Source organism: Staphylococcus sp. GDB9P120P (assembly GCF_017893435.1).
In the GTDB taxonomy this organism is placed as follows: domain Bacteria; phylum Bacillota; class Bacilli; order Staphylococcales; family Staphylococcaceae; genus Staphylococcus; species Staphylococcus cohnii.
On sequence record NZ_JAESNB010000002.1, the window covers coordinates 1 to 230,686 of the forward strand.

Genomic DNA, 230,686 nt, shown 5'->3' on the forward strand with positions numbered 1-230,686 from the left:
TATTCGCTTTATTGCACTAAAGTCTTTCTTATTTCTAGCATATTGTCTTACCAGTGAATCAATATACCTAACAGATACATTGTTCACATGGGTAGGTAAACGAGCTAGAATCTGATGTGCTATCCGTTTGTGATTCATGGAAACACTCCCTTAACTTATTTTCTGTGTATTACCTTTAATATGGTGAGTTGGCATAACATAGTGACTATTTCTATCAATTTCTAACATACGTTTACCATCTCTGTATTTCTGCCAATATTTAGCATCTGCAGTGAGTTTATTAATTTCATCTAGTAAATAATTAATCGCTAAATGATCACCGCGTAAATATATTGTCATATGCCCTACACTGTTATAGTTGAGTTTCAAATTGTACCCTCTTAACCACAAGAAAATTGATTCAGTATTTAACCTTGCTTGCAGCGTTGCCTGTCCTAAACGCGACAAACACCAATCACATGTTATAAAGTCTATTTCTAAATACTGATACTTGCCCTGTGTTTTATAGATGTGACAAATAGGTTTGTTAGCAATTTCTAAATTCTTAATATCGTTAATATTGAGTTTCTTATTATTTAATTTGAATGGATCAGTTGGTATTGAATGCATTAACACAGTTTATGAGTCCTCCTATTTTGAAATATGTTTAATAAGTTAATTCTATAATCACACGATTTACATTATTTTTAGTTACTACTGTTTTATATCTATTGCCACTGTTGTATAGGTATCTCATTTTCTTATTCTCCTTTTTGTCCGTTACTTAACTTAGTTCGTGCACAAAAACACCACTTCGTGCACAACATGCACAGTTCATGCTCACCTCTAAACCTTACTCTCACAAGGGGTAATGTACTTTACTGTGCACGAGTGCATCAAATTTCTGAAAAAACTTCTTATATATTAATGCCCTACTTCTTATAGTTATTTGTATATTAACTTCTTTAAAATTGAAAATTCATGCACAGTTAGGACTACAAACCCTGTATTACCAACGGTTTGAAGGTGAGCACGAGTTAAAATATTTCATGCACAGTAACTTTTGTAATTGTGATTAAATGTCTTATAAATGCTGTTATATCAATGAATTTCAGCTGTGCACGAATTTTTGTTTGTTTTTGCTATTTCATGCACAGTTTCATGCACACACCTCATTTACACTACTTTTAAATTTGTGTTCACATAGGAAATTTTTTGTTCTCCGTGTGGTAAAAGTGTAGGTTCGAAATGACCCACTTTTGCTTGTAAATCATTAACTGAATAATATCTAGGTCTTTCAACCTTCCAAGATTTATCAAGATAACGTTCAAAACTTTTACAGAATTTCCTTTCAGAAAGTGCTCTATAACCACTACGTTCACAGAAAACTTTATACTTATAATAGACAACTGTTTTAGGTACTTTATCAATTTTCCATTTATCAAACTCTGTGACTTTAAAATCATATACTGGATCATTGTCTTGAATATATTCTTCTAATAATTCAGCTGATGCTCTAGGAACAATAAACTTATTGAAATTTAAATTTATAGCTTTATGAAGTACATATTCTAGTACCTTTTTATCAGCAAGATATTTTTCTTTAATATTTGGATTTTCTTTTGTACCGTTAAAATCTGCGTTAAATGGTACTATTAAAAGTCGTCTGTTTGTACCACCAGTTTTATTTTTAAATCTCGGCATACCATTTGTAGATTGAATTACTGTAGTTCTAAAAACTGTACGATATGGTTGTTTATTTTTTATATTTACAAGTACTGGATCACCTGTAACTACACTGTTAAAGTTCGAACTATCCTCAATATTCACACCTACGGGAACATCATCACCAATCACAAGTGTTTTACCTTCTAGCACTCCTAATTTAAACTCTTGGTCAAATTCATTAACTTTAAGACTTGCCACATTATCAAAACCGATTAAGTTAGTAAGCAACGTTTGGAAAGTGCCTTTAGCATTGTTACCATCACCAACTAGGAATATCGCTTTTTTACGTGTATAATTTCCATTTAATGAATCATTAATAACTTGCCATAATAATGTGAATACTTCTCTATCACCACATGCGACTTCATCTAACCAGTTATCAAAAGTCCAACCATTAATTACTGGTGTTTTAGGATTGTCAATATAATTAGTTGAAATCTTAGTAGTAAACACATAGTTAGGTGTAAAAGATTCCAATTTCATAGTTTCTCTATTAAACACACCATTATTGACTGGTATTAAATGTGGTTCATTTGTTTTGTCTACCACGTCTACCATATTAGTTAAATGATAGATGACTTCTAATGCTTTTTTCTCATTGTGTCTAGGTTCTAACCAAGAAATAATACGTTTAATAATTGCAGTATTTTGTGTGTAGATACCTTTTTCACTTTGATACATTGCTAATTTTGTATTTTCTTCTAAATCGAATATCACAAATTTCATTACATCGTTAAGCAATACAGCACATCTATTTGTGCCAATTGTTTGTGGTGGTCTACCTGTTGCTTCACCATTTTCTTTCGCTTTCTCAAATTCAGCTTTCATAAATGCTAATTCTTCTTTACGAATCAGTGATATCGTATATCTAAGCGATTGCCCTGTTCCTCTCGAATTAGGCTCATAAATTGTTTCTTGATTAGCTATTGCTGTATCTAGTTCATTATTACCCCAAGTTGAATTTCCACGCTTTTCATCCCATTTATCAGTAAGATTATTGTATGTTAAAAAGATACTTTCCATTTGCGACTTATCTCTACCAGTATAAAATGCCAATACTCTTAACAAGCTTTGCACAGCTTCACTAGGGCTATCAAAAATACCTTCATACTCACCAGCAAGCAATTTTTTATATTTACTTTTTTTAGTCATCATTCTTACAATTTCATCATCTGTAAAAATACTGCTACCAGTTTTAGCAATTCTTATATTTTGCTTTTTAGGTTCTGCTTTAAAGAATCGTTCTACTAAATTATCAATCACGCCTTGATCGTCGCTAATTTCTGAACCTCCGATAGTGTAACCAGTAAATGTCATAAATCTACTAGTATGATACAGCTCTATATCTAAATCAGTACGCTTACTTTTCCTGTTTTCTGGTAATGTACCTTTGAAAAAGCAATGTAAACCTGTACCACTTGGACTTAATTCACAGTATGTGAGTTCTGTCATTTCAAGTCCTAATTTTGTTTGTAATTGATGTGTTTCAGCATCTACAGCGTTATCTATATCAAGACAAATATATTTACTTTCTTTGCTTAATATAAAACCTATACCATCGTAACCATTACTACTATCATAAAGTGAATAAACATCTTGAAAGTTACTCCAAGTATCTTTATTCGTTGAGCTAGCTTTTACGCCATTTACTTGATAAGGTACTTTTTTGTATTCTTGACGGCTTTCGTTCCATTCAGCACGCCACAGCACCCATTGATTCAATTGTTTAAGTTCATTCGGTATTTCCAATTCATTCACATCTATTATTGAATCTTTGGTTTTTATAGCCATCAAATCCCCCTCTAGTTGTTTTTGTAGATACATAACGTAATTTTTGCTATAATTGAAATACATAAAGTTTCTTTAACATTCATTTCTTACGTGTTATCTTCGCTTTGGTCGGCAGTAGATAATGCGTTTTTTTCTTGCTTAATATTAGCTTGAATATCATCGTGCATATGCTCAATATCTGTTCTGATAGCTTGCAAAGTGCTAGAAACAATATAATTTTGCTTAATGTTGTTATTAATAGCTTGGAGATATATATAGGCTGATTCTTCTTGATTGCATATTCTCTTTCATCTTCTAATTCTGATGATTCCATACCGAGATAATCTAATACTGATTGAACCTTATTTCTCAAATCTGCAAATTCCACGCTTTCTTGTACTTTTTTCTGTGTAATTCATTTTATTTACTCCCTTTTCTAATATTTGTCATTTGCATCTTTAAATCTGTTAAATCAATAGTTAATTTATTATTTAAATTAAAAAGTAATTCTCCTAAATCTTCACTGATTTCTTCGTCAAGTGGTTTCGAATTACAGTAATCAACTAACCATTTTTGTAATTCAAGCATATAATCGCTTTGGCCCATTAAATGATGCATTTTTTCTGTTTGCTCGATATATTCATCTTTTGTCATATTACTTCTCTCCTAATTTATATTTACGTCTGATTCTTCTATCTTCCAAACTATCTTTAACCACAATTGATATAAGTGATAGTGGTGTATATAATGCCAGAGCATTAAAGATATCCTCTGTGTAAATTCCTACTACTGATGATGCTGTGGCACTAAGTGTGATTAATCCTATAAAAATACGCATGTTATCTCTCCTTAAATTTTCATAATGTCCGTTATGATCCTACTGTTATTGAATTACTAAAAAGCTGCTCAATAGGCATTTCATATAATTCAGATAAAATTTTCGCTTCTGGTAATGTGAAATTCGCTTTGTTAAGTTCCTTCAAGCTATATCTTTCTTTAGAAATGTCTAATTTTTTAGCAACATATGCTTGATTATGTCCATGTTCTTTACGTGAAATGTAAAGATGAGGATATGCTAGTTTTTTTCATTGTGTCACCCCATATTTCTCATAAATACTTTTACTAACTTTTATATCTAAATTAAATTGTTGTTTTGCTTCTGTAAGTTTAACCACATCATCAAGAATAACTTGACGAACCTCTAACATTTCTGGTGTCATTTCATCTTTGCCTATCTTCTTGCTATATCCAAATCCAGTAGATACTGCTTTATTAGCAATAGAATTAGCTTTGATATAATTAATTGATTCATCTAATTTATAAGCATTTTGAATAATAGCCATAGCTTCTTTTTGCTTTTCTTTGTCTAGCATGCGAAAGGCTTCATATCCTTTTAGGCCTGTGGATTGTCGTAATTCAACAAGTACATCACAAATCCAGTCTTGAAAGTCTAACGCTTCAGTTTTATTAGATCTCATTACAAGTCGATAGATACCTTTTTCATTAATAACTGTATAATCTTGAAACTTTCTAGCTTTTTTCTTTTCTGATGTGGTACGCCCTTTAAGAGTACCTCTTGCGTGTGCTGGTAAATATCTAACGGCAGTATTTGCGTCTCTGAATCCTAATACCTTTGCAATGTCACTTGCGATTGCCCAATACTCACCGTCTTTTTCTATAAAACGGATTTCTTTATCATTGAAGATTTGCTTTATCATTTAAACCACTCCTTACATCCACTTTTTATTACGTTTTTTCAAAAACTCTTCAAAACGTTCAATGCTTACTACTGTCATAGTGCTTGATAAACTGTAGTAAAGATTATCTACTCCGTTGTGGTCCCGTTCCCACTCTTTGAGAATGCGGTTTACTGATGAATAACTGATCCCAAATATTTCAGCCAACATCTTAGGTTTAGCAAATAATGGTCTTGCTATCACATGCGCATTTTCAGTTACGGTATTTTCTTTAGTTGGTATATTCTGCAGTTTAATCATCGAATTTCCTCCTTAACATTAAATATTTCTGAAACATCAACATCTAAAGCATTAGCAATTTTAATAGCCATGAGTTCTGATGGTTTGGATTTGTCGTTTAAAATTTTAGTCAAATAAATATAATCTATTGGAACTTTTTGTGATAATTGTTTTGCATTTACACCTTTTTTTACCATAGCTATTCGGGCGTTCATTTTTTGAATTTCTACTGCCATAGTCAACCTCCTTTTTATTTTATCGTAGTTAACGTTATTAACGTTAAAAACTTAAACTAAGTATAAGCAATTTTTGTTAACGCGTCAAGAGAAACTTGTGTTAAAATATAATTAATCAATATTTATAAAAAAGAGGTGTGATGATGAAATTAAAAGAAATGCTCAAAAATTTAAGAGAATCAAAAGGGTTTAACAAGAAAGAACTTGCAGACCAAATAGGAATATCAAGAACCTATGTATCCAGAATAGAAAATGGCTCAGTTGAAAAACCAACCAAAAATATATTACTTAAGTTGTCTTATATATTTGATCCAACTGGCGAAAACAAATTATATTTTAAAATGTTAAAAAGTGTTGATCACTCCACAAATGGTTGGGAAGAAGAATTTGAACAATACGCAAAAAAAATTGAAGGTAACTATTTGTCTGATAATAGGTTTAACCCCAAAGAATTATCTTCAATGTTATACAGAGTAAATAAAAACGATAATTCTATCGTCTTTTTAGATTTTCCATATATGAACATTGAGTGGTTAGTTAATCAAAACGATTTTAAACTATTCTGTGGCCATATTCCGAATGAGTTCAACTTAAACGAGAATAGTGAAAAACATGGAGTGCCTTTAGAATTAACCGAAAGTGAACAATTAAAATTAAGAAATTATATAAAGGATTATAAAGAGGAAATAATTGCAGATAGGGAAGCTGAAGAAAACAAAGAATTTGGTCAAAAAATTGAAGTAGACTATCATGAATATCATTTAATATTTGATTTATTGAACGGAAAAATTAATGATAGTGCTCAATTTGTTAGTAGGCTAGCGTTTATCAATAAAGACAGAGAAATTTTCACAGCGAAAGAATATCATGAAGAAGTTGAAAAAGCCGTAAAAAATCAAGATGCGTTAAAATTACAACGTCTAGTAAGAATGACTACGCTAAAAGAACTAAAACAATATTTATCCGAACAAAATTGAGGTGTAACTTATGTGGGTACGTGAATTTAAAACAAAAGAGGGAAATACTGCTTATCGCTATTTAGAACGCTATACAGACCCTTTAACTAATAAATATAAGACAGTATCAGTAGTCAGAAATAAGCACAATACACGCTCACAGAAAGATGCACAGCTTGAATTAAACAGGATTATAGATCAACGTCTGAAGAACAATAGCACAAAACAACTTGAAAATTTAACATTCCACACTGCATGTGACGAATGGCTAGAACATTATAAGAGACATTCGGGATCAAAACCTACAACGATTAAAGAAAAGACAAGCAATGTAAACACTGTTAAAAATGCAATTGATAAAAATATACTTATTAGCAAAATTACACATACATACTTACAAGACATCATTAATGAGTGGGCTAAATTGCACAGTATCGGTCACGTACAATCATTAGTCATTGTGATACGTTCCGTATTCAAATATGCGTTTAAATATTATGATCTGCATGATATTAGTATATTAGATAAAATAGATATACCTAAGAAAGCTAAAACTAGAAGTGAACTTCAAGCTAAACGTCACAACTATTTAGAGGATAACGAAATAAAGGAGTTACTAGAGTGCTTCGACTATTTGATAAAGCAAAAAAGCCATGCTACACGTAAACGTAACTACAATATGGTTAAAGCCATAGTACAGTTTCAAATTGCCAATGGCATGCGTATCGGCGAACTACTTGCTATCAAGAAAGACAATATAAATTTTGAGCATAAAACACTAGAAATTGACGGTACAATTAATTGGGTAACTGATAAAGAAACGGGAGCATTTGGAGTTAAAGAAACTACTAAAACAAATAAAAGTTATAGAACGATTGGGCTTACTACCCAAAGTATCAACTTACTTAAATCACTTATTTTAGAGAATAAGAAAGAAAACCAGTGGAATGAAGATTTTATTGATAGAGGATATGTATTCACTAACACAGCCGGCAGCCCTATAGACTTAAACAAAGTGAATAGCATTATTAAAGAGGCTACTGAGATTAGTTCAATAAAAAAACGTGTTACAACGCACACATTACGTCACACGCATATATCTACACTTGCACAGTTAGGAATAAACCTAAAAGCTATACAAGATAGAGTTGGTCACAGTGACTACAAGACCACATTAGAGATATACACCCACGTTACAGATCAGATGGCTAAAGATATGATGAATAGGTTAGAGAATGAGAACATCTTGTTTAAATAATAAATATTGATACTTATATAAATTAGTGATATATTATTGATGCAGATAAAAAAACTTATGCTGTACACTTGCCTAACCGAATTAACGTTTAAGCGGCCTGTGTGGTCGTCGGTGGTAAGGAGATTGAGGACGGGTATCCGTCCTCTTCTTTTATATGTGAGGTAATAATGATGAATATAACCGTTTATAGTGATGAATCAGGCGTGTTTGATCAAAATAATGAGAAATATTTTGTGTTTGGTGGACTCATTTTTTTAGACAAAAACACAAAAGAAGTAGAGAACCGAAAATACATAAATGTAGAAAAAACTATTAGAGAGAACAATGCATATAAAAATTTAGAATTAAAAGCTACTACTTTATCAAACAAAGATAAAGGGAAAATTTTCAGATCATTAAATAAGTGCATAAAATTTGGTGTTGTTATTAATATTGATAATATTAACAATGATATCTTTTCTCACAAAAAGAATAAACAAAGATATTTAGATTATGCTTTTAAAATTGGTTTAAAAAGAGCCTTAGAAAAACTAATTTATAAAGGAGACATAATTCCTGAAGAAGTTAAAAATTTAAATGTATTTTGTGATGAGCATACAACTGCGACAAATGGCCTATATGAGTTGCGAGAAGGTTTAGAACAAGAGCTTAAATGTGGTGCTTTCAACTTTAATTTCAACAAATTTTTCCCACCATTATTTAAAAATATTGATAGTGTAGATTTGTGTTTTTGTGATTCTAACAAAAAACCTTTAATTCGAGCTGCAGATATAGTTGCTAACAGAATTTACTTCTTTTCAAAAATTAATAGAATTAATCAATTAAAAGAAAAAGTATTGATTACAAGCTTACCTTGACATTAAGTTTAAAGCCACTTTTAGAGTGGTTTTTTTATGCCTAAATTCCATAAAATCTCACACTCTGCGAAATTTTTGCGAAATTTAAACTTCAAACACACAAAAAATACCCCGTAAGCCTTAGCCTACGGGGTTTTCAGATACAATATCTATTATTGTTCTTCTTTAACATATGGTAATAATGCCATATGACGAGAACGTTTAATAGCTAATGTCAACATACGTTGATATTTAGCTGAAGTACCTGTTACACGACGTGGTAAAATTTTACCGCGTTCTGAGATAAAACGTTTTAATAATTCTGTATCTTTATAGTCGATGTGTGTAATTCCGTTTGCTGTGAAATAACAAACTTTTTTACGACGACGTCCGCCTCTTCTTGGTCCACCTGCCATGGTAACTGCCTCCTTTTAATAGTTTTTTAATTTTATGCGTTCATTATAATTAGAATGGTAAATCATCATCACTAATATCAATAGGGCCGTTTGCATTTGCAAATGGGTTATCTGATTGATTATTGTTTGATGAATTATTATTATTGTTATTGTTTTGATAAGATGACGTATTTTGTCCGGATTGTTGTCCACCAAAATTCTGGAAATTATTATTTCCTTCTTGAGCATGACGCTGATTTTGGTTTTTAGGTTCAAGGAATTGAACGCTATCGCAGACAACTTCAGTTACAAATATACGACGACCTTCTTGGTTTTCATAGCTACGTGATTGAATGCGACCGTCAACGCCAGCTAGACTACCTTTGAATAAGTAGTTATTTACATTTTCTGCTTGTTTTCTAAAAACAACGCAGTTAATGAAATCAGCTTCGCGTTCCCCTTGCGCATTTGTAAACGTACGATTTACTGCTAGAGTAAAAGTCGCAACACTCACGCCTGAGGGTGTTGTTCTATATTCTGGATCTTTCGTTAAACGACCGACTAAAACAACTCTATTTATCATTTAAACGACCCCCATTTATTATTTTCTTGTCTTATCTTCGTCTTCACGAATTACGATATAACGGATGATATCGTCTGTGATTTTAGCTAAACGTTGGAATTCGTCAGTCGCTTCATTGTCTTCAGTTTGGATACGTACGATGTTGTAGTAACCTTCACTGAAATCATTAATTTCATAAGCTAAACGACGTTTGCCCCAATCTTTAGTTTCTAAAACCTCTGATCCGTGAGAAGCTAAGATACAGTTGAAACGTTCAACGACAGCTTTTTTAGCATCTTCTTCAATGTTCGGACGAACGATGTACATAACTTCATATGTTCTCATTTTATAATTGCACCTCCTTGTGGTCTATGCGGCTCACCATCATTGTGGTAAGCAAGGAATAATTTTCATTACTCACAATCAAGAATTATAGCACAGAGCTTTACATTTTACAATGATTATCAGACGTTCAAAATGACATTTTTGCATCATGTTTCATATGAAACATTTTATCAACTCAGCATCCACAGCTCGCACATTAATACAAATATTTATATAAAAAATTACATATTATATTCACTTTAAAATGATTATAAATAAATTTAAAAGTCATTCCAGATAAACTTGATAAATCATTTTAATTCTAATAGCATATCATGTACGTTCTTGATTTGTATCATTACAATCATAGGGCGTGTTTACATAACTCAAAATTAATCAAAGGAGATTTATATGACTTCAGTTATTAAAAAAGGATTGCTGTCCATGAGTGTCCTGTTTGCCACTACAATAACATTTAATACTGTACACGCAGCTGAAAATACAGCAAATCAAAAAGGAACAATGGGATATGGCTATCAAAAATATATTGAAAAGCATCCGGAAGAAAAAAATAATGAAACTCAAGAAAGTGCCTTTCGTTCTAACGCCAGTACAACAGCTTCTGGTGAACGTGTCTTAGATATTTCTGAATGGCAAGGTAAGCTTTCAGCGCAACAAGTCAAAGATTTAAAAGCAAATTATGATTTCATTATTATTCGTGCACAATATGGTTCTGAAAAAGTCGATGCGGCATTAGAGCATAACTCAAATTTATTAGATAAATATAACTTAGATTTTGGTGTTTACTCTTATAGTATGTATGAAAACCCTGATGATGCCAGATATGAAGCACAAACCTTGTACAATCGTGCACCTAAAGCCAGTTTTTATATTAATGATTTTGAAGAAAATACTGTGACATCGGGTACCGCTGATGAAAGTACAACTGCATGGTATGACAAAATGCGTAGCCTTGCAGGAGACAAAAAAATCTTATTTTATTCATATGAAAACTTTATGAAAGAACATGCTACAGAATCAGTGGGACAATATGATGGCTATTGGCTCGCTAACTATAACCAAGAACAACCAACGCAAGAACATGTGTTATGGCAATATACAGATAGCTATGCCTCACCTGAATTAAACCAAAATGTCGACGCCAATTATACAGGGCCTGGTGTAGATACATCGTGGTTTACATCTTAAGTTTTTCATTGCAGCATTCGTAATATTATTTTGATAGGTAAAACTTAACACAACCAACGTCATGTCACTTTTATTTATAACCTATATTCGAATCACCGTATATTTTTATGTATTTCATTCATCAAGAATTAAGAAGTATATATAGTTTAAAATTTTAACCTTATGCCAGTTAAATTTAATGAAAACATTTCTATGAACCAAATGAATATTCTAGACTCCCGGCATACTCACTATCCAAATTTCTGAAAAAAGCTTACGCATTACAATATTAAGTAACGCGTAAGCTTTTATTTTATACATTAAATCTAAAGTGAACGATGTCTCCATCTTTCATGATATATTCTTTACCTTCTAATCTTTGTTTCCCAGCTTCTTTAGCACCATTTTCACCATTAAACTCTACATAATCATCATAGCTTGTCACTTCTGCACGTATGAAGCCACGTTCAAAGTCAGTATGAATAATCCCTGCACATTGTGGAGCTGTCATGCCTTTAATGAATGTCCATGCACGTACTTCTTGTACACCCGCTGTAAAGTAAGTTGCCAAACCTAATAAGTCATAAGTTGTGCGAATTAAACGATCTAAACCAGGCTCTTCAATGCCTAAATCTTCTAAGAACATTGCTCTATCATCATCATCCAATGTAGCAATTTCTTCTTCAATCTTAGCACTGATGACAATGACTTCTGAACTTTCTTTACCAGCATATTCACGAATAGCTTGAACTTTTTCATTATCTTCATCGCCAATTTCGTCTTCTCCGACATTAGCAATATATAACATTTCTTTAGATGTTAATAATTGTGCTTGGTTTACGTATTTTTGATCTTCTTCAGTAAATTCTAAACTTCTTACTGGATTACCTTCTTCTAAAGCTTCTTTAATTCTTGATAAAATGCGAACTTCATTAACCGCATCTTTATCTTTTTGTCTTGCCATTTTTTCTAATTTTGGTAGACGTTTTTCAACTGATTCCAAATCCGCCAATACAAGTTCCATATTGATTACTTCAATATCATCAATAGGATTAACACGACCAGAGACATGCGTCACATTATCATCATCGAATGCACGTACGACTTGGCAAATTGCATCAACTTCACGAATATGAGATAGGAATTTATTTCCTAATCCTTCACCTTTTGAAGCCCCTTTAACAATCCCTGCAATATCAGTGAATTCAAAAGTTGTGGGAATTGTTTTCTTTGGTTGTACCATATCTGTCAATACATCTAATCTACTATCTGGAACTTCAACAATCCCAACGTTAGGATCAATCGTTGCGAATGGGTAATTCGCTGCGAGCGCACCCGCTTTAGTAATTGCATTAAAAAGTGTTGACTTCCCTACGTTTGGAAGCCCAACGATACCTGCTGTTAGAGCCATTTATTCATTCTCCTTATTTTCAGTATCTTGATGAGATACTAATATTTTTTTCAGTTTTTTATTAAATGTTTGTCGCGGAATCATAATGCTTCTTTGACAATTTTCACATTTTATTCGGATATCTGCCCCTACACGAATGATTTTAAAACGATTCGTCCCACAGGCGTGTTGCTTTTTCATCTCTACAATGTCATTTAAACCGTAATTTGATGTCATTCTGTCACTCCTCCGAATATTTAAGCATTATTTTGTTGATTAGGATCATATTGTAACATCATCGGCTTAGGTGTTTTAATATCTTTTTGCTTAAACAATTTAAATATTTCTTTTCTTAAAATACGCGCTCCGGAAGCACCTTCGCCCGGAATTGTTTCAGCAGATACACTCAATACAATTTCATCTCGACTGATTGAATTGATACCAATAACTTGCGGTGTAGAGATAAACAAATAATAATTTGTTTGTATAGATTGAAAATGGTCTGTTAAGACATTTTCTACTTGATCAATATCTTCCTCTACTGAAACTGGGATTTCGACAATTGCTTCACCATTAGTCACTGAATAATTTGTAATCTCACCCATACTGCCATTTGGTAATGTCGTTAATTCACCTGTAATGGTATTTATTTTTGTTGATCTTAAACCGATGACTTTAACTGTACCTTCTGCAACAGTTGTACCACCATTATTTATTTTAACATAATCTCCTACATCAAATTGATTTTCGAATATAATGAAGAAACCAGTGATAATATCTTTAACAACTGTTTGTGCACCAAAACCAACAGCTAAACCAACAACCCCAGCACTTGCAATAATACCTTCAACACTAATACCAAACTTGCTTAAAATGGTTGTTAACACTACAAACCATACCACATACGCTACGATATTTTGAACTAATGATATTAATGTTGCTGAACGTTTTTTATTCGCTTTTTTACCTTTATTTTGTATTTTGAAAAATTGTTCTATTCCTTTATTAATAAAACGCAATACTATCCACGCTACTATGATATATATCACAATCATAATAAGATTGGAAATTAGCGTTTGATATGTTTCTGGTTTAGTTAAAGGTTCTATTAAGGAATACATGATACTTTTGATTTGATCCAATAATATTTCCTCCCTTAGTCAAAGACTCTTCTCATTCTATTATAATTATTTAAACTGTTAAACACATCCAACTTCCGACTAAATTTGTCTAACGAATAAACGTATCATTTTGGGTATATATCTACTTTCATTTACATAGAAAGCATGCTACAGCTTGTATGATTATAATCAGAAATTACCATATTATCATTACCCACTTTATACTATCAATTTTTAATTATAGTTTATATAATTTTTACGTTTAATTAAATTTAAATTATGTAATTTAAAAAAGACAAAAGAAAAAGAACCATAATTTAAAATTATGATTCTCTAATACTCAGTAAGTAATATTACTACAAACATCCCATGAAATAAAGCATTTCCTCAGTTTTTAGTTATCACTTTCATCAATAATTTCTTTATTCTGCTATTTTTTGCTCAAGATTATTGTAAAGTTTAAATATCATGACACGTTCACCTGTTTTAGAACTTAAATCCGTGTGAAATCCTTTGACTGCTTCACCAGTAACTGAAAAAACAATATCATCAAGTGCTTCTATACCGGATTCTACAAGTTTAGATCTAGTACGTTTAATTGTTAATAATCCTTCATGTGTCTCACAAACTTTATATTCAGCTTGTGTCAACACACCTTGTAAACTAACAATAATCATATCACGCAAAATATCAGTTTTTACAGACAGTGAGCCACGACCAAGAAAGTCTTTTTCCCATTGTGTAATTGCTTTACTGATTTCAGACTCATAGGTACCTTTAGTTGTTTTCATGTCGAATGCATCTCCCATAGAATCAAAATTAATTGTCGTATTATTTAATAATGCTAACATTATCATTTTTATATATTTTTCTCCATAGTTATGCGCAATTACCTAGAAAATAATTTGATAAATCATATAAAAATCATTTGCTTATTCTGTCCATTAACAAATCGGAACAGCGCTTTTTAAGTTAATCAACTGACCAGTGTTGCCAATTACCAAATTCATCAATACTTGCCAATTTAACCCATCCATTGTGTACCTTTTGATAAAAATCATGATGTTCATTTAATAGCTGTTTAATATAATCATTTGGCGCGTGCACGACAATGAGTAGTCTAATAGGAGAATGATACATTTTATTGTCTGCCGACATTACAGATTGCCAAGGTAGACCCGTCAACAAATCACTCGCATTACCTTGCATAACACCTATACCTGCCGTAATTGTCTGTGTTATTTTACTACCGCTACCATAATAATGCGGTGCGACAGTTGAGGCATAATACTGTAAATTAATCCATTGAGCCACGGTAGCTGGGCCACTAATGATATTCGCTAAGAGGCTGCCATCACTATCTTGTTCCCAATCATAATTGTGTAAAAATGCTCGCCCTTTTAAGTCGCTGTTTTTTGTTAAATCACGTGGCCCTATAATAAACGAAGCGTTTCTCGCTAAGCCCCATTCTGGTCTAATCTCACTCCAATCGTTTGATAAACGATGTACTTCTTTAATTGGGTCTTGTTTTAAGATGTGATTATCTGGTAATGCTTTCAATCGTTGTGCATTTGCTCGATAAGTAATATCAGACATTGCAGTTTGAATTTGATTCAAAGCATTTTGCGCAGATTTTGACATAGTTGGTAAGTATATCCAATTTAATTCATCGGTAGATGTTTGGTGCTCTGCTGCCGCAAAGACAGTGTCTTCTGGAATGACAATACCTCTCTCATTTAACGCTGTTCTAACTTCAGCTAAGTTACAAAGCTGTGCTAATACCTTCGCGTTAAATCCGCTCGCTGCGCCACCACACGCACCACAGTCAAGTGAAGAAGCATATGGATTGTTCGCACTTTGACTGCCATGCCCACACAATACGATTAATGGTGCAAAATCTAAAGTTAATCCCATTAAGCGCAATGATTGTTGCGCATAATCTACTTTTTCTTCATTTGTAAAACCCACTGGTATACCCTCTTCATGAATATTACGATGATCTAAGGATAACGCTGTGTCATTTGGTTTTTGTAACCAACTATCATAAAACTTTCGTATCAATTGTCCTATTGGTCTCGGTGCGAAACTTCGTGAAAACATTTGAAGCGTTAACCAAGGGCCACTTAATTCTGGCAATAGTAGACTCGGCAAAGCATTTTGTTTCATTTTTTTAAATGTATACGTAATCGATTTTAGTATATGTTGATGCTGACGAAAAGTTGTAGGTTCTTGCTCATGTGTGTATTCTTTAATTTTATGTTGCGGGAGGTTCATCACAGGTAAAGACGGATGACTATGTGATTGACCCAACGCTTCTTTGACAATTGGTAAACCAAAAAATCCTGCAATACCGATTGTTTCAAATGCACCAGCCGCTTCTATTTGACGTCGAAAAGGTTCCGAGCGTACGTCTATACAAAATGCCATTTGTACTTGTGGCTTTTGTCTTTCTTGCTCATTATCTTTATGTGTGTGTGTGGTTACAGTACCTTCCAATTGATGCTCGTATGTTGCTTCCCAAGCCGTTAATAAAATTTGTCTACGACCTTGTTTTTCAAATTGTAATGCAAAATTTATATAAGCGTTTTTTTCAAATTTAGATAGTTGTTGCCATTGTTCTGTCGTAAACATACCAATAGACATCCAATGCTCTGCAAATTCATCGCGTTCATATGCTATTGGATTCTCTGCTGAATTCACAGGTAAATATGGTTCAACAATGGCCCATTCTATACCCAGACGAATAGCTAAATAAGACAATAACATTTGGTCAGCATTAGACGCTTGTTCATCTTGCCATAGCATCATACCAGCCCATCCAGGTAATGATAGCAAATGATTTTCCAAATATGTTTGATACTGTGCCTCAGCAATACCCAGCTTTTGTAAAACCATATGAATGAGCGATTCAGCTTGATTTGGCAATGTTTTCAAGCGTGAACGTTGTTGCTTGGTCAATGCTGGATCATGTTGTACCAAACGTTGCCATGCAAAGAATAAGCCCTTTTCTCTATTAGGCATCGTCCATCCAGATTGCGCATCATCTAAATATAATTTGCACCATTTAATAACGTGGTAATCTACAACATCTATCAACCGTCTATCATTTTTATCCGTAATATATGTACTTACTAATGGCACAGTATTAGTTTCATCGTCTAAATTTATTTTTTCATTATGTTGATTGACTTGTCTTTTATTTTCAGAATGACGCGTTATAACTACTATATTAGACAAATCTAACATCGCTCTAGCATAACTTTCAGCAAACTGTCTATCTATCGAGATCACCGATTGATTTAACCATTTTTGTAATTTAAATTCAATCATATCTTTATCAATTTCGTCACGCTGATATGCTTGTTCAAACATATACATTGTAGGATAGATATCTACGTCACGGACATTTGCTAACCATTGTGCCACATCTTTAAATTCATATTGCTCCAAATTTGACCAAGGGTTTCTTGCGGCAAACACAGAAATAGGCGATAAAGGAACGATAACCCTACTCGCTTTAGAAATTATTTGATCGATATCATCTTTGTGCTGATTTTGGTTTGTCATTTCTTTATGCTTTCCCATTTAGTGCCCTCCTTTTGACAAATAAGATTTTAAATAATTAGGATGACGTTCAACCGTTTCAACCTTTGCATCTCCTAAACGAACAATCCACATATACAGAATTGAAAATACGACAGAAGACCGGTGACGTGCTACCCAGGTACTAATCAAACTACCCAACAATAAAATGATTGCTACGGCAATAACGATAAAAGTAGGTGGTTGTACGCTGTGAATTGTCAGAGTATGTAAAGCATCTGAAAAATAATGATGCACCACAAAATAAACTGCACCTACAACAATGAGTATCGTCATACCTATAACACGGCCAAAATTGCCTTCACCAAAAGCTACTAACTGTGTCCATGAGACAGATAAGGACCACGCTAAGATAAGACCGCTCACTAGACGATAACTTTCTTCTGGTGCACTCAACCAAAAGCCTAACCCAATCAGGAACGCTAAAATACGGCCACTGACTATCCATACATATGACATTCTTTCATTTGCACGACTCGGTACACTAAAATGACGCACTGCTGATCCAGAGCGTAAAAATAAAGTCGCTTTGAATAAACCATGTAAAATCAAGTGAATGATTGCAGGAATATATGCACCTAATGCACACTGAATTAACATAAAGCCCATTTGGCCTATCGTAGAACCCACCAATAATCTTTTATAATCCACATGGACTAAACTAATGCCTGCACCTAGTAATACTGAGACACTTGCAAAAATTAATAAAATTACAGATGCAATGTCGCCACTAAAAATGCCTGAAAACCTGGTTAACATAATACCACCAGCATTAACGATACCAGCATGCATAATCGCAGAAACTGGTGTAGGTGCTGCTACAGATTCGATTAACCAACGTTGAAAGGGCCATTGTGCCGCTGGAATCATAACAGCTAGTACAATGAGTAAATTAATACCAAATTGTGCCAAACCGTTAAGCATGGATAGATGTGCTTCATTTAAAGCTACAGAATAATGCCATTCACCGGTAGATAATCCAATCCACAAAACAGCACTTAATAACGCAACCCAACTTAACATGAATAACCTACCTGTTACCTTCGCTGCTTCACGTGTAACTTTCCAGGCGCTTGTTAAACTAATCAAAATCGTAAGTCCTAATAATGTACATCCCCAACTGATCACCATAATTCTCATATCCGCAGTTAACCAAGCAAATGATGCGAAGGTAGTCGTAAAAGTAAATAAAGTGAAGTATTTTTTATAGCTTTTATCACCAGCTAAATAACGAATACAGTAACGTTGGATGATCACACCAATAACGAGGACAAAACCAACCATGAGCCAAGATAATACGTCAGACCGCCATATACCTATCTCTATATTTTTCTGTGACAATATAAGACCTAAGTTAGCCACAATTGCCGGTAATGCTACAAAATAAATATGTATTCGTGCATATTTAGGCGATATTTTTTTTATTAAGAAAAAGAGACTACTTAAAATTGAAATAATTAGAGTTAGAAATAATAATGTTATAAAAATATGCGCGTCAATCACGATTATCACCTTACCTTCTGTACTACGACATTTAAATTTATAATAGTAATAAAACACTTAATTTAAAATTATATTTTCCACGAAAAAAGCCGACAATTAATAATAAATCGATACTGACTTATTATCATTGTCGGCTTCATTACAACGCACATATGATGAGTGTTTTGCTTTGCTACCTATTATATATTCATTTATTTTAAAATATGCTAATTTTATATTTTTTTACGTTAAGACGTACAATTTCTTATTTCCACTACTATTTATTCACTTTTTCAATTTGCCAATACACACTGATTAACAACTTGCTAAAGCTTTAATTATATAGAAAAACATAGAAAAGTATGCCTAAATTTTAAACTTTTAATATTAATAAGATATAACGATTATTCGTGTTTGTCAAGATAGACAGTAGTTAAGCTTTGTTCATTATAACTCTTTATACTTAAATGCTTGTTTAGAAGCAATAAATGAAAGCACTATAACGATTAAGCCAATCAATGCAAAAATACCACCATACCACAGGTTTTCACTAATTTCTTCTATAAGATTACCTGTTCCTGATAATATGGCCATACCTACAAAATAATAAACAAAGAATAAAATGACTACGATAATAGATACAATCATAAATATGACATTTGATTTTTCCGCACCCATTTTAAAAGTAAATGGGAAAATAAGCGAATACAACGCGATAAATCCTGTACCAAGCAACGCTGAATTCACTCCACTAACAATACTACCTGCAACAATTGCATTAATCACAAGTGACACCACCATCCCTGTTAGTGCCAATAAGCTATAAAATGCAAAATGACTACTCACATAAGTGTTTCTGCTATAGGGTAATGTAGAAACAAAATACATCCACTTTGAGTCTTTTTCATTTTTTAAATTATCTGTAGCTGGTGAAACTAAAAATATCATAGGCATGAAACTAGCCATTATTGGATTTGTAAAGGAGAAAAACAAACAAATTGGAATACTTAACAATAAATATATATAAATTGATTTTTGATTTGTAAAATAATAACTCAGTAAGTAACCCTTCATGCTAATTCTCCTCTCATTAATATTTTTGTGGCATCATCAATATTTTTTAATGGCTGTGCTAACTCTATATCTTTATTTTGGTTTACAAGTGCTTTCCCTGTTCCTTTATGTATGCGATAAGCAACAACATTACTGTGATTAACATCAAATTCCCCTTCTTCAAACGAAACAATGCCATAATCATTTAGTAATGTATCTTTCTGCTCTTGTAATAAAATACGCCCATTTTTCATAAATACTAATTTATCTGCAAGCGTCTCAATATCCTCCGAAATATGTGATGAAATTAAAATACCGTTACCTTCATCAACAAAATCTTCAAGTATTTCTAATACTTCTTCACGTCCCGAAACATCCATCCCTGCCGTAGCTTCGTCTAGGATTAAAAGTTTACTATCATGAGACAGAGCAATAGATATTGAAATTTTCATACTCATACCACGGGAAAAAGTTTTAATTTGACGTTCTTTCGGTAATTCAAAATTCTCCAACATTTCAAAAAATTGTTGTTCATCCCATGTGCGATAAATATTAGAAAACACTTTACTAATTTGTTTTGCGTTAAGTTTATTAGGCAGTCGAAGATCATCAAATACAACGCCTAGGTGTTCTTTATACGCATAGTCATCGCGAGAAATCTGTGTATCAAAAAACTGAATGTCCCCAGCATCTGCAAAGCGATTTCCCACTAATGTATTAATCAACGTAGATTTACCAGAACCGTTTTTTCCAATAAGTCCTACCACTGTATTGGGTTCAATTGTTAGATTAATTTGATTTAAATTAAAATCTGAATCAACGTAAGTTTTGTTTAAATTTTGTACATTGAGCAAATACTCCATGATAACCCCCTATATTTCATTTTTTGATAAAATCTTAACCTTTTACATTAAATCACTTTCTAAATTAACATAATACACCTCGTTATAATACACAATACATTTTTCAAAAATATTTATTTTTATTATTTTTAATTAAATGTATATCTAAATACGTAATAACTAAAAGCCATTAACTGTTAATTGTATTTAAAATGACTACATCATTCCACCCAACAAAGATAATTAGAGTTCAATGGGATAAAAGGCTGAGACAATTCTTTTGTCCCAGCCTGTTGCATGTCATATTTATACATGAGCTATAATGTTTACGCTTTTCTAGCCAACTTGAATAGCATGAAATGACGAAACTATTTTATATAAGATAATGTCTCTTTTTACATCTTTTTAAAATATTACTTAATAATATCAATGAGTTCTTTCTTAGCTGCTGAACGCGCTGGAATCCAACCAAATACGATACCAATTAATGTAGAAACACCTACAGCAATGAGTACTGAACTTAGACTAACCGCACTCTTAATATAGTCTGGCGTTACTGCATCTACCAGGCTTGCGACAAGTATACCTATGATTAGACCAATGATACCGCCAATCACACATAGTACAACACTTTCTACCAAGAACTGGATTTCAATATCGCGCGCTTTTGCACCAAATGCACGTCGAATTGCAATTTCTTCTGTACGCTCTGTTACTGAAATATACATCACATTCATAACACCGATTCCGGCGATAAATAATGAAATACCTGCAACAGCAGCCACAAAGTAAGTAATGCCATCAAATACTTTATTAATATTTTTCATAAATTCTTCCATATCTGTGTAACTATAGTTACCATCGCCTGCGCCTGAACCTTTTTTATTCAATTCTTTAGCGACTTTGTCTGCGACTTCTTTCTTGTCAGCACCATCTGCTAATGATAATTGGAGTGATGGAAAATCTTGCGTTAATTGTCCCATATATCTATCAAATGTATTTGCAGGCATATTAACAGCTGATGGGTTCATAGCGTCGTTTGCTATGCCTACAACTTCAAATCCTTGATCATCAATATATAATGTTTTACCTATCGCATCATTATTGAATACATCTTTGGCAATTTTGTCATCGACTGTAACGACTTTTTTGTTCAGTTCATTATCGTCTTCATTAAAGCCTTTGCCTGTTTCTGGGCTAGTCATTTCTTTTTTCTTTAAAATGCTGACGTCGCCTTTTTTCTGGGCATTCGTCATTTTTGCAGAATAACCTTGATCGTCACTTTCTTTGATTTTTGCATCTGTAACACCATTTACTTGTTTAGCAATATCCAAATCTTGCTGGCTAAAAGGATTATCTTTCGCACCTTCACCACTACTCGTCATATAATTAACCGTAGCAGAATCTTTGCCTGCACCTGTATCTTCAAATTGTTCTGATGCCGTTTGTTTAAACCCATTACCTAGAGACATAATCGTAATGACTGCAGCAATACCAATGATGATACCAATCATAGTAAAAATATTACGACGCTTATTCTTTAAAATGGATTTGAATGAAATGGCGATGATATTTGATAAATTCTTCATTCAACCACCTCTTCTCTTTGGACACGACCATCTAGTATATGAATAATGCGATCTGCTTTATCTGCTACTTTGCGATCATGTGTTACGAGAATCATCGTTGTGCGATGTTCTTTATTTAATTTCATAAATAAATTAATAATATCTTCAGACGTTTTAGAATCAAGTGCCCCTGTAGGTTCGTCAGCAATGATAAATTTCGGGTTATTGATGATAGCACGTGCAATGGCTACACGCTGTTGTTGCCCTCCTGATAATTTATTAGGTACTAAATTTTCTTTATCATATAGTCCAACATCATGTAATGTATTGATTACTTTTTCTTTACGTGCTTGTGACCCTAATCCTGCATAAACTAACGGAATGCTCACATTTTCCAATATCGTATTGTTTTGAATTAATTTGAAGTTCTGGAAAACGAATCCTACTGTTTTATTTCTAATTTCTGCCAATTCATTATCCGAACTTTTTTTATAATTCTCTTTATTAAACAAATAAGCACCTTCATAGCCTCTGTCAATAAACCCTAATATGTTAATGAGTGTACTTTTACCAGAACCCGAAGGCCCCATAATTGCTATGAATTCTCCTTCTTTAATGTTGATATTGATGTCTTTTAAAATGTGATTTTCTTCATCGCCGTTTTTGAAATGTCTATTGATATCTACAAGTTCTATCATGATGACACCTCAACTTTGTCTCCATCATTCATAGATTTTTTAGGGTTTTTAATTAATTTGTCACCTTTTTTCAGACCCTCTTTTACAAAAATTTCACCGTTTACTTTATCAATTTTAATATCACGTTTTTCAACTTTATTGTCTTTACCTAATACAAAAACATTATTATCTTTAGTTAATACTGATTTTGGTAATTTAATGGCATCTAATGGCACTTCAACTTCCATGGAATAACCTGCACGTACAGGGATATCAATATCACTAATGACGATTGTATATTTCGATGAATCTGAGTCACTACCACTGCTTGGGTCAGAAACTGGATTAGAAGCTTGAGCACCGCCGTCTTCCTCACTACCTGAACCAGCTGCTGCTCCGCCTCCAGATTTACTTAAACTCTCTTCGTAACTTTTTGGCAACTCTGAAATTTTCTTGATTTCGCCTTTACCTTTTTTACCAGTACTTGTTACTTTAACGTCTACTTTGTCGCCTTCTTTAATCTTCCCTAAATCAAATTCAGTTACAGTTGCTTTAATTTGTGGTTCATCTGCAACAAGTTGTAAAATAGGCTCTCCGTCAGAAACGTTTTCTTTATTTTGAATATCAATTTTACCGTCAAAAGCAGCGTAAATACTATCGTTCACTTGACGATCATATTGGTTAAGTTGTTGTTGTGCTTCCGCTCTCTCATTTTCATCTTTTGCATTGTCCACTTTATCAACTAATTGTTGGCGTTTATTATTATTAATTTCGTAATTGATGAGTGGGTCACCTTGTTTAACTGATTGACCATCATCAACTTGTGTACTTACATACGTTCCCAATTGACTGTTGTTATTATATGTTTTAACTGATTTAGGTGAAGCTTTACCTTCTAAATTGAGTGGACTTTCTTTCTCCACTTTATATGTATCATAACCATCCTTTTTGTCTGAGCTACTATTTGCTTGCTTTAAAATTAATGCAATTGCAATTAATACGATAATGACAATAACACCGATAATCCACATCCACTTTTTCTTCAATGCTAAAACACTCCTTTAAATTATTATTCATTTTAGATACTATCATAATCACACAACAAAAAATATAATGCATAACATTATTTTATATACAATATTTTTCAGTGAATATATACCTAACAATATTGTAATATTGGCAATAGTAATCAAAAAGATTTTATTTTTTTAATTTTATTTAAAGTTTTTCTTAAAAGTGTTTTAAAATATTGTAGGTAATGTTATGCTTTGGAAAATAATATATATAGGGGGCAAGGGATTCATGGAAAATTCTAACTTACCATTCGCACAACATTTTTCAAAATTACGTGAACAACCTAAATGGGGACTCAAACTAATCATTGCAATCGTAGTCATTGCACTCTCAACTGCAGTAGGTGCTATGTCAATTGATTACAATGAAATTTATCAAGATGCAGGTGCAAGTGCTCAAGATATGGGCAATATGCAAATGATTGGTTTAATTGGTGGCATCGTCGCTGGTTTAATTGGTGGTATATTTGGTATTGGTATTACATTTTTAATCTTTTTAGTTATTTCTAAGATAATGAAATCTGATGCAACTGCAAAACCTATCTTTTCTGCAACATTAAGTTTTACTATAATTACTGGCATCGTAGGTTTAATTATTTTATTAATTCAATGGATTGCTGGTTTATCGCCTACAGATTATAATATTGCAAGCTTAAATGTCTTTGATAAAGGCAACCAAATGTTAGGCACACTTAACTTACAAACACTCATCAGCGCATATGTATTTGGCATCATGCTCTTTGCAACGAATCGCTTGTCTAAAAAAGCTTCAATTATTTGGGCAATTGTATACATCGTTGTATCAATTGGATTTGCCTTAATCGGAGCAAGTTTCCAATAATAAATATATTTACTAAAAACATGGAACGGTAGCGTTCCATGTTTTTATTTTGATATAACATTACTCACACACAAAACAAGCGCCCATCATACTGACAATAATAATGATGGGCGCTTTCTTTCTAATGAATCAACATTGATTTATAAATATTTTTCTTTTTCCGCTTCTCTTAATTCAATGCGTCTAATCTTACCTGAATTTGTTTTAGGTAAATCTTCTACAAATTCAATCGCTCTTGGATATTTATAAGGTGCTACGTCTTGTTTAACAAAATTTTGTAATTCTTTAACAATAGTTTCATCACCTGTAACATCATCTTGCAAGATGACAAACGCTTTGACGATATTCCCTCTAATTTCATGTGGACTCGCTACGACTGCACATTCTTTTACATATGGGTGTTTCGTCAGTGAATCTTCTACTTCAAATGGTCCTATGGTATAGCCAGAACTTATGATGATATCATCTCTTCTACCTTCAAACCAAAAGTAACCATCTTCATCCATTTTTGCTAAATCTCCAGTAATAAAGTATTCTCCAACTTGTGGGTCCGCAGTACGTGCTTCATCTTTATAATAGCCTTTAAATAATGCAGGTAAGTCTAACGGCACTGCAATATTCCCTACTTCATTGGGTTGTGCAGGATTACCATCTTCATCGATTACTGTAACATAACTACCTGGAATAGCTTTACCCATTGACCCAGGACGTCCTTTTGTATCCTTTAAGAAACCGATTAACAACGTACTCTCTGTCTGACCATAGCCATCTCTAACAGTTAAGTTAAAGTTTTGTTGGAATTTATTAACAACTTCTTTATTTAATGGTTCTCCAGCAGATACAGCACTATGTAAATGTGACAAATTATATTTTGTTAAATCAGGAGATTTTGCCATTAAACGATATTCTGTTGGTGTACAGCAAAGCACATTGATTTGATACGTTTCTAATAATTCAAGATATTTCTCAGCATTAAATTTACCATTATAAACAAATGCCGTTGCGCCTGAACCCATAATTGATAAAAATGGACTCCATACCCATTTTTGCCAGCCCGGTGCTGCTGTTGCCCATACGATATCATCTTCAGTTATACTTAACCAATGCTTGGGAGCCATCTGTAAATGCGCATATCCCCAACCATGAGAGTGGACAACTGCTTTTGGATTGCCTGTTGTGCCTGAAGTATACGATAATAAAGCGATATCTTCTCTTGAAGTTGCTTCTGTATCAAGCTCATCTGAGGCATCAGTTTGCGCGTCTTCAACGTTAATCCAATTATCTTCCTTGCTGCCAACTATAAATTTAAGTAATGAGTCATATTCTTTAACACCTTTGAACTCTTCGATGCTATCACCTGTGGCTACAACTGCCTTAATTTCACCATGTGTTATACGATATTGTAAGTCTTTAGTACGCAACATTTCAGAACTAGGCACAATAATAATACCTAATTTCCATGCGGCTAAATATATTTCATATGTCTCAATCGCACGTGGCATCATGATTAATAACTTATCACCTTTTTTTAGGCCATATTTTAAAAACATATGACCAACTTTGTTTGCATTTTTTATCAATTGGTTATACGTTATATCCCGTTTTTCACCAGTTTGATCATTAAAAATAATCGCTTTTTTTGACGGATTATTTGCATATTTTTCAATTTCGCTAACGATGTTATATGTTTCTGGAGCAATTAAATCTGCTTTATTCATTGGTTACTCTCCTTATTTCGGTGATTAATTTTACAATATACAGAACAATATCAAGTTGTATTTTGATTATTCAGAAAATAGCACTGCGTTCACATTCGTTTTTGTTATGAACTACATATTAACACATACTTGATTAGTTCATATATTCATATCATTTTTTCATTATAACAAATGATACTTTAATATACTTGGTACAAGCATTTTTATATTGTGTTTTATCTTTAGTATCCGTGGAATAAAATTTATAGTAAATAATATATGAGGTGGTATTCATAATATGAATTTCAAGGATTGGGAAAATGAAAAAGATACGCTACATTTATTATCACAGATTCTAGGTAAATATAAATTAGAAGCAAGTCATCAAGAACCTCAATGGTCACACGTGACGCTAAATATAGATGTCCAAGGCTTTTCAACTGGTATGTTAAGCTATGGAACACATACATTTGCATTAAGCGTTAACCTGATGCAACACCATATTGAAATCGTCATTGACCAACATGTACATGATATTGCCTTAAAAAATGGAAGAACTATACAATATTATTATAATGAAATTGAAAAACTGTTAAATCAATCAGATATTCATTTAAAAGTTAACACTTTGCCACAAGAAGTACCAAATCCGATACCGTTTGAAAATGACGTAGAACATCATCATTACGATGATAAAATTGCATCAGAGGCATTAGCATTGATGAAATTTGCTTACCATGCTGAGGCAAATTTCATTAATGGCTTAAGAGTAAGAAAATCTAAACCTGGCCTATTTTGGGGAACATTTGATATTTCTTGTATTATCGTCAAAGATAAATCAGCACCATTTGAAAATGATAGCATGGTCATTGAACGTGCGGCTTTTGATGAAGAAATGATTGAATTTGGCTTTTGGTTTGGTGATGACCAGTTTGAAGGTCCGACATTCTTTGTTTTACCGTATCCTTTTGCAGATCAACCTTTTGATACTGACCATCAATTTCCTAAAGATTGCTATTTTGATCAACAATTAATGGAATATCTAATCGAATATAAACAACATCATGATATCGATACAATAACTCAATTTTTCAAAGCGTCTTATTTAAAATTCGCGGATTTTCTAAATTGGGATAACGTCGATTATGCTTTTTCTCCTCTAAAAATGAGACCAAACCATTTAAATAATACACCTTAATTTAAAATCTATGAATTCAGCTACTTTTAATTAAATCGAGGGTATGAGACACCTATCATGTCTCACCCTCATTTATATTTTCATACAACTTTTTGATGCATAACAAAACTAAATTGCTATATACCCAACATAAGAAATCCCTTTCATGACAATATTCCAAACTTCTCACAGATAAATTTTAAAAAATAAGTTCAACTTTTAGATTTACAACGTTTCAAGTGCTATAATATTTAGATGTGTAATTTGTTAAGAAAGAAGTGAGTACATTGACAGAAACTGGAAATTTCCATGTTGAAAAGAGAATACCTCTGTTTATCGTTCTATTATCAGGGGCTTTTATAACTATTTTAAACCAAACTTTACTTGGAACAGCATTACCACCAATAATGAAAGATCTCCAAGTGTCAGAAAGTACAGTACAATGGTTACAATCTATATTTATGTTAGTAAACGGGATTATGATTCCTGTAACTGCATTTTTAATTGAACGCTTTACATCGAGGCAGTTATTCTTAACTGCAATGAGTATTTTTGCAGTAGGTACGTTGCTTTGTGCAGTCGGTATTGATTTTTCAATGCTATTAATCGGACGTGTCTTACAAGCAGCAGGCGCAGGTATAATGATGCCGTTAATGCAAACAATACTATTTTTAACTTTCCCTAAAGAAAAACGCGGTACTGCAATGGGTCTGTTTGGACTTGTTATCGCATTTGCTCCAGCTATCGGACCTACTTTATCAGGTATATTAGTCGAACACCTATCATGGAGAAGTGTCTTCTATGTTGTATTCCCTATCGCGATTATTATCATTATTGCTTCTATATTCCTATTGAAGAACGTTACAGAAACAACACATCCAAAATTAGATATTGCTTCAGTTATCTTATCTACATTAGGATTTGGTGGCTTACTATATAGTTTCAGTTCTGTTGGTGAAGCAGGTTGGACTAGCGTACAATTTATTGCACCGCTTGTTGTTGGTATCGTTTCACTCGTTATATTTATCCGTCGTCAATTAAACTTAAAAGAACCTATGCTTGAGTTTAGAGTATTTAGTTACGGTATTTATACGTTAGGTACGGTACTAAGTATGTTTGTATTTGGTGTACTTATTGCAACAAATATTATCTTGCCACTTTATATGCAAAACATGCTACAATACTCAGCCTTAAAATCTGGTTTAGTCTTATTACCAGGTGCAATTATTATGGGTATGATGAACCCAATAACTGGTTATTTATTCGATAAATTCGGTGGTAAATGGCTCGCTCGAATTGGCTTATTCGTACTAGTCGTTTCGACATTACCATTTACAATGTTAACAGAGCATACAACATTTACGTATCTCGCTACTTCTAATGCATTGAGAATGGTTTCAATCGCCATGGTTATGATGCCTATGACGACATTAGCAATTAACCAACTGCCAAATGATTTAATCGCACATGGTACTGCCATGAACAATACATTTAGACAAATGGCAGGTGCTATTGGTACTGCAGTCTTTATTACTATAATGTCAGTTTCAGCAATACCTCAAGACGGTATTACTGGTATAATTCATGGTGTTAACGTAACGTTTATCATTGCTACAGTTATCTCAGCAATTGGATTACTATTATCATTTAGACTTTCAGACGACAGTAAACCAAAACGTCGCACCTTATAAACACGTATAAATAACAATACAATGTCTAGAACATCAATATTGTTGATTAAAAAACGTCAATTTCTATATAATATAGAAATTGACGTTTTTTGTTTACGCTTAAGCGCATCATTGTTCAAAGCATTTATATCAACTTTATCTTCATTCAACTCAATGTTCAGAGCATTCAAAACATGAACTACATAGGCATTTTGTTTACTTAAAATCCTGAAGCGATATAGTTCATCTAAATATTTTACAATAACCCTCTAACTCTTACATCAGTGACGATTAAATAAACTTTGCCGTCATCCATATCACTTTTAAAAGTAGCGATTTCACTTTCATCTACACCTAAATCAATCAACTTTCTTTTCAAAGCTTCTCTCTCAGAATCATTTTCTTTTTTAATATCTATACCTAAAATATTCGTATCTTCTACAATTTTTTCTGTTCGAGATTTATCTAAGGATAATACGTAAATGTCCTGATTACCTATACCTTTATCTTGTAATGCAGTAACATCCACTTCTAACTCACTATCATTCTTATAAGCTTTAACTACTGGTTTCATAAGAAAGTCCTCCTCTTAAAATATCCGTCATCATTTTTCATGGATACACATTAACCATTACGCTTTAGACTGAATCATTAAATGATCGAAGCGTTCCTTTGTCATATAAAAATACGTATTTTCTAAAATTTTATCAAATAAGTCTTCTCTTTCATCGTCTTCAGCTAAGCTAAAGTTAGTTTCAACAACTTCCTGATCTGCTTCGTCGACAAAAATAACCTGTTCACTTTTTACATCTAACGTCTTACGATTATAAATAAGCTCTAAATGATTATGTTTACGGTGAATTGCTTCAATGTTGTCAATTTTATATGCGCTCTGAATAAAATCTATCACTCGCTTCTCTCTATAACGTTTATGCTTTTGAGCTTTAAAATCTTTAGCAAAACTTTGTTTCACTAGTAAATAAATAATAATGATTACAGCTAGAATTAAAAGAAAAATTAACGTACTCATCTAATTGTCCCCCTTATCAAAAACACCTTAGTTGTGTTATTACGATATTATGCATAATTTTCCCATTCTGTATATTCTTAAACATGACAAATGCTTTTATCACAACCATCAAAGCTTTTCAATTTATAAGCATTTAAAGACAAAAAATGCTAAAAAACATAAAACCCCTCAGCAGTTTGGCTACTGGAGGGGTTTCATACTTCTACTTATTGTTGATGATAACGAATTTGCAATTTTTTAATTTTAGATGACACTGCTTCAAAAGGTCCTTCAACATGAGCATCTCTAATTACACTTTCAATAGGTAAATTTTTAAAAGGGGCAGGCGCAACATTGATGGCTTCCAACCATTGACTCAATTGTTTTGAGGAACTCGCATATACAATTTTATCTAAACCAACGAGTGCGTGTGCAGTTGCGCACATTGGACAATGTTCTCCGGAAGTAAAAACAATAGTATGCTTTCTTTCGTCAGGAGTAAGATGGGTTGCTGCCCATTTTGCGATAGCAATTTCTGGGTGTTCAGTCGCATCACCACTACTGATTCTATTATAATCTTCAAATAAAACATTACCCTCAATATCCACTAAAAGTGAGCCAAAAGGTTCATTCCCATAATTTAATGCTTCCTCAGCAAGTTCGACTGTCCTGTTTAAATATTTTTCATAATTCAATCAAATGACTCCCTTCATCATTCCATGTATGAATCAATAAATAATTTATAGATTAGCATTTAGCTTAACAAATCATTCGATTTTATCTAGTTTTTCGCTTGCATGATTATTGTAATTAAGTGATTGAATCATAACTGAAATCACTAATAAACTTCCCATAGTATCAGTAAAATAATGCGCGCCCACATAAATACGGGATACTATAATTGAAGCCACTAAAATAATGGCTATACAATATAATGTTTTATTCCTTTTTATTAATAAAATTAGGCTCACTAATATACATACACTTAAAACATGCATGCTGGGAAAACTATATCCGTCAAAATGTTCGGATGGTCTCGACCGTTGAATGACATATTTCATAAAAGTACCTATTAAAAATACTGAAAAGCACCAAAAGCCATACCACAAAAATTTAAATTTATGATAGAAAAACAAAACAGCCAAAACACATAATGTTAAAATCAAACAAATTTTAGGGTCAAAAATAGTTGAAACAAAATATAGATATTGTTTTATAACATCTATAGTTAAATATGTATGTAACATGTTATAGATCCCTTGATCTATAGGTTTTGCTATACCTATTGCAATACCAATCAAAATAGCAATAAGCAAAATAACTGGTAGTGTAATTTTTAAAATACGGGTCATTTTAAAGTTTCCTTTCTGTCGTTGTTAATTCTTCTAGCCACTGCTAAAAGTGCGCCAAAAGCTATACTGATACTCAACATAGAAGAACCACCATAACTCAACAAGGGCAAAGTCACACCAGTTAATGGAACAATACTAGATATACCAGCTAAATTAATGAAAACTTGCATAAATATGTAACTGACTACACCAACACAAATCAATTTATAAAATTGATTGTTCGTTTTATTCGCATAAATAAGTCCTTTTATTAAGATATAACCATAAATTATGAGCGTAAATAGCACACCTAGTAGCCCCAATTCTTCTGAAATAACGGTAAATATAAAATCAGTGTGCGGTTCTGGTAAATAACCTAACTTTGCTAGACCATTTCCTAAACATTTACCAGTCAGGCTGCCATTACCAATCGAGGTTAACGCGCTCGTTAACTGATAGCCATCAATTTTTGTACATGCGTGTTTTTAAAAAGTTTATATTTATGCATAATGCAATAAATATAATCACTAAAATACCCACAATCAAAAAGATAAATTGTTTTTTCATAAAATAATTACTTTCAATTGGAACGCCACCAGTTAATGCACCCTTAGATGCTGATACCATACTCGCACTATATATCATGATGACACCTAATATAATAAAACTAATTAGCATCCCGTAATCTAGACCTTTTAACCGCCGCCTAATTACTCTCATATTTTTCTTCATCTCTGCACCTCGTTATAAACGTCCACCACCTAGTAAACCAAATATAACAGCCATACTCAATCAGACTTTAGGCTTACCTAATTTAATATACTATTAGTATATTATGTAATTTTATTTAAATATTTTATCCATACATAAATTGAACAAATATACTTTTTTAAAATAACCATTGATTATCTATAATTTTAAATATTACAAGACAACTTGACGTCATTTAATTGAAAAAAATTTGCCTACTATGCTAAAATCAATTAAAGACTTTACAAATCTATAATAACTCTAAAAATACAAAAAGAAAATCTATTCTAAAGGATGATGAGCTTGAATCAATCTCAATTTAATCAAATAGCACAAAATTATGATAATGACGAAAGAATTAAGTTAGCTAAAACAATCTCTTCCGAATTAAATTTACTGTTTAAAAAAACTACGTATGATTCGTTATTAGATTACGGTGGTGGCACTGGGCTTGTCGCATTCGATATCGCACATCATTTCAATCACATTACTATTTTAGATGCATCACCTAAAATGGCTGAAATATGTAATGCCAAAATTAAATCATTAAATAAAACAAACATTAAAGCCATTGAAGGCGATTTACTAGATCCAAACAAAACAAAACTTCACCAATCATATGATGTGATATTACTCTCACTTGTACTACTTCATAGCGGAAATTACATGGCGTTACTGCAACAATTAGCTACTCAATTAAATCGTAATGGCATACTAATCATAGTAGACTTCGATAAAAATGAAAATGTTAATCACCCGAATATATATAATGGATTCGAACAAAAAGATATCCACAAAGCATTACGTAAAATAGGACTTTCAAATATAAATAGCCATACTTTTTATCAAGGCAAAAATATATTTATGAACAAAGATGCCAGTCTATTTTTAGCATCTGGGCAGTTAACCTAATCTCTCTGAAATGTATAATTATACAAAATATAATGTATATTATTTGTATAGTTATTCAAAAACAAAAGTTACTTTTTTAAATAACTTAACAACAAAAAAACTACTGTTTTCTAACACTTTACGTGTGAAACAGTAGCTTTTTTGTTAAGTATATGTTTATTTAAAAATATGTTTATTAACCAAAGAATCCAGCGATGAAGTCTGCACCTTTAGCTACTACATCCGCAATGCTAGTTCCCATATTTACCCAGTCGTGATCTAAACCTGATTTTACTGCATTTGAAATTGCTTCTACGATACCTGACATAATGTAAGCACTCCTTTAAATTGATTTAATTAGTTATTTAAAAATTACGCGAAAGTGTCAACTAAAGTTTTGATTAATTTAATGATACCACCGATAATATCTGCAATCATCATGTCAATACACCCCTTTACTTGTTTGTGTAATTACATTGTATGCTAATTAATAATTTAAATGTTAAATTTTTCTCAATTCGTATAGTTAAGTTCCTAACTGTCTTAAATTAATAAAAAAAGTACAGTTAGGCAAAATACATACGTATATCGATATCACTTTTAGAGATATCAACCATCTCATTTTGTAATTTTACACTAAGACTAGTTGCTATTAGACTTGAAATAAATACTTGGCAAATATTAAATTTGTTTCAACTAAGGAGAGATGGAAATGAGAAAACATTACGATGTCATCGTTGTCGGTGCCGGTTCTATGGGTATGTCAGCTGGATACTATTTGGCAAAAAGTGGATGGGATACTTTAATGATAGATGCTTTTGACCCACCACATGAAAATGGTAGTCATAGTGGTGACACAAGATTAATAAGGCATGCTTGTGGAGAAGGTTTAGCGTATGTACCTATTGCTTTGAGAGCACAAGAACTTTGGAATGAACTTCAAAAACAAACAAATGAACGGATATTTTTAAATACTGGTGTCATTACTTTTGGCCCAAGCGATTCATTGTTTGTACAAACCGCAATCAATGGTGCTCAACAATATAATCTAAATACTGAAACTTTATCAGCTAAACAAATTAACGACACTTGGCCAGGTATTACAATACCTGATGACCAAATTGGTTGTTATGAACCTGAGGCCGGAGTGCTATTTTCTCAAAACTGTATCCGCGCATTTAAACGACTTGCTTTAAATCATGGTGCTGAATTAAAAACCAATGCGCCAGTCATGAATATTGATATTTTTAATGACTCAGTCGAAGTTCAAACCAATTCCGAAACATTCACCGCAAATAAATTAATTATCACTGGTGGTGCTTGGAATAAAAAAATTTTAGATGATTTAGATTTAAAACTTCAACTCCAACCTTCTAGACAAACGATTGCGTGGTTTGATTCCAACGATATTTTGTATAAGTCAGATGGGTTTCCGGGCTTTTTTGCCGACGTCCCAAGTGGTGTATATTATGGATTCCCTTCTATTGATGGCACTGGTTTAAAAATTGGACGTTACGATAATGGAGACCCTATCGACCCAACTTATTACAATAAATCATTTGGGTCTTATGAAAAAGACGAAAACGATATTAGTGGTTTTTTGAACCAATACATGCAACAAGCGAACGGAAATATTAATGTTGGTAAAACGTGTATGTTTACAAATACATTAGACGAACACTTTGTGATAGATAAACATCCCGAACATGAACATATTGTCGTTGCTGCTGGTTTTTCAGGACATGGCTATAAATTTTCAAGTGCAGTCGGAGAAATATTATATGAATTAACCACTAAAGGTAAATCCAAACAGGATATATCACTGTTTAAAATAACACGTCCAAGTTTACAACCTGAAAATAAAGACAAAGTTTTTAATAAAGCTAGGGGGGTTTGAACATGACACAATCAAATTTAGAATTCTTACAATCTCTCATCAATGTTGATAGCACCAACCCACCTGCTAATGAAAATAACGTTGTAAAACTTTTTAAACAACGGTGTGCGTCTCGAAACATTCCTTTTAACATTACAAATTTAAGTGATAATAGAAGCAATTTTTCAGTAACTTTAAAATCCAAGCAGCCAAACGCTAGCAAACTCATATTATCCGGCCATACCGACACTGTAAAGATAGGTGCACAAAAATGGGATTATGACCCATTTAAAGGTGATATTGATCATGGAAAATTATATGGAAGAGGAACAACAGATATGAAAAGTGGCTTAGCCGCTTTATATCTCGCATTAGAATCTTTAATTGAGGAAAACTGTGAATTAAAGAAAGATATCGAATTTTTAGCCACTGCAGGAGAGGAAGTAGATTCAATAGGTGCGGAACATTACGTCAAAAACACAAATATGGATAATGTCGCTGCTATCATTATAGCTGAACCCACGACTGAGAAAGTTGCAATTGGACATAAGGGCGCATTATGGATAGAAGTCACTTTGACTGGAAAAACTGCACACGGCGCGATGCCAGAACAAGGTATTAATGCAGTTGAAGGCATAAACAAAGTCATTCAATTGATAAATGATTTAAAAGAAGAATGGTCAGAAGAAACTGCAGCATTAGGTAAAAGTAGTATCTCTGCAAATATGGTCAATGGTGGTATTCAAACGAACGTGATACCTGATGAATGTGTATTAAATGTTGATATACGAACAGTTACACCGAATATTCATGACAAACTGTATAAGCAATTTAATCAACGTTTAAACCAGATATTTTCTGATAGGAACGCTCCAAAAGTAAGCACAAAAGTATTGCTTGATCGCGCTACGATTCTAACTGATGAGGACACTGAAATTATTCAAAAAGCCTTAGATACTTCTAAAGAAAATAATATTACTGGAATGGCTTATTACACCGATGGCTCTGTGCTAAACCCTAATAGCAACATTCCTACATTAATTTATGGACCTGGAATAGAAACATTAGCACATCAACCCAACGAATATGTAGAAATAGAAGCATTTGAACGATCTATAGACTTCTTCAAAACTTTAATTAAAAAATATGCAACATAATAAGACTGCCGTCATAGTGACGGCAGTGCTTTTTTTCAGCATAAAAGAAATGGTTTCATGTATAATAGCCTCAAACGAAAAGTCGGGTGATATTATGGAAATCAAAGATTTTAAAATTTTTCAAAGTGTTAGTCAACATCAAAGTATTAGTAAGGCTGCTAAATCACTTAATTATGTGCAATCACATGTTACATTTCGCATAAAACAGTTAGAGCAAGAACTCAACACACAACTTTTTTTACGTCATAATAAAGGTACGACCTTGACGACAGATGGTGAAAAATTCCAAACGTATGTTGAAAAAATTTTAGCTACATTAAATGAAATAGAACGTGATTTTGACAAACAAGCATCATCTAACGGTAAAATTGATATCGGGATTGTCGAAACGATTACTAAATTACCTATGCTATTATCAATGTTTCGGAAAAAATCGCCACAAATTTCTCTATCATTACATACTGATGTTACTGCCAATATTTCTAAAAAAATAGTCAATCAAAACTTGGATTGTGGATTTGTCACAGGCTTCAAACATCATCACAATATAAATAAAGTAGAGTTATTTAAAGAAAAACTTGTGTTAATATCCAGTACAGAAATGACACAATTAGAAGATATAACATCCGCTGTATTTTTGGTGTTTAAAAATGGATGTAATTATAGAAGAAATCTTGAAGCCTGGTTAAAATCCGAAAATATTAAAAAGCCATTACTTGTAGAATTTGGTACGATGGAAACAATTATTGGTAGTGTTAAATCTGGTATCGGTATCAGTTTAGTTCCAAAATCATCCGTACAAAATGACTTAGAAAACGGGTCATTGTATAGTTATCAATTGCCTGATAACTATAGTAATATCTCAACGGATTTTATTTGGAATAAAAATTATCATTTAAGCCCTGCTATGACTCATTTTATTCAAACTATCAAATCTGTTGCGCTTGAATACTAAAAATAAACAGTAGTGTATATTTTTAGTATTATAAAATGTTAATGATTAACGCTTCATATTGTGTAAAGTGTATACGCGTTATGACATTGATTGAAGCACTTGACTTTTTTCTTCTTCGGTTAAAAAGGCATATTGAACTGCACGCTTATTAATGTATTTAATCTGGTTTATATTTATTAACTGATGTTTTAATAACAACGTATATTCTTCATTTAATGAAGTTTGTGTCACCATACGATTATCTGTATTGATAATAAAAGGTATATCGTTTTTTAATAAGTAAGGGATGTTTATTTGTGACAATGTCTCTATAGCTTTGGTTTGCAAATTACTTTTAGGACATATTTCTAACAATACATCCTTCGCTTTAACTTCCTTTAATACAGCTTCATCTAAGTTAGCAGCAACACCATGACCAATACGCTTAGCCCCTATTTTGATCGTTTCTAAAACGTTATGTATACAACCACACTCACCTGCATGGAGTGTTAAATTCATACCTTTTTCTAATCCGTATTGAATAGTATCTTGAATTTCATATGGAGGAAATCCTACTTCAGGCCCCGCAAAATCTATACCACATATTTTTTCGCTATTATATATAGACACATCATCAAATAATTGTTTATTCACAGACGATGCATGCTGCCTCATTGCGCAAATGAGTAAATTCACTTTCATATGCAATGTGTCTTGTATGATATTAACCCCCGCTTCTACAGCTTTTAATACATCTAAAAGCGTCATACCTTGTTCCATATGTAGCAACGGTGCAAAGCGAATCTCTATATATTTAACATTATCCTCATAAGCTTGTTGCGCAACATCTACAATTGCACGCTTTAGGCTATCTGCGGTTTGTAATACTTTTAATACTTCATCAAAACACTTCAAATACGCTTCTAAACTTTCACAATCTTCATGCACCGTAAGACAATCCTCGTTTAAAGGTATGCGTTGTTCTTGTGCCAATTGTCGAATTAAATGTTTACTGACTGAACCATCTAAATGACAATGTAATTCTATTTTAGGAATATCCTTTATACTTTGATCCATTTTGATAAATGTCCCTACCTTTATATTGTATTCATTACGTTTAAAACGCCAATCAGATAAATTTGATTTACTTAATATAACACTTTAATTTTCACTTTACTATAAAACATATAAGTATCATTGATACTGTTTGCTTATCTACAAAACAATATATAATAACGATTGTTAAATAGAAATACACTTATTTAAATATAAAAACAGGGTGAAATCAAACTTGTCATTTGATTTCGTAGCCCTGTTTATCAATGCATATATAATTTATAATTGATGATAATAACCTAGTATTATTAGTGATACACCTATGCCAATAAAACATATTACCATAATTGTGACCATCACTTTCAATTCTACAAAAAAATGTTTTCTACTTTGACCTAAACGCACAAGTAACAATCCGCACGATACTACTAAAATAAATATAATAAATAATATTATGGCAATGATATTTAATATCTCCATTCGATTGCCCCTTCAATTTTTTATTATTAAACTTAAATGTCATCGATATACTGATGTTTTTGTAAATAATCCATAATTTTGGATACTGATGCTTCCACAGAAAGTGTTTCTGTATCTAATGTAATCTCTGGTTGTGTAGGGGCTTCATATGGCGCATTTACGCCAGTAAATTCTGCGATTTCACCACTTCTTACTTTTTTATATAAACCTTTCGGGTCTCTATTTTCACATTCTGATAGACTACATTGCGTATAAACTTCTATAAAATCATCTGTATCTAATAAATGGCGTACTGCTTCTCTATCTGATTTATAAGGAGAGATGAAAGCTGTGACTGTTATCAAACCTGCATCTACCATCAATTTACTAACTTCACCTATACGTCTTATATTTTCTTTACGATCTTCAGGTGAAAATCCTAGATTTCGATTCAATCCATGTCTAACATTATCTCCATCTAAACGATATGTATGGATTTGGTGATTAAACAATGCTTTTTCAAGTTCTACAGATATCGTTGATTTTCCTGAGCCAGAAAGTCCTGTAAACCAAATAACTGCACTCTTATGTTGATTACGCTGTAATCTTTCATCCTTGGTAACCTCTGAAGCATGCCATGTTATATTTTTAGATTCTCCCATTACTACATCTACACTCCTTTATTTCTGTTCTTTCAATCCATTTATAAGGACTTGAGCTACTTCTGGTCTCGAAAATTCTTTCGGTAGCGATTCTCCCTTTTTCAATTTTTCACGAACTTTCGTACCACTTAAATGCAAATGTTCTGAAGCATCATGTGGGCACGTTTTTGCTGTAGCCATATTTTCACACGTTTTACAATAAAAGGCGTGTTCGAATTTTAATATTTGTATACCTAATTCTGCTTCGTATTTAGAAATCAGTTCTTGCGCTTCATAGGTGCCGTAATAATCACCTACGCCTGCATGATCACGTCCAACAATAAAGTGTGTACATCCATAGTTTTTACGTACTGTAGCATGTAATATCGCTTCTCTAGGTCCTGCATATCTCATTGCAGCAGGGTAAATAACTAAACGCGTTTTATTTTCCGGGTAATAATTTTCTAATATAACTTTGTAACTTTCCATACGCACTGATGCTGGAATGTCATCAGATTTTGTTTCACCTACTAAAGGATTCAACAACAAGCCATCCACTGCTTCTAAGGCTGCTTTTTGAATATATTCATGTGCGCGATGTACTGGGTTTCTAGTTTGAAAACCTACCACAGTTTGCCATCCTAAGTCTGTAAAGAGTTGTCTTGTTTCTTTGGGGTCTAGATGATAATCCACAAATTCGTCGTGTTTAGGTCTGTTTAATAAATAAATTGGGCCTGCGAGATACACACCTCCTTTTTCATAGACCTTTTTGACACCAGGATGATCAACATCCGTAGTTCCGTATACAAGTTGCGCTTCTTTTTGTTTGTCATACGTATACTTTTCTTCTAAGTCAATCACACCATATAAAACACCATCTTCACCATACAAGGCAACACGAGAGCCAATATTCAAATTTTGAGATTGTTCTGTTGTCACAGGTAATGTGATTGGGATACTCCAAACCAAACCATTTTCTAAGTGTATGTCTTCTACAACTTTAGAATAATCAGCTTCTTTCATAAATCCTGTCAATGGACTAAATCCACCGATTGCAATTAATTCCAAATCTGATAAACTCCAAGGATTTAATGTGATAGATGCGAGTGTTTCAGCTTCTTTAAGCAATTGTTCTCGCGCTGCACCGTGGACCTCTCTATTGATAAGTGAACCACCATGAGGTTGGATGGTAGATTGTTCTTTTTCGTTTATTAATGACATGTCGTCACACTCCTTAATGAATTAATCTAATTTATTTACATTTGTTTCATCTTTAAAAGTAGCAAACGGTAATTTATTATTTTGGTATAAAGCATACAGAATTAATCCGAACCAAATCACAATCAATGCAATTTTTATTGTGATTGATAAAGCATGATTGATTTCAACGACACTAATCAGTGAATTTGTATTTGTGAAAATAATCAATCCACTCACACAAACAGCTAAAATATTCATCGGTAACAGTCTAACTAACCACGCTGCAAATGGTGCTGCAATCATACCACCGACACTTAATGATACGACAAGCCACCAATTAATTTGGCTCCAGCCAAGAAAAATAATAAAGCTTAGAGACGCAGACACCGTTACGAAAAACTCACTTGCGGATACCGTACCAATCGCATACCTAGGTTCTAATTTCTTTTGAGCAAGTATCAATGGCGTATTGACTGGTCCCCAGCCTCCACCGCCAATTGAATCTAAAAATCCTGCCACTGCACCTTGTGGTATTAACACAAGTCGAGATGTCTTTTCATTCGCTTTCGATAATGGTTTTTCTTTGGTAAATAAAAATTGGTATAAAATATAGAGCCCCATTGATAACAAGAAAATAGCGATAAATGGTTTAATAAAATCACTGTGTATATGACTCAATATAGCAGCACCAATAAATGCTGTTATCGCTCCAGGAATCGCTAATTTGATCATCGTAGGTTTATGTACGTTTTCAAATTTCCAGTGCGACGTTCCTGAGGCAGCTGTAGTAGCAATTTCTGAAAAATGAATTGTTGCTGATACGATTGCTGGCGCCACACCAAATGTCAATAATATCGAAGAAGACGATGCGCCAAACCCCATGCCTAATGAACCATCAATTAACTGAGCGAGAAAACCAGCCAGTGCAAAAACAAATAATTTATACATATGATGTCCCCCTTTCCTTTCAATTTATTCCAGCGCTGATAACCACTTTCTAACTTCATTTTGCTTACTTATTTTTAAATATTTTTCATTTAAGATTTGCTTCAAAAACCGTTCTTTTTCCTCAGGTGAAAGTGAGCTACGTTTAACTTGTTGCCTACATTCATATAGGAAATCAACATAATCACCATATGCACTATTAAAATGTTGTTGTAACTCAGCTAAAATTTGGCTTGTCAGTTTAGGACTGGCGCCTTGTGTTGAAACACTGATCATTAACTTTCCACGTCGTAATATACTTGGAATGAATACATCGCCAGCTAACGCTTGACCCGCCATATTAATTAATGCCTTGTCTGGCTTGGCTTGTAATATGGATTGATTTACGTCTGTATCGTTCGTCGCAGCAATAATTAAATCCGCGTCTTGCACATCACTACTTTCAAATGTTTTATTCCGCCATTGAATGACTTGTTTATCAATAAGATGTTCTAAGCTATTTGTTAGCGTGGGGCTAATAATTTGAATTTGTTTTGTATATGTTTTTAAAACATTGACACGTCTTTCAGCTATTTTTCCGCCACCTATAACAACGATTTGTTTTTGTGAAATATCAACCACTAAAGGGATGTAAGACATGATGTCACTCCTCAGATAAGTACTTTCAACTTTGATAAAAATGACTAAACTGTATCAAACGTCTCTTCAACACGTTCTTTTAATGCAATTTGTAATTGCTCGTGATGGCTTAGATGAGCTGCTAAAATAATGTCACTTTTTAATTGGTATGCACTCACAACATCAGCGATATGTTGGTCTAAAATACCTGTAAACCAGATATACGGTAAAATAAATATTTGCGAATGACCTGCGTTTACTAAACGGTCCAACGCATCTTCAAATAGCGGTTCACAAGCTGCCAAATAACACACTTCTATGCTTTTAGAAGGAAACATTTCTGATAATTGTGACTTTATTATCGAAAAATCTTGCTTCGTTTGTGGATTATAACTACCTCTACCAATAACTAATAATTTAGCGTCAGCATTAGGCGTGATTTCACGCTCTTCTAAACGTTGTTTAAGAATTTCAGTTAATCGTTTTTGTACACCCAAAGGCTTACCGTAATTGATTTTTATGTTGGGAAATTGAGTTTTAATACGTTCAATCTCTACAGGTATATCTTTGTAGTAATGACCTGCGCTAAGCAGTAATACAGGGATCACGGAAATTTCAGTTGCACCTTGATGCACTAATTTCCTAAAACCTTCAGATATATCTGGGTCTGCAAGTTCTAAAAAACATGTTTCTTGTAAAGGAATATTAACTTTTGCTTGAACACGCTCAATCAATGACGTTGCTTCTTCAACTGCTTCTGCTACACGGCTACCATGACTAACATATAAGACGCCTTGCATATAATTATCCCTCCAGCCACTGTTATGTGAGTTGTGTTAATAATTCATTTTTATATGTTTCCTCAAACCAACTAATGCGGTTACGCAATTTCACGACTTCACCCACAATAATCATCGCTGGGTTTTCAACATCTTTTGCACCGTGGACAATGGTTTCTAATGTGCCAACAACGGTTTTTTGTAATTTAGAAGTACCCATATGTACAAGCGCTACTGGCGTATTTTTATTACGCCCATTTTTAGTTAGCAACTCAACAATCTCTGGCAGCTTTTTAACGCCCATATAGATACATAACGTTTCCGGCCCTAAAGCTAGATGTCTCCAGTATTCATCCTTGTCAATTTCCTTGTTGATAACACCCGTAACAAATGCAACAGAAGAGCTGTAATCTCGATGTGTTACAGGGATACCTGCGTATGCAGGTGCTGCAATACCTGCAGTTATACCTGGTACGATTTCAAATGAAATATTATTGGCGGCTAATACTTCTGCTTCCTCGCCGCCTCTGCCATAAACGAAAGGATCTCCACCTTTCAAGCGTGTAATCGTGTGACCTTCTTGAGCCAAATCAACGAGTAGTTGGTTAGTATCTACTTGCGAAACAGATTTATGGTTAGGATTTTTACCACAATATATTAACTGCGCAGTTATAGATGCGTACTCCAATAACTCAGGATTAACTAAACGGTCGTATAAAATAATGTCAGCTGTTTCAATCGATTTTTTACCTTTAACTGTAATTAAATCAGGATCACCAGGTCCTGCGCCTACTAAAAAAACTTTTCCCATCCTAACACCACCTTTTTAATTGATTAACTATGGAATAATTGACCGTCTGTGACTGCTTCAACAATCCCTGCTCTGACTACAAAATTACCAAAGCGCTCACCATCTGTTCTTTCTTGTGCATATTGCAATAAAATGGGTCTCAAACTTTCTAATATTTCTGCTTCATCAATATTTTCTTTATACAATTTATTTAAACGATCACCAGCGAAACCGCCACCTAGGTACATATTGTACTTACCTGGTGCTTTACCAATAAATGCAATTTCAGCTAATGCCGGACGCGCACAACCGTTAGGGCATCCCGTCATTCTAATAGTTATTTCTTCTTCATTTAAGCCCGCTTCATCTAACAAGCTTTCTATTTTGGTAATTAATGAAGGTAAATACCGTTCAGATTCTGCCATTGCTAAACCACAAGTAGGAAAAGCGACACAAGCCATGGAATTTTTCCGCAACCCAGTATAATGTTCACCATCTGTTAAACCATATTGCTTTATGAGTGCTTCAATTTCTGGCTTTTTCTCTGTTTCAACATTCGCAATTACTAAATTTTGGTTAGGTGAAAGTCTAAAATCTCCAGTATGTACTTCAGCAATCGCTCTTAACGCTGTTTTCAATTTATATTCTTCCGTATCTTTAACACGTCCATTTTGAATAAATAAAGTGAAATGATGCTTACCACTGCCTTCAGTCCAACCATATCGATCACCATTATCTTCAAAGTGAAATGCACGCTTGGACTCTAATTCCCAACCTAAACGACGATTCAGTTCATCCGTGATCCATGCTACCCCTTTGCGATCCACAGTATATTTAAAACGTGCATTCGTTCTATCTTCACGATTTCCATAATCTCTCTGAATCGTAAGGATTTTTTCACAAACATCAATGACCTGTGATTTTGGGAAATAGCCAATCAATCGTCCAACTTGTGGGTACGTCGCAGTATTTCCATGTTTCATACCCATGCCGCCACCAACTGTGAGATTAAATCCAACTAATTCACCGTCTTCAATGATTGAAATTAACCCGATATCTTGTGAAAATACGTCGATATCATTAGAGGGTGGGACTGCAATACCAATTTTAAATTTACGTGGCAAATAGGTTTTGCCATACATTGGTTCTGGTTCTTGATCACTCGTATCTAACACTTTCTCTCCGTCTAACCAAATTTCATGGTAAGCCTGTGTTTTAGGTGAAAGGTGACGGCTAATATCACTCGCAATCTGATTAATTTCCGCATGCACATCAGATTGATAAGGGTTAGGGTTACACATCACATTACGATTAACATCTCCACATGCTGCAAGCGTGTCTAATAAAGATTGGTTTATATCAAACATCGTTTGTTTTAAATTTCTTTTTAAAATCCCATGGAATTGAAACGCTTGTCTCGTCGTTAATTTAATCGTTTGATTTGCATATTGATTCGCGATATCATCCATCGCAATCCATTGTTCTGGAGTCGAAGCACCGCCCGGAGCACGCACTCTTATCATGAAACTGTATGCAGGCTCTAACTTCTGTCTACGGCGTTCATCGCGAAGATCTCTGTCATCTTGCATATAACTCCCATGAAACTTTAATAATTTAGTATCTTCTTCTGAAATAGCACCTGTAATTCTATCTGCTAACCCTTCAACAATTGTGCCACGAAGGTAGTTACTATCAGCTTTGATACGTTCCATCTCATCAAGTTTTTGAGAAAAATTTAAATTTGACTCTGTCACGTGATCAGCTCCTTTTCTAATAAACGTCTCTTTGATATCGTTTGTCTTTTTTCATTTGTGTCAAATAAGTCTCAGCTTCTTCCTCTGACATATTACCTTCTTTAACTAAGACCTGATGTATCGCTTTATGTACATCTTTAGCCATATTTTGTTCATCGCCACATACATATAAAGATGCACCGTTTTTTAACCACTCATAAAAAGTTTCACTTTGTTCCACAATCTTATGTTGAACATAAACTTTTTCATCCGTATCTCTTGAAAATGCTAAGTCCAACTTACTCAACACACCTTCTTTAAGCCAATCTTGCCATTCTGTTTGATATAAAAAGTCTGTTGTAAAATGCTGTTCTCCAAAGAACAACCATGTTTGGCCTGATAAATCTAACTCTTCACGTGCTTGTAAATAAGATCTAAAAGGTGCGACACCTGTTCCAGGGCCAATCATAATGACGGGTGTAGCTTCATCGAATGGAAATTTAAAATTCGGGTTTTTCTTTAGATATACAGATATAGATGTTCCAGGTTCCATGCGTTCAGCTAATTGAACTGAACAAACACCTTGGCGCTCACGTTGGTGTGCTTGATATCTTACAGCGCCTACAGTGATATGAACTTCATCAGGATTTGCTTCATAACTGCTCGCTATAGAATATTCTCTAGGTGGTAATTTTCTTAAAAATTGATATAGCACCTCAGGCGCCAGGTTTTCTGGTTTAAAGTCTTGAATTAAATCAATTAAATCTCGACCATAAACATAAGATTTAACCCACGCTTGATCTAAGACGTTTTCTGCCAACGCTTCATTTCCAAACAACTCAGCTGCTTTTTGTAGTAGTGGTTTAGTTAATTTAGTAATTTCAAAATGATGTTGTAGTGCATCCTTTAATGAAAGCACATCGCCTTTGTCGTTGATTGGTATTTCTGTTTGAGCATCCCAATCTAATTTATCCAGTAAGACTACTACTAGTTTTTCATCATTTTCTGGAATCACAACCAAGCAATCACCTGGCTCATAGTCTTCACCATAATCTTCAAATTGTAATTCAATATGTCTAACTTCTTTATTAGAGCCTCTACCATTCAAGTTAATATTTTCTAATATTTCAGCTTCATAAGGTTGTGTTTTTGAATATCGTTTTTCATTTGTCAATTGTACCGCGTTCGTTGTTGTCACCTTTTCTTCACTCAATGAGGCTTCGCTTAACTGCTCAATAATTTGATCCATCCAAGATTCAGCCATATCATCAAAATCCAAGTCACAATCTCGTCTATCTACTAAGCGGGAAGCTCCTAAATCTTCTAGACGTGCATCAAAATCCTTACCTGTTTGACAGAAGAATTCATATGATGCGTCCCCGAGTGATAAAACTGAAAAACGTACACCTTCTAACTTAGGTGCTTTTCTACCATGTAAAAATTCATGAAAGCTAATGGCATTATCGGGCGGATTTCCTTCACCATGAGTAGAAGAAATAATAAATAAATCTTCTACTTTTTTTAGATCTTTTGTTTTATAATCACCCATTGCACTCAATTTCACATTGAAATTGAGTTCGACAAGGCGATCAGCTAACTTTTCAGCCAAACCTTGTGCATTACCAGTTTCTGAACCATACAATACAGTGATATGTCTCTCACTATTTGAAGTGTTTTCTTTATTTAATACAAACTGAGCTACTTCCGATGGTGTTTCTTGTTTTGTAGTAACACTTTGTAAATTTGCAGTTAAATAACCGCTTAACCAAACTTGCTGCTCAATCGTAAGATTTTGAATAATTTGGTTTAGTTGTGTGGCTTGATTTTCATCAAACGGACTATTTATTACGGATAAGTTCACAACCATTTCACCTCATTTTAATTTTTTATTTAACAATCATTTTGTTTAAACTTACTCAACAATTGACGCCATACTCTTTTCAGAAAAATTTTTAACCATCACCTAAGATTATTTTGTTTAATCACCCTTTAGATATATCTATCCGATGGGAATACTAGGATTTAATGTCAAAAAAATTTATTATTATAAAGATGTATGGTCTGTGGTATGAAGGCCGCATTCTGTTTTGTTTGAATTGGTCCATCTTCCCGCTCTTGAATCTCCTGATCCTTCAACAGCTGTCGTACACGGTATACATCCTATACTTGGATAGTTAAAATCATGTAATTCATTATAATGCAATTTATATTTTTTAATATATTGCCATACATCATCCCATGTCCAATGTATCAATGGACAAATTTTAACTGATTGGAAACGTTCGTCTTTATTTATAAACTGCGTATTTTGACGGCTTGGCGATTGCGCTCTACGTAACCCAGAAATCCAAGCAGTAGCACTAGACAAGACATCTTCCAATGGTTTGATTTTTCTAATATAACAACATTGGTTTGGATTGTTTTTCCAAAGTGCGGGGTTATATTGTGATGATTGCTCTTCCAAAGTTAATTCCGGTTTTTTTAGTTTAATACGTAGTTCCGGGTAGCGTTTTTGAACACGATCAATTAAATCATATGTTTCTTGAAAATGAAGGCCTGTATCTAAAAATACAATTTGTGCATCCTTCTTAACACTATAAATCAAATCTATTAAAATCATGCCTTCCGCGCCAAAACTACAGGCATAAATAACCGAATCTCCATAGGTTTGATAAGCCCATGAGACGATTTCGCGTGCACCTTTTGTTTCATCATCAATATCTATTGACTCAAAGACATTTGCATTAAAATGTTCATAAGTAACTTTTGGTTCAAACATTAATCTATTCGCCCCCTCATAACGTACATGAATACATTATAATTAGATTTATTATAAATTTAGAATTATTTGAAAATAATTATGATTTACACTTTACTCATTGTAAATTTTTATGTCAAGTGTATATTTGAACGCGCGCATTAGTTACATTTTTTATTAAATTTGTATAGAAAGTGCATAGTCATAGTATTTTAGGCACTTTTAATTTCTAAGTTAATTCATTTTTATAACAACCTTGTTATATTGAATTTTCGCCTTTTCTAACATCTTTTCACATTTTTCTGAAATTTTTTAGATTTTTCATTTTTGACTGTATTTTAAAAGCCATCATTTTATAAAAGGTGATTCAGAACGTAGACAAACCCTTCGCATTAATTTGCGAAGGGTTTGTCTACTTATATAGTTTTTTCAAAATAGTAGTGGTATTTCAAACCATTATTGGCCATTTTACTAACCATATTGCCAATTTTTAAAGATTCATGGCAACACAAATTAACATGGTCTCCATAGAAACTTTGTCATGGTGTCTATATTTCGTTCATCGCATACCATGCTGTTCTTTTATATCGCCTAAATCTTCTCTCAATTGTTTGACTTCGCAAATTATATTGTTTCTTTACAGTATCAACAGTGCTTTTCAATGATATAACCATCTTTATCTACACATGCATGTAGACTATAAGCAAATTGTTTTTATCGTTCTCTTTTAACATATTATCCCACTTCTAAATCAGTAATACTTTTAGTGTGATATTGGCAGTGATTTGGGCCGACTCCTGCGGGAAGCGCACTAGCCGAAGACTACAGGCTAAGGCAGTGCCCGCGGAAAGCATGCACAAAAAACTGCCGACAAAGTCGGAGACTTTGTCGACAGTCTGAGCCACCTTTTATAAAAAGGTGGCTAGCTCATTTCAATTTTTAGAAATTCAAATCAATGGTTAATTAAAATATAATAATATGCAATGTTAAAGTGGGTGGTTGTCCTTCGTATCAGTTAATAAAACTAAAGCGTTAAGTAAATCAATCCTATTTTATTAATGCATATATTTTATAAAGTAAAGGTCTTATTGGTTTAATAAAATCTCCAATATACTCTTCTATATGCGCGTTGAAGCCTGCTTTGAATTTTTGTACACCAGCATCTTCAGCATTTTCACTGAAATCTCCTGTTATACCGTAAAAATTATAACGATGGATATTGTGCGCTTTCGCAAATTTTATCATTTCCCATTGCAATCTATAGGCACCCATATATGTATTGTATCTAGGGTTGGAGCCGCTTGAAAGATAATAAACTTCATGATCGTTGTAAATATAAAGTGCAGCTGCTAAATCCAATATGGTTCCATCTGTTTTGATTAATGCTTCTGTTTCGGTTACTTTTCTTTGTTGTGCTTTTATTTGTTGTAAACCCTGCTCATACTTATTTTTATTTTTTTTCGAGTTAGGATTATTTTCTAAGCGCGCTTTAATATTTTCTAAGTCTTCATTTAATTTTTCTAATTGTTTATTTTGTTTGACTAACAATGCTGACAAATCGATATATGCTAATTTTAACATGCTATTATCATGATAAATATTTTGCATTTCTTTAAAGTAATGCTGATCTCTAAACTTAAAACCATGTTTTTCTTCAGCCATTTTAAATAATTTAAAAAATCTACTAGTCTCCTCAATAGGGAGTGTACGTATTTGTACATCCATCTCGTATGTTTTCTTAATATTTCTACGTGTTTGATAATCCATTTCTTTAAGTAGGTCATCTTCAGTTTTGTTCTTCAAATCCAGAACAGATAACCAACGAATTTGACTTATTTGAGAATACCCTACTGTATACCCTTGATGTTTATAACCGATATCTTCCATAGTCTTAATAAGTGGTTTATTGTTATAACTTTCTAATATTTCACCTTGAGTATTTCTTATATTTTCTAACGTGTATGGATCTGTTAAAACATATAAACCACGATGCTTTTTTAAATATTTAGTTAAATTTTTGTAGAAAAACCTTACTAACTGATAATCCGAAAAATCCAAAACAGGTCCTCGATGCGTATAAAAATATTTAAAAAATTTAAAGGAACGTGCTTCAGTTAAAAGGCATGCTGCTATAACATTATCTTCGTTATCTTTAACACCTACAATATGCACATCGTTTTTATGTTGGTTTCTGTAATGAAAATGGTTGGCACTTTGTGTGTAATGTGAGGCATGATTATGAGTAAAATTTTCAAATTCATCAACTTTCAAGTGAGTGAAATACATTGTAAACCTACTTTCTCTTAATTTATAATGCATTGAACAATATTTATATATCATTAAAAAAACCAAGCACTAGGAAGGCTTGGCTAAATGATTTTCAACGGAGGGAGAAGGATTCGAACCAACGCAAGCAAGATGCTTCTAATTAATATTAACTATTAATTTCCCTTAAGCCAGACTTGGGTATCCCTCCAAAATTTTAATTATTTGATTATATTGTACTACTCATTTACAGAAAATGAAAGTATTGTTTAAAATATATTAAAACCTTTTTTCATTGCAAATCCATATCTATAAGGCACCATCTTTTCACAACAACAAAGAAGGAACAAGTAACCGTTCTTACGTTACTCGTTCCTTCTTTAATATCATACATTTTCATTTTCAATAAGTGTTATTAGTTTTTCTAAAAAATGAATTGTATTACTTGTTTTAGTGGTAAAGTGATCCGACATAAAATTTAAAAGCCCTTCATTTTCAGGCGTTACTTGAATTTTGTGCTTTATCTCTTGTGCTTCTATTAACATTTGTTTATTATCTTGAATCTTGCTTTCCAAGATATTGATTACTTTTTGATTATCTACAAATTTAAGGTAAGCAACACCAACATACATTTCACTAATTTCTTTAGTGTTCTCGAACAACTTATATATCAATTTAGGCAAAGTTTGTTTACCTTTTTCAGTAATTTGAAATACTTGCTTATCCGGACGATTTTCTTCTTTAATTGTCTCCACTATTTCTACAAGGCCTTTTTTGGATAATGCTTCAAAATTATAATAAAGTTTACTTTCTGTTAGTCCGCTCATTTTATCAAAAGGTATTGGTTCTGATAGCTGTTTTTTTAATAAATAAGGATAACTGTTTTTTTCCATTAATTTCCCTAATATAAATATTTGGATAGACATTATTAAAGTCTCCTTTTCTCATAATACCTTTATTTTAACAGAATCAAAGAAGATATTAATAGTTTGCAAGTGTTTCGTTAGTATTTTTGTAATGCTCAAAAACAACATCGGGTTCTTTTTTATAAACAAAAGTTACGATAACAATATTAACCAACATGGCAACGACACCTACAGTTACCATAGATAAAATATATGGTGTTTGTGACACACTTCCAAAAATGTTTGCAAAATGACCCTGCACTGAATAATACATTGGTGAAATATGACTCATCCAGTTATAAACTGTAGGCATCATATCACGACTCATTGTTGCCCCATTAGCAATTGTTTGTATGAGTAAAATAGGAATATTTAAAATCATACCTGCCTGACCTATTAGGAAAACGACGATTGCAGTAAGTTAAAGGAAACCCAATAATTCAATACTAATTGGCCAAAAATACTTAAGAATTTATCAGCTTCTAAATCATTTACTAAATAAGCAATACCTAACGAAATTACAGAAGAAGCTAGTCCAATGATTAAGGCTGTTAGTTGAACATAGATGAACAATTTAGTTTTACTAGCCTTGTTTCTGTTTTCTTTAAATGCACTAACTAATTGCATCGCTCCAATCATTGCTCCTACATATCCAGCTAAAGTTAAAAACATAGGTAACATTTTAAAATTCATGCTTGATGGCATTTTATTCATATGAGTAATGTCACCAGAATATGAGGCATTTATTTGCTTAATTAAGCCGTCCATTTGTTCATCAGGTATTTTTGCTTGTTGTAAAACACCTTCTGTAGTTTGGTTAGAAAATTGTTTACTAAGCTGACTATTAATTTCACTTCCGATTGAATCCATAGATTGACTAATCATCGTTGGAGAAGCGTCATTCACTTTAAAATCTAGTCCTGGTGTAGCTTTTTCAGATTTTAAATCACTTGAAAAATCTTGAGGTATATGAATAACAAGATTTAATTTATTATGTTCCAACTGATTATTTGCTTTCGCATTAGAAATATCTTTTTTAATATGATCGAACGGTAAACTTTTGTTCAATTGTTTTGATATTTGGTTACCGTAATCCCCTTTATCGTCGTTAACAATCGCAATCGGTAATTTATCAATATTACCTGGCATCGCTTTGTAACCAGGTAAAAAGATGGCCAACATCACTAATCCATAAAAAATCCCCATGAATATTGCGCCAACTGCCCCTTTTGTTTTTAAAAAAGCACTAAATTTCATCTTAATTATCCTCTCTAATACACATATATAGTTTTATAAAAGTACTTTTAACAAAGTACTTTGTTTATACTACTCTTTTGGATTTAATAGGTCAATTATATAAACCTAGAATTTTCATTATTTTACGAAACGTTATACGACAACTGAATGTCTATTTTTATGTGTATAGAGGGTAAAAATGCTTTGTATACATACAATTTATGCTCAAATTGTTTTGCTAATTACAAAGTATACTTAACTGGCACTATATCTTTATATTTTTGATTTATTTGAAAAATATTTGCGCAGTGTAAAATAAAAAAACCCCCGACTAAGCTATTAAGTCGAGGGCTTTATTTAATAAAAATGAAAGGTCTTCAGATAAATAAAATACCATGTTTATTTTATAATATTTTTTGAATCTATATAAAATGTGTAAACCGAGTTAAATTACACTGAAAAGCTCAATCTTGGGATAAATGTTTCAAAATGAATATGCTCCATTGGTACTTCTAATTTTTGTAATTCTTGAATCATAGCTTTTAAGAATGAATTACCACCACATACATAAACTTCTGTTTCACCATCAAGGTATTGTTTTAATTGTTCAGCGTCTATAAATCCGTCTTGATCACGGAAATGTTTATCAAATTGTGCTACTGAAGATTGTGCTGTGATTGCTTCTAAATTTTCTTCAAATGCTACATTTTGAGCATCGGATGTTGATTGAAGGAATGTTGAAGTTAAACCAGCATCAACTGCTTCTTTATACATTGAAACGAGAGGTGTAACACCTACGCCAGAGCCTAAGAATAATTGTTTGTTATCTTTGTTTGCCAATCCAAATCCACCAACTGGTGCAGATAGCAATAGAGTGTCTCCAACGTTCACTTCATCGTGTAGCACTGTAGATACTTCACCTTCATGTTCTTCCGTAACGTCTCTACGTACACCGAATGTTAAGAAATCCTTGTCACCATCTACAATAGAATAATGTCTTTTAGCTCTGTATGGCAACTTCTCACTAGATATGTCTACTGTAATATATTGTCCAGGTACAAATTGACTTAAATCAATGTCGTCAGATGTTACTGTGAATGATTTAATTATTTCAGTTTCATCAGTGATATTTGTTACAGTAAATGGTTTAAAACCATCCCAAGCCATTTTACTGTATACTTCTTTTTCTAAACCGATAAATGCATCAGCAATTTCTCCATATGCTTTAATCCAAGCTTGGATAATAGGATCGTCTTCTTTTAAACCAGTCTCTTGTTGAATTGCCCAAATTAAATTTTCACCAACGATTGGATAATGCTCAGCTTTTACTTGTAAAGCACAATGTTTGTAAACCACAGGCATAATTGCGGGAACAATCGGTGATAAGTCTTCGATATTTTCTGCCGCTGCTAACACTGCCATCGCCAATGCAGAAGATTGTAACCCTCTTTTTTGGTTAGTCTGATTAAATATATTTTTCAATTCAGGATGTTGTTCAAATAATCTTTTATAGAAAGTTGATGTTATTGTCTGCCCTTTATCTTTTAATAATGGTATCGTTTCTCTTATAGTCTGTATTTCTTCTTGATTTAACATAAAACCCCTCCTAGTTATTCCTTCACCTCCATTATTGTACGCCATTCGTTTACTTACAAGAGAATGTGTTTTATTTCACATAATTTTCACATTCAATATTCATTAATTTGTAACTATTTTATGATTAACAATTTTTTAAAAGACAACATATAGGAAATCATTGCTTACTTTCATTCATAATATAATTTAAAATAAAATATATTTTTTTAGAAATTAGTTTTAACAAAAATTAAAAACCACATGCACCGGACGATAAATGAGTTGGCTTGTGGTTTTAACTTTTTTATTTACTCTTATTAATATGTTTTAAAAATGCTTTACACTTATTAATTAACAGATAAAAATTCTATTTTAATTATATTTCTCATTCAATTGGTGTATCAACCTTCTGAACTCCGTTTCGGATTTAAATTCAAAGGTGATATAACCTTTTTTATTTTTGTTAGAAATCGTCACAGCTGAACCATATTGTTCTTTTAGTTGTCGCTCTTGCTGTTGAATAAACTTTGGTTTTTTAGTTGCTTGTTGTTTTTCTATAATCTTTTTTTTATCTTCATTGTTTTCATTTACATACTGTTCTAATGTACGTACACTCCAAGACTCCTGGAAGGCTTGCTTAGCAATGCTTTTCATCTTTTGTTTATCTTTTATCCCTAATAATGTACGTCCATGTGCACCTGATAATTTATTATCTTTAACCATTTGAGTAATTTCCTTAGGCAATTGTAGTAAACGCAACATGTTGGCAATATAAGGTCTAGATTTACTTAATCGCTGTGCAACTTCTTGTTGAGTCAGCTCTAAATCATCCATTAGCTTACGATAACTTTCTGCTTCTTCAATCGCATTTAAATCTTCGCGCTGCAAATTTTCAATCACAGCGAGTTCCATCATGTCTTCATCAGATAGCACTTTTACAATAGCTGGTATTGTCGTTGATCCTGCTAGTTTTGAAGCTCGATAACGTCGCTCTCCAACTACAATGTTATAACCAGATATTGTTTTTCGTAACACGATAGGCTGTAAAATACCATGAAGTTTTATCGACTCAGCTAAATCTTCTAAACGTTCTTGATCAAATGTTTTTCTAGGTTGATAAGGATTAGGTTTAATGCTGTTAATAGCAATTTCTTTTACGTGCGCATTGTTATCTACTTTGAGTCGTTCATCTATAGAATCATTCATTTTTTACACCTACTTTCTTAAATAAAATAATTTTTTTAGTTAAACATAGTATATCATCACAGTAACAATGAAAAATATTATTTTAAATTATCGGTTAAATCAAAATTTTCAGATAAGTTATTGACAAAAGTTATTTTAATGTGTAATCTAAGTGATAACAAATTCGAAATAGCAACACACAGTAATAAGGAAAGTAGAACTTACACTGCTGACACAGAGAGTCTTCACCTGCTGAAAGAAGACACAGAAAGAAAGTTTGAAAATGGCCTTTGAGTGTTGATGCCAATATGAGGTGTCAACGGGATCGCCCGTTATAGCGATACAGTATTAACATTTTGTTTAATGGCGTACTGGATTATTCCAAGCGTTGCATATGTCGTTAATACTCATTTCACTTTCAGTGGCAGTGAGTTTTTTATTTGGACATATTACGGTAGCGCAAGTTCAGTACAAGTAATTAATGCAATTTGGCGTACTGGATAAGGTTACTTTAGTGATAAAGTAATGAACAAAGGTGGTACCGCGAGCTAAGCTTTCGTCCTTTACATCCGATTGAGTCGGGTTTAAAGGACGGAAGCTTTTTTTATTTTTTAAAGGAGGTTATCTGTATTATGAAAAATACTGAGTTATCACAAATTGCACTGACACAAGATGCAACAGGAGCGATTGCAAATCCAATCTATTTATCAACAGCATATCAGCATCCTCATTTAGGAACATCAACTGGTTTTGATTATACAAGAACTAAAAATCCTACCCGTTCAGCTTTTGAAGAATCATTTGCTAAGTTAGAACGTGGTACTGCTTCATTTGCAACTGCAAGTGGCATGGCAGCCATACAATTAATATGTAATTTATTTAAAGCTGGCGATGAAATACTCGTTTCATTCGACCTTTATGGTGGCACATTTAGACTATTTGATTTTTATGAGCAACAATACGGTGTACATTTCAAATATGTAGATTTCTTAAACTATGAAACAGTCAAAGAAAACATTACAGAAAATACCAAAGCACTATTTATAGAAACGATTTCAAACCCACAAATGCAAGAAGTAGATGTTGATCCATATTATATTTTAAGTAAAAAACATCACTTATTGACGATTATAGACAACACTTTTTTAACACCATATCTCTCAACACCACTTGAAGATGGTGCAGATATTGTACTACATTCTGCTACGAAATACATAGGTGGTCATAATGATGTACTTGCTGGTGTAGTGACAGTTAAAGACGAAAATTTGGCTGAAAAATTAGGTGAATTTCATAACATGATTGGTGCAACTTTATCACCTTTTGACAGCTACTTACTACAACGTGGTTTAAAGACATTGCACTTAAGAATGGATCGTTCAGAATATAATGCTCAATTATTAGCCAAACGATGTTATAACTTAAAAGGCATTGACCAAGTCTTATATTGTGGTCGAACAGGAATGATGAGTCTACGTTTAAATAAAAATTATAAAGCCGATAAATTTTTAGAAAACTTAAAAGTATGTATTTTTGCAGAAAGTTTAGGCGGAACAGAAACATTTATAACATTTCCATATACACAAACACACGTTGATATGCCAGATGAAGAAAAAGAAAAACGAGGCATTGATGAACATTTACTAAGATTATCCATCGGTGTTGAAGATTACGAAGATATTGAACAAGACATTATACAAGCATTAGAAAAATCTAAAGAAAGCGTGATTATATGAGTTTATCAAAAGAAACAGAAGTGATATTTGACGCACAAAGAGGTGTTGAATACGATTCAGCTAACCCACCATTATATGCTTCTTCGACATTTCATCAAAAAGGTTTAGGTGGCGATGCTAAATATGATTATGCGCGAAGTGGCAACCCTAATCGTGCTTTGTTAGAAGAAAAATTAGCAGCACTTGAAGGCGGCGATTACGCATTTGCTTACGCATCAGGTATTGCAGCTATTTCAGCTGTACTGCTTACATTAAATGCAGGTGATCATGTCATTCTACCCGATGATGTCTATGGTGGTACTTTCAGATTAACAGAACAAATCTTAACACGTTTTAATATTCAGTTTACGACGGTAGACACAACGCAATTACAAGAAATCGAGGAAGCCATTCAATCAAATACAAAACTAGTTTATATTGAAACACCATCTAATCCATTATTTAAAATCACTGATATTAAAGGCGTCTCTCGTATTACACAACAACACGAACTATTACTCGCTGTTGATAATACATTTATGACGCCACTTGGTCAGTCACCTTTAGCTTTAGGTGCAGATATCGTCGTACATAGCGCTACAAAATTCTTGGGTGGCCATAGTGATATTATTGCTGGCGCTGCTATCACAAACAATAAAGCAGTAGCAGACGCACTTTATCTATTACAAAACGGTACTGGAACTGCACTATCTGCACATGATTGCTGGACATTAGCACAACACTTAAAAACATTGTCTGTACGTTTCAATCAATCTGTGGAAAATGCACAGAAAGTTTATGATTTCTTATCGCAGCGTGAAGAAATTGCAGAAGTTTATTACCCGGGAAATGACAAGTTACACTTGTCTCAAGCAAAACATGGTGGTGCTGTTTTAGGTTTAAGACTTAAAGATGAATCGAAGGCACAAGCCTTTGTAGATGCACTCACACTGCCACTTGTTTCTGTAAGTTTGGGTGGTGTCGAGACTATTTTATCTCACCCTGCTACTATGTCTCATGCTGCTGTACCAAAAGAAGTTCGTGAAGCACGCAATATAACGTTTGGATTATTCAGATTAAGTGTGGGCTTAGAAAATGCTGACGAATTAATTGCTGATTTAAACTACGCACTGAAGGAGGCTTTCAATGAGTCAACTCATCAACAAACTGAAACAGAACATTTTAGTCGCTGATGGTGCAATGGGAACCATTCTATATTCTGATGGTTTAGATACTTGTCCAGAAGCATATAATTTAACCCATCCTGACAAAATAGAACGGATACACCGCTCCTACATTGAATCTGGTGCTGATATTATTCAGACCAATACTTATGGTGCAAACTTTGAAAAATTAAAAGTATTTGGTTTAGAACACAAAGTTAAAGAAATACACAAAGCCGCAGTACAAATTGCCAAAAAAGCAGCTAATGACGAAACATTTATATTAGGTACTGTGGGTGGATTTAGAGGTGTGAAACAGGAAGATTTAGGTTTAGAAGCCATTCAATATCATACCGAAATCCAAGTAGATACTTTAGTTGAAGAAGGTGTCGATGGTTTACTTTTTGAAACCTATTATGATTTAGAAGAGCTTACTAATATTATTAAAGCTACAAAACGAAAACATCATATTCCTATCATTGCTCAATTAACTGCTTTAAACACAAATTATTTAAGAGATGGTACAGAAATTAATACAGCTTTACAACGGGTTGTTGACAGTGGCGCTGATATCGTTGGACTCAATTGTCACCATGGTCCTCATCACATGCAGCAATCTTTTTCACATATTGAATTACCTGACAATGCGTATTTATCTTGCTATCCCAATGCAAGTTTATTAGATATTGAAAATAGTCGATTTAAATATAGTGACAATGCCGAATACTTTGGTAAAGTGGCGGAACAATTAATTAAAGAAGGCGTTAGGATTATCGGGGGATGTTGCGGGACTACACCAGAACATATTCAATACATTAAGTCCTCAGTAGCCAATCTCAAACCGGTATCCAGTAAAAATGTAATTCCTATAAAAAAATACAATAGCCCTTCATATGCCAAGACACAGCAACAAAATTTAACAACTAAAGTTAAAGCACAACCTACAATTATAGTAGAATTAGACACGCCAAAGCACTTAGATACAGAAACATTTTTCAGAAATATCAAAAAACTCGACGATGCTCAAATTGATGCGGTGACCTTAGCAGATAACTCCTTAGCCACTGTGCGTATCAGTAATGTTGCAGCAGCGAGTATTATCAAACAACAATATAATATTGAACCGCTCGTTCACATTACTTGCCGCGACCGTAATCTCATTGGATTGCAATCACATTTATTAGGCTTATCCTTACTAAATGTGAATGAAATATTAGCCATTACAGGAGATCCATCAAAAATTGGTCACTTGCCAGGAGCAACGAATGTTTACGATGTGAATTCCAAAGGTTTAACAGAAATTGCATTACGCTTTAACGAAGGTATTAACACTGATGGTGATGCGCTGAAGACGAAAACAAATTTCAACATCGCAGGTGCTTTTGATCCGAATGTTCGTAAACTCGAAGGTTCAGTCAAACGTGCTGAGAAAAAAATAGAAAGTGGCACGCACTACTTTATAACACAGCCAGTTTATAGCACCGAAAAAATCGAAGAAATATATGAAGCAACCAAACATTTGGACGTACCATTCTTTATTGGCATTATGCCAGTCACTAGCTATAATAATGCACTATTTTTACACAACGAAGTGCCTGGTATTAAACTGTCCGAAGACATTTTAGAACAATTTGAAGCTGTTAAAGATGATAAAGAAAAAACGAAAGCATTAAGCCTTAAACTTTCTAAGGAACTTATAGATACCGTCCATAAATATTTTAACGGTTTATATTTAATTACACCGTTCCAGAAAGTAGATTACACTTTAGCACTTGCATCATATTCACAATCAATTACTTCAAGTAAACAGGAGGCAATATTATGACAATTCAAACATCAAATTTAGGTTTCCCAAGATTAGGTAGAAAAAGAGAGTGGAAAAAAGCAATAGAAAGTTACTGGGCTAATAAAATAGACGCCCCTACATTAAATCAACAATTAACAGACTTGCATAAAGAGAATTTATTGCTACAAAAGAATTATAATTTAACAAGTGTCCCTGTCGGAGATTTCTCTCTTTATGATCATATTCTTGATACATCTTTATTATTCAACATTATTCCAGAACGTTTCCAAGGCAGAGCATTAGACAATGATTTATTATTCGACATTGCCAGAGGTAATAAAGAACATGTTGCAAGTGCATTGATCAAATGGTTCAACACAAATTATCATTATATTGTACCTGAATGGGACAACGTAGAGCCAAAATTGAATGACAACGTATTATTAGAGCGTTTCAAATATGCACAATCTATTAACGTGAATGCACACCCAGTGATCGTGGGCCCAATAACATTCGTAAAACTTTCTAAGGGAGGTTCACAATCATTTGAAGAAAAAGTAAATACATTACTGCCTTTATATAAAGAAGTTTTACAGTCTTTAGTAGATGCAGGAGCGGAATACATTCAAATCGATGAACCTGTACTTGTGGAAGATGATAGTGCATCATTTGAAGATATTACACGTACTGCTTATAACTATTTTGACGAAGCAGGCGTAAGTAATCACCTTGTGATTCAAACTTATTTTGAACGTGTAAATTTAAAATTCCTAAACAGCTTACCTGTAAAAGGATTAGGTTTAGATTTTGTACATGATAATGGCTATAACTTAAAACAAATTAAAGATGGAGACTTAGACAAAAACAAATCACTTTATGCAGGTATTATAGATGGTCGTAATGTGTGGGCAGCAGATATTGAAGCTAAAAAATCATTAATCGACACATTACAAAATGCTACAAATAACCTTGTCATTCAACCATCTTCTTCTCTATTACATGTGCCAGTATCATTAGACGATGAAACATTAGATGAATCTATCGCAGAGGGCTTGAGTTTTGCCACTGAAAAATTAGATGAATTAGATGCATTAAGACGATTATTTAATGACAATGACAGCCAAAAATTTGATGAATTAAAAGCACGTTATGAACGCTTCCAAAATCAATCATTCAAAAATCTAGAGTATGATTTCGACAGTGTACGCACTACACGTCAGTCACCATTTAAAGTGCGTAAAAAAGCACAAGATGCACGTCTTAACTTACCTGATTTACCAACGACAACGATTGGATCGTTCCCGCAATCGCAAGAAGTAAGAAAATTCCGTGCAGATTTGAAAAATAATCGAATTACAGATGAAGATTATAAAACATTCTTAAAAAATGAAATTGCGCGCTGGATTAAAATCCAAGAAGATATCGGCTTAGATGTCTTAGTACACGGTGAATTTGAGCGAAATGACATGGTAGAATTCTTCGGCGAAAAATTACAAGGCTTCTTAGTGACGAAGTATGGATGGGTGCAATCATACGGTTCGCGTGCGGTAAAACCACCAATCATTTATGGTGATGTAAAATGGACAGAGCCTTTAACAGTAAAAGAGACACTTTATGCACAAAGTTTAACGGATAGACCAGTAAAAGGTATGCTTACAGGACCAGTGACTATCTTGAATTGGTCATTTGAACGTGTAGACTTACCGCGTGAAACTGTACAGGATCAAATTGCATTAGCGATTAATGAAGAAGTTTTAGCTTTAGAAAAAGCTGGTATCCAAATTATTCAAGTTGATGAACCTGCATTGAGAGAAGGTTTACCATTACGTTCAGAATATCATGAAGATTATCTTAATAAAGCTGTGCGTTCATTTAAATTAGCTACGTCATCTGTTGCCGATGAAACGCAAATTCATACACATATGTGCTATTCTCAATTTGGACAAATCATTCATGCTATCTATGATTTAGATGCAGATGTTATTTCAATAGAGACATCTCGTAGCCATGGAGACTTAATTAAAGATTTTGAAGATATTACTTATGACTTAGGTATCGGATTAGGGGTATATGATATCCATAGTCCACGTATCCCTACTGAATCTGAAATTACAGAAGCGATTAACCGCGCTTTACAAGAAATTGACCGTTCTTTATTCTGGGTTAATCCAGACTGTGGTTTGAAAACACGTAAAGAGGACGAAGTAAGAGAAGCATTGACTGTGCTTGTGAATTCAGTAGACAAATTACGTAAATCAACAAATCCAGCAACAGTTTAATCATTAATGACGAAGGTGATATCAATGAATTATCCACTATGGGAGCAGTTAGAACAATTAAAAACTTCAACATGGGTAGATTTAACCCATACATTTGATGAAACCATTCCATGTTTTAGTGAATTTGAACGCGCAAAAGTCTCTACACTATTTAATGTTGCTGACGATGGCTTCTATGTCCAAAATTGGAATATTGTGACTCAGTATGGGACACACATAGATGCGCCGATACATTTTGTCGAAAAAACACGCTATCTTCATGAGATTGATTTAAAAGAACTCGTATTACCACTAGTTGTTTTAGATTTTTCACAAGAAGTAGCAGCTGATGCTGACTTTATTTTAACGCGTGAGCATATTAAGCAATGGGAAGCTGAACATGGTTCAATCGAACCTGGCACTTTTGTTGCCTTTCGTAGCGATTGGTCCAAACGATGGCCAGATATTGAACGCTTTGAAAATAAAGATGCAGAAGGACAACTTCACTTACCTGGTTGGGGCTTGGATGCCTTACAATATTTACTAGAAGATAGACAAGTCAAATCTATCGGCCATGAAACATTCGATACAGATGCTTCCATAGATGTTGCCAAAAATGGTGATATTGTCGGTGAGCGTTACGTATTAGGTCAAGATACTTTCCAACTTGAGTTACTAACGAATTTGGATCAACTGCCTACACGAGGTGCCATTATTTATGCTATTAGTCCAAAACCAAACAAAGCACCTGGATTTCCAATACGTGCCTTTGCTATCAAACCATAAACATGATGCGAAACCGTCCATTTCGCCTCTATAATATGAAACTTATAAAACCTAGCCATTATAATATATAAGAAATTGAGCACTTCTTATATTGATATTTCTCTTTTATAAATAATAAATACATTCTAAAGTATGATCATGTTGATACGTAACTATTTGAAATGATACTACACAGATCATTATCATTTGCTGTTTATAGAAGCCAACATATTAAATCATATTACCAACTTAATTGGGGCGGGAATTTGATATCAAATACCATATTTGATTTCTATCCCGTCCCACTTTTATTGAATAAATACATAGGTCATAAGTTGGATTTTTGACAGATGATAATCTCTATCATTTAAAAAATTAAAATCAATGTTATACTTCAATTAAATTCTATTATATAAATAGCGTGTTATTGTTCATGCTTTACTATAAATTTTTAATACAATACGAGGTGACCTTTTTGGAATTAAATAGAACAAATTCCCCTTTTGATGAAAATCAATTGGAACTTATACAACAACTCATGCCAACACTGTCATCAAATCAACAGTCTTGGTTAAGCGGCTATTTGCTTAATGCTTCTACAGATGAAGGTGACCCATTACAATATACTGATCATCCTGAACCATCAGAGCACTCAAACGCAACAGCTGAATCAACATCATCCATTCACACAACTACTGCTGAAGCACCAACAGAAGATACGTCACATTCGACAATATCTACAGATGAACCCATCGAAGTTAACATTTTATTTGGTACAGAAACAGGCAATGCTGAAGAAATTGCTGATGAATTTGAAACGAAATTAAAAGAACACGATTTTACAGTTCACACGTGGGAAATGGATGACTTTCCTCAAGAGGACTTATCGAAAGTTAACCATGTGTTTATCATTACCTCAACGCATGGCGTGGGTGAACCTCCGATTAATGCGTTAGATTTTTATGACTACCTGCATAGCGATGAGGCACCAGATTTAAGTCATTTAAACTTCTCAGTACTCGCGTTAGGTGATCAAGATTACCCTGATTTCTGCCAAGCAGGTAAAGATTTCGACAAAATCTTAGGTGATTTAGGCGGTCATCGTTTAGCTGATCGTGTTGAATGTGACTTTGATTTTGAAGAAGTGTCTGAGCAATGGATTATTGACATGCTTGAACTTTTGTCTCAAATGTCTCCCGGTAGTCAAAACAATGAACCCAAAGATGAAGATGTTGTTGTCGAAGAACCACAAGCAGCTTATTCAAAAACACATCCATTTTATGCTGAAATCATCAAAAATAGTGTGTTAACTGAACCAACTGCTACCCGTGAAGTCAGACATCTTGAATTATCTTTAGAGGGATATGGCGAAGCCTATGAACCTGGAGACAGTTTAGTAATTATCCCTAAAAACAATCCAGAACTTGTAGCAGAAGTGATCAATACATTGGGTTGGGATAGCACAACAACCATAGATATAGACAATAACGGCAATAGTGCTACTATACAAGATGCACTTACGAATGAGTTTGAAATTGCTAAATTAACACCATCTATATTAAATAATGCAGCTGCATTATTTGGAAATCCTATGCTAAATGCAAATGTACAAAACAAGGAATGGGTGCAAGATTATATTTATGGCAGAGATTTCATAGATTTAATTAAAGATTTTACACCTGTCGCGCTGTCACCTGATATGCTAAAAGACTTATTAAGAAAACTGCCACCTAGAGAATACTCTATTGCCAGCAGCAATCAAGTAAACCCACATACCGTCCATATAACTGTACGCGTGGTTAAATATGAAGCACATCATCGTGAACGCCATGGCGTATGCTCTGTACAACTTGCAGATCGTACACAATTAGGCGATAAATTACCTGTTTATCTTAAAAAGAATCCAAATTTTAAATTCCCTTATGATGAGCAAACACCAGTCATTATGATTGGAGCAGGTACTGGCATTGCGCCTTACAGAGCATATCTCCAACAAAGAGAACATTTAGGACTTAAAGGAAACCAATGGCTCATATTTGGAAACCAAAATGTTGATGCAGATTTCTTATATCGTAATGATTTAGAATTATGGCTAGATCAAGGCGTGCTTAGCAAACTAGATTTAGCATTTTCAAGAGATACAGAAAATAAAATCTATGTTCAACACCGAATTGAAGAAAATGGGGCAGATTTTTATCAATGGCTAACAAATGGTGCAACCATTTATCTTTGTGGTGACAAAGAAGAGATGGCAAAAGGTGTACACCAATCCTTTGTCAATGTACTCATTCAGCACGGTAACTTTAATCAAGCACAAGCAGAAGACTATTTAACAGAACTAATTAAAAATCAAAGATATCAACGTGATGTTTATTGATACTTGCGCCAGACACTACGCTATCATCCCATCGCTTTTAATCCTACAACCACCTCAGCGATTACTTTAAAGTCAATCGTACAGAAAATAGACAAACCCTTCGCATTAATTTGCGAAGGGTTTGTTTATTTTCTATTTATATCGTTTTTCAAATAGGACTTTTCCCCTTGAACTAATCTTTATTCGTTAATTTCATTATTTAATGCTTCTTGAAAATGGAGTGTGTCCTTCTCAGCTAATTCAGTAGTATACTTATTCTTATTTGCATTTGCTTTAATATGCATAGAATCAATAAATAAAGATGAGTGATCTATTAAATTGTTTTGATAGCTATTTCTTATATTTTCTCAAATATTTGTCTTCGACAAGTTCATATACAAAATTTAAATCTAATATCTCATCGACTTTACGTAATAAATGACTATTAGCGACTAAGTTAAAGATAGAAATCATTTCATATTGATCTCTTTTATCAATTGATTTATTTAACATAATAAACACCATCACTGCTTAATTTACATATATTATCATATTGGCAGTCATTTATGCCGACTCCTGCGGGAATAGCACTAGCCGAAGACTACAGGCTAAGGCAGTGCCCGCGGAAAGCGTGTATAAAAAACTGCCAACAAATTCGGAGACTTTGTCGACAGTCTTAGCAATTACTTTACAGTTAATCGTATTGAGGTGGTTTTTTAATGCTAAATGTACCGTTAATTATGCCATTTAGCATATGATTACGACCACTTATCCATTTAGTATGGTAACCCAGACATATATTTGTTTTACTTATCATAAGAAGGAGGCGAACTGAGCATGGATGTGAAAGTAATATATAATCAAAATTTAGACAACAATCAAATCATCATTGAAGTAAATGAGCACACTGAACACGTGAATGACATCGTTAACTATATTAACAAATTATCTAAAACCAAATTATTTCCCGGAAAATATAAAGGAGAAACACACTTTATAAAACAAGAAGACATTATTTCATTTCGCATAGAAAATAAAATCTTAACTATGATTACTACAGATAAACAATTCACCATGAATCAACGACTATACGAAATCAAATCTCAACTCAACACCTATTTTTTACAAATTTCTAAATCTGAAATAATCAATATTAATTATATTGATTATTTGAAACTCAATAAAAATGGCACAATTGAAGTTCGTTTTACTAATAATGATTTCACTTATTCATCAAGAAGGTACTTACCATTAATCAAGGAGGCATTAAAATTATGAAACGTTTATTACACGGCGCAATCACAGGTATTACTATTGGAGTTATAATTTCGTTATTGTTTTCAACTATTTTTTCACATAGCTCATTTCATCCAGTTTCTCCTGTCTCAACAATGGGTCATTTATACTTTCAATATTTAAGTGAATTACAAACGATGTTTATCGCAGTTACCATCTGGGCATTAATTGGTATTACATTCAGTTTTGGGGAACTCATATTTTCAAATTCTAGAAAATCTTTATTATTTAAAACTTCACTTCATTTCACCTTAATGTTCGTCATCATGCTACCTTTAGCAATACTAGCGGGCTGGTTTCCACTTAAAGTTTCAGCTTTATTATCTTTTGTCGTCATCTATACCATTGTCTATTTTATCATTTGGTCAATAGAAACGAAGCGTAACCAACAAGATATCAATGAGATTAACGCTATGCTTTCAAAAAGGAAGGATGAAAAACATGAATAAAGGTAGATACACTGTAATACCCAATTCATCGGTCACAGTTTTTCTAATAGGGCTTCGTATAAACAAATGGCATAAAATTCATAAATGGTTACCTGTACTCTTATCTATGCCACCTATGCTCAGAGAATTATCAAAAGACCAAACGCTGGGTTGTTTATCTTTTGAAATGCTATTTAAATATCGTGGTGTGATGATTGTTCAATATTGGGAATCTAATGAAAAATTACTTTCTTATTCAAAAATGCCTGTACATTTAAAAGCGTGGCGGCGATTTATGAAAGAACTTAAGCATAATGATGCTGTAGGTTTTTATCATGAGACTTATAATGTCGATGCGAACCAATATGAAAATATTTATATAAATATGCCAGATTTTGGTTTAGGAAAAGCGCGTAAAAATGAAAAAGTAACCAAAGCTACACACACTGCTAAACAACGCTTACGTACACAAACCTAACCTACCAATACTTATCATGTCTTATCGCTATAGATATGATAAGAATATGCTAAAATAATTTTTGGGCATAGAAATGCTCCCTCCAAGTTTCATTTTTTAAATGTCACTTTGAAGGGAGCATATTAATTGTCCTAGACGCATTCCTAACAAAATATTAATATTTCAGAGTTTTATTACTACTTAATCTTTAAATTATTACCTTACATATTCAAAGATACCTGCAGCACCCATACCAACACCGATACACATTGTAACCATACCATATTGTGTATCTGGGCGTTTTTTCATTTCTGAAAGTAATCTGCCGACTAACATCGCACCCGTAGCACCCAATGGATGACCTAAGGCAATTGCACCGCCATTAACATTTGTCTTTTGAGTATCTAAACCTGTCTCTCTCATTGAAGCGATTGTTTGAGATGCAAAAGCTTCATTCAACTCTACTAAATCAATATCATCTACATTCAAGTTTGCTTGTTTTAACACTTCAGGAATTGCATAGGCAGGCCCAATACCCATCAATTTAGGATCTACCCCAACTGCTTTAAAGCCTACGAATCTTGCAATCGGTTCTACGCCTAATTCCTTCACCTTTTCTCCTGACATAACGACTACAAAGCCTGAGCCGTCAGTCAAGGGTGCCGAGGAGCCTGCAGTCACTGTGCCATCTGCCTTAAAAACAGTGGGTAATTTAGATAATGCTTCTTGATTCGTATCTGGTCTAATCAATTCATCATCTTTAAATACTTCCTGCGATACGACTGGGCCATTTTCATTATAATCTACTTTATTTACTTCAATCGGAATAATTTCATCTTCAAATTTACCTTCTGCTTGTGCTTTAGCAGCACGAGCATGACTTTGTACTGCATAGGCATCTTGATCTTCTCTAGAAACCTTATAAGTTTCAGCAACCATTTCAGCAGTTAAACCCATCGGATAAGAAACACCAGAATCTTCGTCTTGCAGAATTGGGTTATTGGTCGGTTCATTGCCTCCCATCGGTACTGCACTCATTAGTTCAATACCTCCGGCAACAAGAATGTCCGCTTGGTCCGCTTTAATTTGATTTGCTGCATGTGCAATCGTTTGTAAGCCTGAAGAACAATAACGATTGACTGTTTGACCTGGTACTTCATTAGGCATTCCTGCTAATAAAGCAATCGTTCTAGCAATATTTTGCCCTTGCAAGCCTTCTGGAAATGAATTCCCAACAATGACATCTTCAACCATATTAGGTTCAAACGAACCTCCAACTCTTTCTAAAACACCTTTCAATACTTTTGCAGCAACTTCATCAGGTCTTTCATGAGTCATTGCACCATTTTTTGCCTTACCAGCTGCTGAACGTCCATAAGCTACTATATATGCATCTCGCATTTAGTTTCACCCTTTCTTCTATAATGTTCGATTATTAGTTGCGTAGTGGTTTTCCTTTTTCTAACATATGAGAAATTCTATCGTATGTTTTTTTATTTTGAAGTAATTCTAAGAATCTTTCTTTTTCAAGTTTTTGTAAATATCTTTGATTTACATAGGTGTTACGTGGAACATCTCCACCACTCAGTACTTCTGCAACCTTCAATGTTATTTCATAATCGTAATCACTAATAAAGTGACCTACACGCTGTGCATCTAATTGACCTTCTGCTAAGGCTTTAAAGTCTCGGCCTAAAGCGATGTATTGAGATTTTGGAAGTGGTACATAATTTGCTTCGGATTCATAGCGCGCACGTTTCAATGCAATTTCAATACGTCTTTCGGTATTTAAAATAACCGTATCTGTTTCTTTTAAATAGCCATATCTCTTAGCTTCATAAGCATTTGTAGACACTTTAGCAAAACCAATCTGCATTAAAATTTTAGTAATAGACGCTTGTTTATCATCATTTTTATGATTTGTACGCATAATGCGATCCGTGAGTTCTGCGAGTCCGCCACCTGCTGGCAATAAACCTACACCTGTTTCTACAAGACCAATGTAAGACTCACTTGACGCTACAACAATTGGTGAATGTAGTACGAGTTCGCAACCACCGCCTAATGCACGTCCTTGAACAGCTGTTACAACAGGTTTCAATGCATGTTTCAGTCTCGCAAATACATGATGTAATTGTTCGACCGCTTCACCTACTTCAGAAACTACTTTTCCGTCTTCATGTGCTTTCTTCATTTGATATAAATTAGCACCTACACTAAAGTTGTTACCGCCTGCGTAAATCACCATGCTCGTAAAGTCTTCATTTTCAAGCTTATCAATAGCTTCTAATAAGTCAGATAAAAAGCTATTTGAAATGACATTATTTTTACTTTGTAATTTTAATAATAGTTGATCTTTATTCGCTATAGATAAATTAGAATCCGATCTATCCCACAACTCTGAATCGATATAAGCTGTTACTGGTGTTACGCGTTCAATAGATTCACCTTCAGCATAAAATGCTTCGTTGCGTTGCTCAATCCAATCTGGTAATTGACCTAATTCTTCTTTCATACGAGATTTAACACGTTCATATCCCATTAAATCCCATAATTGGAATGGTCCTAATTTCCAGTTAAAGCCCCAAACTAATGCGCGATCAATATCTTTAAAATCTTCCGCAGCTTTTGGTACATTCACTGCTGAATAGTAGAAATTATTTCGCAATGTTTCCCATAAGAATACGCCCGCATCATCTTGCGCATTAAAGATAACATCTAAATTTGAGGCAAGATCTTTACTAAAGCGACCTAAAATTTCTAATTGTGGGTGTTTAGGTTCAACATAGTCATTTTGCTTATCATCATATACATAACGCTGTTTATTTACTTTTTTATAAAAACCTTGTTTTGTTTTATTACCTAATGCACCATTTTTTGCTAATTTTTCAGAAAGTGCTACATCCTTGAAGAATGGTTGCTCTTCTGGAATTTTTTGTAATCCTTTGATCACAGCCATAGCAATATCTAATCCTACTAAATCAGATAACCCATATGTTCCCATTTTAGGTCGACCAATACTGCGACCTGTTAATGCGTCAACTTCAGTAATAGAGAAACCTTGTTGTTCTGCTCGATACATAATATCATTCATTGTTTGTGTGCCGACTCTATTGGCAACAAATCCAGGTACATCGTTTGCTACAATTACACCTTTACCTAATACATCTTCTGCAAAAGCTTGTACCCGTTCGACAACCTCTGAATGCGTTTGTTTATTTGGGATAACTTCCACTAATTTCATTATTCTTGGTGGATTGAAGAAGTGCATACCGAAAAATCTTTCTTTATCACTATCGTCAAATACCTCTGCAATTGCTTCAATTGGAATACCTGAAGTATTTGTTGCAAACACTGCATCGTCATTTGCTACTTTTTTAACTTGATCCCAAATTTGATGCTTTATGTCCACTTCTTCTTTCACTGCCTCAATATATATATCTGCATCATCATCTTGTAAATCTTCATTGAAATTACCATATGATAAGTTTGAGGCAAATGATAAATCAAACAGTTGTGGACGTTTAGGATTTGTTATTACTTCATAAGCCTTTTTCGAGATTTTGTTTGGATCATTTTCATCAATGACAATATCCAATAATTTAACTTTTAAGCCTGCATTTACAAGTAGTGCAGCAATTTGACTACCCATTGTTCCTGCACCTAGCACTGTTGCTTTTCTTATCGTCATACTAAACCCTCCAATTTTTTCATTAACCATTTAAGCATAAATTTTTATATAAATGCGGAATCTCCTGTAATTGCTCTGCCGATAACCAGTGCGTTGACTTCGTGCGTACCTTCATATGTGTATATCGCTTCTGCATCCGCAAAGAAACGAGCAATATCATACTCTCCAGCTAAGATACCGTTACCACCATGAACACCACGACCCATAGCTACAGTCTCTCTTAATCTTAATGAATTCATCATTTTAGCTGTTGAAGTCGCTACTTCATCGTATTCACCGTTAGCCTGCATACGTGCGAGCTGTGCGCATGTAGCCATGGCTTGTGCTAAGTTTCCTTGCATCATTGCCAATTTTTCTTGAATGAGTTGGAATTTACTAATTTCTTTACCAAATTGTTTACGTTTTGTTACGTAATCTGTCGTTGCTTTCAATGCACCGGCCATTGCACCTGTTGCCATATATGCAACACCTGCACGTGTTGAATATAAAACTTTCGCTATATCTTTAAAACTATTGATATTTTGTAAGCGTTGTTCCTCTTTGACAACGACATTCTTCAAACGAATTTTTGCATTAGGTACGATTCTTAGTGCAATTTTATGTTCTAACAGTTCAATTTCTACACCTTCTTGGCTTGGTTCAATAATGAAGCCTTTAGGTTTTCCTGTTTCAACATCTACGGCATAAACTGGCATAACATCTGATACATTTGCTCCACCAATCCATTTCTTTTCACCATTAATAATCCATTCATCGCCTTGACGTTTTGCAGTTGTTTCTAATCCACCTGCGACATCAGAGCCATGTTCTGGTTCCGTTAGTGCAAAGCAAGTACGTAATTCATGCGATTGTAACTTTGGTAGGTAATATGCCTGTTGCTCTTTACTACCGCCAAACCAGAATGAATTATGCCCTAATCCTTGATGCACACCTAGCAACGTTGCTAAAGATACATCAAATCTTGCAATCGTATATGACATGAAAAATTGGAACATTTGACTCGGTGTACGAGCGCCTTCACGTCCTTCAAAAAGCAATGGATTATTAAAATAGTTAAGTTTACCTAACTCGTTAAAATAATCTTCTGGCTCAGTGGCATTTAACCAATGTTCATTGACAGAATCACGATACTTTTCTTCTAACATGTCATTCAATTGTTTTAATAATTTAACTTCACCTTCTGTTAAATCTTTTCCAATACTTAAAATATCTTCTGGGTACAATGCTTTTAATGTTTCTTCTTTTGTTGGCATAATAAAAACCTCCATTTTTTGATAGCGCTTACATTTATAGTAAAAAAATTTTGTGCTTTTCAGCATTTTATTTTAATTCAAATCGTCAACATCTTTTGCTTCTTGTTGGGCTTTCTCATTCATGTATTTCTGAAGTTCTAATTTGTCTGCTTTTGACGTTGAATTCAATGGCATGTGTGTCAATTTCAGATATAATCTCGGTATTTTATAACCAGCTATATTTTCACGCATATGCGCATCTAATTTTGCTTCAAAATCCGGGTCATCTTCGGTAAGTACAACTGCTGCAGCAACTGATTCACCATATTTAGGACTGTCATATCCAACGACAACACCTTGAGCTACGAGTGGGTGTTCTGCTAATACCGTTTCTACTTCGGAAGGTAAGACATTTTCACCACCAGTAATAATCATTTCTTTACGACGATCAACAATATAGACATCACCATCTTCGTCTACTTTTGCTAAATCACCTGTTAAGAAATATTCGCCATGAAATGTTTTTGCAGTTTCTTCCGGTTTGTTCCAATAACCAGGTGTTATATTATTACCGCGAACGCCAAGTTCGCCAATTTCACCAACTTCTACTTCTTCAAAATTATCATCAAATATACATATATCCATAAACATGACCGGCTTACCAATACTGCCTGGTTTCTGTGCACCATTCTCAGGTGTATTCACCATGACAAGCGGTGCTTCAGTTAAACCATAACCGTTAATAATTGAATAGCCTAAGCTATTAAATTTCTTTTGTACCATTGGTAAAGGTGATGAACCACCTTGAATTAAGAAATCGATACTTTCAAAGTTTTTTAGATCGAAATTTTCAGCTACTAACATGGCATAATACATCGTTGGAATCTGAATTAAATAATTAGGTTGGTACTGAGCCATTAAATCATTTAACGCTTCGCCATTAAAGTAACGCTGTAATATCAGTGTGCCGCCAGCCATTAATAAAGGCAGTGTCAAATCGTTAAATCCTAAGACATGAAACATTGGTGTGGAAACAATTGTTGTATATGTCGAGTTAATTTTATAAGTCAGTGCTATATTAATTGGGTTATTTACAAAAGAATCGTATGAAAACATAACGCCTTTAGGTAGCCCTGTCGTACCACTTGTATACATTAATGACGCTAAATCGCTTCCTTCCACACTAACAGTATTGAATGGGCGGTGTTGCGAAGGATCTACTATTTCATCGTATGCTTTTGAGTCAATATCCATGTGTAGCAAATCATCTGCAATACCTTCTAAACTTGAAACATGCTTCTCAGCATAAAAAATGAGTTTGACATTGGAATCTTCAATCACACTTTTTATTTCCTGTGTTTTCAAACGCCAGTTAATTGGCAAGTATACAGCACCCAATTTAAATGAAGCGAACATCAAATCTAATAATGCTACATCATTAGGAGTGAATATACCGACGACATCACCACGTTTTACACCTTGATCTTGTAAATAATTAGCTAAATTTTCTGCACGAATATTCAAATCTTGATAGGTCCATTCTGTGCCTTTGAATGGGTCAATCACTGCGGCTTTTTCATCGTCAAATGTCGCTCTCGTTTTAATCCAGTCGTAGTTCATATTTTTCTCCCCCTTAGTTTAAATACGATAATCCGACTTTATTGCATCAGACAATCCTCCCCACTTATCTTGATAGATATCGCTATTCATTTCATTCAAATGTGTTGCAATGAGCGGCTTGAATTCCATATTTGCTAGAACATCCCGCTCTAAATCAAGACCTGGAGCTATTTCAATGAGTTTTAATCCTTGTTGTGTAAGTTCAAATACAGCCCTTTCGGTGACAAAGTACACCTCTTGATCAAGCAAAAACGCATTTTCAACATTGAAATCGATATTATCAATTTCATTGATAAATTTTGGTATATGACCTTCTTGTTCTACATTTACCTTGCGCTGTTCATAACTTAGTTGACCCCCGACAACTAACGAACCGGAAAAGACAATTGTTTTTACCGTTTGACTTATGTCGATAAATCCACCACAGCCATTCATTTTATTGCCAAATTTTGAGACATTTACATTACCTTTGGAATCTACTTGAGCAAAACTTAGAAATGCTATATCAACACCTCCGTTATAAATGAAATCCCAAGTCATATCGTGTCTCATACGTGCACTTAAGTTATAGTTCATACCAAAATATTTTCCGCTGCTAATCAAACCACCAAACACGCCTGTATCTATATTGGGCTGTACTAAATTATTAACGCCTTCTTCAGTTAAAAGATTGGATAACTCATTATTTATGCCAAAACCAATACTGATGACATCACCTTGAAGTAAAAATTGAGCAGCACGTCTCAAAATTACTTTTCGAGTGTTCAATGCTATATATGGTTCTCGCATCTCTGTAATTTGATAATGTCCTGAAAGTGCCGGATCATAATACGTTTGAATCACTTGTCTATGATATTTTGGATCACGGTTCACCACAATATAATCTACTAATTTACCAGGTATAAACACTTCATTTGGATTGAAACGACCACTTTGAATCACTTCTTTAACTTGAACAATGACTTTACCCTTATTTTTATGCGTAGCTGCTGCTAAACTAAAACCTTCTCCTAAATGTGTCTCATGCTGCATGTAAATATTGCCCTCTTCATCAGCATATGTACCTCTTAGTAAAGCTATATCAATATCTGGAAAACGGTAGTTCAAATAAGTGTCATCATTTATATTTATTAAAGAAACTAAATCATCAGTCGTACATGAATTGACTTTGCCACCTGAATAACGTGGATCCACGTTTGTATTTAATCCAATTTTAGTAATCGGACCTGGAAAAGCTTCCGTACTTCCACGATAATGTGTGGTTATTACACCTTGAGGCAGGAAGTAAGCCTCTATTTCATTGTTTTGCATTGCTTGAATCGTTACTGGTGAACCAGTAATAATACTCGTGATTAATCGTTTGACCATACCCCTTGAAACAAATGAATCTAAATCATAACTGTCTCCTCTATAATCACTAATATCATTTGCAAGCATGAACGTTAAATTATTAAGTGATTGATCTTCATCATATTGTTCGACTAACGTTTTAAGTATCTCAGCTGGTAAATTTGCTGTAGATAAGGCTGCCAGAGCTATAACATCACCTTCATTTACGATGTCTTTCAAATCTGAAAATGGAATAATTTTCATACAGTTTCTCCTATCTATGTTTAATCCAACTATTAAAGTTTTGAGTTATAAATATCTCCTTTCTTTATGTATGTAAGCCCTTACATGTAATATACCATTATTTTTGAAATTTATGCAAAAATTTTAAATTTTACGTTTATAGTGAATTGTGAAAATACGCACAACATCTGCTGTGACAGTTTTAGAAGTGGGTTAAGAAAAATATGAAAATAGTTGAACGAGGGGTATATAAATCAAATAGTTTATCAAAAAAGTAAATATGTCTTAAGATGATAAAAAAGAATCTGGGACAACATTGATTCGTCCCAGATTCTTTTTTATCGTATAGATTTTCTCTCTTGTACTGTACTTTTATCTATTCATTCTCCAACAATTTAAATTTTTTTTCTAGAGTTTGAAGTCCTTGATCTATAATCTTTTTTTGTTCAATTAAATTTTTTTGATGTTCCAAAAATATATTTTTTCGCTTCGTTTTTGTGTCACTTCCTTGATGATATAACTCCGCAATTTCTTTTAACGTTGATATGGGCATATGTGTCTGACGCATACATTTTATAAATTCAATCCAATATAAGTCTTCTTCTGAAAAATCTCTATAACCATTCTTATTTCTCTGAACAAATGGAAAAAGTCCTGCTTTATCATAATATCGAATGGTATGTTCACTGATGCCTAAGTTATCGGCAACTTGTTTTACTTGCATAATTTACCTCCTAAAAAAAGGTGACTTTATAAAGTCACCTTTTTGTCTATTTCATAAGTTGAACCAGTAAATCTTCATAGTCATTATCAATGATAGCTTCAAATCCAAATGTCGATGTCATATCGTTCTTTAATGACTCCACACTGTTATAACCAATGTGTTCAGGATCATCTATATTTAAACCAATGCCTTTAATATCATTATGGAATAAATTATTTTGATGCGATAGCTCAATAATCTCTTCAGCTAATGATTTAACGTAATTATGACTTGGCACAGATACACTTTTTTCATCTATTACCTTTGTTTCTGTAATAATTTTGATATCTGTTTCTTTCCCTTTAAATATTGCTAAAAAGTAATTCATATCAAAATGACCTCCTCATGATTAATAAGTAAACTAGCGTGTCGTATAACCGCCGTTAGCAAATAATGTTTGTCCGTTGATCCACCATCCATCTAAAGTTAAGAAAATAATAATTGGCGCGATGTCTTCTATTTTTGTAAGTTGGTTATGAAGCGCTTGAGATTTATGGAATGCTACAGCATCTTCGCTTTCTTGTGGATAGAAGAATGGCGTATCCATTGGTCCAGGAGCGACCGCGTTTACTGAAATGCCTCTATCCATAAACTCTGATGATGCTGCACGTGTATAATGCTCAACAGGCGATTTGCCTCCAGCATAAGTTGAATAAAAGCCTGTGTATGCAGCAAGCAATGCAGTGGCTAAAGTGATGATTTTACCATTATCATTCATAGATTTTTCAGCATATTTAATAAAGAAATAAGCTGATTTCGCGTTGATGTCTGCCATACTATCAAATTCTTCTTCAGTCGTTTCTGAAATAGGTTTTTTAAGCACTTTACCAACAGTATTTATTGCAATATCAACTTTTCCAAATGTCTCTTCAGCATGTTGAAATAAAGCTTGGACATTATTAACGTTTGTCAAATCACCAGAAAATAATGTACCTTCTCCGCCTAAGTTTTCAACTTTTGTAAGTGTCGCTTTTGCATCATCTAAAGATTTTTCATCATGGTGATGGATTACTAATTTGGCTCCTTCTTTAGCGTAAGTAGTACTTAATAAACCACCAAGGTTCTTAGCACCACCAGCAATAACTACAACTTTGTCCTGTAGACTATTAAATTTACCCATATTATATAACCTCCTTTGAATATATTCCAACCATAAACCTTAGAGTGCGATATCAAGCAAGAGATTATTGAAAAATACTAATTATTTTTTGTGGTATCTTTGTATCATTAGGATGTGCTGTAACTATCCAATTATAAATATTTATGTTATTTATACAATGGTTTTTACATACTGTTGGCATATTCTTATATAAATCGGTATATTTTTGTTAATTCGACAACTCAACTTACTGATTTTAGTAAATAAGATTCACAGATGATTAAGTAAATTAAAATCGAAAACCACGAAATTGTGATTAGAGAAAAATAGAAATACAATTATTCAAAAGGTAAAAGAGTTGTATAAATGTGCAAAATAGGAATAAATTAATTTTCCAAGTTCTTTTGTTATTTTTAAAAAGTAAAAATAATCTGATAAAATATTTTACTTTTTACAATTATAACCAGTAAAACATTGCTAAGCAAACTCATGTAAATTGTTCTACAATTTATAGAGAATTAAAAATCAGGAGGAATAAGATGGTCAAATCCGTGCAGGTTTATCATTACGATTCATTCAGTACAGAAGCCAATAAAGGGAACCCTGCTGGCGTTGTATTAGACACAGAAAATTTAACAGATTGGGAAATGCAAGAAATTGCATCGAGAGTTGGGTTTAATGAAACTGCGTTTCCTGTTAAATCTGATAAGGCAGACCTTAGAATACGTTTTTTCACGCCAGGTCATGAAATGAACCTTTGTGGTCATGCAACAATTGCCACGATCTATGCTTTAAAAGAAAAACAATTACTAAAAAATAAAAACGAACTTACAATTGAAACTAAGGCAGGCATTTTAACTATTAGAATGAATGTATCTCATAATGACCAAATATATATCACTATGCAACATGCCACACCACAATTTGAAACATTCCATGGTTCTAAGAAAGCATTAGCTTATGCGCTAGATATCGAGGAAGAAGATATCGACGAAAATTTACCAGTTTTATATGGAAGTACAGGTGTTTGGACACTACTTGTTCCAGTGAAAAGTCTAGCTGTTTGTCAGAAAATGAAACCCAACAATGCCCTATTCCCTTCTATATTAAACGAAAAGCCTAAAGTGTCTATTCATCCATTTTGTTTTGAAACATATCATCCAGATTCTAATATGCATGCGCGTCATTTCTCTTCACCTTTCTCTGGAACAATAGAGGATCCAGTTACTGGAACAGCTTCTGGAGTTATGGGGGCTTACTTTGTTAAATACATATATAACATTTCAGACAATCCACTCAATCTTATCGTTGAACAAGGCCAAGAAATTGGTAAAAACGGTAAGGTGAAGGTTAGCGTTACTTTTAATGATAATGAATGGGATATAAAAATAACTGGAACAGCCGTTAGCGTTAAAACATTTATTGTTCATTTAACTGATGCGTGATTGAAATCAACATAATAAATATAAATCATATAAGTTATAGAATTAGTGATAACTATAGATTCCACATTATAAATAATATAGGATAAGCATCAATAGCCGTAACTGATTGTTTAAGTAATTTAAAAGTTTAAATCATGCGCTTACCAAACATATATATTCAAATTCATTATAACTGCAATATAAAAGGACCAATCCATAAGATAATGGATTAGTCCTTTTTTTTAAATATGAAATTTATAGCGCAGTATCATTTATAAATAAATGCTTAAGCTTTTATATTTTTAGGTATAATGATTTGAGTCAGAATCACACCAACAATCATAATTGATAAACCTGTTAAAAATGAAGTAGTCGCAGCTACACTAGCACTATGGTTGACTTGTACTGCTGCAAAAATAGTTGTGTTAAGCGCAATTCCTAGCGCGCCACCTAGTGTTGCACACATTTTGTAGATACCTGAAGCTAAACCAACTTTTTCATCAGGTATGGTTAAAATTGCAACTGTAATTCCTGGTGTAGCACATAAACCATTTCCTATAGCACAAATGACAAAGCCAAACACGACAATGCCTACGTACCAATCTGTTGGTAATACAGTTAAACTAATAAACATAATTCCTATTGCTGGAAATAATGGTCCTACTAATAACAGTGGCTTACCACCAAAGCGTAAGGATAATTTTTCTCCTAAACGGATCATCACAACTGCCATAATGACATAAGGTACAGTCACAAGACCTGCTTGAAAGGCATTTAACCCTAACTCTGTCTGCGCATACATATTAAATACTGTTGTTGTACCTACGCCAGAATTGAGTACAACATTGATCATTGAAGAACCCACAAATCCACGGTTTCGAAATAGTGAAAAATCAATGAATGGTGCATGTTTTTGTCTTTCAAAGAATATAAAGACAACTGTAGAAAGTACAAAAATTACAAGACACATAATTGAAAAGGTGCTGAACCATCCTTGTTCAAATCCTTGTGTAGCAAATAAAGTAATACTTCCTATTAAAACTGCAAATAAAAACATCCCAATATAATCAAATGGTCTTGTGTCAATTTTTTCTTTTTCTACTTCTTCTGTTCCCCACAATAACCAAAATGCGATAATTGAAATAATAATAGAGATGATAAAGTTAGATTGCCAATTGACATATGTAGCTATCAATCCACCAACCATCGATGCTAAACCGATACCACCAACACTACCAATCATCAAGTAGCTAAATGCTCTACGCATTTCCTTACCTTTAAATTGCTCATTTATCACGCCTACAGTAGAAGGAAGTAAAATAGCCGCAGAAAGTCCTTGCAGCATACGTCCTACCAATAAGAACGCTGTCACACTAGATACAATAATGAGTAATGAGCCTAAAATACTAAAAATGATACCAATATAAGTCATTTTTAGTTTTCCTATTTTATCAGAAACATCACCTGCACCTACCATAAAAATACCAGTAGCAAATGATGCTAAACTGACAGATAAGTTAACAACACCTGGTGTTGTTTGGTAGGTATTTTGAACCTGTGTAGATATATTAATAAACGATTGGGCAAAAAGCCAATACGTTAACACACTTAACACAATAGCTAAAATCAATTTGTTGTTTGATTGTTGCTTTGTACTCACGATGCATGAGCCTCCTCATCTAAATATTGCATATAAAAATACGCACTAGATAGATATTATCATACAAAGTACAATTTATTTTATGATTTTTTACTATTTTTCTAATTCAATTAAAAATTTACTTTTATTTGAATCCTAAAAGTAAATTTAAAGTTTGTACAACACCATCTTCATTATTATTAATTGCAATTAAATTAGCCTCTTTTTTTAATTCGGGATAGGCATTATCCATTGCGACTTTATATTTGGCAGCTTTAAATAAATCTAAATCATTATATCCGTCACCAAATGCAATAGTTTCTGCAGGCGTAATTTGAAGTAAATTCTGAATTCGATTAATTGTGGTTCCTTTATTCACGCCCAAGTCTGCAATATCAATCCATGCCTCATCTGAAGCTACGATATAAACGTCTTTTTCAAAATGTTTTAGACGGTCGGCAGTCTCTTTACAATGACCACTTGCATCATGAACTGTAATTTTTAATAAATCTTCTTCAATATCGTTATAATCTTTAATATAGTTCACATGTTGATAAGAACCATGCACGTGCCTTTTCTCTGACTCCGAAATATTGTCTAACACATAAGCGCCAGTTTTTGAACAAGCCAGAATAGTTTGTGTATCATCAATTTCCCTTATCGTATCAATAATTTCTTTTGCTTTTTCATTTTCTATCTCTGCATTGTAAATAAAATCTCCATTATATTTAATTCGTGTTGCACTATCACCTACAATAAATGTATTTGTTGCGAGGTCTCCTACGATATTTTCCACACGTTCACATTGTTTACCAGTACAAAAAACAAAGCGGATATCTTGATCTGCACAATTTTCCTTTAACAGTTGAAAAGTCTCACTATTAAATTGGCTGTCATCATTTAAAAATGTGCCATCCATATCTACGACAATCAGTTTAATATTCATAAAAAATCCCCCTTTATTTAGCATTAAACTCATTTTATCTACTTATCATTATAATTAACAATTTTTCTAATAAACATTGAATCATTACTTAGTGGCAATTTGCTTTTTCTGAAACTGTTTTGGTGTTAACTTGTATTTTTCTTTAAAAACTTTTATAAAATAACTCGTTGTTGAAAAACCACATGCCATTGCAATATCTGTAATTGTGTAGGGATATTTACTACGCAACATTCTTACGCTGTGCTCTAATCGTAAATTCACTAAGTATTGCATAGGGGTTTGGTTTACATAGTATTTGAAGCATCTAACCGTTTCAGATTTACTCATATGAATCTCTTCACTTAACATTTGTAATGAAATTTTCTTGTGAAAATGACTTTGTAAAAACGTCATCAGTCTTTTAATACGGTAGTCAAAATAGTATCGTTTTTGTTCATTTACTACTGCTGAATGTAACAATAACCATTTTATTGCTTTATAATATTTAGCAGTAATCTCTAGTTCAAAATATAAATTTTGATTTTCATATATTTGCCCAGCTGAGTTAATAATCTCTATAAGTTCTTGTTGCTGTTTGTCATCTTGAGATAAGTATATATACGGCACATGATGTGCTTTATTCATAATTTCTGACACATAATTAAATTCTACATAATTGGTAGTTTCTGGTATCTCAATATTCCAACAAAAATACTCTGTATGCGACACTTCACTTGTTAACTCATGCACAACATTTGAATTGATAAAAAGCCCGTCACCTTTTTTAACATTAAATGTGTCGTCACCAATTGAAACATTGAGTGCTCCATTAATCACATACATGAATTGCAATGCGTGGTGCCAATGTATAGGAATGTAGCCAAATATCGTGCGATTTAAATACGTATGTAAAATAATATGTTTCCATTGTTTATCAGGAAATTGTATTAACTCTTCTCTTGTATTTTCTACGATAATTTCTTGATACATAAATTAGACACCTCAATATTTTGCTATTTTAAGCTTATTTTTATATATTATATCGCTTATTTTCACGCTATAGTATGAATATATTAATATTTAACAGGTGAGTATATGGTAAATGAAACAAAATTTCGAATCGTAGGTATTTTATTAGCTATTGTAGGAGCATCTTTTTGGGGACTCGGTGGCACAGTATCAGATTTTCTTTTTCAACAAAGGGACATTGATATCAATTGGTATGTAACTGCGAGGTTATTAATCAGTGGCTTCTTCTTATTAATGATTTACAAAATAATTAATAGAAAATCTTCATTATTCGATATATTTAAAAATAAACATAGCCTATTCCAACTTTTTATTTTTTCAATTTTTGGTATGTTGCTCGTTCAATACGCTTATATGGCGTCTATCAATTTCGGTAATGCGGCAATCGCTACTTTACTCCAATATATAGCGCCAGTATATATCATTATTTGGTATGTTATCAGACGTAAAGAGCGCTTTAAACTTTTTGATTTGATCGGGATTGTCCTTACATTATCAGGTACCTTTTTGCTACTAACCAACGGATCTTTTAGTAAACTTGTGGTATCTACACCGAGTGTAATTTGGGGGATTATATCTGGTTTAGCACTTGCATTCTATACACTTTACGCAACACAATTATTAACTCGGTTTCCGTCTATTTTAGTTGTCGGTTGGGCAATGTTAATTTCAGGCATTGTCATGAATTTCAAAGCACCTATATGGCAGTTTGATTGGTCCAATTTAACAGGATCGACTGCACTTTATTTAACTTTTGGTATTATTGCCGGAACTGCTATAGCATTCTTTTTCTTTATTGAAAGTTTAAATTACTTATCAGCAAAAGAAACCACACTTTTCGGCACAATCGAACCTGTTATGGCCATATTAGCAAGCGCGCTTTGGCTTAATGTTACATTTCGTAGTTTTCAACTTATTGGTATTCTACTGATTATCGTACTCATTTTAGCTTTATCCTTAAAAAAACAACATAACATAGAATAAACAATTCAACTTAAACTCAAAACATGATATATAAACTTATAAGATGCTGTGATAGCCAGCATTATACTTTTTATCCTACTACCAATTAATAATATCTATAATACTTTACACACATTAAAAAAACGCTCTCTAAAATAGACACTAAAAAGTGAAAATTTTAAAGAGCGTTTTATTATCTTTAACATATTAATTTTTGATGTTTTTAAGATTTTTTAAAATATACAGTACATAATAAATGATGCCGATACAAAACCAAATCAATGTATAGATCTTAGCCTGACCACTTAATCCCCAGAACACAATAAATACACAAATAAATATAATCACTGGCATCACTGGGTAAAATGGCAATTTAAATGCTGGTTCTGGTAGGTCATGGCCTTCTCTTTTACGCAATGAAAAAATACCTACTGTAACAAACATAAACGCTACAAGCGCACCTGCTGAAATTAATTGTGCTAAAAAGCCAAATGGAAAAACAGAGCCAATAATAATTGCAACAATCGATAGTATGATTAATGCACGATTTGGTAAATTTTTATTATCTAATTTTCCTAACCAAGACGGTAAGATACCATCTCTACCAAACGAATAAAGCAAGCGAGAACCTGCCATCATCATACCAATTAAAGCAGTAAACATACCAATTACTGAGACTGCCTGCACTATGACCGCAACAGTACTATGTCCACTCATACGTAAAGCCCAACCTACTGGCTCAGCATTATTTTTATATTGCGCATAATCAAACATCCCCACTAATACAAGTGAAACGACGATAAACAATGTAACTGCAATCAGTAAAGAGCCCAAGATTCCTCGTGGCATTGTTTTTTGCGGATTAATCGCTTCACCAGAGTTTGAAGCAATAGAATCAAACCCAATATAAGCAACAAAAATGACAGAGCTACCTGCATATATACCCTGCCAGCCACCAAACGCGCCTGCTGCAGTTTCACGGTACTCTGGAATAAAAGGTATGTAATGACCAATATCAATGACTGATAAACCTACGATTATAAATAAGAGAATAGCCAATACTTTAAGTATCACGAGTGCATTTTGAACACGTGCCGCTTCTGACGTTCCTCTGTATAGTAATATCGCCGTTATAATCACCACGACAGCTGCTAATAAATCAATGATACCTCCGTCTGTACCGAGAGAGTTAGATAATGAATTAGGTAATGATATATGAAAAGGTTCTAGTAAACCTCTCAAATTAGCTGAAAATCCTGATGCTACAAAAGCCACAGCAATTAAATATTCAGCAATTAAAGCCCAACCTACAATCCATCCGAAAAATTCTCCAAACAATATGCTAATCCATGTATATGCTGATCCAGCAAAAGGCATAACAGATGCCATTTCTGCGTAAACAAATGCCACCAAAGCTGCTACAATAGCTGCTACTAAAAAGGACAAACTGACTGATGGACCTGTGTGATCAGCAGCTACAACACCAGGCAATGTAAAAATAGCAGTAGAAACAATTGTACCTACACCTAAAGCTAAAAAGTCTCTTATTCTTAACGTGCGCTCTAAATGAGCATCTTTGTTTTGAAATTTAGAAATATCTTCTTTTTTGAAGATTTGTTTTAAAAGATTCATTAATTTTCTCCTTGCTAATTATGTACAAACACGTATTACAGTATAGTGATTTTTAACTATAATGTACATATCCTTTTAAAAAAGAATCTTTAATAAATTTATGATTATTTAGCTTATAACTATATTCGTTTAATGTTTGTTACTTCTAATGTTTTATACCTTAATATAGCGCACCCTAAGTCTTACCTATATTTAAATACAAAAAAGACTATCGATACAGCAGTTAAATAGCTTTATCAATAGTCTAAATGGTTAACCTTCAATCTTTATTGTCTTTGGTTACAAATACATTATTTATGATTTCATTCGGTTTAACACTTCTTGCTGAATTGTCTTTAATGCTTCATTATAGGCTTTATTCGTACTCTCCTGTGCATTTATAATTAGGAGATCAATCAATTCAGCATTATTTTTTTCACTCACTTCATGTTCAAATTGATGTAAATGTTCTTCAGATGTTTTCGCATTTTGCTTTTCAATTTGATAATATTGGTCAGCTCCCAAACCACCTTCTTCAATCATGACAGAAATCCCACTTGAGCGCGTTTCATTTAAACGTTTTACTTTTATGCGTTTATTATCACGGATAACCATTTGAATCCCTCCTATCTCAATATGTAAATCAATTTTAAAAACACATATTTTATATAACGATTCATGATTCATATCCGAAGCTCAAAAATTTTGAACAACAGTCAATCATCAAACCATCTTTTGGACTAAGGTCATGTCATCTCATATTCAGGAAATTATTGTTTAACCTAAGTGTAATATTACATTGTATTTATATCAATTTCTTTGCTCATTTATTGGTCATTTATTTTTCAAAAGCAAAAAATTAACCCAATATATGTTACGTACAATAATGCTTAACAAAACATTCACAAAATTATATTAAATTTACTTCTATTATTTTTGATAAAATTGTATAATTGATAATGATTATTATTATCTCATTATAAGAAAGAGTGAGTTTTATGTTAAGCATAAAAAGTGGAGACTTAAAAAAGAATTACAAAATCAAAGAAATGAACATTAAAAATCAACACATGCGCCATCGATTAAATGCACTTGGTTTAGTGAATGGTACTAAATTAAAAATTAAGCAAAAGTGCCTGTTCAAGGGTCCTTGTATATTAGAAGTGAATGGTCAATGTTTAAGTATTCGTGGTTGTGATGCATGTCAGATTGAATTAGAGGAAGCCAATGACTAATAGTTATTGTATTTTAGGAAACCCTAACGTCGGTAAAACATCTTTATTTAATGCATTGACTGGCACATACGAATATGTAGGAAACTGGAGTGGCGTAACTGTAGAGAAAAAAGTAGGGCGCCTCAAACAACATGTTGGAAACCTAGTTGATTTACCAGGCATTTATGAATTGTCACCTATTTCTAAAGACGAAATGGTTGTGACGGATTATTTATTGAATAATTCATTTTCTGGAATGATTAATATTGTAGATGCAAGCCAATTAAAACGTAACTTACAACTAACCGTTCAACTCATGGAATTAGGTGCACCTTTAATTATTGGATTAAATATGGTTGATGTTGCTACAAAACGTGGTATTCGTATCAACCAACAAACACTTATGAAAAAATTAAAATTGCCATTACTACCTATCATAGCAAGAAATGGTAAAGGGACGCATCAATTATTAGAATCTTTGAAAGACAATGGCTTATCAAAAAACAGACCATTGAAATTAAATTATGGTAAGAACATTGAAGATACGATATCACAAATTGAAGCACATTTAACATCAAGCACCTCTATTGATAAACATTTAAGACGCTTTATATCAATACAATTTTTATTAGAGAACCCAAAAATTTATGAATTTCTAGATGATACTGTTTTGAAAGAAATAACATTATTACGTCAAAATTTATCAGAAGAATTAGATAATTCTATACGTGATGAGATACAAGCAATACGCAATACATATATAGACAATATTTTAAAAGATACAGTTGAATATCCTGATGAGGAACGACAATATTTCACGCATCAGATAGATCGCATTTTAACAAATAAATATTTAGGCATCCCAATCTTTTTAATCATTATGTAGTTGATTTTCCACGTTACTTTCACTTGGATCGGTACACCTATATCCGACGCATTAGATGAATTTTTAGGTGGCACCTTTACGGATACGGTATCAAACTTGATGGATAAATTAGGTCTCGTTCCATTTTTACAAGATTTAATCAATGACGGTATTATTGCTGGTGTAGGTGCAGTACTTGTATTTGTGCCACAAATACTGGTGCTTTTCTTCTTTATTTCTCTTTTAGAAGACTCTGGTTATATGTCTCGTATTGCCATATTAATGGATCGAATTATGGAATACTTTGGTCTTAGTGGTAAATCTTTTATACCAATGATTATAGGATTTGGATGTAACGTGCCAAGTATTATGGCAGCACGTAGTATTGAAAGTGAGAAGGAAAGACTTACAACGATTTTGATTGCACCATTTATGTCTTGCTCTGCGAGATTACCCGTTTACGCATTGTTTGTAGGTGTGTTTTTTGAATCTCATCAGGCACTCATCGTCCTAAGCTTATATGTACTTGGTATTGTTGTGGCTTTATTAACAAGTGTACTATTAACGAAAACGGTATTAAAAAATGATGACTCTGTATTTATCGTCGAATTGCCTACTTATCGATTACCATCAGTCAAAACACTATGGAGAAGTACATGGGAAAAGGCTAAAGGTTTTGTTAAAAAAGCAGGAACATTTATCTTTGCTGGTTCGGTAATTATTTGGTTATTGAATTATACAGGTCCTGGCGGTTTCAATGTAGACGTTAATGATAGCTTTTTACACTCAATTGGAAGTTTCTTTGCTGTATTAGTTGCACCATTAGGTTTTGGTTCATGGCAAGCGGGTGCTACATTAATACCTGGATTCTTAGCAAAAGAAGTTATCGTTAGCTCGATGGCAATTATCTAGGCATCAGACGAAGCTGGTCTTGTAAACATTATACAAAGTCATTTCACACCATTATCGGCATATTCGTTTATGATTTTCATCTTGTTATATATACCATGTTTATCTACAGTCGCAACCATTCGCAAAGAAACATATTCTCTTAAATGGACTGTACTGGCTGTAGCATATCCATTAATCACTGCATATTTACTTTCGTTTGTCTTTTATCAAATCGGATTATTATTTTATTAAGGATGTGATTTAATGACGATTATTATCAATGTAGTTATCTTTTTAGCTATTATTAGTTATGTTGTTTTTACATTATTCAACTTTTTCAAGAAAGCTAAAGCTGGTAAATGTAACTCTTGTGGCTCTAAAAATGGGTGTCATACAGGAAAGAAAACATTATAACTACCTGTCACGTTAGATAAGTTCATCAATTTTTGTAAAAGTGACAGCATACTCAAATCTTTTCATAATGTTTGATTCACATCAAAAAGATAAAATAAGAAAGCGCTAAGTTTTGAAGTATTTGTAAAAACTTATGCTACTTTACAACTAAATACGCAGTTCTTTATTTATTATAATTTTAACTATAAAAAAGAAATAGGGAGATTACTATCCCTGATTCAAACATAAACGTCAATTTCTATTACAATGATAGGCATTGACGTTTGTTTTGTTGCTATAGAACATCGGTACTCATTGCGTGACTATATATCATTGTAGCAATTTTGCATTGTACTGTTACTTGTGGAAATGACATGAGTGAGAAAGGATATTCGCGAACTATGCTACAACTTACTCGAATAAGCATGCACGATCAAAACCGTAAGTTTTTATATAAAATGAACTCATCCATCATGTGTAATAATACGAAGCTTTTTTCTATTATATTAAAACACATCACTTATAAAGATTTTGCATCGTGCGGACGCCCGGGGAAATGATATGAGCGAGAGACTACAGGCTCGAGCCATATCCCCAGGCAAGCATGCACGATCAAAATCGTAATATTTTCATATAAAAAGGACTAATCCGTTTGAAAACGAATTAGTCCTTTATTTTGAGATTGAGGTTTGTGTCTCAGATATTTCTTATATTTAATAATTATTCTGATTTGTTGGCGCCTCTATTTTCTGCAATTCTCGTATATTCTTCTAATCTATGTTTGTTTGGTGATAGTGTTAAACCTAAGAACTTACGCTCTTTATTGGCATCTTTATAGAAACTGACCATCATACAAAGAATGATGATAGAGAATGGTAAGGCGGTCATGATTGCCATGTTTTGAAGGGCATTTAATCCATTATCTCCACCTGAGAATAATAAGATAAATGCGATCAATGCTTGTGCAACACCCCAAACCACTTTAATCATTGCTGATGGGTTTAATGAACCAAATGTTGTTTGCATTCCTAATACGAATGTCGCTGAATCGGCTGACGTAATAAAGAACGTTGCTATTAAGAGCAATGTCACAATGGACAGCGCAAAGCCTAATGGTACTTCATTAAACACACCAAATAATGCAGTTTCTGGTGGCATATCAAATATTTTTGGATTGTCTTTTGCAGTTTCGATACCTAGAACACCGAATGCTGCAAACCAAACTAAACTTACAAGTACCGGTGCTAACATAACTCCAGATACGAACTCTCTAATTGAACGTCCTTTAGATACACGTGCAATAAATATACCAACAAATGGACTCCAACTAATCCACCAAGCTAATTGGAAGAAAGTCCATGATTTCATCCATTCATTTTTTTGTGGATCTAATGGTGCAGTATCAAACATGTTAAATAATAACGTATTCAAATATTCACCTGTTGAACTTGTTAACATGTTTAAGATTAAAACGGTTGGTCCTACAATAAAAATAAATAATAAGATTATGCCTGCTAAACCAATATTAGCATTACTTAAATATTGGATACCACGGCTTAATCCTGACCATGCACTAGCTAAGAATAAGATTGTAACAATTACAATAATAATACCTTGAGTCACAATATTATTCGGGATATCAAATAGGTAGTTTAGACCACCTGCAATTTGCATAGCGCCTAGACCTAAAGATACCGCTACACCACCGATAGTAGCGAAAACAGACACTACGTCAATAACTGTACCAAGCGGACCGTCTACTTTATTTCCGAAAATTGGACGTAATGTTTTTGAAATTAATGCAGGTTCATTTTTTCTAAATTGGAAGTAAGCTAACGCTAACGCAACAACACCATACACTGCCCATGCGTGGAAGCCCCATTGCATAAATGCACCTCTTAAAGCTTCTTTATAAGCATGTGCTGATTGTGGTTCTCCAGATGGTGGTGATACAAAGTGACTGATTGGTTCAGCTGCTCCCCAAAATACTAAACCAATTCCCATACCAGCACTAAATAGCATCGCAAACCATGAAATTGTGTTAAATTCTGGTTTATCTTCAGGTTTACCCAATTTCAATTTTCCGATTGGGCTAAATATCAAGAAGACACAGAAGAATATCATTAGAGCTACAATAACCATATAATACCAACCAAAGTATTCAGTAATCCAACCAGTAATATTTGTCCCTATTGAATTAAACTGATTTGGAAATATTGCACCTAACAATACAACTATTGCGGTAATAATAATACTATAAGTAAAAACAGAAGACAGTTTCTTCCCACTAGCATTATGTTGTTTATTTTCCAAAATTAGTAACCTCCCTTATAATTGAACATTAGGCAGAATAACAGACTTTATATATGAAAACAACAGCACTAACATTTGCTTTCATATATATCGTGTGGCTAAAGCCGTCATAAAAGGATTACAAAACTAAACATAAAAATTCAATATTTCTATAAATATATTTATTAAAGTTGAATTCATTAACTTTAAAATAAACTTGTTCATGTTTTAATTTAAAAAATAAAAGACTAGAAAGTAATTTTAACCATTACATTCTAGTCTAAAATATGATGTTTTTATGCGGAAACATAACGCTCATCGCTATAATAAAAGCATTTCAATACTTTGACTTCAATATTATTTCACTATAAGTACTGGTATAGGACTTCTTTTAGCAACTTTATGTGTTACATCTCCAAGTACATGTTTGATATCTATACTTACTCGATGGTTACTCATTACAACTAAATCAAAATCGCCTACATCCATATCTCCAAAACTGATTCTCTCAAGTATGGTATCTTTTACAGGCCCAAATTCGATGGCTACTTTATAATTAATACCTTGCTCTTTTAATTTTTCAAGAAATGGAGTAAGTTCTTCTTCCTTTTCTTTAATGATATCTTCTTTATGTTTATTTTCATAACGTACACTTGCCAATAAATCATTTTCAGTCATGACATTATGAACAACTACAGTGGAATCTTCTCCAACTAATTTCGCTAAGTTCTCAGGAATGTTATCGAAATCATTTTCAAAAGAGTATGGTAGTAAAATATTTTTATACATAATAAATCACCTTTCTTAATTAAACTATTGCAAAACAGTCTCATGTAGTTTTGCTCGTTTAAATATATTTTTGGTGCCTTAATGCGTATTTTACTAGTGAAACAACTGAAGTATTGAGCAACTTTTTGCATTAAATCAATGATGTACCCATACCATAAAAAATTTTTAGTGTACTTACTTATTATTTAATTACCACAATTTTATATAAATTATTCATTAAATAACCATTAATAATGAAATATTTCATATTCAGCGTTTCAAAATACTTATAGCTTGTTGATTACATACACAAATAACACTCACAATAATGATTTCAAAAATAGATTTCGTTTATAAAAAATAGACATGACTATGAAATCAAAATCATTTCATTGATCTCATAGTCACGCCTTATAATGCTTGTTTTATTAATGTAATTGTTCTTGGCCTCGTTTATTCCAAGTTAAAATAAAGCTTAACATCGCTAAAATACTAATAACTGTTAATAAGACAAAACCAAAATCCCATCCAAAATGTTGTACGACAAAACCTAAAACAATATTTGCCATCACAGCACCAAATAAGTAACCAAATAAACCCGTTAGACCTGCAGCTGTTCCGGCTGCTTTTTTAGGTACATAATCTAATGCTTGTAAACCAATCAACATCACTGGCCCATAGATTAAAAATCCAATTGCAATTAATGATAAATTGTCCAACCATGCATGACCTGGTGGGTTTAACCAATAAATTAATACAAAAATTGTAACGCCAAGCATAAAGAAGAAACCTGCAGGACCACGGCGCCCTTTAAATACTTTATCGGAAATATAACCACAAAGTAGTGTACCTGGAATGCCTGCCCACTCATAAAGGAAATAAGCCCAACCTGATTCACTTAAATTGAATTGCTTTTCTTCACTTAAATAAGTAGGTGCCCAATCTAACACACCATAACGTACAAAATAGACAAAAATATTAGCAAAAGCAATGGCCCATACCCATTTGTTATTTAATACATATTTAAACAATATTTCTTTTGTTGTTAACTCTGTTTCAAGTGTTTCATGTGACGTCGTTGAGTAATCTTTGTTAAAGCGTTCAATAGGAGGTAAACCTTGTGACTGAGGTGTATCTCTAATTAAACAATATGCAATAATTGCGATAACAATTGCCAGTAATCCTGGATATATAAATACGCCTTCAAATCCTCTTAAATAACCAAAATTATAAAGGGCAGTCATAGATATTCCCCAAGTTGCGATCGGTGCCATTAGTCCTCCACCAACATTATGAGCCACGTTCCAAATAGACGTTTTACTACCACGTTCACTAACACTAAACCAGTGCACAAGTACACGTCCTGATGGCGGCCATCCCATACCTTGAAACCATCCATTTAGAAATAACATAATAAACATGATTGTTATACTAGAAGTAAAAAATGGTACAAATCCTAATAGTAAATTAACAATTGCCGTAAGCATCAAACCTAAAGTTAAAAATACACGCGCATTACTGCGATCACTTACGGTTCCCATTACAAATTTACTAAATCCATAAGCGATTGAAATGGCTGATAGCGCAATACCAAGCTCTCCTTTACTGAAACCATCTTCAATTAATGAAGGCATTGCTAATGAAAAGTTTTTTCTCAGCAAATAGTAACCCGCATAACCGATAAAAATACCTAAAAAAACCTGTAACCGTAACTTTTTATATGTATCATCTACCTTTTCAGATGGTAAAGGATCCACATGTTTTGCTGGCTTTAAAAAACGAAACATACAATCACCCCTAAATTAGCAATTATTTTTTCTTAACATTTTATTTACAAATTATTTACTTAATATTAATATTTCCCAGTTAGTAAAGCAATACTATTATTAAGATTTGAATATTATTATTGTAAGAAATAATATTTACTAATGCGTGGGGTATACGATCGCAATAATCAAAGATTTCATAAATCAAACACCTCATAGTTATGATAAATCTTTAACTACAAGGTGTTATGAAAAGTAACTATTACAATACATCAAAAAAATGCATGCTTAATAGCACAATTATAATAAATAATCCGACACAAACTATAAAACTGTACATAAAAGTTACAGTATTACGCAATTTACTACTATAAACATCATTAGGGTCTTTCCCATGCATAAAAGCAACTATCCTGTCATACGTTTGTATTCTATACGATTTTTTTAAGGCTTCTACTTTAAATGATGCAATAATCATAGTTATTAAGAGTATAAGTTCAGCTGAAATCCATAATGTCGTCCAATAGTAGAGTGTTGGACCTGCTAAAATTGCGGATAATAACATAGGCCAAATCATTAAATGACTCCATAAATTAAATTTGCTCTGTTTTAACTTTTGTTCCATAATCTCTATGTCTCCTTTAACTAAATTATCTAAAGAAACTTGAAACAAAGAACTAAGCATTAACAAATTATGTATATCTGGATAACTTTTATCATTTTCCCAATTTGAAATTGTTTGTCGTGAAACATACAATTTTGCAGCTAATTCTTCTTGTGATAAATGGTCACGCTGTCTAAAAAATTTAATTTGATTACCTATGTTCATTTGCCAAGCTCCTTTAACTTGAGACTATAGTGTGATTCTATTTTAGACTACCAAATTGTATTGACATGCGCACATTTAATTATGCAAAAAGTTTTTGTCATATAGCTATAGCGTCTTTTTTAGACCTCCCTTAGACTTACAAGAAATAAGAGTAAGACCGCAACTAAATCATGTTTTTAATCACGTATCTTACTCCTATCATTATTATTATTTAATTAACCTGTATCATAGCGTTAAGAAATCAGTATCCCATCATAATTTTATATTTATGTCGCAGTTTGTTGTTGTTGATATGGTATAGGATGATCTAATTCAAATGAAGCACCTGCAGTAATTTTTTTATATTGATAAGTAAAGTAGCCAATCCATAAAATTGTAAATACAAATGCGAGGCCATAACTTAAATTAAGATCCAGACCTAAACCTATCTTCTGACTTAAAATATAAGTGAAAATATTCCAAGTCATAAAGACTGCTGGAATTGCTGCCACCCAAAAATTCTTTTTCGCGATAAGTAAGTACATTGCACCTACCCATAAAGCGACAACAGCTGTAGTTTGGTTTGCCCAAGAAAAATAGCGCCATAAAATGGTAAAGTCTACCTGAGTCAAACCAAAGCTTACGACAAATAATGGTGCAGCTACAATCACTCGTTTTAACATACTGCGCTGACCATAATTTAAATAATCAGCTATAATCATACGTGCACTACGGAAAGATGTATCACCACTTGTAATTGGTAAGACAATAACACCCAGTACTGCAATCGTACCAAACACAGAACCCAATAATAGATGTGATGCTTCACTTACAACAAGAGCCGCTTCCCCACGTGCTAAAACATCACTTAATCCACTATATCCATTAAATAAACTCATGCCTGCAGCTGCCCAAATCATTGCTATAATACCCTCTGCAATCATCATTCCATAGAATATGAAACGACCATTTTTCTCTTTGTTTGTCGTTCTCGAAATAATAGGCGTTTGTGTAGCATGAAAACCAGATAAAGCACCACAAGTAATTGTAAAAAATAGTAGTGGAAATATAGGAGCGCCATCTGGATGCATATTTTTCAAATTAATTTCAGGTATCGGTGCACCTGTTTGAATAAGACGGAAACCTATACCTACTGCACTAATTAATAGCAATGCACCGAAAATTGGATAAATGCGTCCAATGATTTTGTCTATAGGTAAAATTGTAGACAAAATATAATAAACAAAAATGACAAAGATAATGATACCTAATGCGATTCGACCATCTAATAAATTATGTAGTAACAATGCCGGGCTTGTTACAAAAACTGTTCCAGTTAGCAATAATAATAAGATTGAAAAGATATTTACAAAGTGTTTCATGACCTGACCTAAAAATTTACCAGCAAGCTCCGGTAAATGTGCCCCTTTATTTCTAATTGAAATCATTCCAGTCAGATAATCATGTACTGCACCTGCAAAAATACATCCCACAACAATCCATATAAATGCTACAGGTCCATATAATGCCCCCATAATCGGTCCGAAAATCGGTCCTACACCTGCAATGTTCAATAGTTGAATGAGTGAATTTGATGATGTCTTCATAGGTAAATAATCGACATTATCACGTTGATTATATGCTGGTGTTGGTCTATCTTGTTTCGTGCCAAACATTTTGTCGATATACTTCCCATAAGTGAAATAACCTATAACTAATAAAATAATAGATACAATAAACGTTACCATTTTAACATCCCCCTTTAATAATATGTAAGCGTTTTCTTAATTTAATCACATATTTTATTATTCGACAATCCTGTAAATGTTTTTTATTTATTTATTTTTAATTTTTGGGGAATATAAAATAAAATATACTTTTAAAATAATCTTTACATTTAAATGATATCTGACTCATTAACACTTATAATAAATAAAAAAAGTACAACCTCATTTAAATTAAAACGAAGTTGTACTTTTTGAATAAGCGATATGTTCAATTAAACTCAACTGTTATTTTTTATAAAGCTTAATTTTTATTTCATAATAATCATCATGGTCTTTAGCTTGATGTTCAAACTTGATGCCACTTTTTTCAATTTCTTCTAAACTTTTGCCTACCGCTTCACGTGCATCTGTTAAGTCTTTTTCAAATGCAAAACTTTGCGCTTTCACTTTTTCAGGGCCGACTTTTTGTTTTACTCTAGCTTCAGTTTGTTTCACGTTTAACTTTTGGCTTATAATCGTTTCCACTAATGTTTCTTGATCTTCATCTGATAAACTTAGCATCGCACGTGCATGACGTTCTGTAACTTTGCCTTCACGTAAACGTTCTATCACTTTTGGCGCTAATTTTAATAATCTCAATTTATTTGCTATAAAACTTTGACTTTTACCTACACTTTTAGCTAATTCACTTTGTGTAGTATCGCCTAGTTCTAAAAGTTTTTTATAGGCTTCTGCCTCTTCTACAACAGATAAATTTTCACGTTGGATATTTTCTATTAAAGCAACCACTGCAGTTTCTTCATCACCTAAATCTCTGATAATGACATCTGCGTATGTCTTATTCAACGATTGTAAGGCTCTAAATCTACGCTCTCCAGCAATAATTTCAAACATATCCTCTTCTATAGGACGTACTACAATCGGTTGTAACAATCCATGCTCATCTATTGATTCTGCGAGTTCTTTAATCTTATTTGGCTCAAATACTTGTCTTGGTTGATAACGATTTGGCACAATACGTTCAGTATGAATAGATTCAACACTATTATGATCCTCTTCTATATAACCAACAATGTCATCTTTATTTTTCAAACCAAATAATTTAGAAAAAGGTTTCTTCATATTTTATGCGCTCCCTCTAAATTAGTTGTATTAAATCACTTTTCTTTTTCAAGTAATGGAGACTTATTGGGCATTCCTGGTTTTCTTGGATATTTCTTTGGTGTCTCACTTCTCTTATCAATCTTTATCATTTGCCTTTCACCAGCATCTTCTGGTAATTCATATGAAATGACATCCTGAAGTTTACCACCGAGGATTCCTATACCAAAACGCGCTTCTTCCAATTCTTCTTCGCCTTTAGCTGATTTTAAAGCAATGAATTGTCCACCCTTTTTAACTAACGGTAAACACAATTCGCTTAATACGGAAAGTCTAGCAACTGCACGTGCAGTTACAATATCATAAGACGCCCTGTAGTCTCCCTTTCCGTAAATTTCTGCGCGATCATGTACAAAATTCACATTTTCTAAATCTAATGCTTCTGCTAATTGATTTAAAAAATGGATGCGTTTATTTAATGAATCTACAATTGTAATTTTTAAATTAGGATAAATAATTTTTAATGGAATACTTGGAAAACCAGCACCAGCACCAATATCACAAATTGTTAGCTCTTGTGTCAAATCCGTATAAAAACTTAGTGCAATTGAATCATAAAAATGTTTCAAATACACTTCATGTTCTTCAGTAATACTTGTTAAATTCATTTTTTCATTCCATTCAACGAGCATTTGAAAATACGTTTGAAATTGATGTTGTTGTTTTTCTGTAAGTTCGATATCTTGTGTGCTGAGTTGCTCAGTTAACCATTTTACACTCATCTTAATTTTCCACCCTTTGTATTTTACCTTGTTCTAGGAACACTAATAAGATCGAAATATCTGCAGGATTTACACCTGAAATCCGAGATGCTTGCGCAATATTTAACGGTTTAACTTCCGCTAATTTTTCGCGTGCTTCAGTCGCTAAACTATCAACTTTACTATAATCTAAGTCTTCTGGAATTTTCTTTTCTTCCATACGTTTTACTTTTTCAACTTGCTGTAACGACTTATTGATATAGCCTTCATATTTTGTCTGAATTTCAACTTGCTCTTCAACATCACTAGGTAATTGATTTTCTTCTTCTAAAATTTCTAGAATCAAGTTATACGTCATTTCAGGTCTACGCAATAACTCCAAGGCTAATATACCGTCTTTCAAGCGTGAACCGCCTTGCGCTTCAATAATTTCTTGTACACGTTCGTGCGGTTTTATTCTAATTTCATTTAAGCGTGCTTGCTCATCTTTTATCATTTGACGTTTTTCATTGAAACGCGCATAACGTTCTTCAGAAATCATACCTAATTTATAACCTAAATCTGTTAATCGTAAATCTGCATTGTCATGTCTTAATAATAAACGATATTCTGCACGAGATGTTAATAAACGATATGGTTCATTGGTACCTTTTGTTATAAGATCATCTATTAAAACACCAATATAGGCGTCTGAACGGCTTAAGATGACTTCTTCCTCATCTAGTACTCTTGATGCTGCGTTAATTCCAGCCATGATACCTTGTCCTGCCGCTTCTTCATAACCAGAAGTTCCGTTGATTTGTCCTGCAGTATATAAGTTTTTAATTTTTTTAGTTTCTAGTGTTGGCCACAGTTGTGTCGGTACAAGTGCATCATATTCAATTGCATATCCTGCACGCATCATATCCGCTTTTTCTAAGCCTGGAATTGTTTCCAACATCTGACGTTGAACATGTTCAGGTAAGCTTGTTGATAAACCTTGGACATAAACTTCATTGGTATTTCTACCTTCTGGTTCTAAGAAAAGTTGATGTCTAGGCTTATCATTGAATCTTACAAATTTATCTTCAATTGATGGACAATATCTAGGTCCTGTACCTTTAATCATGCCTGAATACATCGCAGATAAATGTAAATTATCATCTATAACTTGATGTGTTTCTCCATTGGTATATGTTAACCAACAAGGTAATTGATCTAAAATATATTCCGTTGTTTCAAAACTAAATGCTCTACCAACGTCGTCACCTGGTTGTATTTCTGTTTTAGAATAATCAATCGTTTTGGCATTAACACGCGGTGGCGTACCAGTTTTGAATCTCACTACTTCAAATCCGAGATTTCTAAGATTGTCAGCTAGTGAAATAGATGGTAATTGATGGTTTGGACCACTTGAATATTTCATGTTACCTAAAATGATTTCACCACGTAGAAATGTACCAGTTGTAATAATGACTGCATCTGCCCAGTATTCTGTGCCGATATTCGTACGTACGCCTTTGATGACTTCATCTTCAATAATTAAGTCATCCACCATACCTTGCATAATATCAAGGTTTGCTTCATCTTCAATTACCTTTTTCATTTCTTGTTGATAAAGTACTTTGTCAGCTTGTGCGCGAAGTGCTCTTACTGCCGGGCCTTTGCCAGTGTTTAACATACGCATTTGGATATGCGTTTTATCGATTGTTTTCGCCATTTGGCCACCTAATGCGTCTATTTCACGAACTACTATTCCTTTAGCCGGGCCACCAACTGACGGGTTACATGGCATGAATGCAATATTATCTAAATTTATTGTTAACATTAACGTTTTGGCACCACGTCTTGCTGAAGCAAGTCCAGCTTCAATACCAGCATGTCCGGCTCCAATTACTATTACATCATATTCTTGAGCCATACTTTTTTCCTCCCTTTTATTTTCCTAGACAGAATTGACTAAATAATTGATTTATCAATTCTTCACTTGCGGATTCTCCGATAATTTCACCTAAAATTTCCCAAGTTCTCGTTAAATCTATCTGAACCATATCCATTGGCACACCAGCTTCTGCAGCATCTATAGCATCTTGAATTGAGTTTCTCGCTTGTTTTAACAATGAAATATGTCTTGAATTCGATACATATGTCATATCCTGATTTTGGACATCTCCTGCAAAGAATAAATCTCTAATTTGTATCTCTAACTGATCAATACCTTCTTGTTTTAACATTGATGTTTGAATGATTGGCATATCTCCAACCATTTCTTTTACTTCTGAAATATCTAATTGTTTGTCTAAATCCATCTTGTTAATTATGACAATGGCATCTTCATTTTTAATAACTTCATATAACTTGCGATCTTCTTCTGTTAATGATTCGTTATAATTTAGCACAAACAAGATTAAATCCGCTTCACCTAAAGCTTTGCGTGAACGTTCTACACCAATACGTTCAACGATATCTTCCGTTTCACGTATCCCAGCAGTATCTACTAACCTTAAAGGTACACCGCGAACGTTTACGTACTCTTCTAAAGTATCTCTAGTCGTACCAGGCACCTCTGTAACAATCGCCTTATTGTCTTGGATCAGGTTATTTAACATGGATGACTTACCAACATTCGGCTTACCAACTATGACCGTTGCTAAACCTTCTCTCATTATTTTCCCTTGTGTGCCTGTATCTAATAACTTATTAATCTCTGTCTTAATTTGATTTGATTTTTCTAATAAAACTTCTGTTGTGGCATCTTCCACATCATCATATTCTGGATAATCTATATTAACTTCTACTTGTGCAAGGATTTCGAGAATGGATTGTCGCTGTCGCTTAATCATATCACTTAAACGACCTTCAATTTGATTCATTGCAACTTTAGATGCACGATCGGTTTTAGAACGAATAAAATCCATCACCGCTTCGGCTTGAGATAAATCAATACGACCATTTAAAAACGCACGTTTTGTGTATTCACCTGGATCAGCCATTCTTGCACCGTGTGTCATCGTTAACTCTAACACTCTATTGATGGTTAAAATACCACCGTGACAATTAATTTCAACGATATCTTCTCTAGTAAATGTTTTCGGTGCACGTAAGACAGACACCATCACTTCTTCGACCACTTCATTTGTCTCAGGATCAACAATATGCCCATAATTTATTGTATGAGAAGGTACATGTTCTAATGGTTCTTTCCCTTTATATAATTTATCTGCAATATTTACCGCGTCAACACCTGACAAACGTACAATACCAATAGCACCTTCACCCATAGGTGTGGATATACTCGTTATCGTATCTAAATCCATCATCCATCTCGCCTCCTTTATTCTAAAATTTATCATTATAATATTGTAAATAGTTTTGGATCAAAAAGCTAACATCTTGTTCAAAATTTCTAATAAGTTAGTCTTAGGGTTGTGTGACGTTAGACTGACGTCAGTCTAAATTATCCCCCTACCCTACTTAATTCGTTTATTAAAAACCTTAGCTATTTTTAAAACATGTTCTAAACTTGCTTGGATTTGTAGTGTATCCATATCTTTAGCTGGCTGCCTGGCTATCACAATAATTTCCATTGGTAATATATTTTGTTTATGTACCTTGAAACTTTCACGAATAGCACGCTTAATTTTATTTCTAACAACAGCATTACCTAATTTTTTAGAAACACTAATACCTAGTCTGAAGTGTTCTAATTCTTTATTAGACTTCGTATAGACTACAAATTGACGATTTGCTACTGATTTTCCTTTTTTATATATAAATTGGAAATCACTGTTCTTTTTAATTCGGTATGCCTTCTCCACGAAACATCACTCGCTTATCTTTTCATTACATTTATTATTATATACCTAACATGTGTTGTATTTTTTAATAATAACAATAATTTTGCTACTTATTTTCGTTATTTTAAACCAAAAAAAAGACCACTGATGAGTCAGTGATCTTATGCTGATAATACCTTACGGCCTTTACGACGACGACGCGCTAAAACTTTACGACCGTTTTTTGTGCTCATGCGTTTTCTGAAACCATGAACTTTACTATGTTTACGTTTATTTGGTTGATAAGTACGTTTTACCATGCAAAAACACCTCCATCTGTATTCGGTTATCTAAATATTATAATAGATAAATTAATATAAGCTTTTTGCTTCAAGTCTTGATTTAATATTATTAATTTCTAGTCATAATTCAAGCAACTACTACAATATAACAAAATCTTTTTTATAAAGCAAGTATCAATTTCAAGCATGTTTTCATCTCATTATAATATGAATGAGTACTAGATATTTTTAAACTGTATTGATAAATACGTCTATTAATATAGAAGATTCACCTTATCATATAAATATTTTTCATTTCAAATCTAGAGAATTTTTAATTATACAAATTCCATACACTTTTTATAAATTATTTCCCAAGCCCACAAATCGTTTAATTTTTGATATACTATTCATTCTTGTAAGTTATCCACTTATTCACAGATACGCATGCTTATTTTGTGGATAATATTTCATCTATGCACAGGGTTATTTACGATTTAACAACATATTCACAGCCATTTGACAGAGGTGTTTGTTAAAAAGTATAATTGTGTGGATAAGTTATGTAAATATTGATAAATAAGGGATTATATTATGGAGATATATCCTAAATGGTTGTGTATAACTTATAATCCATAATGAGTTATCCACTGATTGTGTGTAACTTGTGGATAATTATTAACAGCTTGTGATTATGTTTATTCACACATGTTATTTCTGTGTATAACTTTTAAAATATAGAAAGTTGGAGTTTGCTATTATGTCAGAACAAGAAATTTGGGAAAAAGTTTTAACCTTAGCTCAAGAAAAAGTCAGCTATCCTAGCTATCAAACTTTTTTGAAAGATACAAAACTTTATTCGTTACAAAATGATGAAGCTATTGTAGTCATTGATGATCCTTTTGTAGCTAATTGGTTAAAAACACATTATGTTGAAATCGTACAATCTGCATTATATGAAGCTATTGGTCACGAAATCATGCCAGTATTTTACTCTGAAGATGAATTAGAAAGTTTAAAATCTGAAAAAAAACAAGATGTTAAACAAAGTGCTAATGAAAAAGAAGTAGACCTTGATACTGTTGATGTAGCAAAAGTTGGTGATGAACAATTCAATATCAACAATACATTTGAAACATTCGTCATCGGTCCCGGAAACAGATTCCCACACGCTGCGAGTTTAGCTGTAGCCGAAGCACCGGCCCAAGCATATAATCCATTATTTATATATGGTGGTGTAGGATTAGGTAAAACCCATCTAATGCATGCTATTGGCCATTATGTCTTAGATAATAATCCAGATGCCAAAGTCATCTATACATCTAGTGAAAAATTTACCAATGAATTCATTAAATCTATCCGAGACAATAAAACAGAACGTTTTAGAGAAAAATATCGTAATATCGATGTGCTCTTAATAGATGATATACAATTCATTCAAAACAAAGAACAAACTCAAGAAGAATTCTTCCACACATTTAATGATTTACATCAAGCGAATAAGCAAATTGTTATTTCTAGTGATAGACCTCCTAAAGAAATTGCTAAATTAGAAGATCGACTACGTTCTCGCTTTGAGTGGGGATTGATAGTAGATATTACACCGCCAGACTACGAAACCAGAATGGCTATTTTGCAGAAAAAAATTGGTGAAGAAAATATAAATATTCCTACTGAAGCCTTAACGTATATCGCTAATCAAATACAATCAAATATACGTGAACTTGAAGGCGCACTTAATCGTGTATTGGCCTTTTCAAAGTTACAAGGGCAACCTATCACAACTGAATTAACAGCAGCTGCACTGAAAGATATCATCCAAGCACCTAAATCTAAAAAAATTACTATACAAGATATCCAAAAAGTTGTTGGAGAATACTATAGTGTAAGAATAGAAGACTTTAGTGCCAAGAAACGTACAAAATCGATTGCTTATCCACGTCAAATTGCTATGTATTTATCACGTGAATTAACTGACTTTTCGCTGCCTAAAATCGGAGAAGAGTTTGGTGGACGTGATCATACTACTGTTATTCACGCACATGAAAAAATAGTAAAAGATATCAATAATGATCCGACATTTAAGCAAGAAGTTGAAAATCTTGAAAAAGAAATTAGAAACCAATAAAACAATCTGTACTATAACAGATTAATAAATCAATTTAGAGGTATAACAAAATAACTTATTTTTTAACTTTGTGGACAATGTGCAAAAGTAATACACACTGTGCACAAGTTATCCACAGTCGTCAAACAATGACATGATTGTATTAATTTGAGTTATCCCCTAATCCACAAGCCCTACTACTATTACTACGGGTTTAAAACCTATATAATTATTATATAAACGACTGGAAGGAGTTTAAAAATGGAATTTACAATTAGAAGAGATTATTTTATAAATCAATTAAATGACACATTAAAAGCAATCTCACCAAGAACTACATTACCTATACTAACGGGTATAAAAATTGAAGTTAAAAACAATGAAGTCATACTTACTGGTTCAGATTCAGAAATCTCAATAGAAATTACAATTCCTAAACAAGTAGATGGAGAAGACATTATTGAAATTACAGAAACTGGTTCAGTTGTACTCCCTGGTCGTTTCTTTGTAGATATTATTAAAAAACTACCAGGAAAAGAAGTTAAATTATCAACAAATGAACAATTCCAAACTTTAATAACTTCTGGACATTCAGAATTTAATTTAAGTGGTTTAGATCCAGATCAATATCCTTTATTACCACAAGTTTCTCGTGATGATGCCATTCAATTATCTGTAAAAGTGCTTAAAAACGTGATAGCACAAACGAATTTCGCAGTGTCCACCTCAGAAACACGCCCAGTACTCACTGGTGTTAACTGGCTTATACAAGATAATGAATTAATATGCACAGCGACTGACTCACACCGCTTGGCTGTGCGAAAAGTAGCTTTAGAAGATGAATCTGAAAATAAAAATGTCATTATTCCAGGTAAAGCTTTAGCAGAATTAAATAAAATTATGTCTGATAGTGAAGAAGATATCGATATTTTCTTTGCATCAAACCAAGTATTATTTAAAGTCGGAAATGTAAACTTTATTTCACGTCTCTTAGAAGGTCACTATCCAGATACTTCACGTTTATTCCCAGAAAACTATGAAATTAAAATAGGCATAGATAACGGAGAATTCTATCATGCTATTGATCGTGCATCTCTATTAGCACGTGAAGGTGGAAACAATGTTATTAAATTAAGTACAGGTAATGAATTAGTCGAGTTATCTTCTACATCACCAGAAATTGGTACTGTGAAAGAAGAAGTAAAAGCGGATAACGTTGATGGCGGCAATTTAAAAATTTCATTTAACTCTAAATATATGATGGATGCACTTAAAGCAATCGATAACGATGAAGTTGAAGTTGAATTCTTTGGTACGATGAAACCATTTATTTTAAAACCAAAAGATGACGATTCAGTTACACAATTAATTTTACCAATTAGAACATATTAAGCTTTTGTTCAAGAGATAGAGCCTGAGACAGATTTATGTCTCGGGTTTTTTATATTGTGGATATTTAAATCATAGTAAGCATAACTTAGAGGTGTGGACAGAAGCTTGATTTAAAACCCATTTTCAATTCAGTCATCTACTGCCAATATGAAATGCGTTTGAGGCGAATCTATTATGTCTCAACCTCTGTCACATATAAACCATTGCTTCACTCTTTTTTATTTCGAAGTAATTTCATAAAATAAAACGTGTATATTGATAGAGATATATTAATCATAAACATTTAACGCTACTTACATGCTATTTAGAGCTTAAATATAAGCAATTTAAACTTTTTTAGACTTATGATACCTAAAACTAATAATTAAGCTGAGAAAGTCATTAAAATTCAAAATCATAACATTGTCGTTGAACGCATATTAAAATTTTTTATGAAATATTGCGTAGTTAAAAACATTAATAATTTTTAAGTAGAATCTTTTTTTAAGAAGATAGAATATTAGGAAGAAAAGTTTGTTATAATATATGAGTGTTACCTTGTTAAAAGTACTTTTGTAAATAAATTTCAATAATAGTAAAAATTATACATAAGAAAACGCTTTCTATCTGCATTTTGCATGAAATTTTTCTCGAAAAAAGGTATAATATATAGATGAGTTTAAAAGGAATGGAGTGATTGATTTGGTTGAAGAAGTAATTGTTGATGGAGACATTACTTTAGGGCAATTTCTAAAGACAGAAGGTATTATTGAATCTGGTGGTCAAGCGAAATGGTTCCTGCAAGATTTTGAAGTAATGATCAATGGTGGGCGCGAAATGCGTCGTGGTAAAAAATTAAACCATCAAGATAACATCGTTATACCAGAAGTCGGTTCATTTTTGATTATACATCAAGGTGAAGAATGAAACTAAAGACACTCCAGCTAGACAATTATCGTAACTATGAGTCAATTACTCTAAATTGTCACCCTGAAGTCAATATATTGATTGGCGAGAATGCGCAAGGGAAGACTAATTTATTGGAATCTATTTATACACTAGCATTAGCCAAAAGTCACAGAACATCAAATGATAAAGAACTCATACGTTTTGATCGAGACTATGCTAAAATAGAGGGTGAACTCAGTTATAGATATGGAGAAATGCCTTTAACGATGTTTATAACTAAAAAGGGTAAGCAGGTTAAAATCAATCACTTAGAACAAAGTAGACTGACACAATATATCGGTCACTTAAACGTTGTCTTGTTTGCACCTGAAGATTTGAATATTGTCAAAGGCGCACCTCAAATAAGACGTAGATTTATAGATATGGAACTTGGACAAATTTCAGCTGTATATTTAAATGATTTGTCTCAATATCAAAGAATTTTAAAACAAAAGAATAATTATTTGAAGCAATTGCAATATGGTCAAAAGACTGACAGCACTATGCTTGATGTCTTAAACCAACAATTTGCAACATATGCACTCAAAGTTACATTAAGACGTGAACATTTTATTAAAGAACTTGAATCATTAGCCAAACCTATTCATTCTGGTATTACAGACGAGAATGAAACACTATCATTAAGGTACCTTCCTAGTATCAAATTAGATGCGGAAGAAAAAAGTGAGACGGAACGCTTAGAGGAAGTCTTAACTTTACTAGATGATAATAAAGATCGTGAAAAAGATAGAGGTGTCTGTTTGTTTGGCCCTCACAGAGATGATTTAGGTTTCAACGTAAATGGTATGGATGCTCAAACTTACGGTTCGCAAGGACAGCAAAGAACGACGGCTTTATCAATCAAACTTGCAGAAATCGAACTGATGAATATTGAGGTAGGTGAGTATCCCATCCTATTACTAGATGATGTGTTAAGTGAATTAGATGATTCACGTCAGTCTCATTTATTGAGCACAATTCAACACAAGGTGCAGACATTTGTGACGACAACATCAGTTGATGGCATTGATCATGAAATTATGAAAAACGCTAAACTTTATCGCATTAATAATGGCGAAATTATAAAGTAACGGAAAGTGAAGGTGGAAGCATTGTCAGATGTGAACAACACGGAAGATTATGGTGCTGGTCAGATTCAGGTATTAGAAGGTCTAGAAGCGGTTCGTAAGAGACCAGGTATGTATATAGGCTCAACTTCAGAAAGAGGACTACATCACTTAGTTTGGGAAATTGTTGATAACAGTATTGACGAAGCACTTGCAGGTTATGCTGACCAAATCGACGTTATTATTGAAGAAGATAATTGGATAAAAGTAACAGACAATGGTCGTGGTATTCCTGTTGGTATACAAGAAAAAATGGGACGACCTGCCGTTGAGGTTATTCTAACTGTACTACACGCTGGTGGTAAATTCGGCGGTGGCGGTTATAAAGTTTCCGGTGGTCTACATGGTGTAGGTTCTTCTGTTGTAAATGCTTTATCAGAAGATTTGGAAGTGTATGTATACAAGGATGAAAATATATATCATCAAGCATATAAAAAAGGCATACCTCAGTTTGATTTAAAAATCATTGGTGAAACTGATGAAAGTACTGGTTCTACAGGTACTGCGATTCGTTTTAAAGCTGATCCTGAGATATTCACTGAAACAACAACATATAATTATGAAGTATTGCAACAACGTATCAGAGAACTGGCGTTTTTAAATAAAGGTATCTCAATTACATTAAGAGATGAAAGAGAAGAAGAGGTTCGTGAAGATACTTATCACTACGAAGGTGGTATAAAATCTTACGTTGAAATGTTAAATGAAAATAAAGAACCTATTCATGAAGAACCGATTTATGTACATCAATCAAAAGATGATATTGAAGTTGAAATCGCGCTTCAATACAATAAAGGCTATGCTACAAATCTTTTAACATACGCGAATAATATTCACACTTATGAAGGTGGTACTCATGAAGAAGGCTTTAAACGAGCGCTCTCTCGTGTGTTAAATAGCTACGGTCTTAACAGTAAAATCATGAAAGAAGATAAAGAAAGACTTTCAGGTGAAGATACACGTGAAGGCTTAACGGCTGTTGTTTCAATCAAACATGGTGACCCACAATTTGAAGGACAAACTAAAACTAAACTAGGTAACTCCGAAGTACGTCAAGTTGTTGATCGTACATTCTCCGAGTTGTTTGAACGCTTTTTATACGAAAATCCACAAGTAGGCCGAACAATCGTAGAAAAAGGGATTATGGCATCACAAGCACGTCTTGCAGCTAAAAAAGCGCGTGAAGTGACACGTCGTAAGTCTGCGTTAGAAATTTCAAGTTTACCAGGGAAACTTGCAGATTGTTCTAGTAAAGACCCTTCTCGAAGTGAAATTTTCATCGTCGAAGGTGACTCTGCCGGAGGGTCTACAAAATCTGGTCGTGACTCAGAAACGCAAGCCATTTTACCATTACGTGGTAAGATATTGAACGTTGAAAAAGCACGTTTAGATAGAATTTTAAATAATAATGAAATACGTTCTATGATTACTGCTTTTGGTACTGGTATTGGTGGAGAGTTTGATTTAAGTAAGGCACGCTATCACAAGATTATCCTTATGACAGATGCCGATGTTGATGGTGCACATATTAGAACTTTATTATTAACATTCTTTTATCGCTTTATGAGACCGTTAATTGAAGCTGGATATGTTTATATTGCACAACCACCATTATTCAAATTGACACAAGGTAAACAGAAATACTATGTGTTTAACGAACGTGAATTAGAAAAACTTAAAGCTCAATTGGATCCAAGTCCAAAATGGTCTATTGCACGTTACAAAGGTCTTGGTGAAATGAATGCTGATCAATTATGGGAAACAACTATGAATCCAGAAAACAGAGCTATGTTACAAGTATCATTAGATGATGCGATTGAAGCTGACCAAGTTTTTGAAATGTTAATGGGCGATGTTGTTGAGAACCGTAGACAGTTTATTGAAGATAATGCAGTTTATGCAAACTTAGATTTCTAAGACAATGAACTGAATTTTTGAAGGAGGATATCTTGATGGCTGAATTACCTGAATCAAGAATAAATGAACGAAATATAACGAATGAGATGCGTGAATCGTTCCTAGATTATGCGATGAGCGTTATCGTTTCACGTGCGCTACCAGATGTTAGAGATGGTTTAAAACCAGTACATCGACGTATACTTTACGGCTTACACGAACAAGGTATGACACCTGATAAATCATATAAGAAATCTGCGCGTATTGTTGGGGACGTTATGGGTAAATATCACCCTCACGGAGACTCCTCAATTTACGAAGCTATGGTTAGAATGGCCCAGGACTTCAGCTATCGATATCCTTTAATTGATGGCCAAGGTAACTTTGGTTCTATGGATGGTGATGGTGCAGCGGCGATGCGTTATACAGAAGCGCGTATGTCTAAAATCACACTCGAAATGTTGAGAGATATTAACAAAGATACGATTGATTTTGTTGATAACTATGACGGTAACGAAAGAGAGCCGGCAGTCTTACCTTCAAGATTTCCAAATTTACTTGTAAACGGTGCATCAGGTATCGCAGTAGGTATGGCAACTAATATACCTCCACATAACTTGACTGAAGTAATCAATGGCGTATTAAGTTTAAGCTATAATCCAGATATTACGATTGCAGAATTAATGGAAGATGTTCAAGGGCCAGACTTCCCTACAGCAGGTATTATTCTTGGTAAAAGTGGTATACGCCGTGCATTTGAAACTGGACGTGGTTCAGTTCAAATGAGAGCAAGAGCTGAAATTGAAGAACGTGGTGGCGGTCGTCAACGTATCGTTGTAACAGAGGTTCCATATCAAGTAAATAAGGCCCGCATGATTGAAAAAATTGCTGAATTAGCACGTGATAAAAAAATCGATGGCATTACAGATTTACGTGACGAAACAAGTTTACGTACTGGCGTGCGTGTTGTGGTTGACATACGTAAAGATGCCAATGCCAGTGTTGTATTAAATAACTTGTATAAACAGACACCATTACAAACGTCATTTGGTGTTAACATGATTGCTTTAGTTGATGGCAGACCGAAATTGATTAACCTTAAAGAAGCATTGGTTGAATATCTTGAACATCAAAAGATAGTTGTAAGAAGAAGAACAGAATACAACTTGAAGAAGGCACAAGACCGTGCACATATTTTAGAAGGCTTAAGAATTGCTTTAGATCACATTGATGAAATTATTCGTGTGATCCGTGAATCTGATACAGATAAAGTTGCAATGGTAAGCTTGCAAGAACAATTTAAACTTACTGAACGACAAGCGCAAGCCATCCTTGATATGCGATTAAGACGTCTAACAGGTTTAGAAAGAGATAAAATTGAATCTGAGTATAATGAATTAATTGCATATATAGAAGAATTAAAAGCGATTCTTGCAGACGAAGAAAAACTATTACAACTTGTTCGTGATGAGTTAATTGATGTTCGTGAACGCTATGGTGACGAACGTAAAACAGAAATTCAAATGGGTGGTCTCGACAATATTGAAGACGAAGACCTAATCCCAGAAGAACAAATCGTCATCACATTAAGTCACAATAACTATATTAAACGTCTACCCGTTTCAACATATAGAGCTCAACATCGCGGTGGTCGTGGTGTACAAGGTATGCAAACATTAGAAGAAGATTTTGTAAGTCAACTTGTTACATTGAGTACACACGATCATGTCTTATTCTTCACGAATAAAGGTAGAGTGTATAAACTTAAAGGTTATGAAGTGCCAGAACTCTCCCGTCAGTCTAAAGGTATCCCAGTAGTCAATGCGATTGAACTGGATAATGATGAAACGATTAGTACAATGATTGCCGTCAAAGATTTAGAAAGTGAAGAAGACTACTTAGTATTTGCAACGTTAAATGGTATCGTTAAACGTTCAGCATTACGTAATTTCTCACACATTAATAAAAACGGTAAGATTGCGATTGGTTTCAAAGAAGATGATGAATTGATTGCAGTGAGATTAACAGATGGTGAAGATGATGTATTAATCGGTACTGCTCATGGTTCTTTAATTCGCTTTAACGAAACTGCATTACGTCCTTTAGGTCGTACAGCTGCTGGTGTTAAAGGTATTACATTAAGAGAAGGCGACAGCGTCATTGGATTAGATGTTACTAAAGCAGAAACAGATGATGAAATTCTAGTCGTGACTGAAAATGGCTACGGTAAACGTACACCAGTTAGTGAATATCGTTTATCTAATCGTGGCGGTAAAGGTATTAAGACTGCTACGATTACAGAACGTAACGGTCAAGTTGTATGTATCACATCCGTCGAAGGTAAAGAAGACTTGATGATTGTTACAAATGCTGGTGTAATTATCCGTATCGGCGTTGAAGATATTTCACAAAATGGACGTGCAGCTCAAGGTGTAAGATTGATTAAATTAAACGACGATCAATTTGTTTCTACAGTTGCTAAAGTAGATGAAGAAGAAAAAGAAGCTGAAGAAATTGAACTTCAAGAAACAGAGAATGAACAAATTGAAGGCTCTTCAAGTGACGGTCAACAATCAGAATCTGTAGTAACTGATGATTTATCAGAAGGTATCGTTCATACCGAAGTTGAAGAAGATACAGATGAAGATGGTCGTCAAGAAGTGAGAAAAGACTTTATGGATCGTATCAATGAAGACATCGATAATAGTGATAATGAAGACACTGAAAACGAAGATGACGAATAATCTCAATTTCTATAAGTAAACCAACAGCTACATTTAAAATTGAAAAATTTAAATATACAAATGAATCTGGGACATAAATCCCTATTCTCAAATTAAGAGGGCCAATCCTTAATATGGATTGGTCCTCTTTATATTTAAAATATTACGATTTTGATCGTGCATGCTTGCCTGGGTATATGGCTCGAGCCTGTAGTCTCTCGCTCATATCATTTCCCCGGGCGTCAGCACGATGCAAAATCTCTATAAGTGATGTTTTTTAATACAATAGAAAAAAGCTTCATATTATTTAACTTATACAACTAATAGAAAGTCATATTTTTAATTAACCAAAAGATATAACTTAATATGAATACACACGATGGATGAGTCCATTTTATATAAAAATCTTACGATTTTGACTGTGCATGCTTGCCTGGGTATATGGCTCGAGCCTGTAGTCTCTCACTCATACTATTCCCCCGGGCGTCCGCACATTACAAAATCTCTAGTCATAAAATAGAAAAACTACTTAATGATTGTATCCGAATGATGTGGCTATCACAAAATCAAACGCCTTCTTCTAATACAATTAATCGTTTTAGAGTAAATACTAAAGTAGATGCCCTATTAACATCTTTAACTTTTTGTATTGACGGCACTTAATATTAGAAAAGTAGTAGTTCAAAGAAATAAATATAACCAAAACAATAATAAAAAAGGCAATTTCCATATTATTTCAATAGAAATTGCCTTTTCACTTGTCCAAGAACTTTATGTTCCAGACTCATTTTATTTTGGTTTAATATATTTATATCACAGGTGCTTATTTAACTTTCCAATGCTTTCATAGCATATGGAATTTCGCTAATTAAATGAGAAGGTGGTACGACATACATTTTCTTTGATAACTCTTCACCAATATAACTGTGTGTATAAGTAGCACTCGTAACCGCTTCTTTCGTGTCATTGAATTGACCTACAAAACTTGTAATCATACCGGCAAGTGTATCACCCATACCGCCTGTAGCCATCGCAGGTGTACCAATTGGTAGTTTGTAATCTCCGTTTTTGAAATAGATTTCAGTGCCGTGCATTTTTAATACAATCGTTGCTCCAATTCTATCAGCAGCTTCGCGATTACGTTCATAGGTTTGTTCTTCTATTGCGATACCACTTAAACGTTCCCACTCTTTTTGATGTGGTGTGAAAATAACATTGCAAGTTGGAATATCTGGCTTTAATTTACTAAATATAGTAATAGCATCTCCATCCACTATAAGTGTTTGGTGCGGTTGAATGTTTTGTAATAAGAACGTGATAGCATTATTTCCTTTGAAATCACACCCCAATCCAGGACCAATTAAGATACAATCTGTATTTTCAATCATTTTAGTGAGCATTTTAGTATCATTGATATCAATTACCATTGCTTCAGGACAACGTGAATGTAGCGCAGCATGGTTTGTTGGATGTGTAGCTACCGTAATTAAACCACTGCCACTATAGACACAAGCGCGTGCAGCAAGCATGATTGCCCCACCTAGATTCGCATTACCTCCAATTAAAAGAATTTTGCCATAATCACCTTTATGCGTTTCATCTTTACGTTTTGGAATGCTTACTGATGAAATTGTTTCCAACATTGAAACCCCCTTTAATCATATTAGTTATTTCAACTTTTAATTTGTATATTTGATCATTATTTTGTTGATTCGTAAGTTTGTACTTTTTGATAAGAATTATATATTTATAAGCTTTATGAAAGGTTTTCTCTGTAGCTTTTTTATTAATCTACTTTTTAAATACAATAGAAAATATTATACCTGCTTTGCATTTTAGTCAATAGGTAAAAGCATTAAGAATTTGTTTATTTTTAGAAATAATAAATTTGCCTTCTTTATCTTATTAAAATACTAATTTAATACCATGTTACGGATATGGACGAACCTATTGTTCTTAAAAATATGGAAGCGTATACTTTAATTAATTGAAAATCATCAGAAGTAAGGAGATGGGGAAATGACATTACAGCTTAATGGTGAAAATTTAACAATTAATGCAATTAAAGAATTTTTATATCAAAGTGATGATGTGAAAGTAACAGAGGATGCATATGAACGTGTAAAACAGAGCAGGGTAACAGTAGAAAAGATTATAGATGATAAAGAAACAATTTATGGTATAACGACTGGATTTGGTTTATTCAGTGATGTGCGTATTGATGAGGGAGAATATAACCAATTACAAGTAAATTTAATTCGTTCACATGCATGTGGTATCGGAAAACCTTTTTCACAGGATGTCGCGTTAGTGATGATGATTTTACGTCTAAACACATTGCTAAAAGGTCATTCTGGTGTGACAATCGATTTAGTGAATCAAATCATATATTTTATTAACAATAGAATTATTCCAGTCATTCCACAACAGGGGTCTCTTGGTGCTTCAGGTGATTTAGCACCACTTTCACATTTAGCTTTGGCATTGATTGGAGAAGGTAGCGTCTATTATAAAGGTGAAGAAGTAGACAGTCGGTATGTCTTAAATTTATTAAATCGTGAACCTTTGAGCTTACAGGCTAAAGAAGGTCTTGCTTTAATTAATGGTACGCAAGCTATGACTGCACAAGGTGTAATTAATTATATAGAAGCGGAAGATATTGGTTACCAAGCGGAGTGGATTGCTGCTCTTACGCATCAAGCATTAAATGGTATTACTGATGCATATCATGAAAAAGTGCATCGCGTCCGAAATTTTCCAGAACAGATAGATGTTGCTTCGCGCATGTTAGACTGGCTTGAAGGTTCTAAATTAACAACGACACAGGGAGAAATTCGGGTACAAGATGCTTATACATTACGCTGTATTCCACAAATACATGGCGCAAGCTTCCAAATTTTTAATTATGTAAAAGAAAAGCTTGAATTTGAAATGAATGCGGCGAACGATAATCCATTAATATTTGATGAAGATGATGAGACATTAGTTATTTCTGGAGGTAATTTCCATGGTCAACCGATTGCATTCGCGTTAGACTTCTTAAAGTTAGGCGTAAGTGAATTAGCCAATGTTTCAGAAAGACGTTTAGAGAGATTAGTAAACCCACAATTGAACAATGGTTTACCGGCGTTTTTAAGCCCTCAACCGGGTTTACAGAGTGGTGCAATGATCATGCAATATGCAGCTGCAAGTCTTGTTTCGGAAAATAAGACACTCGCACACCCAGCTAGTGTAGATTCTATTCCATCATCAGCTAATCAAGAAGACCACGTTTCTATGGGGACGATTGCTTCACGCCATGGTTACCAAATGATTGAAAATGCACGACGTGTTTTAGCAATAGAAACAATCATCGCACTTCAAGCAGTAGAATATAAAGATATTGAAAAATTATCACCTAAAACCTATGAAAAATATCAAGCTTTACGAAAAGTGGTACCATCTATCACTGAAGACCGCCAATTTCATAAAGACATAGAAGCTGTTTCACAGTATTTATTAGATCACGCTTATGCTAATTAAGGTTGAGTGAATTTTTAATGAACATTCAGCGATTGCATATCCTTGGCCTTGAAAAGTGATAGGTTATTTGCTATATTAAAATCAAGTTAATAAAGCTATTGTTCGTAGGCTAAGTAGTATTGTACTTCTGGTTTCAGAGAGCTTGTGGTTAGTGAGAACAAGTAATCAGGGTCAATGTGAATCTACCTACTATATGAGAACAATCGGGTTTAACCGTTATTTTGGTGAAAGTGCAGTCTCTTTTGGCTGTTAAATAGGGTGGCAACGCGTAAAGACCACGTCCCTTGTGCAGGGATGTGGTCTTTTTTGTGTTCTATTCTTAAAAAATAGAAATTGAAAGGATGGAAAATGACATGTTAGACATTAAACTATTTCGTAATGACCCAGAGTTTTTAAAAGACAAAGTTGCAAAACGTGGTATGGATACAAAAGTAGTAGATGATGTATTATCACTTGATGACAAGCGCCGTGAATTAATTCGTAAAGCTGAGGAAATGAAAGCTGAACGTAACAAAGTGAGCGGTGAAATTGCGGAAAAAAAACGCAATAAAGAAAATGCAGATGATGTTATTGCGGAAATGAGAAAATTAGGTGACGACATCAAACTGTTAGATAATGATTTAAATAATGTGGATAAAGAGCTAGAAGACTTATTATCTCGTATTCCAAATACAATTCATGATGATGTGCCTGTGGGTGATTCTGATGAAGAGAATGTAGAATTAAAGCGTTGGGGTACACCAAGAAAATTTGATTTTGATGAAAAAGCACACTGGGATTTAGTAGAGTCATTACAAATGGCTAATTTTGAACGCGGTGCAAAAGTTTCTGGTGCAAGATTTGTGTTCTTAACTGGCGAAGGTGCACAGTTAGAAAGAGCATTAATGAACTATATGGTCACGAAACATACGACGCAACATGGTTACACAGAAATGATGGTACCACAATTAGTAAATGCTGATTCAATGTACGGTACTGGACAATTACCAAAATTTGAAGAAGATTTATTCAAAATTGAAAAAGAAGGATTATATACAATACCAACGGCAGAAGTACCATTAACGAATTATTATCGTAATGAAATTATTGGTCCGGATGTCTTTCCTGCTAAATTCACAGCGCAATCAGCGTGTTATCGTAGTGAAGCGGGTTCAGCTGGTAGAGATACAAGAGGGTTAATCCGTTTACACCAATTCGATAAAGTAGAGATGGTACGTTTTGAAAAACCAGAAGACTCTTGGCAAGCATTAGAAGAAATGACAGAACATGCAGAAGCAATTTTAGAAGAGTTAGGCTTACCGTATCGTAGAGTTATTTTATGTACAGGTGACATAGGCTTTGGCTCAAGTAAAACTTATGACTTAGAAGTTTGGTTACCAAGCTATAATGAGTACAAAGAAATTAGCTCTTGCTCAAATATTACTGATTTCCAAGCACGTCGTTCTAACATTCGTTTTAAACGTGATAAAACAGCAAAACCAGAATTAGTGCACACATTGAATGGTAGTGGTTTAGCAGTAGGACGTACGTTTGCTGCAATCGTAGAAAACTATCAAAATGAAGATGGTTCAGTTACTATTCCAGATGCATTAGTACCATATATGGGTGGTAAAACAGTGATTCACCCAGTTAAAGAAAAATAAGATTAGTTGTAATGAATATCATCAGCGGTATTTGAGTTAGCTCAAGTGTTGAACTTTCAAAATAGATGCTACAAAATGATGAAATGCAAATAGAGGTTGAGACAAATGGATGTCTCAACCTCTCATTTTATATGAACAATGATCCTTCTGATCTTCTAAATACCTTAAATACTTTTAAAGTAAAGAAAGGGTAGGGGAGGTGTTAAATATCTCGTTTTGTAGGTTATCTCATTTATTGAAGGCCTTATTTTATTCAAAAAATGAGAGGTAAGTCTAAAATAATAACACAATATTCTAGAATTTAAAATACTATAATAACAGTATTTTTAGACAAACGTAAGCCTTAGGTTATACATACGTCGGTCTAAAAACATTGAATGTATATTTCAGTTTGTATTAAACTAATTCTATTATTTTTATAAAATGTGTGGGAGGTGGCATGATGGCAACACATTTAACTTTTAAGCAAGGTGTAAAAGAATGTGTACCGACTTTGTTAGGTTATGCTGGTGTTGGTCTTTCATTTGGTATTGTTGCAGTTGCTTCAGGTTTCAATTTGATTGAAATCATTTTATTATGCTTACTTGTCTATGCTGGCGCGGCACAATTCATTATTTGTGCGTTAGTCATTGCTGGAACTCCAATTTCTGCAATTGTATTAACGACATTTATTGTAAATTCTAGGATGTTTTTATTAAGTATGACCTTAGCGCCAAGTTATAAAGGATATGGGTTTTGGAACCGTATAGGTATGTCTTCTTTGATTACAGATGAAACATTTGGTGTCGCTATTACACCACATCTAAAAGGTGAAAAAATCAATGATCGATGGCTGCATGGATTAAATATCACAGCTTATTTATTTTGGACATTTGCAAGTGTTGTTGGTGCTGTTTTTGGTAAATACATAACAAACCCAGATGCATTTGGGTTAGATTTTGCTATTACTGCAATGTTTATATTCTTAGCTGTTTCCCAATTTGATGCTATTAAGCAATCACAATTTAAAACATATTTAGTATTAATTGTTTGTGTGATCATATTAATGCTCATTTTAAGTTTCTTTATGCCTTCATATGTAGCAATTATCTTAGCTTCGACAATTACTGCGGGGTTAGGGGTGGTGATCGATAAATGACAACGACCTTACATATGCTATTAATCATTGTTTTATGTGGTGTGGTCACTTGGTTAACACGAATTATACCGTTTATATTAATTACAAAAATTAAACTATCTGAGACAGTTGTAAAGTGGCTTTCCTTCATTCCTATTACATTATTTACGGCATTGATTGTAGACGGCGTCCTAGAACAACATGAAGGTTCAATGGTGTATAGTATTAATTTACCGTTTTTAGTGACGATGCTTCTAACAATAATCATTGCCATTATTACACGGAGTTTAACGATTACGATTGTCAGTGGTATTTTAATAATGGCAGTTTTAAGATGGATATTTTAAATATATTATTGAAGTGGTTCACATTATCCGTTAGAATAGCAATAATTAGAAAATTTTGATAATTTTAAAGGAATACTTGTTAAAATAGATGTTTGATTTATACACAGCTTTTTACAATTAAAATTAAATCTTATTTCGAGAAGCAGAGGGACTTGGCCCAATGAAGCTTCAGCAACCGACTTTAGAAGCACGGTGCTAATACCAACGATTCGCTCGAATAATAAGTATTGTAACTTCTTACTTATTATAAATAGGTAGGAAGTTTTTTTACTAAGTAGGAGGTAAATGATGACAAATTATACGGTTGATACATTAGAATTGGGACCATTTACAACTGAATCAGGTGAAACGATCTTAAATTTAAAATTACGTTATGAACATGTTGGATATGAAGGGCAGCCACTTGTACTTGTATGCCATGCGCTGACAGGTAATCATTTGACATACGGGACGGATGACAATCCTGGTTGGTGGCGAGAGATTATAGATGGAGGGTACATGCCAATACATGATTATCAATTTTTAACATTCAACGTGATAGGTAGTCCATATGGCTCGAGTTCGCCACTTACAGATGCTGACTTCCCCACGCATTTAACATTGCGTGATATTGTCAATGCAATAGAATTAGGTATTCAAACATTAGGGTTTGATCGAATTAGTATTTTAATCGGTGGGTCTTTAGGAGGTATGCAAGCGCTGGAATTATTGTATAATCATAAATTTGAAGTAGATAAAGCAGTCATTTTAGCTGCAACAGACAAGACTTCCTCATATAGTCGCGCATTTAATGAAATTGCGAGACAGGCGATTCGATTAGATCATGGTGAAGGTATGAGTATTGCAAGACAACTTGGTTTCTTAACGTATCGTTCTTCTAAAAGTTACGATAGACGATTTACACCAGACCAAGTTGTAAACTACCAGAAGCATCAGGGAAATAAGTTCAAAAAGCACTTTGATCCATTGAGTTATTTAACCCTGCTAGACGTCTTAGATAGCCATGATATAGATAGAGATCGTACTGATGTAGATGAAGTGTTTGGACGTCTAGATACTAAAGTTATGACTATGGGTTTTACGGATGATTTATTATATCCAGACGATTTAGTATATGCTACAGGTGCACGATTTAAATATCATAAGCATTGCTTTGTGCCAGATAATGTAGGACATGATGGTTTCTTACTGAACTTTAATGATTGGGCACCCAATTTGTATCACTTTTTAAAAGTTTCTAAGTTCAAAAGAAAATGACGATATGCTACATTTTAGTTCATTTTGTATTATAAGACGTCTGGGATAGTTATTTTATACTTAAATGAAAGTGGAAATAACTGTGTTCCTATGATGTCTTATTTTTATGGTGAGTAAAATGTGAAATTTGAAGTTGGCGTTAACGAGGAGATGTAATTTAAAAAGGTGCTCATTTTCAGATTTTGTCGCTGATATTGAACTTCTGACAAAAAGAATTGTCAATAATTGTATAAAAGTTTTAAAGAGGTTAAAATAATAAACATAGACAAAAATTGTATAGGAGTGGCGAATTTGTTTTCTAAAATACATACTAAAGCCACTATACTTAGTGTAATCACGTTAATTATAGTAGCTTTAGCTTTACATATATTACCGCTACTTGGACTCGTGTTGAGTTTATTTGCAACAATTCCAGGTATTATTTTATGGCATAAATCTGTAGAATCTTTTGGCTTAACAGCAGTCATTACAGTTGTGCTAACTACGTTATTAGGTAATATATTCGTGTTAAGTATCATGATCCTCTTGTTCGTAGTGAGTGTTGTAGTGGGTCAATTATTAAAAGAACGTACATCAAAAGAACGTATACTTTATATAACAACAACGTTTATTAGTATCATTGCATTAATTGCATTTATGGTGTTACAAGCATTTAAAAAAATACCAAGTGCTGCATCATTAATCAAACCGATTAAAGAACAGATGTATAACATAATTTCTAGCGCTTCAGTCAACGCGGATTATAAACAAATGTTTGAAGAGGCTTTCCGCCAATCAGCAGTGCAACTACCAAGTTATATGATTGTTGGCGTATTTCTACTTATATTAATCAATTTAATTATCACTTTTCCAATCTTGCGTAAATTCAAAATCGCTACACCCATATTTAAACCATTATATGCTTGGCAAATGAAGCGTTCTATCTTATGGATGTATGTTATTGTATTAATTTGTGTTATGTTTTCAACGCAACCAAGTGCGTTTCAAACGATCGTCTTAAACTTTGAAATTGTGTTATCATTATGTATGTACATTCAGGGGTTAAGTGTGATTCACTTTTTCGGAAAAGCGAAATCAATGCCGCCAGCACTTACTGTGATATTAATGGTGATAGGGACAATTTTAATGCCATTAACACATATTGTGAGTCTCCTGGGATTTGTAGATTTATGTATCAATTTAAAACGTATCATTAAAAAATGATTTGAGGTGGAAAAATGAACCGTCAATCCACTAAAAAAGCGTTGATTTTACCATTTATTATTATGGTGCTTACAGCGATAGCGCTTGTCGTCGTTTGGTTTATTTTTAACCAATTGATTGCAGGTATAGCTACTGTTGTATTACTTATCATAATTGTAGGGACAGTATTGATGGTAAGACAAGCTTTACAAAAATTGGATAACTATGTAGATAATCTGAGTGGAAAAATCTCAGCAAGCAGTAATACTGCTATTAAAAGGTTACCTATTGGGATGATTATCTTAGATGAAAATGAAAACATAGAGTGGATGAACCAATTTATGTCGGATCGTCTAGATCGAAATGTCATTTCTGATCCAGTCAATGAAGTATATCCTAATATATTAAAACAGTTAGAAAAAACACAAGAAGTGGAAATTCAAGAAAATGAATATCACTATCGTGTAAGATATTCAGAAAAAGAACATGTATTGTATTTCTTCGACATTACTGAAGAAATACATACACAAGAGTTATATGAAGCATCTAAACCAATTATTGCAACACTGTTTTTAGATAACTATGATGAAATTACGCAAAATATGAATGATACACAACGTTCAGAAATTAACTCTATGGTTACCCGCGTCATAAGTAGATGGGCAACTGAATATGACATTTATTTCAAACGTTATAGTTCAGATCAATTTGTTGCTTATTTAAACCAACGCATTCTAAATGAAATCGAAGCATCTAATTTTAGTATACTGAGTCAATTACGTGAAAAAAGTGTGGGTTACCGTGCGCAATTGACATTAAGTATTGGTGTAGGTGAAGGTTCAGAGAACTTAATCGATTTAGGTGAATTATCTCAATCTGGACTTGATTTAGCACTAGGTCGTGGTGGTGACCAAGTTGCAATTAAGCATATGAACGGAAATGTGCGTTTCTATGGCGGTAAGACTGACCCTATGGAAAAACGTACACGTGTAAGAGCGCGTGTTATCTCTCATGCCTTAAAAGATATTTTAATGGAAGGCGACAAAGTCATCATTATGGGACATACGCGTCCAGACTTAGATGCTATAGGCGCAGCCATTGGTGTCTCAAGGTTCGCCATGATGAACAATTTAGATGCTTATATTGTGTTAAATGATTCAGATATTGATCCGACGCTGCGTCGTGTGATGAATGCAGTCGATGAAAAGCCTGAACTAAAAGAGCGTTTTATCACATCTGATGAAGCATGGGATGTCATGACGTCTAAGACAACTTTAGTAATTGTAGATACACATAAACCTGAAATGGTTATCGACGAAAATATATTAAACAAGGCAAATCGTAAAGTTGTGATCGATCATCATAGACGTGGTGAAAGCTTTATCTCTAGTCCATTACTTGTTTATATGGAACCATATGCAAGTTCAACTGCAGAGCTAGTGACTGAATTGCTAGAATACCAACCAACAGAACAACGATTAACACGTTTAGAGTCGACAATTATGTTTGCAGGTATTATTGTAGATACACGTAATTTCACATTACGTACAGGTTCAAGAACATTTGATGCGGCAAGTTATTTACGTGCACATGGTGCAGATACAATATTAACGCAGCATTTCTTGAAAGATGATTTAGATACGTACATTAATCGTACTGAATTAATCCAAACAGTGAAACTACAAGAGAACGGTGTCGCAATTGCACATGGTTCGAACGAAAAAATCTATCATCCTGTAACAGTTGCACAAGCAGCTGATGAACTGTTAAGTTTAGATGGTGTAGAAGCTTCGTATGTAGTTGCTAGAAGAGAAGATAATCTAGTCGGTATGTCTGCCCGATCACTCGGTGCAGTTAACGTTCAATTGACAATGGAAGCACTTGGTGGCGGTGGTCATTTAACTAATGCAGCTACACAATTAAAAGATGTCACTGTTGATGAAGCAATAGAACAATTACAACAAGCTATAACAGAACAAATGAGTAGGAGTGAAAATTCATGAAAGTAATATTCACACAAGATGTTAAAGGTAAAGGTAAAAAAGGCGAAGTTAAAGATGTACCTGTAGGCTATGCAAACAATTTCTTATTGAAGAAAAATTATGCAGTAGAAGCTACACCAGGTAATTTAAAACAGCTTGAAAAGAAAAATGAAGCTGCAGAAGCGGAACGCCAACAAGAAATTGAAGATGCTAAAAAATTAAAAGAAACATTAAGTCATATTGAAGTTGAAGTATCTGCTAAAACAGGTGATGCTGGAAAATTATTCGGTTCAGTTAGTACAAAACAAATCGCGCAAGCATTACAACAACAACATGATATTAAAATAGACAAGCGTAAAATGGATTTACCAAACGGTATACATGCATTGGGTTACACAAATGTACCAGTTAAATTAGATAAAGAAGTAGAAGGTACAATTCGTGTACACACAGTTGAACAATAAAAACGGATTGAGATATGAGGTGTAATCATAATGGATGGAATGTATGAACAAAATCAAATGCCCCACAGTAATGAGGCTGAACAATCTGTCTTAGGTGCCATTATCATAGATCCGGAATTGATAAATAGAACTCAGGAAGTCTTACTTCCTGAGTCCTTTTATAGAGGCGCGCATCAACACATCTTTAGAGCCATGATGAACCTCAACGAAGATAATAAAGATATTGACGTGGTTACAATTATGGATCAACTGTCGTATGAAGGACGACTGAATGAAGCGGGTGGCCCACAATATCTAGCAGAATTATCTAGTAATGTACCGACAACTCGAAATATTCAATATTATACAGATATCGTATTTAAGCATGCGACAAAACGTAAGTTGATACAAACTGCCGATAGCATTGCTAACGATGGTTATAATGATGAATTAGAATTAGATACAATATTGAACGATGCAGAACGTCGAATATTAGAATTGTCATCTACACGTGAAAGCGATGGATTTAAAGATATTAGAGATGTGCTTGGAGAAGTGTATGAGAATGCAGAATTACTTGATCAAAATAGTGGTCAAACACCTGGTATCCCAACTGGTTATCGAGATCTAGATCAGATGACCGCGGGTTTTAACCGTAATGATCTAATCATTCTGGCTGCCAGACCATCAGTAGGTAAGACTGCCTTCGCACTTAATATTGCACAAAAAGTTGCTACACATGAAGACCATTTCTCAGTCGGTATATTCTCGCTAGAAATGGGTGCTGATCAACTAGCAACACGTATGATTTGTAGTTCTGGTAACGTAGATTCGAACCGTTTAAGAACGGGTATGATGACAGAAGAAGACTGGAATCGCTTTACAATTGCAGTAGGTAAATTATCTAGAACAAAGATATTTATTGATGATACACCAGGTATTCGAATTACAGATATTCGCTCAAAATGCCGTCGTTTAAAACAAGAACACGGTTTAGACATGGTAGTGATTGATTATCTGCAATTAATCTCAGGTAGTGGTTCAAGATTCTCAGATAACCGACAACAAGAAGTATCAGAGATTTCTCGTACATTAAAAGCGATTGCTAGAGAAATGGAATGTCCAGTCATTGCACTAAGTCAGTTGTCACGTGGTGTAGAGCAACGTCAAGACAAACGACCAATGATGAGTGATATTCGTGAATCAGGATCAATCGAGCAAGATGCTGATATCGTCGCATTCTTATATCGTGATGATTACTATAATCGTGGCGAAGATGAAGACGATGATGATGGAGATACGAACTTTGAACCACAAACAAATGATGATAATGGTGAGATTGAAATTATAATAGCGAAGCAACGTAATGGTCCAACAGGGACTGTTAAATTACACTTTATGAAGCAGTATAATAAATTTACTGATATCGATTATGCACATGCAGACATGGGTTAAGAAAAAAGAATAAAATTTATTTTTTTCCGTATGATTTATAAATTTATTTATTTATCGTACGGTTTTTGTTTGCATTTGGTTCTTTCTTTTTTAATGAAGTATGTGTTGTAATTAAATGGATATCGCTTTGAAAACCTTGATGACACTATGTTTAAGATGTGTGATTGCATTTTTAAACATTTAATGAAATTCGAGAAAATGTAAAAAACCAATGTTCGATTTTTGTTTGCATTATTAGTGTGGTATTGGTAGAATACTTAATGGTTAATTGAGAAAAACTTGGAGGTGCTCATATGTCATCAATCGTAGTTGTTGGGACACAATGGGGAGACGAAGGTAAAGGTAAAATCACAGACTTTTTAGCAGAACAAGCAGATGTTATTGCACGTTTTTCAGGCGGTAATAATGCAGGCCACACAATTAAATTTGGTGGCGAAACATATAAATTGCACTTAGTACCATCTGGTATTTTCTATAAAGAAAAATTAGCAGTCATTGGTAACGGTGTCGTTGTCGATCCAGTAGCACTATTAAAAGAATTAGACGCTTTAAATGAAAGAGGTATTTCAACAGATAATTTACGTATTTCAAACCGTGCGCAAGTTATTTTACCTTATCATATTAAACAAGATGAATATGAAGAAGAACGTCGTGGAGATAATAAAATCGGTACTACGAAAAAAGGTATCGGTCCAGCTTATGTAGATAAAGCACAACGTATTGGTATTCGTGTTGCAGATTTATTAGATAAAGAAACGTTTGAAAAATTATTAAAAGAAAATATTGAATACAAATCAGCATATTTCAAAGGTATGTTTGATAAAGCATGTCCTTCATTTGAAGAAATCTTTGAAACTTATTACGCAGCAGGCCAACGTTTAGCAGAGTTCGTTACGGATACTGCAAAAGTATTGGACGATGCATTTGTAGCAGAAGAAAAAGTATTATTTGAAGGTGCTCAAGGCGTTATGTTAGATATCGACCACGGTACATACCCATTCGTTACGTCAAGTAACCCAGTTGCAGGTAATGTCACTGTCGGTGGTGGTGTTGGTCCAACATACGTATCTAAAGTCATTGGCGTATGTAAAGCTTATACATCACGTGTCGGTGATGGCCCATTCCCAACAGAACTATTTGATGATGATGGACACCACATCCGTGAAGTTGGCCGTGAGTACGGTACAACTACTGGACGTCCACGTCGTGTAGGTTGGTTCGATTCAGTTGTATTACGTCACTCTCGTCGTGCGAGTGGTATTACTGATTTATCAATCAACTCTATCGATGTCTTAACAGGCCTTAAAGAAGTGAAGATCTGTACGGCATATGAATTGGACGGTAAAGAAATCACTGAATATCCAGCGAATTTAAAAGACTTACAACGTTGTAAGCCAATCTTTGAAACATTACCTGGTTGGACAGAAGATGTTACAGGTTGTCGCTCATTAGATGAGTTACCAGACAATGCACGTAGATATTTAGAACGTATCTCTGAATTGTGTGACGTTCAAATTTCAATCTTCTCTGTAGGACCAGATCGTAACCAAACAAACTTATTAAAATCATTATGGTAAGCCATTTACCTATAAAAACTGATTTATAAATTTAAAAAGTAAAATGTTGAAATGAAAGAAACACCTTGTTGATGTAGCCTGATATGGCCATCTTACAAGGTGTTTTTTATTTATATATTTGAATGTGTTATATATTGATCATGAAAATTTAGAATGTGATCGACTGCTAACTGATAACCTGTTTTATTACTAGATTGTATAGATTTAACTTTTCTAATATTACGCTGATAGTTCGGTATATCATCTAACATGTCTAAGACAATTTGTTTTAACTCTTGAGACGTTATATTTTCTAGTTGTAACTGACGACCAACAAGTAGTTTTTCGATTTGGCGAGCTACAACGGGTTGATCTGCACTTTGAGGAAAAGCTAACATAGGTACTTCCATCAACATCGCTTCATTCGTACTATTCATACCCGCGTGTGTTAAAAAGAGTGACGTATGTTGCAATAACTCTGTTTGTGGAACAACATGTGCAACCGTAAAATTAGATGGTATCGCATTAAAATCTTCAAGTTGATTATCATGACCAATGGATACAACAAATGAAGCGTCGATATTTGCAAATGCTTCAAAACAGAGATTGAAAAATTCAATATTTTGATTAAATACCGTTCCAAGAGAAATATAGACGACTGGTCGTGTGGTATCAATGTTGTCCATAAAGCCAGAATCTTTAGGTTCCAGTATGGAAGGACCAACAAACTTGTAATATTCAGGATCAAAGGCGTCATAACCAATTTGGAAACCTTTCATTACATAAGTGATATTAATATTTCCCGGGTTATTCATAACTTCAAAACGAGAAGGAATGGTTACATCATATGTTGATTCAACATGGGCTTTTAAATGATTAAAGGTTTCATCAGCGTGTTGAATTTCTTGATTGCTCACAGTAGAAGTTAAATGATTAATAAATGTTTCAAAAGATGTCTTTGTATGAGCAAATGAAGATACAGATGAAATCGATGGTAAATTTAATTTTTGGGCTAATATATAGCCACAACTAAACATAGAATCATGAATCATATAATCAAAATGCTCATTTTCAGTTTCTCTTAAAATTTGTGGCACAATGATATCTACAGTTTTTAATAAGCCATTGATAACATTGAATAAATGATGATTTTCATGATCAGTGAATGCTGTCATAATCGCTTCTGTAGGTAGCGTTCTAATTTCAGCGCCAGTATCTTTCAATTTATCTTTATACATATCGCTAGCGTAATAAACAACTTCTTCGCCACGATCAACTAATGCTTTAACAACTGCAATTGTTGGGTTTACATGTCCAGCAGAACCTGGATTAACAAATAATATTTTTGCCAATATTGCGCCTCCTTATTTATACTAATTATAATTTTAGCAAAATGAATTTAAAACAAAAAAGATTTTGTATTTATTATTTACATTTTGAAATAAAAATGAAAAAGAACATAATTATAGTAGTGATTGTACATCAATGTCTCTCAAAAGTGAGTTAATAAGCAAATAAAATACTGTTTTGACAGCTTCGAGTATTATTTTCTTACTTTATACATTAATGATAGAAAATTATACTAAATTAATTTAAAAAATAGCTTGTCAACCATAATGAGAGTTGATATAATTTATCTTGTGCTTAAGAGAGGCTCCTTGGTCAAGCGGTTAAGACACCGCCCTTTCACGGCGGTAACACGGGTTCGAGTCCCGTAGGAGTCACCATTTTTAGGTCTCGTAGTGTAGCGGTTAACACGCCTGCCTGTCACGCAGGAGATCGCGGGTTCGATTCCCGTCGAGACCGTATTGCCCATCCAATAGGATGGGCATTTTTTTGTACAATTTTCTACGATATATATTTTAAACTTCATTCTATTGAAGATAGTAGTTATTTATGTATAAACATTAAAGCGTGCACATTCGTTTGTGAAACAAGCGGATGATATGTGAATGCTTAATTTAAATGCTTCATGTTAGTGCAGATTAGCACAGTTCATAAAAGTATCATTGTAAATGCGATGCTGCTTTGCAATAACACTTTTTTATACAATTAAAATAAAAAAGGTTAAACTAAATGTATTGAGTGAGACAAGAGGTGAAACAATGATGACTGTAGATCCAGAATTGAAAAATTTAGATATGCTAGATGTCCTTAGCGAACGACACGGTGCATTGAGGAATATTGTTGAAAACAAAGCAAATGACAAGAACGGGATCCACAACTCCAGTTCAGAATGGTATATCATGGCAAAATTATACGTAAGTAAACTGACGTTTGTTGAAGTAACACAATCGGTTAATTTAACAAGGCAAGCCATTCATAAAGCGATTAAACAATTAGAAGAAAAAGAATTAGTTAAAGTTGAAAACTTAGTTCATAATAAAAAAGAGAAATGTGTGTCATTAACAGATAGCGGCATCGAATGCATTGAACAGTATATGACTTATAAACAATCCATTGAAAAACACATTGCACAAGTCATTGGAACTGAGCAATTACAGCTATTTAAAACGATTTTACATCAAGACTGGCAACTAGAAGACTTACAATAAAATATCCAAGCATGAAGTATTGTGCCATTTTAAAAGCAGTGGTTACAATACTTTTAATTTTGCACTAAATATTGTCAACCTAGTTGACAATAAAAGAGAAATTTTGATACAGTAATGAAGTTGATCGTTCGAGGACATTACTTTGAAGTAACAAATAACGTATACATATCAATGAAAAGATGTGTTTATCATTTAAAATTCATATTGTAAATGCTCAATGATATAAAACAAATTTGAATGGTATATCGAGATAAGTTATGGATCGAAGAGATTAATTTTAAAGGTAAATGCGTACGAAGTTTATCACGTGCGACAGCATTACATATCAATGTTAGGTCTCTTAATAATACTTATACTTCATGGAACCATTAAAAAGGAGTATTTAAAATGACAACGCAAGTAAAAGTAAAGAACCCAAGCATGTACGCACTTGTACTTATGATTGGTGGATTTATGGGATTATTTAGTGAAACAGCGTTAAACATGGCGCTCACAGACATTATGGCTGATTTTCAAGTTTCAGCTGCAGTGGTGCAATGGCTGACGACGGGATATTTACTCGTTATGGCTTGTTTAGTACCTGCTTCTTCTTATTTAATCAAGTGGTTTAATACGAAACCACTTATTATTACAGGAATTGTATTATCACTATTAGGCGTTATTATTGGTGCGCTCGCGCCAAATTTTAGTTTCTTATTATTAGGACGTATTGTACAAGCACTTGGCACAGGTATTTTACTACCAATCATGGTGACAGTATTGATGCTTATATTCCCAATAGAAAAACGCGGTGCCGTGATGGGCATTATGGGTCTAGTGATTACCGCTGGACCTGCGCTTGGACCAACGCTGTCAGGTATCATTATCTCAGCTTCCAGCTGGCATTATATTTTTTGGATTAGTGCGGTTTTATACCTTATCGTTTTATTTATGGCAATTTCAAAAGTAGAAAATGTTGGAGAAATTACCAAACCTAAAATTGATATGATTTCTATTGCATTATCTACAATAGGATTTGCGGGATTAATCTTTGCATTAAGCACATTAGCTGAAGCACCATTTACAAGTACTATTGTATGGTTGCCGTTATTGATCGGCATTGTTGCACTGGCTATCTTTATCGTACGACAATTCAAGATTGATTCGCCGATGCTTAATTTAAACGTATTTAAATATCCAATGTTTGTCATAGGGGCTGCAATGGTTTTCGTTACGATATTATGCATCCTATCTATGGGTATATTGTTGCCGCTATATTTAAAAGGTGCTTTATTATTTAATTCGATTATTGCTGGTTTAATTTTATTACCAGGTAATGCAATCAATTTAATCTTATCCCCGATTGTTGGTTCCTTATTTGATCGTTTTGGTGCTAGATACTTTGGCATTTTCGGATTTTTACTGATGTTTATTGCAGCGTTAACGTTTGCATTAATGATTTCAGTTTCTACACCTGTTTGGGCTATTATTTTGGCATTCATGGTACTTTTCTTTGGCATATCGATGGTCATGATGCCAGCACAGACAAACGCTTTAAATCAATTGCCGCACCACCTTTATGCTGATGGTTCAGCAACGATTACAACGTTAATCCAAGTAGCAGGTTCAGCTGGTACTGCGATTGCCATTACGATTTATAGCACAGCAATGCGTAACTTTGGCGCAAGTCATCCAAATGCAGAACAAGAAGTTGTACTGTCTTATGGTATCCAATATGCCTGTTTCTTTATTGTAATATTGACAGTTATCGGATTTATATTATCGCTCTTCGTTAAAAAATCTAAAAATATTTAATATTATCAGTGATGCATATCCAGTATAAGCGACATCATGTTCAAATTTTGAGTAAGGTATCTCAAAATACCTTAGTCAAAATAACATGACCCTTGCTGAGATATGTATCACTTTTTTATAGACTATGGGCAATATAGTCGCACAGTGATATCATGTTGTGTAGGCTTAATATACCTATAATTAACCTATTAATAGTAAAAAATGTTATAATTTTACAATATACCAATTTATTTTTTTGTTTAGAAAAATAGAATTAGCACGCTATAAATGGTAAATTATATTATAGAGAAATGTGTAGAAAAATATGTAAACGTACTACAATTTAGAAATGAGGTTTATAAATATGGCTAGAAAAGTTGTGGTAGTAGATGACGAAAAACCAATTGCTGATATTTTAGAGTTCAACTTGAAAAAAGAAGGTTATGAAGTATTCTGTGCATATGATGGCAATGATGCAGTAGATTTAATATATGATGAAGAACCAGACATTGTCTTATTAGACATTATGTTACCTGGTCGCGATGGCATGGAAGTATGCCGTGAAGTACGCAAAAAATATGAAATGCCAATAATTATGTTAACTGCAAAAGACTCAGAAATCGATAAAGTATTGGGTCTTGAACTGGGCGCCGATGACTACGTGACGAAACCATTTAGCACGCGTGAATTAATTGCGCGTGTCAAAGCAAACTTACGTCGTCATTATTCACAACCAGCACAAGAAGTGAACGATGCATCTAATGAAATTACAATTAAAGATATTGTTATCTATCCAGATGCATATTCTATTAAAAAACGTGGTACAGATATTGAATTAACACACCGTGAATTCGAACTGTTCCATTATTTATCTAAACACATGGGTCAAGTTATGACACGTGAACATTTATTACAAACTGTTTGGGGCTATGACTATTTTGGTGATGTACGTACAGTAGATGTAACGATTCGTCGCTTACGTGAAAAAATTGAAGACGATCCATCACACCCAGAATATATAGTGACACGCCGTGGTGTTGGATACTTCCTCCAACAACACGATTAGGGGACAATATTAAATGAAGTGGCTTAAACATTTTCAATCTCTACACACGAAACTTGTTATTGTCTATGTATTGTTAATCGTAATCGGTATGCAGATTATCGGTTTATACTTTACCAATAGTCTAGAAAAAGAATTAACACAAACATTTAAAAATAATATCTCGCAATACGCGAAACAAATAGAAATTAATATAGAAAAAGTCTATGACGAAGACAACTCAGTCAATGCACAAAAAGAAGTTCAAAATTTATTGAATGAGTATGCCAATAGACAAGAAATAGAAGAAATTCGTTTTATTGATAAAGATCAAATTATCATGGCTACCTCAAAGCAGTCTACGCGTAGTCTAATAAATCAAAAAGCTAATGACAGCTCCATACAAAAAGCGCTATCTCTAGGAGAAATTAATAGCCATACAGTATTAAAAGACTATGGTAATGGAAAACAACGTGTGTGGGTCTACAATTTACCAGTAAAGACATCAGATGATGGCACAATTGGTGATGTTTATATAGAAGCAGATATCAACGATGTATATAACCAATTAAGTAACATCAACCAGATCTTTATTGTTGGGACAGGCATCTCGCTATTAATTACAGTGATACTAGGTTTCTTTATTGCGCGCACAATCACAAAGCCAATTACCGATATGCGTAACCAAACCGTTGAGATGTCTAAAGGTAACTATACGCAACGTGTTAAAATTTACGGTAATGATGAAATTGGTGAACTTGCACTAGCCTTTAATAATTTATCCAAACGTGTACAAGAAGCACAAGCAAATACTGAAAGTGAAAAACGACGTCTAGACTCTGTCATTACGCATATGAGTGATGGTATTATCGCAACCGATCGTCGTGGCCGTGTGCGTATTGTCAACGATATGGCATTAACGATGCTAGGCATGTTGAAAGAAGAAATTATCGGTCATTACATGTTAAATATGCTTAAATTAGAAGAAGATTTTTCATTAGATGAAATTCAAGAAAATAATGATAGTTTCTTATTAGATATCAATGAAAGTGAAGGTATAATCGCTCGTGTAAACTTTAGTACAATCGTACAAGAGACTGGCTTCGTTACAGGTTATATTGCCGTACTTCATGACGTAACAGAACAACAACAAGTTGAACAAGAACGTCGCGAATTCGTGGCGAATGTTTCACATGAATTACGTACGCCGTTAACATCCATGAATAGTTATATCGAGGCATTAGAAAGCGGTGCATGGAAAGATGATGCGTTAGCGCCACAATTCTTATCAGTAACACGTGAAGAAACAGAACGTATGATTCGACTCGTAAACGATTTACTACAATTATCAAAAATGGATAACGAATCAGATCAGATTACCAAAGAAATTGTCGACTTTAATATGTTTATCAATAAAATTATTAATCGCCATGAAATGTCAGCGAAGGATACAACATTTGTACGTGAGATTCCAAAACAAACAATCTTTACAGAAATTGATCCAGATAAGATGACACAAGTGTTTGACAATGTCATTACCAACGCAATGAAGTATTCACGTGGTGATAAACGTGTTGAGTTTCACGTGAAACAAAACTCACTGTATAATCGTATGACCATCCGCGTCAAAGATAACGGCATTGGTATCCCTATCAATAAAGTAGATAAAATCTTTGATCGTTTCTACCGTGTAGATAAAGCACGGACGCGAAAAATGGGTGGTACAGGATTAGGACTAGCCATTTCTAAAGAAATTGTCGAAGCACATAACGGTCGCATCTGGGCAAATAGTGTAGAAGGACAAGGTACGTCAATCTTTATTACACTTCCATGTGAAGTACTAGAAGATGGTGATTGGGATGCAGAGTAAAGAACTAATTAAATCTATTATCCTATTTCTTTTAGTACTCATGAGTGCGATTTTGACGTATATGACATGGAACTTTTCACCTGATTTGGCTAATGTAGATAAACAAGACAATAGTAAAAAAGAAGCGAAATCAAATACAATCGGTAAACCTTTGAAACAAGGAATGCCTCAAGTGATCACACCATACCAAGTTATTCACTCTAAAGGTGAAAGCACAGAAGGTATGGAAGCAACACGCAGCAATGTCGAAGAAATAATTAAACCTTTAAAAAATCATCGTGTATTACACGCTGAACAAATGCACAGCAATCATAATTTAATTATTCCAGACTTGAGCGATGAATTTTTAGTATTGGACTTTACCTATGATATGCCACTTGCTACATATTTAGGACAAGTATTAAATATCAATGCCAAAGTACCCAACAACTTTAAATTTGATCGCCTGTTAATAGATAACAATCAAGACGGCAAAATTAAACTTTATGCGATTAGTAAAGATAGACATAATGTTGTACGCATGACCACAACGGTGAAGACAGATAAATTCACACAAGCATTGGAAAACCAGCATAAGCATATGCAACCATACACAGAAATTATTACCAATAAAGATACGATAGATAAAGCGACACATATCTTTGCGCCGAAGTCACCAAAAGGACAAAAATCCTACCATACAATCTATAATCACATTAGTGTAGATACCATGAATTCAATACTATTTAACGATTCAGTAGTAGTGCGTAGTTCAAGAAGCGGTGCAGTCACTTACAACAATAATACAGGAGTGGCCAACTACAACGATGAAACCGAAAAATATCGCTACACAAATCTATTAGAAGATGAAAACCGTTCAACGAACATGCAAGAAAGCATTCCAAGCACCTATGCATACATCAATAATCACGGTGGTTTTACAGATGATTTCAGATTATTCCATACGGACGATAAACGTGGCGATCTGACTTATCAATTGTTCTTGAATGGACGACCAACGTTTAACGACGACGATTTAAATACATTGAAAGTCTCTTGGGGCAATAAAGGTATTTATAGCTATGCGCGTACGTTATTAAAAGCGAATGTAACTATTGATAGTGGCGAAAAAGAAGTCAACCTGCCAGGCGCTGAAACTGTCCGTTCGGAACTAGCCAATAATCCTGAAGTAGATTTCGAAAAGGTAACAAACATGACCATTGGTTACCGCATGGAAGATAAACAGGACAACGGAGATATAGAAATCCAGCGCAATAGTGAGTTTAAGCCATGTTGGTATGTAGAGTACGATAATAAGTGGCGTGCATACAAAGATGGGGGGCTAGAATAAATGAACTGGAAACACACGAAAACATTATTTATTTTTGTATTTATTCTAGTGAACATCAGCCTTATCATCATCTATATTGATAAAGTCAACAAATCTCATATTAACGATAGCGCCGACGAAAATGCAGTGAATTTTAAACAAGAAAAGATAGAAATTCCTGAAAATTTGCCAAGCGTTAAAAATATAGAAATGCAACTACTCACTGCAAGATCTAATGATTTTTCATCTTATGCAAAAGCACGTTCAAGTATTACAAGCGAAGAAGCCGGTCAAAAAATCAAAGGTGAAATCAATGATCCAATTGATGTAGGTAACGATCAATACACAGATTTAAAATCGTATGTTAAAGATAAAATCTTTAAAGGTCAAAATTACGAAATGAGTAAAATTGACGATAAAAATGTTACTTTTGAACAGACTTATAACGACTTTCCAATCATGAATAATAGTAAAGCACAACTCAAATTTAATATCAATGACGATGGTAAAGCATCAAGCTACAGACAAACAGCTATGAAATCCATAGAGCCATCAGAAGGTGCTAACAACGATAAGAAACAAGTAAACACTGCGAAAAGCGCGATAGAAGCACTTTATTATAATCGTTACCTTAAACGAAACGATGAAGTGACCAACGTCCGACTCGGCTATTATACCGTTGTTAAAGAACCTAACGTGCAAGTACTAGAAGCCAATTGGGAAATCAAAGTAAAACATAAAGACGAATCCAAGACATATTACGTCGAAGCTATTTCAGACAGTCCCAAAATTGTTGAAGAATAGTGCGGACATAGCATTTATGACTTCACACAAGCATACCGTTTAGTGAGTGTTGAAGATTTATCATAAAAATAAGAGAGCGGATATACGAAATCAAAAGTATTAACATTGATTTTGATACCGCTCTTTTATTATGTACATAGGCCACAGTATTTTAAAAATCAAGATACCACATTAAACAATAAATTCAATTTAAGCTTCAAAGTATGTTAAAATAGATTATTGTTAAATAAAGGTTATAAACCAACTGCGTTGATTTAAGATGAACGCATGTAAACATAAATATGTACCACATGGGATAGTTCAAAAGTACATAATTTAAAAAACAGTTTCAACAGATAACAGATATAAAAACTTTAATAATTAGACAGAGGGCATGTTGAGGTCACATAAACCGTAGACTGCCTATACAAATTATAAGCAACGAGTGTTTATCGATTAGAAAGGGTGAATCGCTTGATACGAATGAGTGTATTAGCGAGTGGTAGTACAGGTAACGCCACTTATGTAGAAAGTGATAAAGGTAGTATTCTCGTCGATGCAGGCCTGACAGGTAAGAAAATGGAAGAACTGTTTGGTCAGATCGACAAACAAATTAAGCATTTAAACGGCATTTTAGTAACACATGAACATTCCGACCATATTAAAGGCCTTGGTGTCTTAGCACGTAAATACGGATTGCCAATATACGCAAACGAAAAAACATGGTCGGCAATCGAAAAGAAAGATAGTAAAATCCCAATGGATCAGAAATTCATTTTTAATCCATACGAGACTAAGTCTATTGCAGGCTTTGATATTGAATCATTCAACGTGTCTCACGATGCCATAGATCCACAGTTTTATATCTTCCATAATAATTATAAAAAATTCACGATACTTACAGACACAGGCTACGTTTCAGATCGCATGAAAGGCATGATTCAAGGCAGCGATGCTTTCGTATTCGAAAGTAATCACGACGTTGACATGCTTCGCATGTGTGGCTATCCATGGAAGACAAAACAACGTATCCTCAGTGATATGGGACACGTATCTAATGAAGATGCAGGGCTCGCCATGACAGACGTCATTACAGGCAGTACGAAACGCATCTACTTATCCCACTTATCACAAGATAACAACATGAAAGACCTTGCTCGTATGAGTGTTGGCCAAGTCCTAAACGAACACGACATCGATACAGAAAAAGAAGTACTCCTCTGCGACACAGACAAAGCTCAAGCTACACCAATATATACACTATAATAAGCAGCCCTTGCCCTTCATTGAAGCGGTTAGGGCTTTTTTATGCACTACCTAAGACTACTGTAAACTATTGTTGAAACGGCTTGTTTGAAAAGTTAGAGGATCTTGATGGATTTGCTGAAGATGATTCGAAGCGTAGTTGGAATATGAAGTGAAATTGAGTAATTTTTAACACGATGGCTAAACGTAAATCTAGTTAAAGCAGCAGTTTTCATATTATTGAGTTATCGAAGAGTTATGCATGAACCATAGTTCAGTATCATTTTAACCCTAGTCATCTTGCTGTGATGACACGACGAAAACATTTTAACTAAATTAGAGGTTTGTTTAACTATCAATTTTATAAAATGACGAGCTAATTAAAGTAGTTACATATATGCATTTATCTGATAATTTATAAACAGTGGATAACTTACCTTATAGCATGAATTAATATGAGATTTTGTAAAATAAACGTAAATTTTGTGAATAAGTATGTAAGACAATCGGCAACTTATCCACGTATTTATCCAAAGTTATCCAGAGATGTGCACAATTAACAGAGAAACACCCACATTATACACAGAGTTATCCACAAATAAACAGGTTATCCACTCTTTCTTGTGAAAAAAACGTAAAATATTTTAAAATATCGTATACATTCCTGTTATAATAAGAGAGAATTGTGTGAATAAGTGCATAACTTGTGGATAAGTCTAATAACTATTGATTTTTAAGCTTTTACAGGAGGCATATTATGAAAATTACTATACTTGCAGTTGGCAAATTAAAAGAAAAATACTGGAAACAAGCCATAGCTGAATACGAAAAACGTTTAGGTGCGTATTCCAAAATTGAAATTATTGAAGTACCAGATGAAAAAGCACCCGAAAATATGAGTGACAAAGAAGTTGAACAAGTGAAAGAAAAAGAAGGCCAACGCTTACTAGCAAAAGTAAAACCACAATCCACAGTCGTTACTTTAGAAATAAAAGGCAATATGCTGACTTCTGAAGGACTTTCTAAAGAATTAGAAAGCCGCATGACACGTGGCCAAAGCGACTTCACATTTATTATAGGTGGTTCCAATGGCTTGCATCAAGACGTCTTAAACAGAAGCGACTACGCCTTATCATTCAGTAAAATGACATTTCCACACCAGATGATGCGCGTCGTCTTAATCGAGCAAGTCTACCGTGCGTTTAAAATCATGCGCGGTGAAGCGTATCATAAGTGATGCGGTTTTTAGAAATAATAGAAATTCAAATGAAAGTTTGAGTAGATAGTACTATAATATGAATAGAGATATAATTATTTAGAATGTTTAATGGAGGGTAATAATTATGAATTACAGTGACTTTAAGCAAGTATTAGATGATACGTTGTTTACTGATGCAAAAGTAACATTGTTAAAAAATTTAAAAAAAAATCCATCAAGATTTGTTGGGATTTTTAGAGCTTCAACACCAAAAGGTAAACTTATTCAAAACTTTACTCAATCTTTGGAAATCAAGTATGGTGATGCCTTAGAGAGTGTATTCAGGGAGATGTTTAGTGATTATGGATTGGAAAAGTTGCCACAAGATTATAAAAATCCAAAAAATGGTAAAGACTTAAATGTGGATCAAGTTTTTAAATATGGTAATAAAGTTATTTTTATAGAACAGAAAATAAGGGATGATCATGATAGTACTAAGAAAAGCGGTCAATTTACCAATTTTAAAGATAAATATAACGTATTAAAAGATTACTATAGAGGCTATAAAATAATCGGCAGTATGTGGTTTATTGATGATAGTTTAGTGAAAAATAAAAAGTACTATATTACAGAATTGGAAAAATTAGAGAAATCAGATGATGAGTTTTGTTTGGCATATGGTGGAGAAATATTTAAATTCTTAGCTAATGAATTAGACATTAATGAGTTACCTGATATGTGGTATGAAATTTGTAAATATCTAGAATTATGGAAAAAGGATATTCCTGATTTGCCAGAATTAAATTTTGATAAAGATCCAGAAGAAACAATGCGCGCTTTTAAAACAATTATTGAAGAAGAAAGTATATCGTTTTTGAGTAAATTATTTGAAAATGATAAAGTAGTTGATTATATTTTTCCAATCATATTTCCTGAAAAGAAATCACTTTTACTTTTAAAACAATTTATTAATGCACAAATTGAAGAATATGATTTTACTAGTAGAAAAATGAAAAATTATGAAAAAATTAATGAAAATCTAGGAAAAATAATAAAATAGCCTATATAGGCTATTTTATTATGAGTATTTTTCACGATATAATTTACGATAATGGTCGATTGAAATATATTTATTATTACGTTTAACATACCAATAATCCCAACCGTTAGCTCTTTCCAAGCCTTTTAAAATGCCAGCTAATGAGTGAATAGAATAATGTTTTCCATTGTATAACAATTCTTTGACATCTGAGATAACTGCATACTCCTCAGTTTTATTAAAGTAAATGTATTCATTCTTGTCTATAAAACCTTCTTCTATCAGTTTTTTAAAGGGAACACGTACTAATTTTTTATCAAGTACTGCATTTACATAATCATCATCAATAACTACTTGATTTTTAATTCTTTGTTCAGCGTAGTGTATATATTTTTTATCTTGTTCAATACCAATATAATTTCTACCAAGTTTTTTTGAAATTGTGGCTGTTGTTCCGGTTCCTAAAAAAGGATCTAATATAGTATCGCCCTTTTTAGTACTAGAAATAATTATATTGTAAAGCAATTTTTCGGGCTTTTGTGTTTGATGTAATTTATTCCCATCAATATCTTTTAATCTTTCTGAACCACTTGCAACTGGTAATTCCCATATGCTTGTCATTTGTTTGCCATTATTTATATTTTTCATTGTTTTATAGTTAAAAGTATATTTTGTTTTTTTATTAGGCGTTGCCCAAAGTAATGTTTCTTGAGCATTAGTAAACTTAGTACCTCTAAAATTTGGTGTTGGATTACTTTTTTTCCAAATGATATCATTAATTAGCCAAAATCCTAATTCTTGTAACAAATCACCTATTATATAAATGTTTTGATATGAACCTATTATCCAGATTGAAGAATTTTTATTTTTTAGTATTCTTTGACATTCTATTAACCACTTTCGACAAAAATCTTTATATGCTTTTATACTGTCAAATTTATCCCAACTTTCATTAGAGACACCATTAAAATTACTTCCGTTTACTCGAGTTAGTTCTCCTTGTATTTGCATATTATAAGGAGGGTCTGCAAAAATTAAGTCTATTGAATTTGACTCAATTAATTTTAATTTTTCTATACAATCACCTTGTAATATAGAATTAATATAATTGTTTTTCATTGTTTTATTTACCTTTCTATTTAAAATTAATATAAATATGAAACTCTTAATATCCTAATACTTAGAGTATTAGCTTGTAAATGAGAATTTTTTAGGATAATTATAAGGATATCATATTTTTATAATAGGGTAGCTTATAATGATGATAAAATGTATTATCTTAGTAACAGTTTACTTGCTTAAACGTATTGTGTAACAATTAGTGGATAAATCTTAAAAAATTTTAATATCGAGTTGATACTGTATTTTGAGTAGAGTAATTCACCTATTAAAAAATGATATTACATAGACGTTATTTTACACTTTGAATTCAGGCATGTGTTTATAATACGTTCTCGTAGACTTTAGTAATTTTAAATTGTGAATATAGCGAAGCAAATATTCATTTTTGTTATCAATAATTATGTTTCGTGTTTCCATCCAAATATTGTTTATTTTTTCTAAAAATGTTATGAATTTTTCATCGTTATTTTTAATTGCTTTATAATAAAGCATAAGTTCTTTTGAGCTATCGTTAATGAATGATTTGTTCTTCGGAAGTGTGTCGAAGAAAACAGCTCCTCCCCCAACAAATGGTTCAATGTAATTGTCAATAATTTTTGGTTGATATTTTTTAATTATTTTTAACTCTGCGCTTTTACCACCAGGGTATTTTATTATTGGTTTAATAGGTCTCACCTCAGTTTAATATGTTATTAACTCGATTTTATATTATATCATAAAGTAACTTTGCTAGAACATATTCTTACTTTATAAAAAGGAAAAGTTAGCATTTTTCAATTACTAACCTTTTAGAATCCATTTTTGTCTTGCTTGAGGATTTAATGGATGCATAATATCGTTAGTTTTTGGATTGATGAGCTTCTTAATTTTCTTCTTATGTTCTTTAAGTAATTCATATACTTGTCCAACCCTAGCCTGGACGTTCGGCTTTTTGGCATATGATCCCCAAGCTAGTATCACTGCATCACTATCTGAAGCAGCCTTCATAATATGAATGTCACTGTGTTTATCGTAAGCATCCTTCGAATGCTTTAAGTTTTTAGGTGTAGTGATATTTGAATAAAGATTAACGAAGTGCACTGTACCAATATCTTGTTGTGATAGTTGATTGATAATGAGTTGTGTAGTGAGATCGATATTTATAATGCCATCGTAGTTTGGATACATTGTGATGACTGTAGCAGTCTTCTTGCTATCGTCCCATGTCTTTGTTAGTAAGTAGCGGTGAGTTCTCTTTTCGTCAAATATTGCAGTAGTGACAAGTGTATTTGTGATATTTTCCATTGATTTTATCTCCTTAATATTCATTTGGTAATAACATAATGTAATAAGAAAGGTCTACGTCATCTTCTTTTATAATGTAGACCTTATTGATATCGATAGACTGTTTGACATTTGCCTTATGCGTTTTTACGTACGCTGGTCGTTCTTGTTGGTGTTTGATATATAATTGGTTATTGTGCATGTTGAACTGGAAGATATGAAAGTAATCTATTGCTTCTAGTTCCTTGGACTGTCCGTTTTCACGTTCAGAGATGAGTTGCCATAATTGTTTTTGTAAGGAGATAGGTAAGTTTTGGGCAATACCACGAGTAATATATCTATTCATAAGCGTTTTCCTTTCGTTCTGATTCTTTCATCCATGTAATGATTTCGCTTAGGATAGTGATTGCTAATTGTGTTAGTTTGATATATTTATGCATATTATTGTCCTCCTGTTAGTAAGTATCGTTGATCCAAAAGGGGCACGATGGTGTTGTGTAGATATAAGAAATCCATATCATGGTTTTCGTCTATATAGCCGATGGCTACGAGCTGTTTCTGATAATAGAGAATGAACGGATAGAGACTGCTTTTGTGAAGTGAGTCAGAGTAGTAGGTATAGGTTTGAAGTATTTTATTACTAAGTGGGCCAAGTCTTACATATTGGTCAGGAAGGATATTGTCAGCGACTTCCTCGATGGATTCACATTCCCATTTTTCTTCCTTTGGCAGATTGAATAAGTTGGTTATATAATGCTTGAGTTGTTGTTCTAGTGTCATGGTTATGACCTCCTAATGTATTTTGATTGATGTATGTACGTGATACATCTTATTGATAATATAAGTTTGAAATACCATTTGTTTCGCTTAGAAATCCCACTGAAATACAGAAAAGATCCCAATCGAAAGTCGTGATAATTGTTGATATGACAAGGAAATCCCGTTATCCCGATCATTTCTTAGGAAATATAGCTATATATTTATATATCATTTGGATTTGTAGGTGTGGTTATGATTTACTTTTTTCTTTTTATATTATTTATTTATAAATAATAACGGGATTTTGGGATTACGCTTGCGTAATCCTTCTCCTACATGAAGTTAGCCAATCCCGTTACTATCCCACTTGTATTTTGTTTTGGGATGTTCTTTCGTCATATCAATATAAGCTTCACATTGAGTTATGACTGCTTAGGATGCTGAAGATGTTTATTAGATAGGTGTTATTGAATGACGAAAGGACAGTACATAGATATTAGATTTGAAGAAAGAGCGTTTGAGGTAAAAATAAAGACGAAGTGCTGAGGAGCACTTCGTCGAGAGAGGTATTATTGAAAAGTTGTTTAATAATCTCATTATTGAGCTTGAGTGTGACATAGAATTGCTTTTTATGATTCCCATCTTTACGAATATCGATACGATCAATGACCGTAAGGTATAATGCTTTGAGTTGTGATTTATCCATGGATTCTATGTTTTGAAATATTCGTTGTAATAGGAGAGCGATTTGTTTCGTATCATAAGATGGTTTCTCTTGATTTTGTTGCTGCTTTAGTTGATTAATTTGGTTTGTAATATCATTCAGTTGTGTTTCATATTGATGAATGGTTGGTTTGAGTGCAGATGTTAAGTCTGGATTGTCTTCGATGGTTTGAATTAGATTTTTAAGTTTAGTGTTAATTTCATCAAATTGTTGTTGTTTATAAGCAATATCATGGTTGAGTGCTGCTACATCTACATGATTCTCTTGATTGACGCGTTCGACAACTTGTTTGAGAACTTTATCACTTTTGACAATTTCAAGTATTTGGTCCATAACATATTTTTCAATGACATCGGCTCTAACACTATTGGCCGAACATACCTTTGATCCTTTGTTGCGAAAGTTACTACAAGAATAATAGCGAATGCGTTTCTTAGTTCCATCTTTAAGTGTATTAACTGTTGTGCTCGCAGACATTGAAGCAGAACATTGTGGACACGAAATTAATCCAGTTAAAATATTGGTTCCTTTACCATGGACTTGTGGTTTTTCACTTACTTGTTTTTTACGTGCTTGGACTTTATCCCATAATGATTGGCTAATAATAGGGGTGTGTTTGCCTTCGGCGATTACTGGCTTATCATTCAAGCCTTTACGACGTTTATCATTCCAATCTTTGTATTTCGCGAATTGAATTTTACCAATATAGAATGGGTTTGAGAGAATATAAGTAACAGCTGAAATACTAAATGGATTGCCTTTCTTAGTGACATAACCTTTATGATTGAGTGCATTGGCTATTTTACGATAACCATGACCTTTGGCATAAGATTCAAAGATATATTTAACGATGTTAGCTTCATGTTGATTAATAATTAATTCTTTTTTATTATCAGGTATGTTATTATATCCTAATGGAAGATTGCCTTGATAATAGCCCTCTAAAGCTCTTTGATGTTGTCCGGTGTAAATGTTCTCTAAAATTGTATTTCTTTCAAATTCGGAAAAACTTGCAAGTATCTGGAGCATTAACTTGCCTGTTGAATTTTTGACTTCCATGCGTTCAGACAAGCTAAAAAATTCAACATTTTGGCGATGAAGTTCTTCGACGATTGTAAGTAAATCGGAAGTATTACGTGCCAAACGATTTGTTTTATAAACCATAACACAGTCTAATTTTCCATTTTTAGCATCATTTAACATGCGCTGTAATTCAGGACGGTTCATAGATTTTCCTGATATACCCCGATCTGCATATATATCAACGAGTTCATAGCCGTTAAATTGGCAATATTGCTCTATTTGTGTAATTTGCCCCTCGATGCTATAACCCTCTACTTGTCTCTCTGTGGACACGCGAATGTAGCCTCCTACAAGCTTTTTCTTCATTTTATCCATTATAATCTATCCTTTCTTTAATTATACAATTGATAATTTCATAGTCTGCTTTACAATATTCAGTGGTTCGTTTTTGAAATAGATGCCAGCGAGGCCTTTATTTTTAGAAATATTAATTTCATCAATATAGGGGTACAACATGTTTAGCGTGAAACGTTCTTGAATGATGTTTTGGAAAGCTTTTCGAATTTGATACGCACTGATTGATGATATAGGTTTTGATTGTTGATGTAATGATTGCGTTTGTTCTCTGAACGTTTCTGCATCAATTTTGCCTTGGGCTAATTTTTCTATCAGCTGCTCGTGATTGAGTGTAGTTTTAGTTTCTATATCTCTTTGTCTTTTGAGTCGTTGTTGAATAGTATGGTTTATTTTTGAATAGAGCTGTTGATTTTGAAAGAAGTCCTGACAAGTCGCTAAAACACTTGTTTCTAATTCCTGTGCGTTGATTCCTTTAAATTTACAAACAAAGCGAGCGTTATTCATATTTTGCGGACAGACATAGTAACGCAATGAATGATCTGGTTTTCGGACAGTCATGTTTGTGAGTGTCGAATGACAATAGGGACATTTGATTTTTTGTTTGAGTTGATTTTCTGACGGCTTACGTTCTACTTGTTTCTGAGTTCGGGTAACTTGAGCTTCTTCGTATATCGTTGTACTGACAATAGCTGGGAACATGTTTTCATATTGTCCGTATTGATTGATAACGCGGCCACAGTAATTAGGGTTAAGGATAATATTACGTACTTGATATGGTTTTCGGTTGATTAACTTATTATCTTCTTCCAAATATTGTGCAATTTTTTTATAACCATAGCCTTGAAGGTAATAATTGAACACAGCTTTTATTGTTGGTGCTTTTACTGTGTCTATTGTGAAAGTACCATTATGATAGTGATACCCAAAGGGTGCATGTGTTGTAATCATTTTACCTTGTTTAGCTTTTTCTTTGATTCCATTTTTGACTTGTTCGCCTATATTATCAGATTCTAGTTCGGCCAAGCTGATGAAAATATTGAGTTTGAGCCGATCGAATGCTTTATCCATATCAAAATAGCCATCATGAACGCTTAAGATATGGACATGGTATTTTTGACACAATTTCATGAGTTTTAATGCATTTTTAAGATTGCGATGAAGTCGGTTTAATCTATAACAACATAATACGTCACATTGTCCCTGTTGAATTAGTTCAGTAATTTGTTGATAACCATTCCGCTTATCAGTACGTCCTGATTGTTTATCGCTATAAAAGGTAATGTGTTGAATATTATGTTTTTCGGCTAATACCTTGATGGTTTGTTTTTGTGCTGCTAAAGATTGTTGCTTTGTAGTGCTCTGTCGTAAGTAACCAATTGCTTGTTTCATCCTGTTTCCTCCTTCCACAGTGATAATATATATTTATGAACGAATTTATAGATGAGCCCAACACCAGTGAGGTGTTGGGCGTTATTATTAGTCATCAAAGTGATTGATTTCTTCAATCACTAAATCAGCGAGTAATGTGATTAATTCGTCCATATGGTTCAACCTCCAAATATCAAATTATATTGAATTGATAACATGTTGCATTGTTATTCGTTCACTCTGTGTACTTGGAACAATATGTTCAGTTATCTCTTTTTCATTTATGAATTCAGGGTACAAGTGATAAAATTTTAGTAGCTTCTGTTCCGTTTCAGTTAATACATATTGTTGCATATGGTAGTATCTGTCGATATAATTAACGACAATAGGTTTTTGATGATCATCGACTTCTACTGAATCAATTGTGTAATTTAATAAGTTGACGTTTGTTTTCATTTTTATGCCTCCGATTAATTTAATGAGCTACAACGCATAGCGCGTTGTAGCGATATTTATATTTAGAGTTCTAAATCGCCCTTTTCTTCCCATTCTCTACCATCTTTAACAAATTTGTTGAGTAATTCCTTATTTGTTGTATTATTATCAAATTGCGGTGGTGTGTATGGTTCAGAATTTGAGCTTAAACCGAGAACAGGTGCAAACTCACTAGGCAATACAAGATGGTAGAACAAGATCGTTTTTGTTTTGCCTTGAGTATCTTTGACATTACGTTTGATAGCTATCCGATCGGAATCCATCTGGATATATCCTTCTGCTCTTAAACTATCTATTACATTTTTTACATCTTGGTATTGGTTTTCTTCTAACATATGTTTAAAAACATCTTTAAGCATCTTGACTTGAATGTGATCGTCTTTCAGCTCAATAAGGCCATAATTTTCAGTCATTATGGAGAGTTTTTTACTTTCTGCAAACTTACTACGATTGCGTGCCACGAATTGAACCACACTATCAATCGCTTTGGCCGCCAAACTGCGTTCACTTACGGAATCTACATGATAACTAACTAGGTACTCTCTAACTGCGACCAAATCGATAGGGGTTGCAATTACACGTTCTAATATTCTTGCTGATGTCGTTATTGTTGCATAGCGTTTGAACATTCGAATACCTACATTGTTTGTTTCACTGTTAAGCTGAGTTTTGAACCAATCGTGTTCTCTATGAAACCACTTGATTACTTCAGATTCACGATTTAGAAGATATTCAGCTACTAACGGCATTACGTGTCCATAGTTTTTTGATGTTCCTTTTTTAATGGCGTCCGCATTGTCAGCGCTTGTCGTAAAGGCTTCAGATATTTCGATGCATCTTGCTCTCAAACCATCATTTGCACTAGCATCTTTGAATATTGTGTGTTCTGCTGTACTAATCACACTAGATCCAAAGTGGTGAGGATTTTTTACATTTCCTTCTCGATTAGCACGTAGACGACCTTGCCCCTCTGCTAGGGAATAAAGTAAACCATTTGTATCTTTAAAGGTAGCTGCTGATAATTCATCTAAGGCAATAGGAACACCAAAGTTGTTACTTAAGTATCCTTCAATTGCATTACGGGTGCCGTTCCAACCTCTGAATAATGTTTGGTCACCTTTAGATGGATTACCTGCTATTGAAACTGCTAATGCCGCTGCAGTCGATTTACCCGTACTAGAGTTCCCCATAAATGAAAATATCGTGCCAAAATATTCGACTTCATGCTTTGTTTTTAAGAACGCAGTCACTAATGAAGAAACACCAAATATCACAGCAAGCTCCAGTAACAAGTTTCCTTTTACTTCATCAAGATACATTTGCCACCAGCCTTCAAATGTACCTTTAGGTTGTAAGTCATACTTTGTTTCACAAATGATTTCATCAGCCTGAGACTGCTCGATGTCTTTTGAAAGATATGGTTCATCTAATGAAATGACAGTACCTTCATCAGTACTTAAGACACCTACACCTGTATACAATGTAGAAACGGGCAGTGATTGACGCATTAATTGTAGTGCATTACCTAGCGATTTAATGTACTTTTCATTGATGCTGAACCCAAACATAACCAGTCTAGGTAACTTTTGTGTCGTTAGAATATCTGACGTTTCAATACGTTCAATATTTTTGCCATCCGTGATAGTCAATTTCTCAACCCCTGTAGTAGGGTCGAGAAATTTGTTTTCTATGATGATTGGACTAGATAAACGAATTATCTTATCTTCGTCATTTTTGTTTTTTGCTCGAATAAGTTCATACCATGCAGTTGAATCTAACCAGTATGGATATTGCTCGAAGATGTTGTTAGCCATTAGCGTTTACCTCCTGTATTAAAAAGTCGAATTTTTTGATACAGGATAGGAGATTTGTTAGAAATTCTTTTGATAGGAGCGTCGCATCCTTTTCTTTCCCACGCCCCAAACATGCGACCTACTTCTCTAATTTCATTAGTAGTACAGTTGAAAGTGCCAACCTGATTTACTAAGTCATTAAAGATGAACGTCTCTCCGCTGTATTTTTGTTTCGCAGCTTTCTTTGATGCTCCATACAATTGTATTACTCGAATAGGTTTATACTTCATAAGTAATTACCGCCTTTATAATTTTTTCTGAATCATAAAGATTCATTACGTGTATTACATCACACAAAAATAAACCTAACTGTCTAACCAAGAATGATTGGTTAGACAGTTAGGTTGAATAAAGATTGGTACTAAAGAGATTGAGTTGTAGTAATTATTTTTTAAAATATTTTTGTCTCAAGTTTAGATTATCAATTACATTCATAGAATTAATTAGAGATAGATGAGTTTCACTAGAAATTTTAAAGTCATAAATGAATAAGTTTAGGTCGTACTTATTTGATTTACTATGAGTTAAGTCATTTTTAGCATGGAGAGGTGTTATTGTATTACTCCATTTTTTTGTCGTTTTTATAATTTGATTACTCAAATTAAGAACTTCTATAGGCGCATTTGTATGAAAGAAATTCATGTTCTCGCAAATATGAGTGTAAACACCTGATAAAGTACTAAGCAAAGTTTCCATAAATGGTAGCTGATCCATATAAAATAATTTATGTATAAACAAATTTGATGCATTTATAAGTTCATTATCGATGATATGAAAAGATGAAAAATCACCTTCATCATCTTCATTTCCTAATTTGTCATCTGTGAAGACAATGTGTAAGTGATTTTCAGTTAATTCATCTATGTCGTTATGTAGTTGTTGAAAATCAGCGTTGAATTTTAATTTTTGTTCCTCAAAATCTTGGAGTTCTGAATAATTAACTTTTTGCTTTTTTAATATATTTAATTCTTGCTTGTTAAATAGTAAAGCAAAATAGCTATTGTTGCCAGATGCATTTTTGTGTTTAGCATGTGTATTACTGTCTATGTACAAATATCTAAAATAAAAAACAGACAAAATTGTTAGTACATCACTAAAAGGGAACCTTCCACGAATGTTGTCTTTTGATAATTTACCAATTAATGAATTTAGATTTGCAGTTATCTGTTTTTCTTCATCTGTGTTGATATCAGGGAACCTATTTAATAGTGTCTGTATTATAGATGAAATAAGTTGTTCTTTTGTGAAATATCTTTGAAATATCTCATTATTTTTGTCATTTAAATCTATATTGACTTGTGTACTTATATCAGCAATCATATTTAAGTTTTCCCATTCTTCATGTGAATATGATGAGGAATAGTTATTTGAATAATTATAGTTTTTACGTTCGAGACCATTTTTAATTGTAAAAGCAGTGTTTAGCATATTATCCAGTGATGTGATATTCGGATTATTTTCATCGTAAAATCTAAAAGGTATATTATTTTTATAACCAAAAGTAGTATTTACAGTAGCTCTTTTAAAAGTAGTGTCGTCAAGAGCTATAGATCCATCATTATGTAATTTTAATAGTACATGTTCCTTTAGTTTACCTTTAGGTGTGAACAAATAAGTGAAAATTGCATTTTTATACTCTTCAAATTGATCATCTAAGTTTGAGGCATATATAAACCTTGTTAAGACTTCATAAAATCCTTCGTTGAATCCACGCATAAAAGTATCTACACCATCATCAATACCTAACAAATAAATTAAATTTGGTAAAATATTTTTTATATAAAGTTTATTATTTTGAAATTGATAACGTGTATAATTGCCTTCATTATCGAATTCGACTTCAATTGTTGATGAACCTTCAATATCTTCTAACGATATGTTTATTTGATTGATTATATCCTGCATGAATTCAGAGTTATACTTTGAAATTAGTTTTAGTGTCATGTATATAGTCATTCCTTTATTATCATTTACTTCTATTTAAATATAAGCTAAGATAGTTATATAAATAAAGGGAACGTACGTTCTGTTTTTGGGGGTATTTATGAAAGGAAAAATTAAATCATTTAAAGAATTACACGAAGTTCTCGATGGTTACAGAGGCAACAGTTTATGGTTATTTAGAGGGCATAGTAATGAAAAATGGGATTTGGTGCCAAAAGCAGGGCGTTCGCCGTATGACAAATACAATGATGAAGAAACTTTTTATGCATGGCAACGTCAGGCTATGATTTTCCTTAAGGAGTCTTATAATGATTGGGATATGTTAACCATTGCCCAGCATCACGGGTTAGCGACTAGACTATTAGATTGGAGCTTTAATCCTTTAGTAGCAGCATATTTTGCTGTGAAAGACTTTGAGGATTGCGATGTTGTTATTTATCCTTATTTAAAAAAATCAGATATTAATGTAAAGGAAGTACATCCATTTGAGAGCAAGGGGATAAAGAAAGTAAAACCAAATGGGTTAGCAACAAGAGTAGTAAGGCAAAGTGGTATTTTTACAATTCATGATCAACCAACTGCTTCAATTGAAGATAACATATCGAAAAATGAAGAGTTAACTAAAATTATAATTGATAAAAAGTATAGAACAAGGTTAAGAGAAGAATTATCATATTATGGAATAAATGAATTATCATTATTTCCTGATTTGGATGGTTTAGCAAACCATGTAAATTGGATTATGGAAGCGAAACCATACGGGTCAAGCAATATAACCGATGAGTTGGAATCAATTAATGAATAAATAGTATGGGGGAGAATAGTATGAAAGAATTAGCAAAAATGCTTAAAGATCCAAATGTACCAGAATCTGTAAAAACAACTGTGCAATCAATGAATAATGATGGTATGCAATTATTAAATGATTACTATGATAAAAATTCTAATTTTTATCAACATGCTCAACCAGAGATTATTGCAAATGAATTCTATGCAGACCCAAATAAATTAAAAAAATTATATCATTACACTTCCTATGAAGCATTTGAAAGAATTCTTTCATCATCTACTTTTTTAATAGGATCAATACATTATATGAACGATAATAAAGAAATTAAATATGTATATGAGTTAATGAAAAAAGAATTAAAATTACTTGGGGCACCTAATGATATAATCCTCAAATTAGAAGAATTAAATACTATTTTGCCAGATGATGTATACGTATGGTCCTTTAGTGAAAATGATTATTCGCAAGCATTATCAAATTATGGTGATGTAGCGTTAGGTTTTGATAGTCAGGAAATAATGGAGCATCTTGCAAGCTATTACTCAAAAGGTAAAAAAACACTCGATGAGTATACAGTTGGTAATGCGTATGTATTTCCTTTAAAAGTGGAATATGATTATGAAGTACAGTCTAAATATATTACTACATTAGCTCATGCTTGGTATGTTGCACATGATAATTTTGAAAAAGATCCTTATGATATGGATGAAATAATAAAGAGTATAGTACAAGCGCTTCATTTCTTTTCATTATTTTTTAAAAATCCTCATTTAAGACAAGAAGAAGAAATTAGATATATTATTTTTAATATCAATGAGGATAATTTATTAAAACCTGAATTGTATATGAATGTAAACCATTCACAACTTGTAAATTCACATATGAAATACTAAAGGAAATAATTATTGGTTCTGTTGCAAAGTTAAAATTATATGCACATCTATACAAAACTATAAAAGCAAATATTGTTTTAACAGTAAAGAGTTTTGTTAGTATTAATTATTTTTCGTTTTTCAGTATAAATATTACATGATTTTTAACTTTGCAACAGAACCTAAAAATTTAATTTTACAATTACTTGAAAATTCAAAATCAAGAGTATAGAATGTAATTAAAGAAATGAGAAAACGCTTACATTGAGAATATGGCATATCTCATTTCTATGTTTTTACAGAATATTTTGGGATGCACAACGATATGATCTTACGGAAGTGAGTGATAGTGATGATGGACTCATATGATTTGATTGTGGTTGGTGCAGGACCTGGTGGATATGTTGCCGCTATTCGCGCTGCACAATTAGGTCAAAAGGTTGCAATTGTAGAGAAAACAAACGCAGGGGGGACTTGTTTAAACGTAGGTTGCATACCTTCTAAAACACTACTCGAACATGGAACGAAAGCACATGATATACGTAAGGCCAATGATTGGGGAATTGAGACACAAGGGATGAAAGTAAACTTCTCTAAATTAGTGCAACGGAAACAACACATTGTTAGCACGCTCACAGGTGGTGTGAAGCAATTATTAAAGAAAAACAAAGTTACTTTCATTAAGGGTGAAGCTACTGTAACGAAAGATTTAGAAGTTAAAGTTAGTAATCAATCATATCAAGCGAAAGATATTATTCTAGCAACTGGTAGTAAACCTTTTATTCCACCTATTGAAGGATTAAATGACATAAAGTATGAAACGACAGACACATTTTTTGATATAGAAACGTTGCCTAAACAACTCGCAATTATTGGTGGTGGTGTTATAGCTACTGAGTTAGCATCTTCAATGGCTGATTTAGGAGTCGAGGTTACCATGATTGAAGTTAATGAAGATATTCTTCTCACCGAGATTGAAGAAGTACGTGAACTGTTAAAGGACCATTTGAAGAATCAAAGTATAAGAATTTTAACAGGCGCAAAGATATCTAAAGTAACAACCTCTAAAGTGATTTTGGATAATCATGAAGATGTTTCATTTGATACTTTATTAGTGGCAACTGGTCGACAACCGAACATCAAGGTAGTTGAAGATCTAGATATCGATATGGATGGTAAATTTGTACAAGTCGATGAACATTATCAAACAACAATTAATCATGTATATGCTATTGGAGACCTTGTTAAGGGTTATCAACTTGCACATTCAGCGAGTTCACATGGATTACATGTTGTTGAAACTTTGGCTGGATTAAAACCAACGCCAGTATCTCCAAACAATATTACACGTTGTATTTATACTCGTCTTGAAGCCGCATCAGTTGGTTTATCTGAGTCTCAAGCTAAAGAAGCGGGTTATGACGTATCTGTTACACAATCTTCTTTTCAAGGAAATGCAAAGGCGCTCGTAAAAGGAGAAGTACAAGGCTTTATCAAAATTGTAACTGATAAAGCATATGGAGAGGTCTTAGGTGCTTTTATTGTTGGTCCACATGCTACAGATTTAATCAGTGAAGTATTAGGTGTCAAAGCTTCAGAAGGTACAATGAATGAGTTATCTAACATCATTCAACCACATCCTTCTCTATCCGAAGCAATTGGCGAGAGCGCGGATGCATACTTTGGAAAAGCCATTCATATGTGATAACAGAACAAATCAATGAATGATAGGAGGAACTAACGATGGAAAAAGAACAAGCACGTTGGATTTATAAAACGATGAATGAAATTCGATATTTTGAAGAAAAGGTGCATAAAATCTTTAGTGACGGTAAGATTCCTGGTTTTGTTCACTTATACGTAGGCGAAGAAGCTGTAGCAACTGGTGTAATGTCACAACTTGAAGACGACGACTATATTACAAGTACACACCGCGGACACGGACATGCAATTGCCAAAGGATGTGACCTTAATGGCATGATGGCGGAGATAATGGGTAAACGTGATGGACTTGGTCATGGTAAAGGTGGTTCCATGCACGTTGCAGAAATAGATAAAGGAATGCTCGGTGCCAATGGTATCGTAAGTGGTGGCTTCGGACTTGCTACTGGTGCAGGTATTTCTATTCGAAATCAAGGTAAAAAGAATGTTGCTGTATGTTTCTTTGGTGATGGTGCAGCCAATGAAGGTAATTTCCATGAGGGGCTTAACTTTGCCTCAATCTTAAACCTTCCAGTTATCTTTGTTTGTGAAAACAACCAATTCGGTGAAGGTACAACACATGATTATGCCAGTGCTTCAGAAACAATTGCAGAGCGTGCTTCAGCTTATAACATGCCAGGTGTCAGAGTGGATGGCATGGATGTCGTTGAAGTTTATAAAGCAGCGCAAGAAGCTGTAGAACGAGCAAAAAATGGTGAAGGCCCTACGCTAATTGAGTGTGACACGTATCGTAAATATGGTCATTTTGAAGGGGACGAACAAAAAGTTAAATCACCAAATGATCGTAATGCGGACAAAAACGCAACAGAAGACTTTAAACGTCAAGCACTTGAAGAAGGTTGGTTAACAGAAGAAGAATTAAATGAAATTGAACGAGCAGCTGAACAAGCAGTAGAAGATGCAGTGAAATATGCAGATGAAAGTGAATTACCAGATGTAGATTCATTACACGAAGATGTATTTGCCTAAAAGGAGGTCATAACTATGAGTGAAGAACGCAAGTTAACATTTATGGGTGCAATTAACGAAGCAATCGATCAATCAATGGAACAAGATGATAATGTTATTCTCATTGGTACGGACGTTTCAGGTGGTGCAGGTGTAGAACATATTAAAGATGACGATACATTTGGTGGCGTTTTTGGTGTAACTAAAGGACTTGCGAAAAAATATAGTCGAGATCGTGTTATTGACACACCAATCGCAGAGCATATTACACTCAGCTCTGCTGTAGGTGCAGCAGCTACCGGTATGCGTCCTATTGCAGAATTAATGTTCAATGACTTTATTGGATTCGGTTTAGATCCTATTTTGAACCAAGGTGCAAAAATGCGTTACATGTTTGGTGGTAAAGCTAAAATTCCATTAGTTGTACGTACAGTTCATGGCGCTGGTGTAGGCGCAGCGGCACAACATTCTCAATCATTGTATAACATGTTTGCAACAATACCTGGTGTAAAAGTAGTCGTTCCTTCTAATCCTTATGATGCTAAAGGTTTATTAATGGCAGCAGTACAAGATGATAACTTAGTAGTCTTTTCAGAAGATAAAACATTATTAGGACAAAAAGGTGATGTGCCTGAAGAACCTTATACAATAGAAATTGGAAAAGCGAAAGTGACGCGTGAAGGTGATGATTTAACAATTGTTGCAATCGGTAAAATGGTGGCAGTAGCTGAACAAACAGCAGACAAATTAAAAGAAGATAACGTTTCAGTTGAAGTTATTGATTTACGTTCTGTGTCACCATGGGATAAAGAAACAGTTCTAGAATCAGTGAAGAAAACAGGTCGTTTAATTGTGATTGATGAATCAAATCCACAATGTAATGTAGCGGGAGATGTTGCATCTGTTATTGGTGATATTGGTTTTGATTATTTAGACGGACCAATCAAGAAAGTCACTGCACCGGATACACCAGTTCCATTCGCAGCAAACCTTGAACAAGCCTATATACCAAACGTAGATAAAGTATTAGATGTCGCATCTGAACTAATTGAAGACTTGAAAAAAGTTAATTCATAGGCAAGGAGGTGTTGAACGATGAGCGAAAATATTATTATGCCAAAACTCGGTATGACAATGAAAGAAGGAACAGTCGAAGAGTGGTTTAAAGCAGAGGGAGATGTGGTTGAACAAGGTGAAAGTGTATGTACGATTAGTTCTGAGAAATTGACTCAAGACGTTGAAGCGCCAGCTAGTGGTATATTACTCGAAATTAAAGTTCAAGCCGGAGAAGAAACTGAAGTTAAATCTGTACTTGGTATTATAGGTGATGAAGGAGAAAGTACTGAATCAAGTAGTACGACTGAATCTGATAATGAAGAATCCAATAACTCACAATCAGACGATGAAGAGCAACAAACCAACGATACAACTTCTGTAAATGAAGATGATAGTAATCATGATGAAGATACAAATAAGTCTAATAATGTTGAACCTCAAAATGGTAAACGTATCTTTATATCACCACTTGCACGCAAGATGGCAGAGGATAAAAACTTTGATATCACTAGAATTCAAGGTACAGGCGGTAATAATCGTATAACAAAATTAGATATTCAACGTGTAGAAGAGCAAGGATATGATATTGAAGAAAAAAATGAGGATATGCAATCTAAAGAGGATAAGAACACTAAATTTAACAGTGCTAATGTCGGTGAAGGACTAAATCCAATGCGTAAGCGTATAGCACAGAATATGCGTCAAAGCTTGGCCGAAACAGCACAACTTACGTTACATCGTAAAGTGGATGCTGACCGTTTGTTAGATTTCAAAAACAAACTATCAGCTGAACTTGAAAATGCAAATCAAGATACTAAATTGACTGTCACAGCATTGTTAGCTAAAGCCATCGTCTTAGCACTTAAAGATTATGGTGCAATGAATGCTCGATATGAAAATGGTCAACTTACAGAATATGATGATGTTCATTTAGGTGTAGCAACGTCACTCGACGAAGGGTTAATGGTACCAGTTATAAATAATGCAGACACTAAAAGTATTGGTGCTTTAGCTAAAGAGATTAAATCTTCAGCAGAAGCGGTACGTGATGGTAATACAAATGATGTTAAACTGGCAGGTGCTACTTTTACAATTACTAACATGGGTACTAGTGGCATCGAATATTTCACACCAATTCTTAACCTGGGTGAAACAGGAATCCTAGGTGTAGGTGCACTTTCTAAAGAAGTTGTACTTGAAGGAGATAGTGTTAAACAAGTATCACGTATTCCATTAAGTTTAACGTTTGATCATCAAATTCTTGATGGTGCGAGCGCTGCCGATTTCTTAAAAGTATTAGCTAAATATATTGAAAATCCATATCTCTTAATTCTTTAATAACAAATATATTTAATTTGATTAAGATCCTCAGTACACAAACAATGCTGGGGGTCTTTTCATGTCTCGAACCACACTTCCAATCCTTTCGCACAACACAAAGCCCTTTATTGAAAAAGTAAAAATTCTGTCACTTACGTTTATTTGAAATTATAAAAATATAACTCTAATATATAATTGAAAGGGTATAAAAGCGTTTACACATTAAACAAGTGATTATGTTCATAACTAAGTGTATTAAGGGATGAAAACAACTTCAAAGGTAAAAGGGGTACAAACATGCCCCCTGAACCACAACATGGATCGTAAATGCGTCCTTTATTAGGTTCAATCATCTCAACTAATAACTTTACAATTGATGATGGTGTATAGAATTCGCCAGCATTTTTACCTTCGGCACTTGCAAACTTAGCAATAAAGTATTCATACACTCGGCCCAATACATCTTGCTTACGACTTTCAGTATCGCCAACCTTAAATGTAAATAAATCAATAATGTCACCTAATTTTTCTTTATCTAACGCAGGTCGTGCATATTCTTTTGGTAACACACCTTTTAATGACTCATTTTCATTTTCAATTGCAATCATGGCTTTATCAATTATTTGTCCAATTTCTGGTTTTTTCGCATTATCATTGATATATTGCCATCTTGCTTCTTTTGGCACCCAGAAAATATTTTCCGCTAAGTATTCATCTTGATCTTCTTCGTCAGCATAAGGATCTTGCTTCAATTCTTCATACTTTTCTTCAAATGAATCCGATACATATTTTAAAAATTTCGTTTGTCAAAATAAGCTAGACAATTTCTGGTTCTGTTGCAAAGTTGAATTTATAGTATAATTTTAATGAAAAGGAGTCTTCTGTATGAACTATTTCAGATATAAACAATTCAGTAAAGATGTTATCACTGTAGCCGTTGGCTACTATCTAAGATATGCATTGAGTTATCGTGATATATCTGAAATATTAAGGGAACGTGGTGTAAACGTTCATCATTCAACGGTCTACCGTTGGGTTCAAGAATATGCCCCAATTTTGTATCAGATTTGGAAGAAAAAGCATAAAAAAGCCTATTATAAGTGGCGTATTGATGAGACATACATCAAAATAAAAGGAAAATGGAGCTATTTATATCGTGCCATTGATGCAGAGGGACATACGTTAGATATTTGGTTGCGTAAGCAACGAGATAATCATGCAGCATATGCGTTTATCAAACGTCTCATTAAACAATTTGGTAAACCTCAAAAGGTGATTACAGATCAGGCACCTTCAACGAAGGTAGCAATGGCTAAAGTAATTAAAGCGTTTAAACTGAATCCCGACTGTCATTGTACATCGAAATATCTCAATAACCTCATTGAGCAAGATCACCGTCATATTAAAGTAAGAAAGACAAGATATCAAAGTATTAATACGGCAAAGAATACTTTAAAAGGTATTGAATGTATATACGGTCTATATAAAAAGAACCGCAGGACTCTTCAGATCTACGGATTTTCGCCATGCCATGAAATTAGCATCATGCTAACAAGTTAACACAAAGTATTATTTTAAAATTGAGATTAGACATTTATTTTTCAACTTTGCAACAGAACCGTATCTTTAATAAAATGCAGCTATTGTGGCGTAGAATTTGAGAATCAAAAAAGGATTAATATAGTTTGAAGAGACTGAGCATAAATACTAGAAAAATGGCCAGTAAATGAGTTTATTATAAATTCATTTACTGGCTTCTTTAAATAATTATCTAGACAATTTGCTTTTCTAGACATACTCTGAAATGCGTTATTTTCTTTAAGAATATTAATATATGACTTGTTTTGGTAATGATAACCTTGGTCAGAGTGTATTGTCATGCGATAGTTAAGATTAGATCTTTTAATTAAAACATTGTTTTAAATATCGATGACAAGGTCTAATGTAGGACGTGTAGACATAAGTTTCGGAATTATATAAATCCATAAAAGTAGATAAATCGAAAACATTTATACCCCTAAGGGGTATGTGTTATAGTATAAGTATAGCTAATATAATATTTTCATAAATAGGAGGAGTTAATTTGAAGAATAATGGTGAAGAGCTTAAGCATCAAAATCACATGAATCATTCCAATCAAATGCATCATGATAACCATGAATCACATAATCATCATAGTGGCCATGCACATCATCATGGGAATTTTAAAGCTAAGTTTTTTGTTTCATTAATTTTTGCAATACCTATCATTTTTTTATCGCCAATGATGGGCGTTAAATTACCTTTTCAATTCACATTTCCAGGTTCTGAATGGGTAGTGTTAATATTAGGTACAATTTTATTCTTTTATGGTGGTAAACCGTTCTTGTCTGGTGGTAAAGATGAAATTGCTGCAAAAAAACCAGGCATGATGACCTTAGTTACCCTAGGTATCTCAGTAGCTTATATTTATAGCTTGTATGCTTTTTATATGAATAACTTTAGTAGTGCAACTGGTCATACAATGGACTTTTTTTGGGAATTAGCAACCTTAATTTTAATTATGCTATTAGGACATTGGATAGAAATGAATGCTATCGGAAATGCTGGAGATGCCTTAAAGAAAATGGCAGAACTTTTACCTAATAGTGCTATTAAAGTTATGGACAATGGTCAACGCGAAGAAGTTAAAATATCAGAGATCATGACTGATGATGTCGTCGAAGTAAAAGCCGGAGAAAGCATTCCAACAGATGGTATTATTGTTCAAGGACAAACATCCATAGATGAATCCCTAGTCACTGGAGAATCAAAAAAAGTACAAAAAAATCAAAATGACAACGTCATCGGGGGTTCTATTAATGGATCTGGAACAATACAAGTCAAGGTTACAGCTGTTGGAGAAGATGGATATCTTTCTCAAGTTATGAGACTTGTTAATCAAGCACAAAATGATAAATCTAGTGCTGAATTGTTATCTGATAAAGTAGCGGGTTATTTATTCTACTTTGCTGTAAGTGTTGGCGTGATTTCTTTTATTGTCTGGATGCTCATTCAAAATGATGTTGATTTTGCATTAGAACGTCTTGTAACTGTGTTAGTCATTGCTTGTCCACATGCTTTAGGCTTGGCAATACCTTTAGTCACTGCACGTTCTACTTCAATTGGTGCACATAATGGTTTAATTATTAAAAATAGAGAGTCTGTAGAAATAGCTCAACATATCGATTATGTAATGATGGATAAAACTGGTACTTTAACTGAGGGTAACTTTTCTGTGAATCATTATGAGAGCTTTAAAAATGATTTGAGTAATGATACAATATTAAGCCTTTTCGCCTCATTAGAAAGTCAATCTAATCACCCATTAGCTATAAGTATTGTTGATTTTGCGAAAAGTAAAAATGTTTCATTTACTAATCCACAAGACGTTAATAATATTCCAGGTGTCGGATTAGAAGGTCTAATTGATAATAAAACATATAAAATAACAAATGTCTCTTATCTTGATAAACATAAACTTAATTATGACGATGACTTGTTTACTAAATTAGCTCAACAAGGTAATTCAATCAGCTATTTAATTGAGGATCAACAAGTCATTGGCATGATTGCTCAAGGAGATCAAATTAAAGAAAGCTCAAAACAAATGGTAGCTGATTTACTATCAAGAAATATTACACCAGTCATGCTTACAGGTGACAATAATGAAGTGGCACACGCTGTCGCAAAAGAATTAGGTATTAGTGATGTCCACGCACAACTCATGCCAGAAGATAAGGAAAGTATTATAAAAGATTATCAAAGTGACGGTAATAAAGTCATGATGGTCGGAGACGGTATCAACGATGCGCCGAGTCTTATAAGAGCCGATATTGGTATAGCAATTGGTGCAGGCACAGATGTTGCAGTGGATTCAGGTGATATCATACTTGTTAAAAGTAATCCATCAGATATTATTCATTTCTTGACCCTTTCAAATAATACTATGAGAAAAATGGCGCAAAACTTATGGTGGGGTGCAGGTTATAATATTGTTGCTGTACCTTTAGCAGCCGGTGTTTTAGCATTTATTGGTTTGATTTTATCACCTGCAATAGGTGCTATTTTAATGTCATTAAGTACGATTATCGTTGCAATTAATGCTTTTACATTAAAATTAAAATAAAAGGTAGGCGTTTTATTATGATTAAAAAATTATTTTTTATGATATTAGGGTCATTACTAATATTATCAGCTTGCTCCAATAATGATGAAAAAGATAAAGACACTAATGACCAAAAAAGTGAGAGCCATATGAAGCATAATGATGAAAGTAAAGTTCCAGAAGATATGAAATCGACTAATGAGGGTGAATTTAAAGTGGGAGATAAAGTAACGATTACAGCAGGGCATATGCCAGGTATGAAAGGTGCAGAAGCTACTGTAAAAGGTGCGTATAAAACATATGCCTATGTTGTAAGTTATAAACCCACAAATGGAAATGAAAAAGTAAACAATCATAAATGGGTCGTAAACGAAGAGATTAAAGATGCACCTAAAGATGGATTTAGTAAGGGCGATACTGTTAAATTAGAAGCAAGTCATATGTCTGGTATGAAAGGTGCTACAGCCAATATAGATAACGTGAAAAAGACTACTGTTTACGTAGTTGATTACAAATCCAAAGATAATGGTAAAATCATTAAAAATCATAAATGGATGACAGGAAATGAGCTGAAAGCACGATAAAAATCTAGTTCTAAATTGAGAAATAAATAGATATAAAAATATCCTCCTTAATCAATAATTTAAATAACTTATTATTGTTAAGGAGGATATTTTTTAGTGTGTAAATTAAAAAGAATTTTAGAAGAATAACATTTATCAAAAAACTGTTCATTACCTTATTAATTGAAATTATATAATTAAAAACCGCATCATTAACCGATACGCAGAAGCGTATCACAAATAAAACTAAAAAATAGATTGTGTATAATAAAAGCTATTTCAAATACCGCATTACTACCCGATAAGCAGAGAGTTATCATAAGTGATGCGAAGTTTAATTAAAATTAAAAGGAAGCCAGAAATGGCTTCCTTTATTTTATGCCTCATTTAATTTCCTTAGTATGCAGTCCCTCCGCCGTCTACTGCAAGACCTGTCCATTAACGAAACTCGATTCGTCTGAGCCTAGGAAAACTGATTCTTCTGCTGCTCTCAGGCTATTTTCCGAACCGTCTGCAGCGAGCAATATTGATTTATACAAGGTGTATTCCTCTTTACAGTAGATAAATATACTATTATTTTGCTCTTAACAGTCTTAATCCGTTTAAGATAACGAGTATCGTTGATCCTTCGTGGAAGAGCACTGCTGTTGGTAGATTTAGGAGTCCGAATATATTTAATAATACAAGTATAACAATCACACTAATAGAGAAGATAATATTTGCTAAAATAATGCGATTGAGTCGATTACTTAACATGAAACTATAGAATAGTTTTTGTAAGTTGTTTTTAACGATTACGACGTCTGATGATTCCATCGCAACGGATGATCCGCTTCCCATTGCAATACCGATATCAGCGTTTGCCAGTGCGGGTGCGTCGTTGATTCCATCTCCAATCATCCCGACAATCTTACTCTTCTTCTGACTTTCATTTACAAAGCGTACTTTGTCCTCAGGGAGACATGATGCGGTGTAGTCTGTGATGCCCACTTCTCCAGCAACTTTTTCTGCAACAGTTTCATTATCTCCTGTTAAGAGTACGACTTCAATGTCAGAGTTCTGGAAGTTTTCAACGGCATGTACTGCTTCATCACGGACTTGGTCTGCCAGCGAGAAGTATCCAGTAATTTGTCCACTCTCTCCGACAAAGATATTCGTATTTCCAGCAATGATTTGATCTCTGTAGTTCGATGGGTCTGTGTAGTCTTTAAATGCATCGGGTTTACCGACGATGATATCGCCTTTCTTCATTCCGCTGCCGACGATTTCTTCTACCGGTTCACTGTCATCGACACTATCTAAATCTAAAGTTTTAAACTTCTTCACAATCGCTTCTGCGATCGGGTGACTCGAGTGTTGTTCAATCGTTACCACTTCTTTTAATGTATCTTCACCTGCTGCGTATTCTTCAACGACGAAGTCACCGTATGTGAGTGTTCCTGTCTTATCACTATATAGAATGTCCATCGTGCTCAGTGCCTCCATCGCGGCACCGCCTTTAAACAGAATACCGTTTTTCGCACCGTTACTAATCGCACTCAGTGTCGCTGGTGTTGCCGATGCAACGAGCGCACACGGGCTTGCTACTGTCAGCATGACCATTCCACGGTAGAATGATTCTTCAAATCCTAAATTATTAAAGAAGTAAAGGATAGCGATAAACACCGGTACCCCGATTAAAACAGAGATTACATATTTCGATTCAATTCGATCGATGGTTTTCGATAGTTTCGATGGTCTTTGTTGTGCTTCTTCAACCATACGCACGATATTCGAGAAGATCGTATCATCACTCGTTTTCGTTACAGTTAATCTAAACGAGTTGCCATCGTTTACCGTACCGGCAAATACTTCTTCATCCTTTTCTTTTACAACCGGAACAGATTCCCCTGTCAGCGCTGCTTCGTTAACCGATACTTGACGGTCTGCCTGTCCATCGATTGGGATTTGTTCCCCTTTAGCAACAAGGACGATATCGCCTTGGATCAGTTCTTCTGTAGGAATTTCCGTAATTTCTCCATCAGCCCCGATTCTACTTGCTGTTGAAGGAATGAGGGACATCAGTTCAGAAATGGCTTTTGTGGATTTACTAGTCGCGTAGTTCTCAAGCACTTCAGCACCCGCAAAGATTAGAAGTAACAGTGCACCCTCTGACTCATAATTGATGATGACCGCACCAATAGCAGCAAGAATCATCAGTAAGTCAACGTTTGGTGAACGTTCTCTAATCGTCTCGATGACCGCATTCTTGGATGCATAGAAACCGAGAAAGAAAATTGCGATGTAAAACGCAATGGAACTGTAGATACCCTCTACCGGCATCAATGCAAATCCGAGGATTATAAAGATAATCCCTGCAACGAGAAACTGCCCCTGCCTGTTTGTAAATAAGTAGTTGAACAAGATAAAAATCCTTCCGTTTTGATTTTCTTAAGGCTGTCTGAAAAATAAAAATATTCTTACATATTATATCATATATAGCGTTTTATTCAATGAATATACCCCGTATATGTAAATAGATTTACAAAGAAAAATTCTGCTGCATTTTGTCTGTAGCAGAGTTAATATTTTAATAATCTATCACTTGTTCAAGCTTACCGTCGTTCATTTGGAACACGCGGTCACAGTATTCAAGCATACGTTCATCGTGTGTCACCATGATTGCTGCTTTATTGTGTTTTTTCACACCGTTAGAAATCAGTTGAACGATTTCAGGTTTCTTAGAGTTTTCATTGATATATGTCCAGTGTGCTTCTTTTGGCACCCAGAAAATCTTTTCTGCCATATATTCATCTTTATCTTCTTCATCTACGTATTAAACTTGAATCAGTTCAGCATTTTTCTCTTCAAATGCATCTGAGACGTACTTTAAGAAGATTAATCCAAGAACCACACTTTTATATTCTGAGGCATCCATGCTTCCTCTGAGTTTATCAGCGGCTTGCCATAATTTCTCTTCAAATCTGATACTTGCCATAATAATCTCTCCTACTATATCTATTAACTACAATTCTATAATACTTAAAGTGAATATGTAACTAGGAGACAGTGAGATAAAGCATGCAAAAAATTAGGGGATGGGACAAAAGTCTTGAAGATATAGAAAAATAATAGATAGCCGGACGTTAGACTTCTAGGAAATAGCATCTGCGTGAGACTATAGGCACACAGATGCCCGAGAAAAGCTAACGTCCGGCTTATTTTTGAAGGGAATGGTTTTGTCCCAGCCCCTAAAATTATTTAAGAAAATATATCTTATTCTGATATTTGATCTAATAAATTATAGAATGAGTGCTGTTTATCACGTATAGTACCGAGGGACCGTCTTATTCCATGTTTTATAAAAGCATTGCTCATTATTACTATAACCCGTCATTTCATTGTACAGGTAATAGTTATCAGCATCACAACTCATGACACTTTTCGTTACTACATTTGTATCGATATCACTATCTTTCACTTGTACAGTCCAGTCACATTCTACTTTGGCGGATAGAGGGTCACCTTCTTTTATTGTATATACATTATGGTTAGTAGATCCATAAGTGATATTTGTTTCGGTCAAAGTTCGTAGCCCTTCATCAGAAAAGTCATCTAACACCCACTCATCTGTTGTAAGTTTCTTGATGACATTCCGAGTCCTATAACCATCCCTGATAATTTCCTTTTCAAGGGGTGCTGCAGTTTCGGACTGCTCATATTTCAATCTTACCTCATTGAAATCATTGATAACAGGAAGTAATAGTTCTGAATGAGAAAAATCAACAATTAGATTCACAATCTCCTTGTCTGGCCATATTTGAGGCCAATAAGTCGGTGAAATTGTTACTTCGATGCTATGCCCTGCTTCAATTTGATAGCCAATAACATCCAATGGAATTTCTACATCGATGTATTCACCAACAGTTAGATCCTCTGGGAATTCATGACTTTTATAATGGTTGAGATTGAGTTGACCTTTTGTTACGAGTGTCTTTTCACCTGTAGGGTGTACATCCGTCACTCTAACATGGAGATTCGCTTCTTCCTTGTCGGGTTTAACTCGTATTTTAGCAACTGGCTGACCGATGATATTTAATGTTGTGTCCTGTTTTGGCAACATAAATGATGTGGCCAATGCATTATCAATTATTGGTGCTTTCACAGCACTGTCTGGAAGTATGGAAAACGGAGAAGGAAGCGTCAGGGAGAACGAATTGGAGATGAATTGGTTTCAACTGCTGTTTTGTGGTTATCTCACAAAGATAATCAATATAATGGTAAAATTTTCGAAGTGGCAGCAGGAAGAGTCGCTGAGAACTTCTTTGGTTCTAACTAAGGCTACTGGAATAAATATCTTACAGTAGAAAAATTATTTGAAAATGAAGAAGCTATTCTAAATCAAGATGGATATAAGAGTATAGAAAATACTGTTGATTTATCTAAATGAAGGACTGAATATAACACGTGCTGGTAGCATATATACGAAGATACCAGGGTTTGAAAATTACATTTAAAGTCGTTAGAGTACATTAATTTAGAAGGATTATTCTGAAAAACTCAAAGTGACATTCAATAAAATTGTTAAACGGCCGCATCGAAAAATGATAAGCCGAACCCTATAATAAATAAAGCTAAAAGTTGAGTTGTACAATATTTATTACTTTAAATGAGATAGTATTTCAATATTGCTATTTGAATAAATTTATATAACCTATATAATGAGGATGAATAATTAGAAGAAAGGTGAATTTAATGAAAAAGTTAAGGTATAATAATTTAAATAATAAAACTAGATTAAATCATCAATTTAAATTTTCTAGTGTGGCCCTCATTATTAGCACTTCTTTAATGGGATATAGTGTGACTTCAACACCATCAGTAGAAGCAAAAGATAAGGCTGATTTAAATATTGAGACACATTCGAATAGTGAAAATACGCTAGAAAAACGCATTCAAGAAGGTAAAGAGAAAATTGATAAACTAAAAAACATTAAAGATAGTCAGAAAGATGCTTCTATTAATGAAATTATAAAAGCTAAAAGTACAGAAGAAGTTGAAGCAATATTGAAGAAAGCAAAAAAGGTTGATAATAAAATCATTGAACAGAATAAAGTGCAGAGTCATTTAATTGAAAATGACAAAAAGGAAGTATCTGAAGATAAGGAAAGTGTAAAAAGTGAGTTAGATGGTCAAAAAAATATAGCCTCTTCTGTCAAAGAAAAGTCTAACCATATTGAAGAACAAGATAGTAATGAATTGTTCGATCAAGAAGGTCTGCAAGATAATACGTTTGATGCTAATTTAAATCAAAGAGATACAAAGCAAGATACAGCTCATTTGTTTGATGATAGTGTTAATTTTTCTAATTTAGTTGATATGGGTAAACTAAATGAAGAAAGTAAAGATATAGCAGATATGAATGATAGTGAAGAAAATAAAAATACGGCTTCAGAAAAAGACGAAGGCGCTGTTAAAGAAAACAACCAAGACGGTTTAGCATTTAAAGATACATCTAATACTAAGAGTAATCAAATGCAACAATCAGACGAAATTAAAAAAGACATCGATAAAGTTACGACAAACCATTCAAAAGTAAAAGATAATTTAGATTATTATGTCGAAAATAAAGAAAATAATTTAAAGATATTGGATTCAAAGCTTTCTGAACGAGACTCAATATCTGCTAAAAACAAAGAAAAATTGAAAAAGGAAATAGAAAAAACGCAACAAAGTCTAAAAAAACAAAATGACGTTGTATTAAATCATTTACAATCTGTAAATAATAAAGAACAAGCTGTAAAAGATATTGTTAGTGGTACTTTTGATGAAAAGAGTGCACAATCTATTTTAGAACGTATAGATACAAAAGGTAAAACAGATCAACAAATCGCGAGTCAAGTTGTTAGTGAGTTAGATAACTTATCTACTACTACGAGTGATGATATTTTAAAATCTATGTTTGATAAAACAACTGATAAGCAAGAACTTATTAAAACAATTCTATTAACTAAATTTGATCATATAGATACATCAAAAATCGTTGATGAAATAATGCATAAAAATCCTAGTAACGAACAAATTGTAGCTTTAATCAAACATCATTTTGGGCACAATGTTACAAGTGATGATATTTTAGAAAATATATTGGACCAATCTCATGATAAACGTAAAGCTTTAGAAACAATGCTAGCTACGAAATTAAATGATGCTAAAGCTAAAGCGCTTGCTGACGTTATTGCCAAAAAAGAAGATTCTAAGCATAACTTATTAAATCTAATGAAATCGGGAATTAATAATGAGTTGAATGATCTATTAAAGGCTGATAAAGACATAAGTAAATTTAAAGATGATATGCATGGTTTGTTTGAACCATTAAAATATACGCCAAGTTTATCTAATAAATTTGATGGGAGTTTGTTAGACAGAGCTGAACAGATGCGAAAATTAAGTGGAAATTCAAAATTACTTGGTACACCAAGTCTATTTGACGATTTATTCAATAGAAACAGTATATTAGATGGAATTAAGGATATATCTAATCCTTCGCCTGGTCGTGCTTTATCTCTAGGTGATTCCTCGGGTAGCTTTTTAAGTGGTTTATTTGACAATAATGGTGATTTTTCTTTACCTGATACAGGAACAGTAGTAAAAAAATCAACGATTCCATTAGGGATTCTACTTTTCATTATAGGTGGTGGATTAATATGGTTCACCAAACGAAATAAATAGAAAAATTGTAAATATTAACTCATACTGTATTTTAGTATGAGTTAATTCATATAGTATATTTAAAATGCTCCATTCAAAGTGAACACTAGTAAGTGGGACTTTGAATGGAGCATTTGTATTTTGAATGAATAAAAGCTAAATTAAACACTTTAATAAATAAAATAAAGGGAATATTTAAACATACTAGTTATTACCTGTAATGTAACTCAATTCAGTTGCAGCATCTGCATCAATTGTTCTATAAGAGACGATACCAAGTCCTTTAATGTTTGATTCTGATATAACGATAGAACCATCATCGTTAACTTTTTCTACAAAAGCTACATGACCGTAGATCTGGTCTGATCCTTGTTGACCTGCCTCAAATACAACGGCAGTGTGAGATTTTGGTATTGAAGAAACAGCATAATCTTTTCTTTCTGCTCGATTATTCCAGTTTCGTGCGTCGCCTAAATCACCACTCACATATTTGTCGAACTGTGCCATGCGATTATAAACATACCATGTACATTGCCCATGAGGATAAGGAGAGTCATTTGTTGTTTCTGAAAATGGTTTGAAAGCTGAATCATAATCATCGTTGTTCGCTTTGTAGTTATCTAAATCAGGCATTTTTTTATTATCAAACTGTGTTAAGTCATAGTGGTTGATAATACTATTTAATTTGTCCGCGTATTGTGAATCAGTCGCGTATGTGGTAGCCAAATGCATTGTTGCTGAACGGTAACTATAAGCTTCACTTTTCCATGTTGGTTTATAAATGTCCTGATTACCATCGATGCCGTGTTTGATTAAATTGGCATAATCTTCCAATGATTCTTTTTTGCTTGGATAGCTACGGAAGTTTGCTGAAATTTGAAACGTATGGCTGCCATTATCTTCAAGTGTATTAAATGTAGCCGACTGACCTTCATAAGCTCCTTTTATTCCAAATAAATTGAAATGTGGTGAACTAGCAAGATTGCTAGTTCCTGAGTCAGATTCTAATATGGCTTGTGCAATCATAACAGATGCATAAATATCTTCATCTTGACCTATGTCGTGAGCGTCTTGTGCAATTGATTTAATAAAACCTCGTGTGTTTTTATTTTCAGTAATTGTTATATCGTTAGAATTTTTACTATCATCCGATAAATTTGGCAATTGTTGGAAAATTGCAGTAGATCTGATGTTTGATTGGTTTATGTCGTTTTCAAATGATTGAGCTGGCTTTTCTTTTTTAGCTAATTGTGATTCAGAAGGTAATTGAGGGTTAGCATTTGTATTAGATGCCTGTTTCTCAGAATTATTTTCCTTACTTTTACTATTTCCATTTGATAAATCATCTTTTTTAGCATCATATTGTTTTTTATTATTTTTAGCATTTTCACTATACTCGTCTAAAATTGCATCTAATACTTTATCGTCAGATTTTGTATCTGATTTATCAGCATTTTCGTTATCACTGTTGGCATTATCGTTTTCAGTAGCAGGTGTGTCATTATCTTTGTTGTCTAGATCATCAGCATCATTATTTGCTTCTTCATAAGATCGATCTTGTTGGGAAGATCGTTTTGACTCACCATCATCTTTTTTTTGATTTTTATCAATTGGAAGTTTGTTTGATTCAGACTTATTATCTATATCATCATTCTTTGACTTCTCAGATGACTGTACATCATCAATGTCACCTTGTAGTGAACCCTTATCACTATTTTTTTCTAAATTGTTAGTATTTGATTCGTCACTATCATCCGAATTTGTCGTATTTGGATTTATTTGATCTATAGATGTATCATCATTTTTACTCTCATTCTTCTCGTTTTGTACATTGTTATTCTCTATAGTAGAAGTTTGTTTCATTTTATTATTAGAGAACAGTTGATTTAATAATTCAGATAGCCCATCATTGTCACTCTTAAAAGGTTCTGGCTTGAAAACATTCAAACTATCATAAGACGATGAATCATTAAATGAATTTTCAAATGAACTCGGTATTTTTTCGTTGGATGATTCATTATCAGAAGTTTTATGTCTTTTATTATTAATATCTTCTGTAGTCCTTTCATCTTTTGTACTATTTTCCTTTTCATCACTAGACTTATTCTTTTCATCATTTCCATTTTTTGATAAATGCGATTGCTTAGCTTGCTCCTCATCTTTTTCCTTATACACGTCATTTGATTCAGAAGTTGTGGCACTTTTTTCTAAAGATTCGGCACTAACATCGTTGATAGAAAATGATGGAATAAGTAAAGAAGTTGAAAGCAAACAGACTAATAATTTTTGTTGCTTCATGAAAATACCTCTTTTCTAAAATATATTACTTTACTATGTACAAACTATGGTTTGTCTTGGTACACTGTAAACAGACTTAGATATAGTTGATGTGTATCAACTAAAAAATGGAAAAATTCGTTAATGCATTCATTATATCAACTTATATGAAATTAACAAATAGTAATTTTAAATTTATGTAAGAAAAATCAATAGATACAGTTTTAGAGGTGTATAAATGAAGAACGCAATAAAATTATTTATAATGGATTTGAAAAAGATTGCTAAGACGCCTGCTGTTTTAGTGATTTTAGGAGGTTTAGCACTTCTTCCTTCTTTTTATGCTTGGTTTAACTTAGAAGCGACATGGGATCCATATGGTAATACTAAAAATATTAAAGTAGCTGTTGTAAATGAGGATAAGGGAGATACAGTTAAAGATAAAAGTGTGAACGTGGGCAATAAAATTACCAATAAACTAAAGAAAGACGATAACTTTGATTGGCAATTTGTAAGTCGAAAAAAAGCCGATCATGATTTGAAGATGGGCGATTATTACGCGGCCATTTACATACCAGAGAAGTTTACGCACCAAATTACCGGCACACTTCGAAAAAACCCACAGCAAGCAGACGTAGAATACAAAGTGAATCAAAAACTTAATGCGATTGCGCCTAAAATGACAAATGCAGGGACGAGTGCCATTGTTCAAAAAGCAAATGAACAATTTAATGAGACAGTAACAAAAGCATTATTAGATGAAGCAAATCGACTTGGCGTGAAACTTGAGGAAGAAATTCCAACCATAAATAAAATTGAAGATGCAGTATCTAAAGCTAATGATTCTATACCGAAAATTAATGATTTTGCTGATAAAATAATATATTTAGATGAAAATCAGGATGAGATTGACAATTATGCTGATGAATTTAGAGCGTTAGGAAATCATAAAGGTGAAGTTATAGATGCTGCAGATAAATTAAACCAAGTTAATGCGGCCATTCCGACATTAAATGAGCGAGCTAAATTGATATTGGCATTAAATGACTACATGCCAAATATTGAAAATGCCTTGAATGTTGCATCTAATGATGTACCAGAAGCTTTTCCAAAAATTAATCGTGGTGTAGACCTTGCAAGCGCAGGGGTTGACGCAGGGTTACAAGGCCTGAATGAAGCGCAAGGATATTTACCTGCAGTGCAACAGCGTGTCGAAGGCTATCAAGAAGTCGTTGATAATGCACAAGAAGCAAATCAAAATGCTAATAATCGATTACAAAAAAATGTTGAAACTGAGCAGCAAAGTTCTAAAGGGTCAGATAGTTATTCAAATATTAAAACTTCGCAAATAAGTAATGGTAATAGCGACAATGCTGGGAATAATCAAAATGGAACAGCAATAAGTAGTGAAGATGTAAGCGCAATGGAATCTTCACTATCAAAATCATTATTATCTTTATCCAATTATACCGACAAACAAGCGGAAAGTAGTCAAGAAGATATTAATGCGCTAAAAAATGTCACTTACGGTATTATATCTACAGATAAGCCAAAAGATTTCAAAGAAACTTTAGATAATATTAAATCTAGACTTGAAGTAACAAGTAAGTCCAATCAAAAGTTTATAGATATATTATCAGAGCTTGAAGATAGAGAAAAGGTAGATCTTTCTGATGAGATTAAGGAATTAGAATCAGCAAATAATAGAATTAATAATTTAATTAAGACACAAAATCAACTTAGTGAAGCACTTTCGAATGGAAGTTCTGGTAAAGAAGAAGCAGTAGAATTACTTAAAGAAATTCCACGCGTGAATAGTAGCTTAGATGATTTAAGAAACTATATTAAGTCAGAACTAAACCAAAAATTATTAGATGTATCTAATGATGTGATGTCATTATTAGATGACGGCGATATAAAACTATCAACTGTTCAATCGAAATTAAACACAATTGATCAAGTTATAAATTCAGGAGAAAGTATTTTAACTACTGGTAAGGATAGAATTGAGACGATTCAAAGTGCACTACCAGTCATTGAGCAAAGATATATGGATGCAATGTCTATTGCTCAAAATTATTATCCACAATTTAAACAAAGTGTTTCTAACGCAGCATCATTTATTGAAAATGACTTGCCAGGTTTAGAACAACAGTTATCTGATACAACAGCAACTGTGAACAATACAATACCAACACTGTTTAATCGCTATGATAATTTGGTAGATATTTTAGATACAAATCAACCACGTGCAAAAGAAAGCTTGCACAATTTGGCAGATTTTGCCCGTAATCAATTACCAGATGTTGAAAAAGATCTGGCTAAAGCGAACAAACTATTTGATGAGATTGAAGACGACGATGCAGTGGATAAAATGGTAGACCTATTGAAAAATGATTTGAAAAAACAAGCTAATGTAATCGCAAATCCAATTAATATAGATCAAAAAGATATATTTCCTGTGAAAGACTACGGTTCAGCAAGCACACCATTTTACACAGCATTAGCAATATGGGTAGGAGCTTTATTACTAGTAAGTTTATTAACGACAGATAATAAACATAAAACATTAGAGCCACATCTAACGACAAGAGAAATTTATCTAGGAAAGAGTGGGTTGTTCTACACGTTGGGTATTATCCAAGCACTCATCGTATCAATTGGAGATATAGTGATACTGAAAGCGCAAGTTGAATCTGTTGTATGGTTTATTGCTATATCAGTATTCTCATCACTTGTATTTATTTCAATTGTATATACTTTAGTGTCATTGTTAGGAAATCCAGGGAAAGCAATTGCAATCATCTTCCTTGTACTACAAATAGCAGGTGGTGGTGGAACCTTCCCAATCCAAGTTACACCAGAGTTCTTCCAAGTCATTCACCCTTATTTACCTTTCTCCTATTCAATAGATGCTTTAAGAGAAGCAGTTGGAGGACCTGTACCTGAAATTTTAACTAAAAAATTAGTGGTACTTTCATTATTTGGTATAGGATTTTTATTAATTGGTGTTATCTTTAAACCAATTACTGATCCACTGATGAGAAAAGCAACTGAAAAAGCTGAAGAAAGTGATGTAATGGAATAAAGTTATTATGCTTATAATAAGTAATATTTAATTTTTAAAAAATAAATGATGGTTGAAAAATGATAGTTTAGTAAGGAAGGTTAATATGGAGGATAAAGAGGGAAACTTAGAAATATTAATTAACCAATTCTATGATGCTACAGCGAATATTAATAAAGCAATTACTAACATGGTTAAAGAATTGGAACCAGGTCGTTACTTATCTTATGAACAAATAGAAACAATGTATTTTATTCAGCATAATGAAAAAGTATCGATTAACGACTTAGCAAATAAGCAACGTACTTATAAGACAGCTGCATCAAAACGTGTTAAGAAGTTAGAATACAAAGGTTATGTGCAACGAGTTTATTCTAATGATAAACGTACTAAATTAGTGAGTTTGACGCATAATGGAGAACGCTTATTAAAAGAAATAAAAAACAACTTAACAAAAGAAATAAAATTACTTTTATTAAGCTGTTTTGTTAGAGAAGATTTTGAAAAATTTATGTATCAGCTCATGAATTTTGAAAAGACATTTTTAAAAAAGTACTACTAGAGTAAGTTAATTTCACTAAATTAAAGTATCCGCTGTAACTTAGATATTTAAAAAAATAAAAATTTAACGTTTATTAATCGTAATCATATTAGTAAGAACATTGAGTCATTTATTATAAGAAACCAACCGCTACATATTTGTATTATACATGTAGATTGCTATCAGTTAATTCATTCATCCTAAAATTACTGTTCATATTGCTAAAAGATTATTGTAGTTACTATCCCAATATATAAAAATCATAAAATTTGTTTAGCCGGTTTCATATTGAAACCGGCTATTTATTAACCAAAAACCGCATAATAAATCGATAAGCAGAAGCGTATCATAAATAAAACTAAAAAATACATTTTACACAATTTATTTTTAAAGACAAGGCTACAGCAATAAAAGCGATTAATTCATATATAGAATTTTTTAATCAAGAGAGAATAACATTAAAAATGGCTATCCTTATATCGTAAATATAAGGTAGCCATATACATTCTGTTTTTTCACTGTATACTTGACAGGGTGCAGATCACAATTTAGGCTTAGCTCTTTTATTGAGGAGAATTGTGAAAGTAGAATAATTATTTAGTATACTACTGTATAGCATTACTTATATCAGTTACAAAATCATCAAAACTAAATTTGTTATATTGGTTTTCTTCTAAAAGCATATTCATACGCTTTTTATATCGGCAATTATTATCATCAATCAAAATTAATTTATTTTTTGCACGAGTAATCGCTACATATTTGTTTTCTACATTAAATGACTCATAATGAAAGAAATAACTAGTAAAAAGTATTACTGTACTAGCTTCTAAGCCTTTAGAGGCGTGTGTAGTTAACAATAATTTCGAATTTGTTTGCATGTTATAAAGGGTTTTATTAATATCATTTTTCAAAATAGTTTGTAGAAGCTCTGACTCTAGTTTACCTTCAAATTCACGTACAGGAATTTTTAGTTTATCAAACAATTCTTCTATATTTTCGATACTCGGTTCATTTTTGATTTTAAGTAAAATATTTTTAATATCAGCAATCAATATATTATCATATTCTAAATATAAATTTTCAATAAAATTATACTCAGAAAATTCGGAATCAAAATAATACTTTGCAATAGATTCAAGTATAGTTTTATTAATACAATTAGTTATATTAGTTTTATTAACAATTTCAAATTCTCTAGGATAAATAGTATTTAACTCTTTATGTAATTTATAAATATCGTTATTATTACCTAAAATAAGGAATGTTTTAGATGAAAGATCTATTATAGATTCTTCGATTAGAAATTTTATAATATTTGCTTTTGACTCTGACGGATTGCTAGCATAATAAAATATACTCTGAGAATTGACCATATTCTCCACTTCTATTTCAGGGCTAATTGCTTGTGAAAAGTCAATTATATCTTGTTTACTACGGAAATTATTGTTGAGTTGTAATTTTAAATAATCATCTTTCTTAATTAAATCTTCTAAATATCGAGGGTTCGCACCTCTAAATTGATAGATTGCTTGTTTAGGGTCCCCAACGATGAACATTTTAATTGCCAGTTGAGTATTTAAATATTGAAACAAGGAATGCATTGTAAAATCACAATCTTGGTATTCATCGATAAAGATCTTCTTATATTTAAATTTTAGATATTCGCGTGAGTATATGACCTCTTTTAAAATTTTTAATGACAATTCACACTTGAAGTTCTTTGATGATTCTTTATAGGTTCCAATAATATTTTTATCAATAATTTGTTTTATACCATCACTATAAGAAGTGAATTTATTATCATTCGTATAACTGTAAAATAATTTACTTTCAGTTTTTAAGTATAGGGAAATAAATGGCTCAATAATTTCTTTCTCTAAAAATCCATCTATTGTTCCTATAAAAAGATGTCTATTATTAAATTTAACTCTCTCTTTTATTTCTTTCGCAGCTTTATTAGTAAAAGTTAGGGCTGCAAAAGTTTGATATGAATCATTGTGATCTTTTTCGTAAATTAATTTATCAACAAGTAATTTAGTTTTTCCTGTTCCAGCACTTGCAAGAATAAGAGTATTTTCATTACTGTGAATTGCTTTGTTTCGATTTTCTAAGTCATGTGTATTGTAAGAATTATATTTCATAATCAATAAATCCTTTCAGAACACTAAAACCTTCACATATTTTTTTGGCTTGGCATTCATTTAAATGATTAACAAATTCTACCATGTTAAAAAGTTTTCTTTCTTGAAGTTTTGCAACAGGAGTATCTGTATTTAATATCTCGCTCATATCTTCTCCCATAACTTTATATAAATCATTTTCAAGGTCAATTTCAGAGAGATAAATATTTGATTCTTTTAATTGCAATATATAGGTTTTGTTAGTATCAAAGATCTCCTTTTTCTTTTCTTTTAATTTTATGTCATTATTTATGTCGTTTAAGTCTAATGTTACTTTTTGTAAAGGGCTGGGTTTATTTATGATTTCAAAACCTCTTTTAAATCCAGTAGTCATATATTCATTTTGAGAACTTTTCATTCGTTGAAGGTCATTATCAGTTTGTACAAAATAAACTATATCCAAAGCATCAAATAATTCTGTGTATTTTTTAAATCCGACACCAGCAACTTGAAGTGTATATTTTCCGTCAATTTCTTTTTCTGGGTATATAAAATTCAAAACAGTTTCAAACAAAGTGTATTCAGATCCACCTTCAACTAAGAGAACGGTATTATAAAATATAGCTTGTGATAATCCTTTATTTAACATTTTTTTTATGTTTTTATATTTTTCTGGTAGATAATGATGATAAGAATTCCCAATACTTTTATTGGGGTTTGAAATCCTAATTAATTGTGTATCATCCATTTCATATAAAACTTCAGAAGAATGTGTAGTTAAAAAGAAGTAACTATAAATCTTGTCATTAAACAATTGTTGTGAAAAAGCTACCTGCATGGACCTGTGCAAATTATTTTCGGGTTCTTCAATTAAATATATAATTATCTTACTATTAGCAAACTTTTCAGTAATCATTTTAGTTAATGCATAGGTTAGTAATTTTTTTCGACCATCGCCTCCAGTTGGGTAATAGCCCTCCTCATTAGTCCATTTAATGTAAGGAGTAAGATTATTTAAATAACCATTTATTGCAATTTCAGAACGGAGTTCTATATTCATTGATTCATTTCTAAATTTTTTGTAAGAGGAGGTTAAACTTTCTTGAGCTACTTTAACTACATCAAGTTTACTAATATTATTATTTAAGTCATTTATGTTTTGAGTGATGTCATTTTCTATAGTGATATCATCTTCAGTTTTAAAACTATTATTAAAAAGAGTTTTTTTATATTTTTTAAAAGTATGCTCTAAAGACGAAGTGGGGTTAACATACTCAACGTGGAAAATATCATCTATAGCAGAAGTTTGTCCTCTAACTGGTACCAATTCTAAGTCACTTAATGTTGAGCCCCAGTATAAAACTGGGTTACCAAAGATTTCTTTTTCATCAAATACTCCTTTTAACATAATAAAGAAAGAATCGGGATAATTGAGATTGTTTCTAGCTTCTTTGATTTTAGAAATTAATAGTTTAGAATCATTAGATTTTGGTGTTTCATTATTTCTATCACTTATATCAATTTCAACTACTATTTCAATCGGCAAGGTAGTATCATTTTTGTGGTAATCTGACGCTCTAAACCCATTAATTCTAATTTGTCTATCAAACATAAATCTAATTGCTTGTAATAAATTTGTTTTTCCAATGTCATTCATTCCAAATATGATATTTCTATTATTTAATGCTAAATTTATATCGCTAAAATTTCTGAAATTTTTGACTTTAAGATTTTTAATTTCACATCTTCACCTCATTGTTTCTCTATACTAAATTACGAATATAAAATATCTAGGTTTCAAACCACAAAACCACTTAAGTTATTAATTATAAGTTAATAGTATTCATACGTTAGAAGGCATTTCATTCTATAAGTTTTATTTTGTAATTTTTAAGAGGTTTCGTGGTTTGTATAAAATTTTTGCACTTTTTTAATTGTTTTTGCAACTAAAGTACAAACTAGCTTTTCATCTACTTTATTAGTAAGATTATTTAAAAATAACTTGAAAGAAGTCATTGAATTAAGTAGTCCCTCATCATCATTAAAATCATTGTCTAGCTTTTTGGCTTCTAATATGTCTAAGTAATAATTATCTGATACAAAGTTTAATGATGCTATATCACTTTCCATTTGTTGGGTAAAATGATTGTTTTGTTCTATCCAATCATTAATTAAGTCAATTACATTGTTAATTAAATTTTCGTAGTTAATAAAATTATTAAAATTAGAAGTATCATTGATAATAGATATTAATGCTTGTGTAACATCATATGTGCTTTGAACTGCATTATAATGTTTTTTTGTATTTAAAGGTGTAAAGCTCAAGCTAAAAATTTTCTCAATTAAGAATGCTACATCTTGTTGTTTTCTTTCATTAATTTTGTTTTTAAGTTTTACCCATATAAAATCAATTAAGTCATCAGCAAAAGTGCTGCTTTTATCTATAATGAAGTCACTCATATACAAAGGTATATGGGGAAAATCTTTTGTAAATATATCAAAAGTATCAGCCTTCTGTGATGAGAACTTTTCAATGTTCATCATTTTTATATATGGATTTTTGTAAAAATTAGCTATGGCAGAAACAATAACAAATTCATGAAATGTAAAATTTTGAGTATTAAATTTATTGTAAATAGTTCCTTTTCCGATAGCCTCTTGACTAGATGAATAACTGTCATGCGCTGCAAAATTTTTAACATCAGATAAGTTGAAGGTCAAACTCTCATTCACAATACTATAGAACTCTTTGTCAAAATACTCCATGATATTGTGTACAGCAAAAATAGATTCAGGTTTGTATTTCCATAAACAATTAACTTCTTCATTAGTGTTTATTAAATTAATTGATTCAGGTAATTGAGGCTTAGTTATCTTTTGTATACCTCCATTAATAAAATATTGTAAAAATTCTTGAATATCATCTTCATCTGATTCGTGATCTTTAATTGTTTGAGTTGAAAAATCATAAAATGATGGATTAAAAGAGTCACCAAAAGTTCTATTGATTTCAGTATTTCTTTGCATACGTGCTTTCTTCTTCTCAATATCTTCTAATAAATGTTTATTCATATAATCATATTCAAACATCATCTTAGGTAGCGTTACTATATCTTTGTCAATAAACTTAGATTTGAAAAAATTGAGTGTTGATCGCTCAAAATCATTCCAAAGATTCAACGCAGTCTCCTTACTTAAATCGTCTTTTAAAGCGTCATAAAGTGAATCTAAAACACGTCGAATTAACAATTTATAAGCTACTTTTTGATTACTATGTTTAATAATTGATTTTATATCTTCATCATAAATATATATTACAATTCCATTGCATATATACTCATTAAAATTATCCCCTTTCATTAATTGCTTTATAGAAATATTTAAGACTTTATTAATATCTAATGTCTTAAGTGATTCTATACAGTAATCAAATATGTATCCTAAAAAGATATATTTATTATTTTCGGTTTGATCAAATTTTAATTCCAAACTAAACACCTCAAATTTTATATTTGTCAAATTTTTTGCTCTTTAAGATTCCATTTTCCCTTTATAAGATTGGACAGGCACGTTTCTTATAAGGAGTATATTTTAATTAGCTTAAGTTTTTACTTGAGTAATAATTCATGGAGGTTTTCGTATTATGAAAAAATATTTAAAAAAAGAGCAATATGTACAGGATGACGATGTTCATCACTTCGAAATCGAAACTACCAAAGGCGGCCAATTTAAGTATACTACACAATTCACAATAACAAGTGATTGTAAAAATTTAATTACTCTTTTGATTGGACAAGCTTTGATGTTGCCAAGTGAAACTGAATTCTCAATATACGACTTATTGGATATGGTTGGTGACGATGTTTATGGAGATATTTACGATGATGAAGTATATGCTATAAACATTTTACTTGAAATGTATCTTGAAGAACATTTCACGCTATACCAGTTACAAGAAGGAGAAGCAGAAAATATAATAGTTAAGGTTTTTAAAAGATAAATAATTAATTTAGGAGGCAGCCAAAATGGAAATAAAAACAGATAATTTTTTAATATCAATGGATAATAATAATAATTACGCATCAATTCAAGCTGAATTAAGTCAACATGCTATTGATGTGTTGTATCAATTAATCTCGATAGGAGTAGACTCACAAGATGAAGACACTTTTTCATTGAAGGGCTGTGAAATCGAGTTGGGTTTCAGTTTAATCAACGAATTTAACAATCCAGTTGAGTATAAATTAGTCAGTACGTTGTTTCACCTCTTCTTTTACGATTATAAAGGGTGCATTTATATGGATACAGATGATGAAGTTTTTATTCGAGTTAGAAGAGGTTAGGTAACATGAGTAGAGAATTGTTTTTGAAATGTAAAACAGAGGCTTTGATTAAAAGAGCAAATGAAAAATTCACTGTAAAGAATTTACTAATGGATATAGGTGTAAAGGATCCAACGTCAAATTTAATAGAAGATATCGAACATCGATTTCGAAATTATGTAATGTTGCATGGATCTTCACACTTTGAAATGTTTTGCGATAAAAATCAACGCATTTTCGTGAGACTAACAGATTTTTACAGTATCGATGATATTTAGCTAGTATTTGTCAATAAGATTTTGTATGGAGGTAAAAATGAAATGAAGTTTGAAAATGATAAATATTTAATTGATTCAAATGGTTGTTTTAAGAAAATAAAAGGTAGCAATGATGGAGAAGGTGAGAAGCTAGTTAAACTAGCTTCTCCAATTTTTATAGTCGCTAAGTATAAAGATCGATTATATAAAAAAGAACAGATTATCATACAAGATATAGATGGTGATGAATACATTTTAGATTCAAGTATATTAAGCTCACGTAACTTGTTTAAATTGATAGAAATGGGATTCACTATTAATGAAAATAGGATTAAAGAATTGAGTAATGCTTTACAAGAGTATAGAGATAGTACAGTGAAAAGTAGTTTTTATAAAGGTGTTGGTGTTATACCTACAAATAAAGGGACAGTTATTGCTTTAGATGATCTCTATTTTAGTCCTTCAATGAGTGAAGAAGATATGAATCAAGTGGTTTGTGATAATAAATATGATTTAGCGCCTAAGGGTGAATTAGATGAATGGTTAACAATGTTTCAGGAACAAGTGAATGGCAATGTTGTGTTGGAACTAGTTACTATCTTTGGAGTGAGTGCTTTAGTTACTAGATATTTATTCTTTCTAAATGAAATTGAGTATACAGGAATAGTATATTCTTTGACCGGGCAATCCTCAAGTGGTAAAACGACAGCAGCTATGTTAGCTGGTTCAATAGCGGGAAATGTTAACAAAGGAGATAATACTTTATTTTGTAGTTGGAATGCGACTAAGGTTGGGGTTGAAAATATCATGAGTTCAAATTTTGGTATCCCAGTAATATTTGATGAATTATCGACTTCTACAATTAGTAATCTAACCAACTTGTTATATTCTATAAGCGAAGGGCAAGGAAGTGAACGAGCAGATAAAAATGGTAATACAAGGGAGAAATTTAATTCAGGTACTTCTATTATTTCAACAGGCGAATATAGCATTTTTAGTAACTCTGCCAAAAATGATGGATTAAGAGTACGTATCATTGAAATTAATGAAGCAATTACGTCATCATCTTCGAATTCGGAGGCTATCAAAAAAGTTGTAAGAAAAAATTATGGTCATGTATTGCCAATAATATCTGAGTATTTATTAAATAATGAAGAGCAATTGGTGACTATTTACGAAGAACATAGACAGTGGTTTGAATTAGCATTAGCAAATGAAGAAAGCAAAACAGGCATACGAATGATAAGTAGGTATGCTGTTATATTGACTTCGGCAACAGTTTTTGAATTAGCATTAGATGTAAAGCTAGGCATAGAGGAAATGAGAAACTATCTATTAAATTATCATAAAGGCACAATATCAGAACGTTCTTTAACAGAGAAAGCAATGGAAGTTCTTATTCAGTATATAGCTGTAAATTCAGGCAAATTTAGCCATGGTGGTCCATTGTCTAATATGATAGAAAATAATGGAATGATAATAGAGCAAAATGATTATATAGAAGTGAGGATTATTCGTTCCGTTTTCGAACGCATATTAAAGGACAATGGGTTCGAGGATACAAAAAATGTAATTAAATCATTAGCTAACGACAATAAATTAGTTACAGATAAAGATAGAAAAACAAATCAAAGAAAAGTAAAGAATAATAATGGCGAAATGGAATCAATTGTCTATTATCACATAAAAATTGATAAAAAAATTGCTGAAACATTGAATTTAAAGTTCGAATGATGATTTATTACAAAAAGACTGTGAAATCAGATGTTGAAAGGTGAGAAGTAATTTGAATAATGAACAAATTGAAGCATTTGTAGAAGTGCTTGTACCTATCATAGAAGAACGTATCAATAAAGGTAAGTAAGGCTAATTACGTACTACAGGCACTTGCCTGTAGTACTCATATTATTAAGTGGTAAAAGTGATAAAAATGAAACGAAGTTATAAATATATATTATCCATATGATGTTATAAGACCGATGGTCTGTAGCAATTATTCATTAAAAGGAGAGATAAGTTATGAAGAAGAAAATTGCACTATATTCACGTGTAAGTACGTCTGAGCAGTCAGAACATGGTTATTCTGTAAAGGAGCAGGAACAAGTACTCATCAAAGAAGTTGTGAAAAATTTCTCGGGTTATGACTATGAGACATATACTGACTCAGGCATTTCAGGTAAAAATATTGAAGGTCGTCCGGCAATGAAACGTCTATTACAAGATGTTAAGGATAATAAAATCGAAATGGTATTAAGTTGGAAATTGAATCGTATTTCTCGCTCAATGAGAGACGTGTTTAATATTATTCATGAATTCAAAGAGCATGGCGTAGGTTATAAATCGATTTCTGAGAATATTGATACATCCAATGCTTCTGGAGAAGTACTCGTTACAATGTTTGGGTTGATAGGATCAATTGAGCGTTCAACATTGATCAGTAATGTCAAGATGTCGATGAATGCCAAAGCGCGTAGTGGAGAAGCTATTACAGGTAGAGTGCTCGGCTACAAATTGAAACTCAACCCACTTACACAGAAAAATGATTTGGTTATCGATGAAAATGAAGCTAATATTGTACGTGAAATTTTCGATTTATATTTGAATCATAATAAAGGGCTCAAAGCCATTACAACCGTACTAAATCAAAAGGGATATCGTACCATTAATCAAAAGCCATTTTCAGTGTATGGTGTTAAGTATATTTTGAATAATCCAGTCTATAAAGGCTATGTCAGATTCAATAACCATCAAAATTGGGCAGTTCAACGAAGAAGTGGTAAAAGTGATAAAAATGATGTGATATTGGTCAAAGGTAAGCATGAAGCCATTATAAGTGAAGATGCATTTGATCAAGTTCATGAGAAATTAGTTTCAAAAAGTTTTAAACCTGGCAGACCTATTGGCGGAGATTTTTACCTTCGTAGCCTTATCAAATGCCCAGAGTGTGGTAATAATATGGTATGTCGACGGACTTATTATAAAACCAAAAAGTCAAAAGAACGGACAGTGAAACGTTATTATATTTGTTCATTATTCAACCGCTCGGGAAGCTCTGCATGTCATAGTAATGCGATTAATGCAGAAGTAGTCGAACGTGTAATCAATGTTCATCTAAATCGTATTTTGTCTCAACCGGATGTGATTAAAAAGATTGCGTCAAATGTGATAGTAGAACTGAAACAAAAGCATAGTAAACAAACAGAAATAAAATATGATATTGATAGCCTAGAAAAACAAAAAGCAAAAGTTAAAACACAACAAGAACGATTGTTGGAATTGTTCTTAGATGATGAAATGGACAGCGAAATGTTAAAAGCTAAACAAAGTCAAATGAATCAACAGTTAGAAGTATTAGACCAACAAATTAAAGAAGCAAAACAAGCAAATCAATCACAGGCTGAAATACCCAATTTTGATAAGTTAAAAGGACGACTCATTTTGATGATAACACGGTTCAGTGTGTATCTTAGAAAAGCCACACCCGAAGCTAAAAATCAACTTATGAAAATGTTAATTGACTCGATTGAAATTACGAAAGATAAACAAGTGAAACTGGTAAGGTATAAAATTGATGAAAGTCTTATCCCTCAATCTTTGAAAAAAGATTGGGGGTCTTTTTTTATGCCCAAATTCCAATTCGAAATAGATTGTCGAAACGATTATTTCATCGACCAAATTACCACTTTTACCACTTAATTCTCAGTGACAAAAGTGAGAGAAATGAAATAAAAATCAAATATATATTATCAAAATGATGTATCACATGCATACATCTATCAAATACATTAGGAGGTCATAATTATGACATTAGAACAACAACTCAAGCACTATGTAACCAACTTATTCAATCTGCCAAAGGAAGAAAAATGGGAATGTGAATCCATCGAAGAAGTAGCTGATGATATCTTACCTGACCAATATGTAAGGCTTGGGCCACTCAGTAATAAAACACTTCAAACCTACACCTACTACTCTGATACACTTCACGAAAGTAATATCTACCCTTTCATTCTCTACTATCAGAAACAGCTCATAGCCATTGGTTATATTGATGAAAACCACGATATGGATTTCTTATATCTACACAACTCGGTCATGCCCCTTTTAGATCAACGATACTTACTAACAGGAGGACAATAATATGCATAAATATATCAAACTAACACAATTAGCAATCACTATCCTAAGTGAAATCATTACTTGGATGAAAGAATCAGAACGAAAGGGAAATGCTTATGAGTAGATATATCACTCGTGGTATTGCCCAAAACTTACCTACCACATTACAACATCAATTATGGCAAGTTGTAGCGCAACGTGAAAATGAACAGTCTAAGGAACTAGAAGAAATAGATTATTTTCATGTCTTCCAGTTCAACATGCACAATAATCAATTATATATCAAACACAAACAAGAACGTCCTGAGTATGTCAAAATTCATAAAGCTAATTACTCAAAAGCTATCAATATTAATAAGGTCTACATTATCCGAGAAGATGATGTAGACCTTTCTTATTACGTCATGTTATTACCGGAAGAATACTAGAGGAGTGAATATTACATGGAAACAATCAAAAGCACATTAGAAACAGAAGCCATATTCAGTGATGACCAACAACACCGCTATCTACTTAAGAAAACATGGGACAGTGAAAAACAAACGATTACGATAATCACGATGTATCCGCATTATGATGGCATTCTCAACATCGACCTAACAACTCAGCTCATTATGAACAAAGTTTCAGAAATGGATGCATTTGGTTCAATCAATTTTGTGAATCTATATTCTAATATTACGACACCTATCAATCTCAAACATTTAGAAAATGCCTATGATAAGCATACAGATATTCAAATTATGAAGGCAGTGAAAGAATCAGATGAAGTGATATTAGCTTGGGGCGCTTACGCTAAAAAACCCGTCGTAGAAGCACGTGTTAATGAAGTATTAGAAATGTTGAAACCACATAAGAAGAAAGTGAAACAACTCATGAACCCAGCAACCAATGAAATCATGCACCCCCTTAATCCGAAAGCAAGACAGAAATGGACTTTGAAAGCGTAACCTATATATGGAGGATGGAGGTAAATTATGAAAGAAATCAATATCGTTTCACTACAAATGATAAAAACAAATACATTAAATTATCTAAAAAATCGTATTTCAAACCCTGAGGATGCGGCAGAAATCATGCGATCATTCATTGGCAATAGTGACCGAGAACATCTTATTCTTATATGTATGAACAGTAAAAATGAACCTACACATATTCAAACACTATCGATTGGTTCTATTAACCAAACAGTGATTCACCCTAGAGAAATATTCAAAACAGCGATACTCAGTAACGCCAATAGTATTATGCTCGGTCATAATCATCCAAGTGGAGATGTAACACCCTCTCCTGAAGATATTAATGTAACCAAACGATTAATGCTCATCAGTGAAATGATGGGCATTTTATTTTATGACCATATTATTTTCTCAGATAGTCATACCTATACCATTAGACAACGTGATTTAAAGGTAGAGATATAGCCGTATTTTGTCACTACCATTACTTTGTCACTTTCCAACATTTATAAAATCCCTTTATATCAATGTTTTTATCTGAAAAATATTTTTCACAACTTTTAATAAATATACGGAGGTTGACTTATTGTGACAAACCTATTTTGTAATATATAACTTAAAGGAGGTGATATATTGGATCGTGCGTTTCGAATATTAACGATATACAATCGTTTACTACAAAATAAATCCGTCAACAAGCAATCACTTACATTAGAACTTGATACAAGTCCTCGAACGATACAAAGAGATATCGATGATATCAGAAACTTCTTATATGAAAGCAAATCATGGATAAGTGCACCTAAAGAAATTACGTACGATTATAAATCAGAAAGTTATAAGCTCGCACAAAATAAAAGTGAAAATATGTATTTTATGTATGATATTTTGACTGCTTTATACCTAACCACACCAAAATTAAGCCATTACTTTTATCAATATCTTAAATTATTAATCATCAGACATCATTCAGATAATCGAACTAAATTATTAAAATATCTTGAGATCTTTGAAATTGATAAAAATCAAATAGGTATTTCGACATCATCATTAGCTATTCAAGCAATGAACGAAAATAAATATCTTCAATACAATCAAAAACTATTATTACCTTTATCGATATACTATCAAATGTATGCTTTTCACTTAGTATATCGAATGGACGATGAAATTTATATCGATGATATTAGTCAAATGAATCTGAGTTTGTCTGAAAAACCTGTGGACATACAAGAAAAAACAAAAGGTACAAACCTATATTACTTTTGAAATTTCTAAAGATGTCTGGTTAAAAATGCATCGATATCATCAAATTCATGTAATAGAAAAATATGATGTACATTATCTTATCGTCACTTTCAAAATGACAAGGCTCGAAGCGATTCAACTCTGTTTTATGTATCGATCCAATATACGTATTATTTCACCCCCTGATTTGAGAGAACAAGTGATTGATGAATTACTTTTATTGCAGTCAACATATTTAAAACAACAGGTTCAAGAATAAACATAATTTACAATATTTTATAAATTATTAAATACGAAAGGAATGGGAATCATGGGCAACATAATAAAAACGATAGGTAAAGGTATTGGGAAAGGTGTCGGTGCAGCAGCATATTATTCAGTTGCGACTGTTGGCGCTGCCATCGGTGCGATTTGGGAAACAACAGGCGATAGAGGTTTGATGAGAGACGCTTTAAGTGATAGCTCTAACCAAGACTTAATGGAAATATATGAGATACAGAAGAAAGATGATGGGGATTATGATACTTATATTGCGGCTAAATCCTTATTACAAGAGAGAGGATTCACTTATAATCACGAAACGAACAAATGGGAAAAATAACAGGGAGTGAAATAAATGGAATTTGCATATTATGAAGCGAAATCTTTAAATGATTTTGAAAATGAACTAAAAACACTTGCTTTAAATAAAAAATATACATTTAGTAAAGAAACCGAAGTCCTTAAAGAAGAAGAAATTCTTGAAAAATCGAATAGCCATGAGCGCGAACTATTAAAAGTATTTAAAGATAATGCACAAATAATAACATATCATTTTAAGAGTCATAAAAGTAATTATTTAATTATTATTGGAGAGACAAAGACACCTAATGTTATTGGAATAACAGTTATATTTAACAAAAAACCTTTTAAACAATTGGGGAAAATTGCATTAGGATCAGTAATTGCTTTGACTTCTGGTGGAAGTATACTAGCCATCGGAGCCGTATTTGGAATACTTACCTCAGTTGCAAGACGTACACTTGTAATCAAAGGGCCATTAGGAAAAGAAATTTCACAAATTATAGAAAGTAAATTGGGTCAGCCGATAGAAATTAAAGAACAATAAGGAAGTAATATTTTTCAAAGACATATTGACCTAAAAAGTATGTCTTTTTTAATTATTCTAATAATAAATATATAAAAGCGTAGAAAAATAGATTAATATAATAATATAAAGCGATTTTAGAAAGAATGGGGATATTAAGTTGAAAAAATTTTTAGCAAGTTTAGGAGTTATTTTATTAGTTGCAATATTGGGAGTTGCAGTTGTATTTGCATATGGAAGTTACAAAGATTTAGAACTTAAAAAAGAACAAACTAAAGTAACTGAAAACAAACAAAAAGATAGTAAAAACAAAACTTCCAAAAAAGAACAACAAAATCAAACTACAAACCAAACAGAAATTCAAGAACCAACAAACACAAATAATAATTCTAATGAAGAACTCAATACTAATGAAGTGCGAACAACAGAAGATGGTGAAGAAATTAAAAAAACTAAGAATGGCATAGACTATACTGGTGAATTTGATTCTCCTGAAGAAGAGGAAGAGTTTGAAAAAGGTGTTATGGCCCAATCTGGTGGTGGAGCTACAAATGGAGAAAATACAGAAGAAAGTTCACCTAAATATACAGCTGAAGATGCTAAAAACATGTCTGATGATGATTTTTTAGATGCATATAAAGAAGGCATGTCAAGCGAAGATGCTGATGCAGTAGATGAATTATCTAAAAATCCAGCATATAAAGAATATTTAAGAGGTCAGGTTGAAGCACGCGCCAATGGTCAAGGAGGCAATTATTAAACTTAAAGATGAATATATTATGAGAAAATTACTAAGTATAATCACGGTAATTGCTATTTTAGGTATTTTAGCAACGGTGGCAGTCTTCGAATACAACAAGTATCAAGAAGTAGAATTAGAAAAAAGAATTGCAGAAATAGGATGATAATAATAATGAATTAGATACAAAAGGAAACAACGAAATAGATGATGCAAATCGTGAAAATGAAGCTAGTAATGATGATATTAACACACAAGAACAAGAGGCACAGGAAGAATGTATTAAGCCTTATAGCTTTAGCATTTAGTTTCGTTAAAAAGAAAATATATTTTCTGCGGCATCTAATTAATTATGCTGTTGTATTCACTTAACCTATAATAATAATAATTTAATTAGCAAGTTAATTTAAAAAATGTGTAATATAGTAGATAGAAATACACTTTGTTGTCGACAATTATACATGTTAATAGTGAAATATAAGTGGAAAATTAATACTTCAGGAAGGAACTATCGACTTAAATTATAATACGATAGTTATTACTTAATAGAAAGTAGGAAAGCAAATGATAGAAATAATTATTCAACTTATTCTCTGAACTGGATTTACAGGGTTATCAGTTACAAACATTATTAGTAGTAAAAATGCAAAGGTTAAATTTAAAAATCTAAATATACTAATATAGTTTATGCATTTAACAGGTGTCATACAAATAATAGGTAGTTTTAGTTTGTTAATCGGCATAGTTTACACAAACTTTGCAATCTTTGGCGGGTTTTGGATGGCGATGTTTATGGCAGGAGGATTTACAGTTAGAATGAAATCGATAGAAAGTCTTAATGATTTTAGATTATCACTTTTAATAGGTGTCTTATCGCTATTCGTATTAATTTTATCTAGTCAGTTAATGAACTATTTAAATATCCTTGAACCACCTCTAATTTATATTTATTTCTTAATTAAGGAATAGGGGGTACTTGTGTTAATTAGTCAAATTGCGTTGGATCTAATTTAAATCTTGAATCATATACTATGAAATATTATATTAAATTGTTAAAATTGATGTTAAGGCATTTACTGCACATAAATAGAAAATCAATTAATCATATTATTGTACTAAATAAAAGGAGGGCATCTATGTTTTTAGCATGGAATGAAATTAAACGTAATAAATTGAAGTTTAGTTTAATCGTTGGCGTTCTGATAATGATAAGTTATTTACTGTTCTTATTATCTGGTTTAGCCAGTGGATTAATGAATATGAACAGAGAGGGTATTGATAAATGGGGCGCTGATGCAATTGTGTTAAATAAAGATGCAAATCAAACGGTTGAACAATCAGTTTTTAACTTAGATAAAGTAGAAAACACATATAAGCAACAAGCAAGTTTAAAGCAGACGGGTGTTATTGTTTCTAACGGAGATACCGAAGAGAATGCATTGCTATTTGGTGTTAAAGATAATTCTTTTTTAGTACCCAATATGATTGAAGGAAAGAAATTTAATTCTGATAATGAAGTTATTGCTGATGAAACGCTTAAAGAAAATGGTTTCAAAGTTGGTGATAAACTGTCATTATCACAGTCTGATGAAGAATTGAAAATAGTAGGATTTAGTGAGAGTGCAAAATATAACGCTTCGCCTGTGATTTTCTCAAGTAATAGTACAATAGAAAAAATTAATCCATCCTTAAAAGAAGGCATGACGAACGCTGTAGTTGTTAAAGATAAAGAATGGAATAAAAAGAATTTAGATAGCAATTTAGAAGCTATTGAAATTGAAAATTTTGTTGAGAATTTACCTGGCTATAAAGCACAAAACTTAACCCTCAATTTTATGATTTCATTTCTATTTGTTATTTCAGCAACAGTTATAGGTATATTTTTATACGTGATTACACTGCAAAAGACAAATTTATTTGGTGTATTAAAAGCTCAAGGCTTTACAAATGGTTATTTAGCAAAGGTAGTAATATCACAAACGTTTATTATTGCTTTGATAGGAACAATTGTTGGATTAATACTGACATTAATAACAGGGTTATTTTTACCAAGTGCAGTGCCTATTAAATTTAGTATAGCAACTCTAACGATATACGGTATTGTACTGATTGTTGTTTCACTATTAGGTAGTCTGTTCTCTATATTAACGATAAGAAAAGTGGATCCACTTAAAGCGATAGGGTAAATAAGGAGTGTAATTAAATGTTAGAATTTAAAAATGTTACTAAATATTTCCAAGACGGAAATCAAAAAATAGAAGCCGTAAAACCTACCTCACTAAAATTTAATCAAAAAGAACTCATTGCTATTATTGGTCCTTCTGGTTCTGGAAAAAGCACGTTTTTAACTATGGCGGGGGCGCTCCAAACGCCCAGTTCGGGTGATATTATAATTAATGGGAGCGAAGTGTCCGGTATGTCTCAGAAAGCACTAGCACACACAAGAATGCAAGAAATTGGATTCATACTGCAAGCCACTAATCTCGTGTCTTTTTTAACTGTAAAACAACAATTTAAATTACTAAAGAAACAAAAGAAAAATGTGCTAAGTGAAGATGAGTATAATCAACTTATGTCACAGCTTAATCTGGAAACAATTGAAAATAAGCTTCCAAGTGAGATATCTGGAGGACAAAAGCAGCGTGTGGCAATTGCCAAAGCTTTATATACGCAACCTTCAATCATTTTAGCAGATGAACCGACGGCCTCTTTAGACACCCAGAATGCTATGGAAGTTATGAAGATTTTAAAGGAACAGACATTAAGAAAAAACAAAACCTGTATAGTAGTTACACATGATGAAAGACTTACGTCATATTGTGATAAGGTTTATCATATGGAAGACGGAGTATTAGAGCAAGCTCAAGTCTAATGTTTTAACGCTAATAATTAATTCAAGGTACTACTAATTAATAAATATTAGATTCGAAATTAATATAAATTTAGCCTACTTAACTTATAAAATTAAGTAGGCATTTTTATTAGTAAATAATGGGGTTTATAAAGAAATAATTATGATTTGTTATCAAAATTTCTTCCTTCTAAACCAGCTAACTCTTCTTTTGATGCAGATGGTGCTTTCATTTCAAAAATTTGATTGACAACTGTATAGTCATAATAACCTAAGCGCGCAATAGGTCTAATAGATTGTATATCAAGTTTCCCATTATCTAGAATAACTTCGTCATCAATATGAACTTGTGCTACACGGCCTATTACCATATCTACAGTTGATACTGGATCGCCAATAGGGATACGCACTGTTTGGACATATTCACACTCAAAATGTACAGGAGATGCTTTGACTCTGTGACCAGGCGCTTCAATGCATTTCTCTTTTTCTACACCTGCAAATTCAAATTCATCTTCTTCTGGTGGCAATGCCTTAGCAGATAAGTTTACTGCTTCTCTTAAATCATAAGTTGCCATGTTCCAAACAAACCATCCTGTTTCTTCTGCATTTTTAACTGTATCTTTACGCTCGTGTTCTCCTAAAACAGATTGATTAGCTGCAAACATTACCATAGGCGGATCCCATGTTAAATTTTGGTATTGGCTATAAGGTGCTAAATTATCTTTACCATCCTTTGATATTGTTGAAATCCATCCAATTGGTCTAGGAACAGTACTGCTTTTAAAAGTATCGTGTGGTAAACCATGGCTACGTGTGCCTTGTTTTGGTGAATAATTCATAACATGATCACTCCTCAAAAATTTTGAAACTACTGCAAGAATAATTGTAATTAATGTAAACGTCTAATACTAAATTTGAATTGATTTATTAGTTCAAACTATAGAACAATGAAAAGTGCATCAATAAGTTGTTTGTTCATCGCTTGGCAAGAATAATGAAGCAAGGAATGCTAAGAATGCAATAGATGATATGATTACAAACATACTTGTAAAATTATTTAGAGAAGTAAGGTAAATTGATAGGATCGGAGCAACTGCTGTACCTAAAAATAGAATAAATGTGTTAACAGACAAGAAGAAACCTCTATTTCCATACACTACCATATTTACTTTTGCGATAACTAAAGGGACTGCAAACGCAATTCCAGCAACAAAACATATACTTAAAAATGTTATTAGCAGAATATTATGTGCAAAAGGCATTAATATTAATGTCACACCACAAACGCCTAAAGCAATATTTAAAACAAATTTGACACCATACCTACTACTAATACGTCCCGACATTAATGAACTTAGCATACCAAAAACACCGAATAATTTTACTAGAAATGCTGTGTGATTATCTCCGTGTATAGAATCCGATAGTATGAATTCATTTATTACTGCATACATAGAAATGAATGTTGTAAGTAATGTTAGAGAAATAAAGTAGCAGATTAATACTTTTCGATTTTTAGCAAAGCCTTTAAAATTGCTAAAGTATTTAAGGATTTGAACATCTGAATTTTTTACAGGGCTTTCTGGGACATTTCTAAAGATGATAATAGCTAAGCAGATGTATAGTGAAGAAAGTATAAAGAAAATAATGTGCCAATCGAATTGGCTGATTAATATTTCTGAAAAATTTTGACCTAAAATACCAGATAGCATAAAACTTGTACTAATAAAACTTACTGCTGTTAACCTCTTTTTAAGTGGATAAGTTTCGGTAGTGTAAGTAATAGCTATGGGAGAAAATGCAGCTGCAAATATCCCTTGGAGGCCTCGTAAAATCAATAACGTATTAAAAGAAGTTATAAATCCAATCAAAAAGCAAACTATAATTAGACCAATCAGTGAAAGTAAAATGACACGTATTCTGCCAAATTTTTCTGAAATAGTACCATAAAATAAACAGCTAATGGAATAAGTGACTGAAAAAACCACACAATTCATTGCTGCAACTGACTGAGATATACCAAAATCATTAGCTAAATGCTCTGTTATAGGTATTGCGGTATATAGATTAAACATAATTAAGATACCAGAAATAAACAAAACAAATGTTATTATATTATAATTTTTTGACGCTTCCATACGTATTACTCCTTGAAAATGAATTGTCTCCATTATTACATTTATTTAGGTTTTGGAAAACCTTTTTTGAAAAAATGTTCATTTCTGTTTTGAATTTTTTATGAAGTGGAAATAGGTAAGTGAGTGTAGAAATTGATGACAATCGAATGGGAGCTTTTTCAGGAGGTAAATTAATGAAAATAAACTTAAATTGGGAAAATACTTTTCAAGAATATCAAGATATATTGAATTCTGGTTTAAATCTAGAATGGTTATATAGCGCTAAAGCAAATATGATACTAATTCCAGCTTATACAGGAAAAGGGAAAGAGTTTTTTTTACTAGTGACATCATTAAAGCAAGTAAGACTATCCCCTTTTTTTAGACAATTTTGATGATTCGTAGAGTTATTTCATAATTCTTGCTAATAAAGATTGAAAAGCTTTAAGAAGGGTACAATATTAAGTAAGAGACTTGGAGCTCTTGTCAATTAAGATAATGAGCAAGTGAGCTCGTTAAGTTAAAGATGAGCTGAGGTAAAGTTTACCTGCCCATCTTTTTCTATTTGGAGGCTAAATATATGAAAAAAATATTATTAACAGGCGCTTCGGGATATATCGGTAGTCACTTAATGAATAAATTAAAAGATAACTATGAAATTATAGCTATTTCTAGAAATATAGAAAATAAATCAAATGAACACAATGTTACTTGGAAGGCAGCTGACTTGTTTGATTTAAATGAAATCACTGAGGTAATGGAGGATATTGATATCGCTATATATCTTGTCCATTCTATGATGCCTTCAGCTAAGTTGACGCAGGCGAGCTTTGAAGATATGGATGCATTATTAGCTGATAATTTTGCTAAAGCCGCAAGTTATAACAAAGTTCAGCATATTGTATTTATGAGTGGTTTGATACCTAATACAAATGAATTATCACCACATTTAAGAAGCCGTTTAGAGTGCGAACAGATTTTAGGATCATATGGTGTACCAGTAAGTACTTTAAGAGCTGGTTTGATTATAGGCTCTAAAGGAAGTTCTTACCCTATATTAAAAAATTAGTAGAAAGATTACCTGGCCTGTTACTACCAAAATGGGCTTATAATACAACATTGCCAGTTGCAATAGACGACGTGATTGACGGTTTATATAAAATTGTAGAGCGTAATCCAAATGAGAACGAATCGATAGATATTGGTGGACCTAGTCATATGACTTATAAAGATCTATTCAAGCAAACTGCAGAGGTACTAGGTAAACGATTACCTACGATAGATTTGCCTATTATTCCCATTTGGCTAAGTAAATATTGGGTGAAACTTATTTCAGGTGTCCCAAAAGAAATGGTCTATCCGTTAATGGATAGCTTAATTCATGATATGATTAGAAATGATGAAAATATTGTGAAAGACATTTCTATAGGCAAGATTGATTATAAGGAAAGTGTGCGTAATGCCTTGGAAGAAGAAACTAAGACACAAAAGAAAGGGAAGTCATCACGTAAGGGCGATATTAAAGATGTTAGAGCAATATCAAGGGTAGTCTTACCTAAAGATGTAAATATGATTCAATTGGCAGAATCATATGCAAATTTTTTAAATAGAATTACATTAAATGTCGTTAATAGTGATTTTAACGAAGATAACTTTACGATTAGTGTGCCGTGTTTAAATAAGGACTTACTATTATTAAGTAAAGATTTTAAAGCTTCTAATAATGAGAGAATTTTATATCGAATTGTTGGTGGAGATTTCGCTTTAGATTCAGATGGTGGTAATGCGAGATTAGAGTTTAGAAGATTACCTAATAGTGACGCATGTATCATAGCGTTACAAGAATATGAACCGACGTTACCTTGGTGGGTATATAAGTATACCCAAGCAAAAGTTCATAAAAGTGTAATGAATCTTTTTAAATTCAAGATTAATAGCCAAAAAACTAATAAAGGAGAATACTTTAATATAAAGAAGTTTATTTTGCCAATTGTTATTACAGGTGCAATTGTTTTGAAAGTATATGGATTGAAAAAGTATTTAGCTAGAAAAAATAACATGTCCAATGCCGAATTGTAACGGCTAAAATAAAGGCTAGTTACTTTTACAAAAAAAGAGGGGATTAACTATGAAAGCAAACGAGATAATTAAAACAATTATAAAAGTTATAACACCAATTACAGGCGGTAAATTTATAGGGAAATTTGCAGTGAAAAACGCGAGAAAAGATTATAAAAATAATGTTAAACCACCTTTTTCACCACCCGGCTATGTCTTTCCAATTGTGTGGCCAATACTTTATACAACGATGGGCGTAGCTTATGCATTAGTGACTAATAAATCTACTAGTAAGGATTTGAAAGGTGCTTATTACACGCAATTAAGCCTGAATTATCTATGGTCGATATTATACTTCAAATATAAATTACGCTTTAGTGCGTTGATAGAGAGTGTTGTATTACTGGGCGCAGTAGTTACAACAACTGTAAAATTTTTCAATGTAAAAAAAGTTGCTGGCATTTTACTAGTTCCATATATGCTTTGGAGCGCTTTTGCTACTTATTTAACAGCTGGTAATTGGTATTTAAATAAAGATAACCCAAACTATACAGCGAAATCTGAGCATTAAATTGATGAAAAAGATTATATATATTGCGATATATTGGTTTATAGTTCAAATGATTATTGCTCAACTTGGTACTCGTATTAGTTATAAGTTCTTAGAAAAAGATAATAAGTATTTTCGAAGTTGGAATTTTGAACAAAAGGGTCAATTATGGCAACAATTAGTTAAAGTGCAATATTGGAAAGATCAGTTGCCAGACGGTCAAAATCTTAACCCCAATATCAGTAGTAAAGCGACTTTCGATTTATCTAAAAATATGAATGATATACAGCGATTTATATTAGAAACTAGACGTGCAGAGGTGGTTCATCTGCTATCCATATTTCCTGTTATTGCATTTTTTAAAGCGTCAAAAAGCGTTAAAATTATTAATTTCGTATATGTCATTATAGCTAATGTGCCTTGTATGATTGTTCAGCGCTATAATCGCCCTAAGTTAATACGTATTTATAATAAATTACAAAAAAGAAAAGGTGATTAAATGGGAAATAAGAAAGTGGTTGTCATAGGAGGTGGCTTGGGAGGGATTGCTAGCGCAATTTGTATGGCTCAAGCAGGCTATCAAGTGGATTTATATGAACAAAATAAGCATATCGGTGGAAAGGTAAATAGGTTAGACATAGATGACTATGGATTTGATCTCGGTCCATCAATTTTAACCATGCCTAAAGTATTTCAACGCTTATTTCAACGATGTGATGAAAGGCTAGAAGATTATGTTAGCATTCGTAAGTTAAGTTTACAGATTAGAAACGTTTATCCAGATGGCCAAATTTTAGATTTATATGAATCCATGGAAGATATGCTAACAAATAATGAATCGTTAACAAATAAAGATATAGAGCAACTTTCTTCGTTTTTTAGTTACGCACAAAAGATACATCAAGTTGCTGAAAAAAGCTACTTTGGTAAGGGATTAGATACGATGTTTGCAATTATTCGTTATCATGGTCCGTTTTCAGCTTTAAAGCAATTCGATTATTTTCATACAATGCAACAAGCCATTAATAAAAGGGTGGATAACCCATATTTAAGAGAAATGCTAGGTTATTTCATAAAATATGTAGGCTCCTCATCTTATGATGCTCCGGCTGTATTGAGTTTATTACCTCAAATGCAACATGAGGAAGGTTTGTGGTACGTAGATGGTGGCATTCATAAGTTAGCGGAAGCGATGGAACAATTAGCGAGAAAATTAGGTGTGGGCATACATTTTAACACCCCCGTAAAACGTATCAATTATAATAGTCAAAATAAGGTGACAGGGATAACAATAGAAAGTAATGAGGAAATATATGCAGATTACATTATATCTAATATGGAAGTAATCCCTGTTTATAAATATTTATTGAATTTTGATGCAAAGCAAATAAACAAATTGGAACGTAAATTTGAGCCAGCTAGTTCAGGTTATGTCATGCATCTTGGTGTGGACAAAAGTTATCCAGAGCTTCAACATCATAACTTTTTCTTTTCAAGTAATTCTAAAGTTAATTATGATCAAGTTTTTCACCAGTATGTTTTGCCTGAAGATCCGACTATTTATGTAGTGAATACAAATAAAACAGATAAGACACAGGCGCCAGAAGGACACGAGAATATAAAAATATTGCCACACATACCATACATTCAGAATAAGTCATTTAGTGAAGCAGAATATCTGCAATTCCGAGAACGTATATTGAATAAATTAGAGTCTATGGGCTTAAAAGATTTGAGAAGGCACATTGTATATGAAGATATATGGACGCCACATGACATTGAAAATACATACAATTCTAATAAAGGAGCTATATATGGCGTAGTTTCTAATAAGAAGAAAAATAAAGGTTTCAAGTTTCCTAAAAAAAGTCAGTACTTCAAAAATTTGTACTTTGTAGGTGGTTCTGTAAATCCTGGCGCTGGTATGCCTATGGTCACTTTGAGTGGTATGCAAGTAGCAGAAGCTATTATTAATGGAGAAAGTAGTTGAGGCTGAATGATACTTTATATAATAGCAATAGTATTGACGATACTATCACTAATAAGTGGAATGTGTATGTATGCGCGTCGAGCGATTATAAATAACTCCGGAAAAGAAAGAGGTCAGACAGCCGTCAGTGTTATTGTACCTGCTAGAAATGAAGCGGAGAACTTACCTAAATTACTTAACAGTATAAGTAAAGAGCAAGAAATAGAAGTAATCGTTATGGATGATGGTTCAACTGATGAGACACAAGTTGTTGCTAGATATTATGGTGCGAGCGTATATACTGTTGAAAATGATACTACATGGCAAGGTAAGTCACATGCTTGTTGGCAAGGTAGCAAATATGCAACGCATGATTTATTGATGTTTGTTGATGCTGATGTTCAGTTTGCTTGTGATGATAGTATTCAAAATATAGCCATTCAATATGATTTACAAGGTGGTAAAGGTTTGTTATCAATACAACCTTATCACAAGATAAAAAAGCTATATGAAAATATATCGGCGATTTTTAATTTAATGACAATCGTAGGTATGAATCAATTTTCAATCACGAAATCAGCAAATAATGAGCAAGGCGCGTTTGGACCAGTCCTTGTGACAAATAAGCAAGATTATAAATTGACACAAGGACATTTGAAAGCTAAAAATCAAATCATTGAAGGCTTTGCAATAAGTAAAGCATATAATCAGCAAGGTTTGCCAGTTAGTTTGCATGAAGGCCAAGGCGTAGTGAATTTTAGAATGTATTCTCAAGGATATAAAGCGCTATTAGGGGGTTGGAGTAAACACTTTGCACTTGGCTCTCAAGTAACTAAAAAGTCTACGCTTACGTTTGTATTTTTATGGCTATTTGGTTCACTTACAACAGTTTTAGCGATAATTTTTTCAATTAATTTAGGCTCGTTATATATATTATTAGCTATTACTCTATATTTTATATATGCGATACAATTTCATATATCTATTCGAAGAACAGGAAATTTTAATATCGTTGCGAGTTTATGTCATCCACTGCTCTTCATATGCTTTGTTGTGATATTTTTTAAATCATGGTTAGATATCAATGTATTCAAACGTATATATTGGAAAGGCCGTAGAATAGATTTATAGCTTAGTTTTTTATACAAATGTCAAGAAGTTCTAGGCATACTGAGGAGGCCAATAAATGAATCAATTAGAGAGAGATTATAACCATTGTCACAATATAATGAAAGAACATTCAAAAACGTTCTCATATGCCTTTGATTTTTTGGATTTAAAAAGGAAAAAAGCAATTTGGGCTATTTATGCAGTTTGCAGAATTATAGATGACAGTATTGATAAATACAAAGACCTTGAGCAATTAAACGGCATAGCTAGAGATTTAGATGTGATTTATAGCGATTGTGATTATATACAAGCGTATCAAAGTGATGCAGCTATTATGAATGCTTTAAGTAATACATTGAATACATATTCAATACCTAAAAAACCTTTTGAATCTTTAATTCAATATGTGAAGGAAGATTTAGTTTTAAAAGAAATGAAAACTGATTCAGATTTATATGAGTATTGCTATGGTGTGGCAGGTACTGTCGGTGAATTGTTAACTCCTATATTAACTTCATCAAATGAAAATAATTTCGAGCAAGCTGAAGAAGCTGCGATTGCTTTAGGCAAGTCAATGCAAATAACTAATATTTTAAGAGATGTCGGCGAAGATTTTCAAAATGGAAGAATTTATCTAAGTGTAGAAAAATTAGCTCAATATCGAGTTAATCTACATTCTATATATTATAAAGGAGTTACGCCAAATTATATAGAACTGTGGGAAAGTTACGCTACAGAGGCAGTTAGGTTATATGATATTGCATTAAACGGTATTAATTATTTTGACGAAGAGGTACGTTACATTATCGAATTAGCTGCGATAGCTTATCATGAAATACTTGTGGAAGTAAGGAAGGCAAACTATACGTTGCATAAGAAAGTATATGTAAGCAAATTGAAAAAAATGAAAATTTATCGTGAACTTAGTGCGAAATATAATAGGAGTGAAACATTATGAAGATTGCAGTTATAGGCGGCGGTGTTTCAGGTTTAGCTGCAGCTTCAAGATTAGCAGCAAACGGTCACCAAGTAGATTTATATGAAAAGAACCAACAAATAGGTGGCAGGATGAATCAGATCAAGCAAGATGGATTTACATTTGATATGGGACCAACCATCGTAATGATGCCTGAGATTTATCGAGACGTTTTTAATTACGCTCAAAAAAATATGAATGATTACTTGGAAATTAAACAATTATCACATATATATGATGTTTATTTTAGTGAAACAGATCAAATTCGCGTTCCTACAGATCTTGCTCAATTAAGAGATATGCTTGAAAGTATTGAACCTAACTCTACACATGGTTTTATGTCCTTTTTAACAGATATATACGAAAGATACGAAATAGCACGAAAATATTTTCTAGAACGTACGTTTAGGAAACCTACAGATTTTTATAATCCTTTTACTATATATCAAGGTATGAAACTCAAAACATTTGATAAAGCAGATAATTTAATTGAAAAATATGTTGATAATGAAAAAATCCAAAAGATTTTAGCGTTTCAAACATTATATATAGGTATCGACCCTAAACGAAGCCCGTCATTGTATTCAATTATACCCATGATAGAGTTAATGTTTGGTGTTCACTTTATAAAAGGTGGTATGTATAGCTTTGTCAGAGCGCTTCAAACGCTAAATGAAGAATTAGGTATTCAAATTTATACCAACGCAAACGTTGAAGAAATTATCATTGATGGTAGGTATAAGTGTGCGGAGGGACTAAAAGTAAACGGACATATAGAAAAGTATGACAAAATAATTTGTACTGCTGATTTCCCATATGCTACTTCATCTTTAATTAAAAATGAACATCATCCTAAGAAGTATACGACACAGAAAATTGATAATATGGACTATTCTTGCTCAGCCTTTTTAATGTACATAGGGGTTGATAAAGATTTATCTGAAGATATCTTGTTACATAATGTTATATTTTCAAAGGATTTTGATAATAATATCAATGAAATATTTTCCGGGGAAATATCCCAAGATCCATCAATATATGTATACGCTCCTAGTGTGGAAGATCAGTCTTTAGCGCCAGAAGGTCAAACAGGTATTTATGTGCTGATGCCCGTTTCAGAATTGAAAACAGGTGATACGGATTGGTCTGATGAGTCAACAATCACACAAGTGAAAGATATTATTTACAATAAGCTTTCAACGATTAAAGCGTTAAAAGATTTGAAAAAGCAAGTTGTGACAGAAATTATTTATACGCCTAAGGATTTTGAAGGAGATTATAATGCTAAATTTGGAGCAGCCTTTGGTTTAATGCCTACTTTAGCGCAAAGTAACTATTACAGACCGCCTAATGTGAGCAGAGATTACAAAAATTTGTATTTTGCTGGAGCTAGTGTTCATCCAGGGGCAGGAGTGCCAATTGTACTGACGAGTGCCAAAATTACAGTTGATGCTATGTTAGAAGATATTAATAATGGTATATAAAAAACGCTTAAAATTACTTTTTGATAAAGTGATTTTAAGCGCCTTTTTAACTAATCGAACGTAATGGTTTGTGGTGTGTCTAATTTTTTATCGTTCATAATTTTTATGGATTTTGGTATTACTTTAATTACACACAAGTTTGGATCATCCTTAGAGTCAAAAAAGGACTTATCTTGTTTGTTCCAAATCCAATCAATAGTCTCTTGATCTTTCAGTATTTCAGCATTAGCATCAATTTCTAGAAAACTACGATTATTCGTTTCATCGTAACCTATAAGTACATGAGCTTTGGGATTATCTTTAAATTCAGCAATTTTTTTAGACTCAATGCTTGTCTTAGTATAAAGTGTGTGTCCATCATTATAAAATACCATGTATCTACTATTAGGTGTATTGTTATGTGCAGTAGATAGGACACCTATTTTTGATGTATTTAATATATTTTCAATTTCATTTTGTAATTGTTCGTTATTCATAATTTAATCACCTCTGATAATAATATACCCTGAAGTTGCCTATAATATGTAAGGTATTAAAATTTATTTTATTTTTTAGTGAATTATACAAAAGTTAAAACGGGTATATGATTGAAAACACAATCTTAAGTTAAAGGACAATTATAAAGTGAATTTGTATGAAACAAGCTGGGAGGCAATAAAATGCATTTAGGAGTCATACTTAACAGAGTTTTTAGAACGAAAGATAATCCACTTTTTCAATATATAGTGAAGCATCAAAATGAGATAAATAAATTGTATTTTATCTTACCTTTAGAAGATTTAACTGACGCATCAGAAGTAAAACGTGACTATTACCATAAAGTTGTAAAAGGATTTGTAAATGCTTTAGATAAGCATGATATACAACCTTATATTGTCACATATGAAAAGCTAGGTGAATTAGCAGAAACATTGGCGTTATCTCACGTATTAGTAGCAAAAGATATTATGAGTTATCACAAAGAAATATATGACTATCCTCATGTAAAAAAGGCTTTTGAAAATCACCAAGTTACAGTAATTGGACAGCGCGTGAATCATTATTTTGAGCCAACAAAGACTTTTAATAAACAGCAACAGCCTTATAAAGTATTTACTAGTTTTTATAAAGCAAATCGTCAGGACTTAGTACACACCCCTAAAAAAAGTTATCAATTTAAGCAGTTGTCTCAAATTGCGGAAAAGGGTTCAAATCAAAGTGACTTAAAATTTGAAAATAATAAAGATATAGAAAAGTTAGCGAGTAAAGCTTGGGATGATTTTTTAAATGGTGACATAGATCATTATGATAAATTGACTGACGATGTGTCGCAGGATTTTGTAAGTGGATTAGGTAAATATTTAGCATATGGACTACTCGATATTCGTGAAATTATAAATGATTTACTTGAAGATTATGAGAGCGATGAAAAAAATTATGAAGCTTTTATAAGAGAGGTTCTATTCCGTGAATTTTATTATGTGTTAATGACACAGTATCCAGAAACGGCAACTAAATCTTTTTCTGAAAAATATCGAAACATGCAATGGTCGTATAATAAAACACATTTTGAAGTATGGAAAAAAGGTCAAACTGGTTACCCAATCGTTGATGCTGCAATGAAGAAGCTGAATCGTACAGGATATATGCATAATCGCTTACGAATGGTCGTATCACAATTTTTAACGAAAAATTTATTTATTGATTGGACTTGGGGGGAGGAGTACTTTAGACAGTATTTGATAGATTATGATAATGCATCTAATGTACATGGATGGCAGTGGTCAGCATCAACTGGAACAGATGCAGTGCCTTATTTCAGAATGTTTAATCCTATACGTCAAAGTGAGCGTTTTGATGCGCAAGGGTATTTTATTAAAACACAGCTAGAAATATTTAATGATGTGAGCAGTAAATACATTCATGATCCAACTAAATATAAAGACAAGTTACAAGAAATTTATCATATTGAAATTGGAAAAGATTATCCACAGACTATCGTGAATCATAAAAATAGTAGAGATTATGTTATGGATAAATTTAAGCAATTTTGACATATCATCCAATAAAAAGGAGTGATTCATTTGTTGAAAAATGAAATACATCGTATTTATTTAGACAAAAATAATAATGAGGTAACTATTAATAGATTTAATGTGACATATCACTATACTATATTAGAACAAATTAATGATTTGCCACAATATGGTTATGCAGTTTTAAACCATTTATATGCTAATCCTGGTTTAGAGGCAGACTTCGAGCGTGTGTTCTTAAATAGAGATAAACATCTAGAGAATACTGAAGGGTTTGAAAATCTATTATTTCTAAAGCCACATAGTACACATGAACATCATGTTATCATTACGTTTTGGCAAGATGAAGCAGCTTACAAACATTGGCAAGAGTCTCAGGAATATAAAGCATCCCATAAAAATAGAGGAACCAAGCAAGGTGCTGATAAATCTATTGTAAACAGAAACCTATCATTTAATATTAGTTTAGAATTTAAATAACATAATTTTTGAATTAAATGATATTTCTGCAAACATATAGGCGAGTTATTTAAATACTAACTTGCCTATTTTTTAAGCGATATAAAAATTTTAGCAAAATCACTGATAAGGGGAAGCGTATCACAAGTGATGGGGTTTTTTTCCATATCATTAAAGAATTTTGACTATATCATAATTGAAAAGGAACCTAATATATGAAATGATTATTTTTTTAAAATCTTTAATGCATGAATAATTTAAATATGGTTCAGACAAAAAATGTATGTGCATATACTATTTTGGTTATTATCTAGAAGAATTAAGATGATAAAAATTAAAATATTTATTTCTATCCCCCAAAATAGATGGGACTAATACTTGTCCCATCCATCAATTACTTAATGTACATCTACTTATGATGATTTAATTTTGAGCAATTAAACTATATTGCCATTTACCAATGATTTTTGCTAATAATTTATTTGGTATTAAATCCAGAAGAGCCTTTTCAAGATGATGTAGTTTTCCAGGAATAATTATAAGCTGATTGTTTTGCATTTTGTAGAAACTGTTAATCGCAATTTTTTTAGGGTCACTTGCCAAAAATGTAGTGGATTTTCCAGCACTTTTTGCCCAGTTAGTATCAACTGGACCTGGACATAATGCACTGACACTTACATTTGTATCTTGTAGTTCGCCATACATTGTTTCGGTCAATTTTGCTACAAATGAACGACTTGGTCCATAAATATTAAAGTAAGGATTTGGTGTATATGCACCTAAAGATGCAACATTTAATATTTTGCCATTATTTCTTTTCACCATATCTTCACCAAATAATTTTGCTAAAAGTGCTACACTTATAACATTTAAATTGAGACTGGAAATGATTTGATCTGTACTAACGTCAACAAGTCGACCACTATTTCCAATACCAGCGTTATTAACTAATTGATCGATAGTAATATTTTTAGATTTAAGATGATCATACAAATTATATATATCTTCTTTATTTGTTAAATCTGTTGGTACAACTTCTATATTTACTTTATATTTAGCTCTTAATTCTTCAGCTAATGCGTTTAGTTTATCTTCAGATCTTGCAACAATAACTAAATTAAAATGATTTTGCGCAAAGACTTCACTAAATGCTTTACCTAAGCCACTAGAAGCACCAGTTATTAATACATACTGCCCTGAGCCATTCATACTTTGTTTTTGAGAATTTTTATATTTATACAAAGCATAGCCTATAGGTAATATTGCTATTTTTTTATTCATACTATCCACTCCTCTTATAAATCAATTTCTCTCTTTACAATTTCAGGATCATGGTTTACAAATATACCTTTACAATTTTCGTCATATGAAATACCTTGTAACCATTTTAAAGATGATAAAGCTTTCGCTTTATTATCAATTATTCCGGGTAGTATTAATTTTTCCCAATTCATTCTTACATCACCAACATCACCAGCTAGTACAATATATTTATTATCAATTAGTGAATTAACAAGGATACTCGTTAATCCTTTTGAATGACCTGGTGTATGAACTAAAATGATGGAACCATCTTCAAATAAATCGAATGCTTTATTTTCAGGGCCAATAGGACTATTTTTAAATGTAAAAGGTTTAATGAGTGTATCCTTCCAAAACTTACTATTATATCTTACAGATATTTTCTTAGCCGCTTTTAATTCAGATTCACTAACAATGATGTTTTTAGCATTTTTAACCATGTGTAGACCACCGGCATGATCACCATCTAAATGACTTAAAATAACATAATCTATATCCTTAGATTTGAATCCAAGTGCTTTTAAACGGTTATCAATAGTATATCCAGTTGGAACATTTGGTACGGCTACTTTGTTCTTTCTCATAAAGCCAGGCATATCATATTTTATACCTTCAACACTTTTATCAAAGCCCGTATCAAATAAAATATTGCCTTTTGGATGTTCAATTAAATAACAAGTAACAGGAACTTCTATTCTATGTCTGTTAGATCTCATGAAACCAGTATATGCAAGTGGATTGATTGATCTACCTTGACCAGTTAATTTTTTGTCAACACACCGGATACACCGAATACACCGGATAAACCGAATAAACCGAATAAACCGAATACGCCGGATAAACCGAATACACCGGATACACCAAATACGCCGGATAAACCGAATACACCAGATACACCAAATACGCCGGATACACCAAACACACCAGATACACCAAATACACCGGATAAACCGAATAAACCGGACACACCAAATATACCGGATAAACCGAATACACCGGATACACCAAACACACAGAATACACCAAATAAACCAGGTATATCAGTTACGTCGAATCCACCTAATAAACTTAATACATTAAATACATCAAATGTATCAAGCACGGCAAATACAACAAAGGTTTCAGCATCAACTAATACAACGAGAGAGAAACAATTGCCTAATACAGGTGAAACAAATAATACTGGATTTTTTGCGAGTATAATAGCGTTAATCGGTGGTATAATACTTACCGTTTCTAGAAGAAAGAAAAATTAAAGTCATTTAATTAAAAAACGGTAGTTCTGATTAAAATGTTACGAATACTTTAATCAGAACTAATATAAAATTTGAGGATTAAGCAATCATGAGTTGCTTAATCCTTTTTGATTTGTCTAGCATAATAATCCTGTGGTGAACGTTCGTTACAAAATTTATAGTAAATCAAACAGTGGAACTTTTAGAGTATTAAGATTTCATCTATTTCGAATTCAATTAATTTCTTATTTGCGTATAATTTTTGAGGTGAAGTATGATTGGCGAGTGCAGCTAAGAGCGTGAATTATCCTTGAAAGTAGCTTATTAAGCTTTATATTCAGTTGTATGGATATAATCAAAAACGTCATCAGCCAGGCTTTCAAAAATATATTTAGCTTTTTGTTCTCCGCTTTCCTATTTATAATAAAAATCATTTACTTTCACCTGTGAATTGGGAAAATGATGTGGGCTGAAAGCATATAAAAAGCAACTTTTGTCTAAATGAACTGCAACTTATCAAATAGATAAGTCTGCTTAAATTTGAAAAGGATTAAAAAAAGCACCCTCAACAATAAGTGAAGATGCTTATTAAATAGCTTAGATAATGTTTTGAATAACTTCTTTGTGTAATTTACTTCTTAATTCTGCCATCGTATTTAGATGGTATTTTTTATAATCACCTGAATCAATTCTAAAAGCATGGATACCTAAAATTTCATTTTTACTATTTAAAATGGCGCCTCCTGAAGAACCTGGTTCAGCCATCATTTGATAATAGCCCATTGGATTGATGTTACGAGCCATGAGGGAATATTTACCCTTAGAATGATACATCGTACCCATAGGATCATTCTTGAATTTTCCAGTTGGTAATCCATAATGATACATGTGAATAGGTGTATTAGCTTTGATATTGGTAATCGATTTTTCAGGAGCAATTTTACGTATTTTCATATACTTCGAAATATCTTCTTTTGTATATAATAATGCGACATCACCAAATTGCATCATCTTCACACCAACTACTTTGAGTGAGCGTGTGTAACTTGAACCTTCTTGTAGCAAGTTCACTCTTAGGTTTTGAATTGAAGATGGTGACATTGGTTTATGTGCTTCTGGATTATTGATGACGTGATTAGCTGTTAATATGGTATGTTTACCAATTGCAGTTCCAGTGCCATAAGTCAGTGTTTTTTTAATAGGATTCCAATTAAATACGGTTGCAATATTGGCTGTTTTCGCAGTCGTATGTTCTAAAGTAACCCCTTTATTGCCAGATTTTTTCATGATTTTTAATGCATCATTGATGCCGGATGCTTTAGTAGTTTGACCAAAATCTCGCACATTATTACTGCCTGGTATCTTTGATGACCATGCTTTAGGCGCTTGATTATAGTAGTTGCTGTTTTTTATAGTTTTCTTAGTTGTTTTTGGAATAACTTTTACACTTTTAGATGCTTTTGTTTGCTTAATTGATGGCTTCACTTGCTGTTTTTTTGCTGTTGCAGATAAGGTTTGTGATTTCTTATTTTTATTTACTTTAGTCTTATTCGTTTTTTTCTTTGCTACCTTAGTTGAGCTTGATAGTAGCTGTGGTTTTATAGATTTTGATGTACGCTTAGAAGAAGTATGTTGAGCTACTCGAACTTTTGCTTTTGATAATCCACTTTGTTTTTGTTTAATAGCTGTATTTACTTTTTGATTTTTGTCAGTGGGCATAATAGCTTGTGTCTTGTTTTTATTTTGAATGATTGGTTGTTTTGCTAGTTTTCTTTTTTGCTTAATTGGTGAAGGTGATTGTACTTTGATAGTTTTTGATAATGGTTGCACATTTTTACCTGAAATTACATTCGGAGTACCTTGTGAAACACCATTTTTAACTGATTTTTTTACACTTATATCTTTATTATTGTATTGTAATTTAGTGCCTTGTTTAGGAATTTGAACTTCATTTTGTTGTGCTTTTAAATTTTTGTTATTTACTATTTTAGTATTTTTTACTTCATTAATTGTATTGATCTTTTTTGTCTCATTTGTTGCTATTGGAGATTTTTTAGTTACTTTATGGTTAACTGTATAATCTATATCAGTAATTTTTTCAGCAGCTTCCACTTTATCAACATGAAATATTATCCCCAAGCAAACTATCAGAGCTGTAGTAATGATAGCAGAAATATATTTTATTGCCCAATATGGTTTATGCACTTAATCTGTCCCCCTGTTTTCTATTGTGTAAAAAGTAAAAGTGTGATTATTTCTTCAATATTATATACTTTTTCTTTTGTGTATGGCAATACATTTTTGCTAATGAGAACAATATATTAAAATAGTCGTTGGCTCGGTAAAATGTTTTGATATATACTTGTAATTAAGTAACTTTTTACTTTATTGCTATATGATTTTACTAAATTTATAAGTTCTTAAGCTTCGATTAAACATTAATTTAATTATTGTATTTAAAAAAATATTGTGTATTATTGAAATTATAGAAAACATTAAGGGGAAAAGAATGAAAATGAAAACGAATATACGTACTTTTTCTAGTAAGAAGTTAGTGTTAGGGCTTGTAACGACTGCTATTGGGATTAGCACGATTGCTTTAGTGAGTGAAAATGCACATGCAAGTACTTCAACAGTAAAATCACAAACGGTAACAAAAACAACAAAACCTGCGCCTGCGACAACTAAACCATCTACAACGGTGAAAACAGTAAAGCCTGCAGTGGTAAAATCAACGACAACAAAAGCTACTACAAATGTAACGACTAAAAAACCACAAGCAATAGTAAAACCCACAGCTCAAAAAGCACCAGTGACGAAGAAGTCAGTGCCTGTAAAAAAACCAGTCAGCAAAGCTATTTCAACAACGACGATTAAAGCGCCTGTTGCGTCCAAACCAGCGACGCCAACAATGAAGAAGCCAAGCACAGTGACAAAGGTATCGACACCAACAACGATAAAGAAATCCAACAAAACAACAAAGGCACAGAATTCAACGACGGTGAAAAAATCCAACGCAACAACAAAAGCACCTACCTCAACAACGATAAAGAAACCAAACTCAACGATAAAGATCTCGGCAATATCAACAAAAACGCCGACAAAGACACAAATAACTTCAGTAAAGACACCGAGTAAATCAACAATGACCCAGACACCGCCGAAGACATCAAGTACATCGATGTTGCCGTCTACAAAACCAAGCGCATCATCAAAAGTGCCTACAACATCTGCACCAGTGCAACCAAGTACAATAACCAAAGCACCAGTCAAAACAAATGAAGAACTCCAAAACATAGCAACGCCGAAACTCGAAAATACGAACACGCAAGGTATGACATTGCAGTCTCAAGAAGCAGTAAAACCAACTACAGAAACAGGGACAAATACACAAAATACAACGCGTAAACAGGATTACTATAAATCTATGACAGAATTATATAATGATACAAAAGAAGGTATAGACTGGAAGAAAGATACGCGAGATGTTGGGAAATCAGTGTTAATCGTGGCACCACATGGTGGAAATATTGAACAAGGGACTTCAGAATTAACAAAATTAGTGGCGAACAACGAACAATGGTGATTTTGATTATTTTTCATTTGAAGCGATACGTCCATCGAATAATACACAATTACATGTCACATCTACAAATTATGATGATGCAACTTTGCATGACATGATCCAAGACCGAACGGCTACAATTTCAATTCATGGTGCTCAAGGGGAAGAACAGCTCGTATACTTAGGTGGTTATCAATCACCCCTTAGAGATGCTATTCAAAGTCAACTTGAACGTAAAGGATTTGTAGTGAAAATACCGCCAGAATACCTTGGTGGACTGAATAATGCTAATTTTATAAATAAAGTAGAGGAAAGCACAGGTGTTCAATTAGAGTTAACGACTGCTTTAAGAAAAGCATTTTTCAAAGATGGAGATGCTAGCACAGCGTCACGTAAAAAAATAGAAAATTGGACTACCACAATGTATGACTTTGCTGAAGCGCTCAATGGTGCAATCAAGCAAGTCTATCCAGAAAATCAAGGATAATATATTGAATATATTGATAAAGTAGCACGTTTTAAGCTTTTAATTTTAATAAGTATATTTCTTTTAATAAGGTAAGGACCTCAATGCGTATGTGTATACGTATTGGGGGTTTTTTATTTTAGTAAGGCTCATTGACGGGTAGTCTAAGGGAAGTCTAAATCTTTCGATATTCTGCAGAAAAACAATAATTGTAATCAAATATATATTTATAAAATTACATAAGGATATAGTATGTAGCGTTAATTAGTAAATCTCTGAATATATATTTTAAAAATAATGAAATGTTTGAATTCAAAAAAACATTGTAATATAATTCACGTTATTTCATGTTAAAAACGTATTTTAAGTTTGCGAAAATTTACATATACATAGATAATCTAAAGAGGAGCGCAATTATGAAAGTATATACATCAATTATTTTTTGGATGAGAGCAATTGCTTGTCTAAGTATTGTGATGATTCATACAATTACTACAACATTTTATAAATTTGAAATGCCTAATGATGGCTATTTATTAAGGACTTTTCAATTACTATTATTATACGCAACACCAATGTTTGTTTTTATTTCTGAGTTTTTATTAGCCAAACAGTATAAGACGCAGGTTAAAGAAGGTTTCGTGAAACAGAAAGTGCTGACATTAGGAATTCCATATATCATCATTAACTTAGGTTTAGCGTATGTCTACGGGCAGCCTAGTAATTTAACGGAATACCTAGATTCTGTTCAATTTATGATGTTTCATGGTGGCACGCTAACGTATTTCATTGTTATTATTTTTCAATTTTATGCTTTACATATGCTATTCGCGAAACACTTAGTAAAACTTAACCCATTAAAAATAATCACATATTCGTTAATCGTTACGACTTTATTTTGGGCTATGAGAACGTTTGTCGATGCACCTGAAGTTTGGTATTTAAATTGGTTATGGCAACGAGAAGGTTGGATGATTTTCATAGGTTGGCTTAGTTATTTCTTGCTAGGTTTTTATATGGGTTATTATTACGAAGCTCTGATGTCTAATATACAAAAATATACGAAATACATTGTTTTAGGAACTACAATTGTGATAGTTATAACGTTAATCAATTATTTATCGGGCTGGCTAACACTAGTGGACTCTAAGCGTATTGACACACCAATTTATGTAACTATGATGATTTTAATCTTCTTTTTAATATCATCTTACGTTAAATATGTACCGAAATTTTTCATCTTAATTAGCAATTATTCTTTTTCAATATACTTAATTCATTACTTTATTGTTCATAGGTTAGGGACATTGCACGATCATCCTATATTCAATATACTATTCACATTTACGCTGACAATTACGTTCTCAATGTGTATTGCTTATGTGTTTAACCAGTTCAAACTAGGTAAATATATAGTGGGTGGCATCGGGAATGTTAAGTATGACAAGTTTTATCAAAGTTATAAAAACAATCTAGTGGATTAAAAAGGGGAGAATTGAATGAATAAATTAGTCTCGGTTATTATATCGGTCTATAATAAGGAACCATTCTTAAAAAAATGCATTGAATCTTTAATCAATTTAAATATGGAACACTCAAAATTAGAGGCAATTTTTGTCGATGATTGTTCTACAGATCGCTCGGTAGCAATGATTGAAGGTTATGCTAGTCAGTATGATTTTATAAAATTAATTCAGCTACCAACGAATACAGGTAGTCCTTCAGAACCAAGAAATATAGGTATTAAAGAGGCGAAGGGTAAATATATCGCCTTATTGGATGCAGATGACTGGTTAGATACAGAAGGATTTCCTAGGTTTATGGAGAAAGTAAATGCAGATGATGCAGAGTTAGGCTTAGGACAGACTCTCAAACATACAAATAAAAGCATTACGTATCATGCTAGATTCACAGCATATAAAGATGCATCAAATCTGATGCCACAAGATATTGAAAAAATTTTTCGAGCGGTAGGGCCACCGGGCAAAGTATTCAAACGCGATATTGTAATTAATAATCAGATTCAATTTGAACATATGAAATTTGGTGAGGATAAATTATTTTTCATTGATCTTATTTCTAAGATTCAAAATATTACAATGTCTACGATACCTGCTTATCATGTGAATAGATACGATGAGAATCAATCACTTGTGAAAGAGACTTCAGTGGTAGATAAAGCTTATTTGAATGTGAATATAACCAAGCGCATTTGTAATATGGATATATCTGAATCTCTGAAAAAGATGATGTTATCTAGAATGGTGGAAGTAGACTTTTTTAGAAGGTTGTTGCATACAAAAACGTTTTTAAAATCTGATGATAAGCAAACGTTCTATGCTATTTTTGACGAAGTAGAACATATACTAAATGAATCTGGTTATCATATGAAGGAATTTATTAACAATAAAAAATTCATAGCTATGTATACTTTATACCATCAAGAAGATAAAGAACCCTTTTTAAACCTTACAGAAGCACTTGTTTATGGTTATTGGCATTATTATATAAATAAAGATACGATTTACATGGAAATTGATGGTAATTATGATGTTTTAGAACCCACACCTGTGCGTTGTTATCCAGTGTATGAAGGGACGCAAATGCTAAATGGCGAATTATATGAAGTGATTAAAGTATTGAAACCGGAAAATATACAAATTAATGGTGTAAAATTAGTTGAAATTAATAACTCAGCGAACGCGTATCATGTTGATTATATGTATAAAGATAAAAACATTTATATTCATCAGCAACAATTTAAACAAGCGAAAGAGATAGATGTTAACCTCGGTGTCGAATTTGGTGAAATGAATGATATCGCCTTGGTTTACGCTTCTTACCCAAGTAATAATGAAATTTATAAAATGAAACGACAAAGCTTTAAGTTAGAGTTCGTCAATAAATTGAGAGAAAAATATAAAGGGAAATATTTCTTAACGGCTTCAGAACCATTGATGACGCTTAAAAAAACAAATGTATATCGTGACATTGAATTTAAAGAACAAATCGTGAGCTTAAATCCAGGTACGAAAGTGGTGCCGACAGACGTTCAGTTCACATCGAATGGTACACCTAGATTAATTCTTGAAGACGGTAGTGTGATCACTGCTAATAAAGATTTTGTAACACAGATTAACATGGATGACCATCACAAATATATTACAGAGGTTCCTAGTGAGGTTAAAATTAAAAAAGTTTGTAAGTTGTATAACTCTAGAACATTTAAAAATGAACCACTAGAAACACTTAAAGTTGGAGATACGATTAACATAGCTAATATTGCCTATACTAATAAATCAACACCACGATTAGTCACACAAGAAGGAAATTACTTAACAGCAAACAAAGATTTTATTGAAGTAATATCGTAATATTGAAGTAATGAATATATTTAAGAGGCTACTAAATAACCGAAAGTATTGGTTTATAGTAGCCTCTTTATTATAAAAAATTATTGGAATTAGTTAAGTTAATGCGTTGCCTCACGAATAAAATATTTAGTTTGATTACTTACGATTTTGGACTTTTTAGGCACTGGAACGATATAGTTTCCATTCGGAATTTTAATAAGCAAATTAATGATTATTACAGATATAGTAACTATAATAATAAATAAAATACCGTATAATAAAAAGCTATCCCTATTATCAAAAATTGGTATTTTCATTACAATCCATTTTACTAAGGGATGTACTAAATAAATTCCCATAGAGTAATTACCGATTAAAGTTAGTATTTTCATGATTGATTTACTTTTTCTGATAAGAAGGTAAAAATAAATTAAAAATGCTAAGAAAAACGGTGTATATAGTAAAAACATTGGATGGGATGATGTTACGAAATGATCTAAATCAATAAATATTAAAAATGAAATAAAAACGACTACAATAGAAGGTAATAATAAGGTTTTATATTTTCTAATACCCATGTTTATCTCCTCGTAATATCTTGCGAATACAATCCCTAAAATAAAATAAGAAATCCAATTGAAAATAAACGCTCTACTCATAACAAAAGTACCTATGACCGGTATATCAATTGAAAATTGTTCGTAGTTCAATTGCCAGAATATAGTGAGTATTGTAGAGAAAACGTATGTTAGCAGTAATGGTAAGCCTTTTTTAATTTTTTGTAAGACTGGAAATAAAATATAAAACTGAAGAACGGTTAATATAAAATATAAATGGTAATTTCCAGTTCCAAATAAATAATATCCTATAAAGTTTTTATTACTATCTAGGTTTACCTCAACAACGCCTAAGTAGTATAAATAGACAGTTGTCCAAATTATGTATGGTACAAATATTTTAGTAAATCGTGATTTTACAAAATAGTTTAAATCAAAACCGCGTTTCAAGACAGAATGTGTTAATAAAAAGGCACTAATAACTGCAAAAACAGGAGTGCCGAGCCGACCAATCTGGCTAAGATACCCTGCAATAATTGTCATACTAAGACTGTTTTCGTTATTTATGTATGAAACAGATAGATGAACACATACAATAAATAGCGTTGCAATAGACCTAATAATAGGTATTTCTTCAATATACTTCAAAATACTCCCCCCAAAAGATTGAAATTACACACATCCATTTATTATATAGCATACTGTTTGTTTAATCTAGAAGTAAAAATAGTGAAAATTTAATATTAAATGATTAATATTAATGATATTTCTATTACGATTGAGCATTCATATTAATAAGTGATATAAATGAATCTTTAAAAAATAAACAAAATATTGTAAAGTGTTTATTGATTATATAAAAGGAGGTGTCGTAATGTTTCTTATAGCGCAAAGTTGCAGATTTTTACAAATCGTTCGCAACAAATTTTCAGGATTAACTTCAAAATTGGTGAAGTCTGTCTTTTTTGAAATTAATCAACAGTCTATAAGGAACTGACACCTGAATTTTGCTTCCTTATAGACGATATGGAGGAAGTAAAATGAATATATTAAACGCATCTAACATTTCTAAAAGATTTATTGAAGAAACTTTATTCGATGATATTAAAATTACTCTTAACGCTGGAGATACTATTGGTTTAGTAGGTAGAAATGGAGAAGGTAAGACTACCTTATTGAATTTATTATCTGGTATAGAAAAACCATCATCAGGCGTAATCAGTTGGAAGAAAAATTTAAAGATTGGTTATTTAAACCAAATACCTGAATACGAATCACATCAAAACATTTATCAATGTTTGCAATCTGTGTTTCAAACTTTAAATCGTATATCAGACCAACTTGAAGTGATTGAAGAAAAAATGAGTCATGAAACGGAAAATATAGATAATTTAATGTCTCGGTATGGCGAATTACAGTCATATTATGAAGCGCATGATGGTTATGAAATAGATGCTAAAATACGTAGAGTAGCTAATGGTTTAAATATAGAACATTTGCTCGAATCAAAATGGGGAGATTTATCTGGTGGAGAACGTACAAAAGTAGGTATTGCGCAAATATTGATTAAACCCACAGATTTATTACTTTTAGATGAGCCGACGAATCACCTTGATTTTAGTTCTATCGAATGGTTAGCTAACTATATTGAGAATTACGAAGGCGCTACAGTAATTGTTTCGCATGATCGCTATTTTTTAGATGAAACAGTACAGCAAATTATAGAAATAGATCAGAAGCAACTTTATAGTTATAATGGCAATTATTCATATTTTGTTGAAGAGAGAGAAAAAAGGTTACTAGTTGAATTTGAAGCTTATAAAACACAACAAAAGAAAATTAAAAAAATGAAAGAATCCATTAAGCAATTAAAATTATGGGCGAGCCAAGCAAAACCACCCAACGCTGCAATGTACCGTCGGGCTAAAAGTATGGAAAAAGCCTTAAATCGTATCAAGCGTTTGGAAAAGCCAACGATAGATTCACAAAAAATGAACATAGTGCTTGAAGAAGGTAAACGTGTTTCAAACAAAGTCATTGAAATGGAAAATGTGGCTAAAGCATATGATTCTTTATTATTTGAAAATGTGGATATGTTGATTAGAAGAGGTGAGCATGTTGCTATTATTGGTGACAATGGAACAGGTAAATCAACCCTTTTAAAAATGATTTTAGGACAAGTTTCTGTAGATGAAGGTTCAATTAAAACTGCAAACAATTTAAAAATTGGATATCTTTCTCAGCATGAGTTTGAGGAAGTTGAAAATGATACTATATTAAATATTTTTCGAGAAAAGGTGGATGTAACAGAAGGTCAGGCTAGACATATGTTAGCTAACTTTATGTTTTATGGCAAAGACGTTTTTAAAAAAGTTAATGATTTAAGTGGTGGAGAAAGAATCAGGCTTAGATGGGCGCAACTAGTAAATAGTGATTATAATTTACTAGTTTTAGATGAACCAACGAACCATTTAGATATAGATGCAAAAGAAACAATTGAAGAAGCTTTATTGGATTATGAAGGTACCATCATTACTGTGTCACATGATAGATACTTTCTTAATAAGCTATTTAGCGTCACTTATTTGTTGAAAAATAAAAATTTTGAAAAGTTTCATGGAAATTATAACTATGTTAAAAATAAAGGTTTTCTATAATTTATATACACACAAAATAAAGCAGGATAGCGGATGTCTATCCTGCTTTTAGACTGCATATTGAAATAAAAGTGTCACTTTAAGTTAAAGTGAGTTGTTCAAAACCTTTAAGGGTTTAGATAACATTTAAAGTATGATAACTTTTGTAATGGGAAAAGCAATTTCTTAATAAATCACTACTATTTGATGTATTGTAACGCAATCGTATAGCGAGCTAAGAATGGAGGAAATACAATATGAATCAATTGAAGCAATTTTTTATGAAGTTGATTGAACCACTAACAAAGGTTGAATTTTATCAATCACTTTTAGTCAATATATTAATTATTGTGGCATATATTTTGATAGGTATTATTGTGATTACCATTGCGAAGAAATTAGTGACGAAATTTTTCAAAGCAAATGCAAAGAAAAAAACACATTATAAAATTAAACGAAGTGAGACGTTATCTACACTTGTTCAAAATCTAATTAGTTATGTTGTATGGTTTATCGTACTCACATCTATACTTTCACGCTTTGGGATAAGCGTATCGGCAATTTTAGCCGGTGCTGGTGTGGTCGGTCTAGCGGTCGGCTTCGGTGCACAAACAATTGTCAAAGATATCATAACCGGTTTCTTTATTATATTTGAAGGACAATTTGACGTGAGTGATTATGTGCAAATTAATGCGTCTGGTGTGACGATTGCAGAGGGTACAGTTAAAACAATTGGTTTAAGATCAACACGCATACAATCAGATACAGGTGAAATATATACTTTACCCAATGGAACAATAAGTGAAATTGTAAACTACTCTGCAACAGATGTATCACCACTAGTGATGATACCCGTTTCACCATCAGAAGATTATGAAATGATAGAGAAAAAATTATTAGACTTTTTACCAACACTCAAAGATAAATATGATATGTTTGTTGCAGCACCTGATTTATTAGGGTTAGACAGTATCGACGGCAATCAAATGATTATTAAATTATTAGTACATGTAAAGCCAGGTATGCATTTTCCAGGTCAGAGATTATTGCGTAAAGAAGTTTTACATTACCTTAATAAAGAAGGTATTTCTATGCCAAAACCAACGCTGGCTAAATTTGAAGAACCAGTAATTGAATAATATTGAAATTATAAAAAGAGAAAGCGTATCTACATGTATAATGCATGTAGATACGCTTTTTATTTTTTAAACGATACGCGCATACTTATTTATTTGGAAATTTACAATGTTGCATACAGTTCATTAATGACTGAAACCATGTCATCGTGTATTACTAAATTTGCATCACTATCATAAGGTGTAGGGTCCCTGTTAATAATAACTAAGTTTTGACCCTCAAAGTTTGATATAAGACCGGCGGCAGGCTGAACGACCAGTGAAGAACCTAAAACAACTAGGGTGTCAGCTGATTTGATTTTATGTAGAGCATCAAATATCGTGTCTTGATTTAGCATTTCTCCATAAAGTACGATATCTGGTCTGATTGCACTGCCACAAGTTTCACAATGACGTAGGTTATGATGAATAACGTATTGTTTAGAATATTTTTGCTCACAGTTAATACAATAAAATCGGTTTAGTGTACCATGTAGTTCATCTGTGTGTGAACTCCCGGCATCTGAATGTAGGCCGTCAATGTTTTGAGTGATGACACCCAGTGATTGTTGATGCTGTTCAAGTTGAGCAATCCACTGATGAACGATATTTGGCTTTTTGTCAGCAAAGAGTAAATAATCATGACAAAAATTAATAAAGCCCTTTGGATCATTTTGGAAATACGCTTCACTTAATAAATACTCAGGAGAGTAACCATTTTTTGAAATTTCCTCATATAAACCACCAATAGAACGAAAGTCAGGAATACCACTTGCAACAGATATACCTGCTCCTGTGAAAAATGTAATGCTATTAGAAGTATCAATGATATTTTTTAATAATTCAATGTTACGTTTCATGAAATCACTCCGTTAAAAAATTTAACACCTAAAGAAATTTTGAAATTTCCAATATTATATTCAAATCAATTTTAAAATGAAGTATTGATTTTAGCAAATTCAGCATAGTGAGTATATCTAACTTGCAAGGTTTCTTGGAACTTTCGATATATTGAAAAAAGAAAGGTGATAATAAATGATTAAATATTCAGAGCGCAGTAAGCAATATTTCAGTAAGTGTCATTTTACAAACAAAATATAATTTGACACACGAAATAATATTTTGTAAATTGTAGCTAAGATGAAACAATATTTTGAAAAGAGGTGATAGCTATTCGCAATATTTTAATATTATTGGAATCATCATTAGCGACTTTGAATCCATCGGAATATAGAGTGGCACAGTATATCATCGATTATCCGCATGAAACGATCAACAGTTCAATACAACATTTAGCACACCTAACAAATGTCAGCGAAGCGACGATTGTTAGGTTATCTAAAAAAATTAAATGTAAGGGCTTTCAAGATTTGAAGATGGAAATTGCTATGGCGTTAAATAGCAACAATGAAATTGAATATGATTATGAAGAACTCAATATTAATGATTCCAATGAAAGCGTGATAAACAGTATTTCTCAAAGTAATGCTAAATCTATAAGAAATACAGCTCAAATTTTATCACCAGTAGCGTTAGAACAAGCGGCTTTAATGATACATCAGGCTAGAAAAATTTGTGTGTTTGGTATTGGTGCTTCGTCAATTATTGCAGAAGATTTAAAGCAAAAGCTTACACGCATCGATAAGTGGTGTGAGATTGGTAAGAGCTATGATGAACAAGCAACATTGAGTGCCAATGTAACAAAGGATGATATTGTTATTGCTATTTCTAACACTGGCCAAACAGAAGATATTTTGCAGTCATTAGCGTTAGCGCATAAAGCGGGTGCTCAAATTATTTCCATAACTAAATATAGCAATAATGATGTGGCAGACTTAGCCAATATTAACTTATTTTATAGCTCTTCAGAAAAGCCAGTGAGAAGTGCAGCTATGAGTTCACGTATAGCCATGCTCAATGTCATAGATATTTTATTTGTATCATTAGCCAGTAGGGATTATGAAAGACATACGAAATTATTAGAACGTACTCGGCAAGCAGTTAAAGTTAAAAAAAGAAAATACTGAAAGGATGTTGTTTTATGAAAGTAATAATGGTTTGTTCAGGTGGTATGTCTAGTTCTATGATTGTGGATGCTGTGAAGAAAGAAGCTTCAAAAGAAAATTTTGATTTGGAAATTGTAGCAGTTGGAACCGAAGCATTTGAAAATGAAATTGCTGATTACGACTTAGGTTTAGTAGCACCTCAAGTTAGACATCGATTAGATAAATTTAAAAAAATCGGTGAAGCAGTTAATAAACCTGTAGATGTCATAGATCCAATGGGCTATACACCCATTGGCGCACCTAAAATTTTAAAGCAAATAAAAACGTATGTATAAGTACTAAATTAAATAAGTAAACAGAGGGTGTATGTTATGCAGAAATTTTTGAAATGGATTGAAAAGGTATTGATGCCACCCATGGCCAAAGCTTCTGAACAACGACATTTGACTTCTATTCGTGATGGTATTATTGCAACACTACCACTTATCATTGTTGGATCGTTCTTTACTTTATTTGCGTCTCCACCCATACCAGCTTTAGAAAAATTGGTAGAACCACATGCTGAGAAGATAATGGTCGCTAATAGAATGACGTTGGGCTTGATGGCAGTTTACGCTGCATTTTCAATGGGATACAGCTTAGCAAAATCATATAAAATGGATGGCCAAGCAGGTGGATTACTTTCACTAGCCACATTCTTAATGATGACGTTACCGCTCAACTTAGATGATAAATTACCTAAAAGTGACGCTGTTGGTTATGTGTTACCTATGGCAGATTTAGGTGGTTCCGGCTTGTTTGTAGCAATCATTTCCATGATATTTGCTGTTGAGATGATGCGGCTTGTAGTGAAGTCAGGATTTACGATTAAAATGCCGGATCAGGTACCGGGCTCTGTTGCGCGTTCGTTTGAATCTTTGGTACCAGCAATCGTCATTATCGTTATTTCTTGGTTTGTAAGAGTGATATTAAACATAGATTTAAACGCCATTATTAATAAAATCTTTGAACCTTTAGGCAATTTTGCTGGTGACAGTTTATTAGGTGCTTTAATCCCTGTGTTTTTCATTGTACTTTTATGGTCAGCAGGTATACATGGTGTGGCAGTAATGGGTGCAGTCTTCCAACCTATTTGGTTTTCTTTACTAGACCAAAATATTGATGCTAAGGCTGCTGGGGAACCATTACCACATATTATTGTTGAACCATTTTTCCAGTGGTTTGTATGGATAGGCGGTGCAGGGGCGACGCTGAGTTTGTGTATATTGATGATATTTTCTAAGTCTGAATATTTGAAGAAGGTAGGGCGTTTTTCCATTATACCGAGTATATTTAACATCAATGAACCACTTATATTTGGTGCGCCATTAGTTATGAATCCGATTCTTGCTTTACCATTTATAGGCATTCCATTAATTCTGACTACGATTACTTATTTTGTATTTAAGTTAGGTTTGATAGCTAAAATTACGATACTGGCGCCATGGACATTACCGGGGCCTTTGGGGGCATTATTTGCAACGAATGGTGACTGGAGAGCACTGGTGTTAGTCGTATTTAATCTTTTAGTAGCAGTAATCATATACTATCCGTTCTTTAAAATGTATGAACGTAAAATGTTAGAGCAAGAACAAGGCACTACAAATGATGCTTTTAACGACGATTAATTGAGATGGGGAGATTTGATGACTGAACAAAACGAGCAAATTATTTTTGAAATTATTTCACATGGTGGTAATGCGAAAAGTTTAGCATATGAAGCTTTGGATGCAGCCACAGCATTTAATTTTGAAGAAGCGAATGAACTGATGGCACTGTCGAAGCAAGAAATGAGTAAGGCACATAATATACAAACAGAGTTAATACAGTCTGAAATAAATGGTGACAAAGTACAAACCTCGTTATTGATGATACATGCACAAGACCATTTAATGACAGCGATTAGCGAAAAAAATTTAATTGAAAAAATGATTGAGTTATATCAAAAATTAGAAGAGAAGTGTTAATATGATGCGATTGATTTATTTAATAGTATTATTTTTACTCATATTTTGCTTTTATAAAATAGCCCATTTTATAGTCAATAAGTTTCAATTTAATAGATGGTTGTTGCTTATAGCTATCCCATTTATCGTCGTTGTACCTGTATTCATGTTTGAAAATATTAACTTGTTTGGCTGGGGCATAATATTACTTTTATTAATATTTACGAGTATCCTCTTTTTTGAAAAATCTCGTGTATTGATTGAACATCGTCAAATGCGTGGCATTATATATAAATCAAATAAGGAGTAAATATATATGCATAATTTAGGAATTTCAGTTTATCCGACACAATCTGATTTAGTAGAAATGTGTGACTATATAGAAATGAGTGCAAAATTCGGATTTAAGCGCATCTTCACAAATTTACTTTCAGTTAAAAGTGATGAAGAAGCGGTTTTTAATAAATTTAAGTCAGTGGTAAAAGTTGCTAAAGAGAATGATATGACTGTGATTGCGGATATTAACCATAAAGTTTTTGAAGCATTGAATTTAAAGCGTGATGATTTATCCTTTTTTAAAGCACTAGGTGTATCAGGAATACGTGTTGATGCAGGATTTTCAGCTCAAGAAATAGCACAACTGAGTTATAACAAACAGCATATGTATGTAGAATTAAACATCAGTGTGAGTGATACATTTATTGAAGAAGTGTTAAGTTATCAACCTAATTTAGACAAACTTGTAGGTTGTCACAATTTTTATCCTCAAACCTATACTGGCTTATCATATCAACATTTTGTAAATACGAGTGAGGCTTATAAAAGAAATAATGTTCACACTGCAGCTTTTGTTACTTCACAAGAGGCAACAGTTGGACCTTGGATGATTATGGAAGGGTTACCTACATTAGAAAGTCATAGAAATTTACCTATAGCAGTACAAGTTAAGCATTTATTAATGACGAATTTAGTAGATGATTTTATTATTGGTAACGCATTTGCTTCTGAATCTGAGCTACAATCACTTTCAGAAATTAATTTAGCAATGCCTAGTTTTGATGTTTATTTAAATAACGATATTACTGAATTAGATGAAACCATTGTGACAGAGGAATTTCATTTCAATCGGGGTGATATTTCAGATTATGTTATAAGGTCAACGATGAGTCGTGTCCATTATAAAGATGAGCCATTCCCGCCAAATAATACAGTACAAATTAAAAAGGGTGATATTGTGATTTGTAATGAACAATACGGTCATTATAAAGGGGAGATGCAAATCGCATTACAAGATATGGAAAATCAAGGTTATAAAAATGTTATCGGACATGTAAAAAAAGAAGAACATTTCTTATTGGATTTATTAAAACCATGGCAGTCGTTTGAATTAAAAGTGACATCATAATCTTTTTTAAATAGTGCGTGATTTCTTGAAATTTCAAGTATTAGTAGAAAGATTATAAAAGAAAAGTAAATTAATTAAGCTGGCATCGTTAAGTGAGAGAAGCAGCTGTTTTCCACAAAAAAGCATAATATGTATCTACTATAGGAGACTGAACAATAGAAGAATTTTGAATTGAACCCCAATCAGTAGGACTAAAATAAAAACACTTTCGTTGAATTCATTTTAAATGGATCATACGAAAGTGTTTTTCTATGCGCAGAATTTCTTGTCTAATAAAAACAAAGAATATTGTGTCAAACAAATTAGTGTTAAAGCATATAAGAAAGTTTTAAGTGATAAAAATTAAGATAACCAATCTTTTTTTATAACGATTTCAGAAGTACATTATGGGACGATTTAATTTAATTATTATCATATATGTGTATTGTTATAAGTCTATTTCTTTTAGTAATGTTGATTATTTGTTTAACATTGATAGTGAGTATGCGTGAATTTTAAATATTTAAGGAGGAAAAATAATGAGAGCTTGGCAATTAGAAGATTTTGGATTAGACTGCTTGAAAATGGTTGATGTTCCAACACCTGAAGTTGACAATAAGCAAGTTTTAATTGAAGTTAAAGCCATTTCTTTAAACTATAGAGATCGTGCTATTATTGAGGGGAATTATGCACCGGGTACATTAACATTTCCCTTTATTCCTACTTCAGATTTTTCTGGGAAAGTAGTGCAGGTAGGTAAAGAAGTTACGCAATTTAAAGTGAATGATAGAGTGATTTCGAGACTTTATGCTAAGTCATCTAAAGATCCTTTAGATTCAAGCGATGACAAACATACATTAGGAGGTCCATTGGATGGTGGTCTTGCTGAGTACGTTGTTTTAGATGAAGATGATGTTGTAGCATTACCAGGAAATTTATCTTATGAAGCAGCAGCGACGTTACCTATAGCTGCCTTTACTGCTTGGCTATCATTAGTCCATAATGGAGCGTTAAAATCAAGTGATACAGTATTAATACAGGGTACTGGAGATGTTTCGCTATTTGGTATTCAGATTGCAGCCAGTGTAGGGGCAAATATTATAGCAACAAGTAGTAGTAATGATAAATTAAGTAAATTGGAATCATACGGAGTAACACATTTTATAAACTACACTACCCAACCAAATTGGGAGAATAAGGTGTTAGAAGTAACAAATCGTAAGGGTGTAGATCATATTTTGGAAGTTGTAGGTGGAAATAATGTTCAAAAATCTATATCGTTACTAGCTAAGAAAGGAAAAATATATTTTATAGGTTTTCTAGAAAGTGCTATAGCAGAAATTAATTTTATGCAGTTAGCAGAAAAACAAGCTCAAACTTTTGGTATTAATACAAACCATCACGATTTATATAACAAAATGATAGAAGATATAAACCATTTAAATCTTCATCCTGTTATTGATTCAACATTTGATTTTAATAATGTAGTTGATGCATATCAGCATTTATATGAAAATACTTTTGGAAAAGTAGTGATTAAAATATAACATGATATGAGTAGTTTTATTATCTTAAGAATCAATTGTTTAATGCTAGTGAAAGTTAAGTACGATTACATCTCATCTATTTATATTAATCTAAACAGTATTAAAAATGTTCAGAAAATATATCGAAAGAGACTCCTTTTAAAGGGGTCTCTTAATCGTTTCAAAATGTGTTTCAAATAACAATTATTATTAACATATTTTATCATATAATTAAAAAATCCATTTTACAAAACTGTCCAAGTACTTATTTAGGGGAGGCTATAAAAGATGGTACATTTATTTTTTTTCAAAAAGTTGACGCCATTCATTTTGAATTTTTTCGATTGAAAAATAATTTTCTGTCTTTTCTCTTGCTTTTTGGCTCATATTTTCTAATTTGTTTGGATTACTATATAAATATAGTATTTTTTTTGAAAGATCGTCTATATCACCCATTTTAACAATCAACCCATTTTCATTGTTATTTATTATTTCATCCGGTCCGTACTTGAAGTTATATGAAATTACAGGTGTTCCGCAAGACATGCTTTCTAAAATCCCTAACGAGAAGCCCTCCCTTTTAGAAGTTGTTAATGAAAACAAAGAATTCTTATAAACTTCTATTGGGTTATTAGTATACCCTTGAAATAAAATATTTTTTTCCAATTTATAAGTAGCGACTAATTTTTTTAAATTCTCTAATTCTTTTCCATTTCCATAAATCTCTAATGTAAGTTTTGGAACCTTATTTTTAATTAACTTGATAGCTTCTATTATATGGTTAATTTGTTTTAATCCAACTAACCTAGAAATTACTACTATTTTGTCCCTATTCAATTTATTATGTGACTCTAATAATGGAAAAGTTTTTATTCCATGAGGGATAACTTTAACCTTTTCAAAATGACCAAATCGATTAACTATATCTTCTTTCTGCTGTTTTGTTAATACTATTAATGAATCTATATGTTTAATATTTTCTATTGAGTATTTTACTGTCTTATCTAAATTCCCATTAGTGTCTAAATGATTAGAATGTAATCTAATGTATTTATTTATTCCTTTTCCTTTCATATTAACTAAGATTTCATCTGTATTTCGTGCGTCAGAAATAATGACAGAATCTTCATTATTATTGACGATTTGTTCTACAAAATAAGACTTTAATTGTCTATCACTTCTAAAAGAGTGAACTATTTGCCCTTTTTTTATTAAATCAACTTTAGTCGCTAACCCGTTTTCAGGATTTACTGTTTTACGTAAATAACAGCTACCAATACTATTATAAAAAGTCATTTGTCTAGGTCTATTTAAATTATAATCCATATATGATAGTTTACCTATATATCCTTCAGGAGCATAAAATTCTACTTTACTTCGATAATTTGCATTATTGAAGTAATCTATTTTTTTAATAGATTCATCATTTCTGTAAGATATATTTTTTTTTAATAACCCATTTTCATATATTTTAACAATGTCTTTACTGTCATTTTTTTCAATTATCGAATCATCATTTATTAGATTTTTATATGACTTGAATTTTGAGTCAACCTGATCTTCATTTCTAAAATAATCGTACATATTTATTATTTCAACTTTTTTGTTTACCTCGTATACATCATAAATATCTTCTATAATACTCTTATAATCGGAATTATAATTAAATGTCAGTATACAAGTTTCGTAACCTAATTCACTAAACATGCTAGCTTGTTGTAAATTAGCCTTAGTAAGGCCTCCTCGTTTTAGTTCTAAAGAATTAATCAATAAGTATATTTTTTTCAAATTCACACCTCTTTTTTAATAACAACATATATTATTCCTTTTATTTTGTCCGTGTTAAAGTATCAACTATTATTTATATATAATTTCTTTTATTATTATTATTTTATAACATTTCAGAAAATTAGATTGTAGACTTGAATGTAATAGTATATTCTATTTATATACTTATTATACTATAATTTAGTGAGGAGTACTATCATGCAATATATAAAACAAGAAGGCAATACACTTTATATTTCTTTCGATTCACAAAACGAAAACATTACAGGACTATATGTAAAAAACAGATTTAAATCTATTTTTTACAAATCAATTGATGAGTCTTTTAATTTTAAAATTGATTTAAATGAAGTATTAGACATCTTTAAAGAATTTAATGAAACTAAGATTTTCTTAACATTGGGAGTGTTAGAAAATAAGCGCAAGAAACAAAAAAATATAGAAGTTGCTAATGAGCATACATCTATTTATAATTTGGAGAAAATTTCAGATGGTGTCAATACAATTTATCCATATATTACTAAAAATGGATTTTTACATTTTACTATGACAAATCACACTCCATTAAAAGCATTTTTTTCAAGACGACACATTGATAAACTAAAATTCAATAATCATCAGGCGTTAATAAAAGGTCAATTCTCTATTATTAACTCTACAATTCAAAAAACTAGTCTTGTTTTGACAACACGTTTTACTGATAGGGAATCAGAAGTCTATTTACCAAGTACTATAGATAGTAAAAATAACAATACCTCTACATTTAATTTCTCCGTTGATATATACAACGAGTTAATAAAATTCATGAAGCATTCATTTATCATTGGAGATGTTATTGATATCTATTTAAAAATTGATATTCAAGAATCGTTTGTACCTTTAAAAATAAAAATAGGTAATCCGAGAATTTTAATAGAACGTTTTCTAAAGGGCGAAATTATTACGGATTATCAAAATGATATTATATCTATTACTCCTTACTTTACTATGAAAGGGCGAAATCTTTCATTTAGAATTAATAGATATACAATAGATAGTTATCTAACTTATATCGAAAATTTTAAAAAAACTAACGTAAAATTGCCTTTCCAAAAAAATCGTCCAAAAGTTTGGGTTATTGGGGAAAAATCTTATAAAGCTCAAGATAATGGTTTTCACTTTTTTAAATATATGCGGACACATCATCCAGAATTACCTGTGTATTATATTATAGAAGAAGATTCTAGCGAAGCCCAAAATGTTCTTCCTTTTGGTAATGTCATTTATTACAAATCCCCAGAACATTTCAACATTATGTTACAGGCAGATTATATATGTACAACACACCATCCAGAATTAATATTTCCTACCAATAGTGTAGTTTATACAAAAAAAATTAAAGCTACTAGAGTGTTTTTACAACACGGTGTGTTAGGTGCTAAAAATTTATCAAATATCAATGGTAACCAACTGAAAGATTTCAATGTAGATCTTTTTATCACAAGTTCTGAGAGAGAAAAGCAAATTGTTGTTAGAGATTTGAAATTTGATAGTGGTCAAGTTACTGTGACAGGTTTAGCTCGTTTTGACAATCTTTTTAATCCAAAAGTTACAACTAAAAATCAAATTTTAATCATTCCAACATGGAGAGATTGGTTAATCAACTGGGAACAGATAGTAGATTCAGAATACCTAGAAAGAATAAATCAATTATTAAATAGTCCTAATATTAAAAATATCGTGGATAACGGAAATGAAGTTATTTTCTGCCTACATCCTAATATGCAACCTTTCATTGAATTGTTTAATGTTCCATCGTATATTACAAGCGTTAAACAGGGTGATATCGATGTTCAAAAACTAATCCAAGAAAGTAAATTAATGATAACAGATTATTCAAGTGTTGCTTTTGACTTTAGCTTTTTAAATAAACCAGTAATTTATTATCAATTTGATAAAGATAGATTTTTAGGTAAGCAACCTTCACATCTTGATATAGAAAATGAATTGCCCGGTACTATAGTTAATAATCAACAAGATTTAGAAAAACAACTAAAAAAGATGATTATGAATAATTATCAAATCGATAAAAATGTTGAAATGAAAGCAAATCAGTTCATCAAATATCGTGATCAATACAACAGTCAAAGGATATTTGATGCTGTTCAAAATTACAAAACAACTAATCGATTAAAGAGTAAATTAAAATATGATATTTTATCTCAACATTTATTCAAACGCTTTAGAAAGAGTAAGAAATATTTTAACGTAATGGATAAATATAACTCAGCCATTTCCAAGGTAGTTCCAGTTAAAAAAGACCTGGTTGTGTTTGAAAGTAACGTAGGTAAATCTGTAAGCGATAGCCCAAAAATTATTTACGATAAATTAAAAGAATATAGTGACACTTACCAGATTATATGGGTGAGTAATCAACAATTTCCATTTAATGATCCTAATGTTACAACGGTAAAACGTTTATCACCAGAATATTTTCATTATTTATCCCGTGCAAAATACTGGGTGAATAACCAGAACTTTCCGCATTATATTACAAAACCTAAAGATACAATATATATCCAGACATGGCATGGCACACCACTTAAGAAAATGTTAAATGATGTTGAAAGTTTTGAAGGTAGAGACGCTAACTATAAAAACCGTGTTAATAATGCAATTAAACATTGGGATTATCTAGTTTCACCAAGCCCATACGCATCTAGATGTTTCAGATCAGCCTTTGAATTTCACAAAGAAATATTAGAAGTTGGCTATCCACGAAATGATATATTTTACAATAAAGATATAGCATATATTAATAATAAAAAGGAAAAAATCAAACAACGATTAGGTATTCAAGATGAACGTAAAATCATTCTATACGCACCAACTTTCCGTGACGATGAAATTAATAAAGCTAAAAAACATATCATTAACTTACACATTGATTTACAACAGATGAAAGAACAACTTAGTGAAGATTTTATTTTAATTCTAAGACCACATATTATTATTAGTAACGCTTTACAGTTAGATAGTTCTTTAGATGATTTTGTGATTAACG

Annotated in this window: 200 protein-coding genes, 3 tRNA genes, 7 pseudogenes, 1 riboswitch and 2 other annotated features (1 of these 213 cut by a window edge); of the genes and pseudogenes, 107 read left to right on the forward strand and 103 right to left on the reverse strand. The window is 32.7% G+C overall.

The genetic code is table 11. From position 1 onward, the window contains the following. Positions 1 to 150: 150 nt before the first annotated feature. The 8 genes from KA856_RS00040 to KA856_RS00075 all read right to left on the reverse strand — a co-directional run bounded on the left by KA856_RS00040 (position 151) and on the right by KA856_RS00075 (position 5,689). A complete protein-coding gene (locus KA856_RS00040) occupies positions 151 to 609 on the reverse strand; it encodes a hypothetical protein (RefSeq protein WP_245344308.1) in 459 nt (152 codons plus the stop codon). A 546-nt stretch (positions 610 to 1,155) separates the two neighbouring features. Beyond that, positions 1,156 to 3,498: a phage/plasmid primase, P4 family gene (locus KA856_RS00045; RefSeq protein WP_210138348.1), complete on the reverse strand. Its 2,343-nt coding sequence runs from the start codon at positions 3,496 to 3,498 to the stop codon at positions 1,156 to 1,158. A gap of 399 nt (positions 3,499 to 3,897) precedes the next feature. Then, positions 3,898 to 4,131 (reverse strand): hypothetical protein, encoded by a 234-nt coding sequence (locus KA856_RS00050; protein ID WP_119517804.1) that lies wholly within the window; start codon positions 4,129 to 4,131, stop codon positions 3,898 to 3,900. A 1-nt stretch (position 4,132) separates the two neighbouring features. Then, the gene (locus KA856_RS00055; RefSeq protein ID WP_210138349.1) at positions 4,133 to 4,315 is read right to left on the reverse strand and encodes a hypothetical protein; all 183 of its coding nucleotides are present in this window, start codon (positions 4,313 to 4,315) and stop codon (positions 4,133 to 4,135) included. A 31-nt stretch (positions 4,316 to 4,346) separates the two neighbouring features. Then, the gene (locus KA856_RS00060) at positions 4,347 to 4,535 is read right to left on the reverse strand and encodes a helix-turn-helix domain-containing protein (protein ID WP_210138508.1); all 189 of its coding nucleotides are present in this window, start codon (positions 4,533 to 4,535) and stop codon (positions 4,347 to 4,349) included. Between the two features lie 27 nt (positions 4,536 to 4,562). Next, positions 4,563 to 5,195: a BRO-N domain-containing protein gene (locus KA856_RS00065; RefSeq protein WP_210138350.1), complete on the reverse strand. Its 633-nt coding sequence runs from the start codon at positions 5,193 to 5,195 to the stop codon at positions 4,563 to 4,565. Between the two features lie 12 nt (positions 5,196 to 5,207). Beyond that, positions 5,208 to 5,474 carry a helix-turn-helix domain-containing protein gene (locus KA856_RS00070; RefSeq protein WP_210138351.1) on the reverse strand — a complete coding sequence of 89 codons (267 nt, stop codon included), beginning with the start codon at positions 5,472 to 5,474 and terminating at the stop codon, positions 5,208 to 5,210. Next, positions 5,471 to 5,689: a helix-turn-helix domain-containing protein gene (locus KA856_RS00075; protein WP_210138352.1), complete on the reverse strand. Its 219-nt coding sequence runs from the start codon at positions 5,687 to 5,689 to the stop codon at positions 5,471 to 5,473. The genes KA856_RS00070 and KA856_RS00075 overlap by 4 nt, the downstream gene beginning before the upstream one ends. A gap of 143 nt (positions 5,690 to 5,832) precedes the next feature. Between KA856_RS00075 and KA856_RS00080 the strand changes: the two genes are divergently transcribed. The 3 genes from KA856_RS00080 (at position 5,833) to KA856_RS00090 (ending at position 8,760) form a co-directional block, all read left to right on the forward strand. Beyond that, positions 5,833 to 6,666: a helix-turn-helix domain-containing protein gene (locus KA856_RS00080; protein WP_210138353.1), complete on the forward strand. Its 834-nt coding sequence runs from the start codon at positions 5,833 to 5,835 to the stop codon at positions 6,664 to 6,666. A gap of 10 nt (positions 6,667 to 6,676) precedes the next feature. Beyond that, positions 6,677 to 7,903: a tyrosine-type recombinase/integrase gene (locus tag KA856_RS00085; RefSeq protein ID WP_107525541.1), complete on the forward strand. Its 1,227-nt coding sequence runs from the start codon at positions 6,677 to 6,679 to the stop codon at positions 7,901 to 7,903. A 170-nt stretch (positions 7,904 to 8,073) separates the two neighbouring features. Further along, positions 8,074 to 8,760, forward strand: coding sequence for a DUF3800 domain-containing protein (locus KA856_RS00090; RefSeq protein WP_241957532.1), 687 nt, complete (start codon positions 8,074 to 8,076; stop codon positions 8,758 to 8,760). Between the two features lie 152 nt (positions 8,761 to 8,912). Here the strand turns inward: KA856_RS00090 and rpsR are convergent, their stop codons facing one another. Genes rpsR through rpsF form a run of 3 tightly spaced genes read right to left on the reverse strand, consistent with a single transcriptional unit; the run spans position 8,913 to position 10,041 of the window. Beyond that, positions 8,913 to 9,155 carry a 30S ribosomal protein S18 gene (rpsR, locus tag KA856_RS00095; RefSeq protein ID WP_002484306.1) on the reverse strand — a complete coding sequence of 81 codons (243 nt, stop codon included), beginning with the start codon at positions 9,153 to 9,155 and terminating at the stop codon, positions 8,913 to 8,915. 49 nt (positions 9,156 to 9,204) lie between these two features. Next, entirely contained in the window at positions 9,205 to 9,717 is a 513-nt protein-coding gene (ssb, locus tag KA856_RS00100; RefSeq protein ID WP_107385199.1) for a single-stranded DNA-binding protein, read from the reverse strand. An 18-nt stretch (positions 9,718 to 9,735) separates the two neighbouring features. Beyond that, positions 9,736 to 10,041 (reverse strand): 30S ribosomal protein S6, encoded by a 306-nt coding sequence (gene rpsF, locus KA856_RS00105; RefSeq protein WP_210138354.1) that lies wholly within the window; start codon positions 10,039 to 10,041, stop codon positions 9,736 to 9,738. A 390-nt stretch (positions 10,042 to 10,431) separates the two neighbouring features. Between rpsF and KA856_RS00110 the strand changes: the two genes are divergently transcribed. Next, positions 10,432 to 11,229, forward strand: a complete 798-nt coding sequence (locus KA856_RS00110; RefSeq protein WP_107385198.1) for a GH25 family lysozyme — start codon at positions 10,432 to 10,434, stop codon at positions 11,227 to 11,229. Between the two features lie 292 nt (positions 11,230 to 11,521). On the opposite strand, the gene ychF is transcribed toward KA856_RS00110, so the two are convergent. From ychF to KA856_RS00165, 11 genes are all read right to left on the reverse strand, one after another. Then, positions 11,522 to 12,619 (reverse strand): redox-regulated ATPase YchF, encoded by a 1,098-nt coding sequence (gene ychF / locus KA856_RS00115; RefSeq protein WP_107385197.1) that lies wholly within the window; start codon positions 12,617 to 12,619, stop codon positions 11,522 to 11,524. Beyond that, the gene (locus KA856_RS00120) at positions 12,620 to 12,835 is read right to left on the reverse strand and encodes a DUF951 domain-containing protein (protein ID WP_046836920.1); all 216 of its coding nucleotides are present in this window, start codon (positions 12,833 to 12,835) and stop codon (positions 12,620 to 12,622) included. 20 nt (positions 12,836 to 12,855) lie between these two features. Next, positions 12,856 to 13,740 carry a mechanosensitive ion channel family protein gene (locus KA856_RS00125; RefSeq protein ID WP_107385873.1) on the reverse strand — a complete coding sequence of 295 codons (885 nt, stop codon included), beginning with the start codon at positions 13,738 to 13,740 and terminating at the stop codon, positions 12,856 to 12,858. Between the two features lie 401 nt (positions 13,741 to 14,141). Then, positions 14,142 to 14,510, reverse strand: coding sequence for a Na-translocating system protein MpsC family protein (locus KA856_RS00130; protein WP_107384209.1), 369 nt, complete (start codon positions 14,508 to 14,510; stop codon positions 14,142 to 14,144). Between the two features lie 181 nt (positions 14,511 to 14,691). Next, positions 14,692 to 17,304, reverse strand: a complete 2,613-nt coding sequence (locus KA856_RS00135; protein ID WP_210138355.1) for a DUF2309 domain-containing protein — start codon at positions 17,302 to 17,304, stop codon at positions 14,692 to 14,694. Next, complete coding sequence (locus KA856_RS00140; RefSeq protein WP_107385871.1) at positions 17,305 to 18,834, reverse strand: NADH dehydrogenase subunit 5; 1,530 nt, start codon at positions 18,832 to 18,834, stop codon at positions 17,305 to 17,307. 417 nt (positions 18,835 to 19,251) lie between these two features. Beyond that, positions 19,252 to 19,878 carry an ABC-2 transporter permease gene (locus tag KA856_RS00145; RefSeq protein WP_210138356.1) on the reverse strand — a complete coding sequence of 209 codons (627 nt, stop codon included), beginning with the start codon at positions 19,876 to 19,878 and terminating at the stop codon, positions 19,252 to 19,254. After that, positions 19,875 to 20,720 carry an ABC transporter ATP-binding protein gene (locus tag KA856_RS00150; RefSeq protein WP_107385869.1) on the reverse strand — a complete coding sequence of 282 codons (846 nt, stop codon included), beginning with the start codon at positions 20,718 to 20,720 and terminating at the stop codon, positions 19,875 to 19,877. Before KA856_RS00150 ends, KA856_RS00145 begins: the two co-directional genes overlap by 4 nt. A 392-nt stretch (positions 20,721 to 21,112) precedes the next feature. Further along, on the reverse strand, positions 21,113 to 22,288 hold the full coding sequence (locus KA856_RS00155) for an ABC transporter permease (RefSeq protein WP_107385868.1): 1,176 nt from the start codon (positions 22,286 to 22,288) through the stop codon (positions 21,113 to 21,115). Further along, positions 22,285 to 22,965 carry an ABC transporter ATP-binding protein gene (locus KA856_RS00160; RefSeq protein ID WP_107384202.1) on the reverse strand — a complete coding sequence of 227 codons (681 nt, stop codon included), beginning with the start codon at positions 22,963 to 22,965 and terminating at the stop codon, positions 22,285 to 22,287. Before KA856_RS00160 ends, KA856_RS00155 begins: the two co-directional genes overlap by 4 nt. Then, positions 22,962 to 23,990, reverse strand: a complete 1,029-nt coding sequence (locus tag KA856_RS00165) for an efflux RND transporter periplasmic adaptor subunit (RefSeq protein WP_107385867.1) — start codon at positions 23,988 to 23,990, stop codon at positions 22,962 to 22,964. Before KA856_RS00165 ends, KA856_RS00160 begins: the two co-directional genes overlap by 4 nt. Before the next feature lie 256 nt (positions 23,991 to 24,246). On the opposite strand from KA856_RS00165, the gene KA856_RS00170 reads away from it, so the two are divergent. After that, entirely contained in the window at positions 24,247 to 24,858 is a 612-nt protein-coding gene (locus KA856_RS00170) for a YIP1 family protein (RefSeq protein WP_107384200.1), read from the forward strand. Positions 24,859 to 24,998: 140 nt separating this feature from the next. Here the strand turns inward: KA856_RS00170 and mbcS are convergent, their stop codons facing one another. Further along, positions 24,999 to 26,576: an acyl-CoA synthetase MbcS gene (gene mbcS, locus KA856_RS00175; RefSeq protein WP_107385866.1), complete on the reverse strand. Its 1,578-nt coding sequence runs from the start codon at positions 26,574 to 26,576 to the stop codon at positions 24,999 to 25,001. Positions 26,577 to 26,853: 277 nt separating this feature from the next. Here mbcS and KA856_RS00180 point away from each other — a divergent pair, with 277 nt between their 5' ends. Both KA856_RS00180 and KA856_RS00185 read left to right on the forward strand, forming a co-directional pair. Beyond that, positions 26,854 to 27,753, forward strand: a complete 900-nt coding sequence (locus KA856_RS00180) for a DUF5996 family protein (protein ID WP_107385865.1) — start codon at positions 26,854 to 26,856, stop codon at positions 27,751 to 27,753. Between the two features lie 266 nt (positions 27,754 to 28,019). Next, positions 28,020 to 29,423, forward strand: a complete 1,404-nt coding sequence (locus tag KA856_RS00185) for an MDR family MFS transporter (protein WP_107384197.1) — start codon at positions 28,020 to 28,022, stop codon at positions 29,421 to 29,423. Positions 29,424 to 29,658: 235 nt separating this feature from the next. Here KA856_RS00185 and KA856_RS00190 read toward each other — a convergent pair whose 3' ends face one another. The 5 genes and pseudogenes from KA856_RS00190 to KA856_RS00210 form a co-directional block, all read right to left on the reverse strand. Next, positions 29,659 to 29,976, reverse strand: a complete 318-nt coding sequence (locus KA856_RS00190; protein WP_107384196.1) for a YflT domain-containing protein — start codon at positions 29,974 to 29,976, stop codon at positions 29,659 to 29,661. A 57-nt stretch (positions 29,977 to 30,033) separates the two neighbouring features. Beyond that, positions 30,034 to 30,432 carry a hypothetical protein gene (locus tag KA856_RS00195; protein ID WP_107385864.1) on the reverse strand — a complete coding sequence of 133 codons (399 nt, stop codon included), beginning with the start codon at positions 30,430 to 30,432 and terminating at the stop codon, positions 30,034 to 30,036. Positions 30,433 to 30,638: 206 nt separating this feature from the next. Further along, positions 30,639 to 31,106 (reverse strand): nucleoside deaminase, encoded by a 468-nt coding sequence (locus KA856_RS00200; protein WP_107385863.1) that lies wholly within the window; start codon positions 31,104 to 31,106, stop codon positions 30,639 to 30,641. A gap of 72 nt (positions 31,107 to 31,178) precedes the next feature. Then, on the reverse strand, positions 31,179 to 31,763 hold the full coding sequence (locus tag KA856_RS00205) for a phosphatase PAP2 family protein (RefSeq protein WP_107385862.1): 585 nt from the start codon (positions 31,761 to 31,763) through the stop codon (positions 31,179 to 31,181). Further along, positions 31,760 to 32,474, reverse strand: a pseudogene (locus KA856_RS00210) (FtsW/RodA/SpoVE family cell cycle protein). Before KA856_RS00210 ends, KA856_RS00205 begins: the two are co-directional and overlap by 4 nt. A 321-nt stretch (positions 32,475 to 32,795) precedes the next feature. On the opposite strand from KA856_RS00210, the gene KA856_RS00215 reads away from it, so the two are divergent. Continuing rightward, the gene (locus KA856_RS00215) at positions 32,796 to 33,404 is read left to right on the forward strand and encodes a class I SAM-dependent methyltransferase (RefSeq protein ID WP_107384192.1); all 609 of its coding nucleotides are present in this window, start codon (positions 32,796 to 32,798) and stop codon (positions 33,402 to 33,404) included. 175 nt (positions 33,405 to 33,579) lie between these two features. Here KA856_RS00215 and KA856_RS00220 read toward each other — a convergent pair whose 3' ends face one another. Then, positions 33,580 to 33,711: a beta-class phenol-soluble modulin gene (locus KA856_RS00220; protein ID WP_046207113.1), complete on the reverse strand. Its 132-nt coding sequence runs from the start codon at positions 33,709 to 33,711 to the stop codon at positions 33,580 to 33,582. Positions 33,712 to 34,095: 384 nt separating this feature from the next. Between KA856_RS00220 and solA the strand changes: the two genes are divergently transcribed. From solA to KA856_RS00235, 3 genes are all read left to right on the forward strand, one after another. After that, a complete protein-coding gene (solA, locus tag KA856_RS00225) occupies positions 34,096 to 35,280 on the forward strand; it encodes an N-methyl-L-tryptophan oxidase (RefSeq protein WP_107385861.1) in 1,185 nt (394 codons plus the stop codon). Between the two features lie 2 nt (positions 35,281 to 35,282). Continuing rightward, the gene (locus tag KA856_RS00230) at positions 35,283 to 36,416 is read left to right on the forward strand and encodes a M20 family metallopeptidase (protein ID WP_107385860.1); all 1,134 of its coding nucleotides are present in this window, start codon (positions 35,283 to 35,285) and stop codon (positions 36,414 to 36,416) included. Positions 36,417 to 36,510: 94 nt separating this feature from the next. After that, positions 36,511 to 37,371: a LysR family transcriptional regulator gene (locus KA856_RS00235; RefSeq protein WP_107385859.1), complete on the forward strand. Its 861-nt coding sequence runs from the start codon at positions 36,511 to 36,513 to the stop codon at positions 37,369 to 37,371. A gap of 78 nt (positions 37,372 to 37,449) precedes the next feature. On the opposite strand, the gene add is transcribed toward KA856_RS00235, so the two are convergent. From add to KA856_RS00320, 18 genes are all read right to left on the reverse strand, one after another. Next, positions 37,450 to 38,427: an adenosine deaminase gene (gene add / locus KA856_RS00240; protein WP_107384188.1), complete on the reverse strand. Its 978-nt coding sequence runs from the start codon at positions 38,425 to 38,427 to the stop codon at positions 37,450 to 37,452. A gap of 258 nt (positions 38,428 to 38,685) precedes the next feature. After that, positions 38,686 to 38,886 carry a hypothetical protein gene (locus tag KA856_RS00245; RefSeq protein ID WP_107384187.1) on the reverse strand — a complete coding sequence of 67 codons (201 nt, stop codon included), beginning with the start codon at positions 38,884 to 38,886 and terminating at the stop codon, positions 38,686 to 38,688. Between the two features lie 32 nt (positions 38,887 to 38,918). Further along, positions 38,919 to 39,527, reverse strand: coding sequence for an adenylyl-sulfate kinase (gene cysC, locus KA856_RS00250; RefSeq protein ID WP_107384186.1), 609 nt, complete (start codon positions 39,525 to 39,527; stop codon positions 38,919 to 38,921). Between the two features lie 18 nt (positions 39,528 to 39,545). Continuing rightward, positions 39,546 to 40,727 (reverse strand): sulfate adenylyltransferase, encoded by a 1,182-nt coding sequence (gene sat, locus KA856_RS00255; RefSeq protein WP_107385858.1) that lies wholly within the window; start codon positions 40,725 to 40,727, stop codon positions 39,546 to 39,548. Positions 40,728 to 40,748: 21 nt separating this feature from the next. Next, positions 40,749 to 41,654, reverse strand: coding sequence for a sulfite exporter TauE/SafE family protein (locus KA856_RS00260; protein WP_019469811.1), 906 nt, complete (start codon positions 41,652 to 41,654; stop codon positions 40,749 to 40,751). Between the two features lie 24 nt (positions 41,655 to 41,678). Then, positions 41,679 to 42,290, reverse strand: coding sequence for an NAD(P)-binding protein (locus tag KA856_RS00265; protein WP_210138357.1), 612 nt, complete (start codon positions 42,288 to 42,290; stop codon positions 41,679 to 41,681). Positions 42,291 to 42,334: 44 nt separating this feature from the next. Then, positions 42,335 to 43,069 carry a sirohydrochlorin chelatase gene (locus KA856_RS00270; protein ID WP_107384183.1) on the reverse strand — a complete coding sequence of 245 codons (735 nt, stop codon included), beginning with the start codon at positions 43,067 to 43,069 and terminating at the stop codon, positions 42,335 to 42,337. Between the two features lie 22 nt (positions 43,070 to 43,091). Next, the gene (gene cobA / locus KA856_RS00275) at positions 43,092 to 43,859 is read right to left on the reverse strand and encodes a uroporphyrinogen-III C-methyltransferase (RefSeq protein ID WP_107384182.1); all 768 of its coding nucleotides are present in this window, start codon (positions 43,857 to 43,859) and stop codon (positions 43,092 to 43,094) included. A 23-nt stretch (positions 43,860 to 43,882) separates the two neighbouring features. Then, a complete protein-coding gene (locus KA856_RS00280; protein WP_107384181.1) occupies positions 43,883 to 45,592 on the reverse strand; it encodes an NADPH-dependent assimilatory sulfite reductase hemoprotein subunit in 1,710 nt (569 codons plus the stop codon). Between the two features lie 16 nt (positions 45,593 to 45,608). Further along, on the reverse strand, positions 45,609 to 47,432 hold the full coding sequence (locus KA856_RS00285; protein WP_210138509.1) for an assimilatory sulfite reductase (NADPH) flavoprotein subunit: 1,824 nt from the start codon (positions 47,430 to 47,432) through the stop codon (positions 45,609 to 45,611). A gap of 183 nt (positions 47,433 to 47,615) precedes the next feature. Continuing rightward, positions 47,616 to 48,350 (reverse strand): phosphoadenylyl-sulfate reductase, encoded by a 735-nt coding sequence (locus tag KA856_RS00290; protein WP_192945669.1) that lies wholly within the window; start codon positions 48,348 to 48,350, stop codon positions 47,616 to 47,618. A gap of 1,026 nt (positions 48,351 to 49,376) precedes the next feature. After that, positions 49,377 to 50,615, reverse strand: coding sequence for an aminoacyltransferase (locus KA856_RS00295; protein WP_210138358.1), 1,239 nt, complete (start codon positions 50,613 to 50,615; stop codon positions 49,377 to 49,379). A gap of 98 nt (positions 50,616 to 50,713) precedes the next feature. Next, a tRNA-OTHER gene (locus KA856_RS00300) sits at positions 50,714 to 50,805 on the reverse strand. Positions 50,806 to 50,980: 175 nt separating this feature from the next. Then, a complete protein-coding gene (locus KA856_RS00305) occupies positions 50,981 to 51,520 on the reverse strand; it encodes a PadR family transcriptional regulator (protein WP_107385854.1) in 540 nt (179 codons plus the stop codon). A gap of 55 nt (positions 51,521 to 51,575) precedes the next feature. Further along, the gene (locus KA856_RS13775) at positions 51,576 to 51,881 is read right to left on the reverse strand and encodes a hypothetical protein (protein WP_245336616.1); all 306 of its coding nucleotides are present in this window, start codon (positions 51,879 to 51,881) and stop codon (positions 51,576 to 51,578) included. A gap of 14 nt (positions 51,882 to 51,895) precedes the next feature. Further along, complete coding sequence (locus tag KA856_RS00310) at positions 51,896 to 52,756, reverse strand: YhgE/Pip domain-containing protein (RefSeq protein ID WP_245336615.1); 861 nt, start codon at positions 52,754 to 52,756, stop codon at positions 51,896 to 51,898. 429 nt (positions 52,757 to 53,185) lie between these two features. After that, positions 53,186 to 54,331, reverse strand: a complete 1,146-nt coding sequence (locus KA856_RS00315; RefSeq protein WP_107385853.1) for a globin domain-containing protein — start codon at positions 54,329 to 54,331, stop codon at positions 53,186 to 53,188. Positions 54,332 to 54,682: 351 nt separating this feature from the next. Continuing rightward, positions 54,683 to 55,516, reverse strand: coding sequence for a ParB/RepB/Spo0J family partition protein (locus KA856_RS00320; RefSeq protein ID WP_107386467.1), 834 nt, complete (start codon positions 55,514 to 55,516; stop codon positions 54,683 to 54,685). Positions 55,517 to 55,688: 172 nt separating this feature from the next. Further along, positions 55,689 to 56,062 (forward strand) — a binding site (T-box leader). Between the two features lie 65 nt (positions 56,063 to 56,127). Between KA856_RS00320 and KA856_RS00325 the strand changes: the two genes are divergently transcribed. The 6 genes from KA856_RS00325 (at position 56,128) to KA856_RS00350 (ending at position 65,559) form a co-directional block, all read left to right on the forward strand. Next, positions 56,128 to 57,231, forward strand: a complete 1,104-nt coding sequence (locus KA856_RS00325) for a PLP-dependent transferase (protein ID WP_107384157.1) — start codon at positions 56,128 to 56,130, stop codon at positions 57,229 to 57,231. Beyond that, entirely contained in the window at positions 57,228 to 58,403 is a 1,176-nt protein-coding gene (gene metC / locus KA856_RS00330; RefSeq protein ID WP_107386466.1) for a cystathionine beta-lyase MetC, read from the forward strand. The genes KA856_RS00325 and metC overlap by 4 nt, the downstream gene beginning before the upstream one ends. Continuing rightward, on the forward strand, positions 58,357 to 60,198 hold the full coding sequence (locus KA856_RS00335) for a bifunctional homocysteine S-methyltransferase/methylenetetrahydrofolate reductase (protein ID WP_107386465.1): 1,842 nt from the start codon (positions 58,357 to 58,359) through the stop codon (positions 60,196 to 60,198). Before metC ends, KA856_RS00335 begins: the two co-directional genes overlap by 47 nt. Further along, the gene (gene metE, locus KA856_RS00340; RefSeq protein ID WP_210138510.1) at positions 60,192 to 62,438 is read left to right on the forward strand and encodes a 5-methyltetrahydropteroyltriglutamate--homocysteine S-methyltransferase; all 2,247 of its coding nucleotides are present in this window, start codon (positions 60,192 to 60,194) and stop codon (positions 62,436 to 62,438) included. Before KA856_RS00335 ends, metE begins: the two co-directional genes overlap by 7 nt. Before the next feature lie 24 nt (positions 62,439 to 62,462). Further along, entirely contained in the window at positions 62,463 to 63,203 is a 741-nt protein-coding gene (locus KA856_RS00345) for a cyclase family protein (RefSeq protein ID WP_210138359.1), read from the forward strand. Positions 63,204 to 63,657: 454 nt separating this feature from the next. After that, entirely contained in the window at positions 63,658 to 65,559 is a 1,902-nt protein-coding gene (locus KA856_RS00350) for a diflavin oxidoreductase (RefSeq protein ID WP_107384162.1), read from the forward strand. 330 nt (positions 65,560 to 65,889) lie between these two features. Here KA856_RS00350 and KA856_RS00355 read toward each other — a convergent pair whose 3' ends face one another. Then, positions 65,890 to 66,051 (reverse strand): hypothetical protein, encoded by a 162-nt coding sequence (locus KA856_RS00355; RefSeq protein ID WP_181187411.1) that lies wholly within the window; start codon positions 66,049 to 66,051, stop codon positions 65,890 to 65,892. Between the two features lie 324 nt (positions 66,052 to 66,375). Between KA856_RS00355 and KA856_RS00360 the strand changes: the two genes are divergently transcribed. The 3 genes from KA856_RS00360 to KA856_RS00370 are packed head-to-tail and all read left to right on the forward strand — an operon-like array spanning position 66,376 to position 67,740. Continuing rightward, positions 66,376 to 66,816, forward strand: a complete 441-nt coding sequence (locus KA856_RS00360) for a LytTR family DNA-binding domain-containing protein (RefSeq protein ID WP_107386045.1) — start codon at positions 66,376 to 66,378, stop codon at positions 66,814 to 66,816. Next, positions 66,813 to 67,283 (forward strand): DUF3021 domain-containing protein, encoded by a 471-nt coding sequence (locus KA856_RS00365; protein WP_107386046.1) that lies wholly within the window; start codon positions 66,813 to 66,815, stop codon positions 67,281 to 67,283. Before KA856_RS00360 ends, KA856_RS00365 begins: the two co-directional genes overlap by 4 nt. After that, positions 67,276 to 67,740 (forward strand): DUF4188 domain-containing protein, encoded by a 465-nt coding sequence (locus KA856_RS00370; protein WP_107384165.1) that lies wholly within the window; start codon positions 67,276 to 67,278, stop codon positions 67,738 to 67,740. Before KA856_RS00365 ends, KA856_RS00370 begins: the two co-directional genes overlap by 8 nt. 195 nt (positions 67,741 to 67,935) lie before the next feature. Here the strand turns inward: KA856_RS00370 and KA856_RS00375 are convergent, their stop codons facing one another. From KA856_RS00375 to KA856_RS00410, 8 genes are all read right to left on the reverse strand, one after another. Continuing rightward, positions 67,936 to 69,120 carry a thiolase family protein gene (locus tag KA856_RS00375; protein ID WP_107384166.1) on the reverse strand — a complete coding sequence of 395 codons (1,185 nt, stop codon included), beginning with the start codon at positions 69,118 to 69,120 and terminating at the stop codon, positions 67,936 to 67,938. 34 nt (positions 69,121 to 69,154) lie between these two features. Next, positions 69,155 to 71,410, reverse strand: a complete 2,256-nt coding sequence (gene fadB, locus KA856_RS00380) for a 3-hydroxyacyl-CoA dehydrogenase/crotonase FadB (RefSeq protein WP_119535724.1) — start codon at positions 71,408 to 71,410, stop codon at positions 69,155 to 69,157. A gap of 44 nt (positions 71,411 to 71,454) precedes the next feature. Then, the gene (fadE, locus tag KA856_RS00385) at positions 71,455 to 72,663 is read right to left on the reverse strand and encodes an acyl-CoA dehydrogenase FadE (protein ID WP_107384168.1); all 1,209 of its coding nucleotides are present in this window, start codon (positions 72,661 to 72,663) and stop codon (positions 71,455 to 71,457) included. A gap of 72 nt (positions 72,664 to 72,735) precedes the next feature. Then, positions 72,736 to 74,262, reverse strand: a complete 1,527-nt coding sequence (gene fadD, locus KA856_RS00390) for a long-chain-fatty-acid--CoA ligase FadD (protein WP_107384169.1) — start codon at positions 74,260 to 74,262, stop codon at positions 72,736 to 72,738. An 18-nt stretch (positions 74,263 to 74,280) separates the two neighbouring features. Then, entirely contained in the window at positions 74,281 to 75,855 is a 1,575-nt protein-coding gene (gene fadX / locus KA856_RS00395; RefSeq protein ID WP_107384170.1) for a fatty acid degradation protein FadX, read from the reverse strand. A 355-nt stretch (positions 75,856 to 76,210) separates the two neighbouring features. Further along, positions 76,211 to 76,558: a MerR family transcriptional regulator gene (locus KA856_RS00400; RefSeq protein ID WP_107386048.1), complete on the reverse strand. Its 348-nt coding sequence runs from the start codon at positions 76,556 to 76,558 to the stop codon at positions 76,211 to 76,213. A 46-nt stretch (positions 76,559 to 76,604) separates the two neighbouring features. After that, complete coding sequence (locus tag KA856_RS00405; RefSeq protein ID WP_107384172.1) at positions 76,605 to 76,925, reverse strand: hypothetical protein; 321 nt, start codon at positions 76,923 to 76,925, stop codon at positions 76,605 to 76,607. 33 nt (positions 76,926 to 76,958) lie between these two features. Then, the gene (locus KA856_RS00410) at positions 76,959 to 77,717 is read right to left on the reverse strand and encodes an SDR family oxidoreductase (protein ID WP_107386049.1); all 759 of its coding nucleotides are present in this window, start codon (positions 77,715 to 77,717) and stop codon (positions 76,959 to 76,961) included. Positions 77,718 to 78,235: 518 nt separating this feature from the next. Here KA856_RS00410 and KA856_RS00415 point away from each other — a divergent pair. Then, positions 78,236 to 79,141 (forward strand): PhzF family phenazine biosynthesis isomerase, encoded by a 906-nt coding sequence (locus KA856_RS00415; protein ID WP_210123073.1) that lies wholly within the window; start codon positions 78,236 to 78,238, stop codon positions 79,139 to 79,141. 265 nt (positions 79,142 to 79,406) lie between these two features. Here KA856_RS00415 and KA856_RS00420 read toward each other — a convergent pair whose 3' ends face one another. From KA856_RS00420 to KA856_RS00430, 3 genes are all read right to left on the reverse strand, one after another. Next, positions 79,407 to 80,783 (reverse strand): MFS transporter, encoded by a 1,377-nt coding sequence (locus KA856_RS00420; RefSeq protein ID WP_394862910.1) that lies wholly within the window; start codon positions 80,781 to 80,783, stop codon positions 79,407 to 79,409. A gap of 121 nt (positions 80,784 to 80,904) precedes the next feature. After that, on the reverse strand, positions 80,905 to 81,705 hold the full coding sequence (locus tag KA856_RS00425) for an HAD family hydrolase (protein ID WP_107386052.1): 801 nt from the start codon (positions 81,703 to 81,705) through the stop codon (positions 80,905 to 80,907). 84 nt (positions 81,706 to 81,789) lie between these two features. After that, positions 81,790 to 82,674, reverse strand: coding sequence for an AraC family transcriptional regulator (locus KA856_RS00430; protein WP_107505073.1), 885 nt, complete (start codon positions 82,672 to 82,674; stop codon positions 81,790 to 81,792). A 105-nt stretch (positions 82,675 to 82,779) separates the two neighbouring features. Between KA856_RS00430 and KA856_RS00435 the strand changes: the two genes are divergently transcribed. Beyond that, positions 82,780 to 83,697: a DMT family transporter gene (locus KA856_RS00435; RefSeq protein WP_107386054.1), complete on the forward strand. Its 918-nt coding sequence runs from the start codon at positions 82,780 to 82,782 to the stop codon at positions 83,695 to 83,697. Between the two features lie 186 nt (positions 83,698 to 83,883). Here the strand turns inward: KA856_RS00435 and KA856_RS00440 are convergent, their stop codons facing one another. Next, entirely contained in the window at positions 83,884 to 85,308 is a 1,425-nt protein-coding gene (locus tag KA856_RS00440; protein WP_107386055.1) for an APC family permease, read from the reverse strand. A gap of 294 nt (positions 85,309 to 85,602) precedes the next feature. Next, the gene (locus KA856_RS00445; protein WP_107384176.1) at positions 85,603 to 85,902 is read right to left on the reverse strand and encodes a hypothetical protein; all 300 of its coding nucleotides are present in this window, start codon (positions 85,900 to 85,902) and stop codon (positions 85,603 to 85,605) included. Positions 85,903 to 86,285: 383 nt separating this feature from the next. On the opposite strand from KA856_RS00445, the gene KA856_RS00450 reads away from it, so the two are divergent. The 3 genes and pseudogenes from KA856_RS00450 (at position 86,286) to KA856_RS00460 (ending at position 88,671) form a co-directional block, all read left to right on the forward strand. Next, positions 86,286 to 86,522 carry a FeoA family protein gene (locus tag KA856_RS00450; RefSeq protein WP_040030384.1) on the forward strand — a complete coding sequence of 79 codons (237 nt, stop codon included), beginning with the start codon at positions 86,286 to 86,288 and terminating at the stop codon, positions 86,520 to 86,522. Next, positions 86,515 to 88,509, forward strand: a pseudogene (gene feoB, locus KA856_RS00455) (ferrous iron transport protein B). Before KA856_RS00450 ends, feoB begins: the two are co-directional and overlap by 8 nt. 12 nt (positions 88,510 to 88,521) lie before the next feature. Further along, positions 88,522 to 88,671 (forward strand): FeoB-associated Cys-rich membrane protein, encoded by a 150-nt coding sequence (locus tag KA856_RS00460; protein WP_107386057.1) that lies wholly within the window; start codon positions 88,522 to 88,524, stop codon positions 88,669 to 88,671. A gap of 699 nt (positions 88,672 to 89,370) precedes the next feature. Here KA856_RS00460 and KA856_RS00465 read toward each other — a convergent pair. The 11 genes from KA856_RS00465 to rpmH all read right to left on the reverse strand — a co-directional run bounded on the left by KA856_RS00465 (position 89,371) and on the right by rpmH (position 101,948). Continuing rightward, positions 89,371 to 90,966 (reverse strand): BCCT family transporter, encoded by a 1,596-nt coding sequence (locus KA856_RS00465; RefSeq protein WP_107384179.1) that lies wholly within the window; start codon positions 90,964 to 90,966, stop codon positions 89,371 to 89,373. Between the two features lie 333 nt (positions 90,967 to 91,299). After that, complete coding sequence (locus tag KA856_RS00470) at positions 91,300 to 91,731, reverse strand: universal stress protein (RefSeq protein ID WP_107385344.1); 432 nt, start codon at positions 91,729 to 91,731, stop codon at positions 91,300 to 91,302. Between the two features lie 407 nt (positions 91,732 to 92,138). Beyond that, positions 92,139 to 93,497, reverse strand: a complete 1,359-nt coding sequence (gene glpT, locus KA856_RS00475; RefSeq protein WP_107386058.1) for a glycerol-3-phosphate transporter — start codon at positions 93,495 to 93,497, stop codon at positions 92,139 to 92,141. 241 nt (positions 93,498 to 93,738) lie between these two features. Next, positions 93,739 to 94,305, reverse strand: coding sequence for a helix-turn-helix transcriptional regulator (locus KA856_RS00480; RefSeq protein WP_107385339.1), 567 nt, complete (start codon positions 94,303 to 94,305; stop codon positions 93,739 to 93,741). Between the two features lie 266 nt (positions 94,306 to 94,571). Next, positions 94,572 to 96,032, reverse strand: a complete 1,461-nt coding sequence (locus KA856_RS00485) for a carbon starvation CstA family protein (RefSeq protein ID WP_107517828.1) — start codon at positions 96,030 to 96,032, stop codon at positions 94,572 to 94,574. Positions 96,033 to 96,296: 264 nt separating this feature from the next. Beyond that, positions 96,297 to 97,133 carry a ParB/RepB/Spo0J family partition protein gene (locus tag KA856_RS00490; protein WP_040030046.1) on the reverse strand — a complete coding sequence of 279 codons (837 nt, stop codon included), beginning with the start codon at positions 97,131 to 97,133 and terminating at the stop codon, positions 96,297 to 96,299. A 35-nt stretch (positions 97,134 to 97,168) separates the two neighbouring features. Next, a complete protein-coding gene (rsmG, locus tag KA856_RS00495) occupies positions 97,169 to 97,894 on the reverse strand; it encodes a 16S rRNA (guanine(527)-N(7))-methyltransferase RsmG (RefSeq protein ID WP_107384810.1) in 726 nt (241 codons plus the stop codon). 1 nt (position 97,895) lies between these two features. Continuing rightward, positions 97,896 to 99,773, reverse strand: a complete 1,878-nt coding sequence (gene mnmG, locus KA856_RS00500) for a tRNA uridine-5-carboxymethylaminomethyl(34) synthesis enzyme MnmG (protein ID WP_107384809.1) — start codon at positions 99,771 to 99,773, stop codon at positions 97,896 to 97,898. Positions 99,774 to 99,789: 16 nt separating this feature from the next. Next, positions 99,790 to 101,169, reverse strand: coding sequence for a tRNA uridine-5-carboxymethylaminomethyl(34) synthesis GTPase MnmE (gene mnmE, locus KA856_RS00505; protein ID WP_181187421.1), 1,380 nt, complete (start codon positions 101,167 to 101,169; stop codon positions 99,790 to 99,792). A 153-nt stretch (positions 101,170 to 101,322) separates the two neighbouring features. After that, positions 101,323 to 101,670 (reverse strand): ribonuclease P protein component, encoded by a 348-nt coding sequence (gene rnpA / locus KA856_RS00510; protein WP_107386350.1) that lies wholly within the window; start codon positions 101,668 to 101,670, stop codon positions 101,323 to 101,325. Between the two features lie 140 nt (positions 101,671 to 101,810). Continuing rightward, positions 101,811 to 101,948, reverse strand: a complete 138-nt coding sequence (rpmH, locus tag KA856_RS00515; protein WP_000240855.1) for a 50S ribosomal protein L34 — start codon at positions 101,946 to 101,948, stop codon at positions 101,811 to 101,813. Between the two features lie 721 nt (positions 101,949 to 102,669). Here rpmH and dnaA point away from each other — a divergent pair. From dnaA to KA856_RS13970, 7 genes and pseudogenes are all read left to right on the forward strand, one after another. Then, a complete protein-coding gene (dnaA, locus tag KA856_RS00520) occupies positions 102,670 to 104,037 on the forward strand; it encodes a chromosomal replication initiator protein DnaA (RefSeq protein WP_107386351.1) in 1,368 nt (455 codons plus the stop codon). Positions 104,038 to 104,277: 240 nt separating this feature from the next. Beyond that, complete coding sequence (gene dnaN, locus KA856_RS00525) at positions 104,278 to 105,408, forward strand: DNA polymerase III subunit beta (protein WP_019467929.1); 1,131 nt, start codon at positions 104,278 to 104,280, stop codon at positions 105,406 to 105,408. A gap of 672 nt (positions 105,409 to 106,080) precedes the next feature. After that, entirely contained in the window at positions 106,081 to 106,314 is a 234-nt protein-coding gene (gene yaaA / locus KA856_RS00530; protein WP_191904817.1) for a S4 domain-containing protein YaaA, read from the forward strand. After that, a complete protein-coding gene (recF, locus tag KA856_RS00535) occupies positions 106,311 to 107,426 on the forward strand; it encodes a DNA replication/repair protein RecF (protein ID WP_019467931.1) in 1,116 nt (371 codons plus the stop codon). Before yaaA ends, recF begins: the two co-directional genes overlap by 4 nt. Before the next feature lie 12 nt (positions 107,427 to 107,438). Continuing rightward, the gene (gyrB, locus tag KA856_RS00540; RefSeq protein ID WP_182478554.1) at positions 107,439 to 109,379 is read left to right on the forward strand and encodes a DNA topoisomerase (ATP-hydrolyzing) subunit B; all 1,941 of its coding nucleotides are present in this window, start codon (positions 107,439 to 107,441) and stop codon (positions 109,377 to 109,379) included. Between the two features lie 35 nt (positions 109,380 to 109,414). Further along, positions 109,415 to 112,102, forward strand: coding sequence for a DNA gyrase subunit A (gene gyrA / locus KA856_RS00545; protein WP_107504566.1), 2,688 nt, complete (start codon positions 109,415 to 109,417; stop codon positions 112,100 to 112,102). A 420-nt stretch (positions 112,103 to 112,522) separates the two neighbouring features. Beyond that, positions 112,523 to 112,720: pseudogene (locus KA856_RS13970) on the forward strand (transposase); the annotation flags it as partial. 188 nt (positions 112,721 to 112,908) lie between these two features. Here KA856_RS13970 and KA856_RS00555 read toward each other — a convergent pair. Continuing rightward, positions 112,909 to 113,724: an NAD(P)H-hydrate dehydratase gene (locus KA856_RS00555; RefSeq protein ID WP_432582164.1), complete on the reverse strand. Its 816-nt coding sequence runs from the start codon at positions 113,722 to 113,724 to the stop codon at positions 112,909 to 112,911. Positions 113,725 to 114,100: 376 nt separating this feature from the next. Between KA856_RS00555 and hutH the strand changes: the two genes are divergently transcribed. The 10 genes from hutH to KA856_RS00605 all read left to right on the forward strand — a co-directional run bounded on the left by hutH (position 114,101) and on the right by KA856_RS00605 (position 126,606). Continuing rightward, entirely contained in the window at positions 114,101 to 115,603 is a 1,503-nt protein-coding gene (hutH, locus tag KA856_RS00560; RefSeq protein WP_150821830.1) for a histidine ammonia-lyase, read from the forward strand. A 97-nt stretch (positions 115,604 to 115,700) separates the two neighbouring features. Then, positions 115,701 to 115,891 (forward strand) — a binding site (T-box leader). Positions 115,892 to 115,956: 65 nt separating this feature from the next. After that, positions 115,957 to 117,246, forward strand: coding sequence for a serine--tRNA ligase (serS, locus tag KA856_RS00565; RefSeq protein ID WP_210138360.1), 1,290 nt, complete (start codon positions 115,957 to 115,959; stop codon positions 117,244 to 117,246). Between the two features lie 442 nt (positions 117,247 to 117,688). After that, on the forward strand, positions 117,689 to 118,384 hold the full coding sequence (locus KA856_RS00570; RefSeq protein WP_019468520.1) for an AzlC family ABC transporter permease: 696 nt from the start codon (positions 117,689 to 117,691) through the stop codon (positions 118,382 to 118,384). Beyond that, positions 118,381 to 118,710 carry an AzlD domain-containing protein gene (locus KA856_RS00575; RefSeq protein ID WP_150821832.1) on the forward strand — a complete coding sequence of 110 codons (330 nt, stop codon included), beginning with the start codon at positions 118,381 to 118,383 and terminating at the stop codon, positions 118,708 to 118,710. Before KA856_RS00570 ends, KA856_RS00575 begins: the two co-directional genes overlap by 4 nt. 127 nt (positions 118,711 to 118,837) lie before the next feature. Continuing rightward, positions 118,838 to 118,937: riboswitch (SAM riboswitch) on the forward strand. 61 nt (positions 118,938 to 118,998) lie between these two features. Next, positions 118,999 to 119,967, forward strand: coding sequence for a homoserine O-acetyltransferase MetX (metX, locus tag KA856_RS00580; RefSeq protein WP_019468522.1), 969 nt, complete (start codon positions 118,999 to 119,001; stop codon positions 119,965 to 119,967). A 276-nt stretch (positions 119,968 to 120,243) separates the two neighbouring features. After that, positions 120,244 to 121,170 carry a DUF2232 domain-containing protein gene (locus KA856_RS00585; protein ID WP_191904818.1) on the forward strand — a complete coding sequence of 309 codons (927 nt, stop codon included), beginning with the start codon at positions 120,244 to 120,246 and terminating at the stop codon, positions 121,168 to 121,170. Positions 121,171 to 121,184: 14 nt separating this feature from the next. After that, on the forward strand, positions 121,185 to 123,152 hold the full coding sequence (locus tag KA856_RS00590; RefSeq protein ID WP_107386092.1) for a DHH family phosphoesterase: 1,968 nt from the start codon (positions 121,185 to 121,187) through the stop codon (positions 123,150 to 123,152). Beyond that, entirely contained in the window at positions 123,149 to 123,595 is a 447-nt protein-coding gene (gene rplI, locus KA856_RS00595) for a 50S ribosomal protein L9 (RefSeq protein WP_019468525.1), read from the forward strand. Before KA856_RS00590 ends, rplI begins: the two co-directional genes overlap by 4 nt. A gap of 30 nt (positions 123,596 to 123,625) precedes the next feature. After that, a complete protein-coding gene (dnaB, locus tag KA856_RS00600; protein WP_019468526.1) occupies positions 123,626 to 125,029 on the forward strand; it encodes a replicative DNA helicase in 1,404 nt (467 codons plus the stop codon). 293 nt (positions 125,030 to 125,322) lie between these two features. Next, the gene (locus KA856_RS00605; protein WP_064264657.1) at positions 125,323 to 126,606 is read left to right on the forward strand and encodes an adenylosuccinate synthase; all 1,284 of its coding nucleotides are present in this window, start codon (positions 125,323 to 125,325) and stop codon (positions 126,604 to 126,606) included. 110 nt (positions 126,607 to 126,716) lie between these two features. Here the strand turns inward: KA856_RS00605 and KA856_RS00610 are convergent, their stop codons facing one another. Then, positions 126,717 to 127,937, reverse strand: coding sequence for a macrolide family glycosyltransferase (locus KA856_RS00610; RefSeq protein WP_150821834.1), 1,221 nt, complete (start codon positions 127,935 to 127,937; stop codon positions 126,717 to 126,719). 300 nt (positions 127,938 to 128,237) lie between these two features. Between KA856_RS00610 and KA856_RS00615 the strand changes: the two genes are divergently transcribed. The 11 genes from KA856_RS00615 (at position 128,238) to KA856_RS00665 (ending at position 139,420) form a co-directional block, all read left to right on the forward strand. After that, positions 128,238 to 128,312 (forward strand) — tRNA-Glu (locus tag KA856_RS00615). 6 nt (positions 128,313 to 128,318) lie between these two features. Beyond that, positions 128,319 to 128,391, forward strand: a tRNA-Asp gene (locus KA856_RS00620). Between the two features lie 299 nt (positions 128,392 to 128,690). After that, on the forward strand, positions 128,691 to 129,140 hold the full coding sequence (locus KA856_RS00625) for a MarR family winged helix-turn-helix transcriptional regulator (protein ID WP_192945678.1): 450 nt from the start codon (positions 128,691 to 128,693) through the stop codon (positions 129,138 to 129,140). A 387-nt stretch (positions 129,141 to 129,527) separates the two neighbouring features. After that, entirely contained in the window at positions 129,528 to 130,934 is a 1,407-nt protein-coding gene (locus KA856_RS00630; protein WP_119537741.1) for a DHA2 family efflux MFS transporter permease subunit, read from the forward strand. A gap of 343 nt (positions 130,935 to 131,277) precedes the next feature. Beyond that, positions 131,278 to 131,979 carry a response regulator YycF gene (yycF, locus tag KA856_RS00635; RefSeq protein WP_019468531.1) on the forward strand — a complete coding sequence of 234 codons (702 nt, stop codon included), beginning with the start codon at positions 131,278 to 131,280 and terminating at the stop codon, positions 131,977 to 131,979. A 13-nt stretch (positions 131,980 to 131,992) separates the two neighbouring features. Next, positions 131,993 to 133,825, forward strand: coding sequence for a cell wall metabolism sensor histidine kinase WalK (walK, locus tag KA856_RS00640; RefSeq protein ID WP_119537742.1), 1,833 nt, complete (start codon positions 131,993 to 131,995; stop codon positions 133,823 to 133,825). Then, positions 133,815 to 135,155 carry a YycH family regulatory protein gene (locus tag KA856_RS00645; protein ID WP_119537743.1) on the forward strand — a complete coding sequence of 447 codons (1,341 nt, stop codon included), beginning with the start codon at positions 133,815 to 133,817 and terminating at the stop codon, positions 135,153 to 135,155. Before walK ends, KA856_RS00645 begins: the two co-directional genes overlap by 11 nt. After that, the gene (locus KA856_RS00650) at positions 135,156 to 135,938 is read left to right on the forward strand and encodes a two-component system regulatory protein YycI (RefSeq protein WP_119537744.1); all 783 of its coding nucleotides are present in this window, start codon (positions 135,156 to 135,158) and stop codon (positions 135,936 to 135,938) included. Positions 135,939 to 136,382: 444 nt separating this feature from the next. Continuing rightward, positions 136,383 to 137,183, forward strand: coding sequence for an MBL fold metallo-hydrolase (locus tag KA856_RS00655; protein WP_103211427.1), 801 nt, complete (start codon positions 136,383 to 136,385; stop codon positions 137,181 to 137,183). 736 nt (positions 137,184 to 137,919) lie between these two features. Beyond that, positions 137,920 to 138,399 carry a 23S rRNA (pseudouridine(1915)-N(3))-methyltransferase RlmH gene (rlmH, locus tag KA856_RS00660; RefSeq protein ID WP_119537745.1) on the forward strand — a complete coding sequence of 160 codons (480 nt, stop codon included), beginning with the start codon at positions 137,920 to 137,922 and terminating at the stop codon, positions 138,397 to 138,399. A 106-nt stretch (positions 138,400 to 138,505) separates the two neighbouring features. Continuing rightward, the gene (locus tag KA856_RS00665) at positions 138,506 to 139,420 is read left to right on the forward strand and encodes an HpyAIV family type II restriction enzyme (protein WP_210138361.1); all 915 of its coding nucleotides are present in this window, start codon (positions 138,506 to 138,508) and stop codon (positions 139,418 to 139,420) included. An 18-nt stretch (positions 139,421 to 139,438) separates the two neighbouring features. On the opposite strand, the gene KA856_RS00670 is transcribed toward KA856_RS00665, so the two are convergent. The 11 genes from KA856_RS00670 to KA856_RS00720 all read right to left on the reverse strand — a co-directional run bounded on the left by KA856_RS00670 (position 139,439) and on the right by KA856_RS00720 (position 150,307). Continuing rightward, positions 139,439 to 140,518, reverse strand: a complete 1,080-nt coding sequence (locus KA856_RS00670; RefSeq protein ID WP_195722016.1) for a site-specific DNA-methyltransferase — start codon at positions 140,516 to 140,518, stop codon at positions 139,439 to 139,441. A gap of 297 nt (positions 140,519 to 140,815) precedes the next feature. Next, the gene (locus KA856_RS00675) at positions 140,816 to 141,196 is read right to left on the reverse strand and encodes a DNA adenine methylase (RefSeq protein ID WP_107523547.1); all 381 of its coding nucleotides are present in this window, start codon (positions 141,194 to 141,196) and stop codon (positions 140,816 to 140,818) included. A 105-nt stretch (positions 141,197 to 141,301) separates the two neighbouring features. Continuing rightward, positions 141,302 to 141,805: a DUF1643 domain-containing protein gene (locus KA856_RS00680; protein WP_115336942.1), complete on the reverse strand. Its 504-nt coding sequence runs from the start codon at positions 141,803 to 141,805 to the stop codon at positions 141,302 to 141,304. A 13-nt stretch (positions 141,806 to 141,818) separates the two neighbouring features. Further along, positions 141,819 to 142,130, reverse strand: coding sequence for a DUF960 family protein (locus tag KA856_RS00685; RefSeq protein WP_210138362.1), 312 nt, complete (start codon positions 142,128 to 142,130; stop codon positions 141,819 to 141,821). Between the two features lie 95 nt (positions 142,131 to 142,225). Continuing rightward, positions 142,226 to 142,564, reverse strand: coding sequence for an SAUGI family uracil-DNA glycosylase inhibitor (locus tag KA856_RS00690; protein ID WP_210138363.1), 339 nt, complete (start codon positions 142,562 to 142,564; stop codon positions 142,226 to 142,228). A 475-nt stretch (positions 142,565 to 143,039) separates the two neighbouring features. Then, positions 143,040 to 144,665, reverse strand: a complete 1,626-nt coding sequence (gene ccrB / locus KA856_RS00695) for a cassette chromosome recombinase CcrB (protein ID WP_210138364.1) — start codon at positions 144,663 to 144,665, stop codon at positions 143,040 to 143,042. 21 nt (positions 144,666 to 144,686) lie between these two features. Then, positions 144,687 to 146,036, reverse strand: coding sequence for a cassette chromosome recombinase CcrA (gene ccrA / locus KA856_RS00700; protein ID WP_210123110.1), 1,350 nt, complete (start codon positions 146,034 to 146,036; stop codon positions 144,687 to 144,689). A 177-nt stretch (positions 146,037 to 146,213) separates the two neighbouring features. Further along, a complete protein-coding gene (locus tag KA856_RS00705; protein ID WP_058332293.1) occupies positions 146,214 to 146,471 on the reverse strand; it encodes a hypothetical protein in 258 nt (85 codons plus the stop codon). Positions 146,472 to 146,533: 62 nt separating this feature from the next. Next, a complete protein-coding gene (gene cch1, locus KA856_RS00710; RefSeq protein ID WP_210138365.1) occupies positions 146,534 to 148,324 on the reverse strand; it encodes a cassette chromosome replicative helicase in 1,791 nt (596 codons plus the stop codon). Next, positions 148,324 to 148,593 (reverse strand): hypothetical protein, encoded by a 270-nt coding sequence (locus tag KA856_RS00715; RefSeq protein WP_031838353.1) that lies wholly within the window; start codon positions 148,591 to 148,593, stop codon positions 148,324 to 148,326. Before KA856_RS00715 ends, cch1 (KA856_RS00710) begins: the two co-directional genes overlap by 1 nt. Positions 148,594 to 148,747: 154 nt before the next feature. Next, complete coding sequence (locus tag KA856_RS00720) at positions 148,748 to 150,307, reverse strand: hypothetical protein (protein WP_107517856.1); 1,560 nt, start codon at positions 150,305 to 150,307, stop codon at positions 148,748 to 148,750. 100 nt (positions 150,308 to 150,407) lie between these two features. Here KA856_RS00720 and KA856_RS00725 point away from each other — a divergent pair, with 100 nt between their 5' ends. From KA856_RS00725 to KA856_RS00750, 6 genes are all read left to right on the forward strand, one after another. Beyond that, positions 150,408 to 151,112: an FRG domain-containing protein gene (locus KA856_RS00725; RefSeq protein ID WP_107386519.1), complete on the forward strand. Its 705-nt coding sequence runs from the start codon at positions 150,408 to 150,410 to the stop codon at positions 151,110 to 151,112. A gap of 20 nt (positions 151,113 to 151,132) precedes the next feature. Beyond that, positions 151,133 to 151,990: a hypothetical protein gene (locus KA856_RS00730; protein WP_226956012.1), complete on the forward strand. Its 858-nt coding sequence runs from the start codon at positions 151,133 to 151,135 to the stop codon at positions 151,988 to 151,990. A gap of 331 nt (positions 151,991 to 152,321) precedes the next feature. Continuing rightward, complete coding sequence (gene lpdA / locus KA856_RS00735; RefSeq protein ID WP_053464666.1) at positions 152,322 to 153,674, forward strand: dihydrolipoyl dehydrogenase; 1,353 nt, start codon at positions 152,322 to 152,324, stop codon at positions 153,672 to 153,674. A 38-nt stretch (positions 153,675 to 153,712) separates the two neighbouring features. Continuing rightward, on the forward strand, positions 153,713 to 154,660 hold the full coding sequence (locus tag KA856_RS00740; RefSeq protein WP_011274553.1) for a thiamine pyrophosphate-dependent dehydrogenase E1 component subunit alpha: 948 nt from the start codon (positions 153,713 to 153,715) through the stop codon (positions 154,658 to 154,660). Between the two features lie 15 nt (positions 154,661 to 154,675). Beyond that, positions 154,676 to 155,716, forward strand: a complete 1,041-nt coding sequence (locus tag KA856_RS00745; RefSeq protein ID WP_053464665.1) for an alpha-ketoacid dehydrogenase subunit beta — start codon at positions 154,676 to 154,678, stop codon at positions 155,714 to 155,716. Positions 155,717 to 155,734: 18 nt separating this feature from the next. Beyond that, positions 155,735 to 157,033 (forward strand): dihydrolipoamide acetyltransferase family protein, encoded by a 1,299-nt coding sequence (locus KA856_RS00750; protein WP_053464664.1) that lies wholly within the window; start codon positions 155,735 to 155,737, stop codon positions 157,031 to 157,033. A gap of 272 nt (positions 157,034 to 157,305) precedes the next feature. Here KA856_RS00750 and KA856_RS00755 read toward each other — a convergent pair. Continuing rightward, positions 157,306 to 157,812: pseudogene (locus KA856_RS00755) on the reverse strand (HsdM family class I SAM-dependent methyltransferase); the annotation flags it as partial. Between the two features lie 88 nt (positions 157,813 to 157,900). On the opposite strand from KA856_RS00755, the gene KA856_RS00760 reads away from it, so the two are divergent. From KA856_RS00760 to KA856_RS00770, 3 genes are all read left to right on the forward strand, one after another. Further along, on the forward strand, positions 157,901 to 158,575 hold the full coding sequence (locus KA856_RS00760) for an IS6 family transposase (protein WP_053464662.1): 675 nt from the start codon (positions 157,901 to 157,903) through the stop codon (positions 158,573 to 158,575). Between the two features lie 523 nt (positions 158,576 to 159,098). Beyond that, a complete protein-coding gene (locus KA856_RS00765; RefSeq protein ID WP_210138366.1) occupies positions 159,099 to 161,162 on the forward strand; it encodes a heavy metal translocating P-type ATPase in 2,064 nt (687 codons plus the stop codon). A 17-nt stretch (positions 161,163 to 161,179) separates the two neighbouring features. Next, positions 161,180 to 161,725, forward strand: a complete 546-nt coding sequence (locus KA856_RS00770) for a YdhK family protein (RefSeq protein ID WP_000592150.1) — start codon at positions 161,180 to 161,182, stop codon at positions 161,723 to 161,725. Positions 161,726 to 162,277: 552 nt separating this feature from the next. Here the strand turns inward: KA856_RS00770 and KA856_RS00775 are convergent. The 3 genes and pseudogenes from KA856_RS00775 to KA856_RS00785 form a co-directional block, all read right to left on the reverse strand. Then, complete coding sequence (locus KA856_RS00775; RefSeq protein ID WP_210138367.1) at positions 162,278 to 164,107, reverse strand: heavy metal translocating P-type ATPase; 1,830 nt, start codon at positions 164,105 to 164,107, stop codon at positions 162,278 to 162,280. Between the two features lie 292 nt (positions 164,108 to 164,399). After that, positions 164,400 to 164,681 (reverse strand): annotated as a pseudogene (locus KA856_RS00780) (type I restriction-modification system subunit M N-terminal domain-containing protein); the annotation flags it as partial. 324 nt (positions 164,682 to 165,005) lie between these two features. After that, positions 165,006 to 165,806 (reverse strand): CocE/NonD family hydrolase C-terminal non-catalytic domain-containing protein, encoded by an 801-nt coding sequence (locus tag KA856_RS00785; protein WP_119537806.1) that lies wholly within the window; start codon positions 165,804 to 165,806, stop codon positions 165,006 to 165,008. A gap of 632 nt (positions 165,807 to 166,438) precedes the next feature. Here KA856_RS00785 and KA856_RS00790 point away from each other — a divergent pair. Then, positions 166,439 to 168,415 carry a GA module-containing protein gene (locus KA856_RS00790; protein WP_070038632.1) on the forward strand — a complete coding sequence of 659 codons (1,977 nt, stop codon included), beginning with the start codon at positions 166,439 to 166,441 and terminating at the stop codon, positions 168,413 to 168,415. Between the two features lie 183 nt (positions 168,416 to 168,598). Here the strand turns inward: KA856_RS00790 and KA856_RS00795 are convergent, their stop codons facing one another. Further along, positions 168,599 to 170,692, reverse strand: a complete 2,094-nt coding sequence (locus KA856_RS00795; RefSeq protein ID WP_070038635.1) for an amidase domain-containing protein — start codon at positions 170,690 to 170,692, stop codon at positions 168,599 to 168,601. 217 nt (positions 170,693 to 170,909) lie between these two features. Here KA856_RS00795 and KA856_RS00800 point away from each other — a divergent pair, with 217 nt between their 5' ends. The 3 genes from KA856_RS00800 to KA856_RS14075 all read left to right on the forward strand — a co-directional run bounded on the left by KA856_RS00800 (position 170,910) and on the right by KA856_RS14075 (position 174,764). Next, a complete protein-coding gene (locus tag KA856_RS00800; protein WP_210138368.1) occupies positions 170,910 to 173,759 on the forward strand; it encodes a YhgE/Pip domain-containing protein in 2,850 nt (949 codons plus the stop codon). 85 nt (positions 173,760 to 173,844) lie between these two features. Next, positions 173,845 to 174,300, forward strand: a complete 456-nt coding sequence (locus tag KA856_RS00805) for a MarR family winged helix-turn-helix transcriptional regulator (RefSeq protein ID WP_107383505.1) — start codon at positions 173,845 to 173,847, stop codon at positions 174,298 to 174,300. 362 nt (positions 174,301 to 174,662) lie between these two features. Further along, positions 174,663 to 174,764, forward strand: a complete 102-nt coding sequence (locus KA856_RS14075; protein ID WP_369076568.1) for a hypothetical protein — start codon at positions 174,663 to 174,665, stop codon at positions 174,762 to 174,764. A 120-nt stretch (positions 174,765 to 174,884) separates the two neighbouring features. Here KA856_RS14075 and KA856_RS00810 read toward each other — a convergent pair whose 3' ends face one another. The 3 genes from KA856_RS00810 to KA856_RS00820 all read right to left on the reverse strand — a co-directional run bounded on the left by KA856_RS00810 (position 174,885) and on the right by KA856_RS00820 (position 179,891). Next, complete coding sequence (locus KA856_RS00810) at positions 174,885 to 176,423, reverse strand: UvrD-helicase domain-containing protein (protein WP_210138369.1); 1,539 nt, start codon at positions 176,421 to 176,423, stop codon at positions 174,885 to 174,887. Beyond that, on the reverse strand, positions 176,413 to 178,140 hold the full coding sequence (locus tag KA856_RS00815; protein WP_210138511.1) for an ATP-dependent nuclease: 1,728 nt from the start codon (positions 178,138 to 178,140) through the stop codon (positions 176,413 to 176,415). The genes KA856_RS00810 and KA856_RS00815 overlap by 11 nt, the downstream gene beginning before the upstream one ends. A 152-nt stretch (positions 178,141 to 178,292) precedes the next feature. After that, positions 178,293 to 179,891 carry a hypothetical protein gene (locus KA856_RS00820; protein WP_119537748.1) on the reverse strand — a complete coding sequence of 533 codons (1,599 nt, stop codon included), beginning with the start codon at positions 179,889 to 179,891 and terminating at the stop codon, positions 178,293 to 178,295. Positions 179,892 to 180,045: 154 nt separating this feature from the next. On the opposite strand from KA856_RS00820, the gene KA856_RS00825 reads away from it, so the two are divergent. The 17 genes from KA856_RS00825 to KA856_RS00905 all read left to right on the forward strand — a co-directional run bounded on the left by KA856_RS00825 (position 180,046) and on the right by KA856_RS00905 (position 192,005). After that, a complete protein-coding gene (locus tag KA856_RS00825) occupies positions 180,046 to 180,402 on the forward strand; it encodes a hypothetical protein (protein ID WP_002511853.1) in 357 nt (118 codons plus the stop codon). A gap of 25 nt (positions 180,403 to 180,427) precedes the next feature. Then, positions 180,428 to 180,745 (forward strand): hypothetical protein, encoded by a 318-nt coding sequence (locus KA856_RS00830; protein ID WP_069826668.1) that lies wholly within the window; start codon positions 180,428 to 180,430, stop codon positions 180,743 to 180,745. 5 nt (positions 180,746 to 180,750) lie between these two features. Continuing rightward, on the forward strand, positions 180,751 to 181,002 hold the full coding sequence (locus tag KA856_RS00835) for a hypothetical protein (RefSeq protein ID WP_107386478.1): 252 nt from the start codon (positions 180,751 to 180,753) through the stop codon (positions 181,000 to 181,002). Between the two features lie 42 nt (positions 181,003 to 181,044). After that, a complete protein-coding gene (gene cch1 / locus KA856_RS00840; protein ID WP_210138370.1) occupies positions 181,045 to 182,715 on the forward strand; it encodes a cassette chromosome replicative helicase in 1,671 nt (556 codons plus the stop codon). A gap of 285 nt (positions 182,716 to 183,000) precedes the next feature. Continuing rightward, a complete protein-coding gene (gene ccrC / locus KA856_RS00845) occupies positions 183,001 to 184,677 on the forward strand; it encodes a cassette chromosome recombinase CcrC (RefSeq protein WP_107386476.1) in 1,677 nt (558 codons plus the stop codon). A gap of 105 nt (positions 184,678 to 184,782) precedes the next feature. Further along, positions 184,783 to 185,121 (forward strand): SAUGI family uracil-DNA glycosylase inhibitor, encoded by a 339-nt coding sequence (locus KA856_RS00850; protein WP_107386475.1) that lies wholly within the window; start codon positions 184,783 to 184,785, stop codon positions 185,119 to 185,121. A gap of 95 nt (positions 185,122 to 185,216) precedes the next feature. Next, the gene (locus KA856_RS00855; RefSeq protein WP_073345744.1) at positions 185,217 to 185,528 is read left to right on the forward strand and encodes a DUF960 family protein; all 312 of its coding nucleotides are present in this window, start codon (positions 185,217 to 185,219) and stop codon (positions 185,526 to 185,528) included. Between the two features lie 15 nt (positions 185,529 to 185,543). Beyond that, positions 185,544 to 186,050, forward strand: coding sequence for a DUF1643 domain-containing protein (locus KA856_RS00860; RefSeq protein WP_107386474.1), 507 nt, complete (start codon positions 185,544 to 185,546; stop codon positions 186,048 to 186,050). 27 nt (positions 186,051 to 186,077) lie between these two features. Then, on the forward strand, positions 186,078 to 186,524 hold the full coding sequence (locus KA856_RS00865; protein ID WP_107386473.1) for a JAB domain-containing protein: 447 nt from the start codon (positions 186,078 to 186,080) through the stop codon (positions 186,522 to 186,524). 168 nt (positions 186,525 to 186,692) lie between these two features. Continuing rightward, entirely contained in the window at positions 186,693 to 187,328 is a 636-nt protein-coding gene (locus KA856_RS00870) for an HTH domain-containing protein (RefSeq protein WP_226952115.1), read from the forward strand. A gap of 289 nt (positions 187,329 to 187,617) precedes the next feature. Then, positions 187,618 to 187,908, forward strand: coding sequence for a hypothetical protein (locus KA856_RS00875; RefSeq protein ID WP_107386472.1), 291 nt, complete (start codon positions 187,618 to 187,620; stop codon positions 187,906 to 187,908). Between the two features lie 15 nt (positions 187,909 to 187,923). After that, on the forward strand, positions 187,924 to 188,415 hold the full coding sequence (locus tag KA856_RS00880; RefSeq protein ID WP_107386471.1) for a hypothetical protein: 492 nt from the start codon (positions 187,924 to 187,926) through the stop codon (positions 188,413 to 188,415). A 139-nt stretch (positions 188,416 to 188,554) separates the two neighbouring features. Continuing rightward, positions 188,555 to 189,154, forward strand: coding sequence for a hypothetical protein (locus KA856_RS00885; protein ID WP_107517905.1), 600 nt, complete (start codon positions 188,555 to 188,557; stop codon positions 189,152 to 189,154). Next, the gene (locus KA856_RS00890; protein WP_157947962.1) at positions 189,132 to 189,299 is read left to right on the forward strand and encodes a hypothetical protein; all 168 of its coding nucleotides are present in this window, start codon (positions 189,132 to 189,134) and stop codon (positions 189,297 to 189,299) included. The genes KA856_RS00885 and KA856_RS00890 overlap by 23 nt, the downstream gene beginning before the upstream one ends. A 614-nt stretch (positions 189,300 to 189,913) precedes the next feature. Continuing rightward, positions 189,914 to 190,102, forward strand: a complete 189-nt coding sequence (locus tag KA856_RS00895) for a hypothetical protein (RefSeq protein ID WP_107524220.1) — start codon at positions 189,914 to 189,916, stop codon at positions 190,100 to 190,102. Positions 190,103 to 190,269: 167 nt separating this feature from the next. Beyond that, positions 190,270 to 191,319 carry an ABC transporter permease gene (locus KA856_RS00900; protein WP_107386643.1) on the forward strand — a complete coding sequence of 350 codons (1,050 nt, stop codon included), beginning with the start codon at positions 190,270 to 190,272 and terminating at the stop codon, positions 191,317 to 191,319. A gap of 17 nt (positions 191,320 to 191,336) precedes the next feature. Next, positions 191,337 to 192,005, forward strand: coding sequence for an ABC transporter ATP-binding protein (locus tag KA856_RS00905; protein ID WP_046597252.1), 669 nt, complete (start codon positions 191,337 to 191,339; stop codon positions 192,003 to 192,005). A 140-nt stretch (positions 192,006 to 192,145) separates the two neighbouring features. On the opposite strand, the gene KA856_RS00910 is transcribed toward KA856_RS00905, so the two are convergent. After that, positions 192,146 to 192,826, reverse strand: a complete 681-nt coding sequence (locus KA856_RS00910) for a flavin reductase family protein (RefSeq protein ID WP_107386645.1) — start codon at positions 192,824 to 192,826, stop codon at positions 192,146 to 192,148. Between the two features lie 120 nt (positions 192,827 to 192,946). Then, positions 192,947 to 194,125 (reverse strand): MFS transporter, encoded by a 1,179-nt coding sequence (locus tag KA856_RS00915; protein ID WP_107386644.1) that lies wholly within the window; start codon positions 194,123 to 194,125, stop codon positions 192,947 to 192,949. 173 nt (positions 194,126 to 194,298) lie between these two features. Between KA856_RS00915 and KA856_RS00920 the strand changes: the two are divergent. The 8 genes and pseudogenes from KA856_RS00920 to KA856_RS00955 all read left to right on the forward strand — a co-directional run bounded on the left by KA856_RS00920 (position 194,299) and on the right by KA856_RS00955 (position 202,251). Next, a pseudogene (locus KA856_RS00920) lies at positions 194,299 to 194,489 on the forward strand (hypothetical protein). Positions 194,490 to 194,684: 195 nt separating this feature from the next. Then, positions 194,685 to 196,183: pseudogene (locus KA856_RS00925) on the forward strand (NAD-dependent epimerase/dehydratase family protein). Between the two features lie 49 nt (positions 196,184 to 196,232). After that, entirely contained in the window at positions 196,233 to 196,733 is a 501-nt protein-coding gene (locus KA856_RS00930) for a TspO/MBR family protein (protein WP_107386281.1), read from the forward strand. A 4-nt stretch (positions 196,734 to 196,737) separates the two neighbouring features. Continuing rightward, the gene (locus tag KA856_RS00935; RefSeq protein WP_107386280.1) at positions 196,738 to 197,211 is read left to right on the forward strand and encodes a glycosyl-4,4'-diaponeurosporenoate acyltransferase CrtO family protein; all 474 of its coding nucleotides are present in this window, start codon (positions 196,738 to 196,740) and stop codon (positions 197,209 to 197,211) included. After that, positions 197,212 to 198,702 carry a phytoene desaturase family protein gene (locus KA856_RS00940; RefSeq protein WP_107386279.1) on the forward strand — a complete coding sequence of 497 codons (1,491 nt, stop codon included), beginning with the start codon at positions 197,212 to 197,214 and terminating at the stop codon, positions 198,700 to 198,702. 66 nt (positions 198,703 to 198,768) lie between these two features. Further along, positions 198,769 to 199,812 (forward strand): glycosyltransferase family 2 protein, encoded by a 1,044-nt coding sequence (locus KA856_RS00945; RefSeq protein WP_107386278.1) that lies wholly within the window; start codon positions 198,769 to 198,771, stop codon positions 199,810 to 199,812. 55 nt (positions 199,813 to 199,867) lie between these two features. After that, positions 199,868 to 200,749, forward strand: coding sequence for a phytoene/squalene synthase family protein (locus KA856_RS00950; RefSeq protein WP_210138371.1), 882 nt, complete (start codon positions 199,868 to 199,870; stop codon positions 200,747 to 200,749). Then, complete coding sequence (locus tag KA856_RS00955) at positions 200,746 to 202,251, forward strand: phytoene desaturase family protein (protein WP_107386276.1); 1,506 nt, start codon at positions 200,746 to 200,748, stop codon at positions 202,249 to 202,251. Before KA856_RS00950 ends, KA856_RS00955 begins: the two co-directional genes overlap by 4 nt. A gap of 50 nt (positions 202,252 to 202,301) precedes the next feature. Here KA856_RS00955 and KA856_RS00960 read toward each other — a convergent pair whose 3' ends face one another. Further along, on the reverse strand, positions 202,302 to 202,727 hold the full coding sequence (locus KA856_RS00960) for a pyridoxamine 5'-phosphate oxidase family protein (RefSeq protein ID WP_107382400.1): 426 nt from the start codon (positions 202,725 to 202,727) through the stop codon (positions 202,302 to 202,304). Positions 202,728 to 202,910: 183 nt separating this feature from the next. On the opposite strand from KA856_RS00960, the gene KA856_RS00965 reads away from it, so the two are divergent. Then, positions 202,911 to 204,284: a cryptochrome/photolyase family protein gene (locus KA856_RS00965; protein WP_210138372.1), complete on the forward strand. Its 1,374-nt coding sequence runs from the start codon at positions 202,911 to 202,913 to the stop codon at positions 204,282 to 204,284. Positions 204,285 to 204,305: 21 nt separating this feature from the next. Next, on the forward strand, positions 204,306 to 204,746 hold the full coding sequence (locus KA856_RS00970) for an antibiotic biosynthesis monooxygenase family protein (RefSeq protein ID WP_230623014.1): 441 nt from the start codon (positions 204,306 to 204,308) through the stop codon (positions 204,744 to 204,746). Between the two features lie 402 nt (positions 204,747 to 205,148). On the opposite strand, the gene KA856_RS00975 is transcribed toward KA856_RS00970, so the two are convergent. Genes KA856_RS00975 through KA856_RS00985 form a run of 3 tightly spaced genes read right to left on the reverse strand, consistent with a single transcriptional unit; the run spans position 205,149 to position 207,129 of the window. Then, the gene (locus tag KA856_RS00975; protein WP_210138373.1) at positions 205,149 to 206,006 is read right to left on the reverse strand and encodes an SDR family NAD(P)-dependent oxidoreductase; all 858 of its coding nucleotides are present in this window, start codon (positions 206,004 to 206,006) and stop codon (positions 205,149 to 205,151) included. Positions 206,007 to 206,020: 14 nt separating this feature from the next. Further along, on the reverse strand, positions 206,021 to 206,743 hold the full coding sequence (locus tag KA856_RS00980; protein WP_210138374.1) for an N-acyl homoserine lactonase family protein: 723 nt from the start codon (positions 206,741 to 206,743) through the stop codon (positions 206,021 to 206,023). A 44-nt stretch (positions 206,744 to 206,787) separates the two neighbouring features. Continuing rightward, positions 206,788 to 207,129 carry a hypothetical protein gene (locus tag KA856_RS00985; RefSeq protein ID WP_210138375.1) on the reverse strand — a complete coding sequence of 114 codons (342 nt, stop codon included), beginning with the start codon at positions 207,127 to 207,129 and terminating at the stop codon, positions 206,788 to 206,790. Here KA856_RS00985 and KA856_RS14080 point away from each other — a divergent pair. Further along, positions 207,065 to 207,283 carry an LPXTG cell wall anchor domain-containing protein gene (locus KA856_RS14080; protein ID WP_432590906.1) on the forward strand — a complete coding sequence of 73 codons (219 nt, stop codon included), beginning with the start codon at positions 207,065 to 207,067 and terminating at the stop codon, positions 207,281 to 207,283. The two genes, KA856_RS00985 and KA856_RS14080, sit on opposite strands and share 65 nt — an antisense overlap. Positions 207,284 to 207,859: 576 nt before the next feature. On the opposite strand, the gene KA856_RS00995 is transcribed toward KA856_RS14080, so the two are convergent. Then, positions 207,860 to 209,467, reverse strand: a complete 1,608-nt coding sequence (locus tag KA856_RS00995) for a trypsin-like serine peptidase (RefSeq protein ID WP_210138377.1) — start codon at positions 209,465 to 209,467, stop codon at positions 207,860 to 207,862. A 310-nt stretch (positions 209,468 to 209,777) separates the two neighbouring features. Here KA856_RS00995 and KA856_RS13975 point away from each other — a divergent pair, with 310 nt between their 5' ends. From KA856_RS13975 to KA856_RS01010, 4 genes are all read left to right on the forward strand, one after another. After that, positions 209,778 to 210,848: a poly-gamma-glutamate hydrolase family protein gene (locus tag KA856_RS13975; protein ID WP_245337635.1), complete on the forward strand. Its 1,071-nt coding sequence runs from the start codon at positions 209,778 to 209,780 to the stop codon at positions 210,846 to 210,848. Between the two features lie 25 nt (positions 210,849 to 210,873). Next, positions 210,874 to 211,314, forward strand: coding sequence for a poly-gamma-glutamate hydrolase family protein (locus KA856_RS13795; RefSeq protein WP_348634528.1), 441 nt, complete (start codon positions 210,874 to 210,876; stop codon positions 211,312 to 211,314). Between the two features lie 395 nt (positions 211,315 to 211,709). Then, positions 211,710 to 212,777, forward strand: a complete 1,068-nt coding sequence (locus KA856_RS01005) for an acyltransferase family protein (protein WP_210138378.1) — start codon at positions 211,710 to 211,712, stop codon at positions 212,775 to 212,777. Between the two features lie 15 nt (positions 212,778 to 212,792). Then, entirely contained in the window at positions 212,793 to 214,667 is a 1,875-nt protein-coding gene (locus tag KA856_RS01010) for a glycosyltransferase family 2 protein (protein WP_210138379.1), read from the forward strand. 98 nt (positions 214,668 to 214,765) lie between these two features. Here the strand turns inward: KA856_RS01010 and KA856_RS01015 are convergent, their stop codons facing one another. Then, entirely contained in the window at positions 214,766 to 215,851 is a 1,086-nt protein-coding gene (locus KA856_RS01015) for an acyltransferase (RefSeq protein WP_204170783.1), read from the reverse strand. A 392-nt stretch (positions 215,852 to 216,243) separates the two neighbouring features. On the opposite strand from KA856_RS01015, the gene abc-f reads away from it, so the two are divergent. Continuing rightward, the gene (gene abc-f, locus KA856_RS01020) at positions 216,244 to 217,860 is read left to right on the forward strand and encodes a ribosomal protection-like ABC-F family protein (RefSeq protein ID WP_107523592.1); all 1,617 of its coding nucleotides are present in this window, start codon (positions 216,244 to 216,246) and stop codon (positions 217,858 to 217,860) included. Positions 217,861 to 218,096: 236 nt separating this feature from the next. Then, complete coding sequence (locus tag KA856_RS01025; RefSeq protein ID WP_103161607.1) at positions 218,097 to 218,978, forward strand: mechanosensitive ion channel family protein; 882 nt, start codon at positions 218,097 to 218,099, stop codon at positions 218,976 to 218,978. A 101-nt stretch (positions 218,979 to 219,079) separates the two neighbouring features. On the opposite strand, the gene KA856_RS01030 is transcribed toward KA856_RS01025, so the two are convergent. Beyond that, the gene (locus KA856_RS01030; protein ID WP_210138380.1) at positions 219,080 to 219,814 is read right to left on the reverse strand and encodes an NAD-dependent protein deacylase; all 735 of its coding nucleotides are present in this window, start codon (positions 219,812 to 219,814) and stop codon (positions 219,080 to 219,082) included. A gap of 303 nt (positions 219,815 to 220,117) precedes the next feature. Between KA856_RS01030 and KA856_RS14025 the strand changes: the two genes are divergently transcribed. From KA856_RS14025 to KA856_RS01060, 6 genes are all read left to right on the forward strand, one after another. After that, positions 220,118 to 220,981 carry a MurR/RpiR family transcriptional regulator gene (locus KA856_RS14025; protein WP_233644310.1) on the forward strand — a complete coding sequence of 288 codons (864 nt, stop codon included), beginning with the start codon at positions 220,118 to 220,120 and terminating at the stop codon, positions 220,979 to 220,981. Positions 220,982 to 220,995: 14 nt separating this feature from the next. Continuing rightward, entirely contained in the window at positions 220,996 to 221,295 is a 300-nt protein-coding gene (locus KA856_RS01040) for a PTS sugar transporter subunit IIB (RefSeq protein ID WP_210138381.1), read from the forward strand. Positions 221,296 to 221,331: 36 nt separating this feature from the next. Continuing rightward, on the forward strand, positions 221,332 to 222,627 hold the full coding sequence (locus KA856_RS01045) for a PTS sugar transporter subunit IIC (protein ID WP_192959217.1): 1,296 nt from the start codon (positions 221,332 to 221,334) through the stop codon (positions 222,625 to 222,627). An 18-nt stretch (positions 222,628 to 222,645) separates the two neighbouring features. After that, a complete protein-coding gene (locus tag KA856_RS01050) occupies positions 222,646 to 222,966 on the forward strand; it encodes a PTS lactose/cellobiose transporter subunit IIA (RefSeq protein WP_107523595.1) in 321 nt (106 codons plus the stop codon). Between the two features lie 295 nt (positions 222,967 to 223,261). Beyond that, a complete protein-coding gene (locus tag KA856_RS01055) occupies positions 223,262 to 224,350 on the forward strand; it encodes a DUF871 domain-containing protein (protein ID WP_192945711.1) in 1,089 nt (362 codons plus the stop codon). A 518-nt stretch (positions 224,351 to 224,868) separates the two neighbouring features. After that, a complete protein-coding gene (locus KA856_RS01060; RefSeq protein ID WP_210138382.1) occupies positions 224,869 to 225,876 on the forward strand; it encodes a zinc-dependent alcohol dehydrogenase family protein in 1,008 nt (335 codons plus the stop codon). A gap of 276 nt (positions 225,877 to 226,152) precedes the next feature. On the opposite strand, the gene KA856_RS01065 is transcribed toward KA856_RS01060, so the two are convergent. Continuing rightward, positions 226,153 to 227,643, reverse strand: coding sequence for a glycosyltransferase (locus KA856_RS01065; RefSeq protein ID WP_210138383.1), 1,491 nt, complete (start codon positions 227,641 to 227,643; stop codon positions 226,153 to 226,155). A gap of 198 nt (positions 227,644 to 227,841) precedes the next feature. On the opposite strand from KA856_RS01065, the gene KA856_RS01070 reads away from it, so the two are divergent. Then, on the forward strand, positions 227,842 to 230,686 hold the 5' portion of the coding sequence (locus tag KA856_RS01070) for a CDP-glycerol glycerophosphotransferase family protein (RefSeq protein ID WP_210138384.1). Its footprint extends 344 nt past the window's final position; 2,845 of the gene's 3,189 nt are visible here — the first part of the coding sequence; the start codon lies at positions 227,842 to 227,844; its stop codon lies beyond the right edge, outside the window.

Excerpts from the sequence above, each read along its gene's own strand:
- KA856_RS00040 (WP_245344308.1), bottom strand. The coding sequence starts at position 609 with ATGCATTCAATACCAACTGATCCATTCAAATTAAATAATAAGAAACTC.
- KA856_RS00045 (WP_210138348.1), bottom strand. The coding sequence starts at position 3,498 with ATGGCTATAAAAACCAAAGATTCAATAATAGATGTGAATGAATTGGAA.
- KA856_RS00050 (WP_119517804.1), bottom strand. The coding sequence starts at position 4,131 with ATGACAAAAGATGAATATATCGAGCAAACAGAAAAAATGCATCATTTA.
- KA856_RS00055 (WP_210138349.1), bottom strand. The coding sequence starts at position 4,315 with ATGCGTATTTTTATAGGATTAATCACACTTAGTGCCACAGCATCATCA.
- KA856_RS00065 (WP_210138350.1), bottom strand. The coding sequence starts at position 5,195 with ATGATAAAGCAAATCTTCAATGATAAAGAAATCCGTTTTATAGAAAAA.
- KA856_RS00070 (WP_210138351.1), bottom strand. The coding sequence starts at position 5,474 with ATGATTAAACTGCAGAATATACCAACTAAAGAAAATACCGTAACTGAA.
- KA856_RS00075 (WP_210138352.1), bottom strand. The coding sequence starts at position 5,689 with ATGGCAGTAGAAATTCAAAAAATGAACGCCCGAATAGCTATGGTAAAA.
- KA856_RS00080 (WP_210138353.1), top strand. The coding sequence starts at position 5,833 with ATGAAATTAAAAGAAATGCTCAAAAATTTAAGAGAATCAAAAGGGTTT.
- KA856_RS00085 (WP_107525541.1), top strand. The coding sequence starts at position 6,677 with ATGTGGGTACGTGAATTTAAAACAAAAGAGGGAAATACTGCTTATCGC.
- KA856_RS00090 (WP_241957532.1), top strand. The coding sequence starts at position 8,074 with ATGAATATAACCGTTTATAGTGATGAATCAGGCGTGTTTGATCAAAAT.
- rpsR (WP_002484306.1), bottom strand. The coding sequence starts at position 9,155 with ATGGCAGGTGGACCAAGAAGAGGCGGACGTCGTCGTAAAAAAGTTTGT.
- ssb (WP_107385199.1), bottom strand. The coding sequence starts at position 9,717 with ATGATAAATAGAGTTGTTTTAGTCGGTCGTTTAACGAAAGATCCAGAA.
- rpsF (WP_210138354.1), bottom strand. The coding sequence starts at position 10,041 with ATGAGAACATATGAAGTTATGTACATCGTTCGTCCGAACATTGAAGAA.
- KA856_RS00110 (WP_107385198.1), top strand. The coding sequence starts at position 10,432 with ATGACTTCAGTTATTAAAAAAGGATTGCTGTCCATGAGTGTCCTGTTT.
- ychF (WP_107385197.1), bottom strand. The coding sequence starts at position 12,619 with ATGGCTCTAACAGCAGGTATCGTTGGGCTTCCAAACGTAGGGAAGTCA.
- KA856_RS00120 (WP_046836920.1), bottom strand. The coding sequence starts at position 12,835 with ATGACATCAAATTACGGTTTAAATGACATTGTAGAGATGAAAAAGCAA.
- KA856_RS00130 (WP_107384209.1), bottom strand. The coding sequence starts at position 14,510 with ATGAAAACAACTAAAGGTACCTATGAGTCTGAAATCAGTAAAGCAATT.
- KA856_RS00135 (WP_210138355.1), bottom strand. The coding sequence starts at position 17,304 with ATGGGAAAGCATAAAGAAATGACAAACCAAAATCAGCACAAAGATGAT.
- KA856_RS00145 (WP_210138356.1), bottom strand. The coding sequence starts at position 19,878 with ATGAAGGGTTACTTACTGAGTTATTATTTTACAAATCAAAAATCAATT.
- KA856_RS00150 (WP_107385869.1), bottom strand. The coding sequence starts at position 20,720 with ATGGAGTATTTGCTCAATGTACAAAATTTAAACAAAACTTACGTTGAT.
- KA856_RS00155 (WP_107385868.1), bottom strand. The coding sequence starts at position 22,288 with ATGAAGAATTTATCAAATATCATCGCCATTTCATTCAAATCCATTTTA.
- KA856_RS00160 (WP_107384202.1), bottom strand. The coding sequence starts at position 22,965 with ATGATAGAACTTGTAGATATCAATAGACATTTCAAAAACGGCGATGAA.
- KA856_RS00170 (WP_107384200.1), top strand. The coding sequence starts at position 24,247 with ATGGAAAATTCTAACTTACCATTCGCACAACATTTTTCAAAATTACGT.
- mbcS (WP_107385866.1), bottom strand. The coding sequence starts at position 26,576 with ATGAATAAAGCAGATTTAATTGCTCCAGAAACATATAACATCGTTAGC.
- KA856_RS00180 (WP_107385865.1), top strand. The coding sequence starts at position 26,854 with ATGAATTTCAAGGATTGGGAAAATGAAAAAGATACGCTACATTTATTA.
- KA856_RS00190 (WP_107384196.1), bottom strand. The coding sequence starts at position 29,976 with ATGAAACCAGTAGTTAAAGCTTATAAGAATGATAGTGAGTTAGAAGTG.
- KA856_RS00195 (WP_107385864.1), bottom strand. The coding sequence starts at position 30,432 with ATGAGTACGTTAATTTTTCTTTTAATTCTAGCTGTAATCATTATTATT.
- KA856_RS00205 (WP_107385862.1), bottom strand. The coding sequence starts at position 31,763 with ATGACCCGTATTTTAAAAATTACACTACCAGTTATTTTGCTTATTGCT.
- KA856_RS00220 (WP_046207113.1), bottom strand. The coding sequence starts at position 33,711 with ATGTCAGGTATCGTAGAAGCAATTTCAAATGCAGTAAAATCAGGTTTA.
- solA (WP_107385861.1), top strand. The coding sequence starts at position 34,096 with ATGAGAAAACATTACGATGTCATCGTTGTCGGTGCCGGTTCTATGGGT.
- KA856_RS00230 (WP_107385860.1), top strand. The coding sequence starts at position 35,283 with ATGACACAATCAAATTTAGAATTCTTACAATCTCTCATCAATGTTGAT.
- KA856_RS00235 (WP_107385859.1), top strand. The coding sequence starts at position 36,511 with ATGGAAATCAAAGATTTTAAAATTTTTCAAAGTGTTAGTCAACATCAA.
- add (WP_107384188.1), bottom strand. The coding sequence starts at position 38,427 with ATGGATCAAAGTATAAAGGATATTCCTAAAATAGAATTACATTGTCAT.
- KA856_RS00245 (WP_107384187.1), bottom strand. The coding sequence starts at position 38,886 with ATGGAGATATTAAATATCATTGCCATAATATTATTTATTATATTTATT.
- cysC (WP_107384186.1), bottom strand. The coding sequence starts at position 39,527 with ATGGGAGAATCTAAAAATATAACATGGCATGCTTCAGAGGTTACCAAG.
- sat (WP_107385858.1), bottom strand. The coding sequence starts at position 40,727 with ATGTCATTAATAAACGAAAAAGAACAATCTACCATCCAACCTCATGGT.
- KA856_RS00260 (WP_019469811.1), bottom strand. The coding sequence starts at position 41,654 with ATGTATAAATTATTTGTTTTTGCACTGGCTGGTTTTCTCGCTCAGTTA.
- KA856_RS00265 (WP_210138357.1), bottom strand. The coding sequence starts at position 42,290 with ATGTCTTACATCCCTTTAGTGGTTGATATTTCACAAAAACAAATCGTT.
- KA856_RS00270 (WP_107384183.1), bottom strand. The coding sequence starts at position 43,069 with ATGCAAGGCGTCTTATATGTTAGTCATGGTAGCCGTGTAGCAGAAGCA.
- cobA (WP_107384182.1), bottom strand. The coding sequence starts at position 43,859 with ATGGGAAAAGTTTTTTTAGTAGGCGCAGGACCTGGTGATCCTGATTTA.
- KA856_RS00290 (WP_192945669.1), bottom strand. The coding sequence starts at position 48,350 with ATGTTTGAACCAAAAGTTACTTATGAACATTTTAATGCAAATGTCTTT.
- KA856_RS00295 (WP_210138358.1), bottom strand. The coding sequence starts at position 50,615 with ATGTATTTCACTCACTTGAAAGTTGATGAATTTGAAAATTTTACTCAT.
- KA856_RS00305 (WP_107385854.1), bottom strand. The coding sequence starts at position 51,520 with ATGTCTATCCAAATATTTATATTAGGGAAATTAATGGAAAAAAACAGT.
- KA856_RS13775 (WP_245336616.1), bottom strand. The coding sequence starts at position 51,881 with ATGATTTTAAATATTCCTATTTTACTCATACAAACAATTGCTAATGGG.
- KA856_RS00310 (WP_245336615.1), bottom strand. The coding sequence starts at position 52,756 with ATGAAATTTAGTGCTTTTTTAAAAACAAAAGGGGCAGTTGGCGCAATA.
- KA856_RS00315 (WP_107385853.1), bottom strand. The coding sequence starts at position 54,331 with ATGTTAAATCAAGAAGAAATACAGACTATAAGAGAAACGATACCATTA.
- KA856_RS00320 (WP_107386467.1), bottom strand. The coding sequence starts at position 55,516 with ATGAATGATTCTATAGATGAACGACTCAAAGTAGATAACAATGCGCAC.
- KA856_RS00325 (WP_107384157.1), top strand. The coding sequence starts at position 56,128 with ATGAAAAATACTGAGTTATCACAAATTGCACTGACACAAGATGCAACA.
- metC (WP_107386466.1), top strand. The coding sequence starts at position 57,228 with ATGAGTTTATCAAAAGAAACAGAAGTGATATTTGACGCACAAAGAGGT.
- KA856_RS00335 (WP_107386465.1), top strand. The coding sequence starts at position 58,357 with ATGAGTCAACTCATCAACAAACTGAAACAGAACATTTTAGTCGCTGAT.
- KA856_RS00345 (WP_210138359.1), top strand. The coding sequence starts at position 62,463 with ATGAATTATCCACTATGGGAGCAGTTAGAACAATTAAAAACTTCAACA.
- KA856_RS00355 (WP_181187411.1), bottom strand. The coding sequence starts at position 66,051 with ATGTTAAATAAATCAATTGATAAAAGAGATCAATATGAAATGATTTCT.
- KA856_RS00360 (WP_107386045.1), top strand. The coding sequence starts at position 66,376 with ATGGATGTGAAAGTAATATATAATCAAAATTTAGACAACAATCAAATC.
- KA856_RS00365 (WP_107386046.1), top strand. The coding sequence starts at position 66,813 with ATGAAACGTTTATTACACGGCGCAATCACAGGTATTACTATTGGAGTT.
- KA856_RS00370 (WP_107384165.1), top strand. The coding sequence starts at position 67,276 with ATGAATAAAGGTAGATACACTGTAATACCCAATTCATCGGTCACAGTT.
- KA856_RS00375 (WP_107384166.1), bottom strand. The coding sequence starts at position 69,120 with ATGCGAGATGCATATATAGTAGCTTATGGACGTTCAGCAGCTGGTAAG.
- fadB (WP_119535724.1), bottom strand. The coding sequence starts at position 71,410 with ATGACGATAAGAAAAGCAACAGTGCTAGGTGCAGGAACAATGGGTAGT.
- fadE (WP_107384168.1), bottom strand. The coding sequence starts at position 72,663 with ATGCCAACAAAAGAAGAAACATTAAAAGCATTGTACCCAGAAGATATT.
- fadD (WP_107384169.1), bottom strand. The coding sequence starts at position 74,262 with ATGAACTACGACTGGATTAAAACGAGAGCGACATTTGACGATGAAAAA.
- fadX (WP_107384170.1), bottom strand. The coding sequence starts at position 75,855 with ATGAAAATTATTCCATTTTCAGATTTGAAAGACATCGTAAATGAAGGT.
- KA856_RS00400 (WP_107386048.1), bottom strand. The coding sequence starts at position 76,558 with ATGCAAGTAAAACAAGTTGCCGATAACTTAGGCATCAGTGAACATACC.
- KA856_RS00405 (WP_107384172.1), bottom strand. The coding sequence starts at position 76,925 with ATGAATTACTTTTTAGCAATATTTAAAGGGAAAGAAACAGATATCAAA.
- KA856_RS00410 (WP_107386049.1), bottom strand. The coding sequence starts at position 77,717 with ATGGGTAAATTTAATAGTCTACAGGACAAAGTTGTAGTTATTGCTGGT.
- KA856_RS00415 (WP_210123073.1), top strand. The coding sequence starts at position 78,236 with ATGGTCAAATCCGTGCAGGTTTATCATTACGATTCATTCAGTACAGAA.
- KA856_RS00425 (WP_107386052.1), bottom strand. The coding sequence starts at position 81,705 with ATGAATATTAAACTGATTGTCGTAGATATGGATGGCACATTTTTAAAT.
- KA856_RS00430 (WP_107505073.1), bottom strand. The coding sequence starts at position 82,674 with ATGTATCAAGAAATTATCGTAGAAAATACAAGAGAAGAGTTAATACAA.
- KA856_RS00435 (WP_107386054.1), top strand. The coding sequence starts at position 82,780 with ATGGTAAATGAAACAAAATTTCGAATCGTAGGTATTTTATTAGCTATT.
- KA856_RS00440 (WP_107386055.1), bottom strand. The coding sequence starts at position 85,308 with ATGAATCTTTTAAAACAAATCTTCAAAAAAGAAGATATTTCTAAATTT.
- KA856_RS00445 (WP_107384176.1), bottom strand. The coding sequence starts at position 85,902 with ATGGTTATCCGTGATAATAAACGCATAAAAGTAAAACGTTTAAATGAA.
- KA856_RS00450 (WP_040030384.1), top strand. The coding sequence starts at position 86,286 with ATGTTAAGCATAAAAAGTGGAGACTTAAAAAAGAATTACAAAATCAAA.
- KA856_RS00460 (WP_107386057.1), top strand. The coding sequence starts at position 88,522 with ATGACGATTATTATCAATGTAGTTATCTTTTTAGCTATTATTAGTTAT.
- KA856_RS00470 (WP_107385344.1), bottom strand. The coding sequence starts at position 91,731 with ATGTATAAAAATATTTTACTACCATACTCTTTTGAAAATGATTTCGAT.
- glpT (WP_107386058.1), bottom strand. The coding sequence starts at position 93,497 with ATGTTTCGTTTTTTAAAGCCAGCAAAACATGTGGATCCTTTACCATCT.
- KA856_RS00480 (WP_107385339.1), bottom strand. The coding sequence starts at position 94,305 with ATGAACATAGGTAATCAAATTAAATTTTTTAGACAGCGTGACCATTTA.
- KA856_RS00485 (WP_107517828.1), bottom strand. The coding sequence starts at position 96,032 with ATGGTAACGTTTATTGTATCTATTATTTTATTAGTTATAGGTTATTTC.
- KA856_RS00490 (WP_040030046.1), bottom strand. The coding sequence starts at position 97,133 with ATGAAGAAACCTTTTTCTAAATTATTTGGTTTGAAAAATAAAGATGAC.
- rsmG (WP_107384810.1), bottom strand. The coding sequence starts at position 97,894 with ATGAGTGTAAAATGGTTAACTGAGCAACTCAGCACACAAGATATCGAA.
- mnmG (WP_107384809.1), bottom strand. The coding sequence starts at position 99,773 with ATGGCTCAAGAATATGATGTAATAGTAATTGGAGCCGGACATGCTGGT.
- mnmE (WP_181187421.1), bottom strand. The coding sequence starts at position 101,169 with ATGGATTTAGATACGATAACGAGTATATCCACACCTATGGGTGAAGGT.
- rpmH (WP_000240855.1), bottom strand. The coding sequence starts at position 101,948 with ATGGTAAAACGTACTTATCAACCAAATAAACGTAAACATAGTAAAGTT.
- dnaA (WP_107386351.1), top strand. The coding sequence starts at position 102,670 with ATGTCAGAACAAGAAATTTGGGAAAAAGTTTTAACCTTAGCTCAAGAA.
- dnaN (WP_019467929.1), top strand. The coding sequence starts at position 104,278 with ATGGAATTTACAATTAGAAGAGATTATTTTATAAATCAATTAAATGAC.
- recF (WP_019467931.1), top strand. The coding sequence starts at position 106,311 with ATGAAACTAAAGACACTCCAGCTAGACAATTATCGTAACTATGAGTCA.
- gyrA (WP_107504566.1), top strand. The coding sequence starts at position 109,415 with ATGGCTGAATTACCTGAATCAAGAATAAATGAACGAAATATAACGAAT.
- KA856_RS00555 (WP_432582164.1), bottom strand. The coding sequence starts at position 113,724 with ATGTTGGAAACAATTTCATCAGTAAGCATTCCAAAACGTAAAGATGAA.
- hutH (WP_150821830.1), top strand. The coding sequence starts at position 114,101 with ATGACATTACAGCTTAATGGTGAAAATTTAACAATTAATGCAATTAAA.
- serS (WP_210138360.1), top strand. The coding sequence starts at position 115,957 with ATGTTAGACATTAAACTATTTCGTAATGACCCAGAGTTTTTAAAAGAC.
- KA856_RS00570 (WP_019468520.1), top strand. The coding sequence starts at position 117,689 with ATGGCAACACATTTAACTTTTAAGCAAGGTGTAAAAGAATGTGTACCG.
- KA856_RS00575 (WP_150821832.1), top strand. The coding sequence starts at position 118,381 with ATGACAACGACCTTACATATGCTATTAATCATTGTTTTATGTGGTGTG.
- metX (WP_019468522.1), top strand. The coding sequence starts at position 118,999 with ATGACAAATTATACGGTTGATACATTAGAATTGGGACCATTTACAACT.
- KA856_RS00590 (WP_107386092.1), top strand. The coding sequence starts at position 121,185 with ATGAACCGTCAATCCACTAAAAAAGCGTTGATTTTACCATTTATTATT.
- rplI (WP_019468525.1), top strand. The coding sequence starts at position 123,149 with ATGAAAGTAATATTCACACAAGATGTTAAAGGTAAAGGTAAAAAAGGC.
- dnaB (WP_019468526.1), top strand. The coding sequence starts at position 123,626 with ATGGATGGAATGTATGAACAAAATCAAATGCCCCACAGTAATGAGGCT.
- KA856_RS00605 (WP_064264657.1), top strand. The coding sequence starts at position 125,323 with ATGTCATCAATCGTAGTTGTTGGGACACAATGGGGAGACGAAGGTAAA.
- KA856_RS00625 (WP_192945678.1), top strand. The coding sequence starts at position 128,691 with ATGATGACTGTAGATCCAGAATTGAAAAATTTAGATATGCTAGATGTC.
- KA856_RS00630 (WP_119537741.1), top strand. The coding sequence starts at position 129,528 with ATGACAACGCAAGTAAAAGTAAAGAACCCAAGCATGTACGCACTTGTA.
- yycF (WP_019468531.1), top strand. The coding sequence starts at position 131,278 with ATGGCTAGAAAAGTTGTGGTAGTAGATGACGAAAAACCAATTGCTGAT.
- walK (WP_119537742.1), top strand. The coding sequence starts at position 131,993 with ATGAAGTGGCTTAAACATTTTCAATCTCTACACACGAAACTTGTTATT.
- KA856_RS00645 (WP_119537743.1), top strand. The coding sequence starts at position 133,815 with ATGCAGAGTAAAGAACTAATTAAATCTATTATCCTATTTCTTTTAGTA.
- KA856_RS00650 (WP_119537744.1), top strand. The coding sequence starts at position 135,156 with ATGAACTGGAAACACACGAAAACATTATTTATTTTTGTATTTATTCTA.
- rlmH (WP_119537745.1), top strand. The coding sequence starts at position 137,920 with ATGAAAATTACTATACTTGCAGTTGGCAAATTAAAAGAAAAATACTGG.
- KA856_RS00665 (WP_210138361.1), top strand. The coding sequence starts at position 138,506 with ATGAATTACAGTGACTTTAAGCAAGTATTAGATGATACGTTGTTTACT.
- KA856_RS00670 (WP_195722016.1), bottom strand. The coding sequence starts at position 140,518 with ATGAAAAACAATTATATTAATTCTATATTACAAGGTGATTGTATAGAA.
- KA856_RS00680 (WP_115336942.1), bottom strand. The coding sequence starts at position 141,805 with ATGGAAAATATCACAAATACACTTGTCACTACTGCAATATTTGACGAA.
- KA856_RS00685 (WP_210138362.1), bottom strand. The coding sequence starts at position 142,130 with ATGAATAGATATATTACTCGTGGTATTGCCCAAAACTTACCTATCTCC.
- KA856_RS00690 (WP_210138363.1), bottom strand. The coding sequence starts at position 142,564 with ATGACACTAGAACAACAACTCAAGCATTATATAACCAACTTATTCAAT.
- ccrB (WP_210138364.1), bottom strand. The coding sequence starts at position 144,665 with ATGGATAAAATGAAGAAAAAGCTTGTAGGAGGCTACATTCGCGTGTCC.
- ccrA (WP_210123110.1), bottom strand. The coding sequence starts at position 146,036 with ATGAAACAAGCAATTGGTTACTTACGACAGAGCACTACAAAGCAACAA.
- KA856_RS00705 (WP_058332293.1), bottom strand. The coding sequence starts at position 146,471 with ATGAAAACAAACGTCAACTTATTAAATTACACAATTGATTCAGTAGAA.
- cch1 (WP_210138365.1), bottom strand. The coding sequence starts at position 148,324 with ATGGCTAACAACATCTTCGAGCAATATCCATACTGGTTAGATTCAACT.
- KA856_RS00715 (WP_031838353.1), bottom strand. The coding sequence starts at position 148,593 with ATGAAGTATAAACCTATTCGAGTAATACAATTGTATGGAGCATCAAAG.
- KA856_RS00720 (WP_107517856.1), bottom strand. The coding sequence starts at position 150,307 with ATGACACTAAAACTAATTTCAAAGTATAACTCTGAATTCATGCAGGAT.
- KA856_RS00725 (WP_107386519.1), top strand. The coding sequence starts at position 150,408 with ATGAAAGGAAAAATTAAATCATTTAAAGAATTACACGAAGTTCTCGAT.
- KA856_RS00730 (WP_226956012.1), top strand. The coding sequence starts at position 151,133 with ATGAAAGAATTAGCAAAAATGCTTAAAGATCCAAATGTACCAGAATCT.
- lpdA (WP_053464666.1), top strand. The coding sequence starts at position 152,322 with ATGATGGACTCATATGATTTGATTGTGGTTGGTGCAGGACCTGGTGGA.
- KA856_RS00740 (WP_011274553.1), top strand. The coding sequence starts at position 153,713 with ATGGAAAAAGAACAAGCACGTTGGATTTATAAAACGATGAATGAAATT.
- KA856_RS00745 (WP_053464665.1), top strand. The coding sequence starts at position 154,676 with ATGAGTGAAGAACGCAAGTTAACATTTATGGGTGCAATTAACGAAGCA.
- KA856_RS00750 (WP_053464664.1), top strand. The coding sequence starts at position 155,735 with ATGAGCGAAAATATTATTATGCCAAAACTCGGTATGACAATGAAAGAA.
- KA856_RS00760 (WP_053464662.1), top strand. The coding sequence starts at position 157,901 with ATGAACTATTTCAGATATAAACAATTCAGTAAAGATGTTATCACTGTA.
- KA856_RS00770 (WP_000592150.1), top strand. The coding sequence starts at position 161,180 with ATGATTAAAAAATTATTTTTTATGATATTAGGGTCATTACTAATATTA.
- KA856_RS00785 (WP_119537806.1), bottom strand. The coding sequence starts at position 165,806 with ATGTTGCCAAAACAGGACACAACATTAAATATCATCGGTCAGCCAGTT.
- KA856_RS00790 (WP_070038632.1), top strand. The coding sequence starts at position 166,439 with ATGAAAAAGTTAAGGTATAATAATTTAAATAATAAAACTAGATTAAAT.
- KA856_RS00795 (WP_070038635.1), bottom strand. The coding sequence starts at position 170,692 with ATGAAGCAACAAAAATTATTAGTCTGTTTGCTTTCAACTTCTTTACTT.
- KA856_RS00800 (WP_210138368.1), top strand. The coding sequence starts at position 170,910 with ATGAAGAACGCAATAAAATTATTTATAATGGATTTGAAAAAGATTGCT.
- KA856_RS00805 (WP_107383505.1), top strand. The coding sequence starts at position 173,845 with ATGGAGGATAAAGAGGGAAACTTAGAAATATTAATTAACCAATTCTAT.
- KA856_RS00810 (WP_210138369.1), bottom strand. The coding sequence starts at position 176,423 with ATGAAATATAATTCTTACAATACACATGACTTAGAAAATCGAAACAAA.
- KA856_RS00825 (WP_002511853.1), top strand. The coding sequence starts at position 180,046 with ATGAAAAAATATTTAAAAAAAGAGCAATATGTACAGGATGACGATGTT.
- KA856_RS00830 (WP_069826668.1), top strand. The coding sequence starts at position 180,428 with ATGGAAATAAAAACAGATAATTTTTTAATATCAATGGATAATAATAAT.
- KA856_RS00835 (WP_107386478.1), top strand. The coding sequence starts at position 180,751 with ATGAGTAGAGAATTGTTTTTGAAATGTAAAACAGAGGCTTTGATTAAA.
- cch1 (WP_210138370.1), top strand. The coding sequence starts at position 181,045 with ATGAAGTTTGAAAATGATAAATATTTAATTGATTCAAATGGTTGTTTT.
- ccrC (WP_107386476.1), top strand. The coding sequence starts at position 183,001 with ATGAAGAAGAAAATTGCACTATATTCACGTGTAAGTACGTCTGAGCAG.
- KA856_RS00850 (WP_107386475.1), top strand. The coding sequence starts at position 184,783 with ATGACATTAGAACAACAACTCAAGCACTATGTAACCAACTTATTCAAT.
- KA856_RS00855 (WP_073345744.1), top strand. The coding sequence starts at position 185,217 with ATGAGTAGATATATCACTCGTGGTATTGCCCAAAACTTACCTACCACA.
- KA856_RS00860 (WP_107386474.1), top strand. The coding sequence starts at position 185,544 with ATGGAAACAATCAAAAGCACATTAGAAACAGAAGCCATATTCAGTGAT.
- KA856_RS00865 (WP_107386473.1), top strand. The coding sequence starts at position 186,078 with ATGAAAGAAATCAATATCGTTTCACTACAAATGATAAAAACAAATACA.
- KA856_RS00875 (WP_107386472.1), top strand. The coding sequence starts at position 187,618 with ATGGGCAACATAATAAAAACGATAGGTAAAGGTATTGGGAAAGGTGTC.
- KA856_RS00880 (WP_107386471.1), top strand. The coding sequence starts at position 187,924 with ATGGAATTTGCATATTATGAAGCGAAATCTTTAAATGATTTTGAAAAT.
- KA856_RS00890 (WP_157947962.1), top strand. The coding sequence starts at position 189,132 with ATGGTCAAGGAGGCAATTATTAAACTTAAAGATGAATATATTATGAGA.
- KA856_RS00895 (WP_107524220.1), top strand. The coding sequence starts at position 189,914 with ATGGCGATGTTTATGGCAGGAGGATTTACAGTTAGAATGAAATCGATA.
- KA856_RS00900 (WP_107386643.1), top strand. The coding sequence starts at position 190,270 with ATGTTTTTAGCATGGAATGAAATTAAACGTAATAAATTGAAGTTTAGT.
- KA856_RS00905 (WP_046597252.1), top strand. The coding sequence starts at position 191,337 with ATGTTAGAATTTAAAAATGTTACTAAATATTTCCAAGACGGAAATCAA.
- KA856_RS00910 (WP_107386645.1), bottom strand. The coding sequence starts at position 192,826 with ATGAATTATTCACCAAAACAAGGCACACGTAGCCATGGTTTACCACAC.
- KA856_RS00915 (WP_107386644.1), bottom strand. The coding sequence starts at position 194,125 with ATGGAAGCGTCAAAAAATTATAATATAATAACATTTGTTTTGTTTATT.
- KA856_RS00930 (WP_107386281.1), top strand. The coding sequence starts at position 196,233 with ATGAAAGCAAACGAGATAATTAAAACAATTATAAAAGTTATAACACCA.
- KA856_RS00935 (WP_107386280.1), top strand. The coding sequence starts at position 196,738 with ATGAAAAAGATTATATATATTGCGATATATTGGTTTATAGTTCAAATG.
- KA856_RS00940 (WP_107386279.1), top strand. The coding sequence starts at position 197,212 with ATGGGAAATAAGAAAGTGGTTGTCATAGGAGGTGGCTTGGGAGGGATT.
- KA856_RS00945 (WP_107386278.1), top strand. The coding sequence starts at position 198,769 with ATGTATGCGCGTCGAGCGATTATAAATAACTCCGGAAAAGAAAGAGGT.
- KA856_RS00950 (WP_210138371.1), top strand. The coding sequence starts at position 199,868 with ATGAATCAATTAGAGAGAGATTATAACCATTGTCACAATATAATGAAA.
- KA856_RS00955 (WP_107386276.1), top strand. The coding sequence starts at position 200,746 with ATGAAGATTGCAGTTATAGGCGGCGGTGTTTCAGGTTTAGCTGCAGCT.
- KA856_RS00960 (WP_107382400.1), bottom strand. The coding sequence starts at position 202,727 with ATGAATAACGAACAATTACAAAATGAAATTGAAAATATATTAAATACA.
- KA856_RS00965 (WP_210138372.1), top strand. The coding sequence starts at position 202,911 with ATGCATTTAGGAGTCATACTTAACAGAGTTTTTAGAACGAAAGATAAT.
- KA856_RS00975 (WP_210138373.1), bottom strand. The coding sequence starts at position 206,006 with ATGAATAAAAAAATAGCAATATTACCTATAGGCTATGCTTTGTATAAA.
- KA856_RS00980 (WP_210138374.1), bottom strand. The coding sequence starts at position 206,743 with ATGAGATCTAACAGACATAGAATAGAAGTTCCTGTTACTTGTTATTTA.
- KA856_RS13975 (WP_245337635.1), top strand. The coding sequence starts at position 209,778 with ATGAAAACGAATATACGTACTTTTTCTAGTAAGAAGTTAGTGTTAGGG.
- KA856_RS01005 (WP_210138378.1), top strand. The coding sequence starts at position 211,710 with ATGAAAGTATATACATCAATTATTTTTTGGATGAGAGCAATTGCTTGT.
- KA856_RS01010 (WP_210138379.1), top strand. The coding sequence starts at position 212,793 with ATGAATAAATTAGTCTCGGTTATTATATCGGTCTATAATAAGGAACCA.
- abc-f (WP_107523592.1), top strand. The coding sequence starts at position 216,244 with ATGAATATATTAAACGCATCTAACATTTCTAAAAGATTTATTGAAGAA.
- KA856_RS01025 (WP_103161607.1), top strand. The coding sequence starts at position 218,097 with ATGAATCAATTGAAGCAATTTTTTATGAAGTTGATTGAACCACTAACA.
- KA856_RS01030 (WP_210138380.1), bottom strand. The coding sequence starts at position 219,814 with ATGAAACGTAACATTGAATTATTAAAAAATATCATTGATACTTCTAAT.
- KA856_RS01040 (WP_210138381.1), top strand. The coding sequence starts at position 220,996 with ATGAAAGTAATAATGGTTTGTTCAGGTGGTATGTCTAGTTCTATGATT.
- KA856_RS01045 (WP_192959217.1), top strand. The coding sequence starts at position 221,332 with ATGCAGAAATTTTTGAAATGGATTGAAAAGGTATTGATGCCACCCATG.
- KA856_RS01050 (WP_107523595.1), top strand. The coding sequence starts at position 222,646 with ATGACTGAACAAAACGAGCAAATTATTTTTGAAATTATTTCACATGGT.
- KA856_RS01055 (WP_192945711.1), top strand. The coding sequence starts at position 223,262 with ATGCATAATTTAGGAATTTCAGTTTATCCGACACAATCTGATTTAGTA.
- KA856_RS01060 (WP_210138382.1), top strand. The coding sequence starts at position 224,869 with ATGAGAGCTTGGCAATTAGAAGATTTTGGATTAGACTGCTTGAAAATG.